Source organism: Mongoliibacter ruber (assembly GCF_003003005.1).
Classification (GTDB): Bacteria; Bacteroidota; Bacteroidia; order Cytophagales; family Cyclobacteriaceae; genus Mongoliibacter; species Mongoliibacter ruber.
On the sequence record NZ_PVTR01000010.1, the window covers coordinates 1 to 186277 of the forward strand.

Sequence of the window (186277 nt, forward strand, 5' to 3'; positions counted from 1 at the left end):
ATAAAGTTTTTAGGCTATTGATTTGATTTAAATCTCTGAAAAATATCAAGAAAAAGTTTTCAATTGAAACCCTTTTGTGACTTTTGCTTCCTTTTTGTGGTAGGTCAATTATAGGTTTTTACTTAAAGTACCTGAAACGTTCTGGAATTAAGCAGGTAACATATTTTTTAAATCAGCTGCACTTGAATTATATTTTGACAACAAAAGTGACAAAAGTGGTTAAAAGATAGAGGATGTTTACAGTTGTCAATTAAAAAGTTTTTAGGCTATTGATTTGATTTAAATCTCTGAAAAACATCAAGAAAAAGTTTTCAATTGAAACCATTTTGTGACTTTTGCTTCCTTTTGTGGTAGATCAATTATAGGTTTTTACTTAAATTACCTGAAACGCTCTGGAATTAAGCAGGTAACATATTTTTTAAGTCAGCTGTACTTGAATTATATTTTGACCACAAAAGTGACATAAGTGAATAAAAGGTAGAGGATGTTTACAGTTGTCAATTAAAAAGTTTTTAGGCTATTGATTTGATTTTAATCTCTGAAAAATATCAAGAAAAAGTTTTCAATTGAAACCCTTTTGTGACTTTTGCTTCCTTTTTGTGGTAGGTCAATTATAGGTTTTTACTTAAAGTACCTGAAACGTTCTGGAATTAAGCAGGTAACATATTTTTTAAATCAGCTGCACTTGAATTATATTGACCACAAAAGTGACAAAAGTGATTAAAAGATAGAGGATGTTTACAGTTGTCAATTAAAAAGTTTTAGGCTATTGATTTGATTTTAATCTCTGAAAAACATCAAGAAAAAGTTTTCAATTGAAACCCTTTTGTGACTGTTGTTCTCTTTTGTGGTAAATTATGATTTTTTACTGTTTCAGAACATATACTGTGCACACTAAAGAGCAGATACTAACATAAAATTTACAGATTTTACCCTACTGGTTTAAGAATCAAAGTCAAGAGATCATTCTTTTTTACGAATCCTTACTCATTCAACCTGTTCCTCCATGCAAAAGCCAACATAGGTAACTGCTGATAGCTATTCACACCCGCTTTTACTCCTTGGGTTTTTAGGAAGAGGTCATTAGACTTCCTGCTTAACTCTAGGTTGAAGGGTTTGATGGCTTGTTGAGCCTTTTGAATGGAGAGCAAATCATTGCGTATACCAGCTGGCAAAGTCTTATAAAAATGACTGTAAAGTTCTTTTGACATTCGGTAGAGGTCATTCATCTGATAGCGCAACAACCTTAACTGTCCTGAATACTGCAATAATGCATCATCAGAATTGGAACATATGACCCAGGCGATAAAGTTGGCTTCCCCTTCATCCGTCACCCCATAGCTATGTGCCATTTCATGGGCAATGGTAAAGGGCTTTTCGAGGGGGTGCAAAGTGGGGTCGATATAACTCTCACCTGTATAGGGGAAATAAATCCCCAAAATACCCATTCTGCGCATAAAGCCAGCCGGATAAAATTGCTTGGTCCGTGGTTCACCTGTAAAATTCAATCCCAGCAAATAAAGGTTCTCCCTCATATTTGACCTGACCAATTTTTCCAGCTCAGGATAATCCATGATCTCCTCTACGGCAAGGGTATCTGGCGTGATATTATAGCGCAGCTGATTGCTAATGTTGCGTGTAAGTTCAAGCTCCTGAATCAACTGGGATTCATTGAGCGGTACTGGTTTGAGATCCAACTGTTGAAAAATCGGAAGCCTTTGATAATTATACCCCCATAAAATCAGAAACAAAAAAATCAATGCCCCTAGACTGTTGAACAAAGTCCTGATACTGAAACCTAGTTTTTCTTTCCAGCCTTGTGCTTTAGCGAGTCTATAAATGAAATAAATACCAACTGCAATGACTGATACGACAAAAATGTAAACCGTTGCAAAAGGTAATTGGGAGACTGTTTTATCAATAATGTTGCGTATTCCCGGAAAAAAAGATCGTGAATAAATCTCCTCTGTCTTCTCAGGGTATTTAACAGCAAAATGCCTGACCAACAAACTGATCAGGCCTAAAATTGTCCAGGTCCAATTTCCCTTCAGCACGATATCAAACTCCTTCCGCCTGAACTTCTTTCACTTCATTTGGAAGCATCCTGGTCAGAAGGTTTTGAATCCCTGCTTTCAGTGTCACCGTACTGGAAGGACATCCAGAACAACTTCCCTGAAGAAGAACTTTGACTATGCCATCATGAAAACTGTGGAAGACGATCGCTCCCCCATCTTGTTCCACAGCTGGTCGGATATATTCATCCAAGATGCCTTTGATTTTTTTGACGGTTTCGGAATCATTTTCGTCAAAAAGAGGATCCTTGTCAAAAGAGGCTTGTACTGCAGGCTTTCCACTTTCCAGGTAGGTTCTGATATGATTTCTTACAAAATCCTGTACCTCGACCCAGTCCAATTCTGGCTTTTTGGTGACAGTCACAAAATTGGAAGCGATGAAAACTCTTTCTACAGCGGCAAAATTAAAAAGCTCTTTGGCCAAGGGTGAATTATCCGTACTGGCTGCATCAGGATAGTCAAAACTAATACCATCATCTGCCAACATAAAGTTCACCACAAACTTCAAAGAGTTGGGGTTTGGATTGGCTTCCATGTAAATATGTACAGGTCTTTTTTGTGCTTGAAGCATAATTCCTACGTTTTCTTTGATTGATGTCTTAAATACTAATAAAAAGGGGGAATAGTTCCTTTATGACTTAATTTTGCCATTTCCCTTTTCTAATTTGAAAAAGATAGGTCAAGGTAATCTCTATTGTAGTAGTATTGAGGTCAAATATCCTGTCTTGAGATTCAGGATCCCCAAATTCATAGGAAAACCTACCATCAGCCGCGAGGGTGCTTTTCCCGAATAATTTAGAAATACCAGCACCTAGCGATAAGCCGTACATGAGCCTCTTAGGGTCGTCTCCTGCCTGACCATAGGTGGGCAACTCGACTTCCTCTACATCAAATTCCCTCGTCACATCTCTGGCATTTAAAAGATAACCAAGGTGAGGCCCTAACTTGATGTGAAATCTGCCTGATCTACCAAAGTAAAAATTGGAAAGTAAAGGCATTTTCAGGTAATCCATCTCAGTTCTATTGACCATGAGTTGGTCATTTTCCTGGCTATATCCTAAGGTGATATATTGCAATTCAAACTGTACCCCTGCATTTTTTTGCCCAAAATGTTCGATCACAAAGGAATAGGTTTGTGCTGAAATCCCATCCGAAAACTGTACCGGCCTGCCCAATGCATACCTATAGCTGAGAGAAGATAAGGAGACCCCTCCCCGAACACCTACGCTGGTCTGGGCTTCAGCTAGTAATGGCAAAGCTGTCAACAATAGAAACATCAAGACAATAATTCTGAAAGGCATGCTCAAAAATAAGGATACTTTGGAATTATACATGTTTATGCTGTGGCCATTCTATTTTAAATCTTGTGAATTAATCTTCTTGTTTGGAAGAAATAAGAAAAGTGCCTCTCACAGGCTTCCCTTCTATGTCCAATCCTTCTATGACAAGGTATTTGGGACTATTGGTGTCATTAGTGAAAAATTCAATGGAAGTTTTTCCCGAACTACTCTCTGTCACCATATATGGGTTCCAATACAAAGTGACTCTTTCGTCTTTTTCAGGGAACTCTTCTGCAGTATCATAATCAAATGGCACATAATTACTCGGCATACCAAATCCTTCAATCACCATGCTACTCATCCCAGGAGATCCTCCCAATAACATTGGTGACGAACTTATTCCTTTTTTGAGGTAGATGGCTATAATCCCGTTTCTACCTAAATCACCCATCATAGAACTCGTCCTGCTTACTACTTCTATTCTATCAATATCGTTCGGATTGACCGTTGCTACATTGTTGGCCGCTAAGACTCCTGGACCGGAAGGCATCACAGACCCATCTATCATGACCAAAGGCTCCATTGAAAGATTGGAAGATAAGGCACCGCCTCTGATGCGGATTTCTTGGGTTGTCGTTACAGACATACCCGGCACTTGCGCTTTCAAACTCATTAAGAGGTCTATTACAGTTCCATTGCGGTTGAGGTTTTCTCCCCTGACTACGTGATCAGCCCGACCGTACACGGCATTAGAACTGGCCGACTCTCTTCCCGTCGCTACTTCTACTTGTTCCAATTGGACGACTTCTTCTTTTTCCAATGAATAATCAAAAATAGAAGTGCTGGTTTTGCTAACAGCAGGCATCCTCAAGTGAGATGGAACAAAAAATGGTGGATTCAGCTTTTCGACCAACTTAAACTCTCCGAAGCCTTTCCCCTTTTTGTCAAGGGCCATAAAAGAGAAGTCCATGGGACCATAAAAATCCATTTCTTCCAATTTGAAACTGCCATCTTTGTCAGATTCCAAATCAAACGAGCCCTCAAAATTATTGAGAAACACTGTAAAAGGGGTACTTACTCCTTTTCCCTTATCATTAGAAAATGTTCCGTCAACATTCCATGTAGTTTCCAAGGGATATGAGAATTTGTCCGGAGTGATATGGTCGGGCACGTTGACAAAATTAAAGCTATTTAGGGCGGAAATTGCCGTTGGGTACAGCGTTGCATAATAAGTGTCCCGAACTGAAGCGGAGAGATTTGCAGCCACTGGCCTGCCTTCCCTATCTTTCAGCTCAATATCAACTTTGACTCTTTCTCTTTTACCGTAAGCCTCTTGATCTGAATGAAAGACGACTTTTATATCTCCTTGCTCATCATTTGGCTTCTCAGTAGACAGGATCCTTTCAAATGGACTTAAGACTGGAAGTGTTTTGACGAAATAAGAATCCGGTCCGTAATTTCTGTTCCAGTTTGTGTATGCCCTGATATAATATTCATTTTGACTCAATGAATCAGGAAGGTAAAATTCACCTACTGCCAAGCCATTTTCAATTTTGTACTTTTTCTGCAGTACTACATCTCTTTCCGCCGAGATCAACTCCACATGCAATATCTTACTCAATTCTCTTTTAAACTCAGGATTGGCATATCGGAAATAGGCTTTGAAAAATACAGGTTCCCCTGTGTAATAATAATCCCTGTCGGTATGGAGGTAGACTTTCTCCTGAAGACTTCCCGCATCCTTCACCATTTGGCGCTGTAGTCTGTCGGAAAGATTGGGCCTATAGTCAAAGGGCAGCATACTACTGACCTTTCTTTTGTCCATGTCACCTGAAAAAGTGACATCTTTTTCATTGAGGACCATCCCATTTGCATTGACATAGACGTAATTGCCATTGACTTCTAACCAAGAAATCGGATAAGGCGCGTCTCTATATGTATTGACATTGGAGTAGCCCTTTTCGTAATGGATTTCGATCCTGCCTTTCAAAAATAATTTGTACTCTCCGGGGCGCCTGCCAGCCTGCACCAAATTATCCGGCTTGTATTCCACAATGGAGTTTCCCAACTCATTGGCAAAAACATCTGATCTCAGGTTACGGCTTTCTGAGCCTCCAGCTTTATCTCCATAGAGATAGAAACCTTCTTGGTTATGCTGATTCTCGATCATTGCCCGAAACATGTTTGCAGGCGATTTGAGATAAGTATCCAGTCTGTTACTTTCCCAGTTGGATTTGGTATTTGGATCCAAGGCTTCCATTTCTTCAAAACGGGTAGCTCCTGCGATAATATGAAATTGGGAAGTATATTGAAATTGCTTGAGGTCAAAAGTAAGCTTGTAGCCTAAGGCTGAATTTTCTATTTCAATCGGCTGAATGGCCTCCGCCTTGAAGTTATTGTTGGAGTTGTCCTCAGGAAAATCAATCACCCAAGGATTTGTAATCTCCGACTTGGCTGCTAAGTCATCTGTACCAAGGAAGTAATTTTTAAATTTCCGTAATTCTCTTTCCCAAGACCTGTCCCTTTTAGCTTTGATCTCCACATCACTGAGCTCTTGGTCCAATGAAACCAAGCTAACGTTGACAGTTAGCTGTGCTCCAGGCTTAACGGAGGCTGATTTCTGTACCGCTTCATAACCCATAAATGAAAAGCCCATGTCAAAATCACCCACTGGAACTTCGCTCAAAGTATAGGCACCGTCTAAATCAGTAGTGGTTGAAATGGTAGAATTATTGATAAACACATTACAAAAAGGCAAAGCTTCACCTGACTGCGCGTCTGTCACTTTTCCTGAAATAGTGCCGGTTTGAGAAAAAGTAGTCTGCACCAAAAAAAAAGAGAAAATGAAAAATGCTAGCTGTCTCATGATTTAAAACTAATGGTTACGGCGAATATAAAGACTGGTTTTTTAAAGTCCTAGGAGGTATACTCCATTTCTCAAAAAAAGTTGATCCCAAAAAAATAAGCCAGGGAATCCCTGGCTTATGGTCTATTTCTTTTTTTTCTTACCGTCCTTGATTTCATCTATATCTTCACGGTCCTTCAGTTTTTTATCTTCCACATTTTTGTTGAGAAACTCATTGAGCTTATCTATGGAAAACGAGCTGGAGATTTCCCCAAATGTATTTATGTTCATTTTGAAACCATCCAAATCTTTGTGGACTTTGGGAGTTTCTTCCTTTTTTGGTTTTTTAGCCATGGCCATTCAATTATGAGTTCACTTCAAGGTTATTCAAAGCGTAATCTATTCTTTGAATTAATTCCTCTTTTCCAATTATGCTGAAAACCGCCATCAAATCCGGTCCGGCACCTACACCGGTTGCAGCAAGTCTTACAGCTTGCATAACTTTACCCAATTTGATGCCATTAATTTCTGCGGCTTCTTCTAGTAAAGATTTGGCAGATTCCGGACTTAAATCCTCCGAATAGCCTGACAGTTTTTCCTTATATGCATTCAAGACGGCTACCGCGTCATTATTCCATCTTTTGGAAACAACGGACTCATCAAATGAAGTTGGAGCCACAAACATAAACTTCCCTTCTTTCCAAAGATCTGAAGGAAACGTTGCCCTTTCTTTCATGATATGGGCAATTTTTGCTGCCTTCTCTTTATCGACAGGAATACCTTCTTTTTCCAAATCCTCCAAAAGGAATTCGGCTAATTCTTCATCAGACTTGGCTCTGAGGTATTGCTCATTGTACCATTTGGCTTTGTTGATATCAAATTTAGTACCTGATTTACCTATTCTGTCTATGCTGAAGGCTTCTATCAATTCATCTAAGGTGAATAATTCTCTATGGTCACCCGGGTTCCATCCTAAAAAGGCAAGGAAGTTCAAAAACGCATCAGGCATATATCCCTGTTCTTTGAAACCCATAGCGGTATCGCCAGTGTTGGGATCTTTCCAGTCCATAGGAAAAACAGGGAAACCGTGCTTATCAGCATCTCTTTTGGATAATTTACCATTACCATCTGGCTTGAGCAATAGCGGTAAATGGGCAAATTGGGGCATAGTGTCCTCCCACCCAAAGTACCTGTAAAGCAATACGTGAAGCGGTGCGGACGGCAACCATTCTTCTCCCCTGATGACATGAGTGATACCCATCAGGTGGTCATCAACAATATTGGCCAAATGATAGGTCGGCATGCCATCCGATTTCATCAGCACTTTATCATCCAATGTGGAAGAATGCACCATCACCCACCCCCTGATCAAGTCATTGAGCCTTACTTCTTCTTTTCTTGGAATCTTGACTCGGATCACATAAGGTTCTCCTGACTCAAGTCTTGACTTTACCTCATCCTCAGGGAGGGTCAGAGAGTTTTTCATCTGAGTCCTTGTAATGGAGTTGTATTGAGGTGATACTACGCGAGCCGCGGTCAATCGCTGTCTCATCGCTTCCAGTTCCTCAGATGTATCGAATGCATAGTAAGCATGTCCTTTTTCCACCAAGTCCAAGGCATACTGCATGTACATCGGTTTTCTTTCCGATTGGCGATAAGGCCCTACTGTACCTGGATTCCATGGACTCTCGTCTGGAGAAATCCCAAGCCAAGCCAGTGCATCTTTGATATAATCTTCAGCTCCCTCTACAAATCGGGTCTGATCGGTATCCTCTATTCTAAGCAAAAATTTACCGCCAGTTTTCCTAGCAAAAAGATAATTGTAAAGGGCTGTCCTTACGCCTCCAATATGTAGGGCGCCTGTGGGTGAAGGGGCAAATCGTACACGTACTTCTCTGTTCATGTTGCTTTATTTCTTTCTATTTCAATAACAGATACAAAGTGTTTCTGTTGCTTATACATACAAAATCAAGGGGCAAAGATAGGGAATTTTGAACACTTGGGAAGGTCGGGATAGAATAAACCCAAGCGGATTGCGAAGAATCACTTCTAGGTCAATCCAAAAGTAAAAAAAGGGAACCCGTTGCCAGATTCCCTTTTTTCAAACAAAGTCAAAGACTTATTTTCTGTGTCTGATTTTTTCCTTGATTTTGGCAGCCTTACCTTGACGGCCTCTCAAGTAGTACAATCTTGCTCTTCTTACTTTACCTTCTCTCAACAATTCGATTTTTTCGATAGATGGAGAAAGGATTGGGAAGATTCTTTCAACACCAACTCCGTTAGAGATTTTCCTTACTGTGAAAGTCTCACCGTTAGAGTTAGGGTTTTTTCTTTGGATAACTGTTCCTTGGAACTGCTGGATACGCTCTTTGTTACCTTCAGTAATTCTTACGTGTACATTGATGGTATCTCCAGCTTTGAAAGAAGGGAACTTAGATCTAGCTTCGCTGTATTCCTCTTCTACAAATTTAATTAGATCGCTCATAGCTTTATATTTTTTGTGAACAGCCTTTTGGCCTTCACATGTTGAATAGATTCAATTTTCAATTGCCTACATTTATCGCCTTTTAAGAATTATTACCTTCCAGTAAGTCAGGTCTTCTTTCTTTTGTCCGGCGAACCGATGCTTCAAATCTCCAGGTTTCAATTTTGGCTTGATGCCCTGACATCAATACTTCCGGTACCGTCATGCCGTCATATTCAGCTGGCCTGGTGTATACCGGAGGGGCTAAAAGCCCGTCTTGGAAGGAATCTGTCAATGCAGATGTTTCGTCATTGAGTACCCCTGGGATCAGTCGGATGACAGCATCTGCTACTATTGCAGCGGCAAGCTCTCCTCCTGAAAGGACGTAGTCACCTACGCTTATTTCCCTGGTGATGAATTTTTCTCTGACCCTTTCATCTACACCTTTATAGTGTCCACACAGTATGATTATATTTTGTTTGAGGGAAAGTTCATTAGCCATTGACTGGTTAAAGGTTTTTCCATCAGGACTCATATAAATCACTTCATCATAGTCCCTTTCACTTTTAAGTGCTTGAATGCACTTCGCAATAGGTTCTACCATCATGACCATTCCGGCACCGCCTCCAAAAGCATAATCATCGACCTGCTTTTTTTTGCCCCCGGCATAATCTCTCAGGTTGTGTATCCTGACCATGGCGATTCCTTTGTCTTCCGCTCTTTTAAGAATAGAGTGGGAAAAAGGTCCTTCCAACAATCCGGGTACCACTGTGATGATATCTATGCGCATCAGTCTTCCAAGTATATGTCAAGTAATCCTTCGGGCAGATGGCAGTAAACTTTCTTTGCTGCCTTGTCGACTTTCTGGACAATTCCATCCTGAATGGGTATCAGGACTTCTTTTCCTTTGTGTTCGACTCCCAACAAATCTTGGGTTTCTAGGTCATAAATGACTTTGATTTCGCCGATTTGTTCTTGATTTTGATCAAGCACTTCAAAACCTATTAGTTCATGGTAGTAATATTGATCATCTCCAAGAGTTTCCAATTCGCTAAGTGGGAGATAAAGAGCCGAACCAACCAGTTCAGAGACTTTTTCCACTGTATCGTAATCTTCAAACTTTGCCAAAACTTTGTTTGCATGTTGCAAAACGAAGTGTTCGATAAAGAGAGGGATCAATCTTGATTTCTGTTCTACGAAGACATGCTTGATATCTTCGTAATCTTCAGGATAATCTACGTCTAAAACGACGTTTACTTCACCATGTAATCCATGAACCTTGGCTACATAGCCCAATTGAAAACAATTGTCTTTGTTCATGGGAGATTGAAATATTAAGCTTGAGTTTCTTCTCCTTCAGCTGATGCTTCAGGTGCGTCACCTTCTGAAGAGGCTTCTTCCTCTTGGGGAGCTGCCGCAGCTTCAGCCGCAGCTTTAGCTTCGTCTTCTCTTGCTTTGATAGCATCAAGTCTAGCTTGGTTTTTAGCTGTTTCAGCATCCAAAGCTGCCTGACGTGCATCTGCTTTTGCTTTCGTAAGCTTATCTACCTTACCGGTGATAGCTTCTTCTTTGCTTGCTTTCCAAGCTTCAAATTTTTCGTCAGCTTGTTCTTGAGAGATTGCACCTTTAAGCACACCTATTTGAAGGTGTTTTTTCAACAACACACCTCTGTAAGAAAGCATAGCTTTTACAGTATCGGTAGGCTGCGCACCATTCAACAACCATTTAAGAGCGCGCTCATTGTTGATGTTGATAGATGCAGGGTCAGTGTTGGGGTTATAAGTCCCGATCTTTTCGATAAAGCGTCCATCTCGTGGAGCTCTAGCATCAGCTACTACTACGTCATAGATGGCCATTCTTTTTCTGCCTCTACGCGCTAATCTGATTTTTACTGCCATATTAAATTGATATTTAGTGAATTGATGGATCCCGTCCATCGTGATTTTTGGACTGCAAAGATAGCTTTAATAATTCGAAATGCACAAATGCCTTTAAATATATTTGCTTGAATGAAGGATTATGCTTTAAATTGCGAAGCGAAATGAGAGATTAGAAGCGAGAAGCGAGAGGCGAGAAGCGAGAGACAAGAAGGGAGATACTGGAGTCAAGAGTCTTGATTCTTTTTTCTAGCAACCTTAAAATTGGCTTTTCTCTAGTCTAGAATCTAATTTTTCGCATCTAACAGTCTCAAAATGGCCTCGTAGTTCAATGGATAGAATAGAAGTTTCCTAAACTTTAGATACAAGTTCGATTCTTGTCGAGGCTACACGTTTGATTTTCAGTTAATTAAGGGGTTTTACCAACCCCTTTTTTTGTGGATTTACCCCAACATTGCAGTGGAATTGATTTATTTTTAGGACTGAGAACTTAAAAAAATCCAGTGAACCTCCACATACAGCCTGCCCCGAACCTGCCTATGCCAGCAGGCAGGCTTGATTCGGGGAGACCCGTACTGTCGGTTGTGTGATAGGCGCACCTCGTCCGCGAAATCTGGCGAGGCCGTCTCGATTTTGCTTAGTTTTTATTCAATTTAAAGCTGTTAAGTATCTTTTCACCTTTCAATTTGTAATTATCAAACTGGGTTTCTTCGCAAGTCAAAGTCAACACAAAAGCTTTGTCTCCAACTACCCAATAATTTTGTTCAAACTTCAAATTAAAGTCTCCTTGTTTTCCTGAAAAAATTACTTTATGATAGTTCAAACTTTGATTCGTCACACGTTTACTTTCGATTATTTTTCCATTTGTGATCATAGTTTTTATTTGACCTTCTGAGATTTTAACGTATTCGTCAAGATCTAAATTGTGTCCTGTTAAATCTTGAACAAGAAGATTCACATTTTCTTTAAACTGGTCTTTCTCTGAGGTAAGAGGACTAAACAAGATGAAACTCGTGCCCATTTGTCCTGACTCATTAAGTTCCCAATCCTTTGGATAATTGATTGAGTAGTTATCTTTTTCGATTGTATTCCAATCTTTAGTCTGTCCAAATAGGGATAGGTTAGAAGTTAGAAAAATCGCTCCCCAAATTAATAGTCTATTCATTTTTAATTTGTTTTAATTAAGCACAACGTTTTGCGCATATGGCTTGTGGCGGCTTCCGAAGCGAAATTTTTTCTTTCAATGATAATCTCCATTAGAAGTCAAAACCCGAATTTACGATAATCCCGCCATAAGCTATATGCGCTGTTGTGCATAGTTTTTTATTTCATTTACTTCTTTTTCAATTGTCAAAGGGTCAATTAAATTCTCTTCATATTGAACTTCTTTTTTCGTCTTTTTCCAATACGGAAATAACCAAGTCATCGCGGTTCCTAAATTCTCAAATTCTGAGTCGTTTAAAATAAGTTCTGTTTTGTTTTTATATGAAAAGTTGCCCTTGTAATATTTAGTAATCCGCTTTCTTTTAGTCAGCAAATTGAAAAACCTGTCAATTGCATATTGAATGTCATCATATTCCGGGTCAAAATGTTGGTGTACTAATCCATATCCAACCGTCAGTTCTCTGTCGTCACAAGAAATCCATATTCCTGTTTCACCAATTGTTAGGTGTTCACCGTCTTCATATTCTTTTAAGTCACTCCCGAAATGGTTTTTCAAAAGTCCCTTAATCTTAGAATATATGGCTTGGTGTTTTTTCATTTCAAATTATGCACAACGTCCAACTAAAATGAGTATGCGTCCCAGTTCCTTAAAGCACTGAAATTTAAAGTTTCCACTGTCATATCAAAGGGCTCAGTTCGCATATTCATTTTAGTGTTTGTTGACTACCGTTTTTTTTAAAAGAGGTATCCATTGTTTTTTAAACTCCATATCAACAAAACTGATGTGATTATCTAGGTCTTCTGATTTAATCAAAATATTAGATAACCAAAGCTCAGATTCATTTTTGAACTTCAATACAGTGTATTCATAGCCGTTCCAAGGTGAATTGTTCGAATTTGAAACGAATCGGAAAACCTTGGAGATTTCTTTCTTATCAAACAAGTACTTATCGTTGTTATTAACTACTATGAAACGATTTTCCCCTTTGCTGAAATGAAGACTAAGTTGACCATTCTTTTTAAAATGGTTAATTGTAATTATTATTCCTGGAAGTGCTATCAAAGTACAAAAACCTTGAAGAATTATGAATACAGTTAAATCAAAAGCATTACCAACCATTATATGTATTCCAAGTGGCAAAATAAGGTAAAGGATGCTCCATCCAAACATGTATACTAAGCGCTTCCTGGTAAATTCGTATTGGTATTCAGTATTACCTTTTTTTGAGGAATAAATTTTCTTTTTACCTCTTCCAAATGCTCCGAAAATCTTCTGCAGTAGAGTGGTTTCAATGAGTTTAAACTTGTTAAGAATTTTAAGAAAACCGTTTGTGGATTCAACTGGGAATTTTTCAATTAAGTCCAATACATCATTGTGTGTTAAATCGTATCCTAGTTTAGATTTGTTGATTACTTTTTTATACAAGAATTGAATTGAGAACCTGTTAGATTCATAGCCAGTAATTACTAATTCGCGGTTCCCATGCTCCAAGTTTAGCGAAGGGAAAGCATGAGATTCCACAAGTTCAAGATGCTTTTCCACTTGCTCTTCCCATGGGTATTCCTCAAAAATTGATTTAACCTCAGTAATTTGCTTTGAACCAAGTAATTCATACTCATCTGGTTCATAGTTCACAAATTGTCTTCGAAGAATTATGCTCATAATAGTAGTCAACGTTTACTTTCCACAATAGCGGATAGCATTCCAAAATGGCATGATATCATCAATATTGTTGATATATCTCAATTAAAACTAAAGAACTTTTTATAAATCTAAACTATCCAGAGGACTTTTTATTTGGTCAAAACTCTTTGTTGTAATCTGTCTGGTTTTGGAATTTTCACGCCCCTTAAACCTTAGGATATACCTCAAATCAGTACCGTTTTCACAAATCGTAAAATTTCGTTAGGTGGTATTTCAGGAAACCTTCTGTTAGTCGAAACAAGTAGATATCATACTTCCTTTCAAATAACAGGAAGTTGGTGGTACCTGAGGGGATTATGAAAAAACTTAGAACACGAATTTTACCTTGCAGTAAACCTTGCAGTCAGAGATTGAATGAGACGTATTTTACTGCAATAAAAATCTATAAAAAATTGATTTACAGATACTTAAAAAAATACCTGATAATAGAAGTTTCCTAAACTTTAGATACAAGTTCGATTCTTGTCGAGGCTACACATTTGATTTTCAATTGATTAAGGGGTTTTACCAACCCCTTTTTTTGTGGATTAAGCCCAACATTGCAGTGGAATTGATTAAAAATTGTAAACGAATCTTTGAATTTTAAAATAAAAAAAACCACTTCTTTTAAAAGGTGGCTTTAAGTGACTTTATCAACTAGTTTGGACATGTTCCCCATTTGCGTTTGTTTGATAATTGTAAAATTAGGGCTTATTGGAAAACTCCTTTGGTTCCTTCGGAATATTACGAACACACCGACTTAAAATATTTTGATTACACGGTGGTTCAAAAAAATATTTCTCATTTCAAAAACATTACTAACATACCAATTATTTAATGGCTGCTTAAATTCTGAATTTTTGAAACATGCCTTGCAGATAGCAACCTTTCCTACATCCTATTTCCCCTAAAGGGTGATTAAAATTTGAATGTACTAACATACCAGTAAGATTACTCTCACTTCAATTTTTTGGTTGACTTGGGTATCTTGAAACATAAAACTCTAATCTTAAATTTTACTTAGATCTTTAATATAAATTTTAAATATTTGATTTTTAGTTATAAATATGACTTTGAGAATATTTAGTTTCTTCTTAATCAAATCAAACTTAATTACAAAATCCCGAAAATTTTTCTGGTGATTTTACATATTTCTGCGTCCACGAAAAAGAATTTCCCGAAGTGTGAGTAGTAGAACTAGTAATTACCAATTTATTTCCAATAATTTCGATTACTGTAAACCAATCCCAAATATTATTTTTTAAATTAAATGATATTTTACTTTCCTCTATCTTGAGATTTTCAACTTTGCTATTTTCATCTCTGTACCAAAAATTATAAGGGAAACAACCAGTCGGTTCTTTTGATCCAAATTCCCCCAATTCAAAAATAACGTAATCGTTAAACCCAATTATTCCTGAAAATCCGCAATCACATGGCTCGTAAGATTCATCTCCAACCCAAACTGTATTATGAAAATTTGGTGCCAATAATTCACTTTGACATGTCCCCCATTTTGGTTTTTTTTCTGAGGTTAGAGGAGAGTTTGTAGAAAAATTTTGTGGTTCTGATAATATTTTAGTCACACACCATTTGGAAATATCTTTATTAAACATACTGCCCATAAACATCCAACTCATATCCTTCACATTCCCAACATCCCAATTAGCTATGTTTTGGTTAAAATCACTGTTTTGAAACAATCCTTGCATATTTTGAACCTTACTGACATTCCAAATCCCTATGGGTTGATTGAATGAAGCATTGATAAACATCCATTTCATGTTCACTACATTACTTACATCCCAACTTTGAATGTTATGATTTACTCCCCATATAAAAAGCCCTTGATCATTATCCGTACTTAAATCAGTCACCAAAGAAGTGCATAGTTTTGACAAATCAGATTTTTCTGCTATTCTCTTCCTTAACAAAAGATTATCTACTGCTTCATATTCAATACTATTAATTAAGCCTTTTTCCCCAACTTGAGAATTTGGACACAAGCATGTTATACCGTTTGGGTGAAGGGAAAAATTACTATTTAAAGAAATTTGTACAAATTTTGCCAACACATTTTTCCCTTTATCAACAGTTATTATCTCAGGTACCTCAACTCCACTTAAATCCCCTCCCCAGCTTTCAAACTCCCATCCTTCTTTTGGTTTTGGTGTAAGTTCAACAGTTGTTCCGTGAGGGTATTCTCTACCCAAAGGGTTGATTACTATTCTTTCTTCAATCGTTCCCTCACCTTCAATTGTAATTTTGAGTGGATAGTCTCTTCTTTTAAATTTTACAGTCACATTTTTTTCTTTATCAAGTGTAATAATTTTAGGAGATTCAGTTCCAGTTAAATCTCCTCCCCAACTTTCAAATAGCCATCCTTCTTTTGGTTTTGGTGCAAGCTCAACGGTTGTCCCGTGAGGATATTCTCTTCCCGAAGGGTTGGTTACTATTCTTTCTTCTACCGTTCCTTCACCTTCAATGGTAATGTTAAGTGGGTAATTTCTTTTTTGAAATAGTGCAACTACTGATTTGTTGGAGTTCATTGTAATCTGAAGTGGAGTGGAACTTCCACTTACATCACCTCCCCAACTTTCAAATAGCCATCCTTCATTTGGTGCGGGTGTTAGCGTCACTTCTTCTCCTTCTTTATAGTCAAAAGATTGAGGTGAAATATTGATTTTCCCACCATCTTCGGGTATTACGATAGTAGTTAGATCATAAGTAGGTATTGGATCTTCAGTTTCACAGGAACTGAATACAACTGTTAAAATTAAAAGTAAGGATATGTATTTTCTCATCAGAAGTAAATTCAATAAACAGAATTATCATATCCTGTCAGTTTTTTTGTTCTGAAATTTAGTGTTTTAGGTTAAATTATCTATTATTTACCTATTTATTTTGGATTTGACTTATTCCATGTATTCTGAACCACTTGTTCAATACGGGTTGGTGTTACTTGGAGGAAGTCGGAATATCTAAGTTTTCATTCAACTTGATTGTTTTTTTCACTAAGAATAAACTGGAGAATCGTATCAATTGACCCAAACATATTTTAAATAATTGGAAGTGGGTGATACCTGAGGGGATGATGAAAAGTACATTACAGTTTCTTAATCAATTTTTTGGATTGATGCTTCAAAACTTGATTTGAAAACCTAATGTTTGATTAACCACTAAACTGTCATTGGAACACGAAACCCCGCCTTAGGGGTAGGTGCTGGTATGCTGTCGGATTTATTGTCTATGCTGATTTTCGTTAAATATTAGTACGTTAGCCTGCATTACGCTTTCACAATATTCCCACCAGATTTTTTTACTTCGTCAGCTAGCTTAGTCTCCATTTTTGATAATTTATAAACAATAAAAATTACCAATAAACCTTCTGGAATTTGCATTATGTCAGAAATTAAAGTTGCAGTCGAACTTTCAATTAGCTGTTCAATTGTGTCTTGCTTGAATGCGGTCCTAAGTACATACCTACCTATGAAATTTGATATGACAAACAATGCCCACCAAAATCCAATTATTAGTCCACCACTTTTCATTACGTATGTTGGGTCAAACTTTTTGATTTTATATTGTGTCTCTGTCCAAATTTCATTCATTATCTGCACAGGTCTGTAAAACCAAACAATAGGAATAATCCAAGTCCAAACTGCCATCGTTTCTTTATGTTTAATATAAGTAATTCCGGCTCTATGTAAGTTCCCATACGCCCTTCTAAACCAATTCAAAAAGACAACAATTGAACCTATATAAAGTCCAAATTGGAAAAGTCCGATTATCCCTTGTAACAAATCACTCAGATTTGCTTCTTCTTCAGAAACAAATTCACCGATTTGAGCATTTTTTAATATTCGCAGTTCATTATAGCCTGTCAACAGACCAACTAATGTTAATACAGTCAAAACCCAAAATACAGTCAATAGTGTTTTTGCTCTTTTGGAATTGTCTTTAAGTTCAATTTTTTCTTCTTGATGATTGATTTTGATTTCGTTCATTAGGTTCAAATATGGTGGCAACATCTACTTCCCACAATAGTGTAAAGCATTCCAAAATGGCATGATATCATCAATATTGTTGATATATTTTAATTAAAACTAAAGAACTTTTTATAAATCTAAACTATCCAGAGGGCTTTTTATTTGATCAAAACTTTTTGTTGTAATCTGTCTGGTTTTTGACTTTCATAACCTAGAGGACTTTGGATATACCTCAAATCAAAACCGTCTTCACAAATCGTGTGTTCCCGATAGGTAGTGTTTTAGAGAACCTTCTTGATAGTCGAAGTAAGAAGATCCATTCTGAGAAGATGGCGGAAATTTGACAAGAAACGATAAGATCCAAGTCAAATACTTCCTTTCAATAACAGCAAGTTGGTGGTTCCTGAGGGGATGGTGAAAAAACTTAGAATACGAAAATCACATTGCCGTAATCCTTGCAGTCATAGATACAATGAGACGTATTTTACTGCAATAAAAATTCATAAATGATTGATTAGAATTGACACAAATTCGCCAAAAATCCTTCCGTATCAGTCTCTACACAAAATACATCACCACTTAAGGGAAACGCCTTCAACTGGTCTGCACTCAGATTTTCCTTGGCTGTGGTAATATACAGGGTGGACAAATTTTCACCTCCAAAACAGCATGATGTCACATGCGGCGCCGGGACAATTACCTTTTGCAGCAATTTACCATTGTTTGGATTCCATCTGAAAATACCGCCTCCACCGTAATGTGCCACCCATAACATCCCCTCTTTATCGATACACATACCATCAGGAGTACCTAAGTCTTTTGAAATCTTTACTGCCACACTTCCACTGGATATTTCTCCTTTTTCCAAATCAAAATCATAAACCACAATTTGCTGACTTGGACTGTCGATGTAATAAAAAGTCTTATGGTCCTGGGCCCATGCCATGCCATTGGAGATTGTAACCCCCTCTATCATCTTTTTTGGTTTCAGGTTTGAATCAATCTTATATAGGCTTCCAACACCATGAGTAATTTTGGTACTCATTGTACCTGCCCACAGTCTGCCATGCGCATCACACTTGCCATCATTGAACCGGATTTCTGGATTGTCATCATCTACGGACAGCAGATCTTGAACTTTACCACTTTTTTCGTCAAATCCCAACAAACTGTTATCCTTTGCCAGTATCAACTGCCCTTTTTGTCCCTTTAAGACCATGGGCAATCTCCCCTGAAAATCCCAGGTGTTTACCTTCCCTTCTTGAAAATCAAACTTGAATAATCTTCCTCCTTCAATATCCACCCAATAGAGACTGCCATTTTCTTGATCATAAAATGGGCTTTCTCCCAGTGTACATTGTGAAGGGTAAAAATGATCAGCATTCATAAATAATTGTTTAAATCTTTGGTCTTTTAAGCCTTATCTACAAGCATGCTGATAAAGATAAATCAGCTTTATCATTAAGTGAAGTGAAAGCAAGCATTTTGATTGTGATTTTACGATGTAGCATGCTTTATAAATTTGTATCCGGATGTTTGCACCTATGGAGCCGAAAATCAAACATTGAGCTTTACCCTAACCTTTAAAATGGGGAAAAGCAGGGGAGAAATGAGGAAGTTTTTGAAGCCGTGAGTGGAGACGTTGTATCGAATTTCCACCGCACTTTAGCCGGTGGTGAAAGCTGAATCTGTGAGTAACCGGACTTTAGTCGAAAATGATTTCGGCTGAAGCCTGTTCCCCTTTTCTAAGAGCCAGAACCACCGCATAAATGCGATGGAAATTTCAGGGGAACGCCCCTGTAAAACGGTAATTCTAAAGAGCAGCTTTATGATAACCCTGACTTTCTGCGAAAATCTGAAAGATCTGAGAAAGGAAATCAAAAAGTATCAACGAAACAAAAAAGCTACTTGAAATTGAACATTGAGAACGGTATGAAACAATAGCCTACTTCGTGCACTTTAGCGGATACACATAATTTAAAATTTAGGTAATTGCCAATCAAACAATCAACTAACTCTAATAAAACCAAATATACTATTTGCCATTCCTCAAAATAAAAAGGGAATCTTTCATTCCACTTAAAAGAATAATTATCTTGTTTTTTGAAGTACACATGCCGAGGCCTTGCCTTTCAATCAAACCTAGCAATACAACCCAGAACCTGACATGATACTGATTCTAACTATTCTATTGGCATTGGCAATTATCCTTATTGCCATTGTAAAATTCGACATCCATCCTTTCTTGGCCCTTTTCGGTACCGCCATCATTTATGGCTTGATTGCCGGTATGCCGGGTGAATTGATCTTGCAGTCAATTTCAGAGGGATTTGGCGGGGTGTTGGGCAGTATTGGACTTTTGATTTTGCTCGGAGTCATCATGGGTACATTTCTTGAAAAAACAGGTGGTGCCATAGTCATTGCTGAGAAAATCCTCCGGTGGATAGGTGAAAAATCAGTTACGACAGCCATGCTGGTAAGTGGTTATATCCTTTCGATTCCAGTCTTTGGAGATTCAGTTTTCATCATGATGAACCCTATTTCCAAATCACTTTCGCTAAAAAGCAAGACCCCTTATGCAGCCACTACCATCGCCATCGCTTTAGGCGCAACTGCTTCTCATAGTTTAGTCCCCCCCACTCCAGGACCTATCGCCACTGCAGGAATCATGGAGGCGGATTTGGGAATGGTGATATTCTGGGGTTTTCTGATCAGCTTGGTAACCTTGGTTCCCAGTTATTTTTTCATCAAAAAATATGTTACCAAAATAGACCTTAAGCCTCAAGTGGCTAAGGTAGAAGCTGAAGAAGCCAAAATTATATTTCCATCTGCCTTTAAATCTTTCCTTCCGATTACTGTCCCATTGGTTTTGATCATTGTGGCATCCATTGCAAAATATCCTTCAAAACCATTTGGAGAGGGTGCTTTCTACACAATCATGCAGTTTATCGGTAGTCCTGTAATTGCTTTGTTTTTAGGTGTCTTTTTGACTTTTTTGCTCCCAAAGAAGTTTGACAAAAGATTACTTTCTGCTTCGGGTTGGTTTGGTGAGGCCATATTGATTGCCGCTCCTGTTATCCTGATTACCGGTGCGGGCGGTGTTTTTGGAAAGATGCTGCAAAATTCCGGTATCGGGGAAATGGTGAGTGCCAATATGAGCAATGCCAGTTGGGGGATATTCCTTCCCTTTATTATTGCTTTTTCACTTAAAACAGCCCAAGGTTCCTCTACAGTGGCTATGATAACCACAGCTTCAATTGTTGCTCCGCTCTTGGGTTCTCTTGGACTAGACTCTGAGACCATGCGGGTTTTTGCAGTGTTGGCGACGGGTGCTGGCGCAATAGCCATTTCCCATGCCAATGACAGTTTTTTCTGGGCAGTCACCCAACTTTCAGGCTTGACTATCAAACAGGGAAATCAATCCCATAGTTTGGGCACACTGATCATGTCGCTCACGGCTATATCGTTAATTTATTTGATTACCCTGTTTGTATAAATTACCTGGCAGTCCAGCCTCCATCAACGGTCAGCATAGATCCTACCATATATTTTCCAGCATCTGAAGCCAACAAGAGCGCAGCCCCTTGGATTTCCTTCAGCTCTCCCCACCTTCCCAAAGCTGTAGCGCCTACTACAAACTTTTTGCCTTCTTCTGTGTCGGCGATGGGCAGATTCATTTCTGTCAGAAAAGGGCCCGGGCAAATGGCATTTACAGTAATACTGAATGGAGCCAATTCCAAAGCCAAAGCCCTTGTCATCTGCACTACAGCCCCTTTGCTCGAGGTATAGGGTGTCCTGTTTGCCAGACCTACCAAGCCCAGTGTACTTGCCAGGTTGATAATGCTTCCTTTTTTGGCATTTTTCATATGGGGTGTGACCGCCTTGCAAGCAAGCCATGTACCTGTCACATTGATGTCCATTACTTTGTTAAAGTCTTCCAAAGTCAATTCGTCAATAGCTCCCCTAATATTGATCCCAGCACTATTGATCAGAATATCTATCCTTCCGAATACCTCCATCGCTTTGGCTGCCATGGCATCCATATCTTCTTTTTTACTCACATCTCCTGCGAAAGCTATGGCTTTTACCCCAAACGCATCTTCAATTTCTTTAGCGGATGCAGTACCCTCCTCACCGTTTCGACTGACCAACATCAAGTCTGCACCAGCTGAGGCCAAACCTGCGGCCATGGCAAACCCAAGCCCTTTGGAACCTCCTGTCACAATGGCTGCACGGCCTTTCAAATCAAATATTTTTATTCCTGGTAGATTGGCTATTTCTGTGTTCATAGTGTAGTTTTTTGGTTAAATTTCGATCCTTGTTAATGTGATTAAATTCCAATATTTAAAGTCTCTTTACTGTATTGAAGGCATTTGAGGATATTTTCTTCCTCAAAAGACAGTTTTTCTTCTGTGCTCAAATGACTTACTGCTGGCAATTCTCCTTCAAATTCATTTTGGCGAATCAGGTTCATGGTTTCCAAACTGCTTGACCGTAACTCTGGGAAAGTGGCCCAATATTCTTCTGTCTTGCAGGGAATTGACAATGGATCTCTTGTAATCATTTCCAATGAAAATCTGATTTCAGGATTGTGTTTTTTACATGTTTCCACAGCCTTTCCCAGGTCGACAATCCCTTGTCCAAGAGGCACCTCCGATAACAAAAAGCCTTTTTCGTCCTCTTTTACTCCCATATCTTTGATATGTGTAGAAAAAGCAAAAGGAGCCAATATCTCAATTACTTCATTGGGGTCTTCCATCAATGCCAGATTGTTTCCAAAGTCGATGGTCACTCCCACGTATTCATTGTCCAACATTTTTACCAAATCCACCAATTCCTCCGCTCTCCAATCCTTATGATTTTCTATAGCCAATTTGACCTGATGCTTGGAGACTACTTTTGAAGCGAGTTTCAAAGATTGAATGGAAGCTTGTTTAAAAGCTTCAAATTCATTCTTGGAATGAAAGTTTTCATACCTCCTTCCACTCAGGCAAACTGTCCTAAAAACCTCCACTCCCGCTTTTTTCGCAGTAAGTATCTCATGCTCAAATCTTGAAACATCTGTTTTATCTTTCGGCAAACTGATACTGCCTTCTACAAACATTCCTTCTTTTTCTTTTTGAATATTTGTAGCAAAGTCCTCCGTCCAATTCTGAACCCCTACCTGTATTCCACCTGCACCTATACTTTTGCAATGATTTAAAAGCTGAAGGGCATTTTCAAAAGCAGGGAATTGTTGACTATCCGCTTTGGACTGCCACCTTGACCAATAGGAATGCACTACAATACCCATTGAATTGGAGGCTATGATTTGAGAGAAATGCGGAAAAGGAACGGCTAGCAGTATTCCTGCCATACTTGATTTTCGGATAAAATCCCTCCGGCTGATTTCTTTAAGACAATGGTGATCTAATGGGCTTTTTCTCATATTAATGGATTTAGGCTGGTCAAGGTCCTTCTTCTTTTAACCCATCAACATGCCTGTTCAACTCCTTTGCTGTCCAAGGAAATACCCTCCCTTGGGTCTGATGTCTGGTGGCTCCTACCAATCTCGGGCTAACCGGTTCGGCTTGATTGCCCCATTCATTTCGGATATAGGTCAAAATTGCGGCTATACTTGCATCATCCATAGTAGAGTGAGAAGGCATGACAGGCAATATTTCCGGAGCATCATACACTTTGCCAGACACCTCCACAGGCCCTTCCATGCCATGCAGAATTATCAAAGCCAACCGCACTTCATTTTCCACCACCCATTCCGATCCAAGCAATGGTGGCCCCATTCTATTCACTCCACTGCCGTCGTTGCTATGACATCCAGCACAACTGGTAAGGTACTTCTGTCTACCTCTTGCAAACTGAACCATAGCTTCTTCGGATAACATCACTTCCTCGCCCGATTCTTGAACAGGATCGAAACCAGGCCAGGAAAAAATCCTTTTCAACCTCTCCATTCTTTTGGTTTCTATTTTCTGATTCTCAGCTGTAAAAATCAAAGGGGCGGTGCTCAGTTTAACCAAACCAGGTTCTTTCACATTTCCTGCATGTATGGCCATGCTTGCCAATAATGTCTCTTCTTTCCATGAAAAGTCATTTTTCTCTATCAATGCCAGCAATGAACGGATTTCTTCCGGGTCTTTGTTTTTGATGATCGCCGCTGTCAAAGTCTCTAAAAACACTTCCTTACCAGCACCACCTGTTTCCCAGCTTGAATCATCCCAAAGCTTCATCGCAAACTGAAACTCTCTTTTATGCAAACTGCTCAAAATCGCATCTTGAAACAAAGGGTCATGGTTTTTAACCTTCACAATTTCTTTCAAAACATCAAAAGAGGTTTTCTCTTCAAGTGAGCCTGCACTCAATGCCAACTGTATAGCCAAGGTTTCATCCTGGGTTTTGGCAAGCTTTATCATCATGTCAGCCAATTCTGACTTTTCTTCCATATTGGAAGAAAAATGGAGTTCCAAAAGTCTTACCGCATGGGATTGAATCAGCGGGGAGGAATCCTGAAAAAGACCGTAAAGCCAGTTTTTATCTAAAACTTGAAGACCTTCCAAAGTCCACATGACATGTAGCTTCCCGTGCTCAAATGAATTTTCCTCAAACGCCTTCAATAGAAAAGGTGCTATAGCTGGATCATTCCGCTCAACCAACAGCCTTTGTGCCATATCCCGGTGCCAACCATCACGGTGGAATAATCTTTCTGCCAAAACTTCTGAGGACATCTCCGAATATTTCGGGAGAATTTCAGGTTTCCAGCCTTTGGGGACTATCCTCCAAATCCTACCCATGTTGACAGGAAGGTCAAGACCACGTTCGAGGGTTTGTTCTCTAAGATAGGGCGTTACATAGGAACCATGCTGAATCAAACCACGGTACATATCAGCTACATATAGAGCTCCGTCCGGGCCAATGGTACTGTGAACCGGTCTGAAGCGCTCATCTGTCGATGCCAAAAACTCTTTACCAGGATGAGGATCATGAGCTTCCAAGAGAAGCCCATTTTGTTCGACAAAATTTCTTTTGATAAGATTGCCAGCTGGCTCGCAGACAAATATATTACCGTAATATTCGGATGAAAAGAGGTTACTTCTGAAAACAGTGGGTGAGCATGCTGCAGTAAATTCCAAGAGTTTGCCCTTTTCGTCTAAGGTTCCTGGGATATATCCTCTGTTGACAGCTGGATTTGGTCTGATTGGATAGACCCTCCGATCTAAAGTCAATCCATGGTCAATTCCAGTACTTGCTTGGTGGTTGGGGTTTCTTGAAAAGTAATTTGGAGGAACCAGATCTCCGTGCAATTGAGACCAATTGTAATTGTAAATCAGCCTACCTTGATCATCTTGGCTAATCCCATATTGACCGCGGGCTTCGGTGATATCCCTTTGCCATGTGCCATTTTGAAATTTATACCTCAGTTTTGATTTGGCATTGTAGTACCAATTGTCCATAGCCCGCATCAAGCCATTGTCCGAATGTTCCGGAATTCCATTGGCAGCATAAGTTGAATCTAGCAAGACTTTCGTGTCTGCAACAAGGTCACCATCCAGATCTTCAGTCATCCAAAGGGCATTGTTTTCCGCTACCAATGCACCTCCTCCGAATAATCCCAAAGCCCTTGGCATGTATAAGCTGTCTAAGTAAACAGTACTTTTATCCATGGTTCCGTCCCCATTGGTATCTTCCAGTACAGAAATCCTTCCCAAAGGAAGGGATTCTCCAATTCCATCAATATCTGGCATAAAACTCCGCATCTCAATCACCCAGAGTCTGTTGTTTTCGTCAAAAGTCATGAAAATAGGATCCTGCACCATAGGTTCATAGGCTACTAGCTGCACTTCAAATCCATCTTCTACTTGAAAAGTTTTAAGTTCTTCTGATGGAGATTTGGGTTTCGGATTATCCTCCCAATCGGATTCATTCGGGGCACAGGCGAAGCCCAAACATATAATTCCAAGAATTCCATATAATCGGAAAATGCTCATGAGAGGGAGTGATGAAATAGGTTATTTTTAGGTTTTTGGGCAGAATAAACTTTTGGCTTATCCCTTATTCCCAAAATGCATGTAATTCCCCATTATATCAAGGAGGATTTACAGAAACGGCTGAATTACTGATTGATGGCAAGGAAAAAGTATAAAAGGAGGTTAGCTATAAAGATTTATCCCTTTTGCTGATTACCTAAGATTTCTTTAAGACTGTTATCATCAACCTTTCCACTTTTTGGTATCATTCCCTTTTGAATTGCCCGTTCAATTTTACTGAATAAAAAATCCACAGGAATTGTCAAAAGTTTACCTAAATCAATTCTCTTGACATATTCTGGGTAAATACTTCCCATTGTCTCTTCTAACGGATACTGGTATGTGGCAATATCTTGGTTTAGTAAAGCATAAATGAATCCCTCAGGAAGCCCCAAATCGGAACCAACTACTTCGTCATCAATTACTTTAAAAATTTCCTGAATACTGATTTTAGTGTCATGATGGAGGAAAATAATGTCTTCCCATTCTAGTTCAGCAAAAGAAATGGTTCCTATACTCGGTGCCAATTGGTAGACTAAATTTTCGTACTCACTGATATTGAGGGAAGATGATTGAATGCTAAATATATATCTTGACTTTTTACCCACGTTAAAAAACACCAAGTCTTCACCTATTGGCACTCCTGCCGAATCGGATGAAAATTGCGGTATGGTGATGCCATTAGGGTGAAAAAACTTAAAGACTAAATCAGGCCCAAAACTCTCTTCATCTTCAAAACTTTTTTCAAAAAAATTAATATTAAAATTTCCATTTTTATCTGAAATAGCCTCTCCCAAAAACTGTAATTGCCTGATGTCTCTATCAAACAGCTGTACCCTTATCCCCTCTAATGGAATAGCGTCCTCTTTTTGAAGCAAACCATAAACGGAATAATGTAATTTGATTTCCTCAAATAATTCATCCGGGATATTATCTACTTGATTTTCCTCGATAGAGTCAATTTCAACCTCTGCTCCAAGATGCTCTAATCCAGATTTAAAACTTTCAACGGCTAATAAATTGGTTGAAGAATAAATTACTCCATGACTATTTACCAAGTTGTTTGCTTCTTCAAGTGATACTCCTAGGTGTGCTCTCACATATTTAATTACATCTAATTTATTAGGGCCTGAAGCAATCAAAATCAGTTTGTAATATGCATACACTTTGTTATCGGGTTCTGGTTGATCTATCGGTTCTTTTTCATCATGAATTTCCGATTCTCCAGTAACAATAATTTCAACAGTGGCTCCGGCATCTTCAATCACAGTTTTAATTGTATTGGCATGGGTTTCTTCATTTACGATTTTAACCAAACCGCCATTATCGACAATTTTTTTAGCCTCTGACAAAGAAAGTCCTGTAACTGCCCTCACAGCCTTGATAACCTCTACTTTTTTTTGTCCTCCATCAATTAGCATCACGGCATATTGAAGTCCATAGGCATTGATTGCAGTTTCTTGCATTTCTATTACAGCGCCCAAGGCACGAAACTTGGCAGCTTCTTCTTCAGCTTTGGACTTTGAAAACGCCAAGGGAATTTCACCACCTAAAGTTGAAATTTTTCTGGCTTGAAATGCATTTCCCGTCAATCTGGTTAAAAGCTTTGTGATTTGTGAATGATTTCTTGATGTTGGACTTAAAGTCAGCGTGTAATTTTCAGAATTCGACATGAGAAAAATAGTTTTATGAAAAATCAAACTCAATTTAACTTTTTTAGAACAATATCTGAAATTTATTCCCTGTTTTTCAATAGGTTAACTAAACCTAGCTTCTCAATTATATCTCAGCACAACAAGTATTTTTTTATGGATTTTTACCAAATATCAAAAATCAAACTCACAAACCTGAGTAACGAAAACTATCACTACACGAGCATCCAATAATGTATGGGTATCCAAATTGTCAGAAATCTTAATACGAAAAAACAATGATCGATGCTTGCCAGGTGTGTAATACCTTTGCTAAATCACCTTTCCAAATAAGTATCGGTCTAAATATGAAATCTCCTTTTTTACCTGTAACTTTCTTAAAATCTGAAAACTATGTCCAAGGAAAAAACAGTGAAAAAGGCTGAGAAAAAGAAGCCTGAGAAAAATCTCAAAGAAAAGCGAGCTGAGAAAAAAGCGAAAAAGGACGACAAAAAAGGGAGAGATTAATTCAAACCAATATTGTTGGTGGTAAGGCCATTGTCATTCTTTGACAATGGCTTCATTTTTCCAGGCCTTCTTCAGAAATCTCAACCAGTTACCAAACATGACGTTCTCTATTTCCTTTGTGGAATAACCTCTTTTTGCCAATAAATCAGGGATTTTTTGAAGATCGGCTATGGTCTCGATATCATAAGGGCATTGCTCTCTGCCAAAGCCTCCATCCAAATCCGACCCAATTCCAATATGATTTGCATTTCCTGCCAATTGGCAGATATGGTCCATATGATCGATCAGTTTTTCCAGGTTACAATCCATGCTTTTGGGGTCTGAGACACCACGCTTCCAATCAGGTACCATCATCCAAGCATCCATGGCTCCACCTATCACAGCCCCTTTTTCAATCAAAACCCTGATCTGTTCATCGGAAAACTGACGGTTATGATCAACCAAACTGCGGCAGTTGTTATGACTTGCCCATACATGCCCATTAAAAATATCCATTGCTTCCCAAAAGCTGTCATCACAAAGATGGGTTGCGTCCAGAATAATGTTTAACCTTTCCATTTCTTTCAAGAGGGCAGGACCGTCCGGACCCAATCCTCCAGTAGCATCTGTACCATTAGCATATCTGCCGGGACCATAATGGGAAAGGCCCAAGGCTCGGAGACCATAATCATAAGCTTTTTGTAGATAGCTCACGTCTACGATAGAGTCTGCACCTTCCAAAGAAAGGATATACCCGATTGGCTTTGTAGTCCAGGGCAATTCATGCAGCCAGAGGTTGATATGCTTTTCCAAGCCCTCCAAATCTTTGATTTGAACCATCTCTCCAGCCTCCTCCATGGCCTTATACCAAGCCAACTGCCCTTGTGTTTGTGCCCAGGCTTGTTCAGGGGAATGCCAGCCGGGAAGTGGATTCCCAGCTGCAACATATCTGGCTATTTGTGTCGCTACTACCAGACCAATATTTCCATTTCTGAGATCAGGCAAAGACACCACTGCCCTCTCCCTGTCGGGTTTATCGGCCAAGCCTTTTTCTCGGGCATTGATCTCATGGACAGGTTTGCGCAAGTCCCGGTTCCATTCCATGGCATTCATACTGAGGTCTAGGTGGGCATCTATGGTGAACATGGGGAGTTAGATTTTAGATTGTAGATCTTAGATTTAGACTTTAGATCTTAGATTTAAGATTTTAGATTGGGGTTTGAATAAAGCTAAAAGGGGATTGAGGAAATAAAGCTATTATTTATATATCCAGGAATTCTAAATAATGGCAATAAACCACAAAATAGAAGTCCAAAATTTAAATTTCAAGAAAATCCATCTTTGGCCTTCCGCTTCATAAAACTATTTCAATTCAAACATCGCTTCAATTTCAACAGGAATGTTATCTGGTAGGGTAGCCATTCCAACTGCACTCCGCACCCCCACTCCGTTTTCATGACCCCAGACTACTGCGAAGAGTTCAGAACAGCCATTGATCACGTAAGGGTGGCGCTCAAAATCCGGTGTAGCATTGACCATCCCCAAAACTTTTATGACCCTTTTGACCCTATTCAATGATCCTAAATTGGCTTTTATCGTCGACAACATGGCTAAACCAACTTGCCTAGCGGCCAATTTTCCAGCCTCAATATCCATGTCCTCACCGATTCTACCAATGATCAAAGTACCATCTTCTTTGACAGTGCCATGTCCAGAAAGGTAAAGGTACTTACCATCAACAAGGCATGGCTTGTAAACTCCAAGTGGCTTTGGTGGTGGTGGTAAAATCAATCCTGACTCTGCAAAATTCTCTTCAGCTGAACTCATATTTTATTCAATTTATACTTTTTAAAATTCCATTCTATTTTGACCAATTTTCAATCAAATTCCTAACCTGAGACTGAATTTTACACTAAAGGATTTAAATAAAAATATCTAAAATCATTACTCCCATTAGTCCTACCACAGCCACTATGGTTTCCATCACAGACCAAGACTTGATGGTGTCTTTCACACTGACATTGAAATACTCTTTGAATAACCAAAATCCAGCATCATTGAAATGCGAAAACATCAAACTACCAGCACCTATGGATAGCACAAGTAAATTTGGATCTACACCAGCTGTACTTACTATGGGAGCAATAATCCCTGCTGTTGTCAATCCCGCAACTGTAGCTGAACCAACCGCAACCCTGATCAATGCAGTAATCACCCATGCCAAAACAAGCGGGTGAATATCCCATCCCTGTAGTGCATCGGCGATTTCAAGGCTGACACCAGAATCCATCAAAACCTGTTTCAAAGCACCTGCCCCACCAATAATCAATAAAATCATGGCTACGTCTTTTGTGGCTACCACATACAAGTCCATCAATTTTGGGATCTTGAAATTCATCCTCATACCAAGCGTGTAGGTTGCTAAGAGTAAAGAAATCAGCATCACCATTCCCGGGTCTCCGACAAACTGGATATAAGGATAGATAGCGCTAGACTCGGACATATTCAAAGTCAGAATCGTAGTACCGATAAGGAAAAACACAGGAAAAAGTGCTGAAAAGAAGCTGTTGAAGACACTTGGCAACTCCTCCTCTGGTTTGGCCTTTGCTTGAAAAATTTCCAAAGGTTTGGCATCAATATTTTTAAGAAACTTGGCAAAAATCGGCCCTGCTACAATAATTGTTGGTACAGCGATAAGAATCCCGTAAGCAAGGGTCAAGCCCATATTGGCGCCAAACTGTGCTACCAAGGCGGCCGGAGAGGGATGAGGAGGAAGAAATCCATGGGTAACCGACAATGCAGCCAATAATGGAATCCCCACATAAACAGCTGGCAATTTGAATCTATAAGACACGGTAAATACCAATGGAATCAGCAAGACGAACCCTACATTGTAAAACAAGGGAATACCTACCACCAAGCCTGTCACCATCATGGCCCATGTGACATTTTTGATCCCAAAAATGGACATCAAAGTGTCGGATATTCTTTGGGCTGCACCACTTTCTGCCACGAGTTTACCAAGCATAGCCCCCATCACGATGACGATCACCAGATCGCCCAAGAGGCCTCCAATCCCTTTTTGTATAGATCCCGCAATCTGTTCTGGTGGAATGCCCATCAGAAATCCAGCTAGGATGGATGAAATCAGAAAGGCGAGGAAAGGATTGAATTTAAGCCAAGTAATCAGCAATACCAATACTGCTATACTGATCAATACAAAAACAAAGGTCATAGGTTATCTAGGGTTGAGCGACCAAATTAAAAAATTAATCTAAGATGAATGGCGGAAATACTTAATTATTAAAGAGAATTAGCTACCTAAAAACAATAATCGTCACTTCATTGATTAAAAAACCAATCTCTCCCACTTATATAATGGGTCCCCAGATAGATGGAAACTCCAAAAAGCATTAAAGTAATTGGAATGACTCCAATTGAGGAATAAAAAATGAGTTCACTGACAAAGGATCCCAATCCGATAAAGAGGAAACCTGAGCTAAAGAAATCTAAAAGTCTTACCTGATGATCTGGCATTCCACTTTTTGAAGAGGTGTTCAAAAAAGGTCTTGTAAATGCCTGTAAGAGAAGTTTACCAATGATCCCAAAGAAAAAAACACATACTAATATAAGTCCCATTCCATTCGGAATGAGAGCCAAGTCGCATCAAGTAAATCTCTTTTGGACTTTCAGTTTGCTGCCAAATCAGAAGCAAGCCATGGAGAATGTGACATTCCCAAGTTCCTAAATAATTTCCCGTCAACTTATGAGGTTTCATATAATCCTTTTTGAAGCGACTTGAATAGGCTAATTCATAACTGCTCATTTAGCCAAATCTTCAATCTGTTTACCTCTTCCAAAATTTCAACCTATCCTGAAAACCGGGAGCTTCCAACTGGATCACAAAAATCCCCTTGGGCAATCTTGAGAATTTTTCTTCTAAATCAGGTGACTCCAAACCAAGCGAAAAATGCTGTTCTCCGCTGATTCCAAAAACTGAAATCATAACGTCCTCAGAGCCCAGGTTTGGTGGCAACACAAAATTGATTTTTCCTGAGACATATGGATTTGGAAAAACCTTGGTGGGACTGGTGAAACTTTCAATCTCACCACCTAACCTGAACACTTCCGAAAAACTGCTCTTCCCATCGATTTCCACTTGTTCCAATTGAAAATAGGGAGCTTCATGGAGTTTTTCAATATAACGGTAATTGTACTCTTGAATCCCCTCACGATCGCCTCTGGAAGGGATTTCTGCTATCTTTTCAAATTCCAACCTCTTGTCTTTTGCCCGATACAAGATAAACTTCTCGTTGCCCTTTTCCTGTGCTGTGGACCATCGAACGACGATTTCACCCTTTTCCATCTTTGCTTCTACACCCACCCAAGTCAATGGTAAAATTGACATCTGTCTGTAGCTACCGATTGTAAAAGTATTGCCATCAAGCTCTGCAAATTCCAAGGACCTCCTAGCCCACAAAGTATCCGCATCCACACCAGGCAGGTGAACACCAGGAGCTGCCAAGCCATTCCCGACTATTCTGATGTCATCTACTTCATCTACGATCAGGTTTTCTGCAGCAATCCGAAGTTCGATAGGGTCTGATGAAGCAGAAAGTCCCGAAAACTCAAAGTAACTGTTCAATTGATAGAGAATCGGACTTCCATCGACATCATCAAAGTTTGGATCCCAGTTCGCCCCCGGAATTTCGAAAAACCTTAAAGACAGATTTCCTCCAGGGGAATTTCCATTCAATCTCAACCTTCTAACTCCTCCCTGATATGCATCTTCAAAAGGGAAAGACGCATTTCCTACGTTCAAAACAGTCGGGAGAAAGTTATATGTCATTCTATTTAAATTGAGCCATTGCCCACCTTCATACTCATATACACCTGCCCCATCTGTATTGAAGTAAAGGTCAAACCCATTGAAATCAATTTGACCATTCCGATGAAAAAAATTGGTCTTGATGCGCATATCGGAGTCCATGACAAGCCTGCCTCCTGATTTATTGATTTCTACTTGTGTGAAATCAAAGTTCAACCCAACCACTTGTTGTACTGCGTCTCCCTGAAAATTAAGATAAGAAGGGGCATCCACTATATCTCCACCGGATAGTCTTGCCAGATCCCCACTGAGAAAAAGTGAGTCTATTAAAAGTTTTTGAGCATTGTTTTCAAAAATCAGGTTGTGGTACTTTTTTGGTTGAATGGCAGCCGCCATGGTAGAGCTGACAAGTACCTGAGTTCCGGCATTGGAACGGTAATAAACATTACCTTCAAGTTGGAAATCAGCAGATTCCATTATTGGTTCATTCCCTAAAAACACCAAATTGCCTCCAGGTTTCAGATGTATAAGTGCCGCAGGTATGGAAACTGACCTTCTTACCAATTGGTCCAGAGGGGCAGAGCATTCAGAAATCAAAGTAGCATTTGGTTCGATAATTAGATTGCCATAAGGCCCACTTCCATTAAAAGCCACTTGATTGTTGAATGAAAAGGTAGAACATGCAGGGATTCCTTCATTGTTTACTGTTTGAAGAACAGTGCCTGAGTTTACAACAAACACATTGGCTTTAAATGCTGAGTTCACAGTCAAGGTCTCTCCAGGCAATGCATCGAATACCACTTGGTACCTACTATTATTTGTTTGCGCAGACCAACTAGAGCGATCTACGACAATTCTCGAATTGCCTTTAAAGACTATTTTCCCACTCTGTGGGTAAATCCAATCAATTGAAGCATTGGCCAGGTTATTAATTTCAAAATCTCCTGTCGGTTTGTGCATCCCTCTCAGGGAGCCATATACATGCAATTCAAAGGTCTGAAGGTTCAACTTTCTCCCAGGTAAAGCGGCACTATACAGATACACATGATTTACTTCTTCATCCGCTGTGAGCCTGACCTCATGCCCCTGATCGACAAAAATCGTATTCATCATCCCGGGTTTTACTGTAGCTGCCTGCCAAGCCAATCCATCCCAAGTCTCCCAGATGGCAGGATTGTCAAAGTCCCCAGTTCCAATCGTACGAAAATCTCCTATTTGCAAGGCGATTTGGGCAAAAACAGGATTAATCAGACTGAGCCCATAAAAAAATCCAATAATAAAGTAAATTCGTGCCGGATGACGGAGGCAGTGGCCATATATCATTTTCCTTTTAGTCATCGTTTCAAAAAATTAAAAGCCTGTTAAAAATAGATTGATGCTGTCCAAATTGAAAAAGATACTGCTCGTTTATCCGTTTATTTATTCGGTTATTTTTTTGGCTTCCGCCCAACAATACAGGATAAGTTTGCTCACCTGCGATCCGGGAGATGAACTCTATTCCGCTTTTGGTCACAGTGCCTTTCGTGTGCAAGATGCCGCTAGTGGTCAAGACTTGGTTTTCAACTACGGTACTTTCGATTTCAACACCCCATACTTCTACGTAAAGTTTACACAGCGAACCTTGGATTATATGCTCAGTGTATCCACCTTTGACCGATTTCAGGTCGAATACAACTATTTTCAAAGAAACATGCGTGAACAGGTGTTGGACCTGAGTCCTGAACAAGCCTCTAAGCTTGTCTCATTTTTGGAAGAAAATTACCAACCGGAAAACCGATTTTACAGGTATGATTTCTTTTATGACAATTGCGCCACCAGAATCCGTGATGCCATGGAAGAGATTCTAGGCAATCAATTGGATTGGAACGAAAACGTCAATCCTGAAAAGAAAACTTTTCGGGAGCTGATAGATGAGTATGTGTACCCCTTGCCTTGGGCTGACTTTGGGATCGACCTTGCATTAGGCGCTGTCATAGATGATTATGCAAGTGAAAGGGAAAAACAGTTCTTACCTGATTATATGGAAGCGGCTTTTGGAAGGGCTGTGATCGTTGGAGACGGGCCGACGAGAACCTTGGTAAAAGAAGAATCGGTCATCCTCAGCTTTCCTCCTCGGCCAAGCCAGACCGACTTGTTCAATCCTTACGTATTGTGGTGGGTTTTGGCAATTTTGGTCATGGCAATCACAGTGGTCGGGTATAAGAAAAAGAGGATTTTCAAGGCTTTTGACATCACATTCTTCGCTATTTTAGGCTTGTTGGGGCTGTTGATTGTAGTCTTGTGGTTTTTCACTTTCCACTCCCAAACAAAAAGTAACTGGAACATTCTATGGGCATTCCCTGGTCACCTGCTATTAGCCTTGGCGCTCTTACAAAAGCAAGTAAAACCATGGCTTAAAAAATATTTGCTTTTTGCTTTGGTTTTGGCAAATCTGGCATTGGTTTTCTGGGTATTTGGAATACAATCCTTTCACCCTAGTATTGTGCCTTTATTGTTGATCATCCTTCTGAGGACAAATTTTCTATATTACAACTTAGAAAAGTTTTCAATTCAGGCTCCCAAGTAATAATGGGGAAATCCAAACTATTTTGGGGTGCAGACTTGTTATAGCTAATCAGGAAAAAAACCTATGGATTTCAACTTACAATCAGATTTTAAGCCCACCGGTGATCAACCGGAAGCCATCAGGCAATTGGTAGCGGGTGTCAATGAGGGAGACAGGGCACAGGTACTTTTGGGGGTGACGGGATCTGGAAAAACATTTACAGTTGCCAATTTGGTCCAACAAGTCCAAAAACCTACTCTCGTACTATGCCACAACAAAACCTTGGCAGCCCAATTGTACGGGGAATTCAAACAGTTTTTCCCGGAAAACGCAGTAGAATACTTTATTTCCTACTATGACTATTACCAGCCAGAGGCTTTTATACCTACAAGTGGTACTTATATAGAAAAAGACCTCTCCATCAACGAAGAGATTGAAAAATTAAGACTCAGCGCCACTTCAGCATTACTTTCGGGAAGAAGGGATGTTATCGTAGTAGCTTCTGTTTCCTGTATTTATGGTATTGGAAATCCCGAAGAGTTTGGAAAAAATGTCATCCGACTTCAGGAAGGTGATAGGATACCCAGAAACCAATTGCTTTTCAAATTGGTGGATATCCTTTATAGCCGCACCAATCAGGATTTGACCCATGGTACATTTCGGGTAAAAGGGGATACAGTTGATATTTTTGTGGCCTATGCAGATTTCGGCTATAGGATTTTCTTTTGGGGAGATGAAATTGAAGCCATCCAACGAATAGATCCCGCATCAGGCAAAAAGCTATCCGATGAAAAACTAATCTCAATTTTCCCTGCAAATCTATTTGTAACTGGAAGGGATGTCATTGACACTGCCATTCACGAGATCCAGGATGACTTGATGGCCCAGGTTTCTTTCTTTGAAAAAGACATGAAACTGATCGAGGCCAAGAGGCTAAGGGAAAGGACTGAATTTGATTTGGAAATGATCCGCGAACTAGGCTACTGTTCAGGAGTGGAAAACTACTCCAGGTATTTTGACCGTAGAGTTGCCGGAACCAGGCCTTTCTGTTTGTTGGATTATTTTCCTGATGACTATTTGATGGTCATTGATGAAAGCCACGTGACCATCCCGCAGGTTAGGGGTATGTGGGGCGGAGACCGCTCTCGTAAGGTAAACCTGGTGGATTATGGTTTCCGTTTACCATCCGCTTTGGATAATCGACCTCTGAATTTTGACGAATTTGAAACGCTGATCAACCAAGTCATTTACGTGAGTGCCACACCGGCAGATTATGAGCTCGCACAGACTGAAGGTATCGTCGTGGAACAGATCATTCGTCCAACAGGACTACTAGATCCTGTGATCGATGTCAGGCCAAGTGCAAATCAGATTGATGACCTCTTGGAAGAAATTGACGAAACAATCAAATCCGAAGCCCGTGTCTTGGTCACTACTTTGACCAAAAGAATGGCCGAAGAGCTTCAAAAGTATCTCGAAAGAGCCGGTGTAAAAAGCAGGTACATACACTCTGAAGTAAAACCCCTCGATCGGGTCGAGATTCTGAGAGAACTTAGACTTGGTGTCTTTGATGTACTGGTGGGTGTCAACTTATTGAGAGAAGGTCTTGACCTACCGGAAGTTTCATTGGTGGCAATTCTTGATGCGGACAAAGAAGGTTTCTTGAGAAATGAACGTTCTCTCGTGCAGACTATAGGCCGTGCTGCGAGGAATGAAAACGGCAAAGTGATCATGTATGCAGATAAGATTACGCATTCCATGCAAATGGCGATGGATGAAACCAATCGAAGAAGAAGCCTTCAAATTGAATACAACCTTAAACATGGAATTACTCCAAAAACTATCCTCAAGTCCAAGGATAGAATCCTAGGTCAAACCAAAGTTGCCGACAGCAAGCGCAACGCAAAAATGTATGAGGACACGACAAATGCCGAAGCTTTGGTGGCTGCAGATCCATTGGTACAATACCTCAGCAAAGACAAACTGGAAAAGCTGATCACTCAAACCCAAAAACAAATGGAGAAGGCAGCCAAAGAGCTGAACTTTATGGAAGCCGCAAGACTGAGAGACGAATGGCAAGGGCTCAAGAACAGGCTTTCAGAACTTGAAAGGGGAATTTAATCTACTCTTGTCATACCATATGGCGTCATGCTGACGAAGGAAACATCTCAAGAAGGTCAACAAATGATATATACAAATAGGACTTCCTGATACTCCACCTATCTATCGATGACAAATTTGAAATGGTCGTCAAATTGACGTAGGAAAGCCTTCTCCGTCCCGTCCCGATAAATATCGGGATATCGGGATTCGGGGGGTCTCTTTCTTTCAAGCTTGGAGATCCTTCACCTCCGCAAGCTTGCCTACAGTAGGTAGGCTCCGTTCAGTATAACGCTGACCATTCTGTCATTTTCTTTCTGTAAATGCTTAATTTTAAAAACCCGAAAAGACAAGATCAAATTACTTCAAATTAATCCATCGAAACATGACCTTACAGGATATTCAAAAGATAGCGCAACAAGGAGAAGGTTTGAAGGTTGAATTCAAAAAAAAAGCGGCATTTCCTGAAAAAATTGCACGTGAAGTAATTGCTTTGGCTAATACTGAAGGCGGATACCTGATGATAGGCGTGGACGACGATGGCTCTGTGAGTGGGCAGAGGTTTATCGAGGAGGAGGTCTATGTGATGGAAAAGGCAATTGCAGAAATCATCAAACCTGAGCTAACATACAAAATCGATGTGGTCAAACTCAATCCAAAAAAAGGAGTTGCCGTTTTTTCATTTAATAAATCCCCAAACAGGCCGCACTTTTTACTGGAAGGAGAAAAAAGAAAAACATTTGTAAGGGTGGCTGACAGAAGCATCCAAGCCAGTAAGGAAGTTTGGGAAATTATAAGAAGGGGAAAAAACCCAAAAGACATTGTTTTCACTTATGGTGAAAAAGAGACCATCCTTATGCGCGAATTAGCTGAAGAGGGGAAAGTCACGGTAAAGCAATTCCAAAAGTTGGCCAAATTACCTCGGTATGTGGCTTCCAAAACTCTGGTAAGGCTAGTTTTGGCTAATGTAATCAAAATTGTACCTCAGGAAATCGAGGATTATTTTACTTTGAAGGAAGGTCCTCACCAAAACGCTGATTGAAACCAGCTACACCTTGAAGGCCTCCTGTGTGCATACAGAGGATTCTGCTGCCTCTTGGGAAGTAGTTTTTTTGTATCAAATCAAAAAGGCCATACATCATTTTACCGGTGTAAACCGGGTCTAAAGGAATTTGAAATTGACCATAAAACTCTTTTAAAAATTTGATCAATTCAGGCTTGAATTTCCCATATCCACCAAAATGATAAGAGTCCAAAATGGTGAACTCCCCCTTTGGAACAATACCTTCCCTAATGAGTAATTCCTTTATTTCTTGGTGGATAAAGTCCCCCTTCAAGGAAGAAAAACCGAGCAAATGCTGGCCTTTATTCATAGACTGGGCAAGTCCTGAAATGGTGCCACCCGTACCAATACTACAGGCAATGTGAGTAAAAATATCATCCGCTTTTTTCAGGATTTCAGCTGTTCCTTCAATGGCCAAGCTATTGGTGCCTCCTTCGGGAATCAGGTAGAAATCTCCAAAGTGCCTTCTAAGCTCATTGATGAATTCTGGCTTGTTTTTGTCTCTAAAAGAACTACGATCCACGAAATGTAGTATCATCCCATTTTGCTGAGCAAACCCAAGTGTTGGATTCAAAGGGAAAATCTCTTCTCCTCTAATGACACCTATAGCTTGAAAACCCTCCTCTTTGGCTGCAGCTGACAAAGCATGAATGTGATTGGAAAATGCCCCTCCAAAAGTCAAAAGCCTATTTTTGCCTTCATTTTTTGCCTGAAAGAGGTTGTATTTCAATTTGAAAAACTTATTCCCAGAAACCAAAGGGTGGATTTGATCAAGTCGACGTATAAAAAGTCTTAAGTCAAAGGCTGAAAGCAGTTCAGCATGGAGCTCTTGGGTGGCTATTTGTGTAGGAAGCAGCATTGATTCTATTGAAAACTAGGACAAATATCCGAAACTTCCCCAAATGCGCTTATTTTTGCAAGATGGTAGACTACAAAGATGAGGGAAATTTAGAAGATGAAGAAGTTGAATTATTCGAGCACTTTCATTTTAACATAGACAAAGGTCAGACACAAATACGGATAGACAAGTTTTTGACAGATAAAATAGCCAATGCTACCCGCAACAAATTGCAACAGGCCATAGACGCAGGCCATGTCTTGGTCAATGACAAGCAGGTCAAATCCAACTACAAAATCAAACCACTTGATAGCATCCGCATATATCTGGAAAGGCCGGTGATGCATACTGAGGTTGTTCCTGAAGACATCCCCTTGAATATTGTTTATGAGGATGAATCCTTGATGATTGTAAACAAACCTGCTGGAATGGTTGTACACCCTGCGCACGGGAACTGGACGGGCACCCTGGTAAATGCTTTGGTGTATTATTTCAACCAACTTCCTACAATGCCGGGCAATACTGGCAGGCCTGGTTTGGTCCATAGAATTGACAAGGATACTTCAGGTCTTTTGGTGATAGCCAAAACCGAAGATGCCATGACACACCTTGCACATCAGTTTTTTCACCACTCGATCGAAAGGACTTACATCGCTTTGGTATGGGGAGAGCCAAACGAAGATCAGGGCACCATCAATGCCCATGTAGGCAGAAGTGCCAAAGACAGGAGAATTGTGGACACCTTTCCCGATGGTGATCAGGGCAAACATGCCATCACCCATTGGAAGGTACTGCAACGTCTGAGGTATGTATCCCTCGTACAATGCAACCTTGAGACTGGACGCACCCATCAAATCCGGGCGCACATGAAGCACATCAACCATCCTCTTTTCAATGATGCGATGTATGGAGGAGATAAAATCCGAAAAGGGACTCAATTCTCAAAATATAAGTCTTTTGTCAAAAATTGCTTTGATATGCTACCGAGGCAGGCATTGCACGCCAAATCTTTGGGCTTCACACACCCGGTGACTGGCGAGAAAATATATTTCGAAAGTCCATTGCCTGAAGACTTTACCGCTGTGGTAAACAAATGGGAAAACTATGTGAATTATGAATAAGCAATAAGCTGAATCACTTTTTGGTGAGTTTTCCAGAATTCTAAGAAACAATTGAGGGATTTCGGGTTTTGGAAACTCGAAATCCATTACCAAGTTTTCAAAACAAGATGTTCCGCAATCGTTGTAGTATAACGATTTTTTAATTTTTTATGTTAATTTTAAAAATACTGTAAATTTTTAGCTAATTCTTTACAGGATTTTTAAAATATACAGACATGGCTTACATTTGTAATGTTGATACAGTAAAAAACTTCAACATCACATGTAAGAATGCAAAAGAGAGGTCAACTGACCGGAGGTGCAAATCCTTCTCTTACATCAGGTTATTTTGGGTTTATTGTTAATTGACTAAAGCTGTGAAATCTTGTTTCGCAGCTTTTTGCTTTTTATAGCTACCAAAGCCATTGAAAATTTCACAAAAATCTGTACAATTCAGAAGTTATATTATCAATTTGATATTCAAATACCCATTATATTAATTATAATATATTTTTTTCTCATTTTTTTTAAATAATTATTAACAAATCAACCACTTTGCTAATTTTGGGTCACTAAATAAGAGAGTAATTTCTTTTTTTCTCTTCTTTAGAGAATAAAACAGAATGCTGAAGATTAGAAATCACAGCAATTGACTTCTTAGAAAAGTGAGCGTATTGGTAAAAGATCCAACTCGCAAAATTTAAATTGTAGGATGATGAAACTGGCAGACATGCCCTCCTGTCTCGGGGGTGGAGAGCTCAATTTTTAATTGAGAAAGGATAAAGCGCGTCAAGAGCTCTGATGTGGCCTAACAACTCCGTGGAGGTTCGAATCCTTCTCCTACAGCAAAAGTATTTGGGTTATATATGACTGAGGCACGTTGGATTCTTAAAATAAATCTACAGCGTGCCTCTTTTTATTACCTTAAAATCAAAGCCTGAATTTCTATTTTTCCAATGCTTTTATATTACTTTTACTTTCATAGTTTTTTCTATGGAAAAGCCAAGTACCACATCCAAGCTAAAGAATTTTCTAAAAAAGCGATACCTACGTATTGCAGGATCAGTGCTGCTTATACTTGCCATTATTCAAGTTACCGTTTATTTCAGTTCTGATTTTTTACTTCGCAATTATCTCAAAGAAAAGGTCAGCGAAGCCTCTGAAAACAAATATGAAATCGATTTTGACCGCTTTTATATTTCCTTGCTCGAAAGGGGCGTTCACATCATCGGTTTGAAAATTAACCCCATAGAAGAGGTCTTTGATGAGCTTGACAGTACGGCCTTTTACCGGGCAGATATCCCCCAATTGTCTGTTACGGGTATGAATTATCTTTTCAGAAAACGGGAAATAGTCATTGGAAACTTGACACTGAATAGCCCTGAATTAGATTTTAGGTTAAAAATAGAGGGGATTTTGGAAGAAGAACTTGATGAATCACCCTTGGAAATCTTGCAAAAAGAAATAAAAAAGTCTTTCCTTGGCTCAAGGCTTCAGGAGATTAGAATCCGCAGCATGCAGATTCATGATGCTGATGTGCTGCTTAAAAATTTTATCGCCCAAAAATCCATCAAAGCTGAAAACTCCAACCTATATATCAGGGATATTCAGCTCCTTCAGGAAAGATTTCCGGAAACACCCTTCAACGCTGAAGGATTCGCTTTTGACATGGACAATTTTCAGGTTTTACTTGCAGATAGTGTGCACACTGTTTCTGCAGGTGAAATAGAAGTTTCTTCGCTAGAGCAGTATATCAAAGGTAAAGATCTCAAAATTGACCCTGATTTTACCAGGTTTTCCGAAACATACTTCGAAGTAGAATTAGACGATTTGTTGCTCTCAGATGCAGATATCAACAAGGTCTTTTATACCTCAGAAGTAGAAATAGGTAAACTCATGCTTCAAAAACCTAAGTTTGACCTATATACAAGAAGGACTGCTAGTAGAAATGGGGAGATGGGGAATTTCGAACTCTACGACCTGATAGAAGGTATATTAAAATCTATTTTTATTGATGAGTTCGATATTGAGCAAGGGAGATTTAGCCAAAGACGTGCTGACAACAGAGATTCCCACATGATAAAAGCCGAAAGAATTGATTTCAAGATGGAGGAATTCTATGTAGGCCCCGACAGTTCCAAAAAACAAAACCAATTTTTCTATGCGGATAATGCTTCTGTAGAACTTTTTGATGTGGAGTTGATTTTGGGTGACAGCATTCATCAGGTCAGTGGAGCTCATGTGTTGCTTTCTTCTTTTGAAGATAACATTCAGATAGACGGATTTCATCTTTATCCTTCTCATAAGTATGAACCGGAAAGAAACAAAACCCTGCTAGACATACAAGTCCCAAACTTGACCATATCAGAAGCTAACCTCAAGAAGATTTACAATCAAGGCATTATCGATATTCAGAATATGACTATTGAACAACCGGAAATCTTGCTCAGGGATGTACAAGGTAAGCAAGACCAGTCAGGGGAGTTCAATATCAATGATATCTATGGGGAGTTTTTGGAGGGAATCTACGTCAATAGATTTGAGATCAAGGAAGGGTCACTTATAGTAGACAACAGGGTCAGAATGAGACAAGACAGCCTTTCATTTGGAAAGGTCAATTTGATTTTGGAAAATTTTGCGCTTGACTCAAAGACAGAAGAGTCCGATTCCAAGAGCTTTTTCTGGGCAGACAACCTGGAGTTGGAATTACAAGAGTATGCCTTAAAACTTGCCGATAACCTCCATGTTTTCAAGGCAGATCGGGTTTTCCTGGATACTAAAAGATCCTTGATAAGCATTGACGGTTTTGCTCTTGAGCCATTTGACCGCTCCCAGATTCAGGCCACTTTGGATCGATATGGCAAGAAAACAACCTTAGATATATTCGTTCCCAAATTCTCAGCAACGGGAGTGGATATCAGAAAAGCTTATTTTGAAGGAATTCTAAATATCCGGGATATCAGGGTTCCGTCTCCAAAAATCAGCATAATCCAACATAGACCGGGTGAACGTGATGAAGATAGGGAAGGAGTAGATCAGCAAGAGATTTTGGAACTTTTGACCAATTATTTCTCGGAAATAAAAGTGGACCGCCTTTCCTTACAACAGGGATCCCTCAATTATGAAAATTATGTAAGAGACAGAATCCGGACATTTGCAGAAGAGAATATTTCCATAGCGGTGAAGAACTTTTACCTCAACAAAGATGCTTCACCTGATGAGCTAAGATCTTTGTTTTCTGAAGAAGTCGACCTCCAACTGAATAATTATGTCTTCAACATTGCAGACGGAAAGTATAATATCCTTGCTGACCGTATCAGATTCAATACAGCAAGGGAAGAGATTATAGCTTCTAATGTCAGCCTAAATCCCCGAAGGAATTTCACCGACAAAACCCGAGTCTCGGTAAATATTCCCGAAATGGCATTTAGAGGGGTGGATTTGGAAGGATTCCTTTTTGACAATGAATTGACCTTAGAGATGGCAAAATTTACCGGATCTGATGTGAATATCTTGATCAACAATGACCTTGACGAAGATGACAATAATCCTACAAGAAGGCCTAGGAGAGACCGTTCTCTTCCAAAAACCATAGAAGTTATCAGTATTGACACCATTCAGGCCGAAAAAGCACAATTCAAGTTGGCATTTCGGGAAAATGGCACACAGAGAGAGTTGGTCAATACAGGCATCAACCTTTCTTTTTACGATTTCCTGTTAGACTCAGCTATAATCAGCAAAGGTGATATCTCAGGCTTTTTTAGTGGTTTGAGCATGGAAATAGATGAATTTTGGTTGACATTGCCTGACAGTATACATCAAGTGACTTTCTCAAAAGTAGAGTTGGACACAAGATACGAGGGTGTTTTGTTGAACAATTTCAGAATAATCCCAAAAGACTTAAGCGGAAAACCAGGCATGCCTGTATTGTCAGGGCATATCCCTACAGCATTGATCAAAACAAATGCTTTGGCAGAATTGCAGGAAAGCGGTGAATTGGTGATTTCTGAATTGCGGTTATTTAAACCTGACATTGAGATTTTTACGGATCAGGTTTCAAGAGAAAAAGGTGAAGATGAAGAAAATGAAGGTGATACTGCCGCTTCATTGATACAAAAACTAATTGTAGGTGAATTTGAAATAATAGAAGGTGATGTATTTATTTTTCAAAAAGATGGCTCTAAAGATCCTCAAGGCATAAAAAACCTGAATTTTATACTTTCAGACTTTGATCTCGAGCTGGCAAAAATAGACGAATTAGGTCCAAAAGACCTACTTCGTAAGGAATTTAGCCTTAGTTTTCCTGACTTCGAATTTTTGTTGGCAGATAGCCTCAATAAAGTGAGTGTAGGTCTGGTAAGTCTTGAAAACGAGAAAATCACACTTAAGGAAATCATGTTTGAACCACGGCTTGGCAAATATGCATATACCAGAAAAGTGGGGTATCAGACAGATGTTGCTTCAATTAAAATCCCTGAAATCACCATATTCAAGGCTGATCTGGAGAAATTGTTGGAGGAAGAAATTTTTGTCGCTGATAAAGTACTGGTTTCTGATGCTGTTGCTAATATTTTCCGGGACAAAAGATTTGATAAGAAGGAAGACAAATACCGGCCAATGCCTCAAGCCCTGATGCAAAAAGCTGGATTTACCCTACGTTTGGACACCTTGGAGTTGAGCAATGGTAGGGTTGATTACACCGAATTTCCTGAAAATGGCATGATCCCGGGGATGATGTTCTTTGACAATATGAATATTTCTCTTTTGCCATTTCACCTCGAAAAAGAAGGAAATGAATACACTATACAGGAAGCATTTTTGATTGGGAATACGAGATTATATGGAGAAGCAGACCTTTCAATGCAGGCCAGACTAAGGTTTAAACACCCATACCCAATGGAAATCGCCGCTAAAATGGGGGAATTTGATGTGAGGATCATCAATCCTATTTTGGAAAATAATGCTTTTCTCAGGGCATTGGAAGGCCAGGTAAACAGCGCCGAATGGACATTTAAAGCCACAGATCACGACGCGGTGGGATTGATGACGCTTCTGTACCAGGACCTGAAATTGGAATTATTGGATGAAAGGACCTTAGAAAGAGGTCGAGGACGGAAGGGGATTTTAACCTTTGTACTCAATGTCTTTGCAGTAAAAAGTAACAACCCAAGAAAACTCTTTAGAAATACTGTCAAGTCTAAAATCTATGAAGAAAGGGATGATTCACGCTTTATTTTCAATTATTGGTGGACAACCACACTCTCTGGTCTGAAAGGAAGCTTGGGTCTGGGTCAGCCAACCATTCCTAAAAGAAGGCCTAAAGATGAGGAAGAGGATTAGGCTTTGTTGATTAATTGTTTAACTGGTTAATTATTTAATTGACTAATCGATGAACTGATGGTTCAGTGGTTAAAAGTTAATTTGTTAAAGGTTAAAAGTTGGGCTTATCCTGAGTTGGGATGTTATCGTGCTAGGAGAATTGATGAAATGAGGAATTGTGTAACTGACGAAATGAAGAACTAATAACTTGGTGGTTAAAAAGTTAATTTGTTAAAAGTTAAAGGTTGGTTAGCTAAATTGCAGGTCGTAAATCGTCATTCGTAAATCGTAAATCCAACTTACCTTCTATTACCAACCCAAACGCCAAATATCACTGCCGCAATACCTATGTAGTGCCCAAGCAGCAACACCTCTCCATCCCATACTCCCCAAAGTATCGCAACAATCGGAATAAGGTAAGTCACTGAACTTGCAAAAACAGGCGTGGCGACTTTTACCATCACGTTGAATAAAATCAAGGCCAAAGCTGTACCTAAAACCCCCAAAATAGTCAGGTAACCAGCCGCTACCATTGCTCCATCTACGTGGAGAAGTTTGAAAGAAAATTGGGTAAATGCAAACAGATAGATCAAAGCCACTGGCAAAACCATCGTTAGGGAAATAGCAGTAATGGCTACTGGTTTGAGTTCAACAAATCTGAATTTTATGATATTGAGGTTAAGTCCATAACAGGCGCATGCCAGAAGAACAAAAAAGGCATATGCATTGATATCAGTAAAAGTGCCAAATCCAGAACCTTCCTTGACTATCAAAAGCAACACGACCCCAATAAAAGCTATAAACAAGCCAAGTGAATTTCTTCTAGTAATCTTAGAATTAAAAAACAAGGCTCCAATAATTACCACGAATAAAGGAGTCATGGCATTAAATACTCCTGTAAGTGATGAACTTAATTGTGTCTGAGCCTTAGCAAAAAGAAAGGCAGGAATAAAACTACCGACAAGACCAACGACGATCAAATTTTTAACCTGTCGACGATTTAAAGTCTTCAAACGAGGTAATGATAAAGGCAAAAGGAAAACACCAGCCGCAACGATCCGAAATGCACCAACCTCACCAGGTGAAAACACCTCTAGCCCTCTTTTGATCAAGATAAATGAACTCCCCCAAATCAAAGCCAAAACAAAAAGGAAAGCCCAAGCTTTCAAGGCACTTTCGGACTGCAAATCTCTTGACATAGAGGATATTGAATAAGGGAAATAAAATTTTGCTAAATAAGCAAGCAGGCATAGGATTCAGTCCCCATACCTGCCTGCTAGTATATGATGTTGCAAATAAAATTCTTTTCGCTGCTTATTTCACATGAAATTCTTTAAAAATCAAGAAAATTGATAATCGGCAAAAACTTCCTGTACCTCGCTCAATATTGCCGATACTTCTTCATAGGTATCTGCGGTCACCATCCGGGTACGGAAAGGCTTGAAATTTGGCATACCACGGAAATAATTGGTGTAGTGCCTTCTCATTTCAAGAATTCCCTGCTTTTCTCCCTTCCACTGAACCGAAAAATCCAAATGCTTTTTAGTAACAGCTATCCTTTCTGCCAATTCAGGAGCAGGTAGGTGTTCTCCAGTTTTGAAATAATGCTTGATTTCATTAAAAATCCATGGATAGCCTATAGAAGCTCTACCTATCATCATGCCATCGACATTATATTTATTTCTATATTCCAAAGCTTTTTCCGGACTGTCGATGTCACCATTGCCAAACACAGGAATATGTAGCCTTGGATTCTCTTTGACCTTATTGAGGTAAGACCAATCTGCTTCACCTTTGTACATTTGTTGTCTGGTCCTGGCGTGAATGCTGATGGCTTGTATACCTACATCCTGTAACCTTTCCGCCACTTCCACTATGCGTATCGTGTCTTGAGACCAGCCTAGTCTTGTTTTCACAGTCACAGGTATTTTGACTGCATTGACAATTTCGGCCGTCATGGATACCATCTTGTCTATATCCAACAGGATCCCCGCTCCAGCACCTTTACATGCAACCTTATTGACAGGGCAGCCATAGTTTATGTCCAAGATATCCGGTCCAGCCGCTTCCGCAATGGCCGCCGCTTCTCGCATAGACTCTATATCATTCCCGAAAATCTGTATGCCTATAGGCCTTTCATATTCGAAAATATCAAGTTTTTGTACACTCTTGGCAGCATCACGAATCAAGCCCTCTGAGCTTATAAACTCCGTGTACATCAAGTCGGCGCCATTTTCCTTACATACGGCCCTGAAGGGTGGATCACTCACATCCTCCATAGGAGCCAATAAAAGTGGAAATTCGCCTAATTCTAAGTTTCCTATTTTAACCACTACTGAATTGTAATTTTGGTGTAAATTTACCCCAATTATGCAGAATTATAAAACCCAAGCCCAAATTGCCACCCCAAGATATTGGCTTTTGTCTTTTTTCATCATGTTTTTGATCACTCTCGGAGTCATGGTGCTGTTGCAAGGACTGGCTGTACTTCTGATTCCTCCATTATATGGAATCTCTCTAGATGAATTAACTGCCTTACTTACCAACCCTCAAAACTACGACAAAGGAAGACAAGCTTTCCTATTGGTGCAGGGACTTGGAACTGGACTAGGCTTTGTTATAGCTGCCATACTGATAGCCAAGCTGGTAGATAAAGCCAAGTTTGGAATGCAACAGCAGATCCTTCGCTATAAGTTCAGCGGATTCTTAATTATGATTGTCGTGATGTTCGGTGCTATGTTGTTCAACAGCCTTCTAATAGACTGGAATATGAGCATTAAGCTTCCTGAATTCCTTTCGGGAGCCGAGCAATGGATGCGAGCAAAAGAGGATGAACTTATGGAAATGACCCGCTATCTTACAGATTTCCAAAGTACAGGTGAGTTTTTAGCTGGTATTCTTGTCATCGGCATCTTGGCAGGTCTGGGAGAGGAAATCTTCTTTAGAGGTGTGCTTCAACCAAAAATCCAGATTTACACTGGTAATGTGCATGTGGCGGTTTGGTTAACAGCTTTTATTTTCTCAGCCATACACATGCAATTTTATGGTTTTTTCCCTAGGTTAATCCTGGGAGCGGTATTTGGATACCTTTACATATTTTCAGGTAGTTTGGTATATCCGGTAATAGCCCATATTTTAAACAATGCATTCACTGTTTTACTGATTTATTTGAACAAATTGGGTAAAATAAATTTTGATTTAGAAGAAACCGGACAAATATCTTTTATTTACGCTACAGGAGGTCTCGTATTGATGATAATTGCATTCAAAATATTTAAGGACCACCACAACAAAAACCAACAAGATGAGGAATTGGCAAAAAGTATATGAAGACGGTTCACCAGTGAGAGCGGAAATCGTCAAAGGAGTCTTGGAGGAGAATGATATTCAAGCTGTAATTTTAAATAAAAAAGAGTCAGTCTATCAAATTCACGGGCACTATGAAGTGTTAGTCCCTACATCAGAAGCATTGATAGCCATAAACATTGTTAAGAATGAGATCACCTTTTAGAATGCGTGACCGCTTCAATATCAACAATTACAGTAACTTAGGCCAAAGAGTAATCACTGCCCTGATAGGTGCTACCATCATTATAGCAGGGTCTATTTACAGTCCTTGGATATATTTCGTGATATTTGGATTGATTTTAGGATTTTCTCAGATGGAGTTCTATAAACTTTCCGGCTTGGATGGAATGCTTCCGCTAAAGAGTTTTGGAACATTCCTGGGGCTGGTGATTTTCAGTCTCTCCTTTTTTATTGAAATAGGCCATTTGGCTGACAAATATTACTTTCTGATTTTCCCCTTGGCATCTTTGGTGTTTTTCATCAAATTGTATAGAAAATCTGACAAAAAGCCCTTTACAGGTGTCGCTTACACATTTCTGGGGATTTTCTATGTAGCTGTTCCATTTGCCATGTTGAATGTAGCGGCATTTTCAGTAGATGAGAATTTTCACTATGAAATTATCATTGGTTCATTATTTATTCTTTGGGCATCTGACACTGGCGCGTACTTTGCGGGAACAAAGTTTGGAAAGACGAAACTGTTTGAACGTGTGTCTCCAAAAAAATCCTGGGAAGGTTTTTTGGGTGGAGCGGCTTCCGCTTATTTAATTGGCTATGTATTGTCTAGGTATTTCAATTCTATTCAAGAATGGCAATGGCTTTGTATAGCCACAATAATTATCATAGCAGGTACATACGGAGACCTGATTGAATCGTTATTTAAAAGAAGTATTGCTATAAAGGACTCTGGAAAAATACTTCCTGGGCACGGTGGATTCATGGACCGTTTTGACGGATTGTTATTATCAGCCCCATTTATTGCCACCTTTTTGAAAATCTTTTAAAATAACCTTATCAAAATTAAAAATCTAATTAATATTGTATCATAATTGAACAACTCAACTAAATAAACCCAATATGGCTTACATTGAACCGGCTCCGATCAAGGATAAAGAAAATCCGCTGGAGTCAATGATGGAAAGATTTAACCTTGCAGCCGAAAAACTTGGACTCTCAGACGAGGTCTATAATGTGCTGAAAAATCCCGCCAAACAAGTAATAGTATCCATCCCTGTCACCATGGATAGCGGCAAAATTCAGGTATTCGAAGGGATACGGGTAATCCACTCCAACATTTTAGGTCCTGCAAAAGGGGGAATCCGATTTGCGCCTGACGTGCACTTGGATGAAGTAAAAGCCCTAGCTGCATGGATGACCTGGAAATGTGCGGTAGTAGATATTCCTTATGGCGGTGGCAAAGGCGGTGTTCGCTGCAACCCAAGAGAAATGTCAGCCGGTGAGATCGAAAGATTGATGAGAGGCTACACCAAAGCCATGCTGGATGTCTTTGGCCCTGACAAGGATATTCCTGCTCCTGACATGGGTACAGGACCTAGAGAAATGGCTTGGCTAATGGATGAGTACTCTAGAGCCAAAGGGACTACTATCAATGCGGTAGTCACTGGAAAACCCTTGGTATTGGGAGGATCTTTGGGCAGGACAGAAGCTACAGGAAGAGGCGTAATGGTAACTGCTTTGGCAGCCATGCAAAAACTGAAAATCAACCCATTCCAAGCTACTTGTGCAGTTCAGGGATTTGGTAACGTAGGCTCTTGGGCTTCCCAACTTTTAGAAGAAAGAGGACTGAAAATCGTAGCAATATCAGATATCTCAGGTGCTTATCACAATGAAAACGGCATCAATATCCAAGAAGCAATCGCTTATAGAGATAGCAACAAAGGCACTTTGGAGGGTTTTAAAGGTGGAGACAAACTCGCTGATCCAATGGATCTTTTAGAACTTGATGTTGATGTATTGGTACCAGCAGCTGTGGAAGATGTGATTACAGTAAAAAATGTAGATAGGATCAAAGCCAAGTTGATCGTAGAAGGTGCCAATGGCCCTACATCAGCGAAAGCCGATGCAATTATCAATGAAAAAGGTATTATGGCTGTTCCTGATATCTTAGCCAATGCAGGTGGTGTAACCGTTTCTTATTTTGAATGGGTACAAAACAGGCTTGGTTACAAATGGACAGCTGAAAGGGTAAACAGAAGATCCGACAGAATCCTCAAAGATGCTTTTGACCATGTTTATGAAGCTTCTCAGAAGTACAACGTACCTATGAGAATCGCTGCATATATCGTAGCTATAGACAAGGTTGCCAAAACCTATACCTTTAGGGGAGGTTTCTAAGCTTCAGATATTTATTCTTTATTATATTTGGGGTGTGGAAGTGAAAAACTTTCACACCCCTTTTAAATTTTGAAACAAATGACTATTCACAGAGAAGGAAGAAAACTACTATTTTGGCTTTTGCTGATATTCACGGGGCTGAACTATGCCTTATACCATTACTTCCCAGGAAAAGACACCATGCTTAACCTGGTACTTTTGGCAAGTATTATATTTTACTTGATAATTCTGCAATTTTTCAGAAATCCCATCATCAAGCTTCCCAATCAAGACGGATTGGTCTTTGCCCCGGCTGATGGCAAAGTAGTGGTCATTGAAGAAACAGAAGAAACGGAATACCTGAATGAAAAGAGAAAGCAGATATCAATCTTTATGTCGCCTATCAACGTTCACGTCAACAGATCACCAGTAGCTGGAATAGTGGAATATTTCAAATACCACCCCGGCAAATACTTGGTAGCCTGGCATCCAAAATCCAGCTTTGAAAATGAAAGAACCACAATGGTGATCAAGCAAAAAGACGGTACCAAGATCCTTGTCAGGCAGATTGCCGGTGCTTTGGCTAGAAGGATCAAATGGTATGTCAATGAAGGTACACCATTGGCTCAAGGTGGAGAATTTGGCTTTATCAAGTTCGGTTCAAGAGTAGATGTATTCTTACCCTTAGATGCAGAAGTTTTGGTCAATATTGACGAAAAAACAAAAGGTGGCAGGACTCCTATTGCCAAGCTGAGGTAATCGTCTCAATATTTAAAGACTAAAAATGCCTGCAATTACTAATTGCAGGCATTTATTTTTTTCAATGTAGATCACCCACCGAAACAGCACTATAAAAAGAAGGTAGTTCTTTCGTAGATTCTTCATCGAGACTCCGACACAGAGACTCGCACAATAAATCTGAAATTTTGATATTAGTATCTACTCTTTAGGATACACTGTTTGTGTCCTGAAGCGTCAAAAACTAATAATTCACCACAAAAGGAAGCAAAAGTCACTAAAGTTCTTTGTTAGTGGTCTTTCACCTGAAATAGTAATCCATTCCCAAATTTGCTAAAACGGACCTCCGTCTTTTGTTTTCTTTTGTCACTTTTTTCATTTGTAAAAAAACTCTTTGAGTGCGACTGGAAAACCATAATCTGAAACAAACAATTATTTAAAACATCAATAATCTGAATGTTAAATGAAAGTAGGGCTTAACGTTAAGGAAGTCAGAACAATAAAACTTTAAATCAACAGACTCTTTGGAATTGTTCAGAGGGTTATTTTTTTTCTTTTTTCAAATAAAGATAACCTAACAAAGCTGTGCTCAGGAAAAAAATAAATGTAGTCCATTCGTAAGTCCTTTTATTTGAAGCCTTTGATTTGATGGTTTCGTCTTTTTCCTGTAATGCTCTTTTCAGCACTCCTATCTCTCTTTCTTGTTTTTGGGAAATAAATTTATAGTCGTTTTTCTCGTAGGTGATTTCTGTTTTCTCAATATCACTGAGCAATTTCAGCTCTTCCATAATTACGTTATCCCTCAAAATGATACGCTCCATCCATTCATTGGTTTCTATCATATCTTTCTTGGTACGGTTACCAAAAATCCCGCTTTTCTTACTTTCCGAAGCTTTCCATTCCCTATGCATGCGATCCCTTTCTTCCAATAGCTTTTCAAGCTTTGCCTGACCAAAACCCATTAGAGGGACGAACAAAATAATGATAAAGAACAGCTTTTTGAAATGCATAACAATAGTATTTGATTCTATACCAAGGTTACCCAAATAATATGCCGAAGCTGTCTAAGTCACACCATTAGCGAAGTTTTCGGGATTTCTTTCTCTTGAAAGCCCCCTTTCGCCGCTTGTTGTTGGTGTAAAAATTGTACAAAAAATTAACCGCAAAAACTGTGATCGTAAGTGAGATAAACATGTCAGGCAACATCAACTTGACTCCCAGGAGAATCAATAACGCTGCAATCATCCCACTTTTGAAAGTAGAGTGGCTCTCTGGATAAACACTACCTATCAGATATAGGCTTAAGCCTTCCAAAATCACCATCAAAATAATCAGGTAGGTCATCATGTCTTTGACCGTAGTATCATTCGACCATACTACCCATGCAAGTCCTGCAACTACAATGATCAGACTGGCTGATTGGATGGAAGTATTGATTCTTTCTCTCATATTCTGGTTTTTAGGGTTGTATCGGCAAATAAGATAGATAATTTGTCCTGAACAACAAAAAACAGTCAGTCATTATGCAAAAAGAAAATCCTCCGGTTTGATCTTCCGGAGGATTTATGATTACAATTTTCTTTTGATAAAATCTGTCATCAGTGAATACAGATGCCAGGTGGTATTACCCCCGTAGATCCCATGATTCCGATTGGGGTAAAACATGGTTTCAAATTGCTTGTCTGCTTTGATTAGGGCATCTGCTAAGTCTACAGCATTTTGAAAATGCACATTATCATCACCTGTACCATGAATCAGCATCAAGTCACCTTTCAACTTATTGACATGAGTGATGGGGCTATTGTCATCGTAGCCGGCAGCATTGAGCTGAGGGGTCTGCAAGTAACGCTCTGTGTAAATGGTATCATAATACCTCCAAGTAGTCACAGGTGCTACAGCAATTGCAGTTTTGAATACATCACTGCCTACCATTAGCCCAAGAGAAGACATATATCCTCCATAAGACCAACCCCATATACCGATGCGGGATGCGTCCACATACGGAAGACTTGCCAAGTATTTCGCCCCAGCTATCTGATCTTCAACTTCATACTTACCTAAGTTTGCATAGGTGACATGTTTGAATTCTCTACCCCTAGCACCGGTACCTCTATTGTCTACTGATACGATCAAATAACCTTCCTGAGCCAAGTGTTGATGCCAAAAATCACGGCTTCCTCCCCAAGAGTTAGTGACAGTTTGAGAACCAGGACCGCCATACACATACATCAATACAGGGTATTGTTTGCTTTCGTCAAAATCGGACGGCTTTAGCACATAGCCGTTTAACATGGTTCCATCTACTGTTTCGAACTCAAAAAACTCTTTGTTTCCAAGCGCGTATTTTGCCACATTATCCCTAAGTCTTTGATTGTCTTCAAGTACTTTGATTTCCTTGCCTGAGGCTTCATGCAAAGTCACCTTTAAAGGGGTGTTGGCATTCGAAAAATCAGCAATGAAATATTTATTATCCTTGCTCATATTGATACGATAAGTACCTTTTTCTGAGCCAAGAAGTTTTTTGTTTTTGCCATCCATACCGATTACAAAGAAATTTCTTTCCAAAGGAGACTGTTCGGTGGAGATATAGTAAATCTTTTTACCTTTTTCATCTATGGCTACCAGATTACTTACTTCCCAATTTCCTTTGGTGATCTGCCTGATCATTTTGCCATCATTGTCATGGTGGTAGATGTGTTTGAAGCCGTCTTGTTCAGAAGTTCGGATAAAACCCCTATTGTCCTCCAAAAACCTAAGGTCATCATTGTAATTCAGGTCAACGTAAGTATCGGCTTTTTCCTGTAGGATAAGCTTGCTACTTCCGCTACTTGCATTGGCATAAAACAAATCCAGTTGGTTTTGCAATCTATTCATGCGTAAGAAAGCGAGGTTGTCAGAACTTCCAGCCCAATAAATTCTTGGCAAATAGATATCCTCCTCTTCTCCTGTATATACTTTTGCAGTAAGGGTGTTTTTGAGGTCATGAATGTGTATGGACACGAGTGCATTTTTTTCACCCGCTTTGGGATATTTGAATTTGTAATCTTCTGGGTAAAGCTTGCCCCAAGTCTGCATGTTGAATTCAGGTACTTCGGTTTCATCAAATTTGATAAAGGCAATCTTGCTGCCATCAGGAGACCATTCAAAAGCCTTGGACATAGAAAACTCTTCTTCATATACCCAATCCGCTGCACCGTTGATGATTTTATTCCATTCACCATCATTGGTAATGCGTGTTACTTGGTTGTCAGAAAGATTGACATAGTAAAGGTCATTATCTTTCACAAAAGCTACCTTGTCATTGTCCGGAGAAAGGGTTGCATACATGATTTTTTCTCCATCCATTAGTTTTTGAGCATTTCCACTCTCCAAATCCACTACATGAAAAACACCTTTACTAGATCTTCTATAGATACTTTCAACATCTGAAGCAATCAGGGCTTTGGTTTCATCAGGATTGAAAGCATAGCTTGAGAAATTAATCCCCAAAGCCCCACCATCAATCAAAATGGCTTCTTCTTCACCTGTGGCAACATTGACTTTGAGCACTTTAGGGCCGGTTACATCTCTTCTGAGTGAACTGTAATATTTCCCGTCCCGCATCCAATTGATCCCATAGACAGATTTTTGCGAAAAAACATCCGACTTGAAGACATCCTCCAAAGTCACATGCTTTTGTATTTGGGAAAAAGCTTCTCCCGTTGAAAACAACAACATTAGAATGATTGCCGCTAACTTCGACTGATACATATTATTTGAGTTTAAATCCAAGTGGCTAAGATAAAGAAATTGAGTAAAAGGAAAACTTAGTCTCTGACAAGCGGAACCAATTATAGCTTTATTTTTTCTTAAAAAAATTAACTGAAACATTCCATGTCAAAAGGAAAATCAACTAATTTTCGAACTCTTAACCCAATGTCATGAAGAAACGAATAGCCCTAATTACCGGAGGATTTACAGGTGAGCATGTAGTATCGCTCAAAAGTGCTGCAGTAGTAGAAAGAACAATTGATAGAGACAGCTATGATGTTTTCAAAATCCTGATTTATCCTAATGATTGGTACCACGAAACTTCTTCCGGCGAAAAAATACTGGTAAACCTCAATGACTTTTCTCTAACCATTGAAGGTGAAAAAATTACTTTTGATGGCATTTTCAATATCCTTCATGGTTCTCCCGGTGAAGATGGAAAGCTCGCGGGCTATTTTGACATGTTGGGATTGCCATATACCACTTGCGATGCTTTGACTTCTGCCATTACCATGAACAAGGCTTATACCAAAGCAATTGTAAAAGATATTGAAGAATTGTACGTGGCGCGTTCTCTTCAGCTATTTAAAAATTCGGAAGAAAACCGGGAAAAAATACTGAAAGAACTTCGCCTGCCATTATTCATCAAACCCAATAGCGGAGGCAGCAGCATAGGCATGAGCAAAGTGAAAGAACCGAATGAACTGAAAGATGCCTTGGATAGGGCATTTGCAGAAGACAGTCAGGTTTTAGTAGAGGAATTTGTATCAGGCAGGGAATTTTCCATCGGGGTTTATCATGCTAAAGGGAAAACTACTGTTTTACCTGCCACAGAAATTGTCAGCAGTAAGGAGTTTTTTGATTTCGAAGCAAAATACTCTGCGGGGGTAACCGAAGAAATCACACCGGGAAGGATGAGCGAGGAAGAAGTGGAAAGGGTAAAGCGAATCATTGAAAAAGTATACCTCAGGCTGAACTGTAAAGGAGCCGTAAGAATAGATTATTTCTTGGAACATGAAACAGGCAAGTTCTATTTTATAGAAATCAATACCGTACCAGGTCAGACCGAAACCAGCTTGATTTCCCAACAAGTCAGGGCAATCGGAATGGAAGTTCGGGATTTCTATACAGAATTGATAGAGGAGATGTTTTTGTGATTTGGAGAATAAACAAAAAAAAGCGGCCTCAGCCGCTTTTTTAATTCTTAAAGGCCAAAAGCCTTTTGGATTTTTTCTACATAATCTAGCTTCTCCCATGTGAAGAGCTCTACGTCGAAAGTCAGGGATTTGCCATCAGGTGTGGTGAAAGTTTTGGTTACTACCTCATTTTCTCTACCCATATGACCATAAGCAGCAGTTTCTTCATAGATTGGATTTCTAAGCTTTAGACGCTGTTCAATGGCATAAGGCCTCATATCAAACAAATCTTCTACTTTTTTGGCGATTTCTCCATCAGTCATTTTGACTTTGGCTGTACCGTAGGTATTAACATAAATACCCATAGGCTTGGCCACGCCAATAGCATAGGATACTTGAACCAAAATCTCATCTGCAACACCAGCCGCTACCATATTTTTTGCAATGTGGCGTGTAGCATAGGCTGCAGAACGATCTACTTTTGAAGGATCTTTTCCAGAGAATGCGCCTCCACCGTGAGCACCTTTACCACCGTAAGTATCTACGATGATTTTTCTACCTGTCAAGCCAGTATCTCCATGTGGACCACCGATTACAAATTTGCCGGTAGGGTTAATATGATAGGTGATTTCTTCTGTAAACAGTTGTTGGATTTCAGGTTTCAGCTGAGATTTGATCCTAGGGATCAAAATGTTGATCATATCTTCTTTGATCTTAGCCAACATGGTAGATTCCTCATCAAAATCATCATGCTGTGTCGAAATCACTATGGCATCAATTCGCTGAGGGACATTTTCGTCAGAATATTCAATGGTCACCTGAGCTTTGGAGTCAGGTCGCAGGTAAGAAATCTCATTGCTTTCTCTCCTCATTTGAGCCAATTCTTTCAAAATCCTATGCGAAAGATCCAAGGCCAAAGGCATGTAGTTTTCTGTCTCTTTGGTGGCATACCCAAACATCATACCTTGATCTCCTGCACCCTGCTCCTCAGGATGACTCCTATCTACTCCTTGATTGATATCGGGTGATTGTTCATGAATAGCGGACAAAACACCACAGGAGTTTCCATCAAACATGTACTCACCTTTGGTGTAACCGATCTTGTTGATCACATTACGGGCAATCTGCTGTACATCTAAGTAGGTATCTGAATTCACTTCACCGGCCAGAATCACCTGCCCGGTAGTTACTAATGTCTCACAAGCTACTTTGGATCTTGGGTCAAAAGCCAAAAAATTATCAATCAAAGCGTCAGAAATCTGATCTGCAATTTTATCAGGGTGGCCTTCAGATACTGATTCTGAAGTAAATAAATATGGCATATATTAAATATTTAACTCGTTTTTATCAGGGCGTAAAATTAAGATTTCACATTGAAATAAAAAATCAATGTTCCAAACATGGTAAATCACTATCAAACACTTTTGCTTGAAAAAATCATGACTGTTCGCAGGGTTCAGAAAACTGATTTTTAAGCTTTTTTACTTTTTGAAAGGTATCCTTTTTCCTTCTTGATGACTTAAGAATGCCGCTTCTATAATTTCCAAAACAGTAATTGCCTGATCTATCGGAACCCGCAAGGTGTGTTTTTGAGAAATGGCATCAGCAATATTTTTATAAAAAATCCTGTAGTCTCCCCTTTCGGTTTCATAAGTCATCGATGTATGCTCTAAATGCAATTCTCCCCATGCTTGAGCATCTTCCAGACCCCAATTGGCTCCTTCAGGCAATTCTCCTGCCTTAAAAGCTTTCTCTTGCACGTCCAATCCATATTTGATATATGACCCTTTTTCTCCAAGCACCAAAAACTTGGGCATTGGTGCCTTGGATAAAACACTTGCTGTCAGCCTAGCTTTGATACTGCCAAACATCAAGGTAATGTCAAAAAAATCGTCCGCAACGGCGCCTGTACGTTGCTTGAAGATCTCTGCATAAACCCAATCAGGTCTACCAAATAACATCACCGCCTGATCTATCAGATGTGTCCCCAAGTCATAGGTTATCCCATTCCCAGGCACATCCTGCTCCCTCCAATTGTCAGCAAGACCTGGCCTAAATCTATCAAAATGAGACTCAAAATGCACTACTCTACCCAGTAAACCTTCTGCAAGGATTTTTTGAATTGTCCGGATGTCTCCATCCCACCTGCGGTTTTGAAATACGGAGAGTACAAGTCCTTTTTCCTCCGCAATCTGCTTCAATTCTTTTGCCTCACGGGAATGAATCGTCACAGGCTTATCCACTACGACATGCTTGCCCGCCTCAAGAGCCATTTTGGCTTGGGAAAAATGAAACTCATTGGGTGTAACAATTACAATTAGATCCGCTGCATCGGCTTCCAGCAGCGCTTCTAAACTCCTGAAAATGCTTACTTCCGGATATTTTTCCTTGGACTTTTCCTGCCTCCGCTCGACTACTGCTACCAATTCCAAATCAGGGCAAACCGTAATCAAAGGCGCATGCATTTTTTCTCCTACTGATCCGTAACCCACCAGTGCAGTTCTAATTTTACCCATTTTCTCGAATTTAATGTTGATGTCCTCCTGGTCCATGTACATGGCCATGCTCAATTTCTTCAGGATCAGCATCTCGGACTTCCACAACCTCTCCTTTGAAAAGCAGGTCAAATCCAGCCAAAGGAGGATTGAAATCCATATGTACACCTTTATAATCTACCTTTAGGATTTCCCCTCTGTAGTGGTGGCCTTCATCATCCTGCATTGGAATCACATTCCCTACTTTGAGCAGGTCTTTTTGCTTTTTGCCGTCTTCTTTGAATTTGGCTTTCGGTATAATTACTTTTTTGGTTTCATCGTAATCACCATAGCCATTTTCAAAATCAATAAATACTTCGAATTTGTAACCAACCTCTTTTCCTTCTACATCTGCCTCCAGCAATGGAAAAATCTGGCCAACTCCAAAAAGGAAATAAAACGGTTCCTCTTTTTTCACCCCCTCAAAATGCTCCATTCCGGAATCTCCATCATCTACGAAAAGCTCATAGCTGAGACCTACAACCTTATTTTTTTCTATTTTCATGTGTTTATAATTTTTTTTTTCAGCAGTCACCCCGATTAGTCGGGGCTGGCTATGGAATCTCGCAGTATAGATAATCATCCCAATGTTTGACCTTCTCCTCATGCCTGCCTGCTTCAGGCAGGCCTGTCTGCTTCAGGCAGGCCTGTCTACTACAGGCAGGCTCGATTTCATGTGATGATTTGTTGATAATCTTCCCCAAAGAAAATAAAATCCCGCGGGAATACAGCCCTTGACCACCGAATTGATTAGATTTTTATTGGTAAAAAAGGTCTTTTTGTTTTGGGTTAAACTTTCCAACAAATTATCAATTGAGCAGTTGATTGGGTAACTTTGCCGTTTATGAGTTCAAGCACCGCTATTCTGTCCCAGTCTTTTGACACCCTTGACCCCAAGGAATATATCATTATCAAAAATGCACGCGTCAACAACCTCAAAAGTCTGAGCGTTGCCATACCTAGAAACAAACTTGTGGTCATCACAGGACTTTCAGGGTCGGGGAAATCTTCGCTCGCATTTGACACCTTGTTTGCCGAGGGGCAAAGGATGTATGTAGAGAGTCTCAGTTCTTATGCGAGACAGTTTTTGGGCAGAATGGAAAAACCTGAGGTGGAATACATCAAGGGAGTATCTCCAGCCATAGCCATTCAGCAAAAAGTAAATACCAAAAATCCTCGGTCAACCGTAGGTACAACCACGGAAATATATGATTACCTCAAATTGCTTTTTTCAAGAATAGGAAGAACGATCTCCCCCGTCAGCGGCGAAGAGGTGAAGCATCATACAGTCACAGACGTTGTAGATTACATCCATACTTTCGAAGAGGGGGATAGGGTCATGATTTCATGCCCACTTCACCTGCAAAATGACCGAAATATGATGCAAGAGTTGGAACTGATGCTTCAAAAAGGGTTTACGCGGGTTTTGATCAATGGAGAAGCGCATTTTGTTGAAGATTTATTAGCAGAAAAAAAACTTCCAAAGGGTGAGTTTGAAATCCTGATAGACCGTGCAAGTGTCCAAAAAGAAGATGAAGACAACCAATTTAGGATTTCGGATTCAGTTCAGACTGCTTTTTTTGAAGGACATGGAGAATGTACGATTTTAATACCGGACAAAACCAAAAGGACTTTTTCTGACCGTTTTGAGCTTGACGGAATGAGCTTTGAACTGCCAACTGTCAACTTTTTCAGTTTCAACAATCCTTATGGCGCCTGTAGAACCTGTGAGGGATTTGGTTCTGTATTGGGGATTGATCCGGATTTGGTGATACCTGACAAAAGCTTGTCTGTTTACGAAGGAGCAATTGCACCCTGGAGAGGCGAATCTTCAGGCAAATGGCTCGAACCTTTGGTCAAAAAAGGTATATACTTCGACTTCCCTATCCATAGAGCTTATGAGGACCTTTCGGAGGCTGAAAAGGAATTGATATGGACTGGAAACAAGCATTTTCGGGGACTCAATGACTTTTTTAAGGAAATTGAATCCAAAACGCATAAAATCCAATACCGCGTCATGCTGTCCAGGTTTAGGGGTAGAACAACCTGTCCTGACTGCATGGGGACCCGATTGCGGAAAGATGCATCTTTCGTGAAAGTAGCCGGAAAATCCATCACGGAAATTGTCTTGATGCCTATAGACAAGGCATTGGTATTTTTTGAAAATTTAGAGCTTGAGGCTTCAGAGCAAAAAGTAGCCAATAGGCTTTTGAAAGAAATACTCAATAGATTAGAATATATTGACAAGGTTGGTTTGGGTTACCTTACTCTAAATAGGCTTACTTCCTCACTTTCAGGTGGTGAGTTTCAGCGAATAAAGCTAGCGACATCACTTGGCTCTGCTTTGGTGGGTTCTATGTATATTTTGGATGAGCCAAGCATTGGGCTACACCCAAGAGATTCTGAGAGGTTGATTGAAGTACTGAAAACCCTCAGGGATATGGGCAATACCGTTATCGTGGTAGAGCATGAGGAGAAAATCATGAAAGCTGCTGATCAAATCATTGATATTGGGCCAGATGCGGGGGTTTTGGGAGGAGAGTTGGTTTTCCAAGGCAATCTGGATGAATTGATCCTAAGTGGGAAAAGCCATACAGCAAGATATCTGAAAGGGGAAGAAAAAATTCAGGTAAAAGACAGAAACAGAAAGTGGAAAGACAGTATCCTGGTGAGAGGAGCAAGGGAAAACAACCTGAAAAACCTGACCTTAAAATTCCCATTGCACACCTTGACAGTGGTAACTGGGGTAAGTGGATCCGGAAAATCTACTTTGGTCAAAAAAGTACTTTATCCAGCTTTAGGAAAAACTTTGGGTACAGTGATAGATGAGTCCGGAAAATTTGACAGAATTGATGGAGACTACAAATCAGTCACGCAGGTGGAGTTTGTGGACCAAAACCCAATCGGAAAATCCTCCCGCTCAAATCCTGTTACCTATGTAAAGGCATATGATGCCATTCGTTCACTCTATTCAGAATTACCTACTTCCAAGCAGAGAGGGTACAAACCGGCATTTTTCAGTTTCAACGTAGATGGTGGCAGGTGTGAATCTTGTCAGGGTGAAGGCACTGTCACAGTAGAGATGCAGTTTATGGCTGACATCCACCTTACATGCGAATCATGTAAAGGCAAGAGGTTCAAAAATGAAATTTTAGATGTAAAGTATAACGAAAAAGATATTTCTGATGTACTTGACATGACCATTGATGAGGCCATGGAGTTTTTCAAAGGAAAAACACAAATCATCAACAAGCTGCAGCCACTCCAAGAGGTGGGATTGGGGTACATCGGCATGGGTCAATCTTCCAATACCCTTTCCGGAGGCGAAGCTCAAAGGGTAAAACTAGCTTCATTTCTAGGAAAAGGTGGCACAAAGTCCGGTGATCATATCTTGTTTATTTTTGATGAGCCTACCACAGGTCTTCACTTCCATGATATCCGTAAATTGTTGCACAGCATCAATGCCTTGATCGAGCAAGGGCACTCTGTAATCATCATCGAGCACAACACTGAAGTCATCAAAGCGGCAGATTGGGTGATAGATTTGGGGCCTGAAGGTGGGGAAAAAGGAGGGAATATTACTTTTGAGGGCACACCTGAAGCAATGATGGAGGTAGTAGACAACCATACTGCAAAACACCTCAGAGAAAGTTTTCAATAATCACGCATTCTAAATCCAGTTGTATGGACATTCAATATCCTCTTGAGTTGGTCGGCACTTTAGTATTTGCCATATCAGGAGCTTTGGCTGTAAGAGACCGTGAGCATGACCTTTTCGGTGCGGGATTTACCGGTTTTATCACCGCTATAGGTGGTGGTAGCTTGAGGGACATTTTGCTGGGATCCTACCCACTAGTTTGGATTGGAGATGTTAATTTTCTGTACGCAATCTTTTTGGGGATTTTGCTGGCCTTTATTTTCCCCACCACATTACTCAAGTTAAGAAAAACGATGTTTCTGTTTGATACCTTGGGAATTGCATTCTTCACTGTACTCGGTGTGGAAAAAGCCCTTAGCTTAGGTGTCAGACCTGAAATTGCTGCCATCATGGGTATGTTTTCAGCTGTAATGGGAGGAGTGATCAGAGATACATTGACCAATGAAATCCCTATCCTTTTCAGAAAAGAAGTGTATGCATCAGCTTGCCTGGCAGGAGCAATCCTGTATCTGGTCCTGAATTATTTTGGAATCGCAAGAGATTACAATATGCTTGTTTCCATTTCGGTAGTCATCAGTATCAGATTGATCGCTGTAAAATATAAATTGAGTCTTCCTCGACTGGACTGATTCAGAAATTAACTAAAAGTCTTGAATAAACGACAACAATCAACCGCTTAAACCATATATAACAACAACTGCCAATATGATTTTTAATCAATTGGATAATCCATTGATTAAAACTAATTTTGGGCACCTAATGAAAATCCGTGATGAAAAGAGACCAAGTCATTTTTGACCTTATCGCCGAAGAAGAGAACCGACAAAAAACCGGGATTGAGCTAATCGCTTCAGAAAATTTCACCAGCAAACAGGTGATGGAAGCTGCAGGCTCCGTATTGACCAACAAATATGCTGAAGGCCTACCAAATAAAAGGTATTATGGAGGCTGTGAGGTGGTGGATAAAATTGAACAACTGGCAATCGACAGGGCCAAAGAGTTATTTGGAGCTACCTGGGCCAATGTACAACCACACTCCGGCGCCCAAGCCAATGCTGCAGTATTTTTGGCATGTCTAAATGCAGGCGACCCTATTTTGGGCTTTGACCTGTCACACGGAGGACACCTGACTCATGGCAGCCCGGTAAACTTTTCCGGAAAACTTTACCAGCCTCATTTCTATGGTGTGGAAGAAGAGACCGGCGTAATCGATTATGATAAAGTAGAGGCCAAAGCTCTTGAAGTAAAACCAAAACTATTGATTTGCGGTGCTTCTGCTTACAGTAGAGATTGGGATTATGAGAGGCTTAGGGATATAGCAGATCAAGTTGGAGCCATATTATTGGCCGACATCTCACATCCATCAGGTCTGATTGCAAAAGGACTTCTTAACGATCCCTTGGAATACTGTCATGTGGTGACTACCACTACTCACAAAACCCTAAGAGGTCCAAGAGGTGGTTTGATCTTGATGAGAGAAGACTTTGACAATCCATTTGGATTAAAAACACCAAAGGGTGAGCTTAGGAAAATGTCTTCATTGTTAGACTCGGGAGTATTCCCAGGTACACAAGGTGGACCATTGGAGCATATCATTGCAGCAAAGGCCATCGCTTTCCAAGAAGCCCTTTCGGATGAATACATGGAATATGTAGTTCAAGTGAAAAAGAATGCTGCTGTAATGGCAGAGGGATTTGTAGACTTGGGATACAAATTGATTTCAGGAGGCACTGACAACCACCTGATGTTGATTGACCTTAGAAGTAAGGACATTACTGGTAAGATTGCAGAAGAAACATTGGGCAAGGTGGACATCACCATCAACAAAAACATGGTTCCTTTTGATACCCGTTCTCCATTTGTGACTTCAGGAATGAGAGTGGGCACTGCAGCAGTGACTACAAGAGGTCTCAAAGAAGAAGACATGAAAAAAATTGTCAGTCTTATAGACAGGGCTTTGACCAATCATGATGATGATTCGGCTTTGTCTCAAATCAAAAAAGAAGTAAACGACTGGATGGTTCAGTTTCCATTATACTAATATATCCGTAAAACGTGGCCTTAGATCAGTATAGAGAAGAAGAGGAAGAAGAGGGCATGTCCTTTTTGGACCATTTGGAGCAGTTGCGCTGGCACCTCTTACGCTCCGTTGCAGCTATCTTAATATTTACAGTTGCAGCTTTCCTTGCAAAAAGTATAGTGTTCGGACAAGTGATTCTTGGTCCATCTAGGATTGACTTTATCACCTACAGGGTCCTTTGTCAAATTGCCGATGCCTTGTCAACTCCTGTACTGTGTATAGATACACTCCCTTTTACCATTCAGAGTAGACAGATGACTGGACAGTTTTCCATGCACCTGACCTCATCCATGGTAGTAGGTTTGATTGCCGCTTTCCCATATCTCTTTTGGGAAACGTGGAAATTCATCAGTCCAGGGCTCTATGACAAGGAAAGAAATGCTGCAAGAGGTGCTGTCTTCTTTGTGAGTCTTTTGTTCTTTATGGGGGCAGCATTTGGATACTTTATCCTATCTCCCTTATCAATCAATTTCTTGTCCAACTACCAGTTGGACCCAAGTATCCTCAATGAATTTGACATCACATCTTATGTGACTACTTTATCCATGTTGGTGTTGGCGTCAGCTATCATGTTCCAGCTTCCAGTGGTTATTTACTTCCTGTCCATGTCAGGACTTGTCACTGCAGCAATGCTTAAGGCATACAGAAGGCATGCAATTGTATCCATACTAGTATTGGCTGCTGTAATTACACCGCCGGATGTCATTTCTCAAATCCTAATAGCAATGCCAATCTTGGTATTGTATGAAGCGGGAATTCAAATCGCCAAAAGACTGGAAAGGAAGAAAGCCAAACAAGAATTGGAAGACAAACTCAAATACGAAGAAAATGACTAAGAAAATAGCCATAGGTGGTGACCATGCCGGGTACGCATACAAGAAAGAAATGGTCAAAAAGTTGGAAGAATCAGGGTATGAAGTAAAAGACTTTGGCCCTTATACAGATGACTCAGCGGATTATCCTGATTATGTACATCCGCTATGTGAAGCAATTGAAAATGGAGAATTCCATCAAGGAATCCTTATCTGCGGTAGTGGTAACGGCGTAGCCATTACAGCCAACAAACACCAAGGAATAAGAGCGGCACTATGTTGGGATGAAGAGCTTGCCGCACTCTCCCGTCAGCACAATGACGCGAATGTATTGGCTTTGCCAGCCAGGTTTATCCCATTTGACTTGGCGGAAAAATTGACCAAAATTTTTCTGACAACGGATTTTGAAGGAGGCAGGCATGCAACCAGAGTAGGCAAAATCGCATGTAAATAACATTTTCCCTCCCTATTCTCATAGGGAGGTTTTTTTATACAATATCCCACTGGCGAACAATAATTGTCCGCACAAGAACGCTTTTTTTTGAGGATACCGCTGGAGATGGGTAAAAGGGTGATTGTACATGGCATAGCTCTTGAAAACCAATGTCAATCTACTATTTTTACTATGATGATACTCCATGCACTTAGGACAGCTTTCCGAAACTTACTTCGTCACAAAACAAATGCAATAGTCAATATTCTCAGCCTGACCATTGGCCTGACTTCCGGAATTTTTATCTTTTTGTGGGTATTAGATGAACTTGGTTATGATAAATTCCATGTCCACGACAAGTCACTGTATCAGGTGATGATCAACCAAACTTTTCCAGATGGTCAAATCCACACCTACGGAGCCACTCCTTCTAAATTGAAGGAGGCTGTTCGCTCTGATATTCCAGAGGTCGAAAACATTACACAAACCAATATGTCCTCTACCTTATTGGTTCAATTTGAGGAAGTTTCTTTTCAAGAAGAAGGGATATATTCAGACAGTGAATTTTTTCAAATATTTGATTTCCCTCTACTTCATGGAAACCCTTCCAACCCTTTGCCGGACAATAATTCTATTGCCATTTCACAAAAACTTGCCAATAAATTATTCAAAAATGCAGACCCAATCGGTAAAACCCTACAGGTGGAACAGGCACAGGAATTTATGGTCTCCGCAGTTTTTGCCGATGTTCCGACAAATTCAAGGATTCAGTTTGAGTTTGTGGCACCGTTTGAAGTCTATTCCCAAGAAAATCCATGGATGCAGGGATGGCAGACTGGAGGCACAAATACCTTTTTGAAATTGGATCCAAAGGCTTCTTTGCCTACTGTAAATCAAAAGCTGGAATCTCTGATCAAGAGAAATTGTGCTGAATGCACCACAAGCCCCTTTCTATATAGCTTCAGCAAACTGTACCTCAACGGCAAATTTGAGGGAGGTAAAAATGTGGGAGGAAGAATCGAACAGGTAATTTTGTTCTCCATTGTCGCGGGAATTATCCTGCTGATGGCCTGTATCAATTTTATGAACTTGGCTACAGCAAGTGCAGCAAGCAGGAGTAAGGAAGTCAGTGTCAGAAAAATCATCGGAGCGAACAGGCCTGATTTGGTACTTCATTTTATGCTTGAGTCGCTTATCCTTGCTTCTATAGGATTATTATTCGCAATATTTCTGGTGAGCACATTACTTCCTTTCTTCAATACAATCACCTCTAAATCCATCCAATTGAATATGTTCGATCCAATATTTTTGGGAGGAGCCATTGTGATTACCTTGGTTTGTGGTTTACTGGCTGGAATATATCCGGCCGTTTTTCTTTCTTCTTTCAAACCCCTAACGATTTTTCAGAGAAATGTTAGAAGTCTGCTGACTGGAAGTGGGCTGAGAAAAACTTTGGTTGTCATCCAATTTGCTTCAGCAGTGGTGTTGATGGTAGGAAGTATCATCATCTACCAGCAAATCAAGTATATCACGAACAAAGACCTTGGATTTGTCAAAAGTCAGGTTTTGGTCATTGACCAGAATAAGGATTTGATTGCCAACACCGCTCCTTTCAGGAACGCTATGCTCCAATTGTCCAATGTAGAAAATATAGGATTTGGGGGGAATAACATTTTTGTAATCCCAATTACCACGACTGAAATCGATTGGCAGGGGAAAGACAAAGATGCTTCAATCCATTTCAAGCTATTCAGGTCTGATGAAGGATTTATACCGACCATGGGAATCGAGATGCTTCAAGGGAGAAATTTTATAGGTGATAAACAAGATTCGCTACACTACATCATCAACCGTAAAGCGATGGAAGTCATGGGGATTTCAGAGCATGAAGTGATCGGATCAGAATTGGGTGTTTGGGGCAATTTGGGAAGGATTGTTGGTGTTACTGAAGATTTTCACAATGACAACCTCAAGGTGGGTATCGAGCCTTTGGTATTCCTATATTCGGAGAATCTTGGGGCACATTATTTTGTAAAGTTAAATCAATCTTCTTCCATATCAGAATCACTGGCTGGGATTGAAAAAGTTTTCAAGACATATAGTCCAGACTATCCATTTGAGTTTACTTTTTTGGATGAATTGTTTGAGCGCCAGTATATATCGGATTTGGTATTGGGTAAACTCTCTATGAGTTTTATGGTGATTTCAATCTTGATATCATGCTTAGGTCTGTTTGGTTTGGCAACATTCACGGCAGCACGAAGAATTAAAGAGCTTGGCATCAGAAAATTAATGGGAGCAACCTCCTTTAACCTTGTCCTGATGCTTTGTGGGGATTTCACCAAACTTGTGCTGATCAGTATACTGATTGGCAGTCCTATAGCCTGGTACTTAGCGAAAGAATACCTCTCGGGATTTGCCTTTCATGGAGGTATCAGTAGCGGCACATTTTTACTTGCTGCTTTGGGATTAATGACCGTGGCACTATCTACTGTAGGATTCCAATCTCTTAAAGCTGCATTGGCAAATCCTGCCAAATCATTGAAGAGTGAATAAACAGACAAATTGTATTTACATATTGTCAGGAATTCCTCTTCAATGAAAATCCAAAAAATCACTACTCAGCCATTTTTCTTCGAAGCCTATTTTGCACCAACCATTATGTTCCTCCATAATAAAAACTTCTTCACCTCTTGGAAGATTTCCTTCTACGCTGAATTTCGTACCTGGTCCTGATCGTACCCTTAGTACACTGGCATTCACAGTTGCCCTCTTTACATCACGTGTAAACCTTGCAGAGACCCAATGTTCCTGTGAATTGGAGATTTTAAGCCAACCATCTGTCTTGCCATAAACCCTCAAAATGGCGCCAAGCTCAATTGATCCTCTGTCTCTTGCCAAAGCTGAACGGCCACTAGGTTGTGTCCTTACATTGAGTCGGCTAGCGGTGACAATGACATAATTGATATATGGGTTTTTGGTTTTGACCACATCAAAATCACCCAATTCCCTCCTTACTAAAGGCAAAAATCCTGTTTCACAATCTTCCACCTTATTGCCTCCAAAAAATGCGGTACCCGGACAGGATTTATTATTTCTGCTCCCATTATTACGGTGCCCTGTACCCAATTCAAACCAGTGGTGGTAAAGGATGGTATTGGTATTGACAGGAAGGTTGAATTTCCTGCAGATAGCCGCAGTCATCTTGATGATCGCCTCTTGCTGGGCTTCAGTCATAGTGTCGCAATCTTTATCAAAATTACCGACATGTTCCAGGCAAATAGAATGGGCATTATGTCCTGTGATACAAGCGGGCACCCGCTCCAATGACCTCCCTGTAAGAATAGATCCATCCGGAAAAACTGAAAAATGCTGACCGATATCCGCCCAACCATTGACACCGACATGATGGTTTTTCATTGCCTGCTGTCTATCAAAATGATTCCTATCGTTACAATGCGAGTAATTTGGCACCCAAGTATGATGCTGTTGAACATTCAGAATGGTACGTGCCACCCTTTGGTTGCTTATCCAGACAGCAAATTCTTCTGCCGTCATTTTTGTAAATCCATACTTGGTTTCCATAGTAGACCTTTGGTTAAAGTTAAAAACACTTTTGGCAGAAAAGGCGATGATATACAAGTGGGGTGCTTCGTATTTGGAGCAGGTATTTCACGGAGAAAAAGGAATCACTTGAATATCAATCCCAAGCCATTTAATCAAAGTACAGTTTATCTAGTTCAATTTCAAATATTTACCTATGAATGGGCGTATTTTTTCATAAGGCAAAGAAGATTATTCTTCCAAAAAATAGAATTTCCCCGATTTTCGGTATTTCTCCTTCAACAAAGGAATACGTTGGAGCAGGTTTTGAAAAACGCCATCCTGATCTACTACCAATTCAGGTTTTTCTTCCAAAAAGTTTTTGTAGGCTTCAGACATGTCCTTGAAATCTTCAAAATCAGCCAATACCTCTCTGGAAATATAATAATTGAGGTAAGGTGTTACCTGATAAGCATCCTTATAAAAACCCAGATCGGTTCCCAATACAAGGACTTTTTTATTCTTACTAATATCATGTTCCGGCTTGGCAATTACTGCGTAATCCTCTAATTTATTTTGAGAATGCTTTACAGACCACCAGCCGAAGCCCATCAAAGGTATCCCGATCACAAAAACATAAGAAAGGATTTTGTTGACAAACCCTCTTTTGGCAGCATTTAAAAACATGGAAATAAAATACGCCAATGAAGGAATAAGAATCAACAACTGGTATGGAGTCCTCCTATTGACAAGCAAAATAGAACTTGCAGCAAAAAAGAGGAAAATAAGCATTAATTGAAGTTGCTTCTGTTGGTTGACCGTCAGAGATTTGAAAAGAGAACTGAGAAAGATACCAATTATACCAAAAAACAAAGGCGTGATATACAACAACAAGAGATCACGATAACTGACATGCACATATACCTCACCAAGTCTACCTACTAGGATATATTCGACTACAAATTGTGGCAGGGCATCTATCCAAAAGTAATACAAAGCACAAATCCCAATGGGAATGAAGTATCCAATAAGTGAAAGAAGCAATTGCCTAAAGCTAAAACTACTTACAACCACTCCGGCCAAAATCAAATATGGCAGGAAAATGACCAATGGAAAATGAAAACATAGGGCAATGCCTGAATATAGACCGACAAGTAACACTGAATCTGAACCTTCTTTTTGCAAAACTGTCTGGGCAAAAAGCTGCCCCAATGCCAATACGATAAAAGTGCTCCCCATAAGTGCGGGGGATAGTGTCACCAAATCAAAGGAGCAATAGAATAAAATAAGAACTACTAATGCCGGAATATATGTATTTTCATCAAATGACTTATAGCGCATAAACAGACTGTTCAAATACACCATTTGTAAAAAAACGATCAGACCCGCAAGCACTTTATATATCAAGACCGAGCGACCAAAAACCAAATGCAACAACCAATAAGTCCCTGCAGCCAAGGGACCTGTATCGTCAAGAATATCGGTATACATATGATTACCTTCAGCCATCCGCTCCCCGATAAGCATCCAGATCATCTCGGGCTGCAAGATGGGAAGGTTCAAAACCCAAATATAAATACCACTCATCAAAACCATCAAAGCCAGCAGGGCCAAAAGGCGAAAAGGATCGTTAATTCTAAAAAAGCTTATCAAAATCTATGGCTGTATGAATGGTGACACAATCAGAACTCCCGAAATTAAAGGTTAGTCATTTAATTCACTAAATTTGTACCAACTTTAATCTGATATGGAAAGTAAAAGACAACAAAAATACAGCAAACTAATTCAAAAAGAGCTAGGTGAAATTTTTCAAAAAGAAGGACGGCATTTGATTGGCAGTGCATTTATCACTGTGGCTAGGGTCCTGGTCAGTCCTGACTTGGGTTTGGCAAAAGTTTATTTGAGCTTTTTGGTAGAAAAAGACAAGGCTGTTTTTGAAAAATTGAATGACAGAAAAAGCGAATTAAGGAAGCATCTTGGAAACAGAATAGGTAAAAGTGTGAGAATTGTCCCAGAAATAGCATTGTTTATGGATGAATCCGCTTCATATGCACAACACATGGATGCTGTCATTTCCAAACTCGATATACCCGAAGCCTCAGACGAGGACGATGAGGAAGAAGAAGATTAATCCGCCACGCACTTGAACGTCTCCTTTTTTATAGCCTCAAGGTATTTCCGTAGCAAGAAAAAACGGAATTTCATCACCATCCTATCAAGGATTTCTATGATAGGTGTGGCGGTGGGAACTATGGCCTTGGTGGTAGTCTTATCCGTTTTCAATGGCTTGGAAGACTTGGTCAGAGGCTTGTATGCATCTTTTGATGCCGAACTCAAAATAGAACCTGCCATGGGGAAATCTTTCGAAGCTGATGAAAACTGGATTCGAGGTATTCAGGAAGTGGAAGGAGTGGCTTTGTTGACAGAAGTGATTGAAGACAATGCACTTTTCCGCTACAGAGACAACCAACATTTGGCAAAAATAAAAGGAGTATCGGCGGCTTATTTGGAAGATCCAGATCGCTTTGCTGAGGGCTATGTGTGGGGAGAATTAGATCTGGGCACTGAATCCCAACCAAGGGCTATCGTAGGAAGGGGAGTGGGATTTTTTCTCTCTTTGGATTTGGACAATGAATTCGAACTGTTGCAGGTATATTATCCAAAAGCTCCCCGAAGTGCAGGCTCTATTGATCCCAATCAGCTATACAATAGAGATATCATCAAGCCCGCCGCGTTTTTCAGCATAGAAAAAGACTTTGACGACAATTACATCATCGCTCCGATTTCTTTTGTCAGCAAATTGCTCAACTATGGACAAAAGAGGACTTCCCTGGAAATAAAAGTGGCTGAAGGTCATAAGCTACAGACGGTAAAAAGAAGACTGAGGCAGCACTTGGGAGAGGATTTTCTCGTCAAGGATACTGATGAACAACATGCCAGTATCCTCAGAACAATTCAGATTGAAAAGCTTTTTGTGTTCATCACCCTTAGCTTTATTCTTGCCATTGCCTCTTTCAATATATTCTTTTCACTCAGCATGATGGCAATTGAGAAAAAAAAGGACACTGCCATACTTTTTGCCATGGGAGCAAGAGAAAAATTAGTCAAACACATCTATCTCAAACAAGGAGCAATTATCGCATTCTCAGGTGCATTGATCGGCTTGGTGATAGGTTTTGCGATCGTATGGGTTCAGGATAATTTTGGATTGGTATCATTGGGCATCAGTTCCTCTATCATAGATAGTTACCCCGTAAAAATTGTGTGGACGGATTTCTTATGGACGAGCATTGCCGTGATAGCCATTACTTTTCTAGCCTCTTACAGGCCTGCCATTATCGCATCTAAGGTCAAGTCGACCGATTTGTAGGATTTACAAATTAGATTAAAGTAAAAAAGCCGTGAATATATTCACAGCTTTAGTCAATTAACAATAAACCCAAAATAACCGGCTGTAGGAGAAGGACTCGAACCTCCACGGAGAAGTTAGGCAAAATACGAGCTCGATATTTGCTTTATGCTTGGTTCCCCACCCCCGAGACAGGAGGGCATGTTTGCCAATTTCATCATCCTACAATTAAGATTTGTTTCAATTTTAATTCATGGCCTTTTGCCTTTGAATTGTATTGGCTGTAGGAGAAGGACTCGAACCTCCAAGGGGCAGTTAGGCAAAATACGAGCTCGATATTTGCTTTATGCTTGGTTCCCCACCCCCGAGACAGGAGGGCATGTTTGCCAATTTCATCATCCTACAATTTGTGTTTTCAAGACCTTTTGTCTTTGTTGATGTTTCAAAGGTAATAAAACATTCTATTTATTAAAATATTTATAACATAATGACTTTATTTTTACAGTAAATTTATTTTTTGATGGTTTATAATGCCGATTTGTTAATTCACACTTTAAAAATAGTGTTCTGTTTAAGGATTTTAAAATATAAAGGCTTGCAAATCAAAAATCAGCTACACTTTAGACAGTTAAATTCAAGCTACACCAATTATATTTTTGAATATATGGCTGCGTATTGCTATTTCTTTTTGTAAAAATTAAGGTAGACAGACACAATCAAAGCTGCCAGTGCAAAGCCCAAAGTCAGTGCATCGACCAAATCAGCAGCTAAGCTTAGACTGAAAATCCTTTGAAGAAGGTAACTGATGTAAGAATTTGGAAGGTCCTGCGCTCCAAGTTTCCTCAAAATATCAAAATGCCAATCCGTCAATGGACAATAGCCCAATCCATACCAAATCCCTAAAATACCCCAAGAAGCAAAAGTGATGACAATGGTAAAAAAATGCCATTTCAATAAAGGTTTGTATAGCCATGCAAAAAGGTTGAACAAAATCAAACCTGTATGGAATACCAAAAAGAAGTAATCCCCTAGATGTAATAAAAACTCATTTTCGCTCATCTTAGACAATTTTGGTTTATAGTTATGTTAGTCCCTTTCTCTCAATTTTCCAAAAATTACATGCATTTATACAAAAAATTATAAGCAAGAATTACATTTTTTAAATAAAACTAATCTCTCTGTCATAAAAAATATACTTTTCCTAGTTGAAATTTTGATAAAACTATAAGAAAAAGGCATATTTATTGTGAACCCTACAAAATCAGGATTATACCTGATAAAATTCAAGACACATAGTATAAAATGCACCAATCTCTAATGAAAAAAGCCACATTTACCTGCCTATTTACTTTTTTCCTTGTGATCAACTTATCATTCGCACAGGAGGAAGGCCCAGCTCCTTCTTTAAATTCCGGTACCATTTCAAGTCAATTTGATTATTTGAATACAGTTTCAAATAATTTTCAAGAATATAAAGTAGTCAAGCGTACCAACCTGGATCAAATCCGCAAAAATGTCTCAGATTCACTCAATGTGTTTAAAGACCAATTGGTAACGGTAAAAAAAGATCTTAAAGAAAGACAGGAACAAATCAATGTGCTGGAAAGTCAAATGGCTGAAGCACAAGAACAGTTATCGACTGCCGAAGAGGCGAGAGACAGTTTTGAATTTTTAGGAATGCCAATTCATAAATCTGCTTACAGCAGTATCATGTGGACAATTGTATTTGTCCTTACAGGAGCCTTACTGTTTTTCTTGTTCCAATATAGTCAAAGCCATAAGGTCATTTCCAAGGCAAGAAAGGATTTGGAAGAAACTGTTGAGGAATTTGAACAGCACAGGAAAAACACCTTGGATCGAGAAAGAAAGCTTAAAAGGGAGCTTGTGGATGCACTAAACAAAAAACCTGTTTAGGACATTATCTTTGCCCGTTTCCTAGACTTTGCCCTATATTTGGACATGAAAAAAATAACCGTCTATTGTGGATCCAACAAGGGGCACAATCCTGCATATAGCCAAGGAGCATTAACTTTAGCCCAAGAATTGATCAAAAGGAAACTTGACCTTGTCTATGGTGCAGGTAATGTAGGCCTAATGGGAGTGATTGCCGATGCTATGCTTGCTTCCGAGCAAAAGGTATATGGAATTATCCCTCAAAAGCTGGTAGACATCGAAGTAGCCCATGAAGGCTGTACCGAACTCATTGTGGTCGAAACAATGAGAGACAGAAAATGGCTGATGGCTGAAAAAGGTGACGGTTTTATCGCTATGCCGGGTGGAATTGGCACTTTTGAAGAACTTTTTGAAATCATGACCCTCAATCAATTGGCCTATATCAGAAAGCCACTTGCACTCTATAATGTCAGTGGCTATTATGACAAACTTATCTCATTCTTAGACCATTCCGCTAAAGAAGGCTTCCTTCACCAAGCTCAGCTTAACCTGCTTATTGTGTCTTCTGATCCAGTAGAACTATTGGATAAAATGGAGGCTTTTGAGCCACAGCATATCGATAAGTGGGAGGTGAAGTAAGATTCTTCTCTTAAACAGTGTCGGTGTCATGCTGACGAAGGAAGCATCTCACGAAGATCCGGAAATGCAAAAACTCTTACTCTTATTCAATGAAAGAGTCTCTTAAATCGTAGGAGACTCTTCACTAGTTCCTCATTACCATTAACAGTTTTGTCGGGGTCTTCACCCCGTAGGAAAGATCTCCTAGCCTAAACGGTAGGAGATCCCCCGCAATGCTGCGGGACAGGCTTTCACCTCCGCAAGCTGCGGTCAGGATGACGTACACCAACTGTCATTCCCTTTATGTAAATGCTAAATTTTAAAAACTCAGAATGAGGCGTAGGAAATGTCATCAAACCGCTATAGTTCTATTGTTTTTGCAATTAGCAGTATCGATCAACCAACTGCATCAATTTCTCCAAATACTCCTGATCTGTCAGGTCAAAATCATCCAGTTGGTCGCTATCTACATCGAGGACAATCCAAACTTCCCCATTTTTGAAACCGGGAACTACAATTTCTGACTGTGATGCCGAACTACATGCTATATGACCTGGAAAAGCTTCCACATCAGGCACTAATTGGGTTTTGGCCTTATCCCAAGCTGTACCACAAACACCTTTTCCCAATCTGATCCGGGTGCAGGCCAAAGGACCTTGGAATGGCCCCAAGACCAATTCTCCTTGCTTTACCAAATAAAACCCTACCCAAAAAAAACCAAAAGCTTCTTTCAAAACTGCTGATACATTTGCCAAATTGGCGTAAGTATCAGTTTCAGTGGAAATCAAGGCTTCAACTTGTGGTAAAATCGCCTCGTACTTTTCTGCTTTGCTTGCAGAGTCGGGAATAAAAATAGATTCAGCCATGATCTTAAAGTTTAATATTTCTATAAATTCTGAGCCTATCGTCCATGATATCGGACTCTTGAAAAGACAGTCCCTCAATAAGTGGCGCCTTTATTCCAGTACCAAAACTGACAGGTCCAGTAAAAACCCTAGCTTCATCCCAAAGGTTCTTCGAAATCAAAGTATTTAAAATCCGGGCACCTCCTTCTACAAAAACACTTTGGATATTTCTTCTATGTAAATCCGCCAAAACATCTTCTATGTCAAAACCTTCTTGAAGAGCACAATGCTCTAAATTAGGCCCCGAGCTGCTTTGTACTTGGTTATAGCAAATAGTGGGCTGTGACCTATCAAAGAGGTTTAAGTCTTTTTCAAGGCTTAGGTTTCTATCAATTACAATACGGGTGGGGTCTTTGCCAACCCATTCCCTTACATTCAATTTCGGATTGTCAAACTTTGCTGTCAAGGTCCCTACCAAAATAGCATCCTCTTCACTCCGCCATTTGTGAACCAACTGACGGCTGTAAGGATTACTGATCCATTTGCTATCAAAATTTTCCCGCGCCACAAAGCCATCTTGGGTTTGAGCCCACTTAAGGATGATGTATGGACGTTTTTGACTAAGGAACGTAAAAAATCTCCTGTTTTCCTCCAATGCTTCTTTTTCCAAAACTCCCTGTACCACCTCAATACCTGCTTCTTGAAGCTTTTTAATCCCCTTTCCTCCCACTACCGGATTTGTATCTACGGCTGCAATCACAACCCTTTTGACTTTCTTGTCAATCAACAAATCAGCGCAAGGAGGCGTTTTACCCCAATGGGAACAAGGTTCCAGCGTGACATAAACTGTGGCGTTTTTTAGCAAAAGTGGATCTCCAACAGATTCAACAGCATTGGGTTCAGCATGAGGTCCACCATAAACCTTATGATATCCTTCACCGATAACCTTATCCTGATGCACAATAACACAACCTACCATGGGATTTGGACTGACACTTCCCTGACCCAGTACGGCCAAATCCAAGGCCCTTCTCATGTATTGCTCGTCTTGGCTCATAGGTCTAATCTTCTCGAGGTCTTAAAGTGATGTTGCCAACTTGTGTGGTTTGTCTAGGCCCTACGTTCACATTGTTGAGAGTATCTGATAAAAATGCCGGATCCAATGGCTGCACTATAACTCTGAAATTTCCACTTAATCCACGTATCTGGAAATCCCCTGAATTCTCTACTGTGCCTGTCGAAGCAACAGTATCACGATTTTGGATAGCATATAGGACAACCTTTTCTGATTGCGGCCTGATTGAGCCGGAAATTCTCCCTGTATTCAAACTTGAAAAGGCCCTTAGTTTTGGTCTCAGCTCCACAATATCTCCAGCTCCTGAGTGAATGGACCTGTATAATTCAAAGTCAATGAAAACATCTATTGATAATCCTGGATCGAGGGTTAAATTCAAATCAATTGAAGGAGAATCTTCTGACAAAGTTAGATTAGTCCGTTCCTCGTCCGCCAAGGCAAAGTTATTATTGCCTAATTTTAAAGTAAGACCTGTGATACTACCGGCAGGCAACTCTCCCCTGCCTATCAAAAACTGATTTCCACCTACCAAAGCTGCTACATTGACCAATTTGATTACCTGATCATTGGGAAAAAACTTTGGATCAGCATTGTCCTGCCCCCTTGTACCTATGGCTTGAACTTCCACTCCAAGCACCTCTACCCATACTTCGTCAAAGTCTCCGGGAGCATCTATCAAGAAAACATTTACCAATGCTGTGGTTCTTTCCGTGTCGCTCGAACATCCAGAAAAGAGTAAAATGGCAAAAATCAGGGGTAGTAATAATTTATTCACATGACAAATTTATAAAAGAAAGTGAATATCAAGGGATCTTGATCGATTGGATAAAAAAAAGCCACTCCGAAATTTCGGAATGGCTCAATATGTTATTCATCAATCTCATTTAAATTCACTGCTTCCAATGTAATGAATCCACCCTCTTCAAGGACAATATCTTCAATCGTCACTGGTAAATAGGGTTCTTTGGGTTCTATCAAAACAGTATAAGTTCCAGAAGGAATGCCCCTTAACTTGAAGAATCCATTTTCATCAGTAAATGTAGAATAAGATTCTCCACTACTCTCTGCAGTTACTTTAGGTTCCGCTTCTAATGGAAGTATTGTCCCCTGAAGCGTGGATGCAGTTTCGGCTATTACTCTCAGGACGGGTTTAAGTATATATTTACCACTATTCCCTGCTTTTACAATAGACCTTCCAGCATCAAAATCAATAAAAAGATCATATTCCCTACCAGACTCGAATTCCTTATCTATTTTAAGTTTTAAGCCACTTTGTTGAGCACTAGGAGTCTTCAACTCCAACCTTTCGCCATTTTTAATGATATAATTGTCATCTCCCAACAATAACCTTATTTGGGAAAACCTACCTGCAGGCAATTCAATGCTACCCAAATGTGCTTGGTTGTCGCCTACCAAGGAAAGTAGGTTGATTTTTCTGTCGTTCGATTCGTGGTCAATATTGATCCAGCCTGATTCTCGGTTTTCATCGTTTTCCAAATCCTTAGGCAGAAACCTCACAGCAAGAACCTCCACCCAGACTTCATCATATTCAGCGGGGGCATCTATCATGTAGACATTCACTTTGGCATTTCCCTCAGTGATGGTATTGTAATTGTCCTGTTGCTCACAGGAAGTCATTCCGAATAGTGCCAGACTTGCCAGCAGCATGTTGGATAAGTAATTCTTCATTGTAATAATAGTTTGGTGTTGACGATTACCATAAGTTCAACATTGATACCAAAAATGAATGTTGATACATTTTCCACCAATTTCTGGGTACAGCTTCAATAGCTTTAGTATTTTTGGGCATGATGAATTGGGAAAAACTTTTAACCTCAGGCAGATTTGACCTTAGAGATGGGCATTCGGCTATTGAAACTCAAAACAGAAGTGAAATAGAAAGAGATTATGACCGCATCATTTTCTCTTCTCCTTTTAGAAATCTCCAGGACAAAACCCAAGTTTTCCCGCTACCCGAACATGATTTTGTCCATACCCGTTTGACGCATAGCCTAGAAGTATCGAGTGTGGGCAGGTCACTTGGTAAAGCTGTGGGAGAATTTTTGCTCAACAAATACCCCGATTTACAAAGCAAAGGGATTTCTTCATCCGACATAGGCGCAATTGTAGCTGCAGCGTCTTTGGCCCATGACATCGGCAACCCGCCTTTTGGACATGCGGGTGAGGAGGCTATTTCTGATTTTTTCAAGCATCACCCTTATGGTTTTGTTTGGCAAACTTATGTCAGCCAACAAGAATGGTCTGATCTATGCAACTTTGAAGGAAATGCCCAGGGCTTTAGGATGCTGGTCTCTAAAGAAAACGGACTCAAGCTTACTTACCCAACCTTAGCTGCCTTTACCAAATACCCACGACCCTCTCAAGTCTTTGAAAAGGACCCAAAAAGGCGCAGTCATAAAAAATACGGATTCTTCGTAGACCAAAAAGAGGAGTTTGAAATGCTGTCTGAAAAATTAGGGTTAGAAAAATCAAGCACGGAATGCTTTCTCCGACATCCGCTCGCCTTTTTGGTGGAAGCCGCTGATGATATCTGTTACAGCATAATAGATCTCGAAGACGGGTGTACCCTCGGCTTGGTGAGCTTTGAAGAAAGTGTCAGCTTGTTGGGCGAAATATTAGGAGATAAATTTCAACCCGAAAAACTAAACAAATACAACAGCGATGCACAGAAGCTGGCAGTCCTAAGGGCTATGGCTATTGGGCAGTTGATAGGAGAATCAGTAGCCGCTTTTTGCAAAGAGGAAGAAAATATCCTAAGCGGTGATTTTGACCAGGCATTGACTGATAGTATCCCTGCAGCTTCTGCATTGCATAAAATTTCGAAACTTTCAGTTCAAAAAATTTACAGATCAAAACCCGTTTTGGAAAAAGAAGCGGCTGGTTTTCAAGTCTTGGAAGGTTTGTTGGAAGTCTTCTCAAAAGCCTTGAACCACAAATTTTATCAAACGGAGCTGTTTTCTGGAAAAGACAGAAGTATCCTAAGACTTTTACCGGAAGATTTCCCGATGGAAGGATGGGATTCCTCCACAAATCCCTATCCTTTATTGCGGGAATTGATAGATTTCATCTCAGGCATGACAGACAAATATGCCCTGTCACTATATAGAAAAGTAAAGGGGATTGCCTTGCCGGGAGTTTGATAGCAGATTTTCAAATCAAAGGTGAACCGAATTCATTTTTGGCCATCGCCGATTTACCTATCGGATCATTCAATAGGATTCCACTTTGGCTGTTTGGGTTTGTAAGGTGATTTACATAAGTTTTATTGGGATAAACTCATTCCTACAACCCAAACTGCCTCAAATGATGATCCACATGTCTCCAGACAAATATGCCCCATTCCCTGTGGTTTAGGGCACCAAAGCGGGGATGGTACCCGGCGAGTTTGTGGTCTAGTCTGGAATATTTCCCAATGATATGCACAAACTTTGATTTTTCTTCCTCAAAAAGAGCCACATCTACCTTCCCTTTCATGTCGAATCGCTCTGCCCCACGGGCACCTTTGGGGAATTCTTTCATCACATGTAAAAATATAATTTTTGCAATCCACTTTTTCCAACCCCCGCTTTTTTCGGCAGGAGGGGCTTTAAGGATGGACTGATGTGCGAGGTTACAATGAGCTAACATTTCTGTAGCGCTCATTTTACCCCAATTAGCTGTATCCGCGACATTCAGTCGAGAACCTCGTGCTATGACATCCTCTACTACTTCAGGGTCTAATATAGACTTACTCATGGCTATAGATTTACATAAACTTAATCAATTAATTGTCAGCTTAAATGCTTTGGTATCAATTTTCTCTTTCCCTACCTCTAATCCTCCAAAATATCTTAACTTTGCGCCTGCTTGAAAGAAGGGTAACGTAAAGAAATGAGGCCAAACAGTCTTATATACCCCTATTGGCAAGTCTATTTCGAAAAAGGTTACTTGATGCATATATGTCTCTGACATACGCTCAGGTATAAAAACACCAAGGAATACTGTGAAAAAATATCAGGAGTACAAACAAGTAAGTTATCCACAGATAGGAGAAGATATCCTGCAATTTTGGAAGGATAATGACATTTTCAATAAGTCGGTAGGCAACAGGGAAGGCGCCGAAACCTTCACTTTTTTTGAAGGCCCTCCTTCTGCCAATGGCACTCCGGGGATTCATCACGTGATGGCCCGGACGCTCAAGGATATTTTCTGCCGATACAAAACCCTGAAAGGATTTCAGGTCAAAAGAAAAGGAGGATGGGATACCCACGGTCTTCCTGTAGAGCTTCAGGTTGAAAAAGAACTCGGCATCACCAAAGAGGATATCGGCAAATCAATTACTGTAGAGGAATACAATAAAAAATGCCGTGAAACGGTCATGAGGTTCAAGGATGAATGGGACGACCTGACCGAAAAAATCGGTTATTGGGTAGACCTTGATGATCCTTATATCACTTTTGACGCCAAATACATAGAAACATTATGGCACTTGCTTAAAAAACTTTATGACAAGGACCTGATATACAAGGGCTACACCATACAGCCTTACTCCCCTGCCGCAGGTACAGGATTGAGCTCCCATGAACTCAATCAGCCCGGATGCTACAGAGATGTCAAAGACACCTCTATCACTGCTCAGTTTAAGCTCAAAGGTCAGGAAAACACCTTCATCCTCGCTTGGACCACAACGCCTTGGACTTTACCTTCCAACTCAGCACTTGCCATCGGAGAAAACCTGGATTATGTCAAGGTCAAAACTTTTAACCCCTACACTTTTGAGCCGATGATAGCCATATTGGCTAAGGCAAGAATTGGGTCCTATTTCAATCAAAAAGCAAAAGACCTTGCCATTGCTGACTTCAAAGTTGGAGATAAACTCATTCCTTTCGAAATAGTAGAGGAATTCAAAGGAAAGGATATGCTCGGATGGGAATACGAACAATTATTTCCAATCGATGGCATTTCTCTGCCTCATCCAGCATTTACGGTTGTATCAGGTGATTACGTCACTACAGAAGACGGTACAGGTATTGTTCATTTGGCCAAAGCATTTGGTGCTGATGACTTTAGGACATTGGTTCAAAACAATGTACCTGGGGTATTTGTGCAAGATGAGCAAGGGAATGACATTCCCGTTGTCGACAAACAAGGCAAGTTTCTACCGGTTGTGGGTGAATACCTTGCCTATAAAATGAAGGAGCATAGCATTCAGGCTCACAAAACTTTTGGCGCTGATGACTTTTTCGTGAAAAACTATAGCAAGGATGATGAAAATGCGGCTGATTATAAAAACACCGACATTATCATTTCTATTATCCTCAAGAATGAAAATAAGGCCTTTAAGGTCGAGAAATACGAACACAGTTATCCGCATTGCTGGCGAACTGATATGCCTATCTTGTATTATCCTTTGGAAAGCTGGTTTATCAAAACTACCGCTTACAAAGATAGGTTGGTCGCATTGAACAAAACCATCAACTGGAAACCTGAAGCCACCGGCGTTGGCCGTTTTGGTAACTGGCTGGAAAATCTGGTAGACTGGAACCTGAGCAGGTCCAGGTTTTGGGGTACTCCATTGCCAATTTGGAGAACAGAAGATGGAACAGAAGAAATCTGCATAGGCTCAGTTGCGCAGCTTCAGGAAGAAATTGAAAAGTCTATTGCAAAGGGATTTTTAGAGAAATCACCTTGGGAAGGAAAAGAAATGGACTTGCACAGACCTTATGTGGATGATGTGGTCTTGGTTTCTTCCAAAGGGGAAAAAATGTTCCGTGAACCGGATTTGATAGATGTCTGGTTTGACTCAGGGGCTATGCCTTATGCGCAATGGCATTATCCTTTTGAAAACGAAGATATATTCAAGGCAAACTATCCGGCAGACTATATTGCAGAAGGAGTAGATCAAACGAGAGGTTGGTTCTTTACCTTACATGCCATTGCAGGAATGCTCTTTGATTCAGTGGCATTTAAAAATGTCATTGCCAATGGTCTCGTTTTGGATAAGAACGGCAATAAGATGTCCAAACGCCTTGGCAATGCCGTTGACCCATTCAAAACTTTGAAAGAATACGGGCCAGATGCATTGAGGTGGTATATGCTTAGCAATGCCAATCCTTGGGACAACCTCAAGTTCAACCTTGAAGGAGTTGCTGATGTTCAGAGAAGGTTCTTCGGTACTTTGCAAAACACCTATAATTTCTTTGCCCTCTATGCCAACCTTGATGCTTTTGTATATGATGCATCTAAAGCGGTTCCGGTAGCCCAAAGAGCAGAACTGGACCAGTGGATCATTTCTAAGATGCAATCACTCATAGCTGATGTGGAAGCTGCCATGGATAACTATGATGCAACCAAAGCCACTCGGGCCATCATGAACTTCACCGTGGATCAATTGTCCAATTGGTACGTTCGATTGGCTCGAAAAAGGTTCTGGAGAGGAGAAATGAATGCTGACAAACAAGCCGCTTACGAAACATTGTATGAGTGCTTGTTCAGCCTCACGCAGTTGATGTCTTCTTTTGCACCATTCTATGCAGATTGGTTATTCAGAAGTCTGACCGCCTCTACTGCCAATACCATCGAATCAGTTCACCTGACAGATTGGGTTTCTGCACAAGATTCTTTGATCAACAAGGACTTGGAAGAAAGTATGGATTTGGCTCAACGTACATCTTCTTTGGTGCATTCATTGAGAAAAAACCCGAAAATCGGTATCAAGGTAAGACAACCTCTTCAGCGTATCATGATCCCTGTTTTGCAGGAAAAAACGCGTAGACAACTTGAACATGTAGAAGAGTTGATCAAGTCGGAAGTCAATATCAAGGAAGTAGAATATATAGATGATGCATCTGGAGTATTGGTCAAGAGCGTGAAACCAAACCTTCCTGTGCTAGGCAAAAAACTTGGCCCAAAAATGAGGTTTGTGGTCGCAGCCATCAAAACTTGGGGACAGGAAGAAATAGCTGAAATCGAGCGAAATGGTAAAATCGATGTGGATGCTGATGGAGAAACTGTAGCATTGCTTCTGGAAGAGGTATTGATCAGTTCAGAGGATATTCCAGGATGGTCTGTTGCCACAGACGAAGGCTTGACGGTAGCTTTGGATATCACCCTCACAGACGAACTGAAACAGGAAGGTATTGCAAGAGACCTTGTAAACAGGGTGCAAAACCTGAGAAAAGATATGGGGCTGGAGGTGCAGGATAAAATTAACATTCAAGTAGCAAAACAAAGCGAGCTCACTGATGCTGCTTTTCAAAACTTTGCCACTTATATCCAAACCGAAACGCAAGCACTCTCGTTGGAACTGAAAGATTCCGTAGATGGAGGTGTTGACCTCGATATGGATGATTTTGTAATTTCTGTAAAGGTTGTTAAAGCCTAATAAAATAAAACGGCCGCAGATTGGGGAATAGCTAAAAAATCCTTAATCTGTGGCTTTGAATTGATATACATGAAATATTTCAAATATTTTGCGATTGCCCTATTGGTCATTTTGGTTGATCAGGCAGTAAAACTGGTGGTTCACTATCAAATGGACTTCGGCACTCCTGGGCAAATCAAAGTCTTCGGAGATTGGTTTAAGTTACATTACACTACCAATCCCGGGATGGCATTTGGGATGCAACTTGGATCAGAATATGGCAAATTGATCCTGACCACATTTAGGTTGGTCGCCATGTTTGGCATAGGCTATTACCTCTTTTACATCATCAAGAAGAACATGCATACAGCTTACCTTGTATGCATTTCCATGATTTTAGGAGGGGCAATAGGCAATTTGATCGACAGTATTTTCTACGGAGCGTGGTTAAATAACGCCCCATACAATGCGCCTACTCCTTGGTTTCATGGTCAGGTGATTGACATGTTTTATATCGATATCTGGGAAGGTTACTTACCGGAGTGGATCCCGATTTTTGGAGGCAGTTATACCGCATTATGGCCGATTTTCAATATTGCAGACGCAGCCATATTTGTTGGAGTGGGCATTATTCTAATTTTCCAAAGCAGGTTTTTCAATGAAGAAACAAAGCAGGCAGAGGAAGAAGACGAGATCCAAAGACAATTTATTGAAGAGGAAGAAAAAACCCCTTCTTCTGAAAATCCATCATAAAGGGCTTAGACTGAATCGAATTAGGATTCAACTATTTTTTGTAGATTTATTGTAAATACCATTTCTATGAAACAGGCTAATTTCATAATCGTCGCTATGGTTTTATTTGACACTGCTGCCACTAAAACTCATCCTGGACCAGCTTTTAACACTTCCAATGCTTGAATTTGAAGGACGTCTTTTACATAATTTGGAAACAGCCAAGGTTTACCAATTGGACAACAATAAGCTGTATTTATACACAGATTCAGAGAGCCATAGGATGGTCTTTTTGACTTTGGAAGATTAGAATTTCTCCCCACAATAATTACAATAAATTGCGTCCAGATTCTGGTTGCCACTGTCACAGGATTTACACATTTTTTTCTTCTTCTTAATTTTAATACTTCTTGAATTGGCCATGGTCAATTCTGAAGTCACAATTCCCGTAGGTACAGCTATAATGGCATACCCCAAGAGCATGATGACAGAAGCCAAAAATTTGCCATAAGGTGTAATCGGTGAAATATCACCATAACCTACCGTCGTCAGTGTTACAATGGCCCAATACATGGACATCCCAATACTGGTAAAACCACCTTCTGGACCCTCTACAACAAACATTATAGTTCCAGCGATCAAAACAATAGTCAATACCGTGCCAATAAATAGCTGTATTTTTTGTCGACTTGCCAATAGGGCTGATTTGAGGACTTCTGCTTCTTTCAAAAACCTGCCTAATTTCAAAATCCGGACTACCCTAAGCAATCTCAAAGCCCTGACCACCACCAAAAACTGAGTCCCTACAAATATCAAACTCAGATAAGTAGGTATTATTGCCAACAAGTCAACTAGTCCATAAAAACTAAAAATATAGCCCCATTTTTTGTTGCTCAGCCATATCCTAACAGCATATTCAATAGTAAACAATCCCGTAAAGATCCATTCAATAGCCAAAAATTCCTGATGATATTTGCTGTAAAAACTAGGTTCAGAATCTAAAATAACCACTAACAGACTGCCCAAAATCAGGACCAGGATAAGCAGGTCAAAGTTTTTAGAAGCCTTGTCATCATGTTCGAAAACAATATGGGCCAATCTGGATTTGGAAGGGAGTAGCGGCATATTTCAAATTGGTTTATTTTTCAAATTACAATTTTTGATAAGCTATCCCAAAAGTCTCTTATATATCAACAAACTAAGCCTGGGTAATATCAATCTTATTTGGCCTAGAGTGTTACAATAAATTGAAAATGTCAGCTCTTTTGTTTTTAACAATCAATCTTCCCCTTCCTCAAGCGGCCATTCGTTCCATATATAATCCAGGTCTTCATTGATCTCTTCAATATCAACAGCATCAAAATCCCATTTATCCCGAGCTTTCATTCCAAGCCATTCTCTCATTTCCTTGGATTGGGGATTTTTTTTATTATTGATGACTTCTGTAAATTCCGCAAAACCCCATGGGCCACCGATATCCTCGGGAGGACAGGCACCCATGGCCTCCGTACACAGTGGGTTAGCTTTATAGTTGGCCATATCCTTCTTAGTCACTTTTTGGATGCTGATCTTATGCCACCAGTCATCTCCGAAGTCATACCAATACCAAAATGATTTGCCGTCTGTGTGGGTTAAAAATTCCTCAAGGCTCAATTCCTCGGCTTCAAAAGATTCAGAACTAAAACCTCCAAACATATCATTATCTTCTGCTCCATGTTCCACACTGATGCTTGCATTGAACTTTTTATCATTAAACTGGAATAAATGACAGTTTTCCCAGCCCATGGCTACCTGAATGACCTGATGCAGTTGCAGCATATTGATGCTTGAAGGCACCAACACCTTTCTGTAGATGCTGAAAGGCATGTTTTCCAAGGTGATTTTCAGCTTGATCGGTTCGGGTATCAGGGGTATGATTTTAGTCATTTCTTTTATGGTTCTCAACAAAAATGATTATCAAATACAATTTAGTCAAGTCTTTATGAATCTTCAAACCATCTACAAATATTCCCTTCTCTTAACAAGGCCATTGCATCTGACATTTATGTTAAACAAAAAAAACGAAACTTAATCCTGAAGGTGGATAAGTTTCGTTTTCGGTAAGTATGTAATAACTGATTCCAATTATGATCTACATGCACTCATCTTTTTAAAATAGGTTCATCAGATATTCACCAATAGCTTGTTCAATACCTGAACGATACGGAACATCTCCATATCAATGGCTTTACTAGTGGCTGTATAATTATCCCTTGATCCAAGACTTACTTTGGTAGAAATATAGAAAACCATTCGGTCCTCTTCTGCATGGAGCAACAAACTTAAGTTCTGGTCTGTATGAATTTTCATAAGGTCGACATCCAATGAATTGATGTCAGTGTTTTTGCCGGTCAATAAATTCCTTTTTACCCCTTTTTTGAAATCAATTATCTTTTCAATCTTCAAAATGTAATCAATGGATGTTGGACGTTTTTTGATTTTATCCAAAAGGCCCAGGTAATTTTTCCTGTGGGATTTGTCACTGTAATCTACCGATATGGTTTTGGTCTTATGTAGGCCATAATACTGAAAAAGTGTCAATAGGTAATCGAAGCTTGTCTCCTCTTTTTCAATCTGAGTTTCTTCGAGCTGTATCAATTGGCCCATGATATCTACAGTTGACAGACCTGTATGGACAATACCTTGGTCATTATCAAAGCCGAAATATATTCGATCCTCATTTTTGAGATACCTGCTATTTATGGCTTCAGGAAGTTTTTCAAGAAAATCATAAAAATTACTACATTTTACCTCATTTCTATTGCAGATATCTTCTACCAGGTTAGAAACAAAGATAGACTTCAGGCATTTCAAAGGTTTCTCAGACTCTCCCTGCACCCATAGACTGGTCAGTATCGCTGAAATATGATGATGATTGAAGAAAATAAATCCCTCCCCCTTTTTTTTCCTAGCTGATATTATGATCTTATTACTTTCTGGATCAGAAAAGATAATAAAGTCAATTTCATCCTCGATTGCCATATCCATCAAAGGCTTCAAGTGAACAGCTGTAATCGCTTCACCTTTGTGCTTGACGTCTAAAGCGTGATAAACATATTCTCTATTCTCTACTAATTTTTTCCAATCATCCGGAAATTTCTCTGAAAATCCGCTGAGTAATACTTTCATATTTTTTAATCTTTTTGATATTTGAGTTTGTCATTGACACAAGTAGTCAACTACAGGTAAACTATGGATTTTTAATGCATTCACAACAAAATAGTAAATTTTGAAATGGGATAATTTAATTTTTTAAAGCGCCTAAAAAATATGTACGGGGGCTGATTACTTTTATTTTTTTATCCATGAAACTCACCACATGTCTTTTTCACACGCTGCAATATATCCCTTACATTTTTATGTGTGTATCCAATTCACCAATTATTCTCGAAAAAGAGAGCAAAATCCCAATTATCTCCAAACAAAACTCTTTTTAATCCTTTTGTATTTGAACTTCCACTTCGCTCGTGAATATTTTGGAATAGAACGCATGGACTGCAAAATCACCAAAATCAACAGAAAAATAGTAACCGGAAAGACTGTCTCGAAGCCCCAACCTGCATCCAAAATGATCCCAAATAAAGCAGGTCCAACTGCAGAACTGAGTACCATCATGCTGGTAAATAAAGACCTGACTGTCCCTATGTATTTTTGCCCAAAAAACTCAACTTGAAGTGCCGCTACAGTCGCACTCCCAAACCCTGTAGATAAACCCATCAATACCATATATGGGTACATGACCCAAGATGGACTGATCAGCCAAACACAAAATAATGCGATCAAGTAAGGTATCAAATAGAAAGGGAAGAAAGCCCTTGCTTTGTACTTGTCTATCAAAGGACCTGCTGTCAAAATGCTAAATGCTGATGCCGCTGCAAAAGCACTTAGCCCTCCGGCTATGATACTTGTATTCCAACCTTTGAATTCCACAATAGGGAATTGATAAAAAAACAAGCCTGTAATTGCAAAGGGTACAAAGAATACATTTGGTGCCAACAACCAAAATTCTTTGGATTTCATGATATCTCGTTGCCGGACTTTCTTTTGGGTTTGGGATTTATCCCCACCCAGGTCTTCACCTCCAGGCTCGGGCAACAGGTGTTTATCTTTTACAGCGAATAGGGTAAATAAAGTCACAATGACCGCGACCAATCCAGCATTGAGCCATAGGGATTGTCTCCAACCAATCTGTCCAATGACTATCAGGATAATCGCAGGTAATATTGCCTGACCTATGGGGTGCCCAAGTGAGGCCATAGAAATGGCTTTTCCCCTATTGACCGAAAAATACCGGGACATAGAGGTAATGGAAATATGTGAATACAAGCCCTGACCTGCCAAACGTAATCCAAAAAAGGCAATCGGAATATACCACCAAGCTTGTGCAAAACTGAAAAACAGCAATGACGCTGTAAACAAAAAAGTAGTGGCCAAGGTAAAAACCCGCATCGGAACGGTGTCAATCAGCTTTCCTACCTTTGGCAACATGGCCGCACTGGCTATGGTAGCTACCCCGTAAAATGTACTGATCAAGCCGTTGGAAAGGGTAAATTCTTCCATGATAAAGGGAACATACAAGGCCAACAAAAAAGTCTGCCCAAAGCTGGAGAGGGCTGTCATCATGATGCCGAAAATCACCATGATGGTGTTGTTCCTGACAAATCGGATATAATTCAAAGCGAAAACTAGGTTTTGAGATTGAACCGCAAGTTAGTCAAATGCATCTGAATCGCCTTGAATCTTCAGTTATACCTTATTTCATCAAAATGGATCATCATATTATCTTTTCTGCCTCATACCTTCATCTTGGCTCTTGAATCCTCCAAATTAAAAGGCTAGAATTAAAAAAACCCTCCTCTATTTTAAAGAAAAAATCCAAGCAGACTTGTTCATTAAATCTTCAGAAATTACAAAACCCTATTAAATTCTAAAACAATCGATTACGTGAGCCAACCATAAAATTGAAATGAAAAAAACGGGGTAATAAAAAAATTAAATTCTGTTTTAGAGGATAAAATTGCTAATTTTGAAGCTTGTAAAAACAAAAAACCAGCGGATGACTCTCACTCCACCCTGAATAATAGCTTTTTTTAAAACCGAATATACGTGACTTACTACGGGAAAAAGTCACTCATTTTTAGTATTCCCAAAATCCAGTATTTATACATAATTTATTGTAAGATATGACACAGATGTTTTATCGCCTGTTTAAACCTACTCAGGCAAATCTGAAAGACGAAGTATTATCGGGCTTGACTGTAGCCTTGGCCTTGGTCCCCGAAGCGGTTGCATTTTCCTTGATTGCGGGAGTTAGCCCACTCGTAGGTCTTTACACGGCTTTCATCATTGGTTTGATTACTGCCATACTTGGTGGCAGGCCAGGAATGATTTCCGGCGCTACCGGTGCCATTGCCGTGGTGATAGTGGCTTTGGTAGTCTCTCATGGTGTGGAATACCTCTTTGCTGCAGTAGTGCTGATGGGTTTGATCCAGATTTTGGTTGGGGTATTGAAACTTGGAAAGTTGATCCGATTGGTACCGCACCCGGTCATGTTTGGTTTTGTCAATGGCTTGGCGATAGTAATTGCAATGGCTCAATTTGACCAGTTCAAGTTTGAAACCCCAACAGGTGCAATCGAATGGATGACAGGAACTCCATTAATGTTGATGATAGGGTTGGTTATTTTGACCATGGTCATAATTAAGTTTTTACCAAAACTAACCACGGCTGTTCCTTCGGCCTTAGTTGCAATTCTTACGGTTTCGCTGATCGTAATATTAGGTGGGCTGAATACCAGAACAGTAGGTGACTTGGCTTCTATCAGCGGTAGCTTACCGGAATTCCACCTTCCTGTAGTTCCTTTGAACTGGGAAACTTTTATGATCATTTTGCCTTACTCGGCTATCATGGCCGGAGTTGGTTTGATTGAAAGTTTATTGACACTAACCCTAATTGACGAGATCACAGAATCCAGAGGCCATGGCAACAAAGAATGTGTCGCACAAGGTGTGGCTAATCTGACCACGGGTTTCTTTGGTGGAATGGGTGGTTGTGCCATGATCGGCCAATCCTTGATCAATGTCAATGCCGGAGGTAGAAACAGGATTTCCGGCATTGTAGCGGCACTTGGCCTCTTGGTCTTTATACTTTTCCTTTCTACCTATATTGAAATGATTCCAATGGCAGCTTTGGTAGGTCTGATGTTTATGGTAGCGATCGGTACTTTCGAATGGGCGTCACTTAAAGTTTTCAGAAAAGTACCTTCCCATGATGTATTGGTAATGGTCATTGTTACATTGGTTACAGTCTTCTTGCATAACTTAGCTCTGGCTGTTTTGATTGGAGTAATAATCTCAGCTTTGGTATTTGCTTGGCAAAATGCCAAAATGATCCGTACACGTAAGAAAATTGACGAAAACGGTGTAAAACACTATGAAGTATTTGGGCCTCTATTTTTCGCTTCTGCGATGACGTTTGGACAGAAGTTTGATCCTATCAATGATCCTGATGAAATAGTGATTGATTTTGCAGAAAGTAGAATCGTTGACCATTCAGGTATAGATGCGATTCATAAGGTAACTGAGCGATATGAAAAAATGGGCAAAACCGTTTATATCCGACACTTAGATACTTCCAGCAAGGTACTGCTGAACAAAGCTGAGAAAATCATCAACGTGAATTATACAGAGGATGATCCTGCTTTTAAAATATTAGTAGAGCAATAATCATTTATTGCTCTAAGCAACAAACTGTAATCGGTTTTAAAGAATAAAAACACCTTGAAGAAATTTCTTCAAGGTGTTTTGTTTTAGAGAAAATTTAAAAAAATTGTTGTTTAGTAGAGAGGTTTATTGCTGTCAGAAAACTATATTAAGTATTTTTTATGAATCTCAAAAAATAAAGGATGAACGAAGAAACTGATTACCAAGCCTTATATAAGTACTTTGAAAAGTTTCTTCAACTTTCCAAAAATTCCAAGGAAGCAATTTATAGCACACTTTCAATCACAAAATTCATTTTTTACTCACAATACCTTTTTAGCCCATTAGCTATCAAATGCTGTTTTTTAACATTTGTAAAAGGAATCCATCCTGGAAAACCTCACTTTTGTCATTGATATGGAAAAAGTAAAACTGGGCCTAAAAGAAAACTGGAAGCAGTTCACCCTTCTTGTGATCATCAATGCATTTGTAGGAGGCATGGTAGGCCTCGAACGAAGCATACTTCCTCAGATAGCAGAAGTAGAGTTTGACATCGCAGCCAAATCTGCCATCCTATCCTTTATCATCGTTTTTGGTATCGTGAAGGCCTTGTCAAACTATTTTGCAGGAACTTTTGCAAATAAAATCGGAAGAAAAAATCTTCTGGTTATCGGTTGGCTATTTGGTCTTCCTGTTCCCTTTATCCTCATGTATGCCCCCTCATGGGACTGGATTGTTGCTGCAAACATTTTACTTGGAATCAATCAAGGCTTGGCTTGGAGCAGTACAGTGGTGATGAAAATTGACCTTGTAGGTGAAAAACAAAGAGGCTTTGCCATGGGATTAAATGAGTTTGCAGGCTATCTGGCTGTCGCATTGGTCGCTTTCTTGACAGGCTATATTGCCGGGGAATACGGTTTGAGGCCTTATCCTTTTTATTTGGGTATAGGTATGGCAATCATAGGATTGCTAGGTTCCATTTTTTTGATAAAAGATACGCGCAAACATGTAGAAACAGAAAACTGCGTAAGTCAAATCCCAAGGCTCAAACATGTCTTTTGGGACAGTACTTGGAGAAACCCTAACCTCGGAGCTGTGACACAGGCTGGTCTGGTAAATAACCTCAATGACGGTATGGCATGGGGTGTATTCCCAATGTTGTTAGCAAGTAAGGGTTTTACTTTAGAAGCAATTGGAATTGTAACAGCTGTATACCCTGCCGTTTGGGGATTTGGTCAGTTATTTACAGGAAAAATGGCAGACCTTTATTCCAAAAAATCCCTTTTGTTTATAGGTATGACATTGCAAGGTTTTACCCTTTTGGCATTTCCCTGGGCAGAAAGCTTCTGGAGTTATATTGGCTTATCGGTCATTTTAGGTTGGGGTACGGCCATGGTATATCCTACCTTTCTGGCCAGCGTCGCCGAAAACACACACCCGAAGGATAGGGCTAGCGCAGTGGGGATTTTCAGGTTATGGCGAGACATGGGCTATGCCATAGGGGCTATCCTTACAGGAATCATAGCCGATCGTTTGGGCCTAAATTTTTCTATCCTGACCATAGGAGTCCTGACATTAATTTCTGGATCAATCATCTTGATCAGGATGAAAAATGTCCTTAGGAATTAGTTGGGATTATTTCAACAACACTCTAATATTTGGCTTATACAATAAAGAAACTCTATTGAGGAGGTTTTCAAAATTAAGTAATAAATCCCCCATTTATACACAGATATGTATGCCAAAATAATACTTTGTTGCACTTATACTTGTGCAAGTTTAACCATTTTCACACTTGTATTTGTGCATTTTTTCAACCTTAACCTTTCGATCTTTACGATTGGATAACTATGAAAAAGACTGGAGATAAGGTATAGATGAGATTCGAATTTCATCTAAGGATTGAATGCCAATGATTAAGGTAACAGGATGAAATTTGGGAATGGGTTCATTTTTTAATTCCCGATTTATATCATCCAAACGAACCATTCTTCAAAAGCCAACATAAAATAAGGAGGAAAATGACCAAATTGTGGTCTTATGATGAGACAGGCAGATCCCATTACCACAAAAAATAAACTGAATCAGCATCAGGCTTTCAAAATTTCCCGGTTCAAGCCTTTGATTAAAAAGACCAAGCCACATAAACACGAGGGCTACTTTGAATTGATTTTTATTGCAGAAGGGGAAGGTTTTCATTGGATTGAGACGGAAAACTTCCAGATTAAAGCCCCAGACTTCTATTTTCTTAAGCCCGGACAATTGCATTTTTGGCAGTTTACCGCCATTCCAAAAGGTTATGTGATGATGTTCAGGGAAGAGTTTATTGATGCTGTCAGAGAGATGAAAATCCTGCAACAAATGCAGCAGATGGGAGACCTGACAAGAATACCTGTTTGGGAGGATCCAATGGTAGGCCAGATTTTTGAAGACATTTTGCAAGCATACCAAGAACAACCCTTGAACTCAGACGACCTGATCAAAGGATATTTGAGAGTTCTGTTTGCCAAAATAGCCAATCGAATACGCTCGACTCCTTCAAATGGCAAAGAAAACCCACTTTGTGACAAGTTTCTTAGTATGTTATCCCAACAAAACCCGATCAGGCACCAGGTGGCGGATTATGCGGAATTGTTACAAACTTCCCCTCAAAACCTCAATCAAGCCTGTAAGAAAAAAACTGGAAAGTCTGCTTCTAAGCATCTCAGTGCCCAATTGATCTTGGAAGCCAAAAGGAACATCCTCCACACCGATCAGAACATCAACCAAATCGCAGATTTATTGCAGTTCAACGACGCCTCCTACTTCGTCAAGTTCTTCAAAAAACATACAGGAGAGACCCCACATCAGTTTAGGTCAAGGTATTTTGGAGATCTGTGAGCTTGACCTTCGAGGTCAAAAAAAAGACCTCAAAGGTTAACAGCCCCTGACCTTTGAGGTTTCCAAAATCTCGAAGGTCTTTTCGGTAGAGAAGTCTATTATTGTTTATGCTATTCCCAACAAAAAAACCTTCGAGGTCCAAAAAAGACCTCAAAGGTTAACAGTCCCCGACCTTTGAGGTTTCCAAAACCTCGAAGGTCTTTCCAGTAAAGATGCCTTTTACTGTTTCTACTTTTACCGACAAAAAACCTTCGAGGTCAAAAAAAAGACCTCAAAGGTTAACAGCCCCTGACCTTTTAGGTTTCCAAAAACCTCGAAGGTCTTTCCAGTGAAGAGGCCTTTTATTGTTTATACTTCTCCCAATAAAAAAACCTTCGAGGTCAAAAAAAGACCTCAAAGGTTAGCAGCCCCTGACCTTTGAGGTTTCCAAAAACCTCGAAGGTCTTTCCAGTGAAGAGGCCTTTTATTGTTTATACTTTTACTATCAAAAAACCTTCGAGGTCAAAAAAAGACCTCAAAGGTTAGCAGTCCCTGACCTTTGAGGTTTCCAAAAACCTCGAAGGTCTTTTCGGTATAGAAACCTTTTATTGTTTCTGCTATTCCCAACAAAAAACCTTTGACTCCCCCACTTTCATATTTACCATTTTCCCACCCGTTTTTACCACGATTCCTGATTAGACAATAGGTATTTTTGTAATTGGTGAATTATGATTTTGTCTTTCATCCATCAACCTATGTTAAAAATAACCGCAACAGGCTTCCTAATGCTGCTGCTTGTCTCCCATGCACAAGCCCAAAGCCAATTGAAGGAACTGATTGAAATCAGTACGTCCAACTACCCTGAACTGCAAGCCAAACGTCTGGAGACAGAAGCTGCACAAAGCCAAGTCCGCTACGAACGCTCGGACTTTTTGCCCAGCCTTGATGGCTCCTACCAAATGGTCTATTCGACCAACAACAACATTACCGGTATGTTCCTTCCTGGTTTGGTCATGCCCATTTCAGGGCCTCCTGTAGCAGAAAACACCATGGATTTCACTTATGGATCCGCGGCATCCCTGCTGATGAACTGGAGCCCTTTTACTTTTGGTAAAAGGGAAAGCAGAATCCAATCAGCCAAATTTGGACAGGAACTCGCCCAGCATCAGGAATCACTCGCCATTTTGGAACATCAGGTTCGTTTTACCGAAGCCTATCTCAATTATTGGGCGGCGGCCTCCATGGCTCAGGCTGCTGAGAAAAATAAAGAACGCTTCCAAACCAATCTGGAATTATCCAAGACCCTAGTGGACAATGGACTGCGTCCAGGTGTGGATTCAGCACAGTTTCGCTCCCTTTTTGTCCGCTCAAAAATTGAAACCCTGCAAGCCCAAAAATCCTCAGAATCCTTCTTGGCACAGGTTAGGGAGCTTTTGGGAGAAGACCAAAAAGAAATCGGTATTGATCCCAAGCTAAAGAGGCAATTCTTACCCCAGGTGGAAGAACCCATGGAAAACCATCCGCTCCTCCAAAGTTCAAGAAGCAGAACCTTATTGGCCGAAGCCAAAAAAACAGAACTCAACCGATCTCTTTTGCCGGATCTCAACCTGTGGGGAACTGCCTTTGCCAGAGGTTCCGCGATACTCTTCGAGGGTGGCTTCAATGAACCGACAGACGGGCTTTCTTTTTCCCGTTACAACTACGGTGTAGGTTTTCAGGTAGCTGTTCCAATTTTGCAATTTGCCAGAACCTCCAGGTTGGTTCAAAAGCAAAATTCCCTGATCTCTGCTGCTGAGGCTTATGAAATGCAGGTGGAAAGATCTCTGAAAAAAGACAGGACGATCGCTAAAGTTGCCTTGGAAAAGGCCTTGGAAGCTGCCATCCTGGCTCCGGAATATGTGCAAGCGGCAGAATACAGTTATCAGGCCCTTCAGGCCAGGTACGATGCGGGTTTGATCAACCTGAACGAATTGGTACAGGGTCAAGCTGACTTGGCCAAGGCCGAAGCCGAAAGCATCAAAGTCATGGCAGAAATGTGGAAAGCGCTGCTATACTATGCAGCAGTGAGTGGAAATATGGATTTTTTCTTACAAAACCTGAATTGATATGGACCTGATAAAATTATCCTTGCGAAAACCCATATCAGTTATGGTAGTGATTTTGGCTATTGGCTTTTTTGCTTTCCTCACCATCCGCAGCATGCCCATCGACATTTTTCCAAAAGTCGGCGTACCTACCATCTACATAGCCCAACCCTATGGAGGGCTGTCTCCTGAGCAGATGGAAGGTTACCTGAGTTCGGTTTATGAACAGCATTTCATTTATATTACAGGCATTTCCTCCATGGAATCCCGCTCAGTGCAGGGCATGTCCCTGATCAAGCTGCAGTTTCACGAAGGCACCGACATGGCAGAATCCATGGCGCAGGTGGTGGCGCAGGTCAATCGGGCAGGAGGAAAAATGCCTCCTGGTACCATTGCGCCTTTTGTAGTCCGCTATGATGCAGGCAATGTGCCAGTGGGTCAGTTGGTCTTCAGTTCCGATAGCAGGAGCCTTTCTGAAATCCAGGATTTGGCCGTAAACCGTGTCCGCCCCATGTTTTCTTCCTTGCCAGGAGTTTCCTCTCCCCCTCCTGTAGGTGGTAATCAAAGGAGTATCGTCGTGGACATTGACCCTGAAAAACTCAGAAGTTACAGGTTATCTACGGAAAATGTGGTGGAGGCCATTGCCAATGGCAACCGTTTGGTTCCTTCCGGAAGTATACGCATTGACGACACAGAATATTTGGTCAAACCCAATACTGTGGTGGAAAACTTCAAAGAGCTGGAAAATATTCCCATTCATAACCAAAGAGGTCCAACAGTTTACCTGAAAGACCTGGCTGAGGTAAAAAACAGTGCCGATATCGCCACGGGATATGCTTTGGTAAACGGTCAGCGATCGGTATATATCCCTGTGACCAAAAGGTCTGACGCTTCTACTTGGACGGTGGTGAAAAACATCAAAAATGCCCTTCCGGCTATGCGTGATGCCGTACCCGAAGATATCAAAGTGGAGTATGCCTTTGACCAATCGGGTTATGTGATCAAATCCTTGCGCAATATCCTGACCGAAGGCTTGATCGCCTCAATCCTGACCGGTTTGATGGTATTGGTGTTTTTGGGGGATTGGAGAAGTGGCTTGGTCGTGGTCATGACCATTCCACTAGCACTATTGTCTTCGATTGTTTTCTTAAATCTCACCGGGCAAACACTCAATATCATGACTTTGGTTGGATTGGCGCTATCCATTGGGGTTTTGGTCGACGAGGCTACAGTGACGATTGAAAACATACACAGGCATTTGGAAATGGGAAAAAGCCTGCCCCGCGCCATCATTGACGGTACAAGGGAGATCGTGATCCCCAAATTGCTGATTGTATTCAGCATCTTGGCTGTATTTGTACCTTCTTTTTTTATGTCAGGGGTGCCAAGATCCATGTTTATACCCCTTTCCCTCGCGGTGGGTTTTGCCATGATTGCTTCCTTTATCCTTTCCCAATCCTTTGTGCCAGTGGTGGCCAATTGGCTTTTGGACAAAAAATCTTTGGATAAACAGGCTGAAAAGCAAAAAGGAGGCAGATTTGACCGAATGCAGGATAGGTACCAAAGCAGCTTGGGCCGCTTGCTGCAACATAGTAAATTGACAGTGGCCATTTATGCTTTGATTTCTTTGCTTTCTGTGGTTGGCTTGTACCTATTGATCGGTACAGAGATTTTTCCACAGGTAGATGCGGGACAGTTTCAGGTGCGGATCAATGCCAAAGAAGGAACCCGGATCGAACAGACTGAAAAACTGACCCAGCGTTTTTACAAGGAGTTGGAAGCATTGACTGGAAAAGAAAATATTGAAGTCAGCTCGGGATATGTGGGCACTATTCCTTCTGCCTACCCTGCATCCACCAATTACATTTGGAACTCCGGACCACAACAGGCTATCCTTACTGTAAAGCTGAAAGAGAACAGCGGTATCAAAATCGTCCAGCTTAAAGAAGACATCCGGAAGATGGTTTTGGAAAAAATACCCGAACTGCGCATCAGTTTTGAACCTGCTGACATTGTAGACCAGGTCATGTCTATGGGGGCAAATAATCCTTTGGAAGTAGCCATTACCGGCAATAACATCAAAGAAACCCGAGATTTTGCCGAAAAAATCAGGACCAACCTGCAGGAAATCTCTTATCTCCGGGATGTGCAAATTGCCCAGCCCTTGGACTACCCAACCTTAGAGGTGAACATAGACCGCATACAGGCCGGGCAATTGGGTTTGTCAGCAGATGATGTGGGCAAGTCCATGATTTCAGCCACCAATTCCAGCCGTTTTACCCGACCGGTGTATTGGTTGGACAAAAACTCCGGAAATGCCTATCAGGTGCAAGTGGAAATCCCGCAATACACGATGAACTCCAAAGAGGACCTTGAAAACATCTTTCTTCCCCGGGTGGGAGAAAGCAATAACCGACTCGGCGACGTGGCAACTATCAATCAAAGCCTTTCCCAAGGAGAAGTGGTTCGCCTCAACCAACAAAGAATGGTTTCTGTCACCGCCAACCTCCATGACAAGACCATCGGTTCGGCTCGCAAAGACATAGAGAGTGCCATCAAAGCCGCGGGAGAAAAACCAAGAGGACTCAATGTGCATGTCAGGGGGCAATTGGAGTTTTTGGAAGAAACACTTACCGAATTGCAGACAGGATTGATTATTGCGGTTTTTGTCATCTTCCTGATGTTGGCAACCAACTTCCAATCCTTCAAGGCCGCATTGTCGACCCTTTCCACGATTCCGGCTGTGGCTTCTGGTTCCCTGCTGTTTCTGCTGATCTTTGGTGCTACACTTAATATTCAATCCTACATGGGCTTGATCATGGCTTTGGGTGTTTCTGTAGCCAATGCCATACTCTTTACCACTTTTGCGGAAGAAGAAAGAAAAAAGCATGGCGATGCCCTCAGGGCAGCCAAAGCCGCAGGAAAGAGCAGGCTGAGACCGATTCTGATGACCAGTATTTCCATGATTGTGGGTCTGATTCCCTTGGCGATAGGCGGAGATCAGACTGCACCTTTGGGCATTGCAGTGATCGGAGGACTCTTGTTTTCGACCATCACCACCCTTTTGATAATGCCTTCCGTATATTCCCGCTTGCTGAAGAATGCCAGCATAGCACCCGTATCCTTAGATCCTTATGACGAAACTTCCACCCATTATGAAGCAAATGGCTAAACATACTATTCCATTCCTATCCCTGCTCCTGCTGGTTCTTTTTTCCTGCAATTCCTCTGAAAATTCTAGGGAATCTGTAAAGGAAGAAAAAGTCTATGAAGCATTTACCCTTCAAGAGAGCGACCTTCAGGGAAGTATCAGTCTGCCCGGGGAACTCAAGGCTTTTGAGTCTGTGGACATCTTTCCCAAAATTACCGGTTATGTGCAAAGCATAAAGGTAGACCGTGGCTCAAAAGTGAAAAAAGGAGAGGTCATTGTGCAGATCGAAGCTCCGGAAATCATGGCTGAACTTTCCGCAGCCAAAGCCAAGGTACTGCAGGCAGAGGGCTTTGCCCAATCTGCCGAATCCAAGCTTTCCACAATGAAGGACCAGTACAATAGGATTCAAAAGACCTCCCAAACTCCTGGAACTGTCTCGGCCTCAGATTTGCTCCGTATGGAAAACCAACTCAAAGAAGAAGAGTCCAATGCAGCATCTGCCAAATCCGCCCTGGAAGCTGCCAGGTATCAGTTGCAGGCTGCACAGCAGATGGCCAACTACCTGACCATCCGTGCACCTTTTGATGGGGTGGTGACAGAGCGAAATGTGCATACAGGAACATTGGTGAGTGCCCAGACTGGGGACAAACCCATGTTCCGTTTGGAAATGAATGATGTACTCCGCTTGGAAATCCCTGTTCCAGAATCTTATTCAGGTTTGGACTTCGGTAGTGACAGCCTATCTTTTACGCTGAATTCACAGTCAGGTAAAAACTATAAGGCCATGGTCAGCCGCCAATCCGGTAGCCTTCAGAATGCCAGCAGAACAGAAATCATGGAAGCCGATGTACCCAACAAGGACGGTAACCTGAAAGCCGGAAGTTTTGCACAAGCGAAAGTAGGTTATAAAAAAGAAGGCTCTTTGATGATACCAAACACTGCATTGGTGACCAGTATGGAGGACCGTTTTGTAGTCAAAGTGGTGAATGAAGAAGCCCATCGGGTTTCTGTCAGAAAAGGAATCTCTCAAAATGGACAGACCGAGATTTTTGGTGACCTTCAACCTGGAGACATCATCCTCAAAAATCCTTCAGAGACAATTCAAAGTGGGGATAGGGTGAAGGTAGACCTTTGAGGTTTTTAAAACCTCGAAGGCCTTTCTCTACCGAATAAACCTTCGAGGTCAAAAAAAGACCTCAAAGGTTAAGTACACCTGACCTTTGGGGTTTCCAAAACCCCTAAAGGTCTTTAATGATGAAAAAAAGTTTCACGCAAAGGACGCAACGATAACGCAGCGCACGCAGCGAAAAAAAATAATTTCATATATAAAGTATAACCCTCGTTGCGGTCGCTGCGAATCTCTTGGCGCTCGCTGCGTGAAAAAAACAAAGGCCTTCGATACCGTACGTACGGTATCAAAGGTTAAGAGCACTCGACCTTAAGGGTAAAAAATCACCGAAATTCAATATCAAATTCAAATCCTTCCTTCAACTTGATCTGGTAATTATTTCGTTATATTTACTGATAAAACATTTAAAAATAGGTTAGCTATGGGCGTAGCAGAATTAAAACTAAAACTTCATCAGACCATTGATTCCATCGATGACAAAGATAAATTAGAAGCTTTATATATCCTGTTGAAGGACACAAAGTCTAAGTACGCTTCAATGAATATAAAGGATTATATAAATGCCATTGACGAGGCAATTGCTCAAATAAAAGCAGGGGATTTCTCCTTAGTTGAGGATTTTGAAAAGGAATCTGAAAATTGGTGAGGTCCAAAAAATATAATAAAGTCATGTGGTCAAATAAGGCTAAAATAGCACTAAAGGACCATTACGACTGGATAAAGTTGGATTCGAAAAGTGCAGCTGATAAAGTCAGACAAGAAATAATTCGTGCCAGTAAAGAATTAGCTTTTAATCCTGACAGATATCAACTAGATGAATATTACCCTAACAACCCAGGAAACATAAGAAGATTTTTTAAATGGAGTTATAGGATTGTTTTTCAGGTTCAAGATGATCATGTGGCAATTTTAAACGTTATTCACACCAGTCAAGAGCCTAGTAAAAATTGAGAATAAAAGCTTAATTTTTCTTTACAAATTAAACTCTATCAAGCCTTTTCAATTTTCTTTTACCCTTGACTTCTAAAACCCCTGAAGTCTAAAAATGAAATAAGTAATAGTTTCTCGCAAAGGACGCAACGATAACGCCGCGAAAAAAATAATTTCATATATAAAGTATAACCCTCGTTGCGGTCGTTGCGAATCTCTTGGCACTTGTTGCGTGAAAAAAACAAAAACCTTCGAGGTCAGAAAAAGACCTCAAAGGTTGGCAGCCACCTGACCTTTGGGGTTTCCAAACATCCCGAAGGTCTTTTCACTAATGAGGACTTTCAGAAAAGCATGGCTCTTAGGGAGCCGAGTGGATCTGATATTCTTTCCACAAAAAGGATACACTGAGCATGGTGTATTTTTTTTAGCTCACTCCACAAAAATCGTCTTCTTAATACTGGAGAAAGGCCCGTCCAATTCTTTTCCATCTCTTCTTACCAAATTCAAAGTAAGCAAATACTCGCCTTTTGGTAGGTTTGCCACCCTTACAGGTGTGACTTCCTGTATCTCATACCTGAATTCATTCAAGCTGATTTGAACTTTCAACCTATCCAAGTCTATATCTCCTCCTACAAGTAAAAAGTCTATGGTGACTTCTTCGTCCTCCTTAAAAAAAGTGTTGTTGGCGGGAAGGTTCAAAGCCAGGTAAGGCTCTGCCTGATAAGGAAAGGGGCGGGTATCACCTACCATGAAATCCCTATCGACAAAATTCCCAAATTCTTTCAAAGCCAGGCCTTCACCATCCACCAAATAGGCCACTGCCCTGTAGGTGCCTTCATTCAGTTCTCTTTGAAAAATGGGTGAGTTGTATCCAACAGGATCTCCTGCGTTGAGGATCATTTTCAACTGAAAACCCGCCATCCCAGACTCAAAAGGATAGTTTTTGATATTATATTCGAAAGGAACTTTTCCCGGTCTAAACTTTTGGTTTCCCAATGGAGAGTACATCTCAATAACAGCATCAGGATAATCATTTTCCTCATCATATATGTAAAAACTAATCTCTGGCCGCTCTACAGCTACAGAGTCTGTATTGGGTTCGGAAAGAATAACCATTTCTTCCTTTTTTTCCCTTGAAGATTCACAGGCAAACGAAAATATGACAGAAATAAGTACTAAATGGAATATGGAGTTTTTCATCGATTTACTAGCTAGAAGGCTAAATTATTTAATTTTAGCCGAAAATGGCTTAACTTTCGAAGTAAAATAAACCAAAGTATGACAGAGATTTTATATGATGAGGTTCCTTCCTTAGATTTGGCGGACTTCATTTCCGGAGATGCAGAGAAGAAAGCTGCTTTTGTAAAAAAGCTTGGAGATGCTTATCAAAATATTGGTTTCGTAGCCATCAAAAACCATGGACTTAGCAAAGAATTGCAGGATAAACTTTATACTGTAATCAAAAAGTTTTTTTCCCTTCCTGACGAGGTAAAGAGTAAATATGAAAAGCCTGAAATAGGTTTTCAGAGAGGCTACACCGGAAAAGGAAAAGAGCATGCAAAAGGCAGAAACACTGGTGATTTAAAGGAGTTTTATCATGTGGGTCAAGAATTGGCTGACATTCCGGATACTGACCCTATCAAGTCAGAATATCCTGCCAATATCTGGCCTGAAGAAATCTCTGAGTTTGAGGAAATCGCCCTCGATATATACCGCACTTTGGAAAATGCCGGCAAAAACATGCTCAAAGCCATTGCTATTCACTTAGGTCTAGAAGAAGATTATTTCGAAAGCAGGGTGATTTATGGTAATTCGATATTGAGACAGATTCATTATTTCCCTATTGAGAATCCCGATGAAGTTCCGGCTGATGCTGTGAGAGCCGCAGAACATGGAGATATCAATCTGATCACCCTTTTGATGGGTGCTTCAGCTGATGGACTTCAGGTTTTGAGAAGAGATGGCAAATGGATTCCAATTACCGCCCTACCCGATCAGTTAGTCGTCAATGTGGGTGATATGCTTGAAAGACTGACCAATAAAAAATTGAAATCTACTATTCACAGGGTTGTCAATCCACCACGTGAGATGATGCATACGAGTAGATACTCAATTCCGTTTTTTATGCACCCAAGATCTGAAATGGACCTGACTTGTTTGGAAAGCTGCATAGATGCAGACAACCCCAAGCAGTTTGAAGATGCCACAGCCGGAGAATTTCTTGATGAGCGACTTCGCGAATTAGGATTGAAGAAATAGGCCGTGTCTGTTAGAGGGGTACGATATTATATTTATCTCAAAGACGTACTGCTTCTTGCTGTGACTGCATTTGGAGGCCCTCAGGCTTTTCTTGCCATGGTATTGGATATCATGGTGAGAAAGCGGGCCTACATTACCGAAGAGGAACTCTGGGAACTCAACGCCCTCTGCCAGGTTCTCCCAGGCCCCACTTCCACCCAAACCATCTCAGCCATAGGCTATAGAATCGGAGGGCCTAACCTAGCCTACTTATCACTTATTGTTTGGATACTTCCCGCTACCTTGCTGATGATCGGGGCTGCATTCCTGATTGATTTTTTACAGGAAAACACACCGGGAGCACTCAATTTTGCCAAGTTTATCCAACCGATGGCCATAGGTTTTATCATCTATGCGGCACAAAAAACCATTTTTAAAATGGTAAAAACACCGGAGGCAACAGTACTGATGATGTTCTCAGCTTTTATCTCTTTTTTCTATAATTCCCCTTATGTTTTCCCACTTTTACTGGTAGTTGGTGGTATCAGCACATCTTTGAAATTCCGTGACCAACCGGTGGAAGAAGGGGACAAAAGACTTATTGTTTCATGGTCTAACTTTATCCTATGGGGAGGAGTTTTGGTCGCTGCTGCTGTTCTTGGGGCACTGACCAAAAACCAATCTGTCTTGCTGTTTGAAAATTTCTATCGAAACGGTTCTTTGATATTTGGTGGTGGTCAGGTATTGGTGCCTTACCTTTATACTGAATTTGTAGAATTCAAAAAATTCCTGAGTTCCCAGGAGTTTCTAACTGGATACGGTATTGCTCAGGGTATTCCTGGCCCTACTTTCAGTATTAGTTCCTACGTAGGCGCATTGTCTATGCGTGAATATGGCATTCCAGGCTTGTTGACAGGTGGATTTATTGCTGCGGCAGGAATATTCCTTCCCGGTACATTTTTGATATTTTTTGTGATCAGGTTTTGGGATCAACTCAAAAAATACAGACCTGTGAGGGCTGCTTTGGAAGGAATCAATGCAGTGAGTTGTGGAATGTTGATCGCAGCTGCTTACCTATTGTTTGAGCCATTAGACAATAACCTCTTCAATGTTTTGGCCATATTTGGCACCTATTTGCTCTTACAGTTTAGTAGGTTAAGTTCTCCTCTCATTATCATTATTGGGGTATTGGCAGGGATTGGGTATAATTGGATATTCTGATATTATAAGATATTTAGTGGATACTAATGGATATTCGATTGATATTGGGATATTATGAAGGCAGGATTTGAAGTTAACAGTTGATTTCATTTAAAAATACTTGAATGCCTCAAAAATATCTATCAAAAATCCGAGTATCCATCCATATCTTCATCAGTCCAAGCCTGCGCTTTACTTAGGATATAATATCCCATAATATCTATGAATATCAATGAATATCAAACTATACTTTTATCTAGCGCATTTTGAAAGTATTCCCACTGAGGATATACAAAAATCATTTTATCAAAAAAAAGTCCTTTTAAAATCCGAAAGCATTTATCATTTTAGCGGTCTGAATGTTGCCTCTGATTGGTGATACATTATAATTGGAACTTTAGCTCAGTTGGTTTAGAGCGCTGCCTTGACAGGGCAGAGGTCGTGGGTTCGAATCCCTCAAGTTCCACAACTTTAGATTTTTTTGAAATGAGAGGCGAGAATTGGGACTTTTTTGGCTTTTAGTGATAATTCAATTTGTTCCCAATCGCTGAGGCATATATCCCCAAACTTTAAAGAGTTTTTTTACTGTTTTACCTTTTCAAACTTTTAATTGAATCTCCAACGGCATTCTTACTAACAGCACCGGAAAGAACTATTTTCAATTTTATTCAGTTATTTATACTGAATCATTAAATTTTAAGACCAAACTATTATGGATATCACAAAAAAAGCAAAAGAGGAAATAGACGCACGTTTAGATAAAATCGAAAGCTTCATTGCCAAAAAAGGTTTAGGCTCTAAGTATTTACAAAAAGCTCAAAAAACGCAAAGAGACATTAATTTAGCTCTTGTTTTAACAGGCGTAATCACTATTGTTGGCATTGCTTTTTGGTTGAAAGGCAAAAATAATGAAGAAGAATAAACTAACCGATACGTGTTTTCAAATATCTAATCCAGGAACTTTTCCTGGATTTTTTTCTTAAAAAAAGGCTAAAAAAAAATACTTATTGACCTCTCCAAAAATTCACCTTGTCCCCTTTTCCTTTTCGCCTTATCTTTCTGAATTATCATTTTACTCATCTTCTATGAAAAAACTCTATACGCTGATACTGGCAATGCTTCTGACAGCTACTGCCTTTGCACAAAAAAGCCCGGAAGAATTCCTGGGTTATAAATTGGGAGACCGATTTACACCTCATCACAGGGTAGTAGCCTATTTTGAACATCTCGCAGAAACACTTCCCAATGTACAATTGGAATTCTACGGAGAGACTTACGAACACCGTCCCTTATTTATTGCGATTGTTTCCTCTCCGGAAAACATGCAAAATATAGAAAATATTAGATTGGACAACCTCCGCAGAACAGGTATGGAATCTGGTTCACCTACCACCAAAGCAGCCATCAATTGGATGCAATACAATGTCCATGGTAATGAGGCTGTAGCTACAGAAGCTGCAATGATGACTTTTTGGGAAATCGCAGACCCTTCCAACCAACAGTCTAAGGAATGGCTCCAAAATCAGGTACTCATCATAGATCCATGCGCCAATCCTGACGGAAAGGACCGGTATACAATGTGGTACAACCAAAAACAAAACAACAGGCTACAACCTGACCCTCAATCTGTAGAGCACTTTGAACCATGGCCTGGTGGCAGACCCAACCATTACCTACTTGACCTCAACAGAGATTGGGCCTGGCAGACGCAAAAAGAGTCGGAGCAAAGGATAGTGCTATACCATAAATGGATGCCGCATCTTTTTGTAGATTACCACGAGCAAGGTATCAATGAGCCTTTTTATTTTGCCCCTGCAGCAAAACCATTGCATGAGTTGATTTCGCCATTTCAATATGAATTTCAAGAAATTTATGGTAAAAATACAGCTGCCAAATTTGATGAGCAAGGTTGGTTCTATTTTACCAAAGAGCGGTTTGACTTGCTTTACCCTGCTTATGGTGACACTTGGCCTACTTACAATGGTGCCATAGGTATGACCATAGAAAAAGGCGGGTCTGGAAGAGCAGGGCTGGGAATGCTAAATGCCTTGGGCGACACAGTTACTTTGAGAGAAAGAATAGAACACCAACATGTTGCTGGGATTTCAGCTGTGGAAGTTACTTCCAAAAATGCAGAAAGATTGGCTGATGAGTTCAGCAATTATTTTAAGAATAACAGTACAAACCCTTCGGCCAAGTATAAAAGCTTTGTCATCAAGGGCGATCAGCATCCTGAAAGGGTAAAGGCTCTTTTAAAGTTATTGGACAAAAATAAAATCAAATATGGTATGGCCGGAAACAAAAGTGGTTTAAGAGGATTAGACTATGAGACTGGTAAATCTGCCAGCTTTGCGACCACTGACCAAGACATTGTCATCAATGCCTACCAACCAAAAGCAGTGCTTACAGAAATTCTTTTTGAACCTGAAGCCAAATTGCAGGACAGTATCACTTATGACATTACAAGCTGGGCACTCCCTTTTGCTTACGGTGTAAAAGCCTATGCGTTAGAAACAAGACTTGATCCTGCCAAAGCTTTTGAAGCTAAGGATTTTGAAAAAAATGAAAAGCCAGAAAGGGCCTTGGCTTACCTGGCTCCATGGAATGCCACACAGCATGCAAAATTCCTAGCTGCCTTGCTGAATGAAGGTATTCGACCAAGGTTTGCAGAATTCCCATTTGAAGTCAATGGTGCCGCTTTCGATGCGGGTTCATTGATTATTCACCGAAACGGCAATCAGTATGTCTCAGATTTTGATCAAAAAGTGGTCGACATTGCCAACAATTTTGAAATCAAGCTGACCGCGACGAACTCTGCCTATGTGGACAAAGGAAAAGACTTTGGTTCACCGGATGTCAAGCCTGTTAAGGCTCCAAAAGTAGCGCTTATTGGAGGTTCAGGTGTCTCATCACTCAATTTTGGAGAAATCTGGTATTTCTTTGAGCAAGAGTTAGACTATCCAGTCTCTATTTTGGAAGCTGAAAATGTCGGAAGATTTGATTTAAGCAAATATGATGTAATTCTACTTCCTTCTAGCTGGGGTTCATCATTAGGCGCTGGAGCCAAAGCAAAAGTACTGGACTGGGTCAAGGCAGGAGGTAAATTGATTGCCTTCGAAAATGCCATCAGTGCATTTGCCGATGAAGAAGGCTTTGACCTACGAAGGTTTGATACTGAAGAAGAGAAAAAAGCTGCCGAAAAAGCAAATCAGGAGATTCAAAGTGCTGAAAGGCTAGAACCTTATCAGGAAAGAGAAAGACTTTATATTGCCAACAGTGCTGCTGGTGCTATTTATGAGGTAAAGATTGATGGAACCCATCCGTTGGGATTTGGAATGGGTGGTAAATTCTACACCTTGAAAAACAACGGTTCACGCTATGCATACTTAAATAACGGTGTAAATGTGGGTATCATCCCTTCTACCGACGCTTACAGGTTTGGATATATAGGTCATAAGATCAAGCCTAAAATGGCTCAAACCATGGTGTATGGTGTAGAAAGTCAAGGAAGGGGACAAATCGTCTATATGGTGGACAATCCAATGTTCCGCTCTTTCTGGGAAAGTGGTAAACTACTGGTTGCCAATGCAGTGTTTTTTGTAGGGCAATAGTCATCTTAAAAATAATCTGTAAGGAAAAAAGCCCAGGGAATCTGAATTCTCTGGGCTTTTTTTAAACCTTTCAACCTATTTAAGAATCGGTAAAACCTCACACGTAAGTTCAAAAAATCCAATTATCTTAAAATCAATTGTGAGTATCCGCATTAATGCACGATAGCAATTAATGTTTTGATATTTCTTAAAGATTAATCCTCCTTGAATATTATTTATAAAATTACTTTTAATCAATCCTTCTGAGCTTCCACTACTTCAGCTTCTGTATTGGTAAAAGGATTACTCTGACGAATCAAACCATCAGGAAGCTCTCCTTCTGTGCTGGCCACTACGCAGCAAACTGTTGCATCTCCAGTCACATTTACCACAGTCCTGAACATATCCAATATCCTATCTGGAGCAATAATCAAGGCAACACCTGCTCCAGGAACTCCAATAGCTTCGAGAACAATGATCAACATGATCAAACCAGCACCAGGAACACCCGCTGAACCTATAGCTGCTAATGTTGCAGTCAATACTATGGTCAACTGCTGAGATAAGGTAAGGTCCATACCCAATGCCTGCGCGATAAAAACTGCTGCCACAGCTTGATAAAGGCTTGTACCATTCATATTAATTGTCGCTCCCAAGGGAAGGACAAAACTGCTGACCTCTTCAGATACACCCAATTCTTCTTCTACCAACTTCATGGTAACAGGAAGTGTAGCTGAGCTCGATGAAGTAGAAAAACCAAGCAACATGGCTGGCCTTAAAGCTTTAAGAAACTCTCCAAAAGGAATTTTGGTGAATGATTTTAACATAATGGAATATACCCCCACTATGATCAAAACCAATCCTCCCATTACTACCAAAGTATATTTGAGCAAAGCCAATAGCAATTCAACCGCCGAATCAGGATTATCTCCTGCTATTTCTACAATCAGAGACGCCATCAAAGCAAATACACCGTATGGAGCAATCATCATGATATATTCCACGATCTTGATGATTACGTCATTGAGTGCATCAAAAAAGTCAGTAAAGGTCTTTGCTTTGTCTTTTGGGATCTGAAGCAGTGCAATCCCTGCTATGATCGCAAAAAACACCACCTGAAGCATGCTGCCATTATCAGCAGCCGCTGCAAATAGGTTTTCAGGAACTATGTCAACGATTGGCTGTAATGGCCCTGCGTCTCTAATTGCCGCTGCAGTGTCTGCTTTTGATCCAGCCTGTGAATCAAACTGAGCCATCAGTTTGTCTCTGGTATCCTGAGGCAACTGATTTCCGGGTTTGAAAAAATTAACCAACAAAAGTCCCATTGTAATGGCAATGACAGTTGTCAACAGGTAAGCGAGAATCGTTTTTCCACCAATTCGGGACAGCTTGGAAATATCTCCCAAATTGGCTACCCCTACGATAAGAGAAGCCAATACCAAAGGTACGGCAATCATCTTAAGTGCATTGATAAAAATAGTACCTATCGGCTTGATATAGTGTACCGTAAAATCAGGAGAAAATCCGAATTGGATAATTACCAATCCAACGATCAGACCTAATACCAACCCTACGATAATCTGGGTATGAAGTGGTATTTTTTTCAACATAAAACTAGGGTTTATAAGGTATTACAATTTGTTCGTCCTGCTTATCAACAGGTAATCTGCCAAAACCAATGCAGCCATGGCTTCTACAATAGCAACCGCACGCGGTACCACACAGGGGTCATGCCTTCCTTTGCCAGAGACAGTCACTATTTCTCCCGATTCATTTACAGACTCTTGATCCTGCATAATGGTGGCTACAGGCTTGAAAGCCACATTAAAGTAAATATCTTCACCATTACTGATTCCCCCTTGGATTCCTCCTGAATGGTTGGTTTTTGTTTTTACTTTATCTCCTTCTTTATAAAAGGCATCATTATGCGCTGAGCCCCGCATTTTCACTCCTTCAAATCCAGACCCATATTCAAAGCCTTTAACAGCATTGATGCTGAGCATGGCTTTTCCAAGTTCTGCATGCAGTCTATCAAACACCGGTTCTCCCAATCCTGGAGGAACCCCTTTTGCTACACAAGAGACTACCCCTCCTACTGTGTCTCTGCTTTTTCTGACTTCATCAATAAAACCTATCATTTTTTCAGCCATTCCAGCATCAGGACAACGCACTATATTATCATCTGTCTGACCAAGATCAAGCTCATGATAAGATTTCTCCAACTTCATATCCCCTACCTGACTTACATAGGCCTGCACACTGATACCAAAATGCTTCAACATCATCTTGGCTATTGCACCCGCAGCTACCCGGGCGGCTGTTTCGCGTGCACTACTCCTTCCTCCACCTCGATAATCTCTTACTCCATATTTCTCGAAATAAGTATAATCAGCGTGTGAAGGTCTGAATTTGTCAGAAATATGACTGTAATCTTTACTTTTTTGGTCAGTATTCATGATGACCATTCCTATAGGAGTCCCTGTAGATTTTCCTTCAAAAACCCCCGAAAGAATCCTGAACTCATCCTCTTCTTTTCTTTGAGTGGTAATTTTGGACTGACCAGGTTTGCGACGCTGCATCTCAGTCCTGATCAACTCTTCATCTATATCCAGACCAGCTGGACAGCCATCTATCACTACTCCAAGTCCTAATCCATGAGACTCACCAAAGGTGCTGATCCTGAAAATTCTTCCGAATGAATTACCCATTACTATTTTTTCTAATAATCAAAACTGCCAACAGAACTACTGAGGCTAACAATAATAAATTGATAAAGATGGAAAAATAATACTTATATCGCTGGTATGAAAGTTTATTACTTTCAACCTCAATCAAATCATACAATCCTCCCAATCTCTGTCTAGAAATAGCCTGATTGACTTTGGACTCTCCCACGACATTGATCACAGCTGAAGGCCTGAGTGTATCGTATTTGGCCTCTCTAGGATTGAAGTATATCCATTCGAAGTGGTCTGAAAGGTTCACTTCTCCAGGTTCATTGATAGTGAGGTAATAGTTAAATTCTTTGATGCCATTTACTTTGCCTCCACCTCTATTGATCTGTTGTCTTACGTTGGGGTCAAAAGTATTCAATTTATGTATCTGCTTGGTTCTTGGAGCGGAAATGGAGTTGATATTTCCTTCACCACTGACACCAAAATTGTAGGTAAATCCTTCACCTGTCTGAGCATCAAATGCCTGCACATTTTCCCTCAATTGAAAGACTCCTACACTGACTTCATTCCTCAGCGGATGAGCTGGAAGCGGTTTTACTTTTACACTCTTAGCAGATGAGTAAAATGTTTTGAAATCTTCCAGTCTATTACTCCCAAAAAAAGTAGGGTTTCTGGCAACCCGATATTTGATCATTTCCCAAGCAATTGAGGGAATAGTGATTTCTCCATCAGAAAAAGGGAAAAAAGTCGCTTCATAGACCTTATACTTTACATAATTCTTACCGTTGAGTGTCACCCTTTCAGGTTGAATATTGGTGATATTGAAATTTTCCTCCCAAGCATTGGAGGGTTTCATTTTCTTAAGAATTTCATCAAGTTGCCTTCCAGGTTCATAGAATTGGAAAGGAGCCTGATTGGTCTCTGACATGTAAAACGCCAAACTCACATTGAAACCCTCTCCTACGTACACCTCGGATTTATCAACAGAAGAAGCAAAAAAAGCGTCATCTTCTATCTCGATAAACTCCGGCTCATCCCTAGTTTCTCTTCCAAAAAGATCATCAAAAGCATCAAAAGCTCCTGAGCGTCTTTGGCTGGAACGTGGATCTCCTACGGTTACTGATTTCCCCGGGTGTGCAACATCATTTCCATTGATCTTGACACTGAAAGGCTCCACATTAAAAGTCCCCTTCCTTGTGGCTTTGTAATACTGAATAATACTGTTTGTACTCGTAACCTGACCATTGATCACATTCATGGAAGAGGATTGAGATAGCCCTTGTTTTTGAAAACCGGTAATATCGGGAAACTCATCATATGACTTTATTTTGTCATTTGTAATGGTTACTTTTATACTGAAAGTTTCATTCAGGCCTATTTCATCAGGGCCTAATTCTATGGTCACTTCCTGAGCCTGAACAGTCAGTGAAATTATTCCCATCAGGCATACAAGAAATTGGGTGACAAGCGTTCTAATCATAACTAGGTTTTAAACTTAGTGCTGCAAATTAACTTTATATTTTAAACGCAACAAACCATTCGTGGTATCGTAAGTGTGGATAATGTTGTTTTAACTAAACTTAATAATTCTTTGAGATATGCTAGAGTACGTAAAAACCATTTTAATGAAAGTAAGCTTCGATAGGAGGCTCTTCGAGAAAGAGTTGCGCAAGGCACTGAATCTACTTGTTCCAGAAGAGATTCAGGTATTCAAGGAATGGTGCTACAGCAAATTTTCAAGCAAGTATGAACCGGTACTCAATAAGTATTTTATTGGATTAGCCGGATAACACAAAGCCCCAATATCGGGGCTTTTTTTTGACCTAAAATATTTTTTACATAATTAATTTTTCACCCTCCTAAAAGTTAAATAAACACACCATTTAGGTTTATTCAGAATTATACTTCTCAGAGGCAAAACTGACATTCCTTTTCAATCCCTCAAACTTGGTCCTTTTGAGGGCTGATTTTTTAAATACCTTTTGGAAAGTCTCCTCGGTCATTTCTTCCCAATCATGTTTTGAGAACCCCAATAAATCAGGATGTGGCTGGAAATCCGGTTCCTGATGAGGTTTGGAAAACCTATTCCAAGGGCAAACATCCTGGCAGATATCGCAGCCAAAAACCCAATTTTCGGTTTTCCCTTTGAATTCTGAGGGAATACTTTCTTTTAACTCAATGGTCAAATATGAGATACACCTCGAGCCATCCACCACTCCAGCTTGTACGATGGCATCTGTGGGGCACGCATCCAGACACTTGGTACAGGTGCCACAATAATCCTTCACCATAGGAGGGTCGGCAGTCACCTCTAGGTCAATGATCATTTCAGCCAAAAAAAAGAAACTCCCCATTTGCTTGTTGAGGAGCAAACTGTTTTTCCCCAACCAACCCAGTCCAGACTTTTGGGCCCACTGCCTTTCCATTACGGGGGCAGAATCCACAAATACCCTTCCTTCAAAATCCCCGATTTCAGCTTGAAGGTCTTTTAACAGCTTTTTCAGTTTGTCTTTGATGACAAAATGATAATCAGTCCCATAGGCATATTTAGCAAGTTTATAATCTTCGACTCCTGCTGACAGCTCATTTTCAGGAAAGTAATTATAAATCAGGCTAATGACAGTTTTAGCACCTTCTACCAACTTGGTTGGGTCTAATCTTTTGTCAAAGTGATTGGCCATATAGGCCATTTTTCCATGATGATTTTGATTGAGCCAAGATTCGAGTTTGGGTGCTTCTTCTTCTAAAAATCCGGCTTTGGCAATGCCACAAAAATCAAAGCCCAGATTTTTGGCTTGGTTTTTTATGATTTTTGCGTATTTGTCCTTTTCCATTTGTTGTGTAATTGTGCACTTACCTACCAAAGGCAGGACTGTTTAATTGATTAACTGACCCTAGTAATGGAAGGAGATTTCATTCATTTTTGAATTAATAAACAACCACAAATATCAAAGATAAACACAGATAAAATCTTTCTTCGCCGCTATGATTGTCCTCACTCATGGCAATTTAAGCGTTTGGAATCTTCAATACGCTTGGGTTCTTGATTATATTTCTATTTATTTCTAAAATATCTACTGTATTTCAATAGTATTTCTTTAAAATCCACGTGGGGTCATCTTCCACATCCCTGTTTTTGGCGAAAAGCTTTGTTCATTGGCAACCATCAGGCGGCCAAAAACCAAAATCACATTGCCAACCATAATCCTCGGGTTGAAACCCGAGGCTATTTACATTTGACCCCTTTGGGGTCTCAAGTAATCTCACCTCGTAAACTTGCCTCCATGAGGGATAGGTTGTAATTCCTAACTCTTCCTACCAGAAAGCTAGGTCGTTATTTATTAGAACAACATCCCACAGACCACCAACCCTTTCTTCCCTTCAACCTTTCAAAAAACCATTTACAAACTCAAACCCAATTCTAAAATCTTAAATCTACAATTTTCACCTTCATCCTTTCTAAACTCTCGCTTCTCACCTCTAAACTCTAAAAAAGACTTCCCGTCTCTCCTCCGAAGTTTGGCTTTAGCTTGAGGTGCTTATAGGCCAATTCTGTAGCCATACGACCTCTGGAAGTCCGTTTTAGGTATCCTTCTTGGATCAAAAAGGGCTCATACACCTCTTCAATGGTCTCTGCCTCCTCTCCACAAGCAGTGGCTATGGTACTGAGTCCCACTGGCCCACCTTTGAATTTTTCGATAATGGTCAAAAGGATTCTGTTGTCCATTTCATCAAGCCCATTTTCATCTACATCCAAGGCGTCCAAAGCTATCTTGGAAATCTCTAAGGTAATCTTACCATTACCTTTGATTTCGGCAAAATCTCTTGTCCGACGGAGAAGCATATTGGCAATTCTAGGTGTACCCCGACTCCTGCGCGCTATCTCAAAAGCTGCAATTTCGTCAATAGGAGTTCCAAGGATTCCGGCAGACCTTGTTACTATATCTGTGAGCAATTTGGCATCATAGTATTCCAACCGTGAATTGATCCCAAACCTTGCCCTTAGTGGTGAAGTAAGCAACCCTGACCTAGTGGTCGCTCCGATCAAGGTGAAGGGATTGAGTGAAATTTGAACAGATCGGGCATTGGGACCTGAATCCAACATGATATCGATCCGAAAATCTTCCATAGCTGAATATAAATATTCCTCTACCACAGGATTGAGTCGGTGGATCTCATCGATAAAAAGTACGTCCCCATCTTCAAGATTGGTCAGTAACCCAGCCAAATCGGAAGGTTTATCCAAAACCGGGCCTGAGGTGATTTTTATACCAGCTTCCAATTCGTTGGCTATGATATTGCTGAGCGTGGTCTTGCCCAAACCTGGAGGGCCATGAAGCAAAACATGGTCAAGAGGTTCATTTCTTCTCTTTGCCGCCAAAACAAAAATTTTAAGGTTTTCCACAATCTTGAATTGCCCCGTAAAATCATCGAAACTCAATGGTCTCAAAGCCTTTTCGATTTCATTGTCAGAGGAGTTCAACCCTTCTTTGTCACCACTCAAATAATCTTCTCTCATATCCTTTTGTTGCGTCTGTACAAAGATAGAAAAATAGCACAAGGCAAAAAGCCAGATAATCTCAATGCTCTTTTTGCAATTTTATTGCAAAAACTAAAAATTGGAACTTTATTTTGAAAATAAGCTTTAACTTTCGAAAAAATTGCCAATTCATGCGAAGTAACGCCAATAAAAACATCATATATTCTATAATACTTTTACTCTTGGTTGCAATTGTATACCTATACAGACAAAACCAGCAACTTCCTGAAGAAGTGATTGTAGAAGACAGCTCCGGAAAGGTGACTTTTTCCGGAAATACAATGGGGACTACTTATAGGATCGTTTATTTAGATGCTGAGGAACGGGATTTCAAAAAAGAAGTTGATTCTCTTTTAATAGTTTTCAACAAGTCCCTTTCCACATATATAGAAGATTCTGAGATCAGTCAGTTCAATAAGAAAGACACCTTGGCCTTTAACTTGCCCTTTTTTTATGAGGTTCTGAAGAGCAGCAAAGAAGTATATCAAAAAACCAGCGGCGCCTTTGATCCTACGGTAGGCCCCATGGTGAATCTTTGGGGATTTGGGCCTAGTGGGCCTCAACTCAAGGATAGCGTCAATATCAATCAGATGTTGCCTTTGGTAAATTTCAAGGCTGTAGATTTTGATTCTCTTGAAGTACGGAAAAAACAGGGCATGTACCTTGATTTCAGTGCTATTGCCAAGGGTTTTGGAGTGGATGTAGTCGCTAAGTTTCTTAAAAACAAGGGCATTGAGAATATGTTGGTTGAAATTGGGGGAGAACTTGTCGCAAGAGGAGTAAATGACAAAGGTGAACTTTGGAAGGTAGGCATCAATAAACCAGAAGAACTGGGTAGGGCCGATCAATTGGTCAGTATTATCGCTTTGGATAATAAAGGACTTGCCACATCTGGAAATTACAGAAACTACTATGAAGCAGGAGATATGAAAATTTCCCATACCATCGATCCTTCCACTGGGAGACCTGTAAAGCATGGATTGTTGAGTGCTACAGTAATTGCCAAAGATTGCATGACAGCCGATGCTTATGCTACAGCAATGATGGTCATGGGGACTGAAAAATCCATAGAATTACAGCAAACACACGAAGACATAGAAATATTTTTGATTTTCAACAATGAAAATGGTGAGATGGATTACTATGCCAGTGATGGTATCAAATCCTACCTCTCCTTTATAGAAGACTAATCTATTATCATATCAAATGGCATTAAACTTTACACTCCTGTTTTTCACAGCCTTGATCGCTGGCGGCTTGGCATATTTTATTCCAAGTTGGGAAGAAAGACTGTTCAAACTGGTTTTGGTATTCGCAGGTTCATACTTATTTGCGATTACTGTCCTTCATATCCTTCCTGAGCTATTTGTAGAATCAGGAGCACCCACTAGGATGGGGCTTTATATCCTGCTGGGGTTTTTGCTGCAACAGATTCTGGCGCTTCTCTCCACTGGAGTAGAACATGGGCACATTCATCATCCCAGTCAAAACCATCAAGGGGCTAACCTTGGTGTGTGGACCATTATGATAGGCTTGTTTATGCATGCTTTTTTGGAAGGAACCCTTCTGTCTCATGATGGAGCTCTTGTACACCACATGCATGACCATGCAGGTCATGAAGGACATGCACACCATCATCATGGTGGCAATAGCAATTTACTCTTTGGAATTTTACTCCATAAAGGACCCGAGGCATTTGCTCTAGTGGCGGTGTTGATGACGGCTATCAAAAAAAGATGGGTGTTCGTTCTTTTGGTTATTTTTGCTTTAGCCTCTCCGATGGGCATGATGCTTAGCCATTACCTTTATGAAAGTAAAATTCTAGGTGGAGAAACCTTGAATGTTTTTTACGGTATGGTTGCAGGTGGCTTCTTACATATCTCCACTACTATATTCTTTGAAAGTAGCCCTGACCACAGGTTTCACTTTAACAAAGTATTGGTAAGCATACTGGCATTTGGGCTAGCCATATCGCTAGAAATGCTCTTGTAAGATTTTAATTGCGAATTTGGGGATTTTGACATTATTTTATTTGGATTTAAAAGCAACTTTTAAATTGGTAGAGATATATTGCTAATATGATATACTTTCGCTAATTTGATATATCAACCCCAAAATAACCAAAATGGAAAAGCCAATCTGTCCGAAATGCGAAAATACAAAAGTGGTAAAAAGCGGGATTTTAGGAGGTAGACAAAGGTTTAAGTGTAAAAAATGCGGCTACCACTTCACTGTTAACAAGCTCGGCAAGTCAATCGATAAGTACTATGTAGTAAAGGCATTACAGCTCTATATTGAAGGGATATCTTATCGGGAAATCGAAAGAATATTGGGTGTAAGCCACGTGTCCGTAATGAATTGGGTAAAGCAATACAAGATAAAAGCCCCTGAAAATTACGATTATCGCCCTACATACAAAGTGCTTAATCACACCGAATTAGTCAAATTTATGGCTCAAAAGGAGAATTTGACAGATACCGGGATGCTGATTACTGAACTTGGTGACAAATTTATGATCATCAAGTGGGAAAGGTTTAAAAACCGATAAAACAAAATATTATTTTGTTAGCTATAAATTTTTAACACATATATATGCCCGTTTTTTCTTTTGAGGGGCAAGTTTTCAAATTGGGTTCCACTTGTTCGGGAAATCATTCTCGGACAGGTAATTAACAACAACCCCAAATAACAATGCTTATAAAACCTAAGTGGACTCTTGCGGTCCTATTTTTCCTAAGCGTTCATTTCATTGCACTAGGGCAAGACACCCTAGCCAATTTTGCTACAGCAAAAGATGAAATGATGGTAGACCACTCCTACAAACCTCTTACCCTCAACCTATCTGATGACGGATCAAAGTATATCAGGTTTTTGGTATGGAATCAAATGTGGGCAAGGGTGACACAAAACAATCCCGGAACCTTGGATGTGGCAGGCAACCCGTCCACACACTCCTCTGACATTGGCATCAGAAGGGCCAGGTTTCTAGCTTATGCCCAAATATCACCACGTTTTTTGGTTTTGACCCATTGGGGAATCAACAACCAAACTTTCACCAATGGAGGTGTTCCTGGTGGTGGCGCTACTGGAAATCCAGGCCAATTGCCCGTGAGTGTCAATCCTGAAACAGGTTTAGGCACTGCATCGGGAATGTCCGCCAAAAAACCTCAATTGTTCTTCCATGACATCTGGACAGAATTTAAAGTTACTGATGCCATTTATCTTGGTACTGGCTTGCACTACTGGAACGGTATATCAAGAATGAGCAGCCACAGTACACTTTCATTCATGGCAATCGACGCACCAATTTTCAACTGGCCTCTTATCGAACTTACAGACCAGTTTGCCAGACAATTCGGGTTTTATGCAAAAGGTCAGTTTGGCAAGTGGGACTACCGTGTATCTCTAAACAAACCTTTTTCGATCGGTGCAGGTGGGAGATTTGATGAAAACAGACAAGTACCGGTAGCAGCCAATATCGTCAATGACAATTGGGCAACCCAAGGATATGTTGCCTACCAGTTTTGGGAAACAGAAAATAACAAGCTTCCCTTCTTTGTAGGCTCATACCTAGGTACAAAAAAAGTCTTCAACATAGGCGCCGGCTGGCACCATCATCCCAAGGCTACATCTTCCAGATCTCAAAATGGAGGCACGAATCTCCATGACATCACCCTCATAGGATTAGATGCATTTTTGGATCTACCGCTCAATCCTGCAACTGGACTTGCACTGACTTCATATGCTGTTTTTTACAATTATGACTTTGGCCCCAATTATATCAGAAATGTAGGCATCATGAATATAGGCTTTGGCGCTGGAAGCAGTCAGAATGGTCCTGGAAATGCACAACCTACGATTGGTACTGGCAATATTTTCTACACACAAACAGGGCTCCTTTTACCAAAAAGTATACTTGAAGACAAGGGAAGACTGCAGCCTTTCGGTGCCTTCAGCTACAAACAATTTGAATATTTCGATAACGGAAACATGCAATATGACCTAGGTGTCAATTACTATATCAATGGACATCAGGCCAAAATTACTGCACAATACAGCAATAGGCCGATTTTCGAAAATTTCAAAAGATCTGGCTCAGCCGGAGAATTCATTTTACAAACACATCTCTTTCTCTAATCTAAAAACAATCCCAAAAATGACCTCACACAAAGAAAAAATGAAAGCTTATTGGCAGCGCAACCTCAGGTTACTGCTCATCCTACTCAGCGTCTGGTTTACTGTATCATTTGGTTTCGGTATCCTTCTGGTAGAACAACTCAATCAATTCAGAATCGGTGGATTTCAGCTAGGATTCTGGTTTGCTCAACAAGGATCTATTTACGCATTTGTCATCCTGATTTTTGTGTATGTATACCGCATGAATCAGCTGGACAAGGAATTTGATGTCAACGAACAATAAGCTAAAGAAACTATGGAAATTTTAACCTGGACATATATACTCGTAGGTGCATCCTTTGCCCTATATATTGGCATCGCCATCTACACAAGAGCTGGTTCGACCAAAGAATTCTACACAGCTGGAGGTGGGGTTTCTCCCTTAGCCAATGGCATGGCTACGGCTGCTGACTGGATGTCCGCAGCTTCATTTATTTCAATGGCGGGGATTATCGCCTTTTCCGGATATGATGGTTCTGTTTACCTTATGGGTTGGACTGGTGGCTATGTATTGTTGGCCCTTCTGTTGGCACCTTATCTGCGTAAATTTGGGAAATTTACCGTTCCTGATTTTGTAGGTGACCGATACTACTCCAACAAGGCACGAGTGGTGGCCGTTATCTGTGCCCTCTTCATTTCCTTTACGTATGTTGCTGGGCAAATGAGGGGAGTCGGAATTGTGTTTTCGAGATATTTAGAGGTCGACATCAATACAGGTGTAATCATCGGGATGTGTATTGTATTCTTCTACGCTGTTTTGGGTGGGATGAAAGGAATAACCTACACCCAGGTGGCGCAATATTGCGTATTGATATTCGCTTTCATGGTGCCCGCCATTTTCGTATCCATGCAGCTTACAGGAAATCCAGTACCTCAAATGGGAATGGGCGGTACAGTTGCTGATGGAAGTTATTTATTGGACAAACTTGATGGCGTCCTTTTAGACATGGGCTTTGCTGAATATACTTCAGGGCGCAAAGGAATGATAGATATTTTTGCTATAACCTTGGCATTGATGGTAGGTACAGCGGGTTTACCACACGTTATCGTGCGTTTTTTCACTGTTCCAAGAGTGAAGGATGCCCGTCTTTCAGCAGGATATGCTTTGGTATTCATTGCCATCTTGTACACCACTGCACCAGCAGTAGCTGTGTTTGGTATTTACAATGCCATCGAAACTGTAGCAAACAAGCCTGTGGATGATTTGCCTGTTTGGGTAGAAAACTGGGAAAAAACCAATTTGATAACTGTGGATGATAAGAATGGTGATGGTATAGTACAATACACACCAAACCCAGCAACCAATGAGCTGAAGATTGATAAGGATATCATGGTATTGGCAAGTCCTGAGATTGCAAATCTCCCAAATTGGGTGATTGGTTTGGTGGCAGCGGGAGGTATGGCCGCTGCTCTTTCTACCGCTGCAGGACTTCTCTTGGTAATATCTACATCCGTATCACGTGATCTATTCAGGACTTTCAAGCCGGACATGACAGAAAAGAGAGAATTGCTTATCGCCAGAATTTCGGCAGCAGGTGCAGTGGTCTTGGCTGGATATTTTGGTGTGAACCCTCCAGGTTTTGTCGCCGAAGTAGTGGCATTTGCCTTTGGACTGGCTGCAGCATCATTCTTCCCTGTAATCATCATGGGTATTTTCTCAAAAAGAATGAATAAAGAAGGTTCAATAGCGGGAATGATTTCAGGTCTTCTCTTCACAATGGCCTATATTGTTTATTTCAAATTCGTATCCCCGGAATTGAATACGATTGATCACTGGTGGTTTGGTATTTCCCCTGAAGGCATAGGATCTTTAGGCATGGTGGTCAACTTTGTGGTATGCTATGTAGTATCTAAAGCGACCCCAGCACCACCGGCAGAAATTCAGGAAATGATCGAAGAAATCAGAGTCCCTAGAGGGGCAGGAAAAGCGCACGCGCATTAATTGACTGCAAGTTGAATGGAAGGGACACTCCGACTATGTATTAGTTGGGGTTTCCCTTTTTTACCAATACCAAATCCAGTAAATTATATCGAGTAATATCCCAGTCATGAAGGAAACCTTGAAAAGCCAGTACTTAGTCACATTGTTTTTTGCGGGCATGTTTCTGCTCAACTATCCTTTGATGGGTATTTACAATATCAATAAAAAACTGTTGGGTATTCCGGTGCTTTACTTGTTCGTCTTTGCACTATGGCTTATGGTCATCCTTTTGACTTATTGGATTATTAGAAAAACAAAAAATAAAAAAGATGCTTGAAAGTGGGCTGATCATATCGTTCACTTTTGGGTATCTAGCGCTACTGTTTGCCTTGGCTTGGTTTTCCGAGAAATCCGCTGAAAAAGGACGCAGTCTAGCCTCAAACCCTTATGTCTATTCCCTTTCACTTGCTGTTTATTGTACTGCTTGGACCTACTATGGTTCGGTAGGTCGAGCGGCTACCAATGGATTGGAATTTTTGACCATCTATATTGGACCTAGCCTTATTGCTCCACTATGGTGGATCGTGATGCGTAAGATTATCCGAATCAGTAAAGTCCAAAGGATTTCCTCTATTGCGGATTTTATATCAAGCAGGTACGGTAAAAATATCACCTTAGGAGGTGTGGTCACTGTATTTTGTCTATTGGGAATTCTTCCCTATACCAGTATCCAAATAAAAGCCATAGCAAACTCATTTGCTACACTTCAAAATTCCGGAGCTACAGAAAGTGCCCTTTCCAATCCAATCTACATGGACACTGCATTTTACCTTTCATTGGGAATGGCATTGTTTACCGTGTTATTTGGCACACGCAAAGTAGAGGCCACTGCCCAGCATGAAGGCATGGTAATGGCAGTAGCATTTGATTCCTTAGTCAAATTATTCGCATTCTTAGTTTTGGGTGTGTTCGTCACCTATTTTGTATATGATGGTTTTAAAGATGTTTTCCTTCAGGCCGAGTTAAAAGACCTGGGTCATTTGTTTGTGATGTCCGAGGATAACAGTGGTGCAGAATGGTTTTGGCTGAGCATGCTTTCTATGATGGCTATATTATTCCTACCAAGGCAATTTCAAATGGGAGTCATCGAAAACACCAATGAAAAGCATCTTGACAAGGCAATGTGGCTTTTCCCTTTATACCTTTTGTTGTTCAATGTTTTTGTCATTCCGATAGCTCTTGGAGGATTGGTACATTTCGAAGCTTCCTCGATAGATGCTGACACTTTTGTGCTTGCCTTCCCAATAGCCTACAACCAAGGCTGGCTTGCCTTGTTGGTGTATCTGGGTGGTTTTTCGGCTGCTAGTAGCATGATTATAGTCTCCACTATTGCATTGAGCAATATGGTTAGTAATAATCTCGTCATGCCCATCATTCTTTCCAATGATAAGCTGAGAATCAAGTACCAGCATCAACTTGGAAATTTGGTCGTTTGGATCAGAAGGATAAGTATTTTTAGCATCATCTTAGCTGCATATTTTTACTAAAGAGAAGTATCTGGCTTTTTCTCTTTAGTATCTATTGGCTTGATTTCATTTGTGGCCATCGCCCAATTTACCCCGGCTATCATAGGTGGTATCTATTGGAAAAAAGGGTCAAGACACGGTGCATTGTCCGGGATAATTGCAGGGTTTGTTATTTGGTTTTTCACCTTAGTGGTACCTACTATAGTTACGGCAGGGTTTTTACCACAGTCATTGATGGATGACGGTTTATTTGGCTGGAGTATTTTGAGGCCATACCAACTTTTTGGAATGCAGGAAATGGGCTATGTCAGTCATTCGCTTTTTTTTAGCCTTTCCACCAATGTGATTGTATACGTATTTCTTTCCCTTTATACCACGCAGACCTCCAAAGAACACAACCAAGCTGTAGTTTTTGTAGATATTTTCAAGTATAGCACCATCATGGACAGCTCGATTATCTGGAAGGGGCAGGCATACCTTCCGGACTTGAAGTCTCTTTTGGATAATTTTTTGGGAGTAGAAAAGGCAGAGTTGGCACTACAGGAATTTACACAAGGGACAGGGAGAGAGCTTGGAGTAAAAAACTATGCCGATCCAGAGCTTGTGAATTATTCTGAAAGATTGCTCTCAGGAATCATTGGTTCAGCATCCGCACGTATCCTAGTAGGATCTGTGGTAAAAGAGGAAGAGATCAGCATGGAGGAAGTTTTGAATATCCTCAGAGAAACACAGGAGTTAAAAAGCCTGAATTTGGAACTAAAGAAAAAAAGTAAAGCACTTAAAAAAGCTACCCAAGAACTTAGAAACATGAATGAGACACTGCGTCTGAATGATATGCTTAAGGATGAATTTATTTCTACCGTAACCCATGAAATGAAAACTCCAATCACCTCAATTCGAGCTTTTTCTGAAATCCTCATGGATGAAGACTTGCCAGATGAAGACCGTCAGCGTTTTTTGGATATTATCATTCAGGAGACCGAACGCATGACTAGATTAATAGATCAAGTCTTGGATCTTGAAAGATTTGATTCGGGAAGACAAAAGCTCAACTTGGAAAAATCGGACACCAAAATACTTGTCCTTCAAGCAACCGAAAGTATGCTTCAGGTTTTCAAGGAAAAGTCCATACAATTTGAACTTAACCTTCAATTTGAAGAACTTTATATGCATGTGGATGAAGATCGAATCAAGCAAGTCATACTCAACCTGCTCTCAAATGCTTCGAAATTTGCCAAGAGTAAGGTGATGCTTAATTCATTTATAGATGAATCAAAATGGAAACTACAGGTTTGGGATGATGGAAAGGGAGTGCCTGAGGAGGAGATCGCTTATATATTCGATAAATTTTTCCAAGCCAAGAACCAAACCAGTAAAAAGCCAGTAGGAAGCGGTCTTGGGTTAGCCATTTCCAAAAAAATAATAGAGTACCACGATGGAGAAATAGGTGTGAGCAGACAGGGTGACCTTACATGCTTTGAGTTTTCCATCCCAATACAAGCAAATGAAAAATTAAACCAAACTTACACTACTGCCGATGAACAAAATATTGATCGTAGATGATGAACCCAATATCCTACTCTCCTTGGAATTCCTCTTCAAAAAAGAAGGGTACAAGGTCTACATAGCAAGAGATGGAGAAGAGGCTATGGGCATCATCGAAACAAACATTCCCGAATTGGTGATTTTGGATATCATGATGCCGAAAGTTGATGGCTATGAAGTCTGCAAGCACATCAAACTGCACCATGCAAATGTCAAAGTGATATTCATTTCTGCCAAAAGCAAGCAACAAGAGATCGAAAAGGGACTCTCATTGGGAGCAGATCTTTATGTGACCAAACCATTTTCTACCAAAGACCTGGTAGGAAAAGTCAAATCAATACTGAACTAAAATTATAATAAACCTATAAATACAAGAATATGAGTGATAGAATTCACACCCTAAGCGGGTATTTTCACGAATACCAAAAATCAGTGACTGAACCGGAAAATTTCTGGGCCAGAATTGCAGACTCTTTTCACTGGCAAAAAAGGTGGGACAAGGTGCTTGATTGGGATTTTGAAGGCCCAAATGTCAAGTGGTTTGTCAATGGCAAATTAAACCTCACCGAAAGCATTTTTGAAAAAAACCTTTTTACCCATGGTGATAGGACAGCAATCATCTGGGAACCAAATGATCCTTCTGAAAGTAATAGAATAATCACCTACAAAGAGTTGTTTGCAGAGGTGTGCCAGTTTGCCAACGTACTCAAGTCAAAAGGCATTCAAAAAGGTGACCGTGTCATTATCTATATGCCGATGATTCCAGAAGCTGCTGTAGCCATGCTGGCCTGTGCAAGAGTCGGAGCAATACATTCTGTGGTTTTTGCAGGATTCTCAGCTTCAGCTTTGGCAGACAGAGTCATCGACTGCGGGGCAAAAGCCATTTTGACTTCTGACGGTAACTTCAGAGGAAATAAGAAAATAAAAGTCAAAGCTTTGGTGGATGAAGCTTTGGAAAAATCATCCGTAGAGACAGTTATTGTGTGTAAAAGAACTGGCCAGGAAGTAACGATGAAAAAAGGAAGAGACCATTGGTGGCATGACTGCATAGAAGGTGTCTCTACTGAAAATAAAGCTGAAGTTTTAGATAGTGAGGATCCATTGTTTATTCTATATACTTCTGGGTCTACCGGCAAGCCAAAAGGTGTGGTGCATACTACAGGAGGATATATGGTGTACACCAAATACTCGTTTGAAAATGTTTTCCAATATTCTCCCGGAGATGTTTACTGGTGCACAGCTGACATTGGCTGGATCACGGGTCACTCTTATATTGTGTATGGTCCTCTCTTGGCAGGCGCCACCACTTTGATGTATGAAGGAGTACCAACCTATCCGGATGCAGGAAGATTCTGGGCAGTAGTAGAGAAATACAAAGTCAACCAATTTTATACCGCGCCTACTGCTATCCGAGCACTTCAGGCACATGGAACTGAACCAATCGAACCATATAACCTTGATTCACTCAAAGTCCTAGGTTCGGTAGGAGAACCTATCAACGAAGAGGCTTGGAGATGGTATTATACACATATCGGCAATTCCCGCTGTCCAATAGTAGATACTTGGTGGCAAACAGAAACAGGAGGAATCATGGTGTCCCCGATAGCAGGAATCACACCTACAAAACCAGCCTATGCTACTTTACCACTGCCCGGGATACAATTATGTATTGTAAACCCTGAGGGAAAGGAACTGACAGGCAATTCCGTAGAAGGCAATCTTTGTGTCAAATTCCCTTGGCCATCCATGATAAGGACCACTTGGGGCGACCATGACCGTTGCAAACAAACCTATTTTTCCACTTACAAAGGAATGTACTTCACAGGTGATGGTGTCAAAAGAGATCATGACGGATACTACAGAATTTTGGGAAGGGTAGATGATGTAATCAATGTTTCTGGTCATAGACTAGGCACTGCAGAGGTCGAAAACGCTATCAATGAGCACCCTCTAGTCATTGAATCAGCTGTGGTGGGCTATCCTCATGAAGTCAAAGGACAAGGCATATATGCTTATGTAATTTGCGATATGACAAACCGTACCGAAGAAAACCTGGTGAATGAAATAAAGGATACCGTAAGTAAAATCATCGGCCCGATTGCCAAGCCAGACAAAATCCAAGTTGTATCGGGTTTACCAAAAACACGTTCAGGCAAAATCATGAGAAGAATCTTAAGAAAAGTAGCGGAAGGTGTAACGGAGAACCTTGGAGATACTTCGACCTTATTGGATCCTGAAGTGGTGAAAGAGATTATTGAAGGAAAGAAGTAAAGAAGTTGATATAAACTTTGCGATATGTAGTTGAAATATGCCTTCGGCGAAAAATTTAACACTCGTCGATTCAAAAATTTCATGTGTCCTTACACTTTCATGTGAGATTGTGACCATGTTATTGTATCGCTGTAGGCATTTTTCAACCTTATTTCTACAATATTTCAAGCTAAGATCTTTAAAGTTTAGTCCCGTAAAAATGAATCTTTTACTCCTGAAAAATTATGTCAAATATCATAGTCAACCGAGTCAAGGAATTCCTCAAACAGTATCCTCCTTTTTCATTTATAGATGAAAAAGCATTGGAAGAGGTTTCCCGTGAAGTTGAAGTAAAGTACTATGAACAAGATGAAATCCTATTTTCAAAAGGAGAAGAAGCACAAGCGTGTTTTTTTGTATTGAAAGAAGGATCTGTAAAATTATTTGACCTCAAAAATGGACAAGAAAACATCGTAGAAATCTGTGATGAAGGAGATGTTTTTGGAGTATTGGCTCTATTGGGTAACAGACCCTATATTCTCAATGCCAAAGCCCAAGAAGGAAGTTTGGTCTATGCCATTCCTGTTTCGGTCTTCGAAAAATTACTAATAGAAAACAGCCGTGTCAGTTTATATTTTGCTGCAGGATTTGCTTCAGGCCAGGTCGTAGTCAGAAATGACCTTTCAGATTCGCAGAAAGCCAGATCAGAATTCAACCCTGCTTCCGAAGATAAAGGTCTGTTAATTTTTACTGGAAAATCAGACTTCAACTATTCAAAAGTTGTCTTAACCTGCCAGCCAAATAGCACAATGCAAGAGGCGGCTAGCCGTATGGGTGAAAAAGGCGTAGGCTCGATTATTATCGTAGACCATCAAAACCATCCTTTAGGAATCATTACAGATAAGGATATCAGGAATAGACTGGTGGCAGAAGGTTTGTCTTATGAGACTCCTGTATCCGAACTGATGAGTGCTCCTGTGCTTACCAAGAGTCAGCATTCAGATTTTTCGGACCTTTACCTGACAATGGTTAAAAGCCGCCTACATCATTTGATTTTCACAGAGGATGGCACTGTAAACAGTCCCGTCACTGGAATTTTATCAGATCATGACCTTTTGCTTTCACAAGGCAATAGTCCGGCAGTCCTGATCAAGGCCTTGATGAATACCCATGAGGTAAAGGAAATGGCCAAAATCCGAAACAGGGCAGAACAATTACTCCGCTATTACCTTGAAAATGAAGTTTCCATGGATTTCGTGGCCAACATCATTTCGGAGATCAACGACATTATCATTCAAAAAGCTATCAAAATAGCTGAAATCAAACTCCAAGCAGATTATCCCGAAGGCATTGATACCAAATTTTGTTTTGTCTCATTAGGCAGCGAGGGGAGGGAAGAACAGCTATTGAGGACAGACTTGGACAATGCCATTATTTTCGAAGATGTACCCGAACATAAGCTTGAAAAGACACAGAAATACTTTTTGGAATTGGGAGGAGAAGTCGTGGAAACCTTGCTAAGTTGTGGATTTCAGCCTTGCCCAGCCAAAATGATGGCCAATAATCCTCAATGGTGCCAACCTTTATCTGTTTGGAAAAAGCACTTTTCAGACTGGATATTGACACCTAATCAGGAAGCTTTATTGAAGGCGACCATATTTTTTGATTACAGAGCTATCTATGGTCAAAAACAATTAACGGAAGCCCTTACTGAACATATTTACCAAGAAATATCCACCAAAAATATATTTCTCAACTTTTTGGCAAAAAATGCTTTACTCAATCCACCGCCTTTGGGGTTTTTCAGGAATTTTATCCTAGAAAAATCTGGTGAGCAAAGAGACAAGTTTGACATCAAACTAAGGGCCATGATGCCCTTGGCAGACATTGCAAGACTACTGGTGCTGAGTCATAAAATAGTGGGGGTAAACAATACCTTCAGAAGGTTTGAAAAATTGGCAAGCTTAGAACCTAACCACGGTGAACTTATGCGAGAAGCTGGCCAAGCTTACGAAATACTTATGAGGATGCGGGCAATTGAGGGCATCAAAAACCAAAGTTCGGGTAGGTATATCAGCCCTGAAGACCTTGGTAAATTACAGCGTCAATTGCTGAAAAATACTTTTTATCCCATCGATGAACTCCAAAAAATCATCCGCGTAAGGTATCAATTGGACTATTTCGGAAGCTGATATGGGATGGTTTGATTTTTTATTTGACAGTAACAAAAGTAAGGCGGACTTTGTCATCGCCTACGAGGAAAGCTGCAGCGAGCAAATTCCCCCTCAGCGCCCAATAGAACAACTGAATTTTGTAGTCTTGGACACCGAAACCACTGGACTTAATCCTGAAAAGGACAGTATGGTTTCCTTTGGGGCCATAAAAATCCAAAATGGGAGAATTCAAGTAAAGACTAGCATAGAGGCTTATTTTGAAACTTCAGATAATAAAAAAGAAGCTCTACAAATTCACGAAATCCTATCTCCAAAGGATCCTATCCAAGTGGATGTATTCGCTAAAGCATTGCTGAAATATTTAGCAAATCACATCATAGTAGGACATCATATCGGTTTTGATTTGAAAATACTGGAAAAATCGCTTGAATCTTACGGATTGAAAAAAATCTTAAACCCAGTATTGGACACTCAATACCTTGCTACAAGGCTAGAAAAAGGCTACCACTATGATGTAAGTATGGGTAAACCTGGGGAGTACAGCTTAGACAGTTTGTGTGAAAGGTATCAGGTTCCTCTTGATGATAGACATACCGCTGCGGGAGACGCTTTTTTGACAGCTCAACTTCTATTGAAGCTTTTGAAAAAAGCAGAGAAAATAGGAATCAAAGATTATAAAAGCCTGATGAGGTAATTCAGCTATATGTATATCCGCAATCATTCCATCAATTAAACATTGGTTTTGGGGCAAACCAATACTAATGGATTTTGAGATAGTTTATCTAGACAATCGTTTAAATGAGCTTGGGTAAACTAGGTAGCCCCAAAAGAAAAAATCAATTCATTTCAGTGAGATTGCTTTTTAGCTTTTCTATATGTACCCGTTTTATGGGTTCACGGTGCTTGAGGCAATAGCTAGTGTGGTACCGATGAGCGCTGAGAAATTTAATCTGAATTTCCAGCCACTCTTTCTTCGTCAAGTCCGGATTGTCAAATTTCAATTCCCTATAAAGTCTATCACTTCCTATATCAAAAAGATCTGTCCCCAGATATTCCAAATCTGCATCGGCTACAATTTTTTCCAGAAGGTTTTGAGGATTTTGAGGGATTTTAGTCGCCATTACCATACCACAAACCCGATCTATTGTAGCAGGAGAAAGACCAAAAGATGCAAATTCCTTTCGTATAATAGTGCATCCCAATGCCTCATGTTCATCTTTTTGCACCAAAAACCCAGCATCATGATATAAGGCAGCGAGTTTCACCAATTCAAGATCTTTTTCAGCTACATTCTCTTCTATCGCTATTTCAATAGCCCTGTTCAATACATACTGGGTATGCTGAGCATTATGATAAGTAAGGTGAGGAGGCAGATCATTTTCGAGCCGATGAAGGAACTCAGCTTTTATGTTTTCAAAGTCTACCATAACTTAGTGTTCTCCACTTTTCCTTTTGATCAATCCCCCTTTTACTTCTTTAATACTTTGCACGTAAAAGAATGCCTTAGGGTCGATTTCCGAGACTGCTTCCTTAATCCTATGGATTTCTAAACGTGTGACAATAGTCATAATGATATCCACTTCAGCTTTCACAGCAGAACTATTGGGGAGATACCCTCTTTCACCTTTATAAATTGAGATTGCTTTACCAAATTCATCGACTATCAACAATTTGATTTGTTCATAATCCTTGGAAATGATGGTCATGGCAGTATATTCTTCAAAACCATCTACTACATAATCAGAGGTTTTCATCGCAGTGAAATACACCAGAATAGAATACATCCCTGTTTCAATCCCAAACTTATACGCAGCTCCAAGGATAATAAGTGTATTCAGTGCAAGGATAATCTCACCTGAAGTAAAGCCTGATTTTTTTTGGGTATAGTAACCGATGACCTCTAGACCATCTATCACTCCTCCACCACGTATCACAAACCCAATCCCCAATCCAATAAAGAAACCGCCAAAAACCGCTATCAGTACTTTATCCTCAGTCATAGCGGGTATTTCTATAAAATACATTCCCAAGGCAAGTAAAATCACTGCAATAAGGGCCTTAAGACTAAAGGTCTGACCGATTTTACTGTATCCAATAATCAAGAACGGAAGATTGAAAGCGATAAGCAGCCAACTGATATGGATATTTGAAAAGCCCTTTACAAGGATAGAAATACCTGTCACACCACCATCAAGAAAGTTGTTGGGAACCATGAAACCCTGTAGACCTATGACGGCAAACAAAACCCCTAAAATGGTATAAATGATGGATTTTAAAGAAAATACAGATTTCCAGTTGATCTTTTTTGAAAGCGCCATGTGCCGGTTTTTGCAATTGAATTTAGGATATATTTTTATAGATCAAAAAATTAATTCTATTCCACTACCTCATAGGCAAGCAGAGGGGATTGCTTATTCTTCAGTTTTAGCATTCCCACTTCATTGCATTTGAAAGAATCTTTTACCTTTTCGTAACATTTGTCGGAAATCAAAATCTGATTTTTGTTAGCTGATGCCTGAAGCCTTGCTGCCACATTTACAGTGTCACCGATTACCGTATAGTCCAATCTTTTGAGCGTTTTAGAACCAATATTTCCCCAAACCATATCTCCGGTATTGATCCCTATCGACACTTCAGGACTATATCCTTTGGAAGTGTCAGTAATCCCACTGTTTTTGATCTGGTTTCGAATAGCAAGGCAGGCATCTATCGCCCTGTCGAGGTGGAAGTCTCCTCTGAAAGTAGCCATGACAGCATCCCCCATAAATTTATCCACCATTCCATTTTCTTTGATGATTTCCATTACCATTATGTCAAAATAGGCATTGAGCAATTCCACTACCACATCTGCAGGTTGGTTTTCACTGATAGAGGTGAAGCCACATATATCAATAAAACACACAGAACCTTCCTGAATTTCATTTTCTACCAGTGCCTTTTCGATTTCTTTTCCCCCCATAAAGTTCAATACCGTCTCGTCTACATACATCTTGAGAATATTATTCTCCTTGACAGCTTTGAGGGTCTCTCTCAGCTGATGGACATGGCGGATTGTTTTATCAATGGTAATTTCCAAATCGGCAAAATTGACAGGCTTGGTAACGAAATCAAAAGCCCCTCTATTCATCGCTGTTCGGATATTATCCATATCCCCATAGGCTGAAACTATTACCGACTTGAGCAAAGAGTTTTGCTCACCGATTTTGGTGAGAAGCGTCAATCCATCCATCTCAGGCATATTGATATCACTAAGAACCATGTCAATATCCTTGTGCTCCAAAAGCTGCTCGAGCGCATGCCTACCATTCATTGCAAAAACAAACTCATATTCGTTCTGCCTGATCTTTTGTCTGAACTTTTGCTTGATCAACACTTCCAAATCAGCCTCATCATCTACCACCAATATCTTGGCCATTTCTCTATTATTTTATTTGTTGATCAATTTATTGATTTCAGTTTTTAAGGAGTCAAAGTCTATGGGTTTGGTGAAAAATTCCTTGGCTCCTGATTGGATGGCTTTGTCATAATTTTCCTTATCCCCATAGGCTGAAATCATGCTCACGTTAATTTCAGGGAATTTGAATTTGATTTTATCCAACAACTCCAGTCCGGTCATACCCGGCATATTGATATCAGAAAAAACATATACAAATTTGGGCGGGTTATCCGAGGATAAAATATCTAAAGCTTCGGCTCCCGAGAATGCAAACTCCAAGCTGATTTCACCCTTCTTGATTTCTTTTCTAAATTTCTGCCTGAAAAGCACTTCTACATCCTTTTCATCATCTACAATTAAAATTTTCATTTTTCCAGCTATTAAAGAAGTGTTACGCGTAAATGAATGTGTTTTTGTTCCTTATTAAACAGATTAGTAAGGATCAAGACTTCCAAAATTTTTCTTCCACGGAAAGCTCTGCCAGAAAATCTCTGGTCTGTTCATACCCTTTTTTGACGACCTTTTCCCATTTGCTATCATCCAAAAGCGATACAGCGCGGAGGTTCATTTCAAAATAAAGAGAAACCTTAGACTTGGTAATTTCTTCTTTTTGACGGCTATTTAAAGTCATGGAATTGACCAAAACGGATGTCAAAACCGGACTGTCATACTTTTTATTTTTGCCAAAGGAGTCTTTTAATTTCTCCCATTTCTTGGCGAAATTTTCTGAGTCTACATCTTCAGGTTCGGAGCCATTAAGTGATATGGCAATGATATGCTTGATGGGATACCTATACATAGGGTCTACTGGAAGGTTATCTGAAACTCCTCCATCCACGTACACTTGATCATCGATGACCACAGGAGGAAATACTCCGGGCAGCGCAAAACTTGCTTGCACTTGTTCCCGAATTTTGCCTTTGTTGTGAACCCTTACTTCAGAATTGGAAATGTTTGTCGACACGCAATAGGAATTGATCCAGAGGTCCTCTAAATCTTGCTCACCAAATAGTTTTTGTATAAAATCTTCTGTGCCTGTTTTGGCTTTATTTGAGAAAATATTTAAGAAAAAATCATTTACTCCATCTTCTTGCACAGCTGACTGTTTGCAGATTTGATCAATTTTGTCAAAATCAAAATCAGAATATGTCATGGCAAGCCCATAAATGGCGCCTGCACTAGTGCCTCCCACAAAATCAACTTCCAGCCCGGCATTCAACAGTGCTTTTACAGCTCCTACATGCGCATATCCTTTTGTACCGCCACCACCTAGGACCAATCCAACAGCTTTGTTGGTAAGCATTCGGCTGAGTCTTCTCAAATCTTTCTTGTGATTTCTCCTGATGTGTAAGTGAAGGTTTACAGGTCTTTCTCTAAGCCAAGCTTGCGTACCTGATGGTTTTGTGGAGCCTTCTGGATGAAGTAAAAGCAAGAAAGTCTTCTTATTCAATATATGGCCCTGATAGAGCCCGTGTGCTGCTTCCACTTCATGTATCTCTCTGTCAGTGTCGAAGTCACTGACAACCAACACCAAATCTGCATAAAGGAGGCAGTGCTTGGTCCATTCCTGATCCTGACCACTGCAATACATCAAGTTAGTACCTTTATGGGATTCAAGAGATTCAAATAACCTTTCGGTAGGTACATCTCCTTGTTTGTGAAGCTTGGTAGCTAAAAAGTCCTTTTGTAATTGATCTTTGAGATCAAATAGAAAATCAGTCAAATCGTCTTGTGGCTGCAGGTGAATGAGGGCAATGTTTTTGGGTGCTGCCTCTACATGCTGCTGCAATACATTTCTACGCAGCCTATTGATCACAAATCTGGTGAGCGCAGCCGCAAAATCAGGACTTTTTGATACAATATTCCGGTAATGATTTTGATTGATCTCCAATACTGAGGACTTCCTTACTGCCATCACAGATGCCATCCTAGGTTCATTGGTAAAAAGCGCAATTTCTCCTACAGGTTCTCCTTCTGCAATGTCTCCAAGGATGACTGACTTTCCCTCTGCCTCCTGAATCGCTCTGAGCCTTCCAGAAAGCACAATAAATAGTTCATTTTGGCCTTCTCCTTGTTTGAAAAGGTAATCTCCCGTATCAATTTGTCTAACAACACCACTTTCAAAAATTTCTCTGAGAATGGCCTCTTCTACCTCACCAAAAAGATTACTTAAGAGTTCCTGTACATGCGGGTCAAAATTAGGTGGATTTTCCATATGGCATTTTTTTTTAATTTAAGGTGATTTTCTTTAAATCGGTAGTGTAATTATAAAAATGGTACCTTCTCCTAAGCGACTCTCCACCTTGAGGTTGCCTCCATGTGCTTTGACAATGTCATAGCTAAGAGAAAGACCTAGCCCCGTCCCTTGACCGGTAGGCTTTGTGGTGAAAAAGGGCTGGAATATCTTTTCTTGAATCTCTTCCGGAATCCCTGAACCATTGTCCTGGATCTGAACTTCAATTGCATTTCCTGTTTTCAAAGTTTTAATATTGACTTCAGGCTTGTAGTCGGTGTCTTGACCTTTTTTAGATCTCTCTGCACAGGCATAGAAAGCATTGTTGATCAAGTTTAAGAATACCCTGCCCAAATCCTGGGGGACAATTTCCAGTTTCGGTAATTCACTATCAAAATCTGACTTAAAATTGGCATTGAAAGTTTTGTCTTTCGCCCTTAAGCCATGGTAGGATAGCCTGAGAAACTCGTCCGCCAAAGCATTGATATCGGTGAGCTCTTTTTGACTTTGGTTATTGCGGCTGTGCTGCAGCATTCCTTTGACTATACCATCGGCTCGTTTTCCATGGTGATTGATTTTCTCCAGATTCAATTTTAAGTCTTCGAAAATAGCTTTCACTTCTTCAAGATCGCCCTTGGCAAGCTCTTCCTCCATCTCTTCTATCAATTCAGTGCTGACTTCAGAGAAGTTATTGACAAAATTCAAAGGATTTTGAATTTCATGGGCAATCCCCGCAGTAAGTTCTCCAAGACTGGCCATTTTTTCAGCATGAATCAGCTGACTTTGGGTAGACTTAAGTTCTGAAAGCGTTTTTTCCAATTCCTCCTTCTGATGGGTCAATGCTTCAGTTCTTTCTGCAACATCCTTTTCAAGCTGTGCTTTGATTTTTTGTGTAATCTCAAACTCCCTCTCCCTTTCAATTGCGAGACGTCTTTCTACCTCCAATAACTTCTTCTGCTTCCTATAAGTGAAATACATCACTATCGCCCAAACGAATGCAAAGAAAGAGGCAACATCAAAAACCGTTTCTACAGATTTGTACCATGATTTATTGACGGTTTCCAGCAAATCCCCAATAACTGAAATTGCAATTAATGGAATCACCGCAAAAAATAAAGGCTTCGTATTTTGAAATTCTTTAAAATTCAAAACCGCATATGCAACACCTGAAATCAAGATGATGCTGAAAATGCTGATGAAATAGGAAGGAAATATGCCAGAGCTTCCTAAAATCAACAAGCCAATGGCAGCAAACATGCCTAGCTTGATGTATTTTTTCCATTCCTGAGGGACATTTGCCGCTTTTGCATTTCTATGAAGATAATACAAGAGGACAATGGTAATAATATTTTCGAGGCCCATTCTGAAAGCTGAGATTAATGCTGGATAAATTTAATCAGGTTAAATAACTAAATTAATGTGAGTAAGACTATCATTCATGAAAATCAATTTACGTTATTGATGAAATTTACCAAAATAAATTTTAACCTTTCTGAAATATCGTTTAGAATATATGGATGCAAGACTATTCGAAGGTTTCATCTTTCTGACTTTACGACAAACCAAGGATTCAATAAGTCTTCTTTATTGTAGTAAAGATCATTTCCAGTATTATAATCTCTTACGCTTCCTCCTGCGGCATTGACAATAGCATGAGCAGCTGCGGTATCCCATTCCATGGTAGGGCCAAATCTTGGACAAAGTTGAGCACGGCCATCTGCTATCAACAGGAACTTCAGGGATGAACCCATATTGATTATTTCTGCATCCGGGTATTGCTTCAAGAATTTTTCTGTCTCCTGATTTGAATGTGAACGACTGGATACAATGGTTTGGATTGGTTCGATATTCTTGACACTTATATAAATTGGATCCTTATCTTTAAATTGCTTCCATGCTCCTCCACCTTTTAAACCCCAATACAGTTCTTGCAGTACGGGTACATAAACCACCCCCATCAAAGGTCTACCATGATGAATCAAAGCAATATTAACGGTAAATTCTCCATTTCTCTTAACAAATTCCTTGGTACCATCCAATGGATCCACCAACCAATAGTACCCCCAGTTTTTCCGGGTTTCAAAAGGAACCTCAGCACCTTCTTCTGATAAAATGGGCAGCCCCGAATCAGAAAGACAATTTGCAATCTCGACATGAGCCGCTTGGTCAGCAAGTGTAAGTGGTGATTGATCTTCTTTAAATGTAATTCCTAAATCGGTTGAATTATAAACTTCGAGAATTTTCTCCCCCGCTAAAAATGCAGCCCTTTTAGCCAAAATTGTAAAATCGGAAATTGAAACTGGCTTCATGTCTATGATCTATATGGAATACTAAATGAAGGTAAATAAAAATAGATTGGGATACACGTGAATATCTCTGATTAGACGTATGTATGCGATTAGGCTATTCTGTGAGAAACAAAATTTTTATTTGAATTTCCCTATATTATTGGCAGATTTAAACTTAATCAAAAAGCGAACATGAGCCTAAAAATCAAACTCTCATTTGTTTTCTCACTTTTATTTTTAACTGGGATATTGCTTCCCTACAATGGTTATGGGCAAACTGAAAACCTCCGAAAGGCATTTGACAAGGCCAAAAACGAAGAGTTTTCAGGAGTGATTTTACTTGCAGAACAAGGAGGCGTTTTCTTTGAAGAAGCAAGTGGATACAGGTCTTTTGAAGAAGGAGTAGAACTTCTGCCTACAGATGTCTTTGAAATGGCCTCTGTCTCCAAGCAGTTTACAGCCATGTTGGTGATGATGTGCAAAGAAAAAGGACTTCTCAAGTATGAGGATCAAGTACAGGACTTTTTAGATGTCCCCTACGCATCCATTTCTGTTCGACAATTGCTCAACCATACCTCAGGCTTACCGGACTATCAAGAAATCATGGACCAACATTGGGACAAAACTAAGGTAGCTTCCAATGAAGATATCCTTGAGTACTTGAGAGAATACCAACCTCCCATGTTATTTCAACCTGGAGAAAAGTACGAATACAGCAATACTGGCTATGTCTTTTTGGCAAGTATCGTAGAAAAAGTCACGGAAGAAGATTTTATCCACCTTTCCAGGAAATGGATTTTTGAAAAATTGGAGATGCAGAATACAGATATCCGTACCCTCGAAGAAAAAGCCCAAGTGAAAAATTTTGCAGCTGGTCATCTACAAAATGAGGAAGGTGACTATATCAACGCCAATAAATTCCATGATTCTGATTATACTGTATGGCTGGGAAATAGAAAAGGGCCCGGGAGAGTAAGTAGCACAGCACTGGATCTCTTGAAATGGGATCAGGCACTCTATACCGAACAACTGATTGCCAAAGAAACACTTGAAGAAGCCTTTCAGCCCGCAACCCTCAACGATGGAAGTGATTATCCTTATGGGTTTGGATGGGATTTGGAGTGGGATGATGACTTAGGCAAAATCGTTTCTCATGACGGAGACAATCCTGGTTACAGAACCAAAATTATTCGACTCATAGACCAACAAAAAACTTTGATCCTGCTCAACAACAATGCTCATCCTTCCAAGGACCGTCTATTGGAAGAGTCATTGGAAATACTCAAAAACTGGGATTAACTTTTTGCCATGATGCCACCATCTATCGTGTAGGCTGTACCAGTAATCCAGGAGGCATCTTCTGAAGCAAGAAACAAAGCCAACTTGGAGATGTCTTCCGGAGTACCCAAGCGTTGTATCAAGGTGTTTTTCCCTGCATTTTCCACTGCTTTGGCAGGATCAGGAAAGGCAATAGCAGAATCATAGATAAAAGGTGTATCCACAGGTCCAGGACAAATACAATTGATTCTGACCTCCGGCGCATAATCCACTGCAGCCTGCTTGGCAAGGGAAACCACGGCGGCTTTTGAAGCACAATAAGCTGGATGATTGGGGAAGTTCTTGAAGGCAGCTATAGAAGCGTTCACTACAACTGAAGCATTTTTACTTTTTTGTAATTCCGGCAGGGCAGCTTTTAATAAATAAAATGCGGCATCTACGTTTACCTTAAAAGTTTGATGCCAGATGGTCGGATCCAAATCGGTAATTTTACCCAAACCCAGCATTCCAGCATTGATTGAAAGTCCGTCTAACTTTCCGAATTTTTCTAAAGCAGCCTGTACCAGATGAGAGTTACACGCTGACTCTGCTACATCACCAGCAACGAACAGAACCGAATTCCCAGCTAGCCCCAATTCTTTCTCCAAAGCTTCTCCCCTCTCCACATCTCTACCACTAATAATTAGACTTGCCCCTTCCTTTGAGAATAATTCCGCAATGGCTTTTCCCATACCGGAAGTCGCCCCTGTGATGATAAATACCTTGTCCTTAAGTTTCATAAAATTTTATTTCAGGTAATCCCTGACTTTCTTTTTAATATGGAAAAAGTTCCGGGTTCGACTGTCTCAGTTTGTAACATCTGAATTCTGTAATAGGTTTATCAATTACTGCAGCTGCCAAATACATCCTTGTTTCAGGCAAAAATTTGGCAGTCAACAAAACCTCTGAGATTTTTTCATCTCCATAGTACCTTCTGCAATTACGGATATCCTGTACATCTCCTCTTTCGAATACACGCTCAATCACAAACCTTGCTTTTGCATCATAATCCAGCTTCTCAAAATCCACATCCCAAAAAATCCTCTTTTCAAAAACCGGTTTTTCTTTCTGTCCCATTTGGTTTAAATTTATTTTAAAACAGCATTTTTAAATTTACGATTTACGAAGGACAATTTACGAGACTATTCGATAATACTACCATCCCACTGATTTCGAGCCAATCTTGTCTCTTGATTCTTGTTTCTCTGACTTCTTCTCATCCTTCCTCCCTTTAAAACTTCTTCAGCTTCACATCCACCTTCCCAGTGGCTTTGATAAAGATATTGATGGCTTCTTCAGTTGGATAAATACCTTCAATCTTCAGGTCAGGTTGAACCACTTTGAAGTCCGCAAATTCTGTATCTATATAGGCTCGCTGCTGCAATTCTTCTTTAGCCGTATCCATCATATCCCCAATTGACAGCACAGCCATCTTTTTGATTTGCCGCTGGATCTTTCCTTTTCTCATTCTAATACCCAAGTTGGTGAAGAAATCACCAGCATCTACATCAAATTTAGGTTCATCAAAAATCAAAGTTTGGCTTTCATCATCGTAACGGGGCTTCCCAGCGAAATACATTTTTCCACTCACATCTTTTTTTCCTTCCCTCAAAGCCACGAAGTCCATGCTCAGCAAAGTTTTGTCCCCATATTGTTGGGTATGAAGGTTGGAAGGCCTTAGCACAGTCGTCCTATTGGTTCGGATCTGTTGGCCTTTAAAAGCTTCATTAAGGTAATCATCTAATTCACTGTAAGGAATACTTAGTGGCAGGGTTAGGTTTATGTAATTTTCTGTATCCTCATTGCTTGAGATGTTTGGCAAGGGTTTTTTGGGTACAACAGGCTTAGTCCCTAATTTGGAAAACATTTCTCCCTCAATACCCAGATGGAGGACTAAGTTTTGGTCAAGCGTAAACTCTTCTTTTACTTTTAACTTATCGGGCAGAGCATAAAAGTGTGCTGTGATTCCACTTTCTTCAATGGTGTAAGGTTCCGAAAAAGCATCCCAAGTAGCTTGAGCCATATTTTTGAAGTCAAACTGTGTAAGGTCAGCAGCCGCAAATTGATTATCCAAAACCCTCTGAAGCTGGTTTTTAATCAAAGGTTCCAAATTGATCTCAAAGCCGAGCAAGTTATAACTCAATGACCTACCCCAATTATCAATCTGCAGATTGCTCACATTGAGGTCCCAATTTCTTCCAATTTCAGGTTTAAAGCTGATTTCGGGTGCCAAGTTTTCATTAAATGGGAAATTGGTAGACAAATTTTGGCCAAAAACTCTCTTTTCGATCTTCATATCCCCTTTTGCATTCATAGGAACTTTCACTTTAAGGGTATTCCCTTCTACAGCTCTGATACTGATTTTACCGTTACGGTTGATATCCAAATCCGCAAAAAGACCTGAACCAAGCTCCAAGCCTTTATCAGCAAATAGCTTGCTTCCCTGACTCTTGTTGAGGTTATCTTCCAAAAAAGAGAGGGGAATTACAATAGGAACGTTGATTTTAGAAACTGCTTCAGGCATATCAGCTGCCACAGAAGCTGCGGGTGGTCTTTCAGGACGTATTGTCCTACAAGAAAAAATGGATAGGGAGACCAAAAGAATACTTAATCGGAGAATTTGTCGCATGAACTCTATTGAAAAGGAATGATTGGTTAAGCTTAGGAATTTATACAAGGAACTATTTTCAGGCCAAAGTTATTTAACCCTTATTGAATTAAGAATTATTAAGAGATGAATTGGGAAAAGATAGAGAAATTAGCGCAAATAGAGGAACTTAAAAACCTCAGCAAAGAAAAACCTGTATTGATTTTTAAGCACTCCACGCGATGTAGTATCAGCAGCATGGCCTTGGACAGACTTACAAGGAACTGGAAGGATTCGGATTCTGAAATCATCAAACCTTATTACCTAGACCTGATCAGCTACAGACAGGTTTCTGATGAAATTGCCAATGAATTTGGGGTGATGCATCAGTCTCCACAAGTAATCCTTATCAAAGATGGCAGAGCCACTTATGACAATAGTCATATGGGTATCAGCTATGGAGATATTTTGGCAGAGGCCAAGTAGTTTTTCCATAAAAAGAGATATGAAAAAGGCCTGATGCTTCAAATAACATCAGGCCTTTTTTTTAAAACACAAAAAACGCCGGGCTTTCGCTCGGCGTTTTTAATTTATGGTCTTTCAAGTATTAATTGAAAGAGTATCTAAGACCAACTTGCATTCTCCAAACGTTAGCAATGCTGTTTGAAAGTCTGAAAGTATCATTGATGATAGTAGTTGTTCCAGGATTGGTAGTGATTCTGTAAACTGGCTCGTTGTTGGCATTTCTTCCTCTGAAGTTCAGAGGGTTTCTTTGCCATTCTATTTGAGGTACACCCCACTCAGAATTCAACAAGTTACCTACGTTCATGAAGTCTAATCTAAACTCCAATCTATTTTTGTCATCTCTTGTAACGTTAACCCTTTGGATAAAACTCAAATCAAAAGTATTAACCCAAGGTCTAAGACCAGCATTTCTATCCAACACAGTACCTCTACTTTTACTCAAAAGAGCATCTTGATCTATGTAAGCATCGAACAATTGTGCCTGAAGCTGAGGAGTGTAAACTACATCATTCAAAGTATATTCTTCGAAATTCAATTCAGAAGCGCTGTTTGGTACGTAGATCAACCTGTTTGAGGCATCACCGAAGTTACCTGCATAAGTGTAGCTCCATCTTCCTGCATTACCACCTTCGTAGAATAGAGAGATAGTAGTGTTTTTGGTTGTGTAAGACAAGTTAGCAATCAATCTCTGCGGCTGATCGTGTTGAGCAAAACCAAGCTCAGGGTTGTTTCTATCACTTTGAACAATTGAAGGCCATAGAGAGATTGCTTGTGAACCTCCGGCAGCATCCAAGTCTCTAGCTCTTGAAAGGGTATAGGCAACATTTGCATAGAAACCACCTTCAAATGCTTTTTCCAAACTTACAGTAGCTGAAACATAATCAGCTCTTCTGTTGGCGTTGGTCAAGAAGAAAGCATTTCTAAAGTCAGGATCATTAGAGTATCCTGCAAGTCCTGGCTGAGAAGTCCAGAAAGGTCTCTGGTCAGGGCCATTCAATGTTCCATCAGGGTCTCTCAATACCAAGTTGTTAGCAATTGGAGTAGTTACATCTCTTGAGTAGATGAAATCAAATGCACCGATAATACCGAATGGCAATTGCTTGTCAACACCAAGGTTTGTTCTCCATACTTGAGGCAATCTGAAGTTTCTGTCAGTCAAGTTCAACTCATTTGACAAGGTTTGACCTGGGTTTTCAGGATTGTAAGCAGTCACATCAGGATTGAAAGTAATACCTGCATCAATTACTTCTTGTCCTTCTAAACCATAACCACCTCTGATTACACCAGAGCCATTTACTTGGTTAGACAACCATACGAAAGGAATACGACCTGAGAATACACCCGTACCACCTCTAATTACTGTAGATCTGTCACCATTCACATCCCAGTTTACACCGATTCTTGGTGAGAACAATGGATTAATTTTAGGGAATACAGAAACATCAGGTGTGAAAGTAGATCCATCAGGAGCTGTGAACGTTTTGTTCAAATTGTTCAACAATTCGTTTTGAGGAATATCGATTGGGTAGAATGGAAGATCAACTCTCAAACCACCAGTCACTTTCAATTGAGAAGTAACTTGATATTCATCCTGTACATAGAAACCTAACTGGCCAAATCTTGTGGCATCAGTTGGAGGAGTAGTAGAACCATCCAAAGCAAATCCTTTAGCAAATGCATCAGGGAAAACGTTTGGATTTCTGTTGATTACACCTTCTACGAAGTTGTCATACCCAATATATCTATAGAAACCATTGAAAGTTGGGTTAAACGCGTTGTCAAAAGTCATGTACTCAAAGTTACCACCGATAGTATATGTGTGCTTACCTTTGAAGATTGAGAAGTTGTTTGTGATGTTAAGGATATTGTTTTCCAACAAGTTACCTACAGTAAACAACTCATTACCCATTGACATGTAGTAAAGTGGGTTTCCAGACTCATCTGGTTCAAGTACTTCTATGAAAGGAAATGCTTGACCACCTGGGATACCTCTTTTAGGATCCGTAACGGAAGTGTAACCAATATTCAATTGGTTTGACATATTAGAACCAATTCTGCTGTTCAATTCAGCCACAACAGACTGGACTCTTCTATCATTGGTATAGTTGGCATTTCTGAAGTTGATACCTTCTACACCTGTTCTATTGGTATTAAAAAATCTTGTTTGGATATATCTGATTGAGTTTCCATTAGTAGGAATATCAGTAAAGGCAGTGTAACCATTATAACGAACAGTCAATTTGTTGTTTTGATTGATGTTATAATCTAACCTTACATTCAATCTTGTCTGCTCAGAGTTGAATGGATAAGAATCAGGAGCACCTGTATCATAACCATATATACTGTTTAATCTATCTCTAACGAAGTTCGCTTCAGACAATGGGACTCTTGAAATGAATTGACCATCTGGAGTTTCGCCATCTCTAGCAGCTCTTCTCAAAATAGAAGGGCTTAATTCTGTTTCAGTCTCATAGTTGACGAAGAAGAATAATTTGTCTTTAATAATTGGACCACCCAATCTAAAGCCCATAATTTCATTTCTAGCGTCATTTTGAGGAATAAAATTATCACCTATTTTGGTACCCTGCATCTGATCATTTCTCAAGAAATAATAAGCAGAACCTCTGAAAGTGTTGTCACCGGATTTGGTAATAGCATTTACACCAGCACCAGTAAATCCACCTTGACGAACATCATAAGGAGCAAGGTTAACTTGAATTTCTTCAATAGCATCCACAGAAACAGGATTACCGCCCGCAAACTGTCCAGAACCAAGTCCGAAGTTGTTGTTGTAGATGTTACCATCAATGGTAAAGTTGTTAAATCTTGAAGAAGTACCCGCAAAAGCGTTACCATTGGACTGCGGAGTCAATCTGGTAAAGTCATTTACACTTCTCGTTACAGTAGGAAGAGAATTGATTCTATCGCTACCAAGGTTCAATGCAGCACCGGTACGGTCAGCATCCAAGATTCCACCTTTAGTAGTGATTACCTCAATAACATCCAATTCCATTCCATCAGACATTACTGCATTGATGTTGTAGTTCTGTCCAAGAGAAAGGTTGATATTGTCAAAAACCCTATCTTCAAAACCCACGAATGTAACAGTAACTGCGTAGGGACCACCTACCCTTACGTTAGGTAATACGAAACGACCATCCACGTTGGAAACCGCACCGTATCTAGTTCCTGATGGCGTGTGTACCGCCACAATGTTAGCTCCTGGAAGTGTTTCACCGGAAGCATCCGTAACAACCCCCTGCATGCTAGCAGTCGTAACCCCTTGCGAATATGCTGTACCGGCTGCAAAAACCAGCATCAACACTGCAAAAAGACTCTTTAGTAATGATTGCCTCATAATTTTTGTTTTTTGTGGAAAATTAAGATTTAGTTTAGAAATAAGTTTTGTTTTCCAGCTACAAATGTAGAGGTCTTATCCAAGTTTTCATTTTAGTTATTGTTAAGTTTTAACATTAATTCACATCATTACTTAACAATTTCTTAACATTGAATTTGGAAGGAAATTCTAAAATCATGCAAATTTTGCCAATTCAATCGTTTGAATTCACATAAAACAGCCCTTTTCTCAAAATTAATTATCTCGGGCAAAAAGTGTGTTAAGAAATCTTTAACCCAATGTTAAGCGCTCTATTCGTGTAAAAAGGGGAAAATTAAGGGTATAATCTCCATATATTTAGCAATAAACCATCCAATCAAAATGAAAAAAAGAAATTTGCTTTGGCTATACCTTTTCCTTTTTGTCAGCATCATTGATATTCTCTTTACCGCCAATGGGCAATTGGAATACAGGTATTATTCAAAACCTCTGATAATCCTTTCTTTATGGGCCTATTTTATTGCATCGAGTGTAGCCATCAAAGGAACTACACTGCGAAAAGCTGTAAGTGCTGCATTGATTTGCTCTTGGGCCGGGGATGTCTTGCTTCTATTTCCAAATCTCTTTTTATATGGCCTTGGGGCTTTTTTACTCGCTCACCTATGCTATATCTTCGCCTTCAAGATCGCCCAAAAAAATCCTTTCGCTATAGGACAGGTCAATTTCATAAGGCTCTTCTTTTATAATCTCCCCATTTATATCATCGCCGCTTTCGTCTATTTCTTGATTCAGCCGGGACTTGGTAATATGAAATGGCCTGTCATCATTTACCTGATTGTCATTGTGATGATGGCCACTGTAGCGAGAGAGAGATTTGGGAATACCAATGCCATCAGTTTCTGGCAGGTTTTTATCGGGGGGCTTTTCTTTGTAGTCTCGGACGGTATTCTTGCCATCAACAAATTTTTCGAGCCTTTTCCTGAATCGGGGGTTTTGGTCATGGGCACTTATATACTCGCACAGCTCTTGATAGTAAGAGGGATTATGGCTCATGGACAAGAGTATAAAGTTGCTACCAAAAAATAAACCCTACCGATAAAAATGTCGGCAGGGCTATTGGTTTGCGTGGGATTAGTTTTACTTGGTTTAGCTTTTCGGCAAAACCACGGTATCTATAACGTGTATAACACCGTTTGATTGAAATACATCGCCTATGGTCACCTTGGATTGGTTCCCGTTTTCGTCAGAGATATAAAGGTCTTTTCCTTTCATCCATGCCGTCAATTCACCTCCACTTACTGTTTTGAAAGAAGCTTTACCATTGCCTTTTTTGATAGCATCAGCGATTTCTTTAGAGCCCAACTTGCCTGAGACTACATGGTAGGTAAGGATATTGGTCAAAGTCTCTTTGTTCTCTGGTTTTACCAAAGTTTCAACTGTACCTGCCGGTAATTTCTCAAATGCAGCATTGGTAGGCGCAAAAACTGTAAATGGTCCTGCAGTCTGAAGCGTTTCAACCAAACCTGCAGCCTGTACTGCCGCTACCAATGTGGTGTGGTCTTTGGAATTCACTGCATTTTCTACAATGTTTTTGGAAGGATACATAGGTGCGCCACCTACTTCAACTGTTTTTTCTTTTTGTCCAAAAGCTGTGAAAGCATTCAGAACAAACATGGCCAAAATAGCCGCTTGGAAGAATCTCATGGTTTTCATAAATAATATTGGTTTAAATGTTATGGCAGGATTTACGGATATCTGGTATACATTGGATTTTGAAGGATCAAAAAAATGTATTTACCATCAATTGTTTTAGATTTGTGCCTCTGATTAAAAAACCAAAACATGCATCAGGAAAAAATTGAAGCCATCAAATCCGCTATTGCATCAGCAGATGCGAGTAATGCCGAAGAACTTGAGGCTTATAGAATGTCATATATCAGCAAAAAATCTGTAGTCGGTGAATTGTTTGCCGGCATGAGGGATATTCCCAATGAACAGAAAAAAGCTTACGGACAATTGGTAAATGAAGTCAAGGTTTTGGCTGAAGCCAAATTCCAGGAACTGATTGAAAAAGTAAATTCATCCTCCAAAAAGTCAAAATCAACCGATATTGACCTTACTTTACCAGCTACCAATATTGCGGCAGGAGGTATTCACCCGCTCACCGCCACCAGGCAGCGTATTATTGAGATTTTTGAAAGAATTGGCTTCAATCTATCTGAAGGACCTGAAATCGAAGACGATTGGCACAATTTCACTGCATTAAATTTCCCTGAAAATCACCCGGCGAGGGAGATGCAAGATACCTTTTTCGTAGAAAAAAATCCTGATATCGCATTGCGGACGCATACTTCTTCCGTTCAGGTAAGGGTGATGGAAAATCAAAAACCTCCTATCAGAACTTTGTCTCCGGGCCGGGTTTTCAGAAATGAAGCCATTTCGGCAAGAGCTCATTGCATTTTTCATCAGGTGGAAGGTTTATATGTAGATGAAAATGTAGGTTTTGCTGATTTGAAAAATACGCTTTACCACTTCGCCAAAGAAATGTTTGGCAAAGAGACCAAAGTGAGGTTTAGACCATCTTTTTTCCCATTTACGGAGCCAAGTGCAGAAATTGACATTTCATGTCAACTCTGTGGTGGCAAAGGCTGTAATGTGTGTAAAGGCACAGGTTGGGTAGAAATCGGCGGTTCAGGAATGGTCGATCCAAATGTGCTGGAAAACTGTGGCATCGATTCTAAAAAGTATACAGGATTTGCATTTGGAATGGGAATAGAGCGTATAGCCATGCTTAAATACCAAATCAAAGACCTACGCCTTTTCACTGAAAACGATGTAAGGTTTCTGAAGCAATTTAGATCTATGGTGTAAGCGTGTATGTCACGAAGAAAATCACGAAGCGCTTTTTAAGTTTCGGTTAGTGGGGACAGTAACCTAGGCGAAGCGTAAAAATTGATATTAATAGATATTAGATACTGGTAGATATTTGAACCTAGGGTTGGCGAATCCTTTGTGCCTTTGGGTCTTTGTGGCTCATTTCTTTAATTGCTTCTTTGTGGCAAAAGAATAACCACAAAAAACTTGGGGAACCCTTTGCGTGTTAGCGCCTTTGTGGCCTAAAATCTTAATTGACTCTAAAATGTACAGTATCTAAAAATGAGGACACCTCCTCTAAAAGCTCCATATTCTCAACCACAGCATTGCCTAAAACCACCAAATCTGCCCCAGCCTGGAAAGCTGTTTTGATTTTCTCCAAGCTATTCAGTCCACCACCAACAATCAAGGGTGCTGCCACAGCTTTTTTTACCTTCTGAATAATCTCAGAAGAAACAGGAACAGGTGCTCCGCTTCCGGCATCTAGGTAAAAATATTTTAATCCTAAAAATTTCCCTGCAAGCGCAGTCGCAACAGCAAGTTCAGGGCGATGATTGGGCAAAGGAATAGTTTGACTGATGTAATGCACAGAAGTCATTTCCCCTCCATCTACCAACATGTATCCCGTCGGCAAGGTCTCTACTTGGCTTTTGGCTAATTCGGGAGCTATACTCACATGTTGCCCAATAAGAAACTCTGGATTACGCCCAGATATCAGGGACATAAACAAAATCCCATCGGCAAGAGGGGAAAATTGAATGGCACTTCCGGGGAAAAGAATTACAGGTGTGTCGGTATCAATACTTTTAATCAATTGGATGATTTCTTGGATATTATTTCGCTGTAAAAGACTACCCCCCAAGAAAAAAAAATCAACTTTGGCGTTGACTGCCCTGATAACCTTTTCACTAAAATCAGCCTTAGATTGAAAATCATCTGGATCAATGAGCCAAATCAAGCCCTTACGCCCCGAATGATAAAAACTCTCAATCAGGTCTTTAATTGAATTATTCATCTTCTAACTCTGTGTCTTGTTTGCCAATTTGATTGATAAACTGTTGCTTACCATAGCTAATCAAGACTGGGAGCATCAATGCTCCAACCCGACCCAAGAATCCGGATTTTTGCTTTTGGGTAAGTTTCTTTTCAAGATCCTCATCCAGCAATCCTTCTCTTTCCAAAACCTTCAATACTTGTTCGGTTTTTTTGTTTTTCTTGCCTGACAACAACCTAAAAACTGAAAAAGCTACTAAGCCTCCAACAAGTGCTCCTGCTCCTACTTTTATCCAATCTTCAGAATCCTTTTTGGCAATATTCAATTGCATGCTAAGGGTTTGCTCTAGCTCTTCGGCTTTCTTTTTCAAGTCCTCTTTCATTACCTTTTGCTTTTTCTACCAAAAATAAATCCTGCAACAAAACTCTTTATTGAATTCAAAAGACCCTTTGCATCTTTCAAAAACAGGAGTAAAACAAAAATTAAAAGGTATATGAAGGCTACGTAAAGAAACCCTTTATATGTAGAATATAGTAGTTCACTTAAGTAAAAAGCAAGTGAAATACTGGCAAACAACAACATAAGCAAAGTGGCAATGACCATAGTGGCCAAAATCACAATCTTGGTCATGATAGCGGAAAGCCTTTCACTGATTTCATCTTTGATCAGCTCAATTCTTACTTCTACAAGTTGTTTGATTGTCTGTACTATTTCAGAAACATTGATCATAAAAAACTTTTATTTATTGGTAATTAAGATTCCAATATACAGCAAAAAGCTGGCATCAAAAACTTTCAGTGGCTTCCGGTTCCTGATTTTCCGTGTAAAACATATAGGTCAATACCCTCTCCAAAGCACTTTTGATCGCTTGGTTGATTGGCAATTGCTCTTCAGCCAATCTGCTGTCAATATTATTCAGTCTCCTATATGTCCCTGCACTGGAGGGAATTGGCATGTCTTTATTGACCTCTACCGCAGCACGCAAATACTCATCCTGTTTTTGGGTCTTGATGATCTTGCAGGTAATAATTTCTTTTTTGGCTTCTTTGTTGGTTCGGCTTGCAGAGCCAAAAAGCCGACAGATTAAGCCTCTATTTTGATAGTCAGAGCAGAAACCTGAGGCACCGTCTAGAGAGAAGCTTTTGTATACGATGCAAAAATCTTCATCCGATGTCTTTTCCAACAATTCAAAAACAGCTTCAGCTTTACCTTTTTCATACATGTCGAAGGCAAAAGGTAAAAATTCCAACACTGAGGCGTTTACTTTAGGGTTGGCGCAACACTTGCCACAGCCTGCAATGCAACCGAGCTGGCTGGCATCCAAAAAGGCCTTGATTTCGAGGTCAAGTTCGTTGAACAAAGTCCTGACTTCCTGCGACTTTTCCCTAAGGTTCATAGATTTCAAATTAAAAGCTTGCGAAAGTACTTAGAGTTTCCATAGTAAGCAATAGGACGGTCTCTGCCAAGGTGATTTGTTTGATTCAAACTCATAAAATCAGTACTACTTTTATTATCCTTCGTTTAAGTTCTATCTTTATTGGCTTAAAGTTTATTTTTGAGCCTTTGACTAATCAAGAAAAAAGGAATACATATGAGTAACAGGTTTGACAATTTTGACGAAAAAAGAGAAGAAAAAATCCGTAAGGCCTTCAAAGAAAGGGACTGGAATGAAATCAAGAGTACGGATTCTTGGGTAATTTTTAAGGTGATTTCGGAATTTGTAGAAGGCTTTGAAAAACTTTCTAAAATCGGCCCTTGTGTATCTGTCTTTGGATCTGCCAGAACACCAGCCGAACACCCTCATTATAAAGTGGCGGAAGAACTCTCCGCCAAACTCGTGCGACATGGTTATGGAGTTATTACAGGAGGAGGCCCTGGTATCATGGAAGCCGCAAACAAAGGTGCTGCTTCTGAAAATGGCCGTTCTGTAGGGCTTTGTATCAAGCTGCCATTCGAGGCCAAAGGCAACATTTATATTGATCCTGACAAGATGATCATGTTTGATTACTTCTTTGTCAGAAAAGTGATGTTTACCAAATATTCTCAAGGCTTTGTGGTTCTACCAGGAGGTTTTGGCACTTTAGATGAATTGTTCGAAGCCATGACTTTGATTCAGACCATCAAAATCGGCAGGTTCCCTATAGTCCTTGTAGGCAAGGAATACTGGTCTGGTCTCATGGATTGGATTAAGAAGACCCTTTTGGAACAATACAATTATATAAATGCTGAAGACCTTGACCTATTTATCCTGGTGGACGACGCTACAGAAGCGGTAAAGGTTATTGACGATTTCTACAGCAAGTACCTTCTTACCCCTAACTTTTGATGTTGCACAAAACACATATATTTATACTCTATGGCCTTATAGGTTTGTTATTTTTGCTTCTTTTTCTCAAAACCTCGGAAAAAGGCGAAAACACCCTTCATGCTGAAGAAATAACCGTTGAATCAAGTACGGGAGAAGTTATTACTTTTTCCATACCTGAACCCAGAGTCCGGACTTTTGACCTCCCTCAAAGCATCACATTCGCTGAAGAGGCAGTACCTCTGCACATAAATGATGTAAGAGAACGCTTCGAAAGGGAAATCTATGTGAATGCTTATTGGCAATCCAATATGATCCTGCTGATGAAGCGGTCCTACAAATACTTGCCCACCATAGAAAAAATCCTTCATGAGCAGGGAATACCTGACGATTTCAAATATCTGGCAATGGCTGAATCTGGCCTGATGAATGTAGTCAGCCCAGCTGGTGCAAGGGGCTTCTGGCAATTTATGCCAGCTACCGCAAAAGAACATAACCTTGAAGTCAGTGATGAAGTAGATGAACGCTATCACTTGGAAAAATCAACGTTGGCAACATGCAAATACCTTAAATCGTCTTTTGCCAAATTTGGAAATTGGACAGCTGTCGCAGCCAGTTACAATATGGGTATTACAGGTTTTGGCAAAAGACTCCAAGAACAGAAACAAGCAAATTACTACGATCTTCTGCTTAACGATGAGACAAGCCGGTACCTCTTCCGAATATTGGCTTTCAAAGAGATCTTTGAAAATCCTGAAAAATATGGCTTTAACTTAGACCAAAGTGAACGCTATCAAGTTCCTGTTTTAAGGGAACTGACAGTAGACCAAGATATCGATAACCTTGCTGCCTGGTCGATCAAACACAATAGCAATTACAAGGAACTCAAAATTCACAACCCTTGGTTGAGGTCTTCCAAGCTTAAGGTCAAAAGAGGAAAGGAATATATAATCAAGTTACCGGCTACTAATTAATCTGTAGTATCTAAAGTATTCGTCTAAAATCCATAACTTAAAGCCACTTAATGTAATGACATGAAAAAAATCCTATGGGGCGTCCTCATTTTTTTAGGCATTGTGGCTTTTGTCATGCGCGCCGTCCCATTTTTTGTGTCTATTTACCTGAATCAAAATGCTGACCGCATCGTCAGCAATATGATTACAAGGACATCTACCTTTGGTAGCCATGAGGTACATTTTGGCGAAATTGTCCTGGACTACAATTACAAGGGTACTTTTCTCCATATCAAGGATATTGAAGTGACCCCACCATCATTGGAAAATGAGCAAAAAATGAAGTTCAATCTCAATGTTGAAAGGCTCAACATTACAGGCTTCAATTGGTATGCTTTTCTGTTTCAAAATACAATTTCCGTAGACTCAGCATTTGTAGACAATATTAGTGTAGTTTCTTCTAGCCCTCCTCTAGACTCTCTTGTCAATGGGGACAAAGAAAGAAAAGAGGAAAAAACTGAAGAAAAAAAGAACCGTGATTATGATGCAATTAAAGTCGGTTTCTTTGAATTGCGGGATTTCACAGTTGAATTTAAGGACAGCACAAATGACTCCCTTAGGATGTCAATGGTGGATATGGACCTGCAAGCCTTTGATTTCAAACTCCCAAAAGAGTACCTAAGGGATAACAAAGCTTTGTTTGATGTCGGTTCTGTACACGGGACGATTGAAAGTGCAGAGTTCCATTTTGACCAATTCAGGCAATACACCAGGGTCGAAAATATCGAACTCGATACCAAAACGGGCGCGATGACTTTGGGATATGTAGGTCTCTTGAACAAAGAAGGAAAATATGAATACACCTCACAGTTTGATCAGGAAAAATCTTGGATAGAGATCGACAATGCAAGCATGGAGCTTAAGGGTGTAGATTTCATGCATTTTTTCCAAAAAAATGTCATCGAAGTAGACACCGTGTTTGCGCGAGATCTTGAACTAGTGGCTTTCAAAGACAAGAGAAAGCCCGAAGACAAAGCTCGAAGACCTCAGATGATCAATCAAATCCTTGAGAAATTGGATCAAAAAATACGTGTTGACAATTTTATCTTGGAAAACGCTTTTATCAAAGTTGAGGAAAGACCTGATAATGACGCTCCCACTGCGGGTCACATTCATTTTTCTGAAGTCAATGCACATGCCAGCAATGTCACCAACATTAGTGAAAAAATCGATGAAAATAATGAAATCTTGATTGAAGCTTCAGGGAAAATAATGGGTGAGGGCACTTTGGATGTCAAGCTTATCTATTTCCTGAATACTGAAATGCACGACTTCAAAATGTCAGGAACACTCCGGGATCTGGATCTCAGGTCTATAAATACCATGGTAGAGCCAGAGGCAAAAATTGGTTTAAAATCAGGAAAAGTGAATAGGCTGGACTTTAACATAGCTGCCAATAATTACGAAGGAAGCGGGGAATTGATTTTTCGGTATGAGAACCTGGAAATAGAAATTCTGAACGAAGATTTTGAAAGTGACAATAACCTATTGAGAAAATTGGGAGCATTTGTGGCCAATAAACTGGTGATTAAATCCAACAATCCTGACAAAAGAGGGAACCTTCAAAAGGGAAATGTATATTTCATGAGGCTTCAACATAAATCCATGTTCCATTATTGGTGGCAACTTATTTTTTCCGGACTCAAATCGACCCTAACTGGGGAAGAAATTTCTGACATGAGAGAAAAGGCAAAAGCCGAAAGGTCAGGAGAAGAAAGTTCTAACAAGTTGATCAATATTTCATTTGGGAGTAAGGACAAGGAAGAGAAGCCTACCCGAAAGGAGAGAAGGGAAGCTCGAAGGGCAGAAAAGGAGAAAGAATAAGCCCAAAAACAAAACCTTGTAAAGTCTGATGGGTTTTATGTAAGGACTCATTTCGGAATCCCCATCTATTCTATGTATTTTTGCAAGCTTTAAAAACATGTCCATATCCCCCATGTCAAACCAATTAGTTGAGAAAAAAGAAGAGTTGATTGAAATCTTTGGCGCCAGGGAACACAATCTCAAAAACATAGACATTGCCATTCCACGAAACAAACTCATCGTTCTTACAGGTTTGAGTGGGAGCGGAAAGAGCTCATTGGCTTTTGATACCATTTACGCAGAAGGTCAAAGGCGGTATATGGAGAGCTTTTCCGCTTATGCCCGCTCCTTTTTGGGCGGAATGGAAAGGCCTGATGTAGACAAAATCAACGGACTTTCGCCAGTCATTTCAATAGAGCAAAAGACCACTTCAAAAAATCCACGCTCAACAGTAGGAACTGTCACAGAAATCTATGATTTCATGAGATTACTATTTGCCCGGGCAGGTGTGGCGTATTCTTATCTCAGTGGTCATAAAATGATCCGTCAGACAGAAGACCAGATTGTAGAACAACTTTTTGAAAACTTTAAGGGGAAGAAACTGTATATCCTTGCTCCAGTAGTAAAAGGAAGAAAAGGGCATTACAGGGAGCTTTTTGAGCAAATTCGCAAAATGGGCTTTTCCAAAGTGCGAGTAGACGGTGTAGTCATGGAAGTACAGCCTAAAATGCAGGTAGACCGATACAAAATCCATGATATCGAAATTGTAATTGACAGGATCGTGGCAGATGAAGAAGACCGTTTTAGGATCAGTCAATCATTGAAAACGGCTCTTCAACATGGAAAGGGCATTATCATGCTGAGGGATGAAGAAGGTAACATCCATCACTTTTCAAAATACCTGATGGATCCCACTACAGGTCTTTCATATGATGAACCTGCTCCAAACACTTTTTCATTTAACAGTCCGTACGGAGCATGTCCATCCTGCAATGGATTAGGAGTCATAGATGAAATCACAAAAGAAAGTATCATTCCTGACCCAAGTCTGAGCATCACAAGAGGTGGAATCGCTCCCTTGGGAGAGTATCGGGATGTCTGGATTTTCAAAAAAGTAGAAGCCATCCTCAAGCATTACAAATGCAGCATTTCGACACCGATCGCCAAACTTCCAGAGGAAGTAGTGGATATATTGCTGTATGGAGATAAAGTAGAAGTAGCTGTTGACTCCGTCAAGTATCCCGGCACCAAATGGCATACAACTTTTGAAGGTATTGTCAACTTCCTACAAAAACAGCAAGAAGGCGGCACCGACAAGATACAGGATTGGGTAAGTGAATTTACAATTACCAAGACCTGTCCGGATTGTGATGGATATCGGTTAAAAAAGGAATCTCTACATATCAAACTTGACGATACACATATTGGTCAGCTTGCTAATATGGACATTACAAGCCTTGGGGAATGGTTTGAAAACCTGGAAGACAGGCTTGACGAAAGGCAAAATGTGATTGCTAAAGAGGTGCTCAAAGAAATAAGGAAGCGAATTGGCTTTCTTCTGGATATTGGGCTGGATTACCTTTCACTGAATAGACCATTGAAAACCCTTTCAGGCGGAGAAGCACAAAGGATCAGGTTGGCCACACAAATAGGAACCCAACTGGTGGGAGTACTTTATATTCTTGATGAGCCAAGTATTGGTCTGCACCAAAGGGATAATGTCAAACTTATCAAAGCGCTGCAAGATTTACGGGACTTGGGTAATTCTGTCATTGTAGTAGAACATGATAAAGACATGATGTTAGCTGCAGATTTTGTGATTGACATAGGGCCTGGAGCAGGTAGACATGGTGGACAGATAGTAGCGGCAGGGACTCCAAATGAAATCTTGCAAAAAAACAGCCTTACAGCCAACTACCTGAATGGGAAGGTGAGCATTCAAGTACCTGACAAAAGGAGAAAGGGAAGTGGAGAACACCTTATTTTGAAGGGTGCCTCAGGTCATAACCTTCAAAACGTAGACTTAAAACTTCCCCTTGGCACCATGATTTGTATCTCAGGAGTATCAGGGTCTGGAAAAAGCTCCCTGATCCACGAAACATTGTATCCATTACTCAATCAGCATTTCTATAAATCCAAAAGAGAACCCTTAGCTTATAAAAGTATAGCCGGTCTAGAGCATTTGGACAAGGTGATCGAGGTGGATCAATCTCCAATTGGAAGAACGCCTAGGTCAAATCCCGCTACTTATACAGGGGTGTTTACAGATATCAGGGCTTTATTCACTGAGTTGCCAGAGGCAAAAATCAGGGGATACAAACCTGGACGTTTTAGCTTTAATGTCAAAGGTGGGCGCTGTGAAGATTGTGAAGGAGGAGGTATGAAACTGGTAGAAATGGATTTTCTTCCTGATGTTCATATTCCTTGTGAAACCTGCAAAGGCAAAAGATACAACAGGGAGACTTTGGAGGTAAGGTTCAAAGGAAAATCAATATCTGATGTATTGGATATGACCGTAGAGCAGGCTGTTGACTTTTTTGAAAATCAACCGAAAATATTGCGGAAAATCAAAACCCTAAACGATGTTGGTCTTGGATACATTACCCTTGGGCAACATGCGACCACATTATCAGGAGGCGAAGCACAGCGCGTAAAATTGGCGACTGAATTGTCCAAAAAAGATACAGGTAAAACCTTCTATATTTTAGATGAACCTACCACGGGGCTCCATTTTCAAGATATTGAACACTTACTTGAAGTACTCAATAGATTGGTGGATAAAGGCAATACAGTCTTGATCATTGAGCACAACATGGATATCATCAAAGTTGCGGACTACGTCGTAGATCTAGGACCAGAGGGAGGATCAAAAGGAGGTCAGATTATCGTCAAAGGAAGTCCTGAGCAAGTAGCCAAGCACCCCAAAAGTCACACTGCCAGATTTTTGAAGGAAGAATTAAGTTGAGCACCTTATATAACCCTCCATTGCGGATAAAATACCCTGCTGTAAAAAGAATAGTCAATCTGTCAAAGGCTTAGCTATATTTGAATCCCGCTTATGAATAGAATTCGCTTATATTGGAGTCTGCAGATATTGGGTTGGTCAGGCTTGGCATTGATCTACTTGTTTTTTGTCTCGTTGTACAGTGGAGTATCTCCAGTGCAAGTGGGTGCATTCTTTTCATTATCGGCGTTTTATCTTTTTTCCACACATGTGTTCAGGAATGTGTTGAAAAAATACGGCTGGTTCAACCTTAGCTTTGGCCGGTTATTGTTTTATACTTTCTTGGGCATAATCGCATTGAGCATCACCAATACCATCGCTCAGGTTCTGATCAATTGGATCTTTGATACATTAAACCCAGAAGTAGATTTCCGGCCGATAGCTATTGCGGGAAACATATTTGTAAGCTTTCTATTCTATGCATTATGGGCCATGTTGTATTTCCTTTTTCACTTTTTGGACAATTACAATCAATCCTTAAAGTACCAGGCAAAAATCAACGAAATACAGCTCAATCACCTCAAAAGCCAGTTGAATCCACACTTTATTTTCAATGCATTGAACAGTGTCAGGGCTTTGGTAGATGAAGATCCCATTAAGGCCAAGTCAGCCATCACTCAGCTGTCCAATATTTTGCGGTTTTCACTGATGATGGATAAAAAGAGGACAATCGATTTTGAGAATGAATTCAATACTGTCAAAGACTACCTAAACCTTGAATCTATACGCTTTGAAGAACGGCTCGACGTTAAATACGAGATTGATCCTACAGCATACGAATACAAAGTTCCACCTATGATGCTTCAAACAATCGTGGAAAATGCCATCAAACATGGTATTTCAAATAGACTCAAAGGCGGCTTGATTCAGATCAAGTGTCATGAGGGTATTTCTGATAGTTTAATTATACAGGTAAAAAACAGCGGACAACTGAAACCCAATGCGTTGACCAAAAAAAAAGATGGCGAAGGTCACGGAATCAGCAATACCATACAGCGGTTGAAATTGATTTATGGAAGCAGGGCTTCTTTCAAGATTTTCAACTCAGGTAGCGATTTTGTCATCACTGAAATAAAAATTCCAAAACAAAACCTTACATTAGGTTAAAATTTAACTAAAAATGCGCGCACTTGTAATCGACGATGAAAGATTAGCCAGAAAAGAGCTGATCAACTTACTTTCACAATTTGACCAAGTCGAAGTGGTCGGTGAGGCAAACAACGTAGATGATGCCAAAGATAAAATTGAATCTTTAAACCCCGATGTGGTTTTCTTGGACATCCAAATGCCGGAAAAAACGGGCTTCGATTTGCTGGAAGAGTTGGACAATGTACCACATGTAATTTTCACGACTGCATACGACGAATATGCCCTCAAGGCATTTCAAGTCAATGCACTAGACTACTTACTCAAGCCTGTTGAGACCAAAAGACTAGGAGAAGCAATAGAAAGGCTTCAAAAGAAACTTGTAGATGCCCAAGACAGACAAGAGAGTGCTACCGAATCACAACAGAACAAAAAGCTTACCCTCAATGATCAAGTATTTGTCAAAGATGGAGACAGATGCTGGTTTGTCAAACTTCAAAACGTAAGGTTGTTTGAATCTGATGGCAATTACATCAAAGTCTACTTTGACAACAACAAGCCGATGATACACAAGTCGCTCAATGCACTTGACGAGAGGTTGGATGAAAAGTCTTTCTTCAGAGCAAGTAGAAAGCACATCATCAACTTAAGTTGGGTAGAAGCTATCGAGCCTTGGTTCAATGGAGGACTGGTTGTTACTTTAAAAGGTGGTGACAGAATCGAGGTGAGTAGAAGACAAGCTGCAAGGTTTAAGGATATGATGAGCCTTTAATTGTATGTGATTTTAATATAGTCAATAAAATCACGCATTTTATTGATTCTCAGAACCAAATTTTGTAAATAGAGGAACATATTGGTTTTGTATCTATAAAAATCTATTTTATAAAAAAATTTAACGCTTAAATTTCTCAAGTAAGCACTATGAAAGAGGAAAGAATTTTAATCGTCGAAGACGATATCAATATTGCTGAAAATATTGAAGAGATTTTGGAGCTTTTAGGATATGTCAACATAGACACAGCCAATTCAGCCAACCAAGCCATTAAAGTGGTCAAAAAATACCGGCCTGACTTGGTGTTTATGGACATCAAGCTCAAAGGGGATAAAGATGGAATAGAACTCGGTGAAATTATCAAGCAAATGGTGGATGCACCATTGGTTTTTGTTACATCATATTCTGACCCTACTATAATCGAAAGAGCAAAAAGGATAAACCCTGCAGGTTTCATTGTAAAGCCATTTAACACAAATGACATCCACGCCATAGTTGAAATTGTTCTTTACAACAAAAGAGCAAAACCAGCACCGGTCTCATCGGCTACCGTTGCCAATATCGACGAAAGCCCTTACTTGGTGACGGATGCTGTCTTTATCAAGTCAGATAATGCTTATGAGCGGGTTCTTTACAAAGACATCTACTATGTAGAAGCCAATGGCAACATGGTCACCATCTACTGCAAAGGAAGGAACTTTACCATTAGAAAATCTATGAAAGATATGGAAGAAAAATTGCCTTCCAGCCTATTCTTAAGGGTTCAAAAGTCTTTCATAGTGCAATTAGCCCAAATAGAAAGCTTTAATACAAAAGACATTTCTCTCATTTCCGGACCTGTCGTGCAGGTCGGAAGACAATATTATAACGGCTTCCTAGCCAAACTGAATACCATCACAGAAAGCTGATAAAATAAAAAAGGTGAGCAATGCTCACCTTTTTTATTTTCAAAAAACCAAACAATCAACTAAACTGTCATATAAGGTAAAATTCGTGCTTGCCAGTAGCCATCATAAAAATTCCATTTTTTAGTAATTCTTTGAATTTTCCTTCAATCTCAGATTTCTCACCATAAAACTCGGCTACCACTTCTCCATACTTATTGATAAAGGTAATGGTAGGCAAAGCCTTTACGTTGATATCTTTCAAATCGATCTCCAAAGCTTGTGCTATTTCCTTGGTATCACTTAAAGTATCATTCACTTCCATATTGGAAGTCACCACATCGAAAGTATTCACTTTCGCTTCTGCACTGGCTGACCATAAAATTGTCAAAGCCATCAATAGGCCTAAAAAGGCACATACATTTTTCTGAGTTAAAATAGTTGGTTTCATTTTCGTAATGTTTAGAATGAATAGTATAAATTCCCAATTCAATTCATATCTGTACCACTCCTATTTCAAAATCTGACCCAAATATTTCAATATACTGATTATCAGTTTTTTAAAATTTTTTAGCCAAAAACAGGTGTACGTATATGGACATGAATCATGAATTTATGATACAATCTCTAGAATCGAAAAAGCGTAAAAAAGGTTGCACGGAATTGATGAAAAAAATAAAAAATCCGATGAAATACAAAATATTTCATCGGATCACCTTAGAAATCATGTGTTTTACAAAAGATCATTTGCCAAATTAGCCAAATCTGACCTTTCTCCTTTCTCCAATTTGATATGGGAATACAAAGGGTGGTCTTTGACCCTGTCTATCAGATAGGAAAGCCCGTTGCTTTGAGAATCCAAATACGGAGTGTCTATCTGAAAGATGTCACCTGTAAAGATGATCTTGGTGTTTTCACCAGCCCTGCTGATGATCGTTTTGATTTCATGCGGAGTGAGGTTTTGCGCCTCATCTACAATGAAGAAAATATTTGATAAAGACCTTCCTCTGATGTAGGCCAAGGGCTGGATCACCAACTTTTCCTGATTGACCAATTCTGTTATCTTTTGGTATTCTTTATCCGATTCTTTGAATTGATTTTGGATAAATTTCAGGTTGTCCCAAAGAGGCTCCATGTAAGGATTCAACTTAGACTTGATATCACCTGGAAGGTAACCAATATCTTTATTGCTCAGTGGCACTATTGGTCGCGCCAAAAAAATCTGCTTATAATCACGTCTCTGTTCTAATGCCCCTGCCAAGGCAAGCAGCGTTTTTCCTGTTCCGGCTACTCCTTGAATTGAGACTAGCTTCACCCTAGGGTTTAAAATGGCATGTAAAGCAAAAGTCTGTTCTGCGTTTTTAGGCTTGATATTATAGGCTAATTTTTTGTCTACCCTTTCAAGGGTATTTTCTTCAGCATTGAAATATGCCAAAACAGAATTTTTCTCACTCTTTAATATATAATAGGCATTCGCTTTTCTTTTTCTGGTTCCTAATATCAACTTGGCCTCAACATGATGTTTGTCATAAAGTTGGTTGATCATTTCCTGATCAATTCCATCCAACACAAACCTTCCCGTGTTTTCAAGTTCAGAGATGTTTTTAATTTTGCCTGTTTCATAGTCTTCGGCATTTATTTCCAGAGATTTCGCCTTGAGTCGGAGATTGATGTCTTTGCTGACCAAAATGACTTTCCTGTTTTTCTCTGTTTCTTTCAGATGCAGTGCTGCATTGAGAATTTTGTGGTCATTCTTTTCTTCACCAAAGACGATATTGGCATTGATGTTATTTTCCGGATTCATCAAAACCCTGAAGTTACCCCTTGTTTTACCGTTGAGTGGAGTCCAGTTGTGAATCATGTTGTCTTTGGAAAGCTTGTCAAGCAAGCGGATAAATTCCCTAGCTTCAAAGTTTTTGGTGTCATTTCCCTTTTTAAACTGATCGAGCTCTTCCAATACAGTGATGGGGATGACCACATCATGTTCTGCAAAGTTCATGATAGAGTTATGTGCGTATAAGATTACCGAGGTATCAAGCACAAAAATTTTACGGTCTTTATCGGATTTAGCTCTAGGCATAAATGGTAAAATTTTTTGGTTATTAGTTATCAATAAGTTAGAAAAATAAAAATAAGATTACCATTTATATAAGAGAAATTAAGATAGATTAAGGATTAGACAAAGTTATCTTTTTGAAAATCAAGTTGATAAATTTTCCAATTCCGAAAAGGGGCTCCATTACTCCAAAATTTGGGTGCTTGCTGTCCAAATTCACAGTTTATTCTCGAATTCATCGAAATTAGTATAATGAATGCTTATTTATCCAGAATATTTACCGATTCTCGACTTGAGAAATTGGATTCATCCAAAAAAGCTGGAAAAGTAAAGACCCAAGAACAGGTTTCTATTTTATCTATTGAAGCAATTTTTGCTTTAGGGCTTTTGGGGATCAGTTTGGCATAATTGTTTGCAGTCTATTTCCCACAAGTTCCTGAAATCATCACCATCACTACTTTGGGTTTTATGGTGGAGGGGATATTGTAAAGAAAAAATCAACCAAACCATGCCTCAGAAAGGTGGAATGAATATGTTTAAGCTTATGTAACACAATATTTGACAAGGTATAAACTTATACTTTTAACTTAGTGGGATTTTGCCTCGTATCAAAAACTGTTGCAATTAATATCGTTTTTTCCTCTAAGTAAATCTTATAAACAATTTTATAATCTCTTTCAACCAGATACCTGAATCCTCTTCCGGCAACTATCGGATTATCTTCTACCTGTCCCATTTCGGGGTGCTCTAACAGCAAAAGGGTTTCATGATTATCCTGCTTTTGATTGATTTAGCCAGTTTCAAATCCATGTAAAAGCAAAAGCGTCTTCCAGACACTGCCCGGAAGACGCCTAGTACTATTTCAAAGCTTTAAACTACTTCCTTCCCCTTAACTCTGAGTCCAAGTCCATCAAGAATGCATCAATGGTACCTTGCTTGACATGGGGCATTACCACTATCTTAAACCATTCGGGTTCAAATTCATATGAGTCAGCAACCAAATAATACTTGTTGGCCAATTCCTTACTCATATATTTAGCCTTGATGGCGATGATATTGAGGTGGGGGTTTCTGAAGTATTCCACACCCATTCTTTCCAGTTTTTTGCAGATCCGCTCAGTCTTATCACAAAGCGTTTCCATTTTGTACTTCCAACCTTCCGAACCATGGATTTGCAAAATCATCCACATCGAAATCGCATTGGCACCCGACCTGCTCCCACTGATGGTAAAGTCTTTGCCAGGAATGTATTGCGCCTCTTCCGTCTTGACAAAGTCAAAGTATCCTTTTCTGATCAGAAAAAGACCCGTACCATATGGCGTCTGTAACATCTTGTGACCATCTGCTGTGATGGAATTCATGTAAGGATTTTGGAAGGTAAACCTACTTGTAGTATTGGTAAAAGGATAGATAAAGCCTCCATAAGCTGCGTCAACATGAATTTTGAATTGGACATTCAGTTTGGTGAAATAATCACCCAACATATCAATATCATCTACAGAACCAAACATAGTAGTGGATAGGTTTGCTATCACTATAAAATACTTGATGCCGTCTTGAGTAGCTTCCTTGATTTTTTGTTCCAAAGACTCTTTTTTAATCTCCCGAGTTTCTGAATCCACTTCCAAGATGATGTTGGTCAAGTTTAGGATATTGGCACCTTTAGGCATAGAGTAATGCGAGTCTTGACTATACACCACTCCAATTTCTCCAAGTCTTGCCCCAAATTTATTTCTAAAGTAGTTTCTATAGATCCACATGGCTTGAATATTGGCTTCAGTACCTCCCGTAGCCACATATCCGTCCTGATGGTCAACATCACCGTTGAATATCTCTTCCGCTACTAATTTGACCAGTTCTTTTTCGATTTTTTGAGTTCCTTCAAATACTTCCAGAACCGAATCCTCACTCAAAGTGTGTACCCCAATATGGTTGGGATTACGTACCATAGCAGACATAAATGGTGCATCTTTGAGAAAAGGCGCATCAGGATAAAATTCAGTGGTATCCAGATAGGTTCCAGGGATTCCCAAAATGGGCCTATCCCCTCTATAATCGAGATTTTGGTCTAAAGCCTTGAAAATATATTCTTTAACTTGTTCGTGTGATCGTTTTTTCCAGTACATAGTTTTGATGATTTAAATGGGTCCGCAAACCCTCCCCCCGTTCCAATGCAGTGATGATAGCATATTGCATCGGATAGCTGAAGAAGATATTTTTGCTAAGAAGCAAAACAAAAGATTCTTAGCTCAAAGTACCTGATACTTGAGCGTTCTTCTATTGTATGCGGATGTTACTTGATTATAAGATTGAAATCAATTCCAAATCTTCCAGGCAGCCTCTGCCTGAAGTTTGAGCATTTCGAGCCCATTTTTCGTCAGTGCCCCTCGGGCCTCCATGGACCTCATCAAAAAAGTTTTTTCAGGATTATACACCAAGTCATAGACTTTGTGGTTTCCTGAGATTTGATTGATATCTAAATCAGGCATTTCCTCAGTATTGGGAAAAGTACCCAAAGGCGTAGTATTGACAATCAGGTAATGAGAAGCAAGTATGTCAGGATTATTTTTCAGCGCATCATAAGTGAGAAAATCAGGCTGATCACTTTCGGATCTTGACACCATTTTATAAGGTATAGATAGGTCTTTCAAAGCCTGCACTACCGCTTTTGAGGCTCCACCAGTACCTAATACCAAGGCCTTGGGTCTTTCATTACCCAGCCATTTTTCCAGTGAATTTTTGAATCCAATGTAGTCGGTATTGTATCCCGTTAATTGATTGTTTCTTATTTGGATACAATTTACAGCGCCTATCTCCCTACATGCGGGATCAAGTTGATCTATAAATGAAAACACCTTTTCCTTGTAAGGAATCGTAACACTCAATCCCAACAACTCCGGGTTTTCCTCTAGTACTTTCGGGAGCAGCCCTATATCAGGAATTTCATACAGATCAAACCTGCAGCCATCAATGCTTTCTTTTTCGAATTTTTCAGTGAAATACTTTTTCGAAAAAGAATGACCTAATGGATAACCAATCAACCCGAATTTTTTCATCATTCCTTAATATAGTTTGCAGTCCGCTCTATCCCTAAGACGAGTAAAATCCCAAATGAAAATGCGAGAGCTGCATACAAAATTAATGATTCTTCGCCAGTAATGGCCAAAAAGTCTTGAGGAAGTACGTTTTCTGTAACAAAAGGCTTCTGAATGCCACTAGAGGACATCCTATAGGAGATCACGTTTTTCCATGGCCAGATTTTATTGATTGATCCCAACATGATCCCTGAGAGAAAAGCCAAAGTCATGGCATGGTACCTTTTAAGAAACCAAGAGATCAACCTGCTGAAGGAGAGTAATCCAACAACACAACCCAAGGCAAATAGACCCAAAACCAATATATCCCGGTCATTCACAGCTTGTAAAACTCGCTCATACTGTCCAAGAATAAGAAGTAAAAAACTTCCAGAAATCCCAGGAAGTATCATGGCACTTATCGCTATGACTCCTGCCACAAAAGTAAACCATGCTGCCTCAGGAGATGTTGTCGGCGGCAAACCTGTCACCCAATACGCAAATACTATTCCTCCCAAAAGCCACAGTACTGTTGCTATGTTCCATTTCTTGATATCTCTCAAAATGATTATAGCTGAAATGATAATCAGCCCGCAGAAAAAAGACCATAAGGGTATGGGAAGGTTATCCATTAGATAGGTAATCAACCTAGACATACTGAAAATGCTGAAAAGAATCCCCACAAAAAGGGTCAGAAGAAACTTCCCGTTGATATGTTCCCAAAAAGCAACAAACTTCCCTTTCAATAAATACCTAATTGCCTCAGCATCTATCGACTTGATGCTGTCAAGCAGTTTTTCGTAAATACCTGTGATCAAAGCAATAGAGCCACCGGAAACTCCCGGAACTATGTCCGCTGCACCCATGCCCATTCCTTTCAAAAAGATCAGAATGATACCTTTAAATTTTCCCATTGTGTGAAATGAAAAAGATGCCTGAAAAACTCAGGCATCAATGATTCAGTAATCAGTTATATTATGATTATAAAGACTTGTGATCGCCAATAAAATGATCAAAGGTATCTCCTCTTAGGCCCAATCTGATGGTTTCCAATGGTATCAACTCGTTAGGGGCAATATTTCCAAGATTGACATTGGCACCAAGAAGCTTGACAAACCATACTTGTTGTTCCTTTTGTGGAGCTTCCCAGATAATTTTATCCTCTGGTATTTTGGTTAAAATCTCTTCTACCAATCCCTGCCTTACCTCTCCAGAATCTCTAAAAAGACCTACGGTACCGCCTTCTCTGGCTTCACCGATTACTTTCCAAGAGCCCGCATCCAGCTCGCTCTGCATCTGATCTATCCATTTGTAAGGAGGTATGATCTTGGCGGCATCTTTAGAACCGACTTCTGAAAGTACTGTCACATCTTGAGACAAAGTTCTGATAAACTCACATTTTTTATCGTGAGGTAAGCTGATTGAACCATCAGATACTTCTGCGAATTTAAGGTCGTATTTTTCCAATACCTTGCGGTAATCATCAAACTGATCTCTTATCACAAATGCTTCGAAAAGTGTACCCCCCAAGTATACAGGAATACCGGCATCTCTATATATTTCGATCTTCTCGGCAAGGTTTTTAGTCAAGTAAGAAGTAGCCCAACCTAATTTAACAATATCTGCAAAATCACTATTGGCGCTTACAAAGTCTTCTACTTCCCTAATGCTCAATCCTTTGTCCATAACCATGGTAAAGCCTGAGGCACGGGGTTTTTCAGTCCGTACAGGAAGATTTTTAAGAACGTAATTCATTCAAATAAATTCAGATTTTTATAAAAGGTGTCAGGAAGCTGAAGTGTCTTCCCTATACTGAGAGATAATTTTGAAAATGGCCTTTTGCTTTTCGATTTCAGGCATCAAATCATACAAAATTATATGCTTCTCAAAGTTCAAAGTTAATGCATTTTCTAAATATGAAAAGGCTTCCTTGTATTTCCCCGTTTTCAGCATATAAATGACCATTCTATAATAAAGCTCTGCCTCCTCTGGCAATTCCTCTATCCCTTCCTTGATTACATCGATGGTTTCCTCAAACCTATTTTGATCGAAATAGATAATGGCAAGATTGACATATGTCTCCATTATACCTGGCTCTAGGTTGATCGCTTCTTCGTATGCCTCAGAACTTGCTTGAAGATTACCCAATTGATATTCTGCATCAGCAAGACCTACCCAGTAATTGGCATTTTCGTTGCAAAGGTTGATCGCTTTCCTGAAATAATGTATGGCTTCAAAAAACTTCTCTTTTTTAAGCATACACATCCCTAAGCCAAACCAAGCATCTTCATATTCAGGATCAAGCTTTGCTGATTTTTTGAAGTATTTGAATGCCAGATCTATCTGATCTAGCTTTTCGTGTGCAGCTGCAAGATAACAGCAGTTTTCAGCATTCGCTCCTTCACAGTTTATGGTATTTTGATATGCTTCCAAAGCAAGATCAAACTGCTGGGTATTCATGTATGCATTGCCTAAATTAAAATATGCAGAGGCAAAAGCATCATCTATAATCAAGGCATAATCATAAGCCTGTATGGCTTCTTCAAACCTTCCTAGTCTATTATAAACCACACCCATATTGTACCAAGCACCGGCACTGTATGGATCTTGGTCAATGAATTCTTGATAAAATTGCAGGATCTCATTGAAAGAACCTTCCTCCTCGGTGATCATAGCCAATTGAAAAAGGGCATCTTCGTGGTTGATCCTCAATTTCACACAGTCTTTATAATGCGCTATCGCTTTTTTCGGATCGTTTTCAGACCTGAACAGGTTTCCCAAGAGGTAATGTACCTCTGCTTTGTCATCAGCCAAAGGCAAAAAATCTTCCAACATTGCTATCGCTTCTTTTGTGTTTCCAGCCATCATCAATGCACTGGAATAAGCAAATATGATATCCTCGTTATTTGGAGAAAGATTATTAATGTTTTCAAGAATTTCCAAGCCCTCTTCCAATTCGTCATTGAAAATAAGGCAATTGGCTTTTAGAAGTTTAATTTCTACACTAAAGGGGAATTTTTCCAATGCATGCTCAGCGGCTTTAAGTGCTTTGACAAATTTCTGCTGATCAAAATAAAACCGGACAATGTTTTCTAGCTCTTCTTCCTCAAAATACAAGTCAAGATTGGCTTTTAGCGAGTTTTCAAATCTTTCTACTAACTCTTTATCCTCTTCCCATTCGTTTTCAAAGTCTCCGGTCATCGGCGTATTGATTTGTTATTTTAAGGTACCAAATATTTTTGTGTCCCAAAATGTAATGCTGAATATTTTTTAATAATCTGAAATTCGATTTGATTTCCTCAGGGCAATTTTGCTCTCAATCTCACAAAGATCAAGGACAAAACGGTGAAGTAAAATTAAACGTTCGATTGTGCCCATCGAAATGTCTCATCCAATGGTCGAAATTTGAAACCCAGAAAATTTTTCACTTTGTTATTGTCCATGTGATAAGACAGTTGAGAAATCATTGCCGTTTGTTTGTTAAGTGGGCTTTTGCTCAAACCAAGTCTTTTTGCTAATCCTATAAAGAAAAGTCCAAATTTCAACATGCCATCAGACACTTGAGTATCAGGAGCCTTTTTCCCAAGGGCAAGAGCCATTTTTTCAAAAAATAACTTGTAGGAAATACTATCAGCACTTAGGATAAATCTTTCGTTCCAGACTGATTTTTCAAACAGCTGGAAGATAATCTCAACTGTATCTCTCAGGTCAATATAATTTACTGTACCAGAAGGGTAATATTTTTTTTCCTCCAATACATAATTATAAATCTCAGTACTTGATCTTCCTGTGCCTACTTTTCCCAAAATTATACTAGGATGAACGACCAGAGCCTGCAGACCTTCCTGCACTCCTCGCCAAACTTCCAATTCGCTGAGGTATTTAGAAATCGCGTAAGGTGTATTCAAATCACTATCTACCCATTTGTGCTTTTCATCAATGGTATGCAAATCAGGACTTTTGCCCAATGCTGCTACAGAGGAAATATGAATCAATTTCTTTACACCTTTTGCCAACATAGCGTTGACGAGATTGATTGTCCCCTCCACATTGGTTTTCATTAGTTTTTTTTCATCCCTAGGCTGATAAGATACCAACGCTGCTGAATGAACTACCATATCAACACCATCCAATGCCTCTTCCAGAGATTGAAAGTCATTCAGGTCGCCTTCATGCCATTTAACAGGTACACCTTTTGTAAGCGCTACATTGCTTGATTTTCGCTTAATCCCATGAATCTCAGCTATTCCAGCAAATCTTTCGGCCAAGCTACTGCCCAAAAGACCTGTGGCGCCAGTAATCAAAATTTTCATAATTTATTGTTGATCAAATCCAGCTGCCTGATTTTGTCATAATATTTACTTGCGGGTAGTGTTTCCAACATATCAAGGTATCGGTGGTTATGACAATCAGTTCCCAGAAACTTCACCCTCTTCTCATCAACGAGCATTTCGGCAAAAACTTTTACCGGCTTAGAATAAAACCCTGTTAACGATAAAAGGTTGATTTGAAAATAAATTTCTCTGTCAAAAAGATCAGAAAGTAATTTCTTGTCCTGGATCAGGTACTGGTATCTTTCCGGATGGGCAAAAATCGGTTTATACCCATTCATTTCCATAGCGAAAAAAATTTCCAAAAGCATCTGAGGCTTGTTGATGAATCCAGTTTCTACCAAAACCAGATTCTCATGAATAGTGAGTAATTTTTCACCTTTTTGGACCTTTTCCAAAAAAATTTCATCCAGATAATACTCTGCTGCAGCCTCTATTTCCATTTCCACATCCTGGATTTTTAACCCAAGCTTAAGGTCTTCTAGGCCAAGATTGATTATTTCAGGAGTATTTTTGTAGAATTCAGACATGATATGAGGCGTGGTAATCAACTTCGTGAAACCATAATCTTTAAGTCTGGTGATCAGTTGAATTGATTCTCCCATACTCTTTGAACCATCATCTACACCAGGAATCAAGTGTGAATGCATGTCTACTTGCAACCAACTCAAATCTAACTCCTCAGGTATTTCAGGTTTTTTCTTCTTAAAAATATCTAACAATCCCATTATAATCCGCCTCCGCTTTTTTCTTTAAACTCACTGAGAGTAGGCCATTTTTCGTCCTTTTCGGACAAAATAGGTGAATCCACTCCCCAATCTATTCCCAATTCCGGGTCATTCCATAATATGCCCCCTTCACTTTCTTTGTTGTAATAATTTGAACACTTGTACGAAAACACTGCATCTTCCAAGACAGAAAAGCCATGAGCAAAATCCGTAGGAATATAAAGCATATTATGCTTTTTAGCATTCAATTCTACAATAAAGGCTTTTCCAAATGTTGGTGAACCTTTTCTCAGGTCTACTGCAACATCCAAAACACGGCCTGTCAATACCCTGACTAGTTTGCATTGACCATAAGGTTGCCTCTGAAAATGCAAGCCGCGTACTGTTCCTGCCTTAGAAAAAGATTGATTTTCTTGAAGCCACTCTGGATCTATACCGTTGTCTCTCAGGTAATCAGATCGATATGATTCAAAAAAATAACCTCGGGTATCTTCCCATATTTTGGGATAAATTTCGAAGACACCTTTGATGGGTGATTCTATAATTTTCATGTGCTCAATTATATGAGGCTCAAAGATAACAGGATTTACCGCTAGGTTGGTAACTTTGTAGCATAATCCTTGATGAACTAATTAGTGATTTTCCACATTCTACAAATACATGAGCAAATTTTCAAGAAAACTTCAAAAACTTTACGATACCGCACCCAAGCAAGACACCGCAGTATTGGTAGCCTTGATCAAACAAGGACAGACTGACCAACAAGTAGCAGAATACCTTGACGAACTGGCATTTCTAACGGAAACCCTTGGGGCAAGTACCATTTATAGGTTTACCCAGAGGCTGGAAAAACCAGACATTAAGACTTTTGTGGGTTCTGGAAAACTTGAGGAAATAAAGTCCTACATTGAGCATTTTGAAGTGGATATGGTCATTTTTGACGATGATCTTTCTCCTTCCCAAATGAGAAACTTGGAAAATGAACTCAAAGTGAAAGTTTACGACAGGTCTCTACTGATATTGGATATCTTCCTCAGCCGAGCACAAACAGCCCAAGCCAAGACTCAGGTAGAATTGGCAAGGTTTCAATACCTCCTGCCAAGACTGACCAACATGTGGACTCACTTGGAAAGACAAAGAGGTGGTACAAGTACCAGGGGTGGTGCAGGTGAAAAGGAAATTGAAACAGATAAAAGGGACATCCGTACTAAAATCACCCTATTAAAAAGTAAACTCAAGGATATTGAAAAACAGGGTGTCACCCAGAGAAAAGGGAGAAAAGGTATTGTCAGGGCAGCTTTGGTAGGTTATACCAATGTGGGAAAAAGTACCTTGATGAACCTGATTACAAAATCTGATATTTTGGCCGAAAATAAGCTTTTCGCAACAGTAGACTCTACGGTTAGAAAAGTAGTCTTGGAAAATATCCCATTCTTACTATCTGATACAGTTGGATTTATCAGAAAACTACCTACACACTTGATAGAATCTTTCAAATCCACTTTGGATGAGATCAGAGAGGCAGACTTATTGGTTCATGTCATTGATATTTCGCATCCAGGTTTTGAAGACCATTTTGCTGTAGTCAATAGTACCTTAAACGAAATCGGTGCTGGAGATAAACCTGTTTTACTGGTTTTCAATAAAATTGATTTGGTTCCAGAAATGCCAACAGAAGAAGAATTGGAAAACATGTCTGATATCGAGGTTGAAGAAAGCAACTACTTGGATTTTGAAAAGTTGGCTGAGGCTTATGAGAAAAAAACCGGGATTCCACCTGTATTCATGGCAGCTGAAAACGGAACTAATGTGGAAGAATTTAGGAATGCTTTGGTCAAAGAGGTGAAAAAACAACATTTGAAAATTTACCCCCATTACCTTGAATCAGAAGTATTTGACATGTCAAAGTTTGAAGGTTTGGAATAAACCTTCAAACTTCTTTTTTGAAACTTTCTCTTTCTAAAATAAAGAACCCATCAAAAATATTCTATATCGATAGAATATTAAAAGAGCTATTTGTACAAAAAGAGCATTTTGAAAGCCTAAGGTATTTTTCTAAACAGGTTTTAGCAGCTTTAATAAAGTGCCAAAAATATTTTTTATCATTTCTGGTTGTTGGTCTTGGGGAGTCCCTAGGCTAAATTGCCATCCATCTGAGTTATTGTAAGAAATCCTAAAAGTGCTCATGATCATGACTGCACTTAAGGCGCCGCCTACGGCCAAAATAGTACCTGCAACCATCTCATTGTCCTGCCAATTTTCCAACTTATCTTTAATATAAGCCTCTGTATCGGGATTTAGGGCCATATATTCCAGAGATTGTCTCGCCACCTCTACAGCTGTTTCAGATTCCAAAGACTCGGTAAACTTATTATCATCTACCTCATTGAGATGCTGTATTTCAGGCATCCTTCGGACCTCTTCGGGAAGGTTTTGCACAATTTTACCTAAGTCTTCATGCACTTTTTGCACCATTTCCATTTCAATGTGTCTGAAAAGTCTCAGTGCTTTGAAGTCGTCCAATGATTTTACTTTTTCTAATGTTGTCATAGCTATTTAAGTTTATCTAAAATCACCAATCAAGGATAAACCCGCCCAATAATATTCCGATGGAAAAGGATTATCCGGTGCTTCTTTTTTGATTTCAATTACTGCCAATCTATGGGCCTCACGGATACTGTTTTTCTTGTGAATCCAGTTATTATAAAATTTCTGAAACAGTCTATTACTCCAGTGGATGTCTATGTCCCAACTGGCACTTACCATACTCTTAGCTCCACAATAAAAAAACGCCCATTCCAAACCCAAGGCATCTCCTCCGTAACCTTCGGCTGAACGCCCGCTGACACATGCCTGCATGCTTACATGGCTGCCGGTCATGTCTATTTTGGATTCAGAAAGGACTTTTGGGCTGAGAAGGTTGTCACCTTTGTGGTAGTTGAAAGACACATCAAGTTTGGGCTTTTCCCCATTGGCCATAAGGAGTAAGCCACTGTTGTGGTATGGATTCAACTGCAAGTGGTCTGCTTGGGCTACTGGCTTTGGGAAAACTCCATGTGTAGAAAAATGATACAGTTTATTTGGAAGAAGCACATCAATGACATTTTTAATGGATACCTCTTCTTCTTCTCCCACGCCTTCTTCCTGAGGCAAAAGGTAGCGTGGAATTTTTTCAAAAGCTTCTATCTTTTCAGGTATATCTTGATCAGCTGTACAAGTGACTGCCAAGATTTCATCCAAATCTTGAGGCTCTTTTTCCAAAAGATTCAGCAGTTGAAAACCAGAATGGATTTTAGACACAGAGAATCGCTCAATCAAGGCTTCACCAGATTTTAACTTGGCAAACTGTAATGAAAACAGATTAAGGATACCATCAGGTGAGTATACTACATGATCGCCCATTTCCATGCAACCTTCTTCTATTGCATACTCAATGGGATTGATAAATTTCCCCAATTCAAGCGGAATGTCTATTCTGCTAGGCCTAAAAAATCCTGAAATAGATGCTCTCCATGTAGAAGGACAGGCATAATTGCTTTTCGACCAATCCTCCAACACCTCTTCACTAGCCCCCATTGCAGAGGCAAAAAACCTACCCTGCTTAGTCAAAAGAATAGAATAGCTCTGATTCAAGTCTACTAGAATTGTCAAATAGTGCGCATTGTTTGCTTTCAGAAAGGGCAGAAGCCTATCCTTCAACTTGTCTGGATCTCCAATTTCCTCTTGCTTTCCTGTAGTTTCCAACAAGCGATCCTGCAGGTTTCTTCCTTTGGAGGCTTCTATCCTATGAAAAAGCCGAAGAGTATTTTTTGACATGTAATTGGTAAAGGCCATGACGCCGAAAAGTGCCGGGTACTGACCAAAAACTCCAGCCCTTTCATGGATATTTTGGATTGAGGACCTTTGTTTTTCCAAATGAAAATAAACCTTATCCAATGCATCTGCAGCTTCCTGATAGGACTCCAGGCGGTTGTGGCAGATGTATTGGCAATACGCCACAAAAGCCAAGTCAGAATGCAATGAGTTTTTTAAAAACCATTTGTAATGTTTATCCAAATCAAGTAAACAGGCTTGAAGCAATTCTCTATCGTGGCCAAGTTTTTCATCGTGGAAAAAGGCAGTTTGTTCAGTCAATTGATGACGCTTGGACTGAGGGGTTTCAGCATTATCCACACCGGCCATGAAGGCTTGAGCTTCTAAAGTTTTGGCAGATATTTTTTGGGTTAACTCAATCAATTCAGCATCTGAAATGTCTCCTTTTCCCTCATGAAGTTCAATCAGTTTTTCTATTGAATGCATATCAGTCAAATCTTCATACCCCTTCATGACGGTTTTGAAGGAACTCAACATTCGTTTTAGGTCTTCAAGCTTTTGGGATCTCTTATAACTTTCAACTTCAGCATGCGACTGAAAGGTTTTGGTTTTGAGCAGTTTCAGTTTGTTTTTCAATCTATCATACAAAATAAGTGCGGCTGGCAAGACTAAACTTTCATCCACATTGTCCAATATATTTTGAGCATAATCAGAATTATTGCTTTCAAGATAATTCTCAGCCGCCTGCAAATGCGTGGATACAAATGCCTGTTTGTTCCAACCGGGCAAATTGCTTCCTGCCATAGATTCGTACTGTGCGATGGCCAATTGGAACTGACCTGCATCGAGCAAGGCTTTTTGGATCAAATAGCTGCTATTACCTAAATAATATTCCAGATCTTTTTCAGGCATTTGAATTCCGGAAGACCATAAGGTAACACCCCAAATCAAACAAGCTGAGGCAAAATCTCTTCCTTCATTCAATTTTCCTCCATGAGTAAGGGACGTGGCCATTGCATCAAGTCCTGCAAGATCGTAGACATCTTGTTTTGCTTCCAAAAAGTGTAAGGAGTTTTCCAATGAATGGTTGGGATATTGGCGGAAAATATGTGCAAGCCGTTCTCTATCCTGCAGCTGCAAGCTATCTATTAACTTTTGAAACAAGAGTGAAAATGAAGTAGACTGCTCCATATATCAGAAATTTGAAAAATGGTGGACAAGAATGGAAATCAATTTCGTAAACACACTGAAATTAAGACATTTACAATTTAAACATAATATTTTATAGATTTTTAAAACATCGATGTAATCTATATTAATTAATGATCTCTCAAACTTGGCCTAAACCCAATAAGTATTGAATCATCTTAGGACCAGACAAACAATGTTTAAATTGCTTTTTTTTTATTTGAAATTCATTTATTACTAGAGATTCAAAATGGTAAACCTTAGGAAAAAAATGTTTTCAGCCAGAGACAAAAATACCTGCCAATTTATATAATAACCTATTCATTTAATCTTGACTGGATTGACAGTAGAAAAAAATAAACAGAATATTTTGCTGTTTAAATTTACTTTTGCTAATATTAATTCCTTTTTGGAGGGGATTTAAGAATATTATTCTATTTCAATCCATAAAGTATGCTTAAAAAAGTATTTTGAATTGCCAATTTTGAATTTAACCTCTGAAATGATCTAATCACCCAATGTCGCTCAGAATTCTATTCTTTTTGCTTTTTTCAATCAATGGTTTTTACACTTATTCACAATGTGAAGAGTGTACCGTAACTATTGATGGAAACAATGCTCCCTCTGGAACCATTTTCAACGGTAGCAAAATCTGTATTATTGGAAATCGCACCAATGCCATAAATTTCAATAACAGAAACAATATTAGCATCTGCATAGCAGATGGTGCTTCTTGGAATGGTCAGGCGAATAGTTTATCAGCTTTAAATCAGATCGATAATTATGGTACAATTTCAGTCAGTAATGACTACAATGGAGATTGGACATTAAACAATTATGGAACATTAAACTTCTCTACAAATATAAATTCGAGTAGATCTGTTAATAATTTCAACACGATGAATGTCCCTGGGAGCATCATTGTCAATTTCAACCTATTTAGTGAAGGCGAATTGAATATTGTTGGTTCAGCTACTTTCAATAGTGGTTCCAATGTTTCGATTATTGGTGAGATGAATGTTGCTGGAAGCTTAGCGAACAATTCCACAATTAACTTAGCAGGAACAATTTCGGTTGGAGGAGCGATGACTAACAACGGTAACGGTAGAATTGAAGCGCTTGATGCAAACCAATGTAATTCTGTTTCTGTTGTGGGTAGCTTTGGTTCAGATGGTGTTATAACTGGAAATAACTTAGATTTCAATAATACTGGAACAGCCTTGGTAGTGAATAAAATGCCAGGTGGAAATGCAAATCCTAAATTAGAAGGAGGTGCTTCAGTTGGCACATGCTCAAGTTCAGATTGTCTTGAAATAGTTGAAGTAATAGATTTAGGCAATCTTTTAAGGTATTATATCTTCCGGTGCGATGGAATTCTCAATGTGGACTCCCCTGTAATCGAAGATGAATACGAAGAAGAGATTTTATCTGTAACAGCTCTCATCGTTGCAGGTGGAGGAGGAGGAGGTTTAGGACTCAGCGCAGGTGGAGGTGGCGCTGGTGGAATTATTGAAATTGAAGATTTACCTGTCTCGGCGGGGATAAATTATCCGGTAAAAGTAGGTAAAGGTGGAGTAGGATCAAGCAGTGCAAGTTTACAAGGTAGAAATGGTAACAATTCAAGCCTTGTAGGTAATAGTGCCTTGGGTGGCGGTGGAGGCGGAAGCTCCTCAGAAAAATCAAAGGTTGGGAGACAAGGTGGATCGGGAGGTGGTGGCGCTTATGATGATGAGGGTAATGGAGGAAATGTAAACGGTCCCGCAAATCAAGTTTCGAGAGGTGGTGGGAATGCTGGAAGAAGAGGGAATTCTAATGTAAGAGCTGGTGGCGGTGGTGGCGGTGCAGGAACTGCGGGCGGAATGGGACAAACTTCTACTGGTTTTGTACCTGGCAATGGAGGGAATGGGATATCTATTGAGTTTGCTGACCCTATTTCACCTACAACTTTGATAAATGCATTTGGTGGAGGGGGAGGTGCTACAGCAAGAAATTCCGGTGGACAGACAAGAAAATCAGAGGGTGGTAAACTAGTTGATTACATACTGGGAGGAAGTGGAAATGATTCAGGAAATGGAGCAAATGGTATCCAATTTACCGGATCAGGAGGAGGCGCAGGAAGTGCAAGAGGTGGTTCTGGAAGCAATGGAATAGTAATTGTATTAGTAACATATAGAATCCTTCCAGTAGACTTTCTTTATTTCAATGGAGAATTGAATGAGAATGAATCTAAATCCAAAATCATTTTAAATTGGGCTACTGCAAAAGAATGGGAAAGCTCTCATTTTGAAGTCATGAGGAGCTATGACAATGTCAGTACATGGCAGAAAATCGGGGAGGTGAAAGCAGCTGGCTTTTCGGATCAAATTGAAAATTACCAATTCGAGGATAAAGACAATTTCAATTTCTACAAGATGGCCTACTATCAATTGAAACAGGTAGATATTGACCTGTCTTTCCATCAAAGCAAAATTATTGGAGTACAGCTTCCCTCATCTTTGGAAAAGAACAGTACTTGGGCTGTTTACCCTAATCCTACCGAAAGACAATCCGCCAATTTGATTTTGAAGGATCGCGACAACTTTGAAGGAGGCAGCATAATGGCTACTTTGGTCAATCCACTTGGAAACACACAATCATTTTATGCTGAAACAGTAAAGGAGCTTTCTGAGCTATTCAATCAAACTCTTCAACAGAGCGCCAAAGGAATGTATGTCTTGCATTTAGTCTGGGGGAAAAATGAACAGCAGATTAAAATTCTGAAAAAGTAAGGTAACTTTTCAAGTAGTTTAAAAAAAATAAACCAATCACATTTTCATTTATAAGGATAATTATTCCTCTTTAAATAAATGTAGAATACCAACTTTATAAATTTTTCATTACTTTTTATTGATAAATACTAACTCTAAAAACAACAAACTAAAAATACAAAAAACATTATAACTATTTTGAAATACATTTTCATGTGTTTTAATGATATATTTTTCATACTTTAGAGCTGTAAATCAGATATTTAATAATCCCATGGGAATTTTTATATTTTTTTCTGAGAATACTTTTATCAGAGCTGTTTGTATTTCAGCGCTTGCATCACTTTGCTTTGTATTTACTATATCAGCACAAACTGCGGACAAGCCTGATTTGAGGGTTGAGGATTGTATAAATTGCAAAGGAAATGCTCAGAACTTTAGCATATTAAATGCCTTTTTCAGTGATCCTTCCGGCACACCTATACAAGACCTTTGCGGAGCAACTGGCCCAATATTGATCTCAATTCTTTACACCTCCAATCAAAACAAAGATGCTCATAACTTTAGGATTATAGCCGATATTTTAAAAAAAAGGCGAGACACCGATGAAATTTTGGAAGGGTACTACTTGAATGAGTTTTCAGGAACAGTTCCACCTTGTAATACGGGAACATGCATTATCACCATACCTATCCCTGCTCTGGATTTTGATTGCCAAAATGAATATTATGAACTTTCCAACCCAATGTCTTTTTGGACCCAAGCTTCTAATAAAGACCTGGAAGACAGTTACGAATGTCGGGATTATCCCACTGCACAGTGCTCTCATTCTGAAAACATCCCAATAGAAATCGGAGACTTAACATATAACTTTGATGTCAACTTCGAATGTTTTCAAGAAAATACAGACCATACAAATATCTCTTTTGTTATCACTTCCCTTTTCGGTGGGAATCCTGTTCAACCCTATGAAATCTTATGGGAATTTGTATTCTCAGATGGGACAACCGAAACTTCTCCCTTAATCAACCCAACATTTTCTGAAATCGAATCAGGTCAGGCTATTGAAGCCACTCTTACTATAAAGCAAAGCCCTATTGTAGGAGATCCGGAAATTAAAACAATCACAGTTCCTCTCGCTTTAAACGAAGAAGATGTTATTGAATCTTACACTGTAGTCAACCCGGAAGAAGATAATAACAACGGAATTATTGAAGTAGATTTTAAGCCTGGCAATTATACCTTTTTTTGGACTTCCGTGGATGATCCTGACTTTTATTCAGAAGACGCCAAGATTGAAAACTTACCTGATGGCACTTATGTGCTTACCACTTATGATGATGTTACGGGTTTGTGTAGAACTGATGTTTTCGAAATTTTCAGCATTCTTCCTGTAGAATTGATGTATTTTAATGGTGAACTCAATTCGACTCAAAATACAATAGAACTGAATTGGGCCACTGCCAAAGAGTGGGAAAGTTCACATTTTGAAGTGATGAGGAGTTATGACAATTTGGATAATTGGCAAAAAATAGGAGAAATAGAAGCTGCAGGTTTCTCAGACAAGATCGTAGAATACCAATATATAGATAAGGACAATCACAACTTTTACTCCATCGCCTACTACCAACTGAAGCAAGTTGACATAGATAAAACTTTTGACTTCAGTAAGGTAATTAGTGTTCAGTTCCCAGAACCCTTTAAAAAATCCAGTACATGGACCGTGTATCCTAATCCTATTGATCGGAAATCTGCCAACCTGATCTTAAATGAAGGAAACGACTATCGGGGAGGTACAATCACAGCAAAGTTGGTGAATCCCTTAGGAGGATCCACTGTATTCTCAGGAAACAATATTTCCTCGCTTTCTGATCAACTTCAACAAGCACTATCGCAAAGCTCAAAAGGAGTATATGTATTGCATTTGGTATGGGAAAACAAGGACCAACAGATAAAAATCTTAAAACATTAGAAATTTCTCATTTTTTTAAAAATTATTTTTTTTGTAATAAAGCATAATAGTTAAATGATTAAAGATTTTTAATGCTATATTTTGACGGTATTTACTCAATTTTTTATTTATTTTTTTATATAAATAAATATTTCAAATCAATTACATTATTGCACTCATTAACCTTTTAAACACACTTTATTGTATTTTATTTTTTTTTAAATGTAAATTAGGTGTTGTTAATTGATAATTAAATGCACCCCGCAAATCTTTTTCAATTTTTATTGAACTCTAAATTTTTAAAGTTCCCTCTTTTTTTGGGAGTGATATTTCTATTTATCACAAGCAAGCCCGTTCAAGCTCAGAGCGAAACACGCACATTTAATACGTCTGGTACATTTCAAGTCCCGCATAAAGTTACTTCCCTCGATGTAAGGGTATGGGGCGCTGGGGGTGGAGGGGGATTTAGAAATAATAACCGAGGAGCTGGTGGAGGCGGTGGGGGCGCATTTTCACAGCATAACAATTATGGGGTAACTGCTGGAGATATAATCAGTTATACTGTAGGAGTTCAAGGTAATGGGGCATCTTCATCAGGAGCAGCAACTAACGGTGGACAAAGTTCTTTCAGTAATCTTATTGCCGGTGGTGGAAATGGAGCAAATGGCCAAGATGGAGGTGTTGGCGGTATGGCCAATGGCGGTATTCTTAACTTTTCAGGAGGGAATGGCGCATCAGCTGTAGATAGTCCGAACACAGCGGGTGGCGGTGGAGGAGCTGGAGCAAGTTTTTCAGGTATTGGTAACCCTGGAAATCAGAATGGAAACGGTGGTGAGGGTGTAAATGGTGGTGGAACAGGCGGAAATGGAGGGCCTGGTAATACAAACTCTAATGGTGAAAACGGAAATACTCCAGGGGGTGGGGGTGGCGGTGAAGGCCGAGACGGAAATAATGGAGGCAATGGCGGAAATGGAAGAATTATTGTATCATGGACTTGCCCTGCTCCTGCATTAATCTCAGGAGCGCAAAATCAGACTTTCTGTATTGGAGGAACGGTAAGCCCTGTAGTTTTTGAAGTTGGAGGAGCATTGAACGTCACAGTAGATGGATTACCTGATGGAGTAGACTTTGACTATGATCAAGGTGATGTTACTATCTCTGGCACACCTACAGAGGCTGGAAATTTCACCTATACCATTACCCCCTTCGGAAGCTGTGAAACTAATTCCATACAGGGAACTATAAGGGTAAACCCAAACAACACTACGGGAACAATTACCGCAAATACTTTTTGTAGAAATTCCCCAATTCCAGACGGAGTTTTCCAACAAACAACTGGAGCAACTGATATTGGCACACCATCGGGTTTACCTGCCGGAGTTCAAGTAGAGTTCATCAATAACCAAATTGAATTTTCAGGAACTCCTACCGAATCTGGAGTTTTCACCTATTCCATTCCTCTTGAAGGTGGATGTGCTACAATTAATGCCACTGGTACAATTACCATCAATCAAGAAGTTAGCATTTTAAACGAAAATTTAGACGGTCAAATCTCCTGTCCTGGCACCCCTTTCAATCCCATTTCTGTTCAGGAAGGTTTTGGACTAACTTACCAATGGTATAGCAATACTACAAATTCCAATTCGGGTGGCAGCCCGATTGTCGGAGCGACCTTGAATACTTACGAACCGTCTTCTGCCACCGTAGGAACTACATATTATTATGTGGAAGTCTCAGGAGCCTGTGGCAATACTGCAGTCAGCAATGAATCTGGCGCATTTATAGTCGACCCGGGAAACTCAGTTACTTCTGCCACAGATAGTCCTACAGTTTGTGTCAATTCAACTTTTGGAGCTATCACTCACACTACAACTGTGGCAGCTGGCATTGCTAATGATGGAATAGATTCTGGTGTAAATGGCTTGCCTCCAGGTGTAAGCGCAACTTGGTCAGATAATGAAATCAGTATCACTGGAATACCTACCACATTTGGTGTATTTAATTACAGCATCCCTTTAACAGGTGGGTGTGGAACTGTAGCCGCCACGGGCACAATTACTGTCAATGCTGAACCTGAAATCATTGCACCTGACATGCCAGAGCAAAGTGCTTGCCTTAACAGTTCCTTTTCCCCTATTTCTGTAGGACAGGGTACAGGCCTAGCCTATCAGTGGTACAGCAATGACAGCTATTCAAATTCAGGTGGTACACTCATTCCAGGAGCTACTTCAAATGAATTTACACCTCCAGCTGATGTCGTCGGTGAAAGGTACTATTATGTGACAGTTACAAGCTCTTGCGGAACATCAGTGACCTCAAATCCTTCGGAAGTACATGAAGTATACGCTTTGCCAACACCCTCATTTGAGACCCAACCTAGCGGAGATGTTTGTGTAGAAGAAGACATTACCTATATCACAACACCGGGACAAGAAAACTATCAATGGGGACTGCCCGGAATAGAAGGGGTAGATTATACTATTGTTGCGGGGGGAACTGATCTCGATAACACGCTTATCGTAAGGTGGCTTACCTCTGGCACTAAAGCTTTATCTGTGAATTATACAGATATCAACGGATGCACAGCCCCTAACCCAACAACCTCCAATACGGTTAATGTACAAAGAAACAGCTTCACTCCATCTGTTCCTGCCCTACCAAGCATTTGTATAGATGCAGAAATGACACCGGTTATAATCGGTACCTCGCTTGCTACAGGAATAGGTACTCCTGTTGGTTTGCCTCAAGGAGTGACTGCCAACTGGGATTCCAATACCATAACATTATCCGGAACACCGCTAGAATCCGGAACTTTCAATTACCAAATACCACTAACAGGCGGGTGTGGTACAGTATCGGCAACAGGTACCTTAGTAGTAACACCTGTTTACGAATTGACTTCTACAGCCTCTGTATCTCCGAGTTTTGAGGGAGGTCCAGCTATTGTAACGATCAGAGGAACAACAACCAACCTGCCAAACGGCACTTATACTGTTACCTATTCCTTGGGCTTAGCAAATTCAGGGACATTTACAACCACTGTTAATGTTGTAAACGGGAGAGGCACTTTCACAACCGTAGGGATTAACGATCCTGATTTAACTTCATTGGAAATCCTTACCATCAGAAGGCCAACAGATGCTTGTACCGTAGATTTGACAGAAAGAAATATCACATTCTTTGGAACTTGTGCGGCAGTATTTGAAGCTAATGGAGAATTTTTTGTCCCCGCAGGTATCACCGAAATCACCATAAAGGTATGGGGTGGCGGTGGTGGTGGCGGCGGCCGGCAAAACAATAACGGTGCAGGAGGCGGTGGCGGTGGCTATTCAACAGTCAACATCCCTGTCAATCCAGGAAATGTTTTAAGCGTGGTAATTGGACCGGGGGGAGCTGGACAAACTGCCTCTGGCACGCCTGGACAAAATGGATCTCCTAGTTATGTCACTCGAAATCCAACTAACCCTGACCCCATAACTTCAAGCATTGTCTATGCTTATGGTGGAGATGGGGCAAGTGGTACGACTCCAGGTACCGGAGGTCAAGGTTCTTCTACAAATGGGCAAGATGGCTTACTTGGCAATGCTTCCACAGGAGGAAAAGGTGGAGATGGTGGTGGTGCTGGAGGCGCTGGAGGTGCTGGAGGTGCTGGTTCTGGGAACAATCCTGGGACAGCAGGTGGTGCTCCTGGTGGTGGAGGTGGTGGTGCAGATGGTAATTCTTCAGGAGGAAATGGCGGATCTGGACTTGTCATTATTTCATACTCTTGCCCTCCGATAGACCCCGAGGGTTGCTTTAAAGTTATTGACGATGGTTCTAGGAGTGGTTCCACCATAATTGAATTCACTTGCGATTCAGACTGGATTGCTCCAGAAGGCTTAATTGATTTTGAAGTGGTCGTTGTCGGCGGTGGCGGTGGAGGTGGTGCTGGTAAAGCCTCCGGAGGAGGTGGTGCAGGAGGATTTGCTACAGGCTATGTTTCGACTATAGAAGATTTCGGCATGCCTGATGGAGTAACTTTTAATATCCAAGTAGGTCAAGGGGGACAAGGTGCCGCAAATGATATGGAAAGAGGCCATAATGGCGGATCTACTTCATTAACTGGAACAGTAGATGAAAATCCAATTTCTTTTTCTGCTTTAGGTGGAGGCGGAGGTGGTTCTTTCGGATCAAATTCAGTCGCCAACGGTGCTCCGGGAGCATCAGGAGGAGGTGGAGGTTTTTTTAGACCGGAAAATTATGAAGGTACAGGAGGAGCAAACACAGCCGCCAACGGGAACATAGGTGCAAGAGGCACATTTGCTGATACTGGAGGACCACAAGGAGGTGCAGCAGTAGGCGGCGGTGGTGGCGGTGCGGCAGGTCTAGGACAAGAAGGAAAAGCAGCAGGAAATGGGCAGGGAGATGGTGGAATTGGAGGCTTGGGAATTGCTTACGACCTGTTTGGAACCATAGTCAATTTTGGTGGTGGAGGAGGTGGAGTGGGTTATAATTTTAATGGAACTGTAAAAGACAACTTCACAAATGGCGGAAGAGCTCCAAATGGATCATTTTTAGGTGGAAGTGGAAATGTAGATGGTGTAGGCGGTGATGCTCCTGGCGTTGGTTCAGGAGGTGGTGCCGGAACAGGAGGCGGAGGTCAAGGAGGTCAAGGAAGAGTATTCATAGTCTATTCCAATATCCGCATCCTACCCGTAGAATTCCTCTACTTCCAAGCCGAATACAATCCAAATAAGCGTGAAGCCAGCCTTAACTGGGCTACTGCTAAGGAATGGGAAAACTCTCACTTTGAAATAGAAAGGTCTATCACAGGGCTGAATGGGTTTGAAAAAGTCGGAGAAGTTCAGGGAATGGGTTGGACAGATCAGATCACTGAATATCAATTTGTAGATCAGCAATTACCTCTAGGTTCTCACAATGTCTTATACAGACTGAAACAGGTAGACTTTAGCGAAGAATTCCAATATTCTGACGTAGTCTCTTTAAGACTGCCTGGTGTAACATTCACCAATGGTGTATGGCGTGCCTATCCAAACCCAACCAATGGAACTGCTCTTCGCATCTCTTTGATGGATAGATCTCAGTATGAAACGGAAAAACTGACATTCAGAATCATTCACCCCATGTATGTGACTCCTGCCACGACGGTGGAATCAGAAGATAAAATGAATGAACACCTTGCTCATTTAGCTCAAAGGGTACCTAAGGGAGTATTCGTGGTGGAAATCCAGTGGGGTCAAAAAGTAGAACATCTCAAGATTCTGAAGCAGCATTGATTTCTTTTTTTAGACTTGGTTTTTGTATAAATACAATCATATCATTATAAACAGATATTCATTGATACCTGCCCGGGTTGTATATTTATTCTATGGTTCGAAATCACTGGTTAATTCTATTATTTAGACTCTACTGGTATGAATGCGGATATACATTTATTCCTATTAACAACTGAAAAATCAATCCTTTTTTTGGAAACTCTTAAGTATCGAAAATAACTGCTTGGAAGCTATTTGAATTGAAAGACTAAAGATATTTTTTTCTATGTTAAATTACTAGCAAGAAGGTGTTTTTTTATCTTTTGTTTACTACTTTAATTACCGTCAGGCAAAGCGGAACCAGGCTCTGCTGGAGA

The 186277-nt window shown here is 40.0% G+C and carries 150 protein-coding genes and 3 tRNA genes; 70 read left to right on the forward strand and 83 right to left on the reverse strand.

The annotated features are described in order from the left end of the window. Positions 1–983 precede the first annotated feature (983 nt). The 10 genes from CLW00_RS15910 to CLW00_RS15955 form a co-directional block, all read right to left on the reverse strand. Positions 984–2054 (reverse strand): DUF3810 domain-containing protein, encoded by a 1071-nt coding sequence (locus CLW00_RS15910; protein WP_106134692.1) that lies wholly within the window; start codon positions 2052–2054, stop codon positions 984–986. A gap of 4 nt (positions 2055–2058) precedes the next feature. Further along, entirely contained in the window at positions 2059–2643 is a 585-nt protein-coding gene (locus CLW00_RS15915) for a NifU family protein (protein WP_106134693.1), read from the reverse strand. Between the two features lie 67 nt (positions 2644–2710). Further along, on the reverse strand, positions 2711–3349 hold the full coding sequence (locus CLW00_RS15920) for a porin family protein (protein ID WP_425437976.1): 639 nt from the start codon (positions 3347–3349) through the stop codon (positions 2711–2713). 94 nt (positions 3350–3443) lie between these two features. Continuing rightward, entirely contained in the window at positions 3444–6218 is a 2775-nt protein-coding gene (locus CLW00_RS15925; RefSeq protein ID WP_106134694.1) for a carboxypeptidase-like regulatory domain-containing protein, read from the reverse strand. Between the two features lie 123 nt (positions 6219–6341). After that, positions 6342–6551, reverse strand: a complete 210-nt coding sequence (locus tag CLW00_RS15930) for a hypothetical protein (RefSeq protein WP_106134831.1) — start codon at positions 6549–6551, stop codon at positions 6342–6344. Positions 6552–6561: 10 nt separating this feature from the next. Beyond that, positions 6562–8100: a glutamate--tRNA ligase gene (gene gltX / locus CLW00_RS15935; RefSeq protein ID WP_106134695.1), complete on the reverse strand. Its 1539-nt coding sequence runs from the start codon at positions 8098–8100 to the stop codon at positions 6562–6564. 216 nt (positions 8101–8316) lie between these two features. Beyond that, on the reverse strand, positions 8317–8682 hold the full coding sequence (gene rplS, locus CLW00_RS15940) for a 50S ribosomal protein L19 (protein ID WP_106134696.1): 366 nt from the start codon (positions 8680–8682) through the stop codon (positions 8317–8319). Between the two features lie 82 nt (positions 8683–8764). Further along, complete coding sequence (trmD, locus tag CLW00_RS15945) at positions 8765–9451, reverse strand: tRNA (guanosine(37)-N1)-methyltransferase TrmD (RefSeq protein WP_106134697.1); 687 nt, start codon at positions 9449–9451, stop codon at positions 8765–8767. After that, positions 9451–9981 (reverse strand): ribosome maturation factor RimM, encoded by a 531-nt coding sequence (gene rimM, locus CLW00_RS15950; protein WP_106134698.1) that lies wholly within the window; start codon positions 9979–9981, stop codon positions 9451–9453. The genes trmD and rimM overlap by 1 nt, the downstream gene beginning before the upstream one ends. 14 nt (positions 9982–9995) lie before the next feature. Continuing rightward, a complete protein-coding gene (locus CLW00_RS15955; RefSeq protein ID WP_146131441.1) occupies positions 9996–10559 on the reverse strand; it encodes a 30S ribosomal protein S16 in 564 nt (187 codons plus the stop codon). Between the two features lie 296 nt (positions 10560–10855). On the opposite strand from CLW00_RS15955, the gene CLW00_RS15960 reads away from it, so the two are divergent. Beyond that, a tRNA-Arg gene (locus tag CLW00_RS15960) sits at positions 10856–10927 on the forward strand. Between the two features lie 248 nt (positions 10928–11175). On the opposite strand, the gene CLW00_RS15965 is transcribed toward CLW00_RS15960, so the two are convergent. The 6 genes from CLW00_RS15965 to CLW00_RS15990 form a co-directional block, all read right to left on the reverse strand. Further along, positions 11176–11703, reverse strand: coding sequence for a PsbP-related protein (locus CLW00_RS15965; protein ID WP_106134700.1), 528 nt, complete (start codon positions 11701–11703; stop codon positions 11176–11178). A gap of 132 nt (positions 11704–11835) precedes the next feature. Further along, positions 11836–12300: a hypothetical protein gene (locus CLW00_RS15970; RefSeq protein ID WP_106134701.1), complete on the reverse strand. Its 465-nt coding sequence runs from the start codon at positions 12298–12300 to the stop codon at positions 11836–11838. Between the two features lie 111 nt (positions 12301–12411). Continuing rightward, positions 12412–13365: a PH domain-containing protein gene (locus CLW00_RS15975; RefSeq protein WP_106134702.1), complete on the reverse strand. Its 954-nt coding sequence runs from the start codon at positions 13363–13365 to the stop codon at positions 12412–12414. Positions 13366–14495: 1130 nt separating this feature from the next. Further along, complete coding sequence (locus CLW00_RS15980; RefSeq protein WP_106134703.1) at positions 14496–16190, reverse strand: InlB B-repeat-containing protein; 1695 nt, start codon at positions 16188–16190, stop codon at positions 14496–14498. A 483-nt stretch (positions 16191–16673) separates the two neighbouring features. Beyond that, positions 16674–17393 carry a DUF4328 domain-containing protein gene (locus tag CLW00_RS15985; RefSeq protein WP_170073234.1) on the reverse strand — a complete coding sequence of 240 codons (720 nt, stop codon included), beginning with the start codon at positions 17391–17393 and terminating at the stop codon, positions 16674–16676. A gap of 496 nt (positions 17394–17889) precedes the next feature. Continuing rightward, positions 17890–18762, reverse strand: a complete 873-nt coding sequence (locus tag CLW00_RS15990; protein WP_106134705.1) for an SMP-30/gluconolactonase/LRE family protein — start codon at positions 18760–18762, stop codon at positions 17890–17892. A 780-nt stretch (positions 18763–19542) separates the two neighbouring features. Between CLW00_RS15990 and CLW00_RS15995 the strand changes: the two genes are divergently transcribed. After that, positions 19543–20871 (forward strand): GntP family permease, encoded by a 1329-nt coding sequence (locus tag CLW00_RS15995; RefSeq protein ID WP_106134706.1) that lies wholly within the window; start codon positions 19543–19545, stop codon positions 20869–20871. A gap of 1 nt (position 20872) precedes the next feature. Here CLW00_RS15995 and CLW00_RS16000 read toward each other — a convergent pair whose 3' ends face one another. The 9 genes from CLW00_RS16000 to CLW00_RS16045 form a co-directional block, all read right to left on the reverse strand. After that, a complete protein-coding gene (locus CLW00_RS16000) occupies positions 20873–21664 on the reverse strand; it encodes an SDR family NAD(P)-dependent oxidoreductase (RefSeq protein WP_106134707.1) in 792 nt (263 codons plus the stop codon). A gap of 41 nt (positions 21665–21705) precedes the next feature. Then, the gene (locus CLW00_RS16005) at positions 21706–22803 is read right to left on the reverse strand and encodes a sugar phosphate isomerase/epimerase family protein (RefSeq protein WP_211300206.1); all 1098 of its coding nucleotides are present in this window, start codon (positions 22801–22803) and stop codon (positions 21706–21708) included. A gap of 19 nt (positions 22804–22822) precedes the next feature. After that, entirely contained in the window at positions 22823–25360 is a 2538-nt protein-coding gene (locus CLW00_RS16010; protein ID WP_106134708.1) for a DUF7133 domain-containing protein, read from the reverse strand. Positions 25361–25536: 176 nt separating this feature from the next. After that, a complete protein-coding gene (locus CLW00_RS16015; RefSeq protein WP_106134709.1) occupies positions 25537–27072 on the reverse strand; it encodes a ribosomal protein L7/L12 in 1536 nt (511 codons plus the stop codon). A 519-nt stretch (positions 27073–27591) separates the two neighbouring features. Next, positions 27592–28683 (reverse strand): dipeptidase, encoded by a 1092-nt coding sequence (locus CLW00_RS16020; protein WP_106134710.1) that lies wholly within the window; start codon positions 28681–28683, stop codon positions 27592–27594. Positions 28684–28899: 216 nt separating this feature from the next. Further along, positions 28900–29364: a RidA family protein gene (locus CLW00_RS16025; RefSeq protein ID WP_106134711.1), complete on the reverse strand. Its 465-nt coding sequence runs from the start codon at positions 29362–29364 to the stop codon at positions 28900–28902. A 94-nt stretch (positions 29365–29458) separates the two neighbouring features. Further along, positions 29459–30772: a gluconate:H+ symporter gene (locus CLW00_RS16030; RefSeq protein ID WP_106134712.1), complete on the reverse strand. Its 1314-nt coding sequence runs from the start codon at positions 30770–30772 to the stop codon at positions 29459–29461. Positions 30773–31129: 357 nt separating this feature from the next. Continuing rightward, on the reverse strand, positions 31130–31363 hold the full coding sequence (locus CLW00_RS21860; protein ID WP_106134714.1) for a type II toxin-antitoxin system mRNA interferase toxin, RelE/StbE family: 234 nt from the start codon (positions 31361–31363) through the stop codon (positions 31130–31132). Between the two features lie 21 nt (positions 31364–31384). Further along, positions 31385–33703: a hypothetical protein gene (locus CLW00_RS16045; RefSeq protein ID WP_106134715.1), complete on the reverse strand. Its 2319-nt coding sequence runs from the start codon at positions 33701–33703 to the stop codon at positions 31385–31387. A 37-nt stretch (positions 33704–33740) separates the two neighbouring features. On the opposite strand from CLW00_RS16045, the gene CLW00_RS16050 reads away from it, so the two are divergent. The 3 genes from CLW00_RS16050 (at position 33741) to CLW00_RS16060 (ending at position 38052) form a co-directional block, all read left to right on the forward strand. Further along, complete coding sequence (locus tag CLW00_RS16050) at positions 33741–34931, forward strand: Lnb N-terminal periplasmic domain-containing protein (protein ID WP_106134716.1); 1191 nt, start codon at positions 33741–33743, stop codon at positions 34929–34931. Positions 34932–34994: 63 nt separating this feature from the next. Beyond that, complete coding sequence (gene uvrB / locus CLW00_RS16055; RefSeq protein WP_106134717.1) at positions 34995–37031, forward strand: excinuclease ABC subunit UvrB; 2037 nt, start codon at positions 34995–34997, stop codon at positions 37029–37031. A 364-nt stretch (positions 37032–37395) separates the two neighbouring features. Further along, on the forward strand, positions 37396–38052 hold the full coding sequence (locus tag CLW00_RS16060) for an AlbA family DNA-binding domain-containing protein (protein ID WP_106134718.1): 657 nt from the start codon (positions 37396–37398) through the stop codon (positions 38050–38052). On the opposite strand, the gene CLW00_RS16065 is transcribed toward CLW00_RS16060, so the two are convergent. Beyond that, a complete protein-coding gene (locus CLW00_RS16065) occupies positions 38015–38932 on the reverse strand; it encodes a 1-aminocyclopropane-1-carboxylate deaminase/D-cysteine desulfhydrase (RefSeq protein ID WP_106134719.1) in 918 nt (305 codons plus the stop codon). The two genes, CLW00_RS16060 and CLW00_RS16065, sit on opposite strands and share 38 nt — an antisense overlap. Positions 38933–38994: 62 nt before the next feature. Here CLW00_RS16065 and CLW00_RS16070 point away from each other — a divergent pair, with 62 nt between their 5' ends. After that, positions 38995–40032 carry an RluA family pseudouridine synthase gene (locus CLW00_RS16070; protein WP_106134720.1) on the forward strand — a complete coding sequence of 346 codons (1038 nt, stop codon included), beginning with the start codon at positions 38995–38997 and terminating at the stop codon, positions 40030–40032. A 972-nt stretch (positions 40033–41004) separates the two neighbouring features. Beyond that, the gene (locus tag CLW00_RS16075) at positions 41005–45351 is read left to right on the forward strand and encodes a hypothetical protein (RefSeq protein WP_106134721.1); all 4347 of its coding nucleotides are present in this window, start codon (positions 41005–41007) and stop codon (positions 45349–45351) included. Between the two features lie 278 nt (positions 45352–45629). Here CLW00_RS16075 and CLW00_RS16080 read toward each other — a convergent pair whose 3' ends face one another. Beyond that, the gene (locus tag CLW00_RS16080; RefSeq protein WP_106134722.1) at positions 45630–46529 is read right to left on the reverse strand and encodes a DMT family transporter; all 900 of its coding nucleotides are present in this window, start codon (positions 46527–46529) and stop codon (positions 45630–45632) included. 141 nt (positions 46530–46670) lie between these two features. After that, positions 46671–47663, reverse strand: a complete 993-nt coding sequence (dusB, locus tag CLW00_RS16085) for a tRNA dihydrouridine synthase DusB (protein ID WP_106134723.1) — start codon at positions 47661–47663, stop codon at positions 46671–46673. Positions 47664–47700: 37 nt separating this feature from the next. Between dusB and CLW00_RS16090 the strand changes: the two genes are divergently transcribed. From CLW00_RS16090 to CLW00_RS16110, 5 genes are all read left to right on the forward strand, one after another. Next, on the forward strand, positions 47701–48660 hold the full coding sequence (locus CLW00_RS16090; RefSeq protein ID WP_106134724.1) for a CPBP family intramembrane glutamic endopeptidase: 960 nt from the start codon (positions 47701–47703) through the stop codon (positions 48658–48660). Beyond that, complete coding sequence (locus CLW00_RS16095) at positions 48635–48841, forward strand: putative signal transducing protein (RefSeq protein ID WP_106134725.1); 207 nt, start codon at positions 48635–48637, stop codon at positions 48839–48841. Before CLW00_RS16090 ends, CLW00_RS16095 begins: the two co-directional genes overlap by 26 nt. Further along, positions 48825–49682, forward strand: coding sequence for a phosphatidate cytidylyltransferase (locus tag CLW00_RS16100; RefSeq protein ID WP_245917321.1), 858 nt, complete (start codon positions 48825–48827; stop codon positions 49680–49682). The genes CLW00_RS16095 and CLW00_RS16100 overlap by 17 nt, the downstream gene beginning before the upstream one ends. 73 nt (positions 49683–49755) lie before the next feature. Further along, positions 49756–51033: a Glu/Leu/Phe/Val family dehydrogenase gene (locus tag CLW00_RS16105; RefSeq protein WP_106134727.1), complete on the forward strand. Its 1278-nt coding sequence runs from the start codon at positions 49756–49758 to the stop codon at positions 51031–51033. A 78-nt stretch (positions 51034–51111) separates the two neighbouring features. Beyond that, on the forward strand, positions 51112–51771 hold the full coding sequence (locus tag CLW00_RS16110) for a phosphatidylserine decarboxylase family protein (RefSeq protein ID WP_106134728.1): 660 nt from the start codon (positions 51112–51114) through the stop codon (positions 51769–51771). Positions 51772–52292: 521 nt separating this feature from the next. Here the strand turns inward: CLW00_RS16110 and CLW00_RS16115 are convergent. From CLW00_RS16115 to CLW00_RS16125, 3 genes are all read right to left on the reverse strand, one after another. After that, positions 52293–52760, reverse strand: coding sequence for a Clp protease ClpB (locus CLW00_RS16115; RefSeq protein ID WP_106134729.1), 468 nt, complete (start codon positions 52758–52760; stop codon positions 52293–52295). Positions 52761–52827: 67 nt separating this feature from the next. Continuing rightward, on the reverse strand, positions 52828–53199 hold the full coding sequence (locus CLW00_RS16120) for a hypothetical protein (RefSeq protein WP_106134730.1): 372 nt from the start codon (positions 53197–53199) through the stop codon (positions 52828–52830). 120 nt (positions 53200–53319) lie between these two features. After that, the gene (locus CLW00_RS16125; protein WP_106134731.1) at positions 53320–55500 is read right to left on the reverse strand and encodes a S9 family peptidase; all 2181 of its coding nucleotides are present in this window, start codon (positions 55498–55500) and stop codon (positions 53320–53322) included. A 170-nt stretch (positions 55501–55670) separates the two neighbouring features. On the opposite strand from CLW00_RS16125, the gene CLW00_RS16130 reads away from it, so the two are divergent. Further along, positions 55671–56657: a D-alanine--D-alanine ligase gene (locus CLW00_RS16130; RefSeq protein WP_106134732.1), complete on the forward strand. Its 987-nt coding sequence runs from the start codon at positions 55671–55673 to the stop codon at positions 56655–56657. Between the two features lie 47 nt (positions 56658–56704). Here the strand turns inward: CLW00_RS16130 and metK are convergent, their stop codons facing one another. The 3 genes from metK to CLW00_RS16145 form a co-directional block, all read right to left on the reverse strand. Then, positions 56705–57958, reverse strand: coding sequence for a methionine adenosyltransferase (metK, locus tag CLW00_RS16135; RefSeq protein ID WP_106134733.1), 1254 nt, complete (start codon positions 57956–57958; stop codon positions 56705–56707). Positions 57959–58117: 159 nt separating this feature from the next. After that, positions 58118–59152: an oxidoreductase gene (locus CLW00_RS16140; RefSeq protein WP_106134833.1), complete on the reverse strand. Its 1035-nt coding sequence runs from the start codon at positions 59150–59152 to the stop codon at positions 58118–58120. 10 nt (positions 59153–59162) lie between these two features. Continuing rightward, complete coding sequence (locus CLW00_RS16145; protein WP_106134834.1) at positions 59163–59675, reverse strand: FKBP-type peptidyl-prolyl cis-trans isomerase; 513 nt, start codon at positions 59673–59675, stop codon at positions 59163–59165. A gap of 339 nt (positions 59676–60014) precedes the next feature. Between CLW00_RS16145 and uvrA (CLW00_RS16150) the strand changes: the two genes are divergently transcribed. From uvrA (CLW00_RS16150) to CLW00_RS16175, 6 genes are all read left to right on the forward strand, one after another. Continuing rightward, positions 60015–62831 (forward strand): excinuclease ABC subunit UvrA, encoded by a 2817-nt coding sequence (uvrA, locus tag CLW00_RS16150; protein WP_106134734.1) that lies wholly within the window; start codon positions 60015–60017, stop codon positions 62829–62831. 23 nt (positions 62832–62854) lie between these two features. Continuing rightward, positions 62855–63457 (forward strand): trimeric intracellular cation channel family protein, encoded by a 603-nt coding sequence (locus CLW00_RS16155; protein ID WP_106134735.1) that lies wholly within the window; start codon positions 62855–62857, stop codon positions 63455–63457. A gap of 143 nt (positions 63458–63600) precedes the next feature. Then, positions 63601–64869, forward strand: a complete 1269-nt coding sequence (locus tag CLW00_RS16160; protein ID WP_106134736.1) for a serine hydroxymethyltransferase — start codon at positions 63601–63603, stop codon at positions 64867–64869. Between the two features lie 14 nt (positions 64870–64883). After that, positions 64884–65744 carry a twin-arginine translocase subunit TatC gene (gene tatC, locus CLW00_RS16165; RefSeq protein WP_106134737.1) on the forward strand — a complete coding sequence of 287 codons (861 nt, stop codon included), beginning with the start codon at positions 64884–64886 and terminating at the stop codon, positions 65742–65744. Continuing rightward, complete coding sequence (rpiB, locus tag CLW00_RS16170; RefSeq protein ID WP_106134738.1) at positions 65737–66174, forward strand: ribose 5-phosphate isomerase B; 438 nt, start codon at positions 65737–65739, stop codon at positions 66172–66174. The genes tatC and rpiB overlap by 8 nt, the downstream gene beginning before the upstream one ends. Positions 66175–66345: 171 nt before the next feature. Continuing rightward, positions 66346–68709: an ABC transporter permease gene (locus CLW00_RS16175; RefSeq protein ID WP_106134835.1), complete on the forward strand. Its 2364-nt coding sequence runs from the start codon at positions 66346–66348 to the stop codon at positions 68707–68709. Between the two features lie 39 nt (positions 68710–68748). On the opposite strand, the gene CLW00_RS16180 is transcribed toward CLW00_RS16175, so the two are convergent. Further along, on the reverse strand, positions 68749–69738 hold the full coding sequence (locus CLW00_RS16180; protein ID WP_106134739.1) for an SH3 domain-containing protein: 990 nt from the start codon (positions 69736–69738) through the stop codon (positions 68749–68751). 210 nt (positions 69739–69948) lie between these two features. Then, entirely contained in the window at positions 69949–71259 is a 1311-nt protein-coding gene (locus CLW00_RS16185) for a hypothetical protein (protein ID WP_245917323.1), read from the reverse strand. A 184-nt stretch (positions 71260–71443) separates the two neighbouring features. On the opposite strand from CLW00_RS16185, the gene rbfA reads away from it, so the two are divergent. Further along, on the forward strand, positions 71444–71827 hold the full coding sequence (gene rbfA / locus CLW00_RS16190; RefSeq protein ID WP_106134740.1) for a 30S ribosome-binding factor RbfA: 384 nt from the start codon (positions 71444–71446) through the stop codon (positions 71825–71827). 12 nt (positions 71828–71839) lie between these two features. After that, the gene (locus tag CLW00_RS16195) at positions 71840–73066 is read left to right on the forward strand and encodes an ABC transporter permease (protein ID WP_211300208.1); all 1227 of its coding nucleotides are present in this window, start codon (positions 71840–71842) and stop codon (positions 73064–73066) included. Positions 73067–73323: 257 nt separating this feature from the next. Here the strand turns inward: CLW00_RS16195 and CLW00_RS21430 are convergent. Both CLW00_RS21430 and CLW00_RS16200 read right to left on the reverse strand, forming a co-directional pair. Next, positions 73324–73450: transfer RNA gene (locus CLW00_RS21430), tRNA-Asp, on the reverse strand. Between the two features lie 273 nt (positions 73451–73723). Then, positions 73724–74104, reverse strand: coding sequence for a DUF2784 domain-containing protein (locus CLW00_RS16200; protein ID WP_106134742.1), 381 nt, complete (start codon positions 74102–74104; stop codon positions 73724–73726). Between the two features lie 258 nt (positions 74105–74362). Here CLW00_RS16200 and CLW00_RS16205 point away from each other — a divergent pair, with 258 nt between their 5' ends. Continuing rightward, on the forward strand, positions 74363–74959 hold the full coding sequence (locus tag CLW00_RS16205) for a hypothetical protein (protein ID WP_106134743.1): 597 nt from the start codon (positions 74363–74365) through the stop codon (positions 74957–74959). Between the two features lie 45 nt (positions 74960–75004). Then, complete coding sequence (locus CLW00_RS16210; RefSeq protein WP_106134744.1) at positions 75005–75577, forward strand: LOG family protein; 573 nt, start codon at positions 75005–75007, stop codon at positions 75575–75577. Positions 75578–75939: 362 nt separating this feature from the next. Here the strand turns inward: CLW00_RS16210 and CLW00_RS16215 are convergent, their stop codons facing one another. The 4 genes from CLW00_RS16215 to CLW00_RS16230 form a co-directional block, all read right to left on the reverse strand. Continuing rightward, positions 75940–76422: a GAF domain-containing protein gene (locus CLW00_RS16215; protein ID WP_106134745.1), complete on the reverse strand. Its 483-nt coding sequence runs from the start codon at positions 76420–76422 to the stop codon at positions 75940–75942. Positions 76423–76426: 4 nt separating this feature from the next. Next, a complete protein-coding gene (ribD, locus tag CLW00_RS16220; protein ID WP_106134746.1) occupies positions 76427–77458 on the reverse strand; it encodes a bifunctional diaminohydroxyphosphoribosylaminopyrimidine deaminase/5-amino-6-(5-phosphoribosylamino)uracil reductase RibD in 1032 nt (343 codons plus the stop codon). Positions 77459–77462: 4 nt separating this feature from the next. Beyond that, on the reverse strand, positions 77463–78251 hold the full coding sequence (locus CLW00_RS16225; RefSeq protein WP_170073236.1) for a DUF4382 domain-containing protein: 789 nt from the start codon (positions 78249–78251) through the stop codon (positions 77463–77465). Positions 78252–78343: 92 nt separating this feature from the next. After that, positions 78344–79165 (reverse strand): DUF4382 domain-containing protein, encoded by an 822-nt coding sequence (locus CLW00_RS16230; RefSeq protein ID WP_106134748.1) that lies wholly within the window; start codon positions 79163–79165, stop codon positions 78344–78346. Positions 79166–79284: 119 nt separating this feature from the next. Between CLW00_RS16230 and CLW00_RS16235 the strand changes: the two genes are divergently transcribed. After that, positions 79285–80637, forward strand: a complete 1353-nt coding sequence (locus CLW00_RS16235) for a deoxyguanosinetriphosphate triphosphohydrolase (RefSeq protein ID WP_106134749.1) — start codon at positions 79285–79287, stop codon at positions 80635–80637. Positions 80638–80779: 142 nt separating this feature from the next. Here CLW00_RS16235 and CLW00_RS16245 read toward each other — a convergent pair whose 3' ends face one another. Together CLW00_RS16245 and CLW00_RS16250 are read right to left on the reverse strand one after the other, a co-directional pair. After that, entirely contained in the window at positions 80780–81232 is a 453-nt protein-coding gene (locus CLW00_RS16245; protein ID WP_106134750.1) for a DUF1569 domain-containing protein, read from the reverse strand. Between the two features lie 24 nt (positions 81233–81256). Then, positions 81257–81448 carry a hypothetical protein gene (locus CLW00_RS16250; protein WP_106134751.1) on the reverse strand — a complete coding sequence of 64 codons (192 nt, stop codon included), beginning with the start codon at positions 81446–81448 and terminating at the stop codon, positions 81257–81259. 31 nt (positions 81449–81479) lie between these two features. Here CLW00_RS16250 and ileS point away from each other — a divergent pair, with 31 nt between their 5' ends. The 3 genes from ileS (at position 81480) to CLW00_RS21765 (ending at position 85881) form a co-directional block, all read left to right on the forward strand. Further along, positions 81480–84860 (forward strand): isoleucine--tRNA ligase, encoded by a 3381-nt coding sequence (gene ileS, locus CLW00_RS16255; protein ID WP_106134752.1) that lies wholly within the window; start codon positions 81480–81482, stop codon positions 84858–84860. Positions 84861–84929: 69 nt separating this feature from the next. Then, positions 84930–85592: a lipoprotein signal peptidase gene (locus CLW00_RS16260; protein ID WP_106134753.1), complete on the forward strand. Its 663-nt coding sequence runs from the start codon at positions 84930–84932 to the stop codon at positions 85590–85592. A 157-nt stretch (positions 85593–85749) separates the two neighbouring features. Further along, positions 85750–85881, forward strand: coding sequence for a hypothetical protein (locus CLW00_RS21765; RefSeq protein ID WP_281257450.1), 132 nt, complete (start codon positions 85750–85752; stop codon positions 85879–85881). Here the strand turns inward: CLW00_RS21765 and CLW00_RS16265 are convergent. The 4 genes from CLW00_RS16265 to CLW00_RS16280 form a co-directional block, all read right to left on the reverse strand. Then, positions 85878–86696 (reverse strand): ion transporter, encoded by an 819-nt coding sequence (locus CLW00_RS16265; RefSeq protein ID WP_106134754.1) that lies wholly within the window; start codon positions 86694–86696, stop codon positions 85878–85880. The two genes, CLW00_RS21765 and CLW00_RS16265, sit on opposite strands and share 4 nt — an antisense overlap. Positions 86697–86849: 153 nt before the next feature. After that, positions 86850–87497 carry a plasmid pRiA4b ORF-3 family protein gene (locus tag CLW00_RS16270; protein ID WP_106134755.1) on the reverse strand — a complete coding sequence of 216 codons (648 nt, stop codon included), beginning with the start codon at positions 87495–87497 and terminating at the stop codon, positions 86850–86852. Between the two features lie 237 nt (positions 87498–87734). After that, positions 87735–88739 (reverse strand): hypothetical protein, encoded by a 1005-nt coding sequence (locus tag CLW00_RS16275; protein WP_106134756.1) that lies wholly within the window; start codon positions 88737–88739, stop codon positions 87735–87737. 282 nt (positions 88740–89021) lie between these two features. Then, positions 89022–90287: an MFS transporter gene (locus tag CLW00_RS16280; protein ID WP_245917324.1), complete on the reverse strand. Its 1266-nt coding sequence runs from the start codon at positions 90285–90287 to the stop codon at positions 89022–89024. Positions 90288–90793: 506 nt separating this feature from the next. Here CLW00_RS16280 and CLW00_RS16285 point away from each other — a divergent pair. From CLW00_RS16285 to CLW00_RS16330, 8 genes are all read left to right on the forward strand, one after another. Then, positions 90794–92335: a SulP family inorganic anion transporter gene (locus CLW00_RS16285; protein WP_106134758.1), complete on the forward strand. Its 1542-nt coding sequence runs from the start codon at positions 90794–90796 to the stop codon at positions 92333–92335. Between the two features lie 393 nt (positions 92336–92728). Next, entirely contained in the window at positions 92729–93940 is a 1212-nt protein-coding gene (locus tag CLW00_RS16295; protein ID WP_106134760.1) for an MFS transporter, read from the forward strand. Positions 93941–94351: 411 nt separating this feature from the next. Next, on the forward strand, positions 94352–95191 hold the full coding sequence (locus CLW00_RS16300) for a helix-turn-helix transcriptional regulator (protein ID WP_245917326.1): 840 nt from the start codon (positions 94352–94354) through the stop codon (positions 95189–95191). Between the two features lie 734 nt (positions 95192–95925). Next, positions 95926–97275 carry a TolC family protein gene (locus tag CLW00_RS16310; protein WP_106134838.1) on the forward strand — a complete coding sequence of 450 codons (1350 nt, stop codon included), beginning with the start codon at positions 95926–95928 and terminating at the stop codon, positions 97273–97275. Position 97276: 1 nt separating this feature from the next. Continuing rightward, the gene (locus CLW00_RS16315; protein WP_106134762.1) at positions 97277–100426 is read left to right on the forward strand and encodes an efflux RND transporter permease subunit; all 3150 of its coding nucleotides are present in this window, start codon (positions 97277–97279) and stop codon (positions 100424–100426) included. After that, positions 100419–101540 carry an efflux RND transporter periplasmic adaptor subunit gene (locus CLW00_RS16320; RefSeq protein ID WP_211300210.1) on the forward strand — a complete coding sequence of 374 codons (1122 nt, stop codon included), beginning with the start codon at positions 100419–100421 and terminating at the stop codon, positions 101538–101540. The genes CLW00_RS16315 and CLW00_RS16320 overlap by 8 nt, the downstream gene beginning before the upstream one ends. A 415-nt stretch (positions 101541–101955) precedes the next feature. Next, entirely contained in the window at positions 101956–102180 is a 225-nt protein-coding gene (locus CLW00_RS16325) for a hypothetical protein (protein ID WP_106134764.1), read from the forward strand. 23 nt (positions 102181–102203) lie between these two features. Further along, entirely contained in the window at positions 102204–102485 is a 282-nt protein-coding gene (locus CLW00_RS16330; protein WP_245917328.1) for a type II toxin-antitoxin system RelE/ParE family toxin, read from the forward strand. Positions 102486–102893: 408 nt separating this feature from the next. Here CLW00_RS16330 and CLW00_RS16340 read toward each other — a convergent pair whose 3' ends face one another. Then, positions 102894–103664 carry a hypothetical protein gene (locus CLW00_RS16340; RefSeq protein ID WP_106134767.1) on the reverse strand — a complete coding sequence of 257 codons (771 nt, stop codon included), beginning with the start codon at positions 103662–103664 and terminating at the stop codon, positions 102894–102896. A 78-nt stretch (positions 103665–103742) separates the two neighbouring features. On the opposite strand from CLW00_RS16340, the gene CLW00_RS16345 reads away from it, so the two are divergent. From CLW00_RS16345 to CLW00_RS16365, 5 genes are all read left to right on the forward strand, one after another. After that, entirely contained in the window at positions 103743–104723 is a 981-nt protein-coding gene (locus CLW00_RS16345; RefSeq protein ID WP_106134768.1) for an isopenicillin N synthase family dioxygenase, read from the forward strand. 3 nt (positions 104724–104726) lie between these two features. Next, on the forward strand, positions 104727–105923 hold the full coding sequence (chrA, locus tag CLW00_RS16350) for a chromate efflux transporter (protein WP_106134769.1): 1197 nt from the start codon (positions 104727–104729) through the stop codon (positions 105921–105923). A 370-nt stretch (positions 105924–106293) separates the two neighbouring features. Continuing rightward, positions 106294–106368 (forward strand) — tRNA-Val (locus CLW00_RS16355). Between the two features lie 246 nt (positions 106369–106614). Next, positions 106615–106824 carry a hypothetical protein gene (locus CLW00_RS16360; protein ID WP_106134770.1) on the forward strand — a complete coding sequence of 70 codons (210 nt, stop codon included), beginning with the start codon at positions 106615–106617 and terminating at the stop codon, positions 106822–106824. A 163-nt stretch (positions 106825–106987) separates the two neighbouring features. Beyond that, on the forward strand, positions 106988–109513 hold the full coding sequence (locus CLW00_RS16365; RefSeq protein ID WP_106134771.1) for a M14 family metallopeptidase: 2526 nt from the start codon (positions 106988–106990) through the stop codon (positions 109511–109513). Positions 109514–109746: 233 nt separating this feature from the next. Here CLW00_RS16365 and CLW00_RS16370 read toward each other — a convergent pair whose 3' ends face one another. The 3 genes from CLW00_RS16370 to CLW00_RS16380 are packed head-to-tail and all read right to left on the reverse strand — an operon-like array spanning position 109747 to position 113647. Continuing rightward, positions 109747–111102 (reverse strand): dicarboxylate/amino acid:cation symporter, encoded by a 1356-nt coding sequence (locus tag CLW00_RS16370; RefSeq protein WP_106134772.1) that lies wholly within the window; start codon positions 111100–111102, stop codon positions 109747–109749. Positions 111103–111123: 21 nt separating this feature from the next. After that, a complete protein-coding gene (gene aroC / locus CLW00_RS16375; protein WP_106134773.1) occupies positions 111124–112200 on the reverse strand; it encodes a chorismate synthase in 1077 nt (358 codons plus the stop codon). Further along, on the reverse strand, positions 112193–113647 hold the full coding sequence (locus CLW00_RS16380) for a BatD family protein (RefSeq protein WP_106134774.1): 1455 nt from the start codon (positions 113645–113647) through the stop codon (positions 112193–112195). The genes aroC and CLW00_RS16380 overlap by 8 nt, the downstream gene beginning before the upstream one ends. 118 nt (positions 113648–113765) lie before the next feature. Between CLW00_RS16380 and CLW00_RS16385 the strand changes: the two genes are divergently transcribed. Continuing rightward, positions 113766–113957 (forward strand): hypothetical protein, encoded by a 192-nt coding sequence (locus CLW00_RS16385; RefSeq protein ID WP_106134775.1) that lies wholly within the window; start codon positions 113766–113768, stop codon positions 113955–113957. Positions 113958–114056: 99 nt separating this feature from the next. On the opposite strand, the gene queG is transcribed toward CLW00_RS16385, so the two are convergent. Together queG and ruvB are read right to left on the reverse strand one after the other, a co-directional pair. Next, a complete protein-coding gene (gene queG, locus CLW00_RS16390) occupies positions 114057–115001 on the reverse strand; it encodes a tRNA epoxyqueuosine(34) reductase QueG (protein WP_106134776.1) in 945 nt (314 codons plus the stop codon). A gap of 653 nt (positions 115002–115654) precedes the next feature. Further along, a complete protein-coding gene (gene ruvB / locus CLW00_RS16395) occupies positions 115655–116686 on the reverse strand; it encodes a Holliday junction branch migration DNA helicase RuvB (protein WP_106134777.1) in 1032 nt (343 codons plus the stop codon). Positions 116687–116838: 152 nt separating this feature from the next. Between ruvB and CLW00_RS16400 the strand changes: the two genes are divergently transcribed. The 13 genes from CLW00_RS16400 (at position 116839) to CLW00_RS16455 (ending at position 130993) form a co-directional block, all read left to right on the forward strand. After that, positions 116839–117897, forward strand: coding sequence for an FAD:protein FMN transferase (locus CLW00_RS16400; protein WP_106134778.1), 1059 nt, complete (start codon positions 116839–116841; stop codon positions 117895–117897). 16 nt (positions 117898–117913) lie between these two features. Then, positions 117914–118699 carry a ZIP family metal transporter gene (locus CLW00_RS16405; protein WP_106134779.1) on the forward strand — a complete coding sequence of 262 codons (786 nt, stop codon included), beginning with the start codon at positions 117914–117916 and terminating at the stop codon, positions 118697–118699. Positions 118700–118832: 133 nt separating this feature from the next. Next, positions 118833–119255 (forward strand): IS1/IS1595 family N-terminal zinc-binding domain-containing protein, encoded by a 423-nt coding sequence (locus tag CLW00_RS16410; RefSeq protein WP_106134780.1) that lies wholly within the window; start codon positions 118833–118835, stop codon positions 119253–119255. 143 nt (positions 119256–119398) lie between these two features. Continuing rightward, positions 119399–120844 (forward strand): porin, encoded by a 1446-nt coding sequence (locus CLW00_RS16415; RefSeq protein ID WP_245917330.1) that lies wholly within the window; start codon positions 119399–119401, stop codon positions 120842–120844. Positions 120845–120863: 19 nt separating this feature from the next. Continuing rightward, positions 120864–121127: a DUF4212 domain-containing protein gene (locus CLW00_RS16420; RefSeq protein ID WP_106134781.1), complete on the forward strand. Its 264-nt coding sequence runs from the start codon at positions 120864–120866 to the stop codon at positions 121125–121127. 12 nt (positions 121128–121139) lie between these two features. Next, positions 121140–122825 (forward strand): sodium:solute symporter family protein, encoded by a 1686-nt coding sequence (locus CLW00_RS16425; protein WP_106134782.1) that lies wholly within the window; start codon positions 121140–121142, stop codon positions 122823–122825. Between the two features lie 106 nt (positions 122826–122931). Beyond that, a complete protein-coding gene (locus tag CLW00_RS16430) occupies positions 122932–123141 on the forward strand; it encodes a hypothetical protein (protein ID WP_106134783.1) in 210 nt (69 codons plus the stop codon). Further along, positions 123134–124351, forward strand: a complete 1218-nt coding sequence (locus CLW00_RS21810) for an SLC5/6 family protein (RefSeq protein WP_342747914.1) — start codon at positions 123134–123136, stop codon at positions 124349–124351. Before CLW00_RS16430 ends, CLW00_RS21810 begins: the two co-directional genes overlap by 8 nt. A 39-nt stretch (positions 124352–124390) precedes the next feature. Beyond that, positions 124391–125893 (forward strand): sensor histidine kinase, encoded by a 1503-nt coding sequence (locus tag CLW00_RS21815; protein WP_342747915.1) that lies wholly within the window; start codon positions 124391–124393, stop codon positions 125891–125893. After that, a complete protein-coding gene (locus CLW00_RS16440) occupies positions 125868–126224 on the forward strand; it encodes a response regulator transcription factor (protein ID WP_106134784.1) in 357 nt (118 codons plus the stop codon). Before CLW00_RS21815 ends, CLW00_RS16440 begins: the two co-directional genes overlap by 26 nt. Before the next feature lie 29 nt (positions 126225–126253). Next, entirely contained in the window at positions 126254–128146 is a 1893-nt protein-coding gene (gene acs, locus CLW00_RS16445) for an acetate--CoA ligase (RefSeq protein ID WP_106134785.1), read from the forward strand. A gap of 224 nt (positions 128147–128370) precedes the next feature. Continuing rightward, positions 128371–130317 carry a DUF294 nucleotidyltransferase-like domain-containing protein gene (locus CLW00_RS16450; RefSeq protein ID WP_106134786.1) on the forward strand — a complete coding sequence of 649 codons (1947 nt, stop codon included), beginning with the start codon at positions 128371–128373 and terminating at the stop codon, positions 130315–130317. Between the two features lies 1 nt (position 130318). Next, positions 130319–130993, forward strand: coding sequence for a 3'-5' exonuclease (locus CLW00_RS16455; RefSeq protein ID WP_106134787.1), 675 nt, complete (start codon positions 130319–130321; stop codon positions 130991–130993). A gap of 142 nt (positions 130994–131135) precedes the next feature. On the opposite strand, the gene CLW00_RS16460 is transcribed toward CLW00_RS16455, so the two are convergent. The 7 genes from CLW00_RS16460 to cysQ form a co-directional block, all read right to left on the reverse strand. Continuing rightward, the gene (locus CLW00_RS16460) at positions 131136–131726 is read right to left on the reverse strand and encodes an HD domain-containing protein (protein WP_106134788.1); all 591 of its coding nucleotides are present in this window, start codon (positions 131724–131726) and stop codon (positions 131136–131138) included. 3 nt (positions 131727–131729) lie between these two features. After that, complete coding sequence (locus CLW00_RS16465; RefSeq protein WP_106134789.1) at positions 131730–132617, reverse strand: YitT family protein; 888 nt, start codon at positions 132615–132617, stop codon at positions 131730–131732. A 56-nt stretch (positions 132618–132673) separates the two neighbouring features. Further along, positions 132674–133714: an adenylate/guanylate cyclase domain-containing protein gene (locus CLW00_RS16470; protein WP_106134790.1), complete on the reverse strand. Its 1041-nt coding sequence runs from the start codon at positions 133712–133714 to the stop codon at positions 132674–132676. 12 nt (positions 133715–133726) lie between these two features. Next, positions 133727–134104, reverse strand: coding sequence for a response regulator (locus CLW00_RS16475; RefSeq protein WP_106134791.1), 378 nt, complete (start codon positions 134102–134104; stop codon positions 133727–133729). Between the two features lie 73 nt (positions 134105–134177). Then, positions 134178–135950, reverse strand: coding sequence for a cyclic nucleotide-binding and patatin-like phospholipase domain-containing protein (locus CLW00_RS16480; RefSeq protein ID WP_106134792.1), 1773 nt, complete (start codon positions 135948–135950; stop codon positions 134178–134180). 33 nt (positions 135951–135983) lie between these two features. Continuing rightward, entirely contained in the window at positions 135984–137330 is a 1347-nt protein-coding gene (locus tag CLW00_RS16485) for a sensor histidine kinase (RefSeq protein ID WP_106134793.1), read from the reverse strand. Between the two features lie 176 nt (positions 137331–137506). After that, on the reverse strand, positions 137507–138277 hold the full coding sequence (cysQ, locus tag CLW00_RS16490; RefSeq protein ID WP_106134794.1) for a 3'(2'),5'-bisphosphate nucleotidase CysQ: 771 nt from the start codon (positions 138275–138277) through the stop codon (positions 137507–137509). Between the two features lie 171 nt (positions 138278–138448). On the opposite strand from cysQ, the gene CLW00_RS16495 reads away from it, so the two are divergent. After that, on the forward strand, positions 138449–139555 hold the full coding sequence (locus tag CLW00_RS16495) for a serine hydrolase domain-containing protein (RefSeq protein ID WP_106134795.1): 1107 nt from the start codon (positions 138449–138451) through the stop codon (positions 139553–139555). Here CLW00_RS16495 and CLW00_RS16500 read toward each other — a convergent pair. The 3 genes from CLW00_RS16500 to CLW00_RS16510 form a co-directional block, all read right to left on the reverse strand. Further along, the gene (locus CLW00_RS16500) at positions 139552–140313 is read right to left on the reverse strand and encodes an SDR family NAD(P)-dependent oxidoreductase (protein ID WP_106134796.1); all 762 of its coding nucleotides are present in this window, start codon (positions 140311–140313) and stop codon (positions 139552–139554) included. The genes CLW00_RS16495 and CLW00_RS16500 overlap by 4 nt on opposite strands. A gap of 34 nt (positions 140314–140347) precedes the next feature. After that, entirely contained in the window at positions 140348–140650 is a 303-nt protein-coding gene (locus CLW00_RS16505) for a DUF6922 domain-containing protein (RefSeq protein WP_106134797.1), read from the reverse strand. A 154-nt stretch (positions 140651–140804) separates the two neighbouring features. Next, on the reverse strand, positions 140805–142202 hold the full coding sequence (locus CLW00_RS16510) for a DUF4403 family protein (RefSeq protein ID WP_106134798.1): 1398 nt from the start codon (positions 142200–142202) through the stop codon (positions 140805–140807). A 105-nt stretch (positions 142203–142307) separates the two neighbouring features. Here CLW00_RS16510 and ytxJ point away from each other — a divergent pair, with 105 nt between their 5' ends. After that, positions 142308–142646 carry a bacillithiol system redox-active protein YtxJ gene (ytxJ, locus tag CLW00_RS16515; protein WP_106134799.1) on the forward strand — a complete coding sequence of 113 codons (339 nt, stop codon included), beginning with the start codon at positions 142308–142310 and terminating at the stop codon, positions 142644–142646. Positions 142647–142767: 121 nt separating this feature from the next. Here ytxJ and CLW00_RS16520 read toward each other — a convergent pair whose 3' ends face one another. After that, on the reverse strand, positions 142768–146043 hold the full coding sequence (locus CLW00_RS16520; RefSeq protein ID WP_106134800.1) for a TonB-dependent receptor: 3276 nt from the start codon (positions 146041–146043) through the stop codon (positions 142768–142770). A gap of 360 nt (positions 146044–146403) precedes the next feature. On the opposite strand from CLW00_RS16520, the gene CLW00_RS16525 reads away from it, so the two are divergent. Continuing rightward, positions 146404–147108, forward strand: a complete 705-nt coding sequence (locus CLW00_RS16525; protein ID WP_106134801.1) for a lysoplasmalogenase — start codon at positions 146404–146406, stop codon at positions 147106–147108. Positions 147109–147168: 60 nt separating this feature from the next. Here CLW00_RS16525 and CLW00_RS16530 read toward each other — a convergent pair whose 3' ends face one another. Then, the gene (locus tag CLW00_RS16530) at positions 147169–147735 is read right to left on the reverse strand and encodes a fasciclin domain-containing protein (protein WP_106134802.1); all 567 of its coding nucleotides are present in this window, start codon (positions 147733–147735) and stop codon (positions 147169–147171) included. A gap of 129 nt (positions 147736–147864) precedes the next feature. Between CLW00_RS16530 and CLW00_RS16535 the strand changes: the two genes are divergently transcribed. Further along, positions 147865–148893, forward strand: coding sequence for a phenylalanine--tRNA ligase subunit alpha (locus tag CLW00_RS16535; protein WP_106134803.1), 1029 nt, complete (start codon positions 147865–147867; stop codon positions 148891–148893). Positions 148894–149146: 253 nt separating this feature from the next. On the opposite strand, the gene CLW00_RS16540 is transcribed toward CLW00_RS16535, so the two are convergent. The 4 genes from CLW00_RS16540 to CLW00_RS16555 are packed head-to-tail and all read right to left on the reverse strand — an operon-like array spanning position 149147 to position 151286. Further along, the gene (locus tag CLW00_RS16540; RefSeq protein WP_106134804.1) at positions 149147–149911 is read right to left on the reverse strand and encodes a phosphoglycerol geranylgeranyltransferase; all 765 of its coding nucleotides are present in this window, start codon (positions 149909–149911) and stop codon (positions 149147–149149) included. Then, positions 149904–150272, reverse strand: coding sequence for a hypothetical protein (locus CLW00_RS16545; protein ID WP_106134805.1), 369 nt, complete (start codon positions 150270–150272; stop codon positions 149904–149906). Before CLW00_RS16545 ends, CLW00_RS16540 begins: the two co-directional genes overlap by 8 nt. Continuing rightward, entirely contained in the window at positions 150272–150619 is a 348-nt protein-coding gene (locus CLW00_RS16550; RefSeq protein ID WP_106134806.1) for a phage holin family protein, read from the reverse strand. The genes CLW00_RS16545 and CLW00_RS16550 overlap by 1 nt, the downstream gene beginning before the upstream one ends. Positions 150620–150674: 55 nt before the next feature. Beyond that, on the reverse strand, positions 150675–151286 hold the full coding sequence (locus CLW00_RS16555) for a YkgJ family cysteine cluster protein (protein ID WP_106134807.1): 612 nt from the start codon (positions 151284–151286) through the stop codon (positions 150675–150677). A gap of 195 nt (positions 151287–151481) precedes the next feature. On the opposite strand from CLW00_RS16555, the gene CLW00_RS16560 reads away from it, so the two are divergent. The 7 genes from CLW00_RS16560 to CLW00_RS16590 all read left to right on the forward strand — a co-directional run bounded on the left by CLW00_RS16560 (position 151482) and on the right by CLW00_RS16590 (position 160781). Then, positions 151482–152216: an LOG family protein gene (locus tag CLW00_RS16560; protein WP_106134808.1), complete on the forward strand. Its 735-nt coding sequence runs from the start codon at positions 151482–151484 to the stop codon at positions 152214–152216. Beyond that, positions 152216–153169, forward strand: coding sequence for a lytic transglycosylase domain-containing protein (locus CLW00_RS16565; RefSeq protein WP_106134809.1), 954 nt, complete (start codon positions 152216–152218; stop codon positions 153167–153169). Before CLW00_RS16560 ends, CLW00_RS16565 begins: the two co-directional genes overlap by 1 nt. 60 nt (positions 153170–153229) lie before the next feature. Next, positions 153230–155032: a hypothetical protein gene (locus tag CLW00_RS16570; RefSeq protein ID WP_106134810.1), complete on the forward strand. Its 1803-nt coding sequence runs from the start codon at positions 153230–153232 to the stop codon at positions 155030–155032. Between the two features lie 112 nt (positions 155033–155144). After that, positions 155145–157976 carry an excinuclease ABC subunit UvrA gene (uvrA, locus tag CLW00_RS16575; protein WP_106134811.1) on the forward strand — a complete coding sequence of 944 codons (2832 nt, stop codon included), beginning with the start codon at positions 155145–155147 and terminating at the stop codon, positions 157974–157976. Between the two features lie 93 nt (positions 157977–158069). Next, positions 158070–159122, forward strand: coding sequence for a sensor histidine kinase (locus CLW00_RS16580; RefSeq protein WP_106134812.1), 1053 nt, complete (start codon positions 158070–158072; stop codon positions 159120–159122). A gap of 13 nt (positions 159123–159135) precedes the next feature. Beyond that, on the forward strand, positions 159136–159873 hold the full coding sequence (locus CLW00_RS16585) for a LytR/AlgR family response regulator transcription factor (RefSeq protein ID WP_106134813.1): 738 nt from the start codon (positions 159136–159138) through the stop codon (positions 159871–159873). 149 nt (positions 159874–160022) lie between these two features. Next, positions 160023–160781, forward strand: a complete 759-nt coding sequence (locus CLW00_RS16590; protein ID WP_106134814.1) for a LytR/AlgR family response regulator transcription factor — start codon at positions 160023–160025, stop codon at positions 160779–160781. Between the two features lie 67 nt (positions 160782–160848). Here CLW00_RS16590 and CLW00_RS16595 read toward each other — a convergent pair whose 3' ends face one another. Both CLW00_RS16595 and CLW00_RS16600 read right to left on the reverse strand, forming a co-directional pair. After that, complete coding sequence (locus tag CLW00_RS16595) at positions 160849–161208, reverse strand: hypothetical protein (protein ID WP_106134815.1); 360 nt, start codon at positions 161206–161208, stop codon at positions 160849–160851. A gap of 282 nt (positions 161209–161490) precedes the next feature. Then, positions 161491–162837, reverse strand: coding sequence for a PhoH family protein (locus tag CLW00_RS16600; protein WP_106134816.1), 1347 nt, complete (start codon positions 162835–162837; stop codon positions 161491–161493). Positions 162838–163065: 228 nt separating this feature from the next. Here CLW00_RS16600 and CLW00_RS21435 point away from each other — a divergent pair, with 228 nt between their 5' ends. Then, a complete protein-coding gene (locus CLW00_RS21435; RefSeq protein ID WP_170073237.1) occupies positions 163066–163221 on the forward strand; it encodes a hypothetical protein in 156 nt (51 codons plus the stop codon). Positions 163222–163387: 166 nt separating this feature from the next. Here the strand turns inward: CLW00_RS21435 and CLW00_RS21285 are convergent, their stop codons facing one another. The 9 genes from CLW00_RS21285 to rfbC form a co-directional block, all read right to left on the reverse strand. Continuing rightward, positions 163388–163570: a type II toxin-antitoxin system RelE/ParE family toxin gene (locus CLW00_RS21285; protein WP_281257452.1), complete on the reverse strand. Its 183-nt coding sequence runs from the start codon at positions 163568–163570 to the stop codon at positions 163388–163390. Between the two features lie 118 nt (positions 163571–163688). After that, positions 163689–164939: a pyridoxal-dependent decarboxylase gene (locus CLW00_RS16605; protein WP_106134817.1), complete on the reverse strand. Its 1251-nt coding sequence runs from the start codon at positions 164937–164939 to the stop codon at positions 163689–163691. Positions 164940–165128: 189 nt separating this feature from the next. Then, positions 165129–165869 carry a shikimate dehydrogenase family protein gene (locus tag CLW00_RS16610; protein WP_106134839.1) on the reverse strand — a complete coding sequence of 247 codons (741 nt, stop codon included), beginning with the start codon at positions 165867–165869 and terminating at the stop codon, positions 165129–165131. Continuing rightward, entirely contained in the window at positions 165869–166801 is a 933-nt protein-coding gene (locus tag CLW00_RS16615; protein WP_106134818.1) for a DUF368 domain-containing protein, read from the reverse strand. The genes CLW00_RS16610 and CLW00_RS16615 overlap by 1 nt, the downstream gene beginning before the upstream one ends. 67 nt (positions 166802–166868) lie before the next feature. After that, entirely contained in the window at positions 166869–167642 is a 774-nt protein-coding gene (locus CLW00_RS16620; protein ID WP_106134819.1) for a phosphosulfolactate synthase, read from the reverse strand. A 30-nt stretch (positions 167643–167672) separates the two neighbouring features. Then, positions 167673–169088 carry a tetratricopeptide repeat protein gene (locus CLW00_RS16625; RefSeq protein ID WP_106134820.1) on the reverse strand — a complete coding sequence of 472 codons (1416 nt, stop codon included), beginning with the start codon at positions 169086–169088 and terminating at the stop codon, positions 167673–167675. A gap of 155 nt (positions 169089–169243) precedes the next feature. Further along, on the reverse strand, positions 169244–170200 hold the full coding sequence (locus CLW00_RS16630; protein ID WP_106134821.1) for an NAD-dependent epimerase/dehydratase family protein: 957 nt from the start codon (positions 170198–170200) through the stop codon (positions 169244–169246). Then, positions 170197–170946 carry a tyrosine-protein phosphatase gene (locus tag CLW00_RS16635; RefSeq protein WP_106134822.1) on the reverse strand — a complete coding sequence of 250 codons (750 nt, stop codon included), beginning with the start codon at positions 170944–170946 and terminating at the stop codon, positions 170197–170199. The genes CLW00_RS16630 and CLW00_RS16635 overlap by 4 nt, the downstream gene beginning before the upstream one ends. After that, complete coding sequence (gene rfbC / locus CLW00_RS16640; protein WP_106134823.1) at positions 170946–171497, reverse strand: dTDP-4-dehydrorhamnose 3,5-epimerase; 552 nt, start codon at positions 171495–171497, stop codon at positions 170946–170948. The genes CLW00_RS16635 and rfbC overlap by 1 nt, the downstream gene beginning before the upstream one ends. 109 nt (positions 171498–171606) lie before the next feature. On the opposite strand from rfbC, the gene hflX reads away from it, so the two are divergent. Beyond that, positions 171607–172872: a GTPase HflX gene (hflX, locus tag CLW00_RS16645; RefSeq protein ID WP_106134824.1), complete on the forward strand. Its 1266-nt coding sequence runs from the start codon at positions 171607–171609 to the stop codon at positions 172870–172872. 129 nt (positions 172873–173001) lie between these two features. On the opposite strand, the gene CLW00_RS16650 is transcribed toward hflX, so the two are convergent. Both CLW00_RS16650 and CLW00_RS16655 read right to left on the reverse strand, forming a co-directional pair. Further along, on the reverse strand, positions 173002–173496 hold the full coding sequence (locus CLW00_RS16650; RefSeq protein WP_106134825.1) for a hypothetical protein: 495 nt from the start codon (positions 173494–173496) through the stop codon (positions 173002–173004). A 12-nt stretch (positions 173497–173508) separates the two neighbouring features. Next, entirely contained in the window at positions 173509–175950 is a 2442-nt protein-coding gene (locus CLW00_RS16655; protein WP_106134826.1) for a CHAT domain-containing protein, read from the reverse strand. Positions 175951–176465: 515 nt separating this feature from the next. On the opposite strand from CLW00_RS16655, the gene CLW00_RS21770 reads away from it, so the two are divergent. The 3 genes from CLW00_RS21770 to CLW00_RS16670 all read left to right on the forward strand — a co-directional run bounded on the left by CLW00_RS21770 (position 176466) and on the right by CLW00_RS16670 (position 185921). Beyond that, positions 176466–178715: a glycine-rich domain-containing protein gene (locus tag CLW00_RS21770; protein ID WP_106134827.1), complete on the forward strand. Its 2250-nt coding sequence runs from the start codon at positions 176466–176468 to the stop codon at positions 178713–178715. 253 nt (positions 178716–178968) lie between these two features. Further along, the gene (locus CLW00_RS16665; RefSeq protein ID WP_146131443.1) at positions 178969–180666 is read left to right on the forward strand and encodes a hypothetical protein; all 1698 of its coding nucleotides are present in this window, start codon (positions 178969–178971) and stop codon (positions 180664–180666) included. A gap of 302 nt (positions 180667–180968) precedes the next feature. Beyond that, on the forward strand, positions 180969–185921 hold the full coding sequence (locus CLW00_RS16670) for a glycine-rich domain-containing protein (protein ID WP_342747916.1): 4953 nt from the start codon (positions 180969–180971) through the stop codon (positions 185919–185921). Positions 185922–186277 lie beyond the last annotated feature (356 nt).

Excerpts from the sequence above, each read along its gene's own strand:
- CLW00_RS15970 (WP_106134701.1), bottom strand. The coding sequence starts at position 12,300 with ATGAAAAAACACCAAGCCATATATTCTAAGATTAAGGGACTTTTGAAA.
- CLW00_RS16340 (WP_106134767.1), bottom strand. The coding sequence starts at position 103,664 with ATGAAAAACTCCATATTCCATTTAGTACTTATTTCTGTCATATTTTCG.
- rbfA (WP_106134740.1), top strand. The coding sequence starts at position 71,444 with ATGGAAAGTAAAAGACAACAAAAATACAGCAAACTAATTCAAAAAGAG.
- CLW00_RS16230 (WP_106134748.1), bottom strand. The coding sequence starts at position 79,165 with ATGAAGAATTACTTATCCAACATGCTGCTGGCAAGTCTGGCACTATTC.
- cysQ (WP_106134794.1), bottom strand. The coding sequence starts at position 138,277 with ATGAAGCCAGTTTCAATTTCCGATTTTACAATTTTGGCTAAAAGGGCT.
- CLW00_RS16400 (WP_106134778.1), top strand. The coding sequence starts at position 116,839 with ATGCGAAGTAACGCCAATAAAAACATCATATATTCTATAATACTTTTA.
- CLW00_RS16060 (WP_106134718.1), top strand. The coding sequence starts at position 37,396 with ATGACCTTACAGGATATTCAAAAGATAGCGCAACAAGGAGAAGGTTTG.
- CLW00_RS16105 (WP_106134727.1), top strand. The coding sequence starts at position 49,756 with ATGGCTTACATTGAACCGGCTCCGATCAAGGATAAAGAAAATCCGCTG.
- CLW00_RS16470 (WP_106134790.1), bottom strand. The coding sequence starts at position 133,714 with ATGGCCAAGATATTGGTGGTAGATGATGAGGCTGATTTGGAAGTGTTG.
- CLW00_RS16415 (WP_245917330.1), top strand. The coding sequence starts at position 119,399 with ATGCTTATAAAACCTAAGTGGACTCTTGCGGTCCTATTTTTCCTAAGC.
- CLW00_RS16565 (WP_106134809.1), top strand. The coding sequence starts at position 152,216 with ATGTTGCACAAAACACATATATTTATACTCTATGGCCTTATAGGTTTG.
- CLW00_RS15930 (WP_106134831.1), bottom strand. The coding sequence starts at position 6,551 with ATGGCTAAAAAACCAAAAAAGGAAGAAACTCCCAAAGTCCACAAAGAT.
- CLW00_RS16555 (WP_106134807.1), bottom strand. The coding sequence starts at position 151,286 with ATGAACCTTAGGGAAAAGTCGCAGGAAGTCAGGACTTTGTTCAACGAA.
- CLW00_RS15980 (WP_106134703.1), bottom strand. The coding sequence starts at position 16,190 with ATGAGAAAATACATATCCTTACTTTTAATTTTAACAGTTGTATTCAGT.
- CLW00_RS16005 (WP_211300206.1), bottom strand. The coding sequence starts at position 22,803 with ATGAGAAAAAGCCCATTAGATCACCATTGTCTTAAAGAAATCAGCCGG.
- CLW00_RS16015 (WP_106134709.1), bottom strand. The coding sequence starts at position 27,072 with ATGTCGAATTCTGAAAATTACACGCTGACTTTAAGTCCAACATCAAGA.
- CLW00_RS16125 (WP_106134731.1), bottom strand. The coding sequence starts at position 55,500 with ATGTATCAGTCGAAGTTAGCGGCAATCATTCTAATGTTGTTGTTTTCA.
- CLW00_RS16080 (WP_106134722.1), bottom strand. The coding sequence starts at position 46,529 with ATGTCAAGAGATTTGCAGTCCGAAAGTGCCTTGAAAGCTTGGGCTTTC.
- CLW00_RS16570 (WP_106134810.1), top strand. The coding sequence starts at position 153,230 with ATGAAAAAAATCCTATGGGGCGTCCTCATTTTTTTAGGCATTGTGGCT.
- CLW00_RS16380 (WP_106134774.1), bottom strand. The coding sequence starts at position 113,647 with ATGATTAGAACGCTTGTCACCCAATTTCTTGTATGCCTGATGGGAATA.
- CLW00_RS16275 (WP_106134756.1), bottom strand. The coding sequence starts at position 88,739 with ATGAAAGTATTACTCAGCGGATTTTCAGAGAAATTTCCGGATGATTGG.
- CLW00_RS15990 (WP_106134705.1), bottom strand. The coding sequence starts at position 18,762 with ATGAATGCTGATCATTTTTACCCTTCACAATGTACACTGGGAGAAAGC.
- CLW00_RS16010 (WP_106134708.1), bottom strand. The coding sequence starts at position 25,360 with ATGAGCATTTTCCGATTATATGGAATTCTTGGAATTATATGTTTGGGC.
- CLW00_RS15995 (WP_106134706.1), top strand. The coding sequence starts at position 19,543 with ATGATACTGATTCTAACTATTCTATTGGCATTGGCAATTATCCTTATT.
- CLW00_RS16600 (WP_106134816.1), bottom strand. The coding sequence starts at position 162,837 with ATGCCTAGAGCTAAATCCGATAAAGACCGTAAAATTTTTGTGCTTGAT.
- CLW00_RS16260 (WP_106134753.1), top strand. The coding sequence starts at position 84,930 with ATGAAATATTTCAAATATTTTGCGATTGCCCTATTGGTCATTTTGGTT.
- hflX (WP_106134824.1), top strand. The coding sequence starts at position 171,607 with ATGAGCAAATTTTCAAGAAAACTTCAAAAACTTTACGATACCGCACCC.
- CLW00_RS21860 (WP_106134714.1), bottom strand. The coding sequence starts at position 31,363 with ATGAGCAGTTATGAATTAGCCTATTCAAGTCGCTTCAAAAAGGATTAT.
- CLW00_RS16110 (WP_106134728.1), top strand. The coding sequence starts at position 51,112 with ATGACTATTCACAGAGAAGGAAGAAAACTACTATTTTGGCTTTTGCTG.
- CLW00_RS16120 (WP_106134730.1), bottom strand. The coding sequence starts at position 53,199 with ATGAGAGAAAGAATCAATACTTCCATCCAATCAGCCAGTCTGATCATT.
- uvrA (WP_106134734.1), top strand. The coding sequence starts at position 60,015 with ATGAGTTCAAGCACCGCTATTCTGTCCCAGTCTTTTGACACCCTTGAC.
- CLW00_RS16405 (WP_106134779.1), top strand. The coding sequence starts at position 117,914 with ATGGCATTAAACTTTACACTCCTGTTTTTCACAGCCTTGATCGCTGGC.
- CLW00_RS16330 (WP_245917328.1), top strand. The coding sequence starts at position 102,204 with ATGTGGTCAAATAAGGCTAAAATAGCACTAAAGGACCATTACGACTGG.
- CLW00_RS15915 (WP_106134693.1), bottom strand. The coding sequence starts at position 2,643 with ATGCTTCAAGCACAAAAAAGACCTGTACATATTTACATGGAAGCCAAT.
- CLW00_RS16535 (WP_106134803.1), top strand. The coding sequence starts at position 147,865 with ATGCATCAGGAAAAAATTGAAGCCATCAAATCCGCTATTGCATCAGCA.
- CLW00_RS16025 (WP_106134711.1), bottom strand. The coding sequence starts at position 29,364 with ATGAGTTCAGCTGAAGAGAATTTTGCAGAGTCAGGATTGATTTTACCA.
- CLW00_RS16605 (WP_106134817.1), bottom strand. The coding sequence starts at position 164,939 with ATGTACTGGAAAAAACGATCACACGAACAAGTTAAAGAATATATTTTC.
- uvrB (WP_106134717.1), top strand. The coding sequence starts at position 34,995 with ATGGATTTCAACTTACAATCAGATTTTAAGCCCACCGGTGATCAACCG.
- gltX (WP_106134695.1), bottom strand. The coding sequence starts at position 8,100 with ATGAACAGAGAAGTACGTGTACGATTTGCCCCTTCACCCACAGGCGCC.
- CLW00_RS16430 (WP_106134783.1), top strand. The coding sequence starts at position 122,932 with ATGAAGGAAACCTTGAAAAGCCAGTACTTAGTCACATTGTTTTTTGCG.
- CLW00_RS16140 (WP_106134833.1), bottom strand. The coding sequence starts at position 59,152 with ATGGGTAAAATTAGAACTGCACTGGTGGGTTACGGATCAGTAGGAGAA.
- CLW00_RS16215 (WP_106134745.1), bottom strand. The coding sequence starts at position 76,422 with ATGGCTGAATCTATTTTTATTCCCGACTCTGCAAGCAAAGCAGAAAAG.
- CLW00_RS16310 (WP_106134838.1), top strand. The coding sequence starts at position 95,926 with ATGTTAAAAATAACCGCAACAGGCTTCCTAATGCTGCTGCTTGTCTCC.
- CLW00_RS16030 (WP_106134712.1), bottom strand. The coding sequence starts at position 30,772 with ATGACCTTTGTTTTTGTATTGATCAGTATAGCAGTATTGGTATTGCTG.
- CLW00_RS16420 (WP_106134781.1), top strand. The coding sequence starts at position 120,864 with ATGACCTCACACAAAGAAAAAATGAAAGCTTATTGGCAGCGCAACCTC.
- CLW00_RS16630 (WP_106134821.1), bottom strand. The coding sequence starts at position 170,200 with ATGAAAATTTTGATTACTGGCGCCACAGGTCTTTTGGGCAGTAGCTTG.
- CLW00_RS16625 (WP_106134820.1), bottom strand. The coding sequence starts at position 169,088 with ATGACCGGAGACTTTGAAAACGAATGGGAAGAGGATAAAGAGTTAGTA.
- CLW00_RS16410 (WP_106134780.1), top strand. The coding sequence starts at position 118,833 with ATGGAAAAGCCAATCTGTCCGAAATGCGAAAATACAAAAGTGGTAAAA.
- CLW00_RS16590 (WP_106134814.1), top strand. The coding sequence starts at position 160,023 with ATGAAAGAGGAAAGAATTTTAATCGTCGAAGACGATATCAATATTGCT.
- rpiB (WP_106134738.1), top strand. The coding sequence starts at position 65,737 with ATGACTAAGAAAATAGCCATAGGTGGTGACCATGCCGGGTACGCATAC.
- CLW00_RS16180 (WP_106134739.1), bottom strand. The coding sequence starts at position 69,738 with ATGGAAACCAAGTATGGATTTACAAAAATGACGGCAGAAGAATTTGCT.
- rplS (WP_106134696.1), bottom strand. The coding sequence starts at position 8,682 with ATGAGCGATCTAATTAAATTTGTAGAAGAGGAATACAGCGAAGCTAGA.
- CLW00_RS16620 (WP_106134819.1), bottom strand. The coding sequence starts at position 167,642 with ATGAATTACGTTCTTAAAAATCTTCCTGTACGGACTGAAAAACCCCGT.
- ytxJ (WP_106134799.1), top strand. The coding sequence starts at position 142,308 with ATGAATTGGGAAAAGATAGAGAAATTAGCGCAAATAGAGGAACTTAAA.
- CLW00_RS16245 (WP_106134750.1), bottom strand. The coding sequence starts at position 81,232 with ATGAGTAAGTCTATATTAGACCCTGAAGTAGTAGAGGATGTCATAGCA.
- CLW00_RS21810 (WP_342747914.1), top strand. The coding sequence starts at position 123,134 with ATGCTTGAAAGTGGGCTGATCATATCGTTCACTTTTGGGTATCTAGCG.
- CLW00_RS16090 (WP_106134724.1), top strand. The coding sequence starts at position 47,701 with ATGCAGAATTATAAAACCCAAGCCCAAATTGCCACCCCAAGATATTGG.
- CLW00_RS16175 (WP_106134835.1), top strand. The coding sequence starts at position 66,346 with ATGATGATACTCCATGCACTTAGGACAGCTTTCCGAAACTTACTTCGT.
- CLW00_RS15975 (WP_106134702.1), bottom strand. The coding sequence starts at position 13,365 with ATGAGCATAATTCTTCGAAGACAATTTGTGAACTATGAACCAGATGAG.
- CLW00_RS16100 (WP_245917321.1), top strand. The coding sequence starts at position 48,825 with ATGAGATCACCTTTTAGAATGCGTGACCGCTTCAATATCAACAATTAC.
- CLW00_RS15985 (WP_170073234.1), bottom strand. The coding sequence starts at position 17,393 with ATGAACGAAATCAAAATCAATCATCAAGAAGAAAAAATTGAACTTAAA.
- acs (WP_106134785.1), top strand. The coding sequence starts at position 126,254 with ATGAGTGATAGAATTCACACCCTAAGCGGGTATTTTCACGAATACCAA.
- CLW00_RS16485 (WP_106134793.1), bottom strand. The coding sequence starts at position 137,330 with ATGGGCCTCGAAAATATTATTACCATTGTCCTCTTGTATTATCTTCAT.
- CLW00_RS16070 (WP_106134720.1), top strand. The coding sequence starts at position 38,995 with ATGGTAGACTACAAAGATGAGGGAAATTTAGAAGATGAAGAAGTTGAA.
- CLW00_RS16505 (WP_106134797.1), bottom strand. The coding sequence starts at position 140,650 with ATGGGACAGAAAGAAAAACCGGTTTTTGAAAAGAGGATTTTTTGGGAT.
- CLW00_RS16440 (WP_106134784.1), top strand. The coding sequence starts at position 125,868 with ATGAACAAAATATTGATCGTAGATGATGAACCCAATATCCTACTCTCC.
- CLW00_RS16345 (WP_106134768.1), top strand. The coding sequence starts at position 103,743 with ATGACAGAGATTTTATATGATGAGGTTCCTTCCTTAGATTTGGCGGAC.
- CLW00_RS16525 (WP_106134801.1), top strand. The coding sequence starts at position 146,404 with ATGAAAAAAAGAAATTTGCTTTGGCTATACCTTTTCCTTTTTGTCAGC.
- CLW00_RS16210 (WP_106134744.1), top strand. The coding sequence starts at position 75,005 with ATGAAAAAAATAACCGTCTATTGTGGATCCAACAAGGGGCACAATCCT.
- CLW00_RS16635 (WP_106134822.1), bottom strand. The coding sequence starts at position 170,946 with ATGGGATTGTTAGATATTTTTAAGAAGAAAAAACCTGAAATACCTGAG.
- CLW00_RS15965 (WP_106134700.1), bottom strand. The coding sequence starts at position 11,703 with ATGAATAGACTATTAATTTGGGGAGCGATTTTTCTAACTTCTAACCTA.
- CLW00_RS16050 (WP_106134716.1), top strand. The coding sequence starts at position 33,741 with ATGCTGTCCAAATTGAAAAAGATACTGCTCGTTTATCCGTTTATTTAT.
- CLW00_RS16475 (WP_106134791.1), bottom strand. The coding sequence starts at position 134,104 with ATGAAAATTTTAATTGTAGATGATGAAAAGGATGTAGAAGTGCTTTTC.
- CLW00_RS16610 (WP_106134839.1), bottom strand. The coding sequence starts at position 165,869 with ATGAAAAAATTCGGGTTGATTGGTTATCCATTAGGTCATTCTTTTTCG.
- CLW00_RS21770 (WP_106134827.1), top strand. The coding sequence starts at position 176,466 with ATGTCGCTCAGAATTCTATTCTTTTTGCTTTTTTCAATCAATGGTTTT.
- CLW00_RS16665 (WP_146131443.1), top strand. The coding sequence starts at position 178,969 with ATGGGAATTTTTATATTTTTTTCTGAGAATACTTTTATCAGAGCTGTT.
- CLW00_RS16465 (WP_106134789.1), bottom strand. The coding sequence starts at position 132,617 with ATGGCGCTTTCAAAAAAGATCAACTGGAAATCTGTATTTTCTTTAAAA.
- CLW00_RS16370 (WP_106134772.1), bottom strand. The coding sequence starts at position 111,102 with ATGTTGAAAAAAATACCACTTCATACCCAGATTATCGTAGGGTTGGTA.
- CLW00_RS16065 (WP_106134719.1), bottom strand. The coding sequence starts at position 38,932 with ATGCTGCTTCCTACACAAATAGCCACCCAAGAGCTCCATGCTGAACTG.
- CLW00_RS16585 (WP_106134813.1), top strand. The coding sequence starts at position 159,136 with ATGCGCGCACTTGTAATCGACGATGAAAGATTAGCCAGAAAAGAGCTG.
- aroC (WP_106134773.1), bottom strand. The coding sequence starts at position 112,200 with ATGGGTAATTCATTCGGAAGAATTTTCAGGATCAGCACCTTTGGTGAG.
- CLW00_RS15920 (WP_425437976.1), bottom strand. The coding sequence starts at position 3,349 with ATGTTTCTATTGTTGACAGCTTTGCCATTACTAGCTGAAGCCCAGACC.
- ribD (WP_106134746.1), bottom strand. The coding sequence starts at position 77,458 with ATGAGCCAAGACGAGCAATACATGAGAAGGGCCTTGGATTTGGCCGTA.
- CLW00_RS16155 (WP_106134735.1), top strand. The coding sequence starts at position 62,855 with ATGGACATTCAATATCCTCTTGAGTTGGTCGGCACTTTAGTATTTGCC.
- CLW00_RS16550 (WP_106134806.1), bottom strand. The coding sequence starts at position 150,619 with ATGATCAATGTTTCTGAAATAGTACAGACAATCAAACAACTTGTAGAA.
- CLW00_RS16250 (WP_106134751.1), bottom strand. The coding sequence starts at position 81,448 with ATGTCAGAGACATATATGCATCAAGTAACCTTTTTCGAAATAGACTTG.
- rfbC (WP_106134823.1), bottom strand. The coding sequence starts at position 171,497 with ATGAAAATTATAGAATCACCCATCAAAGGTGTCTTCGAAATTTATCCC.
- CLW00_RS16315 (WP_106134762.1), top strand. The coding sequence starts at position 97,277 with ATGGACCTGATAAAATTATCCTTGCGAAAACCCATATCAGTTATGGTA.
- CLW00_RS15925 (WP_106134694.1), bottom strand. The coding sequence starts at position 6,218 with ATGAGACAGCTAGCATTTTTCATTTTCTCTTTTTTTTTGGTGCAGACT.
- CLW00_RS16560 (WP_106134808.1), top strand. The coding sequence starts at position 151,482 with ATGAGTAACAGGTTTGACAATTTTGACGAAAAAAGAGAAGAAAAAATC.
- CLW00_RS15955 (WP_146131441.1), bottom strand. The coding sequence starts at position 10,559 with ATGGCAGTAAAAATCAGATTAGCGCGTAGAGGCAGAAAAAGAATGGCC.
- CLW00_RS16545 (WP_106134805.1), bottom strand. The coding sequence starts at position 150,272 with ATGAAAGAGGACTTGAAAAAGAAAGCCGAAGAGCTAGAGCAAACCCTT.
- CLW00_RS16200 (WP_106134742.1), bottom strand. The coding sequence starts at position 74,104 with ATGAGCGAAAATGAGTTTTTATTACATCTAGGGGATTACTTCTTTTTG.
- CLW00_RS16205 (WP_106134743.1), top strand. The coding sequence starts at position 74,363 with ATGAAAAAAGCCACATTTACCTGCCTATTTACTTTTTTCCTTGTGATC.
- CLW00_RS16540 (WP_106134804.1), bottom strand. The coding sequence starts at position 149,911 with ATGAATAATTCAATTAAAGACCTGATTGAGAGTTTTTATCATTCGGGG.
- CLW00_RS16460 (WP_106134788.1), bottom strand. The coding sequence starts at position 131,726 with ATGGTAGACTTTGAAAACATAAAAGCTGAGTTCCTTCATCGGCTCGAA.
- CLW00_RS16365 (WP_106134771.1), top strand. The coding sequence starts at position 106,988 with ATGAAAAAACTCTATACGCTGATACTGGCAATGCTTCTGACAGCTACT.
- CLW00_RS16650 (WP_106134825.1), bottom strand. The coding sequence starts at position 173,496 with ATGACAACATTAGAAAAAGTAAAATCATTGGACGACTTCAAAGCACTG.
- CLW00_RS16145 (WP_106134834.1), bottom strand. The coding sequence starts at position 59,675 with ATGAAAATAGAAAAAAATAAGGTTGTAGGTCTCAGCTATGAGCTTTTC.
- CLW00_RS16500 (WP_106134796.1), bottom strand. The coding sequence starts at position 140,313 with ATGAAACTTAAGGACAAGGTATTTATCATCACAGGGGCGACTTCCGGT.
- CLW00_RS16160 (WP_106134736.1), top strand. The coding sequence starts at position 63,601 with ATGAAAAGAGACCAAGTCATTTTTGACCTTATCGCCGAAGAAGAGAAC.
- ruvB (WP_106134777.1), bottom strand. The coding sequence starts at position 116,686 with ATGAGAGAAGATTATTTGAGTGGTGACAAAGAAGGGTTGAACTCCTCT.
- CLW00_RS16580 (WP_106134812.1), top strand. The coding sequence starts at position 158,070 with ATGAATAGAATTCGCTTATATTGGAGTCTGCAGATATTGGGTTGGTCA.
- CLW00_RS16045 (WP_106134715.1), bottom strand. The coding sequence starts at position 33,703 with ATGACTAAAAGGAAAATGATATATGGCCACTGCCTCCGTCATCCGGCA.
- CLW00_RS16270 (WP_106134755.1), bottom strand. The coding sequence starts at position 87,497 with ATGACTAAAATCATACCCCTGATACCCGAACCGATCAAGCTGAAAATC.
- CLW00_RS16450 (WP_106134786.1), top strand. The coding sequence starts at position 128,371 with ATGTCAAATATCATAGTCAACCGAGTCAAGGAATTCCTCAAACAGTAT.
- CLW00_RS16595 (WP_106134815.1), bottom strand. The coding sequence starts at position 161,208 with ATGAAACCAACTATTTTAACTCAGAAAAATGTATGTGCCTTTTTAGGC.
- CLW00_RS16360 (WP_106134770.1), top strand. The coding sequence starts at position 106,615 with ATGGATATCACAAAAAAAGCAAAAGAGGAAATAGACGCACGTTTAGAT.
- CLW00_RS16510 (WP_106134798.1), bottom strand. The coding sequence starts at position 142,202 with ATGCGACAAATTCTCCGATTAAGTATTCTTTTGGTCTCCCTATCCATT.
- CLW00_RS16130 (WP_106134732.1), top strand. The coding sequence starts at position 55,671 with ATGAAGAAACGAATAGCCCTAATTACCGGAGGATTTACAGGTGAGCAT.
- CLW00_RS16325 (WP_106134764.1), top strand. The coding sequence starts at position 101,956 with ATGGGCGTAGCAGAATTAAAACTAAAACTTCATCAGACCATTGATTCC.
- CLW00_RS16075 (WP_106134721.1), top strand. The coding sequence starts at position 41,005 with ATGGAAAAGCCAAGTACCACATCCAAGCTAAAGAATTTTCTAAAAAAG.
- CLW00_RS16320 (WP_211300210.1), top strand. The coding sequence starts at position 100,419 with ATGGCTAAACATACTATTCCATTCCTATCCCTGCTCCTGCTGGTTCTT.
- CLW00_RS16480 (WP_106134792.1), bottom strand. The coding sequence starts at position 135,950 with ATGGAAAATCCACCTAATTTTGACCCGCATGTACAGGAACTCTTAAGT.
- CLW00_RS16000 (WP_106134707.1), bottom strand. The coding sequence starts at position 21,664 with ATGAACACAGAAATAGCCAATCTACCAGGAATAAAAATATTTGATTTG.
- CLW00_RS16235 (WP_106134749.1), top strand. The coding sequence starts at position 79,285 with ATGATGAATTGGGAAAAACTTTTAACCTCAGGCAGATTTGACCTTAGA.
- queG (WP_106134776.1), bottom strand. The coding sequence starts at position 115,001 with ATGGAAAAGGACAAATACGCAAAAATCATAAAAAACCAAGCCAAAAAT.
- CLW00_RS16265 (WP_106134754.1), bottom strand. The coding sequence starts at position 86,696 with ATGCCGCTACTCCCTTCCAAATCCAGATTGGCCCATATTGTTTTCGAA.
- CLW00_RS16385 (WP_106134775.1), top strand. The coding sequence starts at position 113,766 with ATGCTAGAGTACGTAAAAACCATTTTAATGAAAGTAAGCTTCGATAGG.
- CLW00_RS16495 (WP_106134795.1), top strand. The coding sequence starts at position 138,449 with ATGAGCCTAAAAATCAAACTCTCATTTGTTTTCTCACTTTTATTTTTA.
- CLW00_RS16285 (WP_106134758.1), top strand. The coding sequence starts at position 90,794 with ATGACACAGATGTTTTATCGCCTGTTTAAACCTACTCAGGCAAATCTG.
- CLW00_RS16095 (WP_106134725.1), top strand. The coding sequence starts at position 48,635 with ATGAGGAATTGGCAAAAAGTATATGAAGACGGTTCACCAGTGAGAGCG.
- metK (WP_106134733.1), bottom strand. The coding sequence starts at position 57,958 with ATGCCATATTTATTTACTTCAGAATCAGTATCTGAAGGCCACCCTGAT.
- rimM (WP_106134698.1), bottom strand. The coding sequence starts at position 9,981 with ATGAACAAAGACAATTGTTTTCAATTGGGCTATGTAGCCAAGGTTCAT.
- CLW00_RS16530 (WP_106134802.1), bottom strand. The coding sequence starts at position 147,735 with ATGAAAACCATGAGATTCTTCCAAGCGGCTATTTTGGCCATGTTTGTT.
- CLW00_RS21435 (WP_170073237.1), top strand. The coding sequence starts at position 163,066 with ATGAATGCTTATTTATCCAGAATATTTACCGATTCTCGACTTGAGAAA.
- CLW00_RS16455 (WP_106134787.1), top strand. The coding sequence starts at position 130,319 with ATGGGATGGTTTGATTTTTTATTTGACAGTAACAAAAGTAAGGCGGAC.
- CLW00_RS21765 (WP_281257450.1), top strand. The coding sequence starts at position 85,750 with ATGCTTGAATTTGAAGGACGTCTTTTACATAATTTGGAAACAGCCAAG.
- CLW00_RS16295 (WP_106134760.1), top strand. The coding sequence starts at position 92,729 with ATGGAAAAAGTAAAACTGGGCCTAAAAGAAAACTGGAAGCAGTTCACC.
- CLW00_RS16115 (WP_106134729.1), bottom strand. The coding sequence starts at position 52,760 with ATGCATTTCAAAAAGCTGTTCTTTATCATTATTTTGTTCGTCCCTCTA.
- uvrA (WP_106134811.1), top strand. The coding sequence starts at position 155,145 with ATGTCAAACCAATTAGTTGAGAAAAAAGAAGAGTTGATTGAAATCTTT.
- CLW00_RS16020 (WP_106134710.1), bottom strand. The coding sequence starts at position 28,683 with ATGTTCACCATAGATGCCCACCTAGACCTCAGTATGAATGCCATGGAA.
- CLW00_RS16425 (WP_106134782.1), top strand. The coding sequence starts at position 121,140 with ATGGAAATTTTAACCTGGACATATATACTCGTAGGTGCATCCTTTGCC.
- trmD (WP_106134697.1), bottom strand. The coding sequence starts at position 9,451 with ATGCGCATAGATATCATCACAGTGGTACCCGGATTGTTGGAAGGACCT.
- CLW00_RS16615 (WP_106134818.1), bottom strand. The coding sequence starts at position 166,801 with ATGGGAAAATTTAAAGGTATCATTCTGATCTTTTTGAAAGGAATGGGC.
- CLW00_RS16300 (WP_245917326.1), top strand. The coding sequence starts at position 94,352 with ATGATGAGACAGGCAGATCCCATTACCACAAAAAATAAACTGAATCAG.
- CLW00_RS16520 (WP_106134800.1), bottom strand. The coding sequence starts at position 146,043 with ATGAGGCAATCATTACTAAAGAGTCTTTTTGCAGTGTTGATGCTGGTT.
- CLW00_RS16655 (WP_106134826.1), bottom strand. The coding sequence starts at position 175,950 with ATGGAGCAGTCTACTTCATTTTCACTCTTGTTTCAAAAGTTAATAGAT.